Annotated in this window: 211 protein-coding genes (2 of these 211 running past the window's edge); 129 read left to right on the top strand and 82 right to left on the bottom strand. The window is 68.5% G+C overall.

Annotated elements, in window-relative coordinates:
* Positions 1–53 carry the 5' portion of a TetR/AcrR family transcriptional regulator gene (locus AORI_RS63115; RefSeq protein ID WP_016334767.1) on the bottom strand. It extends 595 nt beyond the left edge of the window, so 53 of the gene's 648 nt are visible here — the first part of the coding sequence; it begins with the start codon at positions 51–53; its stop codon lies beyond the left edge, outside the window.
* 142 nt (positions 54–195) lie between these two features.
* Between AORI_RS63115 and AORI_RS63110 the strand changes: the two genes are divergently transcribed.
* Positions 196–1,572: an APC family permease gene (locus AORI_RS63110; RefSeq protein ID WP_016334766.1), complete on the top strand. Its 1,377-nt coding sequence runs from the start codon at positions 196–198 to the stop codon at positions 1,570–1,572.
* Here AORI_RS63110 and AORI_RS63105 read toward each other — a convergent pair whose 3' ends face one another.
* Positions 1,573–2,139, bottom strand: a complete 567-nt coding sequence (locus tag AORI_RS63105) for a helix-turn-helix domain-containing protein (protein WP_016334765.1) — start codon at positions 2,137–2,139, stop codon at positions 1,573–1,575.
* 68 nt (positions 2,140–2,207) lie between these two features.
* On the opposite strand from AORI_RS63105, the gene AORI_RS63100 reads away from it, so the two are divergent.
* The 5 genes from AORI_RS63100 (at position 2,208) to AORI_RS63080 (ending at position 5,324) form a co-directional block, all read left to right on the top strand.
* Positions 2,208–2,921 (top strand): AzlC family ABC transporter permease, encoded by a 714-nt coding sequence (locus AORI_RS63100; RefSeq protein WP_016334764.1) that lies wholly within the window; start codon positions 2,208–2,210, stop codon positions 2,919–2,921.
* Positions 2,921–3,241, top strand: coding sequence for an AzlD domain-containing protein (locus tag AORI_RS63095; RefSeq protein WP_007034928.1), 321 nt, complete (start codon positions 2,921–2,923; stop codon positions 3,239–3,241). The genes AORI_RS63100 and AORI_RS63095 overlap by 1 nt, the downstream gene beginning before the upstream one ends.
* A 54-nt stretch (positions 3,242–3,295) precedes the next feature.
* On the top strand, positions 3,296–3,925 hold the full coding sequence (gene pdxT / locus AORI_RS63090) for a pyridoxal 5'-phosphate synthase glutaminase subunit PdxT (RefSeq protein ID WP_016334763.1): 630 nt from the start codon (positions 3,296–3,298) through the stop codon (positions 3,923–3,925).
* 51 nt (positions 3,926–3,976) lie between these two features.
* Entirely contained in the window at positions 3,977–4,726 is a 750-nt protein-coding gene (locus tag AORI_RS63085) for a YebC/PmpR family DNA-binding transcriptional regulator (RefSeq protein ID WP_016334762.1), read from the top strand.
* 67 nt (positions 4,727–4,793) lie between these two features.
* Positions 4,794–5,324, top strand: a complete 531-nt coding sequence (locus AORI_RS63080; RefSeq protein ID WP_034307792.1) for a DUF4262 domain-containing protein — start codon at positions 4,794–4,796, stop codon at positions 5,322–5,324.
* A gap of 119 nt (positions 5,325–5,443) precedes the next feature.
* Here AORI_RS63080 and AORI_RS63075 read toward each other — a convergent pair whose 3' ends face one another.
* Positions 5,444–5,890, bottom strand: a complete 447-nt coding sequence (locus AORI_RS63075; protein WP_016334760.1) for a cupin domain-containing protein — start codon at positions 5,888–5,890, stop codon at positions 5,444–5,446.
* Between the two features lie 76 nt (positions 5,891–5,966).
* On the opposite strand from AORI_RS63075, the gene ruvC reads away from it, so the two are divergent.
* From ruvC to AORI_RS63025, 10 genes are all read left to right on the top strand, one after another.
* A complete protein-coding gene (ruvC, locus tag AORI_RS63070; protein WP_016334759.1) occupies positions 5,967–6,551 on the top strand; it encodes a crossover junction endodeoxyribonuclease RuvC in 585 nt (194 codons plus the stop codon).
* Positions 6,548–7,147 (top strand): Holliday junction branch migration protein RuvA, encoded by a 600-nt coding sequence (gene ruvA / locus AORI_RS63065; RefSeq protein WP_016334758.1) that lies wholly within the window; start codon positions 6,548–6,550, stop codon positions 7,145–7,147. The genes ruvC and ruvA overlap by 4 nt, the downstream gene beginning before the upstream one ends.
* Positions 7,148–7,155: 8 nt before the next feature.
* Positions 7,156–8,229 carry a Holliday junction branch migration DNA helicase RuvB gene (gene ruvB, locus AORI_RS63060; RefSeq protein ID WP_016334757.1) on the top strand — a complete coding sequence of 358 codons (1,074 nt, stop codon included), beginning with the start codon at positions 7,156–7,158 and terminating at the stop codon, positions 8,227–8,229.
* A gap of 145 nt (positions 8,230–8,374) precedes the next feature.
* Positions 8,375–8,782 (top strand): preprotein translocase subunit YajC, encoded by a 408-nt coding sequence (gene yajC, locus AORI_RS63055; RefSeq protein WP_016334756.1) that lies wholly within the window; start codon positions 8,375–8,377, stop codon positions 8,780–8,782.
* 207 nt (positions 8,783–8,989) lie between these two features.
* Positions 8,990–10,684: a protein translocase subunit SecD gene (secD, locus tag AORI_RS63050; protein ID WP_016334755.1), complete on the top strand. Its 1,695-nt coding sequence runs from the start codon at positions 8,990–8,992 to the stop codon at positions 10,682–10,684.
* The gene (gene secF, locus AORI_RS63045) at positions 10,681–11,883 is read left to right on the top strand and encodes a protein translocase subunit SecF (RefSeq protein ID WP_016334754.1); all 1,203 of its coding nucleotides are present in this window, start codon (positions 10,681–10,683) and stop codon (positions 11,881–11,883) included. Before secD ends, secF begins: the two co-directional genes overlap by 4 nt.
* Positions 11,884–11,991: 108 nt before the next feature.
* Entirely contained in the window at positions 11,992–12,510 is a 519-nt protein-coding gene (locus AORI_RS63040) for an adenine phosphoribosyltransferase (RefSeq protein WP_016334753.1), read from the top strand.
* Positions 12,511–12,588: 78 nt separating this feature from the next.
* Complete coding sequence (locus AORI_RS63035) at positions 12,589–14,919, top strand: RelA/SpoT family protein (RefSeq protein WP_016334752.1); 2,331 nt, start codon at positions 12,589–12,591, stop codon at positions 14,917–14,919.
* A gap of 30 nt (positions 14,920–14,949) precedes the next feature.
* Positions 14,950–15,729 carry an enoyl-CoA hydratase/isomerase family protein gene (locus tag AORI_RS63030; RefSeq protein WP_016334751.1) on the top strand — a complete coding sequence of 260 codons (780 nt, stop codon included), beginning with the start codon at positions 14,950–14,952 and terminating at the stop codon, positions 15,727–15,729.
* Between the two features lie 112 nt (positions 15,730–15,841).
* Positions 15,842–17,296 carry an amidase gene (locus AORI_RS63025; protein ID WP_016334750.1) on the top strand — a complete coding sequence of 485 codons (1,455 nt, stop codon included), beginning with the start codon at positions 15,842–15,844 and terminating at the stop codon, positions 17,294–17,296.
* Between the two features lie 304 nt (positions 17,297–17,600).
* Here AORI_RS63025 and AORI_RS63020 read toward each other — a convergent pair whose 3' ends face one another.
* Positions 17,601–18,386 carry an aminotransferase class IV family protein gene (locus AORI_RS63020; protein ID WP_016334749.1) on the bottom strand — a complete coding sequence of 262 codons (786 nt, stop codon included), beginning with the start codon at positions 18,384–18,386 and terminating at the stop codon, positions 17,601–17,603.
* A gap of 1 nt (position 18,387) precedes the next feature.
* Entirely contained in the window at positions 18,388–19,245 is an 858-nt protein-coding gene (locus AORI_RS63015) for a peptidylprolyl isomerase (protein ID WP_016334748.1), read from the bottom strand.
* Positions 19,246–19,401: 156 nt separating this feature from the next.
* On the opposite strand from AORI_RS63015, the gene AORI_RS63010 reads away from it, so the two are divergent.
* Both AORI_RS63010 and AORI_RS63005 read left to right on the top strand, forming a co-directional pair.
* Positions 19,402–20,010: an MBL fold metallo-hydrolase gene (locus tag AORI_RS63010; protein ID WP_016334747.1), complete on the top strand. Its 609-nt coding sequence runs from the start codon at positions 19,402–19,404 to the stop codon at positions 20,008–20,010.
* A complete protein-coding gene (locus AORI_RS63005) occupies positions 20,010–20,666 on the top strand; it encodes a hypothetical protein (RefSeq protein WP_043848156.1) in 657 nt (218 codons plus the stop codon). The genes AORI_RS63010 and AORI_RS63005 overlap by 1 nt, the downstream gene beginning before the upstream one ends.
* Before the next feature lie 68 nt (positions 20,667–20,734).
* Here the strand turns inward: AORI_RS63005 and AORI_RS63000 are convergent, their stop codons facing one another.
* The 3 genes from AORI_RS63000 to AORI_RS62990 form a co-directional block, all read right to left on the bottom strand.
* Positions 20,735–20,992 (bottom strand): hypothetical protein, encoded by a 258-nt coding sequence (locus AORI_RS63000; RefSeq protein WP_016334745.1) that lies wholly within the window; start codon positions 20,990–20,992, stop codon positions 20,735–20,737.
* A gap of 87 nt (positions 20,993–21,079) precedes the next feature.
* The gene (locus AORI_RS62995) at positions 21,080–22,492 is read right to left on the bottom strand and encodes a YibE/F family protein (RefSeq protein ID WP_016334744.1); all 1,413 of its coding nucleotides are present in this window, start codon (positions 22,490–22,492) and stop codon (positions 21,080–21,082) included.
* Between the two features lie 219 nt (positions 22,493–22,711).
* On the bottom strand, positions 22,712–23,689 hold the full coding sequence (locus AORI_RS62990; RefSeq protein ID WP_043848155.1) for a GlxA family transcriptional regulator: 978 nt from the start codon (positions 23,687–23,689) through the stop codon (positions 22,712–22,714).
* Positions 23,690–23,788: 99 nt separating this feature from the next.
* Between AORI_RS62990 and AORI_RS62985 the strand changes: the two genes are divergently transcribed.
* Positions 23,789–24,499, top strand: a complete 711-nt coding sequence (locus tag AORI_RS62985) for a DJ-1/PfpI family protein (RefSeq protein WP_016334742.1) — start codon at positions 23,789–23,791, stop codon at positions 24,497–24,499.
* Between the two features lie 87 nt (positions 24,500–24,586).
* Complete coding sequence (locus AORI_RS62980) at positions 24,587–27,553, top strand: AfsR/SARP family transcriptional regulator (protein WP_016334741.1); 2,967 nt, start codon at positions 24,587–24,589, stop codon at positions 27,551–27,553.
* A gap of 175 nt (positions 27,554–27,728) precedes the next feature.
* Here AORI_RS62980 and AORI_RS62975 read toward each other — a convergent pair whose 3' ends face one another.
* The gene (locus AORI_RS62975) at positions 27,729–28,841 is read right to left on the bottom strand and encodes an erythromycin esterase family protein (protein WP_016334740.1); all 1,113 of its coding nucleotides are present in this window, start codon (positions 28,839–28,841) and stop codon (positions 27,729–27,731) included.
* 581 nt (positions 28,842–29,422) lie between these two features.
* On the opposite strand from AORI_RS62975, the gene AORI_RS62970 reads away from it, so the two are divergent.
* The 3 genes from AORI_RS62970 (at position 29,423) to AORI_RS62960 (ending at position 32,288) form a co-directional block, all read left to right on the top strand.
* Entirely contained in the window at positions 29,423–30,280 is an 858-nt protein-coding gene (locus tag AORI_RS62970; protein ID WP_016334739.1) for a helix-turn-helix domain-containing protein, read from the top strand.
* 70 nt (positions 30,281–30,350) lie between these two features.
* The gene (locus tag AORI_RS62965; protein WP_228688148.1) at positions 30,351–31,859 is read left to right on the top strand and encodes a CYTH and CHAD domain-containing protein; all 1,509 of its coding nucleotides are present in this window, start codon (positions 30,351–30,353) and stop codon (positions 31,857–31,859) included.
* Between the two features lie 75 nt (positions 31,860–31,934).
* Positions 31,935–32,288, top strand: a complete 354-nt coding sequence (locus AORI_RS62960) for an STAS domain-containing protein (protein ID WP_016334737.1) — start codon at positions 31,935–31,937, stop codon at positions 32,286–32,288.
* Here AORI_RS62960 and AORI_RS62955 read toward each other — a convergent pair.
* The 4 genes from AORI_RS62955 to AORI_RS62940 form a co-directional block, all read right to left on the bottom strand.
* On the bottom strand, positions 32,285–33,721 hold the full coding sequence (locus AORI_RS62955; RefSeq protein WP_051552898.1) for a DNA polymerase ligase N-terminal domain-containing protein: 1,437 nt from the start codon (positions 33,719–33,721) through the stop codon (positions 32,285–32,287). The genes AORI_RS62960 and AORI_RS62955 overlap by 4 nt on opposite strands.
* 128 nt (positions 33,722–33,849) lie before the next feature.
* A complete protein-coding gene (locus tag AORI_RS62950) occupies positions 33,850–35,859 on the bottom strand; it encodes an ABC transporter ATP-binding protein (protein ID WP_016334735.1) in 2,010 nt (669 codons plus the stop codon).
* Positions 35,859–37,592: an ABC transporter ATP-binding protein gene (locus tag AORI_RS62945; protein ID WP_016334734.1), complete on the bottom strand. Its 1,734-nt coding sequence runs from the start codon at positions 37,590–37,592 to the stop codon at positions 35,859–35,861. Before AORI_RS62945 ends, AORI_RS62950 begins: the two co-directional genes overlap by 1 nt.
* Positions 37,593–37,622: 30 nt before the next feature.
* Positions 37,623–38,270 (bottom strand): TetR/AcrR family transcriptional regulator, encoded by a 648-nt coding sequence (locus tag AORI_RS62940; protein WP_016334733.1) that lies wholly within the window; start codon positions 38,268–38,270, stop codon positions 37,623–37,625.
* Positions 38,271–38,542: 272 nt separating this feature from the next.
* Here AORI_RS62940 and AORI_RS62935 point away from each other — a divergent pair, with 272 nt between their 5' ends.
* From AORI_RS62935 to AORI_RS62905, 7 genes are all read left to right on the top strand, one after another.
* Positions 38,543–39,769 carry a sensor histidine kinase gene (locus AORI_RS62935; RefSeq protein WP_043848153.1) on the top strand — a complete coding sequence of 409 codons (1,227 nt, stop codon included), beginning with the start codon at positions 38,543–38,545 and terminating at the stop codon, positions 39,767–39,769.
* Positions 39,766–40,200 (top strand): roadblock/LC7 domain-containing protein, encoded by a 435-nt coding sequence (locus AORI_RS62930; protein ID WP_005159022.1) that lies wholly within the window; start codon positions 39,766–39,768, stop codon positions 40,198–40,200. Before AORI_RS62935 ends, AORI_RS62930 begins: the two co-directional genes overlap by 4 nt.
* A 19-nt stretch (positions 40,201–40,219) precedes the next feature.
* On the top strand, positions 40,220–40,603 hold the full coding sequence (locus AORI_RS62925) for a DUF742 domain-containing protein (RefSeq protein ID WP_016334731.1): 384 nt from the start codon (positions 40,220–40,222) through the stop codon (positions 40,601–40,603).
* Positions 40,578–41,195: a GTP-binding protein gene (locus AORI_RS62920; RefSeq protein ID WP_016334730.1), complete on the top strand. Its 618-nt coding sequence runs from the start codon at positions 40,578–40,580 to the stop codon at positions 41,193–41,195. Before AORI_RS62925 ends, AORI_RS62920 begins: the two co-directional genes overlap by 26 nt.
* Before the next feature lie 25 nt (positions 41,196–41,220).
* Entirely contained in the window at positions 41,221–42,447 is a 1,227-nt protein-coding gene (locus AORI_RS62915) for a styrene monooxygenase/indole monooxygenase family protein (RefSeq protein WP_016334729.1), read from the top strand.
* 118 nt (positions 42,448–42,565) lie between these two features.
* Positions 42,566–43,420 (top strand): non-homologous end joining protein Ku, encoded by an 855-nt coding sequence (gene ku, locus AORI_RS62910; RefSeq protein WP_016334728.1) that lies wholly within the window; start codon positions 42,566–42,568, stop codon positions 43,418–43,420.
* A gap of 133 nt (positions 43,421–43,553) precedes the next feature.
* Positions 43,554–43,766: a hypothetical protein gene (locus AORI_RS62905; protein WP_016334727.1), complete on the top strand. Its 213-nt coding sequence runs from the start codon at positions 43,554–43,556 to the stop codon at positions 43,764–43,766.
* A gap of 157 nt (positions 43,767–43,923) precedes the next feature.
* On the opposite strand, the gene AORI_RS62900 is transcribed toward AORI_RS62905, so the two are convergent.
* From AORI_RS62900 to AORI_RS62880, 6 genes are all read right to left on the bottom strand, one after another.
* Positions 43,924–44,145: a DUF2795 domain-containing protein gene (locus AORI_RS62900; protein ID WP_016334726.1), complete on the bottom strand. Its 222-nt coding sequence runs from the start codon at positions 44,143–44,145 to the stop codon at positions 43,924–43,926.
* A 148-nt stretch (positions 44,146–44,293) separates the two neighbouring features.
* Positions 44,294–44,449: a DUF6131 family protein gene (locus tag AORI_RS83910; protein WP_007034891.1), complete on the bottom strand. Its 156-nt coding sequence runs from the start codon at positions 44,447–44,449 to the stop codon at positions 44,294–44,296.
* Between the two features lie 682 nt (positions 44,450–45,131).
* Positions 45,132–46,607: an adenosylhomocysteinase gene (ahcY, locus tag AORI_RS62895; protein WP_016334725.1), complete on the bottom strand. Its 1,476-nt coding sequence runs from the start codon at positions 46,605–46,607 to the stop codon at positions 45,132–45,134.
* Between the two features lie 250 nt (positions 46,608–46,857).
* Entirely contained in the window at positions 46,858–47,898 is a 1,041-nt protein-coding gene (locus AORI_RS62890) for a DNA polymerase IV (protein ID WP_016334724.1), read from the bottom strand.
* A 9-nt stretch (positions 47,899–47,907) separates the two neighbouring features.
* Positions 47,908–48,333 (bottom strand): YciI family protein, encoded by a 426-nt coding sequence (locus AORI_RS62885; RefSeq protein WP_016334723.1) that lies wholly within the window; start codon positions 48,331–48,333, stop codon positions 47,908–47,910.
* A gap of 61 nt (positions 48,334–48,394) precedes the next feature.
* Positions 48,395–48,661, bottom strand: coding sequence for a DUF3040 domain-containing protein (locus AORI_RS62880; RefSeq protein ID WP_016334722.1), 267 nt, complete (start codon positions 48,659–48,661; stop codon positions 48,395–48,397).
* Between the two features lie 255 nt (positions 48,662–48,916).
* Between AORI_RS62880 and AORI_RS62875 the strand changes: the two genes are divergently transcribed.
* Positions 48,917–49,975, top strand: coding sequence for a cobalamin-independent methionine synthase II family protein (locus tag AORI_RS62875; RefSeq protein ID WP_016334721.1), 1,059 nt, complete (start codon positions 48,917–48,919; stop codon positions 49,973–49,975).
* A gap of 22 nt (positions 49,976–49,997) precedes the next feature.
* On the opposite strand, the gene AORI_RS62870 is transcribed toward AORI_RS62875, so the two are convergent.
* The gene (locus AORI_RS62870) at positions 49,998–50,624 is read right to left on the bottom strand and encodes a LysE family translocator (RefSeq protein ID WP_016334720.1); all 627 of its coding nucleotides are present in this window, start codon (positions 50,622–50,624) and stop codon (positions 49,998–50,000) included.
* Complete coding sequence (locus tag AORI_RS62865; RefSeq protein ID WP_016334719.1) at positions 50,621–51,187, bottom strand: GNAT family N-acetyltransferase; 567 nt, start codon at positions 51,185–51,187, stop codon at positions 50,621–50,623. The genes AORI_RS62870 and AORI_RS62865 overlap by 4 nt, the downstream gene beginning before the upstream one ends.
* 51 nt (positions 51,188–51,238) lie before the next feature.
* Between AORI_RS62865 and AORI_RS62860 the strand changes: the two genes are divergently transcribed.
* The gene (locus tag AORI_RS62860; protein ID WP_043848151.1) at positions 51,239–52,030 is read left to right on the top strand and encodes an alpha/beta fold hydrolase; all 792 of its coding nucleotides are present in this window, start codon (positions 51,239–51,241) and stop codon (positions 52,028–52,030) included.
* Positions 52,031–52,384: 354 nt separating this feature from the next.
* Here the strand turns inward: AORI_RS62860 and AORI_RS62855 are convergent, their stop codons facing one another.
* Positions 52,385–53,200: a MerR family transcriptional regulator gene (locus tag AORI_RS62855; protein WP_016334717.1), complete on the bottom strand. Its 816-nt coding sequence runs from the start codon at positions 53,198–53,200 to the stop codon at positions 52,385–52,387.
* Between the two features lie 43 nt (positions 53,201–53,243).
* Entirely contained in the window at positions 53,244–54,398 is a 1,155-nt protein-coding gene (locus tag AORI_RS62850) for an epoxide hydrolase family protein (protein ID WP_016334716.1), read from the bottom strand.
* Between the two features lie 135 nt (positions 54,399–54,533).
* Between AORI_RS62850 and AORI_RS62845 the strand changes: the two genes are divergently transcribed.
* Genes AORI_RS62845 through gcl form a run of 3 tightly spaced genes read left to right on the top strand, consistent with a single transcriptional unit; the run spans position 54,534 to position 57,943 of the window.
* The gene (locus AORI_RS62845; RefSeq protein WP_016334715.1) at positions 54,534–55,361 is read left to right on the top strand and encodes a hydroxypyruvate isomerase family protein; all 828 of its coding nucleotides are present in this window, start codon (positions 54,534–54,536) and stop codon (positions 55,359–55,361) included.
* A complete protein-coding gene (locus tag AORI_RS62840) occupies positions 55,358–56,245 on the top strand; it encodes a 2-hydroxy-3-oxopropionate reductase (RefSeq protein ID WP_016334714.1) in 888 nt (295 codons plus the stop codon). Before AORI_RS62845 ends, AORI_RS62840 begins: the two co-directional genes overlap by 4 nt.
* Positions 56,246–56,248: 3 nt before the next feature.
* Positions 56,249–57,943: a glyoxylate carboligase gene (gene gcl / locus AORI_RS62835; RefSeq protein ID WP_016334713.1), complete on the top strand. Its 1,695-nt coding sequence runs from the start codon at positions 56,249–56,251 to the stop codon at positions 57,941–57,943.
* 45 nt (positions 57,944–57,988) lie between these two features.
* Here the strand turns inward: gcl and AORI_RS62830 are convergent, their stop codons facing one another.
* Together AORI_RS62830 and AORI_RS62825 are read right to left on the bottom strand one after the other, a co-directional pair.
* Positions 57,989–58,417, bottom strand: a complete 429-nt coding sequence (locus tag AORI_RS62830; protein WP_016334712.1) for a pyridoxamine 5'-phosphate oxidase family protein — start codon at positions 58,415–58,417, stop codon at positions 57,989–57,991.
* Positions 58,418–58,588: 171 nt separating this feature from the next.
* Entirely contained in the window at positions 58,589–59,794 is a 1,206-nt protein-coding gene (locus AORI_RS62825; protein WP_016334711.1) for a lytic transglycosylase domain-containing protein, read from the bottom strand.
* A gap of 250 nt (positions 59,795–60,044) precedes the next feature.
* Between AORI_RS62825 and AORI_RS62820 the strand changes: the two genes are divergently transcribed.
* The 3 genes from AORI_RS62820 to AORI_RS62810 all read left to right on the top strand — a co-directional run bounded on the left by AORI_RS62820 (position 60,045) and on the right by AORI_RS62810 (position 64,365).
* Positions 60,045–60,623, top strand: coding sequence for an ArsR/SmtB family transcription factor (locus AORI_RS62820; RefSeq protein ID WP_016334710.1), 579 nt, complete (start codon positions 60,045–60,047; stop codon positions 60,621–60,623).
* A 98-nt stretch (positions 60,624–60,721) separates the two neighbouring features.
* Complete coding sequence (locus AORI_RS62815; protein ID WP_016334709.1) at positions 60,722–63,043, top strand: penicillin acylase family protein; 2,322 nt, start codon at positions 60,722–60,724, stop codon at positions 63,041–63,043.
* Positions 63,040–64,365, top strand: coding sequence for an alpha/beta hydrolase family protein (locus AORI_RS62810; protein ID WP_016334708.1), 1,326 nt, complete (start codon positions 63,040–63,042; stop codon positions 64,363–64,365). The genes AORI_RS62815 and AORI_RS62810 overlap by 4 nt, the downstream gene beginning before the upstream one ends.
* A 106-nt stretch (positions 64,366–64,471) precedes the next feature.
* On the opposite strand, the gene AORI_RS62805 is transcribed toward AORI_RS62810, so the two are convergent.
* Entirely contained in the window at positions 64,472–65,272 is an 801-nt protein-coding gene (locus tag AORI_RS62805) for a carbon-nitrogen hydrolase family protein (RefSeq protein ID WP_016334707.1), read from the bottom strand.
* Positions 65,273–65,375: 103 nt separating this feature from the next.
* Here AORI_RS62805 and AORI_RS62800 point away from each other — a divergent pair, with 103 nt between their 5' ends.
* Positions 65,376–66,035 carry a GntR family transcriptional regulator gene (locus tag AORI_RS62800; protein WP_174492026.1) on the top strand — a complete coding sequence of 220 codons (660 nt, stop codon included), beginning with the start codon at positions 65,376–65,378 and terminating at the stop codon, positions 66,033–66,035.
* Here AORI_RS62800 and AORI_RS62795 read toward each other — a convergent pair.
* Entirely contained in the window at positions 66,023–67,183 is a 1,161-nt protein-coding gene (locus AORI_RS62795; protein ID WP_016334705.1) for an agmatine deiminase family protein, read from the bottom strand. The two genes, AORI_RS62800 and AORI_RS62795, sit on opposite strands and share 13 nt — an antisense overlap.
* An 85-nt stretch (positions 67,184–67,268) precedes the next feature.
* On the opposite strand from AORI_RS62795, the gene AORI_RS62790 reads away from it, so the two are divergent.
* From AORI_RS62790 to ligD, 3 genes are all read left to right on the top strand, one after another.
* Positions 67,269–67,835 (top strand): TetR/AcrR family transcriptional regulator, encoded by a 567-nt coding sequence (locus AORI_RS62790; RefSeq protein ID WP_016334704.1) that lies wholly within the window; start codon positions 67,269–67,271, stop codon positions 67,833–67,835.
* On the top strand, positions 67,835–68,200 hold the full coding sequence (locus tag AORI_RS62785; protein ID WP_016334703.1) for a hypothetical protein: 366 nt from the start codon (positions 67,835–67,837) through the stop codon (positions 68,198–68,200). Before AORI_RS62790 ends, AORI_RS62785 begins: the two co-directional genes overlap by 1 nt.
* 74 nt (positions 68,201–68,274) lie before the next feature.
* Positions 68,275–69,213 (top strand): non-homologous end-joining DNA ligase, encoded by a 939-nt coding sequence (ligD, locus tag AORI_RS62780; protein ID WP_043848149.1) that lies wholly within the window; start codon positions 68,275–68,277, stop codon positions 69,211–69,213.
* A 487-nt stretch (positions 69,214–69,700) separates the two neighbouring features.
* Here the strand turns inward: ligD and AORI_RS62775 are convergent, their stop codons facing one another.
* Together AORI_RS62775 and AORI_RS62770 are read right to left on the bottom strand one after the other, a co-directional pair.
* Positions 69,701–72,085, bottom strand: coding sequence for an ATP-binding cassette domain-containing protein (locus tag AORI_RS62775; protein WP_016334701.1), 2,385 nt, complete (start codon positions 72,083–72,085; stop codon positions 69,701–69,703).
* A gap of 144 nt (positions 72,086–72,229) precedes the next feature.
* Entirely contained in the window at positions 72,230–72,733 is a 504-nt protein-coding gene (locus AORI_RS62770) for an Lrp/AsnC family transcriptional regulator (protein ID WP_016334700.1), read from the bottom strand.
* A 93-nt stretch (positions 72,734–72,826) separates the two neighbouring features.
* On the opposite strand from AORI_RS62770, the gene AORI_RS62765 reads away from it, so the two are divergent.
* The 7 genes from AORI_RS62765 to pspAB all read left to right on the top strand — a co-directional run bounded on the left by AORI_RS62765 (position 72,827) and on the right by pspAB (position 78,263).
* A complete protein-coding gene (locus AORI_RS62765; RefSeq protein WP_016334699.1) occupies positions 72,827–74,011 on the top strand; it encodes an MFS transporter in 1,185 nt (394 codons plus the stop codon).
* A 138-nt stretch (positions 74,012–74,149) separates the two neighbouring features.
* Complete coding sequence (locus AORI_RS62760) at positions 74,150–74,338, top strand: hypothetical protein (RefSeq protein ID WP_016334698.1); 189 nt, start codon at positions 74,150–74,152, stop codon at positions 74,336–74,338.
* A 45-nt stretch (positions 74,339–74,383) separates the two neighbouring features.
* Complete coding sequence (locus AORI_RS62755) at positions 74,384–75,526, top strand: type III PLP-dependent enzyme (RefSeq protein WP_016334697.1); 1,143 nt, start codon at positions 74,384–74,386, stop codon at positions 75,524–75,526.
* Positions 75,516–75,887: an adenosylmethionine decarboxylase gene (speD, locus tag AORI_RS62750; protein WP_016334696.1), complete on the top strand. Its 372-nt coding sequence runs from the start codon at positions 75,516–75,518 to the stop codon at positions 75,885–75,887. Before AORI_RS62755 ends, speD begins: the two co-directional genes overlap by 11 nt.
* The gene (locus AORI_RS62745; protein ID WP_016334695.1) at positions 75,887–76,747 is read left to right on the top strand and encodes a spermidine synthase; all 861 of its coding nucleotides are present in this window, start codon (positions 75,887–75,889) and stop codon (positions 76,745–76,747) included. Before speD ends, AORI_RS62745 begins: the two co-directional genes overlap by 1 nt.
* Before the next feature lie 188 nt (positions 76,748–76,935).
* Positions 76,936–77,583 carry a GAF and ANTAR domain-containing protein gene (locus AORI_RS62740; RefSeq protein ID WP_016334694.1) on the top strand — a complete coding sequence of 216 codons (648 nt, stop codon included), beginning with the start codon at positions 76,936–76,938 and terminating at the stop codon, positions 77,581–77,583.
* Between the two features lie 122 nt (positions 77,584–77,705).
* Positions 77,706–78,263 (top strand): PspA-associated protein PspAB, encoded by a 558-nt coding sequence (pspAB, locus tag AORI_RS62735; protein WP_016334693.1) that lies wholly within the window; start codon positions 77,706–77,708, stop codon positions 78,261–78,263.
* 109 nt (positions 78,264–78,372) lie between these two features.
* Here the strand turns inward: pspAB and AORI_RS62730 are convergent, their stop codons facing one another.
* Entirely contained in the window at positions 78,373–78,642 is a 270-nt protein-coding gene (locus AORI_RS62730; RefSeq protein ID WP_016334692.1) for a hypothetical protein, read from the bottom strand.
* 311 nt (positions 78,643–78,953) lie between these two features.
* Between AORI_RS62730 and AORI_RS62725 the strand changes: the two genes are divergently transcribed.
* Genes AORI_RS62725 through AORI_RS62715 form a run of 3 tightly spaced genes read left to right on the top strand, consistent with a single transcriptional unit; the run spans position 78,954 to position 85,278 of the window.
* The gene (locus AORI_RS62725; protein ID WP_016334691.1) at positions 78,954–79,634 is read left to right on the top strand and encodes a response regulator; all 681 of its coding nucleotides are present in this window, start codon (positions 78,954–78,956) and stop codon (positions 79,632–79,634) included.
* A gap of 32 nt (positions 79,635–79,666) precedes the next feature.
* Entirely contained in the window at positions 79,667–80,740 is a 1,074-nt protein-coding gene (locus tag AORI_RS62720; protein ID WP_016334690.1) for a PAS domain-containing sensor histidine kinase, read from the top strand.
* A gap of 23 nt (positions 80,741–80,763) precedes the next feature.
* A complete protein-coding gene (locus AORI_RS62715) occupies positions 80,764–85,278 on the top strand; it encodes a HAMP domain-containing protein (protein ID WP_016334689.1) in 4,515 nt (1,504 codons plus the stop codon).
* A gap of 8 nt (positions 85,279–85,286) precedes the next feature.
* Here the strand turns inward: AORI_RS62715 and AORI_RS62710 are convergent, their stop codons facing one another.
* The gene (locus AORI_RS62710; protein WP_043848877.1) at positions 85,287–85,661 is read right to left on the bottom strand and encodes a response regulator; all 375 of its coding nucleotides are present in this window, start codon (positions 85,659–85,661) and stop codon (positions 85,287–85,289) included.
* A gap of 101 nt (positions 85,662–85,762) precedes the next feature.
* Positions 85,763–86,068, bottom strand: coding sequence for an ANTAR domain-containing protein (locus tag AORI_RS62705; RefSeq protein WP_016334687.1), 306 nt, complete (start codon positions 86,066–86,068; stop codon positions 85,763–85,765).
* A gap of 188 nt (positions 86,069–86,256) precedes the next feature.
* Between AORI_RS62705 and AORI_RS62700 the strand changes: the two genes are divergently transcribed.
* A complete protein-coding gene (locus AORI_RS62700; protein WP_016334686.1) occupies positions 86,257–86,889 on the top strand; it encodes a response regulator in 633 nt (210 codons plus the stop codon).
* A 97-nt stretch (positions 86,890–86,986) separates the two neighbouring features.
* Here AORI_RS62700 and AORI_RS62695 read toward each other — a convergent pair whose 3' ends face one another.
* Positions 86,987–87,964, bottom strand: a complete 978-nt coding sequence (locus tag AORI_RS62695; protein ID WP_081809684.1) for an Acg family FMN-binding oxidoreductase — start codon at positions 87,962–87,964, stop codon at positions 86,987–86,989.
* Between the two features lie 129 nt (positions 87,965–88,093).
* Between AORI_RS62695 and AORI_RS62690 the strand changes: the two genes are divergently transcribed.
* Positions 88,094–89,833 (top strand): sensor histidine kinase, encoded by a 1,740-nt coding sequence (locus tag AORI_RS62690; protein ID WP_016334684.1) that lies wholly within the window; start codon positions 88,094–88,096, stop codon positions 89,831–89,833.
* Positions 89,834–89,840: 7 nt separating this feature from the next.
* Here the strand turns inward: AORI_RS62690 and AORI_RS62685 are convergent, their stop codons facing one another.
* Positions 89,841–90,116 carry a dsRBD fold-containing protein gene (locus AORI_RS62685; RefSeq protein ID WP_228688146.1) on the bottom strand — a complete coding sequence of 92 codons (276 nt, stop codon included), beginning with the start codon at positions 90,114–90,116 and terminating at the stop codon, positions 89,841–89,843.
* Between the two features lie 177 nt (positions 90,117–90,293).
* On the opposite strand from AORI_RS62685, the gene AORI_RS62680 reads away from it, so the two are divergent.
* Both AORI_RS62680 and AORI_RS62675 read left to right on the top strand, forming a co-directional pair.
* Positions 90,294–91,250: an Acg family FMN-binding oxidoreductase gene (locus AORI_RS62680; protein WP_016334682.1), complete on the top strand. Its 957-nt coding sequence runs from the start codon at positions 90,294–90,296 to the stop codon at positions 91,248–91,250.
* A gap of 76 nt (positions 91,251–91,326) precedes the next feature.
* On the top strand, positions 91,327–92,292 hold the full coding sequence (locus AORI_RS62675) for a DUF6528 family protein (RefSeq protein WP_016334681.1): 966 nt from the start codon (positions 91,327–91,329) through the stop codon (positions 92,290–92,292).
* Positions 92,293–92,460: 168 nt separating this feature from the next.
* Here AORI_RS62675 and AORI_RS62670 read toward each other — a convergent pair whose 3' ends face one another.
* On the bottom strand, positions 92,461–93,447 hold the full coding sequence (locus AORI_RS62670) for an alpha/beta fold hydrolase (RefSeq protein WP_043848875.1): 987 nt from the start codon (positions 93,445–93,447) through the stop codon (positions 92,461–92,463).
* Between the two features lie 64 nt (positions 93,448–93,511).
* On the bottom strand, positions 93,512–94,489 hold the full coding sequence (locus AORI_RS62665; RefSeq protein WP_016334679.1) for a GlxA family transcriptional regulator: 978 nt from the start codon (positions 94,487–94,489) through the stop codon (positions 93,512–93,514).
* A gap of 105 nt (positions 94,490–94,594) precedes the next feature.
* On the opposite strand from AORI_RS62665, the gene AORI_RS62660 reads away from it, so the two are divergent.
* A complete protein-coding gene (locus AORI_RS62660) occupies positions 94,595–95,158 on the top strand; it encodes a hypothetical protein (protein ID WP_016334678.1) in 564 nt (187 codons plus the stop codon).
* Between the two features lies 1 nt (position 95,159).
* On the opposite strand, the gene AORI_RS62655 is transcribed toward AORI_RS62660, so the two are convergent.
* Positions 95,160–95,975: a helix-turn-helix transcriptional regulator gene (locus tag AORI_RS62655; RefSeq protein ID WP_016334677.1), complete on the bottom strand. Its 816-nt coding sequence runs from the start codon at positions 95,973–95,975 to the stop codon at positions 95,160–95,162.
* Between the two features lie 106 nt (positions 95,976–96,081).
* Here AORI_RS62655 and AORI_RS62650 point away from each other — a divergent pair, with 106 nt between their 5' ends.
* Positions 96,082–97,707 carry an AMP-binding protein gene (locus tag AORI_RS62650; protein WP_016334676.1) on the top strand — a complete coding sequence of 542 codons (1,626 nt, stop codon included), beginning with the start codon at positions 96,082–96,084 and terminating at the stop codon, positions 97,705–97,707.
* Positions 97,708–97,801: 94 nt separating this feature from the next.
* On the opposite strand, the gene AORI_RS62645 is transcribed toward AORI_RS62650, so the two are convergent.
* Positions 97,802–99,871: an AMP-binding protein gene (locus AORI_RS62645; RefSeq protein ID WP_016334675.1), complete on the bottom strand. Its 2,070-nt coding sequence runs from the start codon at positions 99,869–99,871 to the stop codon at positions 97,802–97,804.
* A 256-nt stretch (positions 99,872–100,127) separates the two neighbouring features.
* On the opposite strand from AORI_RS62645, the gene AORI_RS62640 reads away from it, so the two are divergent.
* Positions 100,128–100,853 carry a flavin reductase family protein gene (locus AORI_RS62640; protein WP_046199980.1) on the top strand — a complete coding sequence of 242 codons (726 nt, stop codon included), beginning with the start codon at positions 100,128–100,130 and terminating at the stop codon, positions 100,851–100,853.
* Here the strand turns inward: AORI_RS62640 and AORI_RS62635 are convergent.
* Complete coding sequence (locus AORI_RS62635) at positions 100,784–103,342, bottom strand: P-loop NTPase fold protein (RefSeq protein WP_016334673.1); 2,559 nt, start codon at positions 103,340–103,342, stop codon at positions 100,784–100,786. The two genes, AORI_RS62640 and AORI_RS62635, sit on opposite strands and share 70 nt — an antisense overlap.
* Positions 103,343–103,449: 107 nt before the next feature.
* Here AORI_RS62635 and AORI_RS62630 point away from each other — a divergent pair, with 107 nt between their 5' ends.
* Positions 103,450–104,700, top strand: a complete 1,251-nt coding sequence (locus AORI_RS62630; protein ID WP_043848148.1) for an MFS transporter — start codon at positions 103,450–103,452, stop codon at positions 104,698–104,700.
* Here AORI_RS62630 and folE read toward each other — a convergent pair.
* Positions 104,690–105,286 (bottom strand): GTP cyclohydrolase I FolE, encoded by a 597-nt coding sequence (gene folE, locus AORI_RS62625; RefSeq protein WP_016334671.1) that lies wholly within the window; start codon positions 105,284–105,286, stop codon positions 104,690–104,692. The genes AORI_RS62630 and folE overlap by 11 nt on opposite strands.
* A gap of 136 nt (positions 105,287–105,422) precedes the next feature.
* Here folE and AORI_RS62620 point away from each other — a divergent pair, with 136 nt between their 5' ends.
* On the top strand, positions 105,423–106,139 hold the full coding sequence (locus AORI_RS62620; protein ID WP_081809798.1) for a helix-turn-helix transcriptional regulator: 717 nt from the start codon (positions 105,423–105,425) through the stop codon (positions 106,137–106,139).
* A gap of 6 nt (positions 106,140–106,145) precedes the next feature.
* Here AORI_RS62620 and AORI_RS62615 read toward each other — a convergent pair whose 3' ends face one another.
* Both AORI_RS62615 and AORI_RS62610 read right to left on the bottom strand, forming a co-directional pair.
* Positions 106,146–106,598 carry a carboxymuconolactone decarboxylase family protein gene (locus tag AORI_RS62615; protein ID WP_016334669.1) on the bottom strand — a complete coding sequence of 151 codons (453 nt, stop codon included), beginning with the start codon at positions 106,596–106,598 and terminating at the stop codon, positions 106,146–106,148.
* Between the two features lie 37 nt (positions 106,599–106,635).
* Entirely contained in the window at positions 106,636–108,012 is a 1,377-nt protein-coding gene (locus AORI_RS62610) for a cytochrome P450 (RefSeq protein ID WP_016334668.1), read from the bottom strand.
* A gap of 91 nt (positions 108,013–108,103) precedes the next feature.
* Between AORI_RS62610 and AORI_RS62605 the strand changes: the two genes are divergently transcribed.
* Positions 108,104–108,700 (top strand): TetR/AcrR family transcriptional regulator, encoded by a 597-nt coding sequence (locus AORI_RS62605; protein WP_016334667.1) that lies wholly within the window; start codon positions 108,104–108,106, stop codon positions 108,698–108,700.
* Here the strand turns inward: AORI_RS62605 and AORI_RS62600 are convergent.
* Entirely contained in the window at positions 108,618–109,412 is a 795-nt protein-coding gene (locus tag AORI_RS62600; protein WP_043848147.1) for a glycosyltransferase, read from the bottom strand. The genes AORI_RS62605 and AORI_RS62600 overlap by 83 nt on opposite strands.
* Positions 109,413–109,414: 2 nt before the next feature.
* Positions 109,415–110,044, bottom strand: a complete 630-nt coding sequence (locus AORI_RS62595; protein WP_016334666.1) for a class I SAM-dependent DNA methyltransferase — start codon at positions 110,042–110,044, stop codon at positions 109,415–109,417.
* 132 nt (positions 110,045–110,176) lie between these two features.
* On the opposite strand from AORI_RS62595, the gene AORI_RS62590 reads away from it, so the two are divergent.
* Positions 110,177–110,521: an MmcQ/YjbR family DNA-binding protein gene (locus tag AORI_RS62590; protein WP_016334665.1), complete on the top strand. Its 345-nt coding sequence runs from the start codon at positions 110,177–110,179 to the stop codon at positions 110,519–110,521.
* 659 nt (positions 110,522–111,180) lie between these two features.
* Here AORI_RS62590 and AORI_RS62585 read toward each other — a convergent pair.
* The 6 genes from AORI_RS62585 to AORI_RS62560 form a co-directional block, all read right to left on the bottom strand.
* Positions 111,181–112,434 carry an HNH endonuclease signature motif containing protein gene (locus AORI_RS62585; RefSeq protein WP_016334664.1) on the bottom strand — a complete coding sequence of 418 codons (1,254 nt, stop codon included), beginning with the start codon at positions 112,432–112,434 and terminating at the stop codon, positions 111,181–111,183.
* Between the two features lie 333 nt (positions 112,435–112,767).
* Positions 112,768–114,387 carry a ribosomal protection-like ABC-F family protein gene (gene abc-f / locus AORI_RS62580; protein WP_016334663.1) on the bottom strand — a complete coding sequence of 540 codons (1,620 nt, stop codon included), beginning with the start codon at positions 114,385–114,387 and terminating at the stop codon, positions 112,768–112,770.
* A gap of 234 nt (positions 114,388–114,621) precedes the next feature.
* Complete coding sequence (locus tag AORI_RS62575; RefSeq protein ID WP_016334662.1) at positions 114,622–116,031, bottom strand: GH1 family beta-glucosidase; 1,410 nt, start codon at positions 116,029–116,031, stop codon at positions 114,622–114,624.
* Positions 116,028–116,885, bottom strand: a complete 858-nt coding sequence (locus tag AORI_RS62570) for a carbohydrate ABC transporter permease (RefSeq protein ID WP_016334661.1) — start codon at positions 116,883–116,885, stop codon at positions 116,028–116,030. Before AORI_RS62570 ends, AORI_RS62575 begins: the two co-directional genes overlap by 4 nt.
* Positions 116,882–117,862, bottom strand: coding sequence for a carbohydrate ABC transporter permease (locus tag AORI_RS62565; RefSeq protein WP_016334660.1), 981 nt, complete (start codon positions 117,860–117,862; stop codon positions 116,882–116,884). Before AORI_RS62565 ends, AORI_RS62570 begins: the two co-directional genes overlap by 4 nt.
* 3 nt (positions 117,863–117,865) lie before the next feature.
* The gene (locus tag AORI_RS62560; RefSeq protein WP_016334659.1) at positions 117,866–119,167 is read right to left on the bottom strand and encodes an ABC transporter substrate-binding protein; all 1,302 of its coding nucleotides are present in this window, start codon (positions 119,165–119,167) and stop codon (positions 117,866–117,868) included.
* A 180-nt stretch (positions 119,168–119,347) separates the two neighbouring features.
* Here AORI_RS62560 and AORI_RS62555 point away from each other — a divergent pair, with 180 nt between their 5' ends.
* The 15 genes from AORI_RS62555 (at position 119,348) to AORI_RS62485 (ending at position 142,046) form a co-directional block, all read left to right on the top strand.
* The gene (locus tag AORI_RS62555) at positions 119,348–120,394 is read left to right on the top strand and encodes a LacI family DNA-binding transcriptional regulator (RefSeq protein ID WP_016334658.1); all 1,047 of its coding nucleotides are present in this window, start codon (positions 119,348–119,350) and stop codon (positions 120,392–120,394) included.
* Positions 120,395–120,656: 262 nt separating this feature from the next.
* A complete protein-coding gene (locus AORI_RS62550; RefSeq protein WP_016334657.1) occupies positions 120,657–121,670 on the top strand; it encodes a LacI family DNA-binding transcriptional regulator in 1,014 nt (337 codons plus the stop codon).
* Positions 121,671–121,748: 78 nt separating this feature from the next.
* Complete coding sequence (locus AORI_RS62545) at positions 121,749–122,720, top strand: ABC transporter substrate-binding protein (protein ID WP_016334656.1); 972 nt, start codon at positions 121,749–121,751, stop codon at positions 122,718–122,720.
* A gap of 22 nt (positions 122,721–122,742) precedes the next feature.
* On the top strand, positions 122,743–124,245 hold the full coding sequence (locus AORI_RS62540; RefSeq protein ID WP_016334655.1) for a sugar ABC transporter ATP-binding protein: 1,503 nt from the start codon (positions 122,743–122,745) through the stop codon (positions 124,243–124,245).
* Positions 124,242–125,279 carry an ABC transporter permease gene (locus AORI_RS62535; protein WP_016334654.1) on the top strand — a complete coding sequence of 346 codons (1,038 nt, stop codon included), beginning with the start codon at positions 124,242–124,244 and terminating at the stop codon, positions 125,277–125,279. Before AORI_RS62540 ends, AORI_RS62535 begins: the two co-directional genes overlap by 4 nt.
* Positions 125,276–126,259, top strand: a complete 984-nt coding sequence (gene yjfF / locus AORI_RS62530) for a galactofuranose ABC transporter, permease protein YjfF (protein ID WP_016334653.1) — start codon at positions 125,276–125,278, stop codon at positions 126,257–126,259. Before AORI_RS62535 ends, yjfF begins: the two co-directional genes overlap by 4 nt.
* Before the next feature lie 138 nt (positions 126,260–126,397).
* Entirely contained in the window at positions 126,398–128,071 is a 1,674-nt protein-coding gene (gene araB, locus AORI_RS62525) for a ribulokinase (protein ID WP_016334652.1), read from the top strand.
* A complete protein-coding gene (locus tag AORI_RS62520; protein WP_016334651.1) occupies positions 128,068–128,754 on the top strand; it encodes an L-ribulose-5-phosphate 4-epimerase in 687 nt (228 codons plus the stop codon). The genes araB and AORI_RS62520 overlap by 4 nt, the downstream gene beginning before the upstream one ends.
* Positions 128,751–130,256, top strand: a complete 1,506-nt coding sequence (gene araA, locus AORI_RS62515; protein ID WP_016334650.1) for an L-arabinose isomerase — start codon at positions 128,751–128,753, stop codon at positions 130,254–130,256. The genes AORI_RS62520 and araA overlap by 4 nt, the downstream gene beginning before the upstream one ends.
* 26 nt (positions 130,257–130,282) lie before the next feature.
* Positions 130,283–131,410: a multiple monosaccharide ABC transporter substrate-binding protein gene (gene chvE / locus AORI_RS62510; RefSeq protein WP_016334649.1), complete on the top strand. Its 1,128-nt coding sequence runs from the start codon at positions 130,283–130,285 to the stop codon at positions 131,408–131,410.
* A gap of 4 nt (positions 131,411–131,414) precedes the next feature.
* Positions 131,415–132,938, top strand: a complete 1,524-nt coding sequence (gene mmsA / locus AORI_RS62505) for a multiple monosaccharide ABC transporter ATP-binding protein (protein WP_016334648.1) — start codon at positions 131,415–131,417, stop codon at positions 132,936–132,938.
* A 3-nt stretch (positions 132,939–132,941) separates the two neighbouring features.
* Positions 132,942–134,189, top strand: a complete 1,248-nt coding sequence (gene mmsB, locus AORI_RS62500; RefSeq protein WP_016334647.1) for a multiple monosaccharide ABC transporter permease — start codon at positions 132,942–132,944, stop codon at positions 134,187–134,189.
* Positions 134,190–134,294: 105 nt separating this feature from the next.
* Positions 134,295–136,829, top strand: coding sequence for an alpha-L-arabinofuranosidase C-terminal domain-containing protein (locus AORI_RS62495; protein WP_016334646.1), 2,535 nt, complete (start codon positions 134,295–134,297; stop codon positions 136,827–136,829).
* Positions 136,830–136,831: 2 nt separating this feature from the next.
* Positions 136,832–138,289, top strand: a complete 1,458-nt coding sequence (locus AORI_RS62490; protein ID WP_200870924.1) for a family 43 glycosylhydrolase — start codon at positions 136,832–136,834, stop codon at positions 138,287–138,289.
* A 22-nt stretch (positions 138,290–138,311) separates the two neighbouring features.
* A complete protein-coding gene (locus tag AORI_RS62485; protein WP_016334644.1) occupies positions 138,312–142,046 on the top strand; it encodes a glycoside hydrolase family 2 TIM barrel-domain containing protein in 3,735 nt (1,244 codons plus the stop codon).
* An 80-nt stretch (positions 142,047–142,126) separates the two neighbouring features.
* On the opposite strand, the gene AORI_RS62480 is transcribed toward AORI_RS62485, so the two are convergent.
* On the bottom strand, positions 142,127–142,762 hold the full coding sequence (locus AORI_RS62480) for a hypothetical protein (RefSeq protein WP_063751881.1): 636 nt from the start codon (positions 142,760–142,762) through the stop codon (positions 142,127–142,129).
* A 170-nt stretch (positions 142,763–142,932) separates the two neighbouring features.
* On the opposite strand from AORI_RS62480, the gene AORI_RS62475 reads away from it, so the two are divergent.
* The gene (locus AORI_RS62475) at positions 142,933–143,337 is read left to right on the top strand and encodes a hypothetical protein (RefSeq protein WP_016334642.1); all 405 of its coding nucleotides are present in this window, start codon (positions 142,933–142,935) and stop codon (positions 143,335–143,337) included.
* Here the strand turns inward: AORI_RS62475 and AORI_RS62470 are convergent.
* Both AORI_RS62470 and AORI_RS62465 read right to left on the bottom strand, forming a co-directional pair.
* The gene (locus tag AORI_RS62470; RefSeq protein ID WP_016334641.1) at positions 143,315–143,869 is read right to left on the bottom strand and encodes a hypothetical protein; all 555 of its coding nucleotides are present in this window, start codon (positions 143,867–143,869) and stop codon (positions 143,315–143,317) included. The two genes, AORI_RS62475 and AORI_RS62470, sit on opposite strands and share 23 nt — an antisense overlap.
* Positions 143,870–143,879: 10 nt before the next feature.
* The gene (locus tag AORI_RS62465; RefSeq protein ID WP_016334640.1) at positions 143,880–144,602 is read right to left on the bottom strand and encodes a hypothetical protein; all 723 of its coding nucleotides are present in this window, start codon (positions 144,600–144,602) and stop codon (positions 143,880–143,882) included.
* Positions 144,603–144,846: 244 nt separating this feature from the next.
* On the opposite strand from AORI_RS62465, the gene AORI_RS62460 reads away from it, so the two are divergent.
* The gene (locus AORI_RS62460; RefSeq protein ID WP_228688145.1) at positions 144,847–145,077 is read left to right on the top strand and encodes a hypothetical protein; all 231 of its coding nucleotides are present in this window, start codon (positions 144,847–144,849) and stop codon (positions 145,075–145,077) included.
* 285 nt (positions 145,078–145,362) lie between these two features.
* Positions 145,363–146,616, top strand: a complete 1,254-nt coding sequence (locus AORI_RS62455; RefSeq protein ID WP_016334638.1) for an HNH endonuclease signature motif containing protein — start codon at positions 145,363–145,365, stop codon at positions 146,614–146,616.
* A 95-nt stretch (positions 146,617–146,711) separates the two neighbouring features.
* On the opposite strand, the gene AORI_RS62450 is transcribed toward AORI_RS62455, so the two are convergent.
* The 8 genes from AORI_RS62450 to AORI_RS62415 all read right to left on the bottom strand — a co-directional run bounded on the left by AORI_RS62450 (position 146,712) and on the right by AORI_RS62415 (position 154,352).
* A complete protein-coding gene (locus tag AORI_RS62450) occupies positions 146,712–147,011 on the bottom strand; it encodes a hypothetical protein (protein ID WP_016334637.1) in 300 nt (99 codons plus the stop codon).
* A gap of 62 nt (positions 147,012–147,073) precedes the next feature.
* Positions 147,074–148,012 carry a hypothetical protein gene (locus tag AORI_RS62445; protein ID WP_016334636.1) on the bottom strand — a complete coding sequence of 313 codons (939 nt, stop codon included), beginning with the start codon at positions 148,010–148,012 and terminating at the stop codon, positions 147,074–147,076.
* 9 nt (positions 148,013–148,021) lie between these two features.
* Positions 148,022–148,789, bottom strand: coding sequence for an HpcH/HpaI aldolase family protein (locus AORI_RS62440; RefSeq protein ID WP_043848145.1), 768 nt, complete (start codon positions 148,787–148,789; stop codon positions 148,022–148,024).
* On the bottom strand, positions 148,774–149,559 hold the full coding sequence (hpaH, locus tag AORI_RS62435; protein WP_016334634.1) for a 2-oxo-hept-4-ene-1,7-dioate hydratase: 786 nt from the start codon (positions 149,557–149,559) through the stop codon (positions 148,774–148,776). Before hpaH ends, AORI_RS62440 begins: the two co-directional genes overlap by 16 nt.
* 9 nt (positions 149,560–149,568) lie before the next feature.
* On the bottom strand, positions 149,569–150,663 hold the full coding sequence (hpaD, locus tag AORI_RS62430) for a 3,4-dihydroxyphenylacetate 2,3-dioxygenase (RefSeq protein WP_016334633.1): 1,095 nt from the start codon (positions 150,661–150,663) through the stop codon (positions 149,569–149,571).
* A gap of 32 nt (positions 150,664–150,695) precedes the next feature.
* Complete coding sequence (gene hpaE / locus AORI_RS62425; protein WP_016334632.1) at positions 150,696–152,201, bottom strand: 5-carboxymethyl-2-hydroxymuconate semialdehyde dehydrogenase; 1,506 nt, start codon at positions 152,199–152,201, stop codon at positions 150,696–150,698.
* 13 nt (positions 152,202–152,214) lie between these two features.
* A complete protein-coding gene (locus AORI_RS62420; protein WP_016334631.1) occupies positions 152,215–152,886 on the bottom strand; it encodes a GntR family transcriptional regulator in 672 nt (223 codons plus the stop codon).
* On the bottom strand, positions 152,868–154,352 hold the full coding sequence (locus AORI_RS62415) for a fumarylacetoacetate hydrolase family protein (RefSeq protein ID WP_016334630.1): 1,485 nt from the start codon (positions 154,350–154,352) through the stop codon (positions 152,868–152,870). The genes AORI_RS62420 and AORI_RS62415 overlap by 19 nt, the downstream gene beginning before the upstream one ends.
* A 92-nt stretch (positions 154,353–154,444) precedes the next feature.
* Between AORI_RS62415 and AORI_RS62410 the strand changes: the two genes are divergently transcribed.
* A complete protein-coding gene (locus AORI_RS62410) occupies positions 154,445–155,818 on the top strand; it encodes an MFS transporter (RefSeq protein WP_043848144.1) in 1,374 nt (457 codons plus the stop codon).
* Between the two features lie 236 nt (positions 155,819–156,054).
* On the opposite strand, the gene AORI_RS62405 is transcribed toward AORI_RS62410, so the two are convergent.
* Entirely contained in the window at positions 156,055–156,744 is a 690-nt protein-coding gene (locus AORI_RS62405) for an IclR family transcriptional regulator (RefSeq protein ID WP_016334628.1), read from the bottom strand.
* Positions 156,745–156,803: 59 nt separating this feature from the next.
* Between AORI_RS62405 and AORI_RS62400 the strand changes: the two genes are divergently transcribed.
* The 6 genes from AORI_RS62400 (at position 156,804) to AORI_RS82435 (ending at position 162,298) form a co-directional block, all read left to right on the top strand.
* The gene (locus AORI_RS62400; protein WP_016334627.1) at positions 156,804–157,337 is read left to right on the top strand and encodes a flavin reductase family protein; all 534 of its coding nucleotides are present in this window, start codon (positions 156,804–156,806) and stop codon (positions 157,335–157,337) included.
* A gap of 30 nt (positions 157,338–157,367) precedes the next feature.
* Entirely contained in the window at positions 157,368–158,828 is a 1,461-nt protein-coding gene (gene hpaB / locus AORI_RS62395) for a 4-hydroxyphenylacetate 3-monooxygenase, oxygenase component (RefSeq protein WP_016334626.1), read from the top strand.
* Positions 158,829–159,116: 288 nt separating this feature from the next.
* Positions 159,117–159,830, top strand: a complete 714-nt coding sequence (locus AORI_RS62390; RefSeq protein WP_016334625.1) for a hypothetical protein — start codon at positions 159,117–159,119, stop codon at positions 159,828–159,830.
* Positions 159,823–160,878 carry a thiamine-phosphate kinase gene (gene thiL / locus AORI_RS62385; RefSeq protein WP_200870923.1) on the top strand — a complete coding sequence of 352 codons (1,056 nt, stop codon included), beginning with the start codon at positions 159,823–159,825 and terminating at the stop codon, positions 160,876–160,878. The genes AORI_RS62390 and thiL overlap by 8 nt, the downstream gene beginning before the upstream one ends.
* Positions 160,875–161,642, top strand: coding sequence for a hypothetical protein (locus tag AORI_RS83670; RefSeq protein WP_016334623.1), 768 nt, complete (start codon positions 160,875–160,877; stop codon positions 161,640–161,642). The genes thiL and AORI_RS83670 overlap by 4 nt, the downstream gene beginning before the upstream one ends.
* Positions 161,633–162,298, top strand: coding sequence for a class I SAM-dependent DNA methyltransferase (locus AORI_RS82435; RefSeq protein WP_016334622.1), 666 nt, complete (start codon positions 161,633–161,635; stop codon positions 162,296–162,298). Before AORI_RS83670 ends, AORI_RS82435 begins: the two co-directional genes overlap by 10 nt.
* Here the strand turns inward: AORI_RS82435 and AORI_RS62370 are convergent.
* Positions 162,260–162,685, bottom strand: coding sequence for an HIT family protein (locus tag AORI_RS62370; RefSeq protein WP_123798448.1), 426 nt, complete (start codon positions 162,683–162,685; stop codon positions 162,260–162,262). The genes AORI_RS82435 and AORI_RS62370 overlap by 39 nt on opposite strands.
* Positions 162,686–162,787: 102 nt before the next feature.
* Complete coding sequence (cmk, locus tag AORI_RS62365; RefSeq protein ID WP_016334620.1) at positions 162,788–163,462, bottom strand: (d)CMP kinase; 675 nt, start codon at positions 163,460–163,462, stop codon at positions 162,788–162,790.
* Positions 163,463–164,031: 569 nt separating this feature from the next.
* Here cmk and AORI_RS62360 point away from each other — a divergent pair.
* Both AORI_RS62360 and katG read left to right on the top strand, forming a co-directional pair.
* Complete coding sequence (locus tag AORI_RS62360) at positions 164,032–164,463, top strand: Fur family transcriptional regulator (RefSeq protein ID WP_043848869.1); 432 nt, start codon at positions 164,032–164,034, stop codon at positions 164,461–164,463.
* A gap of 32 nt (positions 164,464–164,495) precedes the next feature.
* A complete protein-coding gene (katG, locus tag AORI_RS62355) occupies positions 164,496–166,730 on the top strand; it encodes a catalase/peroxidase HPI (RefSeq protein ID WP_016334618.1) in 2,235 nt (744 codons plus the stop codon).
* A 51-nt stretch (positions 166,731–166,781) separates the two neighbouring features.
* On the opposite strand, the gene AORI_RS62350 is transcribed toward katG, so the two are convergent.
* Positions 166,782–167,288, bottom strand: coding sequence for a DUF4383 domain-containing protein (locus AORI_RS62350; protein ID WP_016334617.1), 507 nt, complete (start codon positions 167,286–167,288; stop codon positions 166,782–166,784).
* A gap of 110 nt (positions 167,289–167,398) precedes the next feature.
* Between AORI_RS62350 and AORI_RS62345 the strand changes: the two genes are divergently transcribed.
* On the top strand, positions 167,399–168,151 hold the full coding sequence (locus AORI_RS62345) for a ZIP family metal transporter (RefSeq protein WP_016334616.1): 753 nt from the start codon (positions 167,399–167,401) through the stop codon (positions 168,149–168,151).
* Here AORI_RS62345 and AORI_RS62340 read toward each other — a convergent pair whose 3' ends face one another.
* The 4 genes from AORI_RS62340 to AORI_RS62325 form a co-directional block, all read right to left on the bottom strand.
* Positions 168,152–169,621 carry an alpha/beta fold hydrolase gene (locus tag AORI_RS62340; protein ID WP_016334615.1) on the bottom strand — a complete coding sequence of 490 codons (1,470 nt, stop codon included), beginning with the start codon at positions 169,619–169,621 and terminating at the stop codon, positions 168,152–168,154.
* Positions 169,622–169,719: 98 nt separating this feature from the next.
* Entirely contained in the window at positions 169,720–170,175 is a 456-nt protein-coding gene (locus tag AORI_RS62335; RefSeq protein ID WP_016334614.1) for an ester cyclase, read from the bottom strand.
* On the bottom strand, positions 170,172–171,068 hold the full coding sequence (locus tag AORI_RS62330) for a hypothetical protein (RefSeq protein WP_016334613.1): 897 nt from the start codon (positions 171,066–171,068) through the stop codon (positions 170,172–170,174). The genes AORI_RS62335 and AORI_RS62330 overlap by 4 nt, the downstream gene beginning before the upstream one ends.
* A gap of 12 nt (positions 171,069–171,080) precedes the next feature.
* Positions 171,081–172,091, bottom strand: coding sequence for an SdiA-regulated/phytase-like domain-containing protein (locus AORI_RS62325; protein ID WP_016334612.1), 1,011 nt, complete (start codon positions 172,089–172,091; stop codon positions 171,081–171,083).
* Between the two features lie 191 nt (positions 172,092–172,282).
* Here AORI_RS62325 and AORI_RS62320 point away from each other — a divergent pair, with 191 nt between their 5' ends.
* The 4 genes from AORI_RS62320 to AORI_RS62305 are packed head-to-tail and all read left to right on the top strand — an operon-like array spanning position 172,283 to position 175,713.
* Positions 172,283–173,683 carry a fatty acid desaturase gene (locus AORI_RS62320; RefSeq protein WP_016334611.1) on the top strand — a complete coding sequence of 467 codons (1,401 nt, stop codon included), beginning with the start codon at positions 172,283–172,285 and terminating at the stop codon, positions 173,681–173,683.
* Positions 173,680–173,874, top strand: a complete 195-nt coding sequence (locus AORI_RS62315) for a ferredoxin (protein WP_016334610.1) — start codon at positions 173,680–173,682, stop codon at positions 173,872–173,874. The genes AORI_RS62320 and AORI_RS62315 overlap by 4 nt, the downstream gene beginning before the upstream one ends.
* Positions 173,875–173,876: 2 nt before the next feature.
* Entirely contained in the window at positions 173,877–175,085 is a 1,209-nt protein-coding gene (locus tag AORI_RS62310; RefSeq protein ID WP_016334609.1) for an NAD(P)/FAD-dependent oxidoreductase, read from the top strand.
* Between the two features lies 1 nt (position 175,086).
* Positions 175,087–175,713, top strand: a complete 627-nt coding sequence (locus AORI_RS62305; protein WP_016334608.1) for a TetR/AcrR family transcriptional regulator — start codon at positions 175,087–175,089, stop codon at positions 175,711–175,713.
* Here the strand turns inward: AORI_RS62305 and AORI_RS62300 are convergent.
* A complete protein-coding gene (locus tag AORI_RS62300) occupies positions 175,687–176,268 on the bottom strand; it encodes an AAA family ATPase (RefSeq protein ID WP_016334607.1) in 582 nt (193 codons plus the stop codon). The two genes, AORI_RS62305 and AORI_RS62300, sit on opposite strands and share 27 nt — an antisense overlap.
* Positions 176,269–176,324: 56 nt before the next feature.
* Here AORI_RS62300 and AORI_RS62295 point away from each other — a divergent pair, with 56 nt between their 5' ends.
* The gene (locus AORI_RS62295; protein WP_043848142.1) at positions 176,325–176,627 is read left to right on the top strand and encodes a DUF1905 domain-containing protein; all 303 of its coding nucleotides are present in this window, start codon (positions 176,325–176,327) and stop codon (positions 176,625–176,627) included.
* 3 nt (positions 176,628–176,630) lie between these two features.
* Here AORI_RS62295 and AORI_RS62290 read toward each other — a convergent pair whose 3' ends face one another.
* Positions 176,631–177,611 (bottom strand): ArsR/SmtB family transcription factor, encoded by a 981-nt coding sequence (locus tag AORI_RS62290; RefSeq protein WP_228688144.1) that lies wholly within the window; start codon positions 177,609–177,611, stop codon positions 176,631–176,633.
* Between the two features lie 66 nt (positions 177,612–177,677).
* Here AORI_RS62290 and AORI_RS62285 point away from each other — a divergent pair, with 66 nt between their 5' ends.
* A complete protein-coding gene (locus AORI_RS62285) occupies positions 177,678–178,862 on the top strand; it encodes an MFS transporter (RefSeq protein ID WP_016334604.1) in 1,185 nt (394 codons plus the stop codon).
* Here the strand turns inward: AORI_RS62285 and AORI_RS62280 are convergent.
* On the bottom strand, positions 178,849–179,070 hold the full coding sequence (locus tag AORI_RS62280) for a hypothetical protein (RefSeq protein WP_016334603.1): 222 nt from the start codon (positions 179,068–179,070) through the stop codon (positions 178,849–178,851). The two genes, AORI_RS62285 and AORI_RS62280, sit on opposite strands and share 14 nt — an antisense overlap.
* A gap of 25 nt (positions 179,071–179,095) precedes the next feature.
* On the bottom strand, positions 179,096–181,126 hold the full coding sequence (locus AORI_RS62275) for an MMPL family transporter (RefSeq protein ID WP_016334602.1): 2,031 nt from the start codon (positions 181,124–181,126) through the stop codon (positions 179,096–179,098).
* 100 nt (positions 181,127–181,226) lie between these two features.
* Between AORI_RS62275 and AORI_RS62270 the strand changes: the two genes are divergently transcribed.
* The gene (locus AORI_RS62270) at positions 181,227–181,700 is read left to right on the top strand and encodes a MarR family winged helix-turn-helix transcriptional regulator (RefSeq protein ID WP_016334601.1); all 474 of its coding nucleotides are present in this window, start codon (positions 181,227–181,229) and stop codon (positions 181,698–181,700) included.
* Positions 181,701–181,712: 12 nt separating this feature from the next.
* Positions 181,713–183,173 carry an SDR family oxidoreductase gene (locus AORI_RS62265; RefSeq protein ID WP_043848141.1) on the top strand — a complete coding sequence of 487 codons (1,461 nt, stop codon included), beginning with the start codon at positions 181,713–181,715 and terminating at the stop codon, positions 183,171–183,173.
* Positions 183,174–183,180: 7 nt separating this feature from the next.
* Here the strand turns inward: AORI_RS62265 and AORI_RS62260 are convergent, their stop codons facing one another.
* Positions 183,181–184,191, bottom strand: coding sequence for a LacI family DNA-binding transcriptional regulator (locus tag AORI_RS62260; RefSeq protein ID WP_043848866.1), 1,011 nt, complete (start codon positions 184,189–184,191; stop codon positions 183,181–183,183).
* A gap of 89 nt (positions 184,192–184,280) precedes the next feature.
* Between AORI_RS62260 and AORI_RS62255 the strand changes: the two genes are divergently transcribed.
* From AORI_RS62255 to AORI_RS62220, 8 genes are all read left to right on the top strand, one after another.
* Positions 184,281–185,210: a carbohydrate ABC transporter permease gene (locus AORI_RS62255; RefSeq protein ID WP_016334598.1), complete on the top strand. Its 930-nt coding sequence runs from the start codon at positions 184,281–184,283 to the stop codon at positions 185,208–185,210.
* A complete protein-coding gene (locus AORI_RS62250) occupies positions 185,210–186,073 on the top strand; it encodes a carbohydrate ABC transporter permease (RefSeq protein WP_016334597.1) in 864 nt (287 codons plus the stop codon). Before AORI_RS62255 ends, AORI_RS62250 begins: the two co-directional genes overlap by 1 nt.
* Positions 186,074–186,096: 23 nt before the next feature.
* Positions 186,097–187,425 (top strand): ABC transporter substrate-binding protein, encoded by a 1,329-nt coding sequence (locus AORI_RS62245; RefSeq protein WP_043848864.1) that lies wholly within the window; start codon positions 186,097–186,099, stop codon positions 187,423–187,425.
* Positions 187,426–187,428: 3 nt separating this feature from the next.
* Complete coding sequence (locus AORI_RS62240) at positions 187,429–188,973, top strand: alpha-N-arabinofuranosidase (RefSeq protein WP_016334595.1); 1,545 nt, start codon at positions 187,429–187,431, stop codon at positions 188,971–188,973.
* Complete coding sequence (locus AORI_RS62235) at positions 188,966–190,729, top strand: glycoside hydrolase family 35 protein (RefSeq protein WP_016334594.1); 1,764 nt, start codon at positions 188,966–188,968, stop codon at positions 190,727–190,729. Before AORI_RS62240 ends, AORI_RS62235 begins: the two co-directional genes overlap by 8 nt.
* 131 nt (positions 190,730–190,860) lie before the next feature.
* A complete protein-coding gene (locus tag AORI_RS62230) occupies positions 190,861–191,538 on the top strand; it encodes a response regulator transcription factor (protein WP_043848140.1) in 678 nt (225 codons plus the stop codon).
* Positions 191,531–192,925: a sensor histidine kinase gene (locus AORI_RS62225; protein WP_016334592.1), complete on the top strand. Its 1,395-nt coding sequence runs from the start codon at positions 191,531–191,533 to the stop codon at positions 192,923–192,925. Before AORI_RS62230 ends, AORI_RS62225 begins: the two co-directional genes overlap by 8 nt.
* Positions 192,926–192,982: 57 nt before the next feature.
* On the top strand, positions 192,983–194,110 hold the full coding sequence (locus tag AORI_RS62220) for an acyltransferase family protein (protein WP_016334591.1): 1,128 nt from the start codon (positions 192,983–192,985) through the stop codon (positions 194,108–194,110).
* A 9-nt stretch (positions 194,111–194,119) separates the two neighbouring features.
* Here AORI_RS62220 and AORI_RS62215 read toward each other — a convergent pair whose 3' ends face one another.
* The gene (locus AORI_RS62215) at positions 194,120–195,568 is read right to left on the bottom strand and encodes a DHA2 family efflux MFS transporter permease subunit (protein ID WP_016334590.1); all 1,449 of its coding nucleotides are present in this window, start codon (positions 195,566–195,568) and stop codon (positions 194,120–194,122) included.
* A gap of 299 nt (positions 195,569–195,867) precedes the next feature.
* Here AORI_RS62215 and AORI_RS62210 point away from each other — a divergent pair, with 299 nt between their 5' ends.
* Both AORI_RS62210 and AORI_RS62205 read left to right on the top strand, forming a co-directional pair.
* Positions 195,868–196,641 (top strand): maleylpyruvate isomerase N-terminal domain-containing protein, encoded by a 774-nt coding sequence (locus AORI_RS62210; protein WP_081809797.1) that lies wholly within the window; start codon positions 195,868–195,870, stop codon positions 196,639–196,641.
* 21 nt (positions 196,642–196,662) lie between these two features.
* Positions 196,663–197,157, top strand: a complete 495-nt coding sequence (locus AORI_RS62205) for a MarR family winged helix-turn-helix transcriptional regulator (RefSeq protein ID WP_016334587.1) — start codon at positions 196,663–196,665, stop codon at positions 197,155–197,157.
* On the opposite strand, the gene AORI_RS62200 is transcribed toward AORI_RS62205, so the two are convergent.
* The gene (locus AORI_RS62200; protein WP_043848139.1) at positions 197,154–197,753 is read right to left on the bottom strand and encodes a DUF6506 family protein; all 600 of its coding nucleotides are present in this window, start codon (positions 197,751–197,753) and stop codon (positions 197,154–197,156) included. The two genes, AORI_RS62205 and AORI_RS62200, sit on opposite strands and share 4 nt — an antisense overlap.
* Before the next feature lie 80 nt (positions 197,754–197,833).
* Positions 197,834–198,217, bottom strand: coding sequence for a winged helix-turn-helix transcriptional regulator (locus tag AORI_RS62195; protein WP_016334585.1), 384 nt, complete (start codon positions 198,215–198,217; stop codon positions 197,834–197,836).
* Positions 198,218–198,312: 95 nt separating this feature from the next.
* On the opposite strand from AORI_RS62195, the gene AORI_RS62190 reads away from it, so the two are divergent.
* Positions 198,313–198,720 (top strand): RidA family protein, encoded by a 408-nt coding sequence (locus AORI_RS62190; protein ID WP_016334584.1) that lies wholly within the window; start codon positions 198,313–198,315, stop codon positions 198,718–198,720.
* Between the two features lie 3 nt (positions 198,721–198,723).
* On the opposite strand, the gene AORI_RS62185 is transcribed toward AORI_RS62190, so the two are convergent.
* Together AORI_RS62185 and AORI_RS62180 are read right to left on the bottom strand one after the other, a co-directional pair.
* On the bottom strand, positions 198,724–199,203 hold the full coding sequence (locus AORI_RS62185; protein WP_016334583.1) for a cupin domain-containing protein: 480 nt from the start codon (positions 199,201–199,203) through the stop codon (positions 198,724–198,726).
* A gap of 340 nt (positions 199,204–199,543) precedes the next feature.
* A complete protein-coding gene (locus tag AORI_RS62180) occupies positions 199,544–199,975 on the bottom strand; it encodes a VOC family protein (protein ID WP_016334582.1) in 432 nt (143 codons plus the stop codon).
* Between the two features lie 98 nt (positions 199,976–200,073).
* On the opposite strand from AORI_RS62180, the gene AORI_RS62175 reads away from it, so the two are divergent.
* From AORI_RS62175 to AORI_RS62085, 19 genes are all read left to right on the top strand, one after another.
* A complete protein-coding gene (locus tag AORI_RS62175; RefSeq protein ID WP_016334581.1) occupies positions 200,074–200,730 on the top strand; it encodes a GntR family transcriptional regulator in 657 nt (218 codons plus the stop codon).
* A 166-nt stretch (positions 200,731–200,896) separates the two neighbouring features.
* Positions 200,897–202,210, top strand: coding sequence for an ABC transporter substrate-binding protein (locus AORI_RS62170; protein ID WP_016334580.1), 1,314 nt, complete (start codon positions 200,897–200,899; stop codon positions 202,208–202,210).
* Positions 202,210–203,166 carry a carbohydrate ABC transporter permease gene (locus AORI_RS62165; RefSeq protein ID WP_016334579.1) on the top strand — a complete coding sequence of 319 codons (957 nt, stop codon included), beginning with the start codon at positions 202,210–202,212 and terminating at the stop codon, positions 203,164–203,166. Before AORI_RS62170 ends, AORI_RS62165 begins: the two co-directional genes overlap by 1 nt.
* Positions 203,159–203,998, top strand: coding sequence for a carbohydrate ABC transporter permease (locus AORI_RS62160; protein WP_016334578.1), 840 nt, complete (start codon positions 203,159–203,161; stop codon positions 203,996–203,998). The genes AORI_RS62165 and AORI_RS62160 overlap by 8 nt, the downstream gene beginning before the upstream one ends.
* Before the next feature lie 32 nt (positions 203,999–204,030).
* The gene (locus tag AORI_RS62155) at positions 204,031–205,362 is read left to right on the top strand and encodes a GH1 family beta-glucosidase (protein ID WP_016334577.1); all 1,332 of its coding nucleotides are present in this window, start codon (positions 204,031–204,033) and stop codon (positions 205,360–205,362) included.
* Positions 205,363–205,595: 233 nt separating this feature from the next.
* Complete coding sequence (locus tag AORI_RS62150; protein ID WP_016334576.1) at positions 205,596–207,071, top strand: amidohydrolase family protein; 1,476 nt, start codon at positions 205,596–205,598, stop codon at positions 207,069–207,071.
* Positions 207,068–208,210, top strand: coding sequence for a M20 family metallopeptidase (locus tag AORI_RS62145; RefSeq protein ID WP_016334575.1), 1,143 nt, complete (start codon positions 207,068–207,070; stop codon positions 208,208–208,210). The genes AORI_RS62150 and AORI_RS62145 overlap by 4 nt, the downstream gene beginning before the upstream one ends.
* 31 nt (positions 208,211–208,241) lie before the next feature.
* Positions 208,242–209,126 carry a hypothetical protein gene (locus AORI_RS62140; RefSeq protein ID WP_016334574.1) on the top strand — a complete coding sequence of 295 codons (885 nt, stop codon included), beginning with the start codon at positions 208,242–208,244 and terminating at the stop codon, positions 209,124–209,126.
* On the top strand, positions 209,123–210,229 hold the full coding sequence (gene menC / locus AORI_RS62135) for an o-succinylbenzoate synthase (protein ID WP_016334573.1): 1,107 nt from the start codon (positions 209,123–209,125) through the stop codon (positions 210,227–210,229). The genes AORI_RS62140 and menC overlap by 4 nt, the downstream gene beginning before the upstream one ends.
* Positions 210,230–210,305: 76 nt before the next feature.
* A complete protein-coding gene (locus AORI_RS62130) occupies positions 210,306–211,976 on the top strand; it encodes a PucR family transcriptional regulator (RefSeq protein WP_043848138.1) in 1,671 nt (556 codons plus the stop codon).
* Positions 211,977–212,114: 138 nt separating this feature from the next.
* Positions 212,115–213,383: an MFS transporter gene (locus AORI_RS62125; RefSeq protein WP_016334571.1), complete on the top strand. Its 1,269-nt coding sequence runs from the start codon at positions 212,115–212,117 to the stop codon at positions 213,381–213,383.
* A gap of 61 nt (positions 213,384–213,444) precedes the next feature.
* On the top strand, positions 213,445–214,356 hold the full coding sequence (locus AORI_RS62120; RefSeq protein WP_016334570.1) for a serine hydrolase: 912 nt from the start codon (positions 213,445–213,447) through the stop codon (positions 214,354–214,356).
* A 121-nt stretch (positions 214,357–214,477) separates the two neighbouring features.
* Positions 214,478–215,866, top strand: a complete 1,389-nt coding sequence (locus AORI_RS62115) for a serine hydrolase domain-containing protein (protein WP_016334569.1) — start codon at positions 214,478–214,480, stop codon at positions 215,864–215,866.
* Positions 215,863–216,765, top strand: coding sequence for a serine hydrolase (locus tag AORI_RS62110; RefSeq protein ID WP_016334568.1), 903 nt, complete (start codon positions 215,863–215,865; stop codon positions 216,763–216,765). Before AORI_RS62115 ends, AORI_RS62110 begins: the two co-directional genes overlap by 4 nt.
* Positions 216,766–216,775: 10 nt before the next feature.
* On the top strand, positions 216,776–218,374 hold the full coding sequence (locus AORI_RS62105) for an ABC transporter substrate-binding protein (protein ID WP_016334567.1): 1,599 nt from the start codon (positions 216,776–216,778) through the stop codon (positions 218,372–218,374).
* Positions 218,374–219,354 (top strand): ABC transporter permease, encoded by a 981-nt coding sequence (locus AORI_RS62100; RefSeq protein WP_016334566.1) that lies wholly within the window; start codon positions 218,374–218,376, stop codon positions 219,352–219,354. Before AORI_RS62105 ends, AORI_RS62100 begins: the two co-directional genes overlap by 1 nt.
* 1 nt (position 219,355) lies before the next feature.
* The gene (locus tag AORI_RS62095) at positions 219,356–221,242 is read left to right on the top strand and encodes a dipeptide/oligopeptide/nickel ABC transporter permease/ATP-binding protein (protein WP_016334565.1); all 1,887 of its coding nucleotides are present in this window, start codon (positions 219,356–219,358) and stop codon (positions 221,240–221,242) included.
* Complete coding sequence (locus AORI_RS62090; RefSeq protein WP_016334564.1) at positions 221,239–222,231, top strand: ABC transporter ATP-binding protein; 993 nt, start codon at positions 221,239–221,241, stop codon at positions 222,229–222,231. Before AORI_RS62095 ends, AORI_RS62090 begins: the two co-directional genes overlap by 4 nt.
* Positions 222,228–225,539 carry a serine hydrolase gene (locus tag AORI_RS62085; RefSeq protein ID WP_016334563.1) on the top strand — a complete coding sequence of 1,104 codons (3,312 nt, stop codon included), beginning with the start codon at positions 222,228–222,230 and terminating at the stop codon, positions 225,537–225,539. Before AORI_RS62090 ends, AORI_RS62085 begins: the two co-directional genes overlap by 4 nt.
* 41 nt (positions 225,540–225,580) lie before the next feature.
* On the opposite strand, the gene AORI_RS62080 is transcribed toward AORI_RS62085, so the two are convergent.
* The 3 genes from AORI_RS62080 to AORI_RS62070 form a co-directional block, all read right to left on the bottom strand.
* A complete protein-coding gene (locus tag AORI_RS62080; protein ID WP_016334562.1) occupies positions 225,581–225,775 on the bottom strand; it encodes a hypothetical protein in 195 nt (64 codons plus the stop codon).
* Between the two features lie 347 nt (positions 225,776–226,122).
* Positions 226,123–226,770 (bottom strand): response regulator transcription factor, encoded by a 648-nt coding sequence (locus tag AORI_RS62075; RefSeq protein WP_016334561.1) that lies wholly within the window; start codon positions 226,768–226,770, stop codon positions 226,123–226,125.
* Positions 226,758–227,104 carry the 3' portion of a sensor histidine kinase gene (locus tag AORI_RS62070; RefSeq protein WP_016334560.1) on the bottom strand. Its footprint extends 853 nt past the window's final position, so the window shows 347 of its 1,200 coding nt (coding positions 854–1,200); its start codon lies off the right edge, out of view; it ends in the stop codon at positions 226,758–226,760. The genes AORI_RS62075 and AORI_RS62070 overlap by 13 nt, the downstream gene beginning before the upstream one ends.

Raw genomic sequence — 227,104 nt, 5'->3', positions numbered from 1 at the left:
GCCACCTCGATCAGTTCGGCCCGTCGCTCCGGTGCCTTGCTCGGTCTCGCCATGCCCTCATTCTTCGAATCTTGTTCGAAAAACGCAAGAGCTGCGCGCGGTCGGCTCTTGACGTGACACCGTCGAGGGCCTTTGATGCGTGCTCAACAGTTTTTCGAAGGAGATTCAAGGAACCCACCTTGTAGGAGGTCGGCCGTGTCCACTCCCGCCCTGCGCCGCGGTCTGCGCACCCTCGGCACGCTGCTCATCACGCTCTCCGCGATCAGCCCCGCCTCGTCGGTCTTCATCATCGCGCCGGGGGTGCTCTCCGGTGCCGGGACGGGCGCCTTCTACAGCTTCGTGGCCGCCGCGGTGGTCGGTGTGTTCATGGCCTTCGTCTACGCCGAACTCGCGTCGGCCTTCCCGCTGGCGGGTGGCGAGTACGCGATCGTCACCCGCACGCTCGGCCGCTTGCCCGGCTTCGCGGTACTCGGCCTCATGATCATCACGCAGGTGCTCATCGTCGCGGTGATCGCGCTCGGCGTCGGTACCTACCTCGGCGTGCTCCTGCCCGGTGTCCCAGGCTCGGTGATCGCCGCCGTGACCTGCGTGGTCGCGGCCGTCGTCGGGGTGTTCGACATCAAACTCAACGCCTGGGTCACCGGGATCTTCCTGGCGATCGAGATCCTCGCGCTGATCGTGGTCAGCGCGCTCGGGCTGCTCAACCCGGCACGATCGTTCACCGAGTTGCTGGCCCATCCGGTCGCCTCGGACGGCGGACCGGCGACGGTCGGCGCCATCGCGATCGCCACCTCGGTCGCGATCTTCGCCTACAACGGCTACGGCTCGGCGGTGTACTTCGGCGAGGAGACGCAGGACGCCTCGCGCGGCATCGCCCGGGCGATCCTGATGGCCCTCGGCATCACGGTGCTCGCGGAGCTGGTCCCGGTGACCGCGGTCCTGCTCGGCGCGCCCGATCTGAACGCGCTGTTCGCCTCGGAGAACATGCTGTCCTACTTCATCGATTCGCGCGGCGGCGGCACCCTCGACACCGTGATCGGCCTCGCGGTTGCGCTCGCCATCATCAATGCGGTGCTGGCGATCGTGCTGATCAGCTCGCGGATGCTGTTCAGCAGTGGCCGCGACCGCGCGTGGCCGTCGCCGGTCAACCGGGCGCTCGCCGCGGTGCACCCGAAGTTCGGGACGCCGTGGGTCGCCACCGTCGGCACCGGTTCGGTGGCCGCACTGCTCTGCTTCGTCGACCCGAAACTGCTGCTGGTGGTGACCAGCACGTCGATCGTGGCGGTCTACGCGGCGCTCTGCCTCGGCGCGATCGTCGGAAGGCGGACCGGCGCCACCGCGCACGCGAAGTACCGGATGCCGTGGTTCCCGGTCGCGCCGGTGCTGGCGCTGGGCGTCCTGGTGTTCGTGGTCTACCAGAACGTGCTCGACCCGTCGGTCGGGCGGCCGAGCCTGATCGTCACCGCCTGCGTCGCGTTGCTGTCGATCGCGTACTACGTCCTGGTGCTGCGGCGGAGGGGTGGCTGGAAGCTCGCCGACGTCACCGAGGAGAAGGCGGAGGAGCCGGCCTGATCAGGTGTACTCGGCGATCTCCACGCCGTACGTGCCCGGTTCGAGCGCCTCGAAGATGTGCGGCACGTCGCCGGGGTAGCAGATGTAGTCGCCGGGCAGCAGCTCGATCGGCTCGTCCAGTGGTCCGACCTTGGCACGACCCGCGCTGAGGACGATGTGCTCCACGATGCCGCTCATATGCGGATCCGAAAGCCGCGGCTTCCCGGGCTCGGCGCGAATCAGGTACACGTCCCGCCGGGCGCCGGGAGGGCAGGAGCTGAGCAGCGTGCAGGCGTAGTCGGCGTGTTCGGCGAACACCGTCGGGCCGCTGCCCGAGCGGATGACCTGCACGCGGGGGCGCTCCGGCTCGACCACCCGCGAGAACGGCACGTCTAGCGCGACGCACAGCGCCCAGATCGTCTCGACGCTCGGGTTCCCGGTCCCGGACTCCAGCTGGGAGAGCGTGGATTTCGCGATGCCCGCGCGTTTGGCGACCTCGGTGAGCGACAGCCCGGTGCGGGCGCGTTCCCGGCGCAGGGACATGGCGATGACATCCAGTGGGGCACCTTCGGACGCGGTCGGGGACATGCGTTCGCTCCATCGGTCGTTGCGTTCGCCTTGACGAACACGGTGGCGTTCGTTCATTGTATGACGCTATGCGTTCGATATGGCGAACAACCACTCGTGTCCTGGGGCGCGATCTTCTCCGTGACATCGGGCTGGTCTGCCTCGCCGACACCATTGTCGGCATCTCCTACGGCGCCATCGCGGTGGGCTCCGGCTTCCCGATCTGGGCGCCGATGCTGCTTTCCGTGCTGGTCTTCGCCGGTGCCTCGCAGTTCATGTTCGTCGGCATCATCGCCGCGGGCGGCAGCCCGGTCGCGGCCGTCGCGGCGGGTCTCCTGGCCAACGCGCGGCATCTGCCGTTCGGCTTCGCGATCGGCGACGTCCTCGGGAAGCGGTGGTCGTCGAGGGTGGTCGGCAGCCACCTGATGATCGACGAATCCGTCGCGTTCGCGCTGGCCCAGCGCGACGAAGAGCGGCGCAAGGCGGCGTACTGGGTGTGCGGGATCGGCCTGTTCGTCTGCTGGAACCTCGGCGTCCTCGCCGGTGCCTACGCGGGGACGGCGATCAGCGACACCGACGCGTTCGGGCTCGACGCGGCCTTCCCGGCGGTCCTGCTCGCGCTGGTCCTGCCGTCGCTGCGCGACCGAGCCGCCCGGCTGCCGGTGCTCGTCGGCGTCGCCGTCGCGCTGGCCACGACGCCGTTCCTGCCCGCCGGGCTGCCGGTGCTGCTCGCGCTGGTCGGCGTACTGGCCGGGGTGGCGGCCAAGGAACCCGCCGAACGCGAACCCGAGGGAGTGCACTGATGGATCCGCTGGAACTGATCATCGCCGGCGGTGTGCTCGCCGCCGGGACCTTCGCCTTCCGGTTCGCCGGACCGGTGCTGAAGGCACGGTTCACCGTGTCGCCCAAGGCCGAGAAGCTGATGGCGCGTTCCGCCGTCGTCCTGCTGGCCGCCCTGGTCGCGGTCGCCGCGCTCACCGAAGGGCACGAGTTCGCCGGCTACGCCCGGCCCGCCGGGGTGCTGGTCGGCGGCGTGCTCGCCTGGCGCAAGGCGCCGTTCGCGCTGGTCGTCGTCGCGGCGGCCGCGACCGCCGCCCTCCTGCGGCTGGCCGGGGTCCCCTGACCTGGTCCTTCCCCGAGGCGCCTAAGCTAAGGGGAAGGTCTTTCGGGAGGTCGGGTGGCGATCGCGACGGGGGCACGGCCGGTGGTCGGCGTGCTCGCACTGCAGGGCGACGTGCGGGAGCACGCCGCGATGGTGGAACGCGCGGGTGCGCGGGCGCTGCCGGTCCGTCGTGCGAATGAACTGTCCGAAGTGGACGGTCTGGTGCTGCCGGGCGGCGAGTCGACCACCATGTCGAGGCTGCTGGAGACCTTCGAACTGCTGGAGCCGCTGCGCGAGCGCATCGCGGACGGGATGCCCGCGTTCGGCTCCTGCGCCGGGATGATCCTGCTCGCCCGCCAGGCCCTCGACGGGCGGCCTGACCAGCGGCAACTCGGCGGGCTCGACGTGGTCGTCCGGCGCAACGCGTTCGGACGGCAGGTGGACTCCTTCGAGGCCGACCTGGATTTCACCGGTATCGAAGGCGGCCCGGTGCACGCTGTGTTCATCCGCGCCCCGTGGGTCGAAAAAGCGGGCGACGGGGTCGAGGTACTCGCCAGTGTCCCCGAAATGCCGGGCTCCGAGGACGCGGCCGCTAGGATCGTCGCGGTCCGGCAGGGGGCGGTACTCGCCACGTCGTTCCACCCCGAACTCACCGGGGACGAACGCGTGCACAGGCTGTTCGTCGACCTCGTGCGGCAGGCTTAAGCAAAACCGACACTGTGCTCAGCGGCGGGCACAGGAGTAGATGGAGGAGAGATGAGCGGCCACTCCAAGTGGGCCACCACGAAGCACAAGAAGGCCAACCTGGACGCGAAGCGCGGCAAGCTCTTCGCCCGGTTGATCAAGAACATCGAGGTGGCGGCCCGGACCGGCGGTGGCGACCCGGACGGCAACCCGACGCTCTACGACGCCATCCAGAAGGCCAAGAAGAACTCGGTCCCGCAGGACAACATCGAGCGCGCCCGCAAACGCGGCGCCGGTGAAGAGGCCGGTGGCGCCGACTGGCAGACCATCACCTACGAAGGCTACGGCCCGAACGGTGTGGCCGTGCTGATCGAATGCCTCACCGACAACAAGAACCGTGCCGCCATGGAGGTGCGGACCGCGCTCACCCGGAACAACGGCTCGCTCGCCGACCCGGGTTCGGTCGCCTACATGTTCAACCGCAAGGGCGTCGTGATCATGCCCAAGGGTGACGCCGGCGAGGACGACGTCCTCATGGCCGTCCTCGACGCGGGCGCCGAGGAGGTCAACGACCTCGACGAGAACTTCGAGATCGTCTCCGAGGCCACCGATCTCGTCCCGGTCCGGAAAGCCTTGCAGGAAGCCGGTTTCGAGTACGAGTCCGCGGATCTCACGTTCCTCCCGTCGGTCAGCGTCCCGCTGGACGTCGAAGGTGCGAAGAAGGTCTTCAAGCTCATCGACGCGCTCGAGGATTGCGACGACGTGCAGAACGTGTACGCGAACTTCGACGTTTCCGACGAGGTCATGGCCGAGGTCGGCTGATCGATTTTCCCGCCATGCCGCGGAAAATCGGTCCCGGGACTAGGTGCGGGCGCTCGCGTGGGGCAGAATGTCGCGCGTGACGACCTCCGAAGCCGATGCCCTCACCGCCGAAGAATCCGAACTGATCCAGTGGATCGAGTCGCAGGCGCAGGCGAGAGGGAACGCGGTCATCGCGGTCGAAGGCGACGAGGAGGAAGCGAACTTCTGCTTCACCGCTTGCGCCTGGGCGTTGCACAACGTCGCGGAAGCGGTCGTGATCGGACTGCCCGAGCACATGGGGCCGGTCCTTCTCGACGCCTACGTCGACCGGGCGGCCGCCGGCGAGATCTTCGAAGTCGGCAAGCGCTACGACGATTTCTTCGAGGGCGCGCCGGTGGTCTTCGAACGGGTCGCTAAGGGGCACTATCCCGAGTACTTCGGGAGCGCGTTCCTGATCTACCCGGACGGGGACTTCCCGGCGCTGCAGTTGATCGTCGCCACGCCGGACGGGCACTTCCCGTGGCATCCGGACGCGCCCGAGGGCTTCGCGCGGTACCAGCCGGTGCTGACCGAATCCGGTGACCCGGAGAGCTGGACGCCGGGCGTCGACGGCCCCTGAGGTACTCGGGCGGCCTGTCGCTTCAACGCGTGTCATGAAAGGGTCGTTCAGGACGTTTTTCGTCCTGAACGACCCTTTCATGACATCCGGGGAGGCTCGGCGAGTATCAAGGCCGACACTCAAGTCAGCCAGGGCGCCAGGTCTTCCGTGGCGTCGGGCCACTCGGCGGCCAAAGCCGCCGCCGGCCGGAACTCGACGCTGTCGTCCGTATAAGGCGGCACGACCACGGTCCCGACCAGGCTCCACTCACCGGTACTCACCGACGCCTGCCAGACCCCGGCCGGCACCACCACCTGCGGACGCTGACCGGCCGCGACGTCGGGCCCGAGCACCGGTCGCGATACACGCCCGTCGGGGAACAGCAGGAGCATACGCACCGGCGCGCCGGCGTGGTGGGCGTAGATCTCCAGCCGGTCCAGCCGGTGCGGCGCCGAGGTTTCCGGCGGCGCGAGCAGGTAGTAGATCGCGGACGCGGTTTCGTCGCGCCAGCTCTGCGCCCAGCGGCCACCCTCCACGGGCAACGGCTGGAGACCCAGATGGGCGGTGAAGTCGTCGGGACTCGGCATGTCTTCATCTTGCCCGGACCCCTCGCCGGGTAGCCTCGAATCTCGAACTGATGTTCGCCGGAGCGGAGGAAAACGCGTGCGGGTACTCGGGGTCGACCCCGGTCTGACCAGGTGTGGGCTCGGGGTGGTCGACGGCGGCACTGGCCGCACCGTCCGCCCGGTGGCCGTCGACGTCGTGCGGACCCCGCCGGACGCCGACCTCGCCGTGCGCCTGCTGGGAATCTCCGACGCGGTCGAACGCTGGATGGATCGCTACAAGCCCGAGGCCGTCGCCGTCGAGCGGGTGTTCGCGCAGCACAACGTGCGCACCGCGATGGGCACCGCGCAGGCGGGCGGCGTCGTCGCGCTCGCCGCGGCCCGGCGCGGGCTGCCGGTCGTGTTCCACACCCCGAGCGAGGTCAAGGCCGCCGTCACCGGCTCCGGCCGGGCGGACAAGGCACAGGTCACCGGTATGGTCATGCGGCTGCTCGGCCTCGAGGTCAAACCGCATCCGGCGGACGCCGCGGACGCGCTCGCCCTCGCCATCTGCCACCTGTGGCGCGAGCCGATGCGGGTCCGGCTCGCCGAAGCCGAGGCCAGGGCGGCCGAGATCGCCAAGAACCACAAGGCCAGGCTCGCCGCCGCGGCCAAGCAAGCCAAAACGCAAGGAGCGGCTCGATGATCTCCTCGGTACGCGGTGAAATCCTCTCCATCGGTCTCGACCACGTCGTGATCGAGGTCGGGGGAGTGGGCTTCGCCGTGCAGGCCACCCCCGCCACCCTCGCCACGCTTCGCCGCGGCGAGCAGGCGATGCTGCACACCGCGCTCGTGGTCCGCGAGGATTCCTTGACGCTGTTCGGTTTCGCCGACGCGGACGCCCGCGAGCTGTTCGGCCTGCTGCAGACGGTCTCCGGGATCGGCCCGCGGCTCGCGCTGGCGACGCTCGCCGTCCTCGATCCCGACAAGCTGCGGTCCGCGCTGGTCGAAGGCAACATCACCGTGCTCACCCAGGTGCCCGGCATCGGCCGCAAGGGCGCCGAGCGGCTCACGCTCGAACTGCGCGACAAGGTCACCGCGCTCGCGGGCCCGACCGACGGTTCGCCGTCGGTCGTCGCGCCGGGCGCGCTGCGGGGCGAGGTCGTCGAGGCGCTCGCGGGCCTCGGCTTCCCGGCCAAACAGGCCGAACAGGCCGTCGACAAGGTGCTCGGCGAGGGCGAAGGACACACGACGTCGTCCGTGCTGCGTGCCGCGTTGGCCACCCTCGGGCGTAAGCGGTAACCGGCCACATGGACTATGAGGCCGTGACGGAGTTCGAAACCGACGAGACGCTCTCGGCGCTGCCGCAGACGGGGGAACGCGAGGTCGAGACCACGCTGCGCCCGCGGAAGCTGGACGAGTTCGTCGGTCAGCCGCGGGTGCGTGAACAGCTCGAACTCGTCCTGGAAAGCGCGCGGCGCCGCGGTGTCCCGCCGGACCACGTCCTGCTCTCGGGCCCGCCGGGACTGGGCAAGACGAGTATGGCGATGATCGTCGCCGCCGAACTCAACGCCGCCATCCGGATCACCTCCGGGCCCGCGCTGGAACGCGCGGGCGACCTGGCCGCGATGCTGTCCAACCTGGCACCCGGCGACGTCCTGTTCATCGACGAGATCCACCGCATCGCCCGTCCCGCCGAGGAGATGCTGTACCTCGCGATGGAGGACTTCCGTGTCGACGTCGTCGTCGGCAAGGGCCCCGGCGCCACCAGCATCCCGCTGGAGATCGCGCCGTTCACGCTGGTCGGGGCCACGACGCGGTCCGGTTCGCTGACCGGTCCGCTGCGCGACCGGTTCGGCTTCACCGGCCAGATGGAGTTCTACAGCGACGCCGAACTGGAACTCGTCGCGCGGCGGGCCGCCACGATCCTCGACATCGACATCGACCGGGACGGCTGCGCGGAGATCGCCCGCCGGTCCCGCGGCACACCTCGTATCGCGAACCGGCTCCTGCGCCGCGTGCGCGACTACGCCGAGGTCCGGGCGGACGGCAAGGTCACGCGCAAGATCGCCCGTGCCGCGCTGGAGGTCTACGACGTCGACGAACTCGGCCTCGACCGGCTCGACCGCGCGGTGCTGACCGCACTCGTCCGCTCCTTCGGCGGTGGTCCGGTCGGCGTGTCGACGCTGGCCGTCGCGGTGGGGGAAGAACCGACCACCGTCGAAGAGGTGTGTGAGCCTTACCTGGTCCGCGCCGGTATGCTCGCCCGCACTCCTCGCGGCCGGGTCGCCACAGCGGCCGCGTGGGAACACCTCGGCCTGCCGGCCCCGGCCGGTGCCACGCGTGGCGAGCAGGGCGGCCCGAACCTGTTCGACCAGGACTGAACGGACCGTTCAGGCGGTTCGAGGCCCGTGGTGACGACGGGTGGTGGTGGAGTTTCCGCTGGCACCTGGCACACTCGGGGAGAGCACACCCCGCCAAACCGGACAAAACAGCGCACCGCGCGGCGTCCGCTCGAAATGGAGAATCATGAACCAGTTATTGCTGCCGCTGCTCCTGATGCTCGTTGTGGCGATTCCGCTCGTCATGGGCACCCGTAAGCAGAAGAAGGCGGCGGCGGCGCAGCAGGAGCTGCTCTCGAGCCTGGCTCCCGGTGACCGGGTGATGACCACCTCCGGTCTCTACGCGACTGTCGCCGACGCCTCCGCCGACACCACGATCGACCTCGAGGTCGCTCCCGGCGTCGTGACCACCTGGCTGCGCCAGGCCGTCCGCGAGAAGGTCGAGCCGGTCGTGGAGACCGACGAGGACGCCACTGACGCCACCGACACCGACGAGGTCGTCGAGGCGCCGGTCGTCGAGTCGAAGGACGACGAGCGCGTCGAGGAGAAGTCGGGCGCGCAGATCGCTCCTCCGCTGGAGCACGGCAAGAAGTAGCGCTTGTAAGGCCATCCCCGACACCAGACTTTCGTAGGTGCGGGGCCAACGCCGGGCTCACGCAGCACCGAGTAGTGTCTCGGTGCTGCGTGCGTGTCCGTCGTCATAGTCGTGCTCGTTCGCGGTACCACCGGACTCCCGTCCGGTTGAGTGAACAGCCAAGTCCATTGGGGAAAAACCCAGTCCGTCCGAGGAGACCGAAGCACAGTGGCCGCACCGGCCGGGCATCTCCGCCCGGGACGCTATCTCGCCTTCTTCGCCCTGATCGTGGTGGCGCTGTACGCCCTGGTGTTCTTCACCGGTAGCGGCAAGCCGACGCCGAAGCTCGGCATCGATCTGCAAGGCGGCACGAGGGTCACCCTGTCCGCCCGAAACCCCGACGGCGGCGACCCTCCGCGAGAGTCCCTCGAACAGGCCCGCTCGATCATCGAGCGCCGGGTCAACGGTATCGGCGTCAGCGGCACCGAGGTCGTCCTCGACGGCAGCAACGTCGTCATCACCGTCCCCGGTGAGCAGGGCGACCAGGCCAAGACCCTGGGCAAGACCGCGAAGCTGGGCTTCCGGAAGGTCGTGACGTCGCAGCCGGCGACCCCGGTGCAGCAGCCGTCGACCCCGCCCGCTTCCGGCGCGCCGTCTTCGGCGCCGCCGTCCTCGCCGGGCGTGAGCGCCCCGCCGACCAGCCCGGCCAACGGCGGTGGCGCCGCCGGCGCGCCGCAGCAGCAGCCCGGCGCGGACTCCGACGAGCAGACGAAGAAGGAGATCGAGGAGGCCCGGAACCTCCGGCAGAACCCCGATCTGCTTTCCACGGACCAGGCGAAGCAGGCCGCGGCCGCCGAGAAGGCCTTCGCGGCGCTCAACTGCGACCCCAAGGTGTCGGACCCGCTGGTCGGCAACGACCTCACCGACAAGCCGCTGGTCGCCTGCGGTGACAAGAACACCATGAAGTACCTGCTGGAGCCGGAGTTCCTGCCCGGGACCGAGATCTCCGACGCCTCCTCGGGCTACGACACGCAGAACTCCCAGTGGGTCGTCAACCTGAACTTCAAGGGCGAGGGTTCGCGGATCTGGGGCGACTTCACCTCGAAGAACGTCCAGAAGCAGGCGGCGTTCGTCCTCGACACGCAGGTCGTCTCCGCGCCGACCATCCAGTCCGCGATCCTGGGCGGGCAGACCCAGATCACCGGCCGGTTCAGCCAGACCGAGGCGAAGGACCTGGCGGACGTGCTGAAGTACGGCTCGCTGCCGCTGTCGTTCGAGTCCTCGGACGCGACGACGGTGTCCGCGACGCTGGGTCTCGCGTCGCTGCAGGCGGGCCTGATCGCCGGTGGCCTCGGCCTCCTGATCGTCTTCATCTACTGCTTGTTCTACTACCGGTTGCTCGGCGTGCTGACGATTCTGTCGCTCGCCTTGTCGTTCTCGCTGGTCTACGCGGTGCTGGTGCTGCTGGGGCGGTGGATCGGGTACACCCTCGACCTCGCCGGCGTGGCGGGCCTGATCATCGCGATCGGTATCACCGCCGACTCGTTCGTCATCTACTTCGAACGATTGAAGGACGAGATCCGGGAAGGCAGGACGTTCCGCTCAGCGGTCCCGCGAGGCTGGTCCCGTGCCCAGCGCACGATCCTCGCGTCCGACGCGGTCAGCTTCCTCGCCGCGGCGATCCTGTACTGGCTGGCCGTCGGTGAGGTCAAGGGCTTCGCGTTCACGCTCGGCATGTCGACGGTCCTCGACCTCGTCGTGGTCTACCTCGTGACCCACCCGCTGGTCGCGATGGTGTCGCGCTCGAAGTCGAAGTTCCTGTCCAACCCCAAGAACCTCGGCCTCGGTGCCGTGCAGCAGGTGGGCTCGGAGCGCAAGGCGGCCCGTCCGGCCGCCGGCCGCCCGAACGTCAAGGAGGCGTGACCGTGGTCGACGACAACACCACCACCGCGGGCAAGCGCGAGAGCATCTTCCGCCGCCTCTACGTGGGCACGGGCGCGTTCGACGTGGTCGGCAAGCGCAAGCGCTGGTACATCTTCTTCGGCGCGCTGGTGCTGGTCTGCATCGCGTCGATGGGGATCAAGGGCTTCAACTTCGGGATCGACTTCGAAGGCGGCACCCAGATCCAGCTGCCCGCCAACGGCAAGAACGGGCAGATCACCGAACAGCAGGCCAAGGACGTCTTCTCCGAAGCGCTCGGCCGTCCGGCCGACGAGGCGCAGAAGGTCGGCAGCGGTGCCTCGTCGACCATCCAGCTGCGTTCGGACACCCTGGACGCCGCCGAGGTCGCCAAGATCAAGGAAGCGTTGTTCCGCGACCTCGGTCCGATCGGGTCCAACGGCCAGCCGAGTGTCCAGGCCATCAGTGACAGCGCGGTCAGCGCGTCCTGGGGTGGGGAGATCTCTCGGCAGGCGTTGATCGCGCTCGGGGTGTTCCTCCTCGCGGTCACGCTGTTCCTGGCGTTGTACTTCGACACGAGGATGGCCGCCGCGGCGCTGATCTCGCTCCTGCACGACATCGTGGTGACGGCGGGTGTGTACTCGCTGATCGGCTTCGAGGTCACGCCGGCGACGGTGATCGGTCTGCTGACGATCCTCGGGTTCTCGCTGTACGACACGGTGGTGGTGTTCGACAAGGTCCGCGAGAACACGCGCGGCCTGCTCGGGCTCACCCGCCGCACCTTCGGCGAGGCGGCCAACCTGGCGCTGAACCAGACGCTGATGCGGTCGTTCAACACGGCGCTGATCGCGATGCTGCCGATTCTCGGTCTGCTCGTCGTCGGGTACATCCTGCTCGGCTCGGGCACCCTGCAGGACCTCGCGCTGGTGCAGCTCACCGGCACCCTGGTCGGCGTGCTGTCCTCGGTCGCGCTGGCCACCCCGCTGCTGGTGGACCTGAAGATGCGTGACCCGAAGTTCCGTCAGCAGGCCGACCGGGTGGCCGCGCGGCGCGCGAACCAGGCCCGCAAGGCCGCCGAGCGCGACGACGACTTCGACCCGAACGACGAAGACGCACTGGCCGCCGAGCTCCGCAAGGAGAAGGCGTACGCCGCGGCGGCGAGCGTGCCGGCGCGGAACCAGAAGGCCCACAAGGGGCGTCCGTCGGGTAAGCGCAAGAGGTAATCCCGGCCGTCGAACGCTAGGAAAGGTCCTTTCATTGCAAAATTTGCAATGAAAGGACCTTTCCTAGCGTTCAGGGACCCGGAAGCACGACTGGAGAGCAGGAAGTACATGGAGCTGCCCAAGGCACTCGACCTCATCGCCGACGTACCGGACTTCCCGGAACCCGGTGTGCTGTTCCGGGACCTGAGCCCGTTGTTCGCCGACGCGGCGGGCTTCAAGGCCGTCACCGACGCGCTGGCCGCCACCGTCGACCCCGACGTCGATCTGCTGGCCGGCGTGGAGGCGCGCGGATTCCTGCTGGCCGCCGCCGTCGGTTATGCCCGTGGCCTCGGTGTCGCGTTGATCCGCAAGCCGGGCAAGCTGCCCCGTGTCGCGGGCAGGGTCGGTTACACGCTGGAGTACGGCACCGCGACCGTCGAATTGCCCGAAGGTGTGGTCGAGCCCGGCCAGCGTGTCGCGATCCTCGACGACGTGCTCGCCACCGGCGGCACGGTCGCCGCCACCTGCAAACTGCTCGAAGACGCGAAGGCGCAGGTCAGCGGCATTTCGGTGGTCATGGAACTCGGCGCGCTCGGTGGTCGTTCCGTGCTTGAGGGGCGCCGTGTGGAGGCCCTCCGGGTGTGTTGACCGGGCGCACCAAGTGAGCCGCGAGGGGGAGCGGTTACCCTTGATGTCCGAAGGCCGCACGAAGCGCAGGAGGTGCGGGTGAGCCAAGAGCTCGATGCCGCGGTGTCCTCGAAGGACGGCACCGAGCAGAACGGTGCGGCGCGACAGGGGGCGGCGCCGACACCGTCCGCGACACGCCGTGTGCGCGCCCGTCTCGCCCGCCGGATCACCGCGCAGCGCGCCGCACCGGTCAAGCAGGTTCTCGAACCGCTCGCCGTCATCCACCGCGAGCTGCATCCCAACGCGGACCTCGCGCAGCTGCAGCGCGCGTATGACGTCGCCGAAGAGCTGCACCGCGAGCAGCGGCGCAAGTCCGGCGACCCGTACATCACGCATCCGCTCGCCGTCGCGACCATCCTCGCCGAACTCGGCATGGACACCACGACGCTGGTCGCGGCGCTGTTGCACGACACCGTCGAAGACACCGGCTATTCGCTGGAGAGCCTGAAGGCGGACTTCGGCGAGAAGGTCGGCGAGCTCGTCGACGGCGTCACCAAACTGGACAAGGTCAAGCTCGGTACGGCCGCCGAGGCCGAGACCATCCGCAAGATGGTCATCGCGATGGCGCGCGACCCGCGCGTGCTGGTCATCAAGCTGGCCGACCGGCTGCACAACATGCGCACGATGCGCTTCCTGCCGCCGGAGAAGCAGGCACGCAAGGCGCGCGAGACCCTGGAGGTCCTCGCCCCGCTGGCGCACCGGCTCGGTATGGCGACGGTCAAATGGGAGCTGGAGGACCTGGCCTTCGCCATCCTGCAGCCGAAGAAGTACGACGAGATCGTCCGCCTGGTCGCCGATCGCGCGCCTTCGCGCGACACGTACCTGCGGTCGGTGATCACGGATCTGACCAGTCATCTCGACGGCTCGCGGATCACCGCCAAGGTCGAGGGCCGCCCGAAGCACTACTACTCGATCCACCAGAAGATGATCGTCCGCGGCCGCGACCTCGACGACATCCACGACCTGGTGGGCGTGCGGATCTTGGTCGAGGACGTCCGTGACTGCTACGCCGCGATGGGTGTCGTCCACGCGCTGTGGCAGCCGGTCCCGGGCCGGTTCAAGGACTACATCGCGCAGCCTCGCTTCGGTGTCTACCAGTCGCTGCACACCACGGTGATCGGGCCGGACGGCAAACCGCTCGAGGTCCAGATCCGGACCTACGAGATGCACCGCACCGCCGAGTACGGCATCGCCGCGCACTGGCGGTACAAGGAGACCAAGGGCACCCACAACGGGAACGCCATGGACGTCGACGAGATGGCGTGGATGCGCCAGCTCCTCGACTGGCAGCGGGAAGCGGCGGACCCGGGCGACTTCCTGGAGTCGCTGCGCTACGAGCTCGCCTCGCGCGAGATCTTCGTGTTCACGCCCAAGGGTGACGTGATCACGCTGCCGGTCGATTCGACGCCGGTCGACTTCGCCTACGCCGTGCACACCGAGGTCGGCCACCGGTGCATCGGTGCCCGCGTCAACGGCAGGCTCGTCGCGCTCGAGCGCAAGCTGGAGAACGGCGAGGTCATCGAGATCTTCACCTCGAAGGCCGAGACGGCGGGGCCGAGCCGCGACTGGCTGCAGTTCGCCGGTTCGCCCAAGGCACGCGCGAAGATCCGGCAGTGGTTCGCCAAGGAACGCCGTGACGAGGCGATCGAGGGCGGCAAGGAGGCCATCACCAAGGAGGTCCGCAAGGTCGGCCTCCCGATCCAGCGGCTGGTCTCCGCCGAGTCGATGGGCGCGGTCGCCACCGAACTGCGGCACCCGGACATCAGCTCGCTGTACGCGGCCGTCGGCGAGGGGCACACCAGCGCGAAGCACGTCGTGCAGCGGCTGGTCGCGCTCATCGGCGGCGTCGACGAGGCGGAGGAGGAGCTCGCCGAGCGCGCGACCCCGTCCACCGTCACCCGCCGCCGCGGCTCGAACGACGTCGGCGTCGTGGTGAAGGGCGCCAGCGACATCTGGGCCAAGCTCGCCCGCTGCTGCACGCCGGTGCCGGGCGACGAGATCCTCGGTTTCGTCACGCGGGGCGGTGGCGTCAGCGTCCACCGGACCGACTGCACCAACGCCGACGACCTGCGGGCCCAGCCCGAGAGGCTGGTCGAGGTCGAATGGGCGCCGTCGGCGTCTTCGGTCTTCCTCGTCGCGATCCAGGTCGAGGCGCTGGACCGGCACCGTCTGCTCTCCGACGTCACCAAGGTGCTCGCGGACGAGAAGGTCAACATCCTGTCCGCGTCGGTGACCACGTCGCGCGACCGGGTCGCGGTCAGCCGGTTCTCGTTCGAGATGGGCGACCCGAAGCACCTCGGACACGTGCTGAAGGTGGTCCGGGGCGTCGAAGGCGTTTACGACGTGTATCGGGTCACTTCGGCTTCGTGACCGGCAGTGGGTCCCGGCTAGAGTCCGAGGATGACTGACGGGTTCGAATTCACTCGCGACGGCGAGGTCGCGCGGCTGACGTTCACCAGGCCGGAGAAGATGAACGCGATCACCTACGGGATGTGGTCGGCGATCCCGGACGTGGTGGCGCGGGTGGAGGCGGACCCGGCGATCAAGGTCCTCGTGCTGACCGGCGCGGGCGCGCATTTCTCGGCGGGCGCGGACATCAGCGAGTTCCGGGACCTGCGGTCGACCGCCGACGCGGCCGAGACCTACGACAAGGCCGTCGACGGGGCCGTGGCGGCGCTGACGGCGTCGCGGAAGCCGACCGTCGCGATGATCCAGGGCAACTGCATCGGCGGTGGTTGCCAGATCTCGGTCGCGTGCGACTTCCGGTTCGCGGCGGAGGGCTCGCGCTTCGGTATCACGCCGGCGAAGCTCGGGATCGTCTACCACTTCGACTCGACAAGGCAGCTCGTCTCACTGGTCGGCCCGGCGAACGCGAAGTACTTCCTGCTCTCGGGCGAGCTCGTCGACGCGCGGCGGGCGCGGGAGATCGGGCTGCTGAACGACGTCTTCCCAGCCGACGAGTTGGAGACCTCGACGGCGAAGTTCGTCGAGACGCTGGCTTCGCGTTCGCAGGCGTCGGTACGCGGGATGAACCGGATCATCGAGAAGATCGTTGCGGGGCAACAGGAATCCGACGCCGAAGTGGACGAGATCCGGCTCGGTGCGCTGCACGGCGAGGACTATGCCGAAGGGGTGGCGGCGTTCTTGGCGCGGCGGCCGCCGAAGTTCACCTATCGCTGAGGTTCGCGTTGCCGGGTGGCGGCCCGCCGCATTTTCCTGCCTCGATTGGTCGCGTTGTTGTTGCGCGAGAAAGTTTTTTATGGCTTGAGCCGGACGTGCTTATGGTCGATTCATGGAGTGGAAATTTCAATCGGCCGAAGAGCTCACGACCGCTTTGCGCGCCGGTGAGGTGACCTCGGCGGAACTGACCGACGAGGCGATCGCCCGCATCGAGCGGGAAGACAAGGCGATCAACGCGATCTGCGTGCCGGGCTTCGACCGCGCTCGGGCCGCCGCGCGCGACGCCGACCAGGCGCGGGCACGCGGCGAGGACCGGCCGCTGCTCGGTATCCCGGTGACGGTCAAAGAGTCCTTCAACATGGCCGGCCTGCCCACGACCTGGGGCATGCCGCAGCATCGGGATTTCGTGCCCGCCGAGGACGCGGTGCAGGTGTCGCGCCTCAAGGCCGCCGGCGCGGTGGTGCTCGGCAAGACCAATGTGCCGCTGGGATTGCAGGACATCCAGTCCTTCAACGAGTTCTACGGCACCACGAACAACCCTTGGGATCACGATCGCACCTCGGGTGGATCCTCGGGCGGATCGGCGGCGGCTCTGGCGTCCGGCTTCGGCGCGCTGTCCATCGGCTCCGACCTCGCCGGTTCGCTGCGCACCCCCGCGCATTTCTGCGGTATCTACGCGCACAAGCCGACGGTCGGGCTCGCGGCGACCCGCGGTATGGTCCCGCCTCCGGCGCCTGCCTTGCCGGTCGACCTCGACCTGGCCGTCGCCGGTCCGATGGCGCGCACCGCCCGCGACCTCACGCTCCTGCTCGACGTCATGGCCGGGCCCGATCCGCTGACACACGGGATGGCGTACGAGGTGAAGCTGCCGCCGGCGCGCCATGAGCGGCTCGGCGACTTCCGGGTCTTGGTGATCGAAGATCATCCGGTCATCCCGACCGGGGCTGCTGTGCGGGCCGGTGTGAACCGGGTGGCCGACGCGCTGGCCGACGGCGGCGCCCGCGTCGAACGGTACAGCCCGTTGTTCCCCGACCTGACCGAGTCCGCGACGCTCTACACGCAGTTGCTGTTCTCGAGTACCGTCGCGCGTTTCCCCGTCGAGGCGTACGAGCAACTGCAGGCCAACGCCGCCGGGCTGAGCGCTGACGACCGCAGCCTCGACGCGGCGCGGCTACGCGCCATGGTGTTCACCCATCGCGACTGGCTGGCGGTGTACGACCGTCGCGAACGCCACCGGCACGGCTGGCGGCAGCTGTTCGCCGAGTTCGACGCGGTGGTCTGCCCGATCACGCCGACCCCCGCGTTCCCGCACGATCACGACCCCGATCTGCTGGGACGCCGGATCGACATCGACGGCGCCGGGTATCCGTACTTCGACCAGCTCGTCTGGGCGGGCGTGGCCACCATGCCCGGCCTGCCCGCCACGGCCGTGCCGACCGGCCGCTCCGACGAGGGACTTCCGGTGGGAGTGCAGCTCATCGGTCCGGCGTTCGAGGACCGCACCCCGCTGCGGCTGGCGGAACTGCTCGAACAGACGCTCGGCGGCTTCCAAGCGCCGAGCTATTGAGAGGTAAGTCAAAGGTGGCGTGATGGAGTTGGTGGCGAGAACATGCTCACCGCAGAGACCAGGCGCGCTCTTGACTGTCCACAAGGGACACATTCAGAGGCAAAATGCCCGATGTGATCACTTTGCGCAGGGGTCGTGAGTGATTTGGGTGGTTCTAACCCTCATTATCACTCACGACCCCGTCCAGAAACGGACATAAAGGTATCAAGTGGACGCCCGATCGACGCGATATGTCCCTTGTGGACACTCGGGATCAGGCCTGTCTGCATCGCCAGTCCATACTCACGTCGCATGGGCTTTCTCGTTAGATCTCGTCCCAGGGATTGCTGTCGTACGCTTCGGCGAGGATCCGGCTCGTTTCCGGAGCGTGCGACAGCTCGACGTCGTCCACCGACGCCACCGGCCAGCCGACCGACTCCGAATTGGTCAGGAACATGGCGTCGAACCCCGGCAGGTCGGTGGGGCGGACGTCACGGATCTCCTGCGGGATCCCGTTCCGCTCCAGCCCGCGTCGCATGAGCTGCTGGGTGATGCCGTCGAGCACCGGTGCCTGCGGCCAGACCACCGTGCCGCCGTCGAGGAACCCGACGTTCCAGATCGACGCCTCGCTGACCCGGCCGTCGTAGTCGACGAACAACGCGTCGTCGTATCCCGCCAGCTTCGCCTCGCGCATGTGGTGGAGCAGCCCGAACGTGCCGACGTGCTTGACTTCCGGAAGCACCCGTTCGTAGCGCACGGACCGCAGGCGGAGCGGCTTCATCTCGTGCTCGCGGGGCGGCCCGGTCCGGACGAGGACGTCCGGTGCCGCGGGCGCGCCGGGATCGGACCAGTCCATCGCGCGGGAGAAGATCAGCACCCGCACCGACAGCGCGTCCTCACCCCGGATCGCCTGCCGCACATACGCGCGCACCGCGTCGGTGTCGAGCTCGCTGCCGAACATCCGCCGCGTGCTCGTCACGAGGCGGCGAAGGTGGACGTCCAGGCCGCGGACCTTGCCGTCGCGGACCTGCATCGCGGTGAAATGGCCATAGCCGAACGCGCCCGCCAGGTCTTCCGACCGGGCGGGCGCGCCGTTGATCTCCAGCTTCACGTCAGGCGTTGACCGTGACGCCGGTGAACTTGACCTCGGTGTTGGGCGGGCCGGTGCCGTCGCCGTTGCCCGCCTGCGCGTTCGCGCCCGCCTTGGCGACCTTGTCGAGCACCTTCAGGCCCTCGTCGGAGATGCTGCCGAAGACCGAGTAGTCCGCGGGCAGTTCGGCCTCGCCGTAGACCATGAAGAACTGGCTTCCGCCGGAGTTCGGCTGCTGCGTCTTCGCCATCGCGAGGATGCCGCGGCCGTACTTGATCTCCTTGAACGCCTCGTCCGGCATCGTGTAGCCCGGGCCGCCCATGCCGGTGGCCTCGGGGTCACCGCACTGCAGCATCTGCAGGCCGCTGGTGCCGAGCCGGTGGCACTTGGTGTCGTTGAAGTAGCCCTGCTGGGAAAGGCTGATGAAGCTCTGCACGGCGCACGGGGCGAGCGCCCGGTCCAGCGTCAGCGGGATGTCGCCCGCGGTGCTCTTCAGCACGACGTTCACCGTGCCGTTCGAAGAGACGTCCTTGCCTTCCGGCTTGTTCACCTTCTTCGAAGCCTGCTTGGTGGCGTCGTCCTTGTAGTCGCAAGTCACCGGGTTCGCCAGCGGCGTCGGCCGCTTTGGCATCGGAGTGCGCTCCGTGGGGATGGTGACCTCGGGGGTCGGAGGAGCCGAGCTCGGGGAAGCGTCGGAGGCGGCATCGTCACCACTGTTACTGCTGACGATCCACCACACCGCGCCCGCCACGATGGCGACGACGCCGACGACCGCCACCGAGCCGACGATCTTGCGCCGCTTGGCCTTCTCGGCCCGTCGCACGATCTGTCGCTCGAGCTTGCGCTTCGCGGCTTCGCGGCGCTGCTGGTTGGTCGGCACCCGCCCTCCCGGTTTCCACTCGATGTCACACGTCTGAGGTAGCGGGAGTCTATTGGCACAGCCTGTGAGGCCCCCGTACAGGGGCCGCTAGGCTTACTTGATCGTGATCAGGGCCATCCTGTCACCTGTTCGGCGGAAGATCTGAGGAGGCGTTTCGTGCTGGTTGTCGGTTTTCCGGCAGGCCCCCTCGAAGCCAACTGCTACCTGCTGGCCCCGGACGGCGGCGATGAGTGCGTGATCGTCGACCCCGGCGAGGAAGCCGCCGAGCCGATCGAGGCCGCGCTCGCCGAGCACGGTCTGAGGCCCGCCGCGATGCTCGCCACCCACGGCCATCCCGATCACGTCGCTTCGGCGGGCGAGGTCGGTGCGCGCCACGGGATACCTCTCTATCTGCACGAGGCGGACCGGCCACTGCTCGGCCAGGACGCCGGTCAACGGAAGGACGGGATCGTGCCACTCGTCGATGGCCCGCTGAGGCTGGCCGGACTGGAGATCACGGTGTCCGGCACACCGGGTCACACCGCCGGTTCGGTGGTCTTCGGGCTGACCTCCGCCGAGGGCGGCCGGATCGTGCTCACCGGGGACAGCCTGTTCGCCGGTTCGATCGGCCGGTCTTCCGGCGATGGCGGGGAGCTCGTGCGTTCGCTCGGCACCAAGGTGATGACGCTGCCCGACGACACCGTCGTCCTCCCGGGCCACGGTCCGGCCACCACGATCGGCCGCGAGCGGGCGGCGAACCCCTTCCTGGCCGGGACGGGCGCGTGATGACCGAGCCCACCGGGACCCCGGAGACCCCCGAACGTCTCCCGCTGTTCCACGACGACCCCAAACTCCGTCGCAAGCGCGGCTGCTCCAGCGTCGCCGGCGTCGTGATCTTCGCGGCCGCGTTCGGCGGGATCGCCGGGCTGATCGGCGGTGAGATCGCCGGGCTCGTGGTCGCCGGCGTGATCGCGCTGCCGCTGCTGTACGTCATGTTCTACAACCTGCGCCGCCGGGTGTGGCTCGAAGGCGACACGCTTATCGTGCGGACCTGGGGAGTGCGGCGGATCGAGCTGACCGCGGCGGAGCGCATCGATCTGGTGATCAGCGACGTGCGCGGGACCCGGACGGTCAGCCTGCTGGTCAACGCGGGCAAACGCCGCAAAGTCGCGAAGGTCGACCTGGCCGTGTACTCGGGCGCGGGTGGCCGGGAGCTGGGCATCCTGCAGCTGCGCAAGCTCGCGAACGCGCTGCTGAACAACACCGACGCGAACGGTCTCGTGTTCTCGGAACTGCTGGTGGCGCAGCTGAAATCGGAAGCGCGCGGCGACGCGGCGGCGGAGCGGCCGCTCTACCGGCTGGCCTCGGCGGCTCCCGCCGGGAAGTACATCCAGCGGTTCACGATGGAGGCGGTCAGCCGTTTCGTGGCGACCCTGGACTGAGCTGGGCGAGACCGCTCCGAGTGTCATGAAAGGGTCGTTCAGGACATCTTTCGTCCTGAACGACCCTTTCATGACACTTGATCCGGCCGGGCGCCTGCGGTCTCCAGCTTCTCCAGCCGGGTTTTGATCTCCTCCAGCTGGTAGACGATCTCCGGCAACTCACCCGCGGCGAAGGTCGCCAGCCGCTCCGAGTGCTTGAGCGTCGCCCGGACGTCGTCGAGCGCGGCGGCGATCTTGGGGACCGCCTCGACGGCTTCGAGCGTCGAGACGAGCACGCGCCGCGCGACCGCGGTCAGTTGTCTCGGGACGGCGAACACGGCGAACATGGCCCCTCCGAACCTCGGGTGCGGCCTCTTCGTACCCGACTCCGGCCCGTGATCGCGGGGTGGGCTCGCGCTTTGGGGCGCTTGTGGCTACCGGGACTCTTGGGGCTCCCGCGAGGCGATCAGCGCGGCCAGCACGGTGGTGACCGGGACCGCCGCGACGATGCCGACGCTTCCGGCGAGCGTCCGGATGATCTCCTGGGCGATGTTCTCCGCGCCCAGGATCGAGCCGAGTCCGACCCCCGAGAGCGACGTGTACAGCAGCACCGGCAGCGCCGCGCCCGCGTACGCCATCACGAGCGTGTTGACCGCCGAGCCGACGTGATCGCGCCCGATCCGCAGGCCGGCGCCGTACAGCTCACGCCACCCGAGCGCCGGGTTCGCCCGCCGGAGCTCCCACACCGCGCTCGTCTGCGTGACGGTGACGTCGTCGAGCACACCGAGCGCGCCGATCACGACACCCGCCAGCAGCAGTCCCCGCGCGTCGATCCCGTGCCCGAGCGAGCCGATCAGCTGGGAGGTGCTGTCGTCGAGCCCGGTCAGCGACGCGGCGGCCGAGAAGATCGCCGACAGGACACCGATCAGGACCAGGCTCACCAGGGTGCCCAGCACCGCCACCGAGGTTCTCGCGGACAGCCCGTGCGTCAGGTACAGCGCGACGAACATGATCGCGCCCGCGCCCGCGATCGCCACCAGCAACGGACTTTCGCCGGCGAGGATCGAAGGCAGCACGAAGAGCGCCAGCACCAGGAAGCTCAGCCCGAGCGCGATCAGTGCGGCGACCCCCTGCCACCGGCCGAGGACGATCACCGCGAGCGCGAACAACCCGGCGAGCAGCAGCAGCGGCGTGCCACGCTGGAAGTCGACGATCTGGAACGACGCCGGGTTCGCGACGTCGCCGCCGTTGTAGGAGAGCACCACCTTGTCGCCCGCGGCGAACCGCGGCGTGCTCGGCTCGATGGGCAGCGTGAGCTTCAACGGCTTCCCGGACGCGGGACCGTCGGTCATCGTGAGCTCGCTGGTGAGACACGGCTTCGCGTCCGGCGGCGGCTCCCCGACCTGCACCTGGCCTTCGGCGAGGCACGGCCCGGTAATCGTCCCGGTGACCGTCGCGTTCACCGGGGTCCCCTGCGGGAAGGCGCTTTTCGCCGGCTCCTTGCCCCAGGGATAGAGGAAGACCATCCCGGCGACGGTCGCGACGGCGAGCGGGATCAGCAGCCACATCAGCAGCAGCCGGACCCGGCGCGACGCGGGCGCCGCCGGCCCGTGGCCGTGCGAGTGCCCGTGGCCGACCGGCTCGGGTTCGGGCTTCGGTTCGGCGGCGCGACGTCTGCCCGGTTCCGCCGGTCGCGGCCGCTGGGCCGGTGGGCGGGGACGCCGCGTGCCCTCGGGCGGCGGCGTCCGGCGCGGCGAACGGGACGTTCCGGGCGAACGATCGGACGGGGTGTCCGTTACCCGGCGAATCGGGCCGGTGTCGTCGTCGGAGATGTCGCGGCGGTTCACCCGCACATCCTCCACAGTGCGCGCCGGGCGGCGCACACGGCCTAGGCAATCTTTCTCAAAGCGCGCTATCGGGCTTCCGTAGCCGGGCCGTGGCATCGACATGACCACTCACCCAACCGTGTCAGCGGCCCGCCTCCGCAATCCCGAGGCCTCCGGCCGACAAGAAACGCGCGCGCGTGTCCTCACCCACCCGGTCAACCCCAGTTTGGGAGACACCTCCTAGCCGAACGCCTGCCGAAGGTGGACACGGCGATAGGCCGAAGGCGGGGTGTCGAAGTGGTCCAGGAAGGCTTGGCGAAGTGTCTCGGTCGAGCCGAAACCGCATCGCCTCGCGATCGAGGACAGCGGAAGCTCGGTGCCGCACAACAGTTTCGCCGCGTTCTCGGTCCTGGCGGCCCGCACGTATCTGCTGGGCGTGGTGCTCAGGTGCGCGTCGAACAACCTGGTCAGCTGCCGGGTGCTGATGCCGGCCCGCTCGGCGAGGACGGCGGTGCCGAGATCACCGGCGAGGTGTTCGGCGACGTACGCGGTGATGTCGCGGACCAGCCGGTTCTCCGGCGGCGGGCCGGACAGGAACATGCTCACCTGCGCCTGGTTGCCCGGCCGCTGCAGGTAGGTCACGAGCATGCGGGCGACCTCCCTGGCGACGCTCGGGCCGTGGTCCTCCTCGACGAACGCGAGGGTGAGGTCGATCCCGCTGGTGACGCCCGCCGCCGTGTAGACGTTGCCGTCGCGCACGTACAGCGGCACCGGGTCGACGTTCACCTGCGGGTAGTTCGTCGCGAGCCGGTTCGCGAACCGCCAGTGGGTGGTGGCGCGGCGGCCGTTGAGCAGCCCGCACGCGGCGAGCACGGTGGCGCCGGTGCACACCGAGGCGACCCGGCGGCTCTGCTGCGCCAGCCTGCGGACGTGGGTGACGAACCTGGCGTCCGCGGCGGCGGCCTCGTGTCCGGTGCCGCCCGCGACGATCAGCGTGTCCAGTTCGCCGGTGATCTGGTCGAGCCGGTGCTGTGCCTGCAGGGTCAGCCCGGACTCGCAGCGGATGCCGCGGCCGTCGACGCTGGCGAGCATGATCTCGTACCCCGGCTTGCCGCCGAGTTTGGTCGCGGCGTCCAGGACGTCCGACGGACCGGCGATGTCGAGCAACTCGGCGTTGCTGTAGCCGACGATCAACACTCGTCTGGGTGAACCCGGCATGATCGAACGCTACCAGTAGTGCCCGGCCGTCGGACGTTGTTCGCAGGAATCCGGACATCCGGGCCACCGAGGGCCCGTCTCTCGGACACCGTTGTCGCCATGACAGACGACAAGAAGACGATCGCGTTCGTGGTGTACCCGGGGATGACCCCGCTCGACATGGTCGGTCCGCTGACCGTGCTGGAAGGGATGGCGAGCACGGCGCAGGAATACCGGACGGTCGTGGTCGGCGAGACGAAGGACCCGGTCACCACCGACAACCCCTTGAAGCTCGTGGCGACCCACACCTACGAAGAGGTCCCGTCGCCGTACGCGCTGCTCGTGCCCGGCGGCGCCGCGCCGACACTGAAGGCGCTCGCCGACGAGAAACTGGTCGGATACCTGCGTGGCGCCGCGGCGAACGCGGAACTCGTGACCTCGGTGTGCACGGGATCGCTGTTGCTGGGTCAGGCCAGGCTGTTGAAGGGCCGCAAGGCCGCGACGCACTGGATGTTCCGCGAACTGCTGGGCGCGTTCGGCGCGGAACCGGTCGCCGAGCGCTGGGTCGAGGACGGGAACGTGATCACCGCCGCCGGGGTGTCGGCCGGGATCGACCTCGCGCTGCATCTGGTCGAGCGGCTCGTCGGCGCCGAGATCGCCCGGACGATCCAGTTCGTCATCGAGTACGACCCGGAGCCGCCGCAGGGTCCGCTGGACTGGTCGAAGCGTCCGTACGGGGATCTCAAGCCCTTGCTGGAGCACACGCTGAACGAGGCACTCGCGGACGAACCCGCGTTGCGGGACCGGCTCCTCGCGCACACCGGGAAATAAGGGGGACGGCCATCCGGGTGAGAAATCGCCGACTCGGGGACAGCACCGGGTTACATTCGGGTCATCCGTCCAGGTGATAGGTGGTTCGTGGAGTTCAAGGTGCTCGGCCCGCTCGCGGCCTCGGTCCCGCTGCCGTCGGCGGCTCAGCCCCGTCGGGTGCTCGCGGTGCTCCTGACCCGGCCGAACGAGTTCGTCCACCGGGACACCCTCGTGGACGAACTCTGGCCGCAGGGACCGCCGTCGAGTGCCGCGGCGGTCGTGCAGATGGCGGTTTCCAAGCTGCGCAAGGCGTTGTCCCCCGGCGTGCCGGTGGACGACGAACGGCAGCGGCTGCGGTCCGGCCGGAGCGGCTACCGGCTGATGGTCTCGGACGGCGAGCTGGACGTCACCGGTTTCTCGGAGCTGACGGCCGCGGCCGCGCGGGCGACCGGTGACGAACGCAAGGAACTGCTCGAACGGGCACTGGGGTTGTGGCGCGGCCGGGCCTTCTCCGACGTTCCGGTCGGCCCGCTGGTGGAGGCGCACCGGTTGTGGCTGGAGGACCGGCGTTGCTCGGTGCTGGGCAAGCTCGTGGAGCTGGAACTGGCCGCCGGTGACCACAAGGCGGTCGCGGACCGGCTGGGACCGGAGCTGGCCGCCCGGCCGGGCGACGAACGGCTCGCCGGGTGGCTGGCCGAGGCGTTGCACGGTCTCGGCAGGCGGGACGCGGCACTGGCCGTCCTCGATCGTTGCCGTCAGGCGCTGTGGGAACACGCCGGCGTCTCACCGGGGGACGATCTGCTCGCGGTCCGCCGCCGGATCTCCGGCACCGCCTGGTCGGCGGGCGGCGCGCCGTGCCGTCTGCCCGCCGCGACACCGGATTTCACCGGCAGGGCGGCAGAGCTGGCGGACCTGGGACGCGCGGTGCGGTCTCCCGCGCCGATCGTGCTGCACGGGGCAGCGGGAGCGGGGAAGAGCGCGCTGGCCGTCCAGGCCGCGTGGCGCGTGCGCAAGCGGTTCCCGGACGGCCAGCTCGTCGCCGACCTGCGTGAACCCGGTGACGTCCTCGCCGGGTTCCTTCGCGCGCTCGGGCTTGCGGAAGCGGAACTCCCCGCGGACCGGGCGGGGCTGCTCTCGTTGTGGCAGAGCCACTCCGCCGACCGGAGGCTGCTGGTGATCCTCGAGAACGGCCGGTCCGAAGCCGAGGTGCGGCCGTTGCTGCCGAGCGGTCCCGGCTGCGCGACGATCGTCACGACACGACGGCGGCTGGCCGGTCTCGTCGGCGCCAGGCCGATCGAGGTCGGCGCGCTGCCCTACGAGGACGCTCGGCTACTGCTCGGCGAGATCGCCGGGGAAGCCCGGTTGTCCGCCGAACCCGACGCCGTCCGCCGGGTGCTGGCCTGCTGCGACGGTCTTCCGCTGGCGGTGCGGGCAGCGGGGATGAAGCTGCTGCAGCGGCCCCGGCTGAGCGTCGCCGAGTTCGCGACCCGCCTGGAGAACGAGCGGCTGCGCCTCGACGAACTCGCCGCCGGCGATCTTGCCGTCCGCCCGGTGCTCGCCGAATCCCTCGCGGAGTTGTCGGCGCGGCAACGGGATTCCCTGCGGCTGCTCGGTTTTCCCGGCGCGACCGAGATCGCCGACTGGTTCGCGACGGCCATGCTGGGCTGTCCGCCGGGCGAGGCGGCGGAACTCCTCGACGAACTCGTGGACGACCACGTGCTTCGTGCCGAACCGGATCAGGCGGGGTTCCTCCGGTACCGGCTGCCGGGGCTGATCCGGCTCGCGCTCCGGGAACCGCCGGATCCCGGGGCCCTCAGACGCGCGCTGACGGTGATGGCGGCGTTGGCCGAACACGCTTCCGCCGCGCTCGGCGCCGGATACCCGCCGTCCCGGCGCGCGGACGTCCCGGCGGCCGTTTCGGACCGCGTCGCGGCCGATCCGGCCGGCTGGCGGGCCGCGGAAACCGCGAACCTCGCGCTCGCCGTCCGCACCGCGAAGAACCACGGCTGGACCGGGCTGGCCATGCGGCTCGCCGACGCCTACAGCGATCTCGTCGGCCTGCGCAAAGGCGGTTCCCCCGCCTGGCTCGGGTTCGGCATCGTGCGTGATCGCCTCGATGTCCCCGCGGAGGCGGAGAAGCTGCTGAAGCTCGGGCATGCCCACGCCGACGCGGGGGATCTGGCCCGGGCGAGGACGTGTTTCTCGTTGGCGGAGAACAGGTTCCGCTCCGTGGGTGACCAGCCGGGCACCGGGGCCGCGCTCGTCGCGCTCGCCGACGTCGACGCGGACACCGGCCGGGCCGGTGCGGCCGTCCACGCGTTGCGGGAGGCGTTGGACCTGTTGCGGGACTGCGGCGACCTCGCCGGGCAGGCGATGGCGTCGGCCCAGTTCGGCTCGCTGTGGGACGATCTCGGCGACTTCCGCCGGGCGAAGGAGTGCTTCGACGCGAGTCTGCTGCTTTCGCTCCATTGCGAGGACGGGCGCCAGCACGACAGGTCGGCCAAGCGGTACGCCGACGTCCTGCGACGGAACGGCTGCGTGGACGAGGCCGGTGCGCTGCTGACGAGCGCCCTGATCGGCACGCGCAGTTCGCGCGAACGCCATTGGGAGGCGCACGTCCTCCGGAGCCTCGGTGACCTGCACGCCAAAACCGGCGACGCGGGGGAGAGCGAACGATGCCTTTCGCGGTCGCTGGAACTGTTCGAGGACGTCGGGCATCGGCACGCCGCCGCCTACACGCACCGAAGCTTCGGCGAGTCCTTGCGCCTGGCGGGTGAACACGGCCGCGCCGCCGAACACCTGAGCCTGGCGATGAGTACCTTCCGTGAGCTCGGAGACCGCCGAGGCGGCGGATACGCCTTGCTCAGCTTCGGACGCCTACGGGCCGACGAAGGCGTCGCGACCGAAGCCGCCGAAGGGCTCCGGACCGCGGCGGGACTGTTCCGGGAACTGGGATTCCCGGTATGGGAACTGCGGGCGCTCCAGGGCCTTTCCGCCGTCGACGAGAGCGGACGCCAGCGGGATCGGGCTCGTGAAGCCTTGACGAAGATCCGCTTCGGGGTGACTCCGGCATAGCCCGGCGGGGGACCGGCGGCCGCCGCGTTTGGCGAAGTTATGGCGACGGTGTGTTGACTGCTGCTCACGTGAGCGGACTTCGCGCCGCCCCGAATTCGCGGAACTGGGGGTGGCGGCGCGTGCTCGTGGCCGGGTGACGCCTTCCGAGGGCAGGAGGCGTCACCCGGCTCGCCAGCTAATTGCGGACGTGCAGGATCGCGTCCGCGTCGTTCAGCATCCCTTGGTCGAGCGGGAAGTAGCCCTGCCGCGGGATGGGATCGGTCCGGACGGTCGCCGGCGGGACGTCGGAGGCGGGGAGCAGGCCCCAAGCCGTGGTGACGTGCTTCTGCAGGAACCCTTCGTAGGTGTCGGGCTCCGGCTCGGCGAGCGCTATGTCCTCGCTTCCGCCGAGGCTGGTCGCGACGAAGGTGTAGCGATCGCCGAGCAGCGGCGACACCAGCGCGCCGGCGGGGAACCAGGTGGTCTCGGTGTCGGCGACCCGCATGGTGCTCGCCTGGCGCCGCAGATGGAGGTTGTGGGCGAAGACCAGCGTCCGGCCGCGGCCGGCTTCGGCGGCGCGGATGTCCAGCAGGTTCCGCGCCATGAATGCATCCCTGGTCGCGGCGAGGGGCATGTAGCGCTCGTGCGGCTCGAGAGGCTCGGCGCATTGCCGGTGGTAACGCAGCAGATCGATCCCCGCCATGAGATGGATCTCCGCCCGCGACCACGCCTCCGTGCCGGGCTCACGGGAGCGAAGCGCGGTGAGCAGGCCGGCCGCGATCGCGCGCAGGCGGTAGGCATCGGCCGTGGCGCCGGGGGAGGAAGCCGCGTCCATGACGGCTTCCGTGCGGCTCCAGCGTTCGTCATCGCCCGCCGGGCCGGCGATGTCCACGTCGAGCCCCAGGAAATCGCGCGCGTACTCGAGGTAGCGCCGTGGGCTGGGCGCGGAAGTGTTCTCGGTCTGGGTGTCGAAGCCGTGGAACGTGAGGCGCTCCTCGGGAGGCCGGTTTTCGTTGTACTCGCGCATCCACGCGATCAGTCGCCTGTTCGCCTCGACGCCACCGAAGGCGTGCGAGAAGCCTTCGCTCATCGCGAGGTCGAGGGTTCCGGTGCCGTCTCGGACGTAGTCGTTCGCGACGAGCGCGGCCACGCGATCCGTTTCCAGGGCGATCGAACGGAAGCCGCGCTCGACCAGTTGGGCGAACAACTCGTTGCGGACCTCCGCGAAGACCGGGGTCGCGTGCGTCGGCTCGCCCAGTGCCAGCAGGTCGCAAGAGGGGGTTACGAAGTCTCGGATGTCTTGACTCATGAGATTCAAGCATATCGTTGATGTTCCGGTTGAAACTTCGGTTCGCTTTACTTGATGCGATGGTGCGAAAGCCTCAAACCGCGCGTCAGGTGGCGGCTCGCCCCCGATGTGGCATTGGGGACATCCAGTGACCCCAATGCCACATCGGGAGCATGTGCGGTTGCCTGCACCCGGGGCGGTGCGCAGGTCTTTCCGAAGTACGTGAAGGCCCCCTTCACTGCGCTAGACGCAGTGAAGGGGGCCTTCACGTACTTGGCAAGGGCCTCCACGCGCGCCCGTTGCCGTCGGGGCCCTGTCGGTGCGACAGTCAGTGAAGGCCTCCTTCACTACCTTCAGGGTAGGCAAGGAGGCCTTCACGGACCGGCCCCGAGACTGCGGCACCGCAAGAAACCCACTTCCGAATAACTGGATCGCATTTCCTTCTTCCGCTATAAAGCTTTAAAGAACCCTTCGCGCGCGAAGGAGCTTCGCACGCGAAGCAGCGTTTAAGATACGTGCGGGAGTGCAAGTGATCAGCACTTGAGGTGAATTGCCGCGTGGCAATCGCCGCGCGGCCGGAGTTCGGCCCTAGTTTGTCCCGCATGGTTGAGAAGGATTCGACGGCGCGGACCCGGGAACTGGGCCACCGCATGAAGGCGTTCCGGCAGCGCAGGCATTTCAGCGGAGCCGACGTCAGCCGCCGTAACGGCTGGTTGCAGAGCAAGGTCACGAGGTGGGAACAAGGGCTGCGCGAGCTGTCCGTGGTGGACGCGGCGCTGTACCTCGCGACCTGCGGCGAGGCCGAGCCCGAACGCGATCTGCTGCTGGAGCTGACGCAGCCGGGCGGCGACCTGTACTGGGTCCGGCCGTACTTCGACGAACTCGTCGACCCGATGAAATCCCTGGAGATCCAGGAAAACCTCGCCCACACGCTGGTGCGCTACGAGTCGTTGACACTCCCCGGGCTACTGCAGACCGAACCGTACGCCCGCACCGCCTTCGAGCTGATCGGCAACCGCGACCAGGCCCAGCTGGACCGGGTCGTCAACGCCCGGATGGAACGGCAGCGGTTGCTACGGCGGGATCGTCCGCCGCGCTGCAAGTTCTTCGTGCACGAGCGCGCGTTGCGGTCGGTCGTCGGCGGTCCCCGGATCATGCACGAGCAACTGCTCCACCTCGTCCTGTCGGCGAACCTGCCCTATTGCTCGATTCGCATCGTCCCCGAAAGCGTCGAAGTGGGCAGGGTGCTCGAGAATTCCTTCACCATCATGGAATTCGGGGAACATCCGGCCGTGGTGTACACGGATTCCTACGCGGCGGGAGTGTTCATCGACGACCGGGTCGCGGTCGAAGCCTATTATTCGCTCATCGCGAGGTTGGAAAGCGATACGCTGACCGAGGAGAGATCACGGCAAATGCTGGCCGAATGGGCGGACCGGTACGACCGGATGGAGGAATGATCCGGCCGGGGTTTCCCGGCACCTCCGCGCGGGGTAATCATTCCGGGTAGCCGAGGAGAAGGAGTTCGTGGTGACGAAGACGCAGGGTGGCGCCCCGGTCGCCGAGGCCGAGATCGAGCGGAAGTACGACCTGGCGGCCGACCGGCCCATCCCGCCGCTGGTCCCGGCCGGTCCGGTGACGAACCAGGCCGATCCGAGGGTCGACGTCCTCGACGCCACGTACTTCGACACCGCCGACTTCCGGCTCGCGCAGGCGGGTATCACGCTGCGGCGGAGGCTCGGCGGAAGCGACGAGGGCTGGCACCTCAAACTCCCGGTCGGCGAGGACAGGCGTGAGGAACTCCGCCTCCCGCTGGCGGGAAAGCCGGACAAGGTGCCCGGCGCGCTGGCGAAACTGGTCCGGGCGCACACCCTCGGCGCCAAACTCGTCCAGGCCGCGCATCTGCGCACCGAGCGCACCTCGTACGCCTTGCTCGACGCCGACGGCCGCGAGCTCGCGACGCTGACCGACGACGTCGTCACCGGCGAGGCCGGCGGGGACAAGGCGCATCTCGACCGGTGGCGCGAGATCGAGATCGAACTCGCGCCCGGCGCCGATCCCGCGGTGCTCCAGAGCCTGGAGCGGGCGGTCGTGGAAGGTGGGGCCGAGCGGTCGAGGTGGCCGTCGAAGCTCAGGCGGCTGACCGACGAGCTGGTGCCCTCGGCAGGCGGGGCATCGGGTTCGGTACTGACGGACTACCTCGGCGCGCAGCTGGACGCGCTGCGGCGCAACGACATCGGGGTTCGCCGGGACGTCGAGGACTCGGTACACCAGATGCGTGTCGCGTGCAGGAGGCTGCGGAGCGGTTTGAAGACCTTCCGTCGCTCGCTGGATGCCGACGCCGCCGAGGAGCTCGCCGAGGAACTCCGGTGGCTCGGCGGCGAGCTCGGGCCGGCGAGGGACAGCGAGGTCATGGCCGCGCGCCTCGGCGAGGAGGTCAAGGCGCTCCCGGCCGAGCTGGTGCTGGGCAACGTCGAGCAGCTGATGACACGGCACTTCGCGCGAGAGGCCGAAGAGGCCAAGGCACGCGCCATCCGGGCGCTCGACAGCAAGCGGTACACGAAGCTGTTGCAAGCGCTGGAAAAGCTCGTCGGCAAACCGCGGAAGATCAAGGAAGGCAAGAAGGAACTACGCAAGGCCGTCGCACGGTCGGACCGGAAGCTGCGCAAGGCCGTCGCCGCGGCGAGTGAGCTCGAGCCCGGCGCGGAGCAGGACGCCGCCCTGCACGAGGCGCGCAAGAAGGCCAAGCGAGCCCGCTACGCGGCGGACGCGGTCCGGCCGGTGACCGGCAAGAAGCTTCGAAAATGGCGAAAGAACGTCAAGGCGGTGCAGAGCACGCTCGGCGAGCATCACGACATCGTGGTCAGCCGGGAGGTCCTGCGGCTCCTCGGCCTCCGCGCCTACGCCGAGAACGAAAACGCTTTCACGTATGGGCTTCTGCATGGTCGTTCGGTCGCCGGAGCCGAGGCCGCGCATCGGCGCTTCGCCGGGGAATGGCAAAAGGTGGGTAAAGGTTCTCGCCCGAAATGGCTCAAATGAGGTAGCCCGGGTTGACCTGCCGCCGTCGCCGAGTAACGTCGAGGGAACTTGGTGGTCTGGAGAGAGGCGCCCCCAATGTTGCCTGGCCAGCGCGTTCCCGGCGAACGGCAGGACCTGGCCGTGACCACCTGCCGCCGTAAGGACGGCGTCCTCATCCTCACCGCGGTAGGGGAGATCGACGCGGCGACCGTCGGGCGCTTCCGCACCGAGCTCAGTGGCGCGTGTGTCAAAGGAAGGCATGTGATCCTCGACCTTTCCCGCGTTGGTTTCCTCAGCTGTGCCGGATTGCAGGCACTCGAGGAGGCCAACGCGGCGTCACCCCGGTTCTCGGTGATCGTGAAGACCGCTTTGGTGTCACGGATTCTTGATGTCAGCGGGGTCGGAGCCGACCTCGACGTCCGGTGGGACGTCGAGGACGTGATGGTCTAGTCGAGTCCGACCTCGTCGGCGGCGACGTCCGGCAGCAGGCCACGCCACCGCGGATTGCGCAGGCAGCCCGCGTCGGTCCAGCCACCGAAGACGACCTCGCCGACGATGGTCGGCCGCGACCACCGCGCGTCCCGTGCCTGTTTGTCCGGAACGGAGTGGAACGGGGATGTCTTGCGCTCCAAGCGGAACAGCTGCTTGGCGAGATCCTCCAGCTCGTCACTCGCGAAGCCGACACCGCAGTTTCCGATGTACCGCAAGCCGTCTTCGTGCGGGACGCCGAGCAGCAGCGAACCGAAAGTGCCCGCACGGCTGCCGCCACCGGGCCGCCAGCCTCCCAACACCACCTGCTGTACCAGGGTTCCGGTGATGGAAAGCCATTCCCCGGTACGCTTTCCCGGGTGGTACGCGGAGTCGGCCCGTTTGGCGACGACGCCGGCCAGCCCGTGTTCGCGAGCCGCCCTGGCGACCGCGCCGCCGTCCCCGAGGTAGTACCGGGGGACCTGCCAATGCGGTCCGGCGATCCCGAGTTCGTCGAGGAGTTCCCGCCGTTCGACGTACGGCGTCCCCACACAGGCGCGGCCGTCCAGGTGCAGGAGATCGTTCACCAGGTAGAACGCCGGGTAGCGCGAGGTGAGCCGCTTCGCGGAGTTCTTCGTCGCCCGCGCTCGGTGCCCGAGCCCTTCCGCGCTCGGCTTCCCGCCGTCGAAGACGACGATTTCCCCGTCGAGAAAGACTTCCGTGGCACCGAGTTGCTCGCCGAGGCCGCGGAATTCGGGGTACAGCCCGGTGACGTCGTCGCCTGAATCGTCGTAGGCGGTGATCCGGCCCCCGGACACCCGGATCAGGGTGCGGCGCCCGGACCAGTCGAATTCGTAAGCCCATTCCGGGTCTTCGCCGGTCGACGGCAGACGGCCCGGTTTGGTCAGCATCGGGGCGAGGAAGGAGGGGAGTTCCTTCCGGCCGGGGTCGGCGGGGTCGAGCCGTTTGAGCAGCCAGCCGTTGTCGCGCCCGTCCTTCTTCACGTTGAGGAACAGGTATTTCCCGCGTGCCCGCGTCCCGTGGAAGACGACTTCGACCTTGTGGTCGTTGAAGTGCAGCGTTTCGTACCGGCCGGTGTCCCAGATGGTCATGGTGCCGCCGCCGTATTCACCGGCGGGGATCTCGCCTTCGAAGGTGAGGTACTCCATCGGGTGGTCTTCGGTGTGCACGGCCAGACGTTCCTGGTCCGGTGACATCGGCAGGCCCTTCGGCACCGCCCAGGAGACCAGGACGCCGTCCCGTTCGAGGCGGATGTCCCAGTGCAGGCTGCTCGCGTGATGTTCCTGGATGACGAAGAGATCGTCGGCCCCGGTCTTCCCGTCGCGATCCGGCAGGGGTTCGGGAGTCCGCCCAGGTCTGCGCTTACGGCGGTATTCGCCGAGTTTCTCCGCCATGGTCGGCCGGCGCACCCCTTTCCGGTTCGGGTCACGCAAGCCTAGCGCCGTTCACGGTCCTTCCGTGCGCCGAAGGTCCCTTTGCCCACGGTAAAAGGAGGAAAAGGCACCTTCGGCGCCGATGAGGTTCAGTCGGTCTCGGCCAGCGCCTCCGCGAACTGGGCGGCGTAGAGCCGGGAGTACGCACCACCGGTGAGCAGCAGCGTTTCGTGGTCGCCCTGTTCGACGATCGACCCGTTCTCCATCACCAGGATGACGTCCGCGTCGCGGATGGTGGAGAGCCGGTGCGCGATGACGAAACTCGTCCTTCCCTCGCGCAGCGAGTTCATCGCCCGCTGGATCAGGACCTCGGTGCGCGTGTCGACCGAACTGGTGGCCTCATCGAGGATGAGGATCGCGGGCTTCGCCAGGAACGCCCGCGCGACGGTGATCAGCTGTTTCTCGCCGGCGCTGACCGTGCCGCCCTCGTCGTCGATCACCGTGTCGTAGCCGTCCGGAAGGGTGCGGACGAACCGGTCGACGTGGGTCGCCTTGGCCGCCGCCACGATCTCGTCGTGCGTGGCGCCCGCGGAACCGTAGGCGATGTTCTCCGCGATCGTGCCGCCGAACAACCACGCGTCCTGCAGCACCATGCCGGTCTTGGCGCGCAGGTCTTCGCGGTCCATCCCGGCGATGTCGACGCCGTCGAGGGTGATCCTGCCGCCGTCGAGTTCGTAGAACCGCATGAGCAGGTTGACCAGTGTGGTCTTCCCGGCGCCGGTCGGGCCGACGATGGCGACGGTGTGCCCCGGCTCGACGGTGAGCGACAGGTCCTCGATGAGCGGCGTGTCCTCGGTGTACCGGAACGACACGTGCTCGAACTCGACCTGGCCCCGCAAGTTCTCCACGCGCGCGGGTTCGGCGGGTTCGGGTTCCTGCTCGTCCGCGTCGAGCAGCGCGAAGACCCGCTCCGCCGAGGCGATTCCGGACTGCAGCAGATTCGCCATGCTGGCGATCTGGGTGACCGGCTGGCTGAACTGCCGTGAATACTGGATGAACGCCTGGACATCGCCGAGCGACAGCGTCCCGGACGCGACCCGCAGCGCGCCGATCACGGCCACCAGCACGTAGCTCAAGTTGCCGATGAACATCATCGCGGGCTGGATGGTGCCCGAGATGAACTGCGCCTTGAAGCTCGCGTTGTAGAGCGTGTCGTTGTGCTCGCGGAAGACCTCTTCGGCCTCCTCACGGCGGCCGAACACCTTGACCAGGGCGTGCCCGGTGTACATCTCCTCGATATGCGCGTTCAGCCGTCCGGTCGTGGACCACTGCTTGATGAACTGCGGCTGCGCCTTCTTGCCGATCTTGGCCGCGACGAACACCGACGCCGGCACCGAAAGCAGCGCCACGAGTGCCAGCAGCGGCGAGATGAGGAACATCATCACGAGTACGCCGACGACCGTCAGCAGCGACGTCACGATCTGCGCGAGGGTCTGTTGCAGCGACAGCGCGAGATTGTCGATGTCGTTGGTCGCCCGGCTCAGCACCTCGCCGCGCGGCTGGCGGTCGAAGTAGCTCAGCGGGAGTTTGGCGAACTTCTCCTCGATCCGTTCCCGGAGGTCGAACACCGCCCGCTGGACCAGGTTCGTGGTCAGCCTCGCCTGCAACAGCGAGAAGAACGACGCCACGATGTAGAGCAGCAGCACCCACAACAGGACCTGGCCGACGGCGTCGAGGTCGATGCGCTGGCCGGGTACGAAGTCGATCCCCGAGAAGAGGTCGGCGAGGGTGTTGTCGCCTTGCGCCCGCAGGCCGGCGATGACCTGCTCCTTGCTCACCCCGGCGGGCATGTCCTTCGCGACGACACCCGCGAAGATGAGGTCGGTCGCCATGCCGAGGATCTTCGGCCCGATGACGCTCAGCGCGACACTGACCACGCCGAACAGCAGGATGCCGTAGAGCACGGCGCGCTGGGGCTGGAGAAGCCGCAGCAGTCGTTTGAAGGATCCTTTGAAGTCGAGGGCCTTCTCGGCGGACGGTCCGCCCATCAAGCCGGCGGGGCCGCGGCCGAAACCGCCTCCGCCGGGGCCAGGTCCTCTGGCCGCGCTCGCGCGTTCGCCCAGGGGTTTGGCCTTCGTGGTGGATTCGGGCGCGCTCATCAGGCGGCCTCCTGCTCGGTCAGCTGGGACAGCACGATCTCCCGGTAGGTTTCGTTGCCGTCCATGAGTTCGGTATGCGTGCCGATGCCGACGACGCGGCCTTCGTCGAGTACGACGATGCGGTCCGCGTGGCGGATCGTGCTGACCCGCTGCGCGACGATGACCACGGTCGCTTCGGCGGTCTCGGCCACGAGCGCGCGCCGTAGCGCGGCGTCGGTCGCGTAGTCGAGCGCCGAGAAGGAATCGTCGAAGAGGTAGATCTCGGGGCGCCGCACCAGCATCCGGGCGATCGCGAGCCGCTGCCGCTGCCCGCCGGAGACGTTGGTGCCGCCTTGGGCGATGGGGGAGTCGAGCCCCTCCGGCATCCGTTCGACGAAGTCCTTGCCCTGCGCCACTTCCAGCGCGTGCCAGAGTTCCTCGTCGGTGGCGTTGGCCTTGCCGTAGCGAAGATTGCTCGCGACCGTCCCGGCGAACAGATACGGCTTCTGCGGCACCAGCCCGACGGCGTCGGACAGCACGGTCGCGTCCAGTTCACGGACGTCGACGCCGTCGACGCGCACCGAGCCCTCGGTGACGTCCATCAGCCGGGGGATCAGGTTGAGCAACGTGGTCTTACCGCTGCCCGTGCTGCCGATGATCGCGGTGGTCTCACCGGGCAGCGCCAGCAGCGAGATCTCCTGCAACACCGGCTTTTCCGCGCCGGGATAGCGGAATTCCACATCGGACAGTTCGAGCCGCCCGTGCACTTCGCCCGGCTTCACCGGATTCGCCGGGAGGACGACGCTGGTGTGCGTGTCCAGCACCTCGGTGATGCGCTCGGCGCTGACCTCGGCACGGGGCACCATCATGAACATGAAGGTGGCCATCATGACCGCCATCAGGATCTGCATGAGGTACGACAGGAACGCGGTGAGCGCGCCGATCTGCATGCTGCCGTCGTCGATGCGCAGCCCGCCGAACCACAGCACGGCGACGCTGGAGGCGTTCATCACGAGCATCACGATCGGGAACATCAGGGCCATCAGCCTGCCGACGACCAGCGAGACGTCCAGCAGTTCGGTGTTGGCCTTCGTGAACCGCCGCCGCTCGTGGGTGTCCTTGACGAACGCGCGGATCACCCGGATGCCCATGATCTGCTCGCGCAGGATCTGGTTGATCTTGTCGATGCGCTCCTGCATCAGCCGGAAGGCGGGCCGCATCTTCGCGATGATGATCCCGACCGAGACACCGAGGATCGGCACCACGAGCACCAGCAGCCACGAGAGGGTGACGTCCTGGTTCAGCGCCATGATGATGCCGCCGAAGCACATGATGGGCGCGGACACCATCAGGGTGAACGCCATCAACGTCAGCATCTGCACCTGCTGGACGTCGTTGGTCGTGCGGGTGATCAGGGACGGCGTGCCGAACTGGCCGACCTCGCGGGCGGAGAAGTCCTGGACCCGGTGGAAGATCGCGCCGCGGACGTCGCGGCCGACCCCCATCGCGGTGCGGGCGCCGTAGTAGACGGCGCCGATCGAACACGCGATCTGCACCAGCGACACCAGCAGCATGACGCCGCCGACACCGAGGATGTAGTCGATGTCGCCCTTGACCACGCCGGAGTCGATGATGTCGGCGTTCAGGGTGGGGAGGTAGAGCCCGGCGAGGGTCTGGACGAACTGCAGCAGCACGATCAGCCACAGGTCTCGCCGGTACGGGCGCAGGTGAATGCGCAACAACTTCGTCAGCACAACGGTTTCTCCCCAGTGGTGGGTAGGGTGTTACTGGTTCTTCGGTTTCTTCACCGCTTCGGGTCCGGTGAGGGACGGGATGCCCGCCGCGGCCTCGCGCAGGAGGACCGAGACCGTCTCCAGGAACGGCTCGGTGCCTTCGTTCATCAGCCAGTGGAAGAACGCCGTCTTGACCGCGGACTCCACGATGGCCGCCATCAGCCGGGCGTTCAACGCGTTTTCCGGGCCCGCTCCCGCCCGTTCGAGGATCCCCTCCGCCAGCACCCGTTCGACGGTGGCGTGGGCCTTGAGGAACTCGCCGTGCACCGACGGGTGGAGGATCATCGACCGCGCGAGCTTCACCGCGTCGCGGTTCGGCTCACCCTCACGGCCGTACGTCTCCAGCGTCGCCGCGCTGACCGCTTCCCACAGGGGCTCCTCCAGAGGCCTTTCGCGCAAGGCCTCCAGCACCCGCTCCTGCCGTTCGACGATGAACGAGCAGATCGCCTCCTCCTTGCTGGAGAAGTAGTTGTTGAAGGTGCGTGGCGAGACACCCACGGCGTTGGCGATGTCCTCGACGCGGACCTGCTCGACGCCCTTCTCCGCGGCGAGCCTGAGCGCCGCCTCGCTCATGGCGCGACGGGCGGCGCGCTTCTTGCGTTCGCGCAGTCCCAAGGGCGCGTTCGGGTCGAGGGCCATGTCGTCAGAGTAGGCAAAAGTTGCGGGGCGCGCAAATTAATGCGCACCCCGCACTTTTCGGCCATCACCCGTGGCGTGCAACACGCAAGATGCAGCCGAATGGCCTAGCGCGCCGCGCTCACCAGCCGTAACGCGTTCGTGACCAGGTCACTGCCAGCGGTTGAACGTAAACCGACTGTGGACACGGATAGTGACTTCTGCTTGCATGGCCGTCGTTGTGCTGGGGAGTGCGACACGGGTCCGGGTATGCGAAGAGAAAGAAGTGGAAGCACATGGTGACGCGGGCTCGAGGCTTGCTTGACCGCTCACGGGTTCTTCTGGACCGTTCCAGGGTCGCCGCGGCGCAGTTCCTCGCCGCACCGCCCCGGCACGCTCCGTCGGCTCCACCGGTCGAACCGGAAGTGGAGCAGCGGCCTGCCGTGGAGGCGCCGGACGCCGGCGCGCTCGCCGGTGTCTGCTCCAATGTCGCGCTGCGCGACCTCAATCTGCTCGACCAGCTGCTCGCGCAGCTGGAGACGATGGAGGCGGGGGAGGAGAACTCCGACCGTCTCGCCGAGCTCTACCGGCTCGACCACCTGGCCACCCGGTTGCGGCGCAACGCGGAGAACCTGCGCGTGCTCGCCGGCCGGGACGCCGACGACACGACCGCCGGGATCTCGTCCGTGCTCGACGTGATGCGGGCGGCGATGTCGTCGATCGACCACTACTCGCGGATCACGATCGGCCGCGTCGTCTCGCTCGGTGTCGTCGGTTTCGCCGCCGAAGACGTCAGCCGGATCCTCGCGGAACTGTTCGACAACGCGGCGAACCAGTCTTCGCCGAGTTCACCGGTCAGCGTCAGCGCGCATCTCACCGAACAGGGGAGCGTGCTGATCCGCATCGAGGACGAGGGCATCGGCATGCCACCCGACCGGCTCGCGGCGCTGAACGAGCGGCTGGCGGCCGGTCCGGTGCTCGACGACGATTCCGTGCGGCATATGGGACTCGCGGTCGTCGGCAGGCTCGCCGACCGGCACGAGATCACCGTGAAGCTCGACCGCCGCACCCCGCACGGCACGGTCGCCACCGTGCTGCTGCCGGTCCCGGTGGTCTCGGAACTGGCCGAGAAGCAGTGGTCTGGCTCGCAGACGGTCGTGCTGCCGCAGGCCAGGGTCACCAACGGCGCGCCCGTGGGCGGCCCGGTCGCGACGCCGTCCGGGCTGCCGAGGCGCCGCCCTGCCCCCTCGGCCGCGCCGGAACCCGAACGGAAGCCCAGCCCGCGACCGCGCTCGGCCTTCCAGCCGCCCGCCGACGGCGGCACCACGGCCAGCGGTCTTCCGCGCCGGGTTTCCCGCAGTATCAGGACTTTGCCCGACGAACCGGCCCCGCCGACCACCTCGCCCGCCGACGCGGCGGACGGGCACGAGGCGCTGCTGGCCGACCTCGATGCCTTCACCGACGGCGAGCGTGCCGCTCTCGACGACCGGCACGAGCGTGAGACCGGAGGAAACACCCAGTGACCGCCCAGGACGCGACCACGGATTTCACGTGGTTGCTCGACGACTTCGTGCGCAAGGTGCACGGCGCCAGCCACGCGCTGATCATGTCCGTCGACGGTTTCCCTTTGACCGCATCGGAATCGGTGTCCAGTGACGACGCCGAACAGCTCGCCGCCATCGCGAGCGGCCTGCTCAGCCTCGCGGGCAACAGCGCCGCGCTGTTCGGCAAGGGCAACTGCGAGCAGATCATCATCCGGCTCACCCGCGGGTACTTCCTGTTCATGGGGATCGGTGCCGAGGCGGGGCTCGCGGTGCTCACCGAACCGGACTGCGACATGAAGGTCGTCGCCTACGAGATGACCCAGTTCATCACCAACGCCGGTCACGCGCTCACCCCCGAGGTGCGAGCGGGACTCCGGCAGGTCCTGACCGCCCGACGGCCGCAGGCCTGAGAATCCGGAGAAGGAAGGGATGACCGTGTCCAGCGACCAATCTCCGGACCGGCCTGTCAAGATGCGCAGCCGCAGAATCCGGCCGTACGCGCTGACCGGCGGCCGGACCAAGAGCAGCCAGCTGCTGCTGGTGGAGACCCTGATCTCGGTCCCGCGTTACGACCCGTCGCTGGCCGAGGCGCTGATGCCCGAGTCGCGCTCGCTGTACGAGCGCGCCCGCGAACGCTCGTCGATCGCCGAGCTTTCGGTGGGCCTGGATCTGCCACTGGGCGTGGTCCGGGTGCTCATCGGCGACCTCGCCACCCAGGGCGCCGTCTTCGTGCACCCGACGGCCCACGCCTACAACCACGATACGAACGTGCTCGAGAGGATCCTCGATGGACTCAAGCGCCTCCCGGTCTGACGCCGATCTGCTGGCGATCTCCGCCAAGATCGTGGTCGCCGGTGGATTCGGCGTGGGCAAGACGACGTTCGTCGGCTCCGTCTCCGAGGTCCCGCCCCTGAGCAACGAGGCCTGGATGACCGAGGCCGGGGCCGGGGTCGACGAGCTGGTGCCGCCCGGAACCAAATCCACCACCACGGTCGCGATGGACTTCGGCCGGATCACCCTGCGTGAAGACCTGCTCCTGTACCTGTTCGGCACACCCGGTCAAGCCCGGTTCTGGTTCCTCTGGGACGACCTTTCGCGCGGCGCGCTCGGCGCCGTCGTGCTGGTCGACACCAGCCGGATCGACCAGTCGTTCGCCGCGATCAACTACTTCGAGAACGACTCGGAGCTGCCGTTCATAGTCGCGGTCAACCAGTTCGAGGGCATGCCAGTGCACGACCTTGAAGAGGTCCGTGACGCGCTGGCGCTCTCCCCGGACATCCCGCTGGTCACCTGCGACGCCCGCGACCCGAAGTCGGCGGTCGCGACGCTGCAGGAACTGGTGTCGCACACGCTGTCCCTCGCGGTGGTCTCCGGGCCGGGCCGCGAGTTCGCCGCACTCAGCTGAACGGGTTCTGGGAGGAACACAGAGGATGCGCAAGGTTCTGATCGTCGGTGCCGGGCAGTCGGGGTTGCAGCTGGCCTTGAGCCTGCTGTCCCACGACTACGACGTCACGGTGATGTCGGCGCGGACGCCGGACGAGATCCGCTCCGGCAAGGTGATGTCAACCCAGTGCATGTTCCACTCCGCTCTGCAGCACGAGCGGGACCACAAGCTGAACCTGTGGGAGGACGAGACCGTCAAGGTCGAGGGACTCGGCGTTTCCATCGCGGGACCGGACTCCAGCCGCGTGCTGGACTGGTTCGGGCCGTTGGAGCACTACGCGCAGTCGGTGGACCAGCGGGTCAAGATGGCCGCCTGGCTGGAGCTGGTGGAGGACCGCGGCGGCAAGGTCGTCATCCACGGCGTCACCACCTCGGATCTGGCTCCGCTGGCGAAGCTGTACGACCTGGTGGTCATCGCGGCGGGCAAGGGCGAGCTGGTCCAGCTGTTCGACCGGATCCCGGAGCGTTCGCCGTACACCGAGCCGCAGCGCGCGCTCTCGCTGGCGTACGTGCACGGGCTGGAGCGCCGGCCCGAGCATCCGGACAAGGCGGCGGTGCGGTTCAACATCATCCCCGGCGTGGGTGAGCTGTTCATGATCCCCGCGTACACGCTGAGCGGGAACTGCGACATCCTCTTCTTCGAAGGGATTCCCGGCGGCCCGCTCGACTGCTGGGACGACAGGCCCACGCCCCAGCAGCATCTCGACCGCATCCTGTCGCTGATGAAGCAGTTCCTCCCGTGGGAGTACGAGCGCTCGCGGAACGCCGTGCTGACCGACGACAAGGCGACGCTGGCGGGCGGGTACACCCCGGTCGTGCGGAACGCGGTCGGCAAGCTGGGCTCGGGGACCGCGGTGCTCGGCATGGCCGACGTCGTGGTGGCCAACGACCCGATCACCGGCCAGGGCTCCAACAACGCGAGCCACTGCGCGGCGTCCTATCTGGACTCGATCCTCGAACGCGGGGACAAACCGTTCGACGAGGAGTGGATGACCGCGTCGTTCGAGAAGTACTGGGAGTACGCCCAGCACGTGACGACCTGGACGAACGCGATGCTGCAGCCGCCGCCCCCGCACGTGCTCCAGATCATCGGCGCGGCGGGGGAGAACCCCGCCGTGGCGAAGCGGTTCGCGAACGGGTTCTCCGATCCGACCGATTTCCAGCACTGGTTCCTCGATCCCGCGAAGGCGGAGAAGTACCTGGCCGAGGCCTGATTCCGGTAGCGCGACGGCCCCGCGTCCGGGTGCGCGGGACTGTCGCGGTGCGCCGTTTCGGGCTACCGTTGTCACCGTGCGTGAGTACGGTCGGTGACGGCAGCGGAGGTGCGGCTCGATGCGTTCGATGTGGAAGGGCTCGGTGTCCTTCGGGCTGGTGAGCATCCCGATCCAGCTCTACGCGGCCACCGAGAACAAGAACGTCTCGCTGCGCCAGGTGCACGAGGCCGACGGCGGCCGCATCCAGTACAAGCGGTTCTGCACGATCGACGGCGAGGAAGTGCCCTACGCCGAGATCGCCAAGGGATACGAGCTGCCCGACGGTGAGATGGTCGTGCTCACCGACGAGGACATGTCCGAACTGCCGCTGGCGTCGTCGCGGGCGATCGACGTGCTCGAATTCGTGCCGCTGGAGTCCATCGACCCGATCCAGTTCGACAAGACCTACTACCTCGAACCGCAGAAGAACGCCGTCAAACCGTACGTGGTCCTGCGGGACGCGCTCCAGAAGGCGAGCCACGTGGCGGTCGCGAAGGTCGCCATCCGGCAGCGCGAGACGCTCGCGATCCTGCGGGTGCACAGCGACGTCCTGACGATGACGACGATGCTGTGGCCCGACGAGGTCCGCGTCCCGGATTTCGGTTTCCTGCACGACGATCCGCCGCAGGTGCGGCCGCAGGAACTGACGATGGCGGGCTCGCTGATCGACTCGCTGTCGGAGCCGGTGTTCGAACAGGACAAGTACACCGATTCCTATCGTGAGGCGCTGGAGGCCATGATCGAGGCCAAGGCCGCGGGGAACGAAACGACGAAGCCGAAGGCCGTCGGCGCGAAGGCCGACGTCGTGGACCTCATGGAGGCCTTGCAGGCCAGCGTGAGCGAAGCGAAGAAGAGCCGGAAGCCGTCGACGGCCAAGAAGGCCACCGCGGCCAAGAAACCCGCGTCCGGCAAGCGAACCCCGAAGAGCGCCTGACTCTCCTTTGTGGACGGTTGTGCCCGGTGTCACTCCGCCGGGTGCCGCGACACGCCGCGCGTATGCCAGGATCTGTCGCCCCTCGGTGGTAGTAAGGCAATCGAGGAGAACTTTCCTGATCGCGGGAGGCGGTATGAGCATGGAGTGCGCGTTCTGCGCCGTCGGACTCGACCACTGCCACGGCACCCTGGTGGTCCACCTCGACGGTGGTTTCACGGAATGCAGCGAAGATGGCTGCGTGGACTTCGACTTCGCCCGGCACACACTGACGATCGACTGCTTCGACGTCGACGGCGGCTGCTCGTGCGCGGAGGTTTCGGCTCAGGTGCTGCTGCGGGCTTCTTGACCGGCGGCCAATACACCAATCCGGCCCGATTTGGGTGATCGCGACCGATTGCCACTCGAAGGTGTAGGCGTTCGTGTACATCGCGGCCGGGAGTGTGTTAACTATGACGGGGTCCTCCGGCTCTCCCTCCCCCTCGGAGCCGGGGGACCCCTTCATATCACGGTGCTTCCTTCGCGGTGTCGTGGATCGGAGCCCCGTTGTAGGAGCGTATGGCCTCCCAAACACCGTCCCCGTCCGCGTAGTCACGCGCGGGCAGTGTGCCCAAGGGGCCCAGGACGTCGTCGCCCGCCCCGGCCGCCGCGGCGGCTCGCAGGAGTTCGTCGCGTCCACACGGGTACTTCGCGTCCGTCAAGTACGGGCGAGGGTCCGTCCCTGGCATCGGCTCTCCCTCCTTCTCCTTGTCCAGGGCGGATACCCGGCGGACGGAGAACGGAAACAGCCCGGGCACCCGGCGTGAGGGGAACGCCGCGTGCCCGGGCTGTTTCGGTGCCGGTACCGGGGGCTCGGTACCGGTTACGGTCCGGTGCTCAGTACCAGTGGGCGCGACCGCCGATGGCCTTCCCGGTGTTCCCGAGAACGGCCAGGATGATGCCGATGACCGCCAGCGCGATCCCGATCGAGTACAGGACGGGGATGCTGGCGATGACACCGACGACAATCAGGATGACGCCGAGAATGATCACGGGAACACCTTCTCCTTCGTAGTCGCCCGGCCCGAGTGCTGCCGGGGTGTGGCTACGCAAGGAATTCCCGCCTCGATCCCGCGAGAAACAGGTCCATCCGGCCGAAGTTTTCACGCATTCGGCCTAACGGCTTCAAGGGCTCACGTACGCCCCGCGCGCCAGGCTCGGTCCGTGAAGGCCTCCTTGAGGGACTCTGGGTCCCTCAAGGAGGCCTTCACAGACTTGCGGGTTCGTCATAAACGCCTTGTGAGGATCAGTAGTCACAGTGGCGGCGCGTGAAGGCTCCCTTTCCTCGGCTCAGCCGAGGAAACTCGACCTTCATGTACTGCGACGAGCAAGGGCAAGAGCGCTGGTCCGGTCTCGCGAGTGGCGATTCGGGCTAGAGCGGACCGGTATTTGCCTACCTACGCCTAACGGGGCGAGAGTGGTGGTTCCGCGGCTGCCGGGCGCGACGATGGAGGAATTGGGACGTTGAACGTCCCGATTCCTCCATCGTCGCCAGGGACTCCCGGTCTTGGACCTTGATCAACGGAAGGTTCGGGACACTCAACGTCCCCGATCTTCCGTTGATCAAGGTCGCGCCAGGCGCGACCGGTGGCAGACGAGGCGACGGGGGAAGATTCCGGACGTTCCACGGCCGAAATCCTCCCCCGTCGACCGGCACTCACGAGGCGTGAAGGGCTCAGTACCGGTAGTGGTCCAGCTTGTACGGCCCCTCGACGTCCACGCCGATGTACTCGGCCTGGCGCTTGGTCAGCTTGGTCAGCCGGACACCCAGCGCGTCCAGGTGCAGGCGGGCGACCTTCTCGTCGAGGTGCTTCGGCAGCACGTGGACGTCGGTGGCGTACTCGCCGGGCTTCGTGAACAGTTCGATCTGCGCGATCGTCTGGTTGGTGAAGGAGTTCGACATCACGAAGCTCGGGTGGCCGGTCGCGTTCCCGAGGTTCATCAGCCTGCCCTCGGAGAGCACGATGATCGAGTGCGCCTCGCGGTCCGCCGTCGCGGGGAAGATCCACTCGTGGACCTGCGGCTTGACCTCGATCTTCTGGATGCCCGGGATCTTCGCGAGGCCCGCCATGTCGATCTCGTTGTCGAAGTGACCGACGTTCGCGACGATCGCGTTGTGCTTCATCTTGGCCATCTGGTCGGCCATGATGATGTCGAAGTTGCCGGTGGTGGTGATGAAGATGTCGCCGCGCTCGACGACATCGTCGAGTTCCACGACGTCGAGGCCCTCCATCGCCGCCTGCAGCGCGCAGATCGGGTCGATCTCGGTGACGACCACGCGGGCGCCCTGGCCGCGCAGCGATTCCACCGCGCCCTTGCCGACGTCGCCGTAACCGCAGACGACGGCGACCTTGCCCGCGATCATCACGTCGGTGCCGCGGTTGAGGCCGTCGATGAGCGAGTGGCGGATGCCGTACTTGTTGTCGAACTTCGACTTCGTCACCGAGTCGTTCACGTTCATCGCCGGGAAGAGCAGTTCGCCTTCCTTGGCGAGCTTGTAGAGCCGCTTGACGCCGTTGGTGGTCTCCTCGGTGACACCGCGGACCTCCTTGGCGATGCGGGTGAACCGGCCGGTGTCGCGGCCGAGGCTCTCGCGCAGGGTTTCCAGCACGAGGCCGTACTCCTCGCCGTCCTCCTCGGTCGCCTGCGGGACGGCGCCCGCCGCCTCGAACTCGACACCCTTGTGGATCAGCAGGGTCGCGTCGCCGCCGTCGTCCAGGACCATGTTCGGGACGCGGCCGTCACCGAAGTCGAAGAGCTGGTCGGTGCACCACCAGTATTCGGCGAGTGTCTCGCCCTTCCACGCGAACACCGAGGAGCCCGACGGGTTCTCGACGGTGCCGTTCGGGCCGACGACGACGGCCGCGGCGGCCTCGTCCTGCGTGGAGAAGATGTTGCAGGACACCCAGCGCACCTCGGCGCCCAGCGCGACGAGCGTCTCGATCAGCACGGCGGTCTGGACGGTCATGTGCAGCGAACCCGCGACCCGGGCGCCCTTCAGCGGCTGCGAGTCGGCGTATTCGCGGCGCAGCGCCATCAAACCGGGCATCTCGACCTCGGCGAGGCGAAGCTGCTTGCGGCCGGCCTCGGCGAGGGAAAGGTCGGCGACGGCGAATTCGATCCCGTTGACCTTGGACAGGGTGGGGCTCACTGGTTCTCCATTCATCAAGGAAGGCAGGGCGGAGCGGTCCTTCTCGCCGGTGGCGGGAAGGACGGTGTCAGTGCGGGGGTTCAGCGCACGGCCTCGACGACGAAGGCCGGAAAAGGGTTCTGACGCAAGAAAGGCACCTCCACAGTGGGAGGCGCCCTTACGTCTGTCGCGGCGGGCCGAGCGTGGCGGAAGAATTCCGTCGCAGCGCCTCTCGACCCGGAACCAGAATGGCAAAGCGCCGCGAGCGCTGTCAAGGCGACGCGGGTGTGCCGAATTCCGCGCGGACCCCCAGCAGCCGGACGGGTCTGCCGAGGTCGAACATGCCGAGCACGGCCAGCGCGGCCTTCTCGATTTCGGCGGCGTCGGAGGTCGGCGCGGGCAGGGTCACGCTGTGCGTATGGGTCTGGAACGGGGCGAACCGGACCTTGACCGCGACCCGTGCGGCGGGCCTGCCTTCCTCGGCGACGTCCTGTGAGACCCGTCTCGCGAGCGCGACGACCTCGGCGGCCATGACCTCGGGATCGGTGAGGTTCTGCTGGAAAGTCGTCTCGCGGCCGCGGGAACGTGCGACGTAGGGCGTCGCGGTGACCTCGGCGTCGCCGAGCCCGCCGGCGAGGATCCGGTACCACGGGCCGAGCTTCGGGCCGAACCGCGCCGCGAGGTCCGCCGGATCGGCGCCCGCCAGTTCCAGCACGGTGTGGTAGCCGGCCTCGGCGAGCTTCTTCGTGGTCTTGCCGCCGATGCCCCAGAGCGCGTCCGTCGGCTTTTCGGCCATGACCTCCCACCAGTTGTCCTGGACGAGACGGAAGATCCCCGCCGGCTTGGCGAACCCGGTGGCGAGTTTGGCGCGCAGTTTGTTGTCCCCGATGCCGACCGAGCAGGAGAGCCCGGTCTCTTCGGCCACTGCCCGCCGGATTTCGGCGGCGAGCGCTTCGGGATCCTCGGTGGTGACTCCGAGGAACGCTTCGTCCCAGCCGAGCACTTCGACGACCACGGGGAATTCCCGCAGCGTCGCCATCACCCGATCGGAGACTTCTTGGTACGCGGGCGCGTCCGTGGCGAGGAAGACCGCGTCAGGACAGCGTTTCGCGGCGGTTCGCAACGGCATCCCGGACCGGATGCCGAACTCCCGCGCCTCGTACGACGCCGTCGCCACGACGGCCCGTTCGGACGGGTCTCCCGTGCCGCCGACGACCACGGGTTTGCCGCGCAGCTCAGGCCGCCGGGAGACCTCGACCGCGGCGATGAACTGGTCGAGGTCGACGTGGAGCACCCACTCCCGGACGGTCATGAGCCGAGCTTAGGACCGTTCCGCGATCTCGTCGCGCATCCGCTGCTCGTTCTCCTGCAGTTCGGGCGTGAAGTTCTCACCGAAATCCTCGGCTTCGAGGATCTTGCGGACCTCCAGCACGGTGTCGCCGGTCGGGGGAGTGGGACAGCGCTTCGCCCATTCGATCGCTTCGTCGCGCGACGCGACATCGACGATCCAGAAGCCGCCGACGAGTTCTTTGGCCTCGGTGAAGGGGCCGTCGGTGACGGTGGCCCCGGCGGCGCTGAGCGTGACCCGCGCGCCCTTCGAGCTTTCCTGCAAGCCTTCGCCGCCCACCAGCACCCCGGCGTCGAGCATCTCCTGGTTGAACTTCGCCATGGCGGTCAAGGCCTCCATCGGCGGCATCTTCCCGGCCTCGGAATCCTCGTCCGCCTTGATGATGATCATGAACCGCATACGTCTTCCTCCCAGTGAACCGGACGTTTCGCCCGGACTCTACCGGCGGCGGGGAAGGCGATCAGTCGCGCCCGAACCGGGACAGATGCACGATCACCGCGGCGGTCACGGTGATCATCCCGGTCAGGAGAAGGGCCGGGCTGTTCAGGATCAAGCCCAGCAGCATGAACAGGCCCGCGGTGATGTCGAGGCTCAAGAGGACGGCGAGCCGCAGGAGTGGGGGCCGGGCGGGCCTGCCGGCGCGGAGCCGGGCGGCCAGCGCCGGTTCGGTGAGCTCGAACCAGCGCTCGATCTTCTCCAGCTCTTGCCGATCATGATGGCTCAGCATCGGTTTCTCCTTCGGCGCGCCCCGGCCGTCGACAACCACGGAATACCCAGGAGGAGGGCTGGATAAGCATCGAATTTCACTCCCTTTCGTATAACGACCTATACGTCCCGGCCATGGAAGATCCATTTCGATCGAATGGTTGCGCCATTGGGGGTTTCAGCACACGAAAAGATCGTCAAGGAGGGGAGATCTCGGTAGTTTTCTGCGCCTGTGGCCAGGGCGGCCGCGGTTGTGCCATCTGGGAGGACCCGAGCGATGACCATGCCCACCGAACCGATCGGCAGTATTCCCCGGCCCGGCTATCTCATCGAGGCCCTCGGCGAGCACGCGGCGGGGCGGCTCGACGCCGACGGGCTCGGCGAGTTACGCGAAAAAGCTCTCGTGGACACCATCAAACGCCTGGAGGAGACCGGTTCCCCGGTCGTCACCGACGGGGAGCAGGGCAAGCCGAGCTTCGCCACGTATCCTTTGGCCGGCCTCACATCGCTGGCGCCGGACGGCGTCGTGATCCCGTTCGCCGACGGGCACACCCGGCAGCTTCCGAGGCTCACCGCCGGGCCGTTCCGCTATCAGGCCTACGCGGACGCCTATCTGCGTGAGGCGAAGAAGTACGCGACCAAACCGGTGAAGCAGGCGGTGATCGCGGCTTCGGCGGTCAGCCTCGTCTATCCCGGTGAGGAATTGGCCGGATATGACAAAGAACAGTTCATCGCCGACCTGGTGAACGAGGCCGAGGCCGATATCCGCCGCAGTCTCGACGCGGGCGCGGACAGCGTTCAGATCGACTTCACCGAGGGCAGGTTGTCGCTGAAGCTCGATCCATCCGGCGGCCTGCTCCGGTCCTTTGTGGACTTGAACAACGCGGTACTGGATCGCTTCTCCGAGGAGGAGCGGAAGAAGATCGGGGTGCACACCTGTCCCGGCGGGGATCAGGACTCCGTGCACAGCCTCGATGTCGATTACGCCGGATTACTGCCGACGCTGTTCCAGCTGAAGGTCGGCAATGTCTACGTCCAGCTCGCCAGTGAGGCGGATCCCGAGCGGGCGTTGCGCGTGATCGCCGAGTACGCGCGGCCGGACCAGCGGGTCTTCGTCGGCGTGACCGACCCGATCGATCCGCGGGTCGAAACCGCCGAGGAGGTCCGGGACCGGGTTCTCCTGGCGGCGCGGTATCTCCCGCCGGACCGGCTGGGCACCTGTGACGACTGTGGATTTTCCCCGTTCGCCGACGACACCTCGACGTCGCGGGACATCGCGTTCGCCAAGATCGCCGCCCGCGTCGAGGGCACGCGTCTCGCCGCCGAAGCACTCTGACGCCGACTGATGGGTGCCTTCGTCAGTTCTGGACCGCGACCCGGATGCCGAGTCCGACCAGGAACGTGCCCATCACCGCGTCCAACATGCGCCGGACGCGGCCGGAGCTGAAGAACTTCCGCAGCGAACCGACCAGCGTCGAGAGGACGAACGTCCAGACGACGGCCACCGTGGTGGCCAGGACGGCGAGTTGCAGGGTCTGCGCTGTCGAGGCCGAATGCGGGAGGAACTGGGGGATGAGCGCGAGGAAGAACATCGCGACCTTCGGGTTGAGCAGGTTGGTGAACAGTCCCTGCCGGAACGCCTCCTTGGGCGCGACGACCGGGGCGACCTTGTCCTTGAGTTCGCTGTAGTCGCCGCGGCGCACCGCCAGCCACGCCTTGACGCCGAGGAAGATCAGGTACGCGGCGCCGATCAGCTTCACCACGGTGAACGCGATCGCCGACGCGGTGAGGATCGCCGCGACCCCGAGCGCGATGGCGACCACCCAGACGAAGACGCCGAGCGCGATGCCGAGGCCGGCGGAGATCCCGGCCTTGCGCCCGCCGAGGATCGCGCTGCGGGTCACCACCAGGAAATCGGGGCCCGGTGCCATCGCGCCGAGCAGGCAGATGAGGACGAACGAGAGTGCGGTGGCCCCGGAGATCATGCTTCGATGCTATCCGGATCGTCGATGTCCCTGGTCATGACGGCGCCCGGCACGTCGACGCCGTCGGGCGTCGTCACCGTCACCCGTTCGACTTCGGTGAAACCGAACGAGAGGTACAGCGGGACACCGGGCAGGGTCGCCGTCAGGGTGAGCGAGCTGAAGCCCTCGGCCTTCGCCGCGAGACGGCAGGACTCGAGGATCGCGCGCCCGAGCCCGCGCCGGGTCCAGTCGCCGCGGACGAACATGGCGCGCACCCGGGCCGGCTCGGTGGCCGGATCGAGGGGACGGTCGTCGTCGGCCGCGTCGCCCGCGCCGGCGTGCGTTCGGTTGCGCCTGCTCCAGCCTCCGCACGCGACGATCTCGCCGTCGGCCTCGTGGACGAAGTAGGTGCCGTCTTCGATCAAGCGCAGGTCGAGGCTCGCGATGTGTTCGGCCGCGCTCAAGGTCTGCCGCTCGTCGTAGAACCGGGGGAACAACTCCAGCACCGAGGCCCGCATCAGCGCCGCGATGGCGGGCGCGTCGGCGAGGGTGGCCGTCCGCTGCGGCGGAGTGTAGGTCGTCATGCCGCGGAAGATAGCCAACGAAGGCGCCGTCGCCTATCGGATAATCCCGTGATGATCACCGACGACGGACGTGAGCTGTGGACCTCGGCGACCGGTCGAGGCGAACCGATCCTGTGCTGCCACGGCGGTCCCGGCCTGTGGGACATGTTCGGCACCCTCGACCTCGGTCCGCGATTCCGGTTGATCCGGTGGGATCAGCGCGGCGCCGGTCGTTCGGAAGCGCGCGGCCCGTACACGCTCGAACGGATGGTCACCGACGTCGAAGCCGTCCGGGAATGGCATAACGTGGACCGGATCCCGGTGCTCGGGCATTCGTGGGGCGCGCACCTCGCTCTGCTGTACGCGCTCGCGCATCCGGAGCGAGTGAGCGCGCTCGTTTACGTGTCGGGTGTCGGTCTCGGCCACGAGTGGCACGCGGAGTTCAAGCGGAACTTCGAGCGGGCGCTGGGTGAGGAGGTTCGCGGGGAGGGACGCGAACGCGCGGTGCGGCAATGGACCGCCGATTTCGTGACCGACGGCGAGCGCCACGCCGAAGCGATGGCGACGCCTTGGTTCTCGGTCAACTACGAGGCGAACGCGGCCTTGAGCGAGGAGATGCGGACGGTGCCGGAGGCGGAACTCGTCTCGGCCTGCCGGTCGCTGCGGGTGCCGACGCTGATCGTGGACGGGATGGCGGACAACCGGCCACGGTGGGCCGTCGACTCGCTGGAGCGGGCCTTGCCTTCGGTGACCCGGGTGCGGTTGGACGGGGTCGGGCACGTGCCGTGGCTGGAAGCGCCCGGCGAGTTCCGGGCCGCCGTGACCGATTTCCTCACCGGTCTCGTGAGTGGTAAGGACGGTTAGAACCGTCCTTACCTACCCGCGCCTGGCTGGGCGAGAGTGGTGGTTCCGCGGCTGCCGGGGGCGACGATGGAGGAATTGGGACGTTGAACGTCCCAATTCCTCCATCGTCGCCAGGGACGCCTGGTCTTGGACCTCGATCAACGGAAGGTTCGGGACACTCAACGTCCCGATCCTCCGTTGATCAAGGTCGCGCGAGGCGCGACCGGTGGCAGACGAGGTGACAGGGGAGGGTTCCGGCCGTTGAACGGCCGGAATCGTCCCCCGTCGACCGCTAATCACGCCAGTAGGTAGGTAAATCCGAGTCCGTTAGAACCGTCCTTACCACTCACGAGACGCGGGCAATTCCCGTCCCGGTCAGGCCTTGGTGATCGGCTGCTGCAGCTCGGTGACCCACTTGTCCCCGTCGTCCGGGCACTCCAGATAGAACTCCCGCGCCGGGCCGTTCGCGCGGTAGCCGTGCGCGTCGACCCACTTCGCCAGCGCCTGGTAACTGGGAAGCACGGTCTCCATCGAGCCGCGGTGCAGGATCGTCGCCGCGGTCTCGACTTCGGCGAGGCGGACGGTCGAGAATCCTTCGGTGCCGTCGGTTTCGGCCGAGATCGGGACGGCGGCGTGGATCACCACTCGTTCGCCGTCGGCGTCGTCTTCGTAGTAGGCGAGGAGCGGTCCGGACGGCGTGATCGGGCCGAGCGCGCCGAACAGGTCCTTGTAGAGCCCTTGCACGATGGGCCCGATCTCGTCGTTCACGTATCCGCCCGCCGTCGCGGTGAGCTCGGCGACGCGCACCGCGGGGAGGCTTTTGACGACGACGTCTTCGGAAGGCATGGTTCCCTCTCTTTCGATCGACCGGAGCCTCGCCTCGACGGCTTTGAGCCGAGCCTCGTCCGCCGCGATGGCCGCTTCGAGGTCGGCACGCCGCAGCCGCAGCATCCCGCGCAACTCGTCCACGCCGATCTCCGCGTCGAGGATCTCCTGCACCTGGGTGAGCGTGAAGCCGAGGTCCTTGAGCGCGATCACCCGGTTGAGCCGGGCCAGCTGGTCGCCGGTGTAGGACCGGTAGCCGCTGAACGGATCGACGTGGGCGGGCCGCAGCAGCCCGATGGCGTCGTAGTGACGCAACATCCGGACCGACACCCGGCCGTGCTTGGCGAAGTCTCCGATACTGAACATGGTCCTCCCACCAGACAGCCTGACACGGTGTCACAGTCAACGGTCACCGCACGAGCCGGAAGAACGAGCGCACCTCCTCGGTGAAGACGGCCGGCTGTTCGAAGGCCCCGAAGTGGCCGCCCCGGTCCAGTTCGTTCCAGTACCGGATGTCGGTGAACCGGCGTTCGGCCCACCGGCGCGACGGGCGCGGGATCTCGCGCGGGAAGACCGAACAGCCCGTCGGCACGGCGATCGTGTCCACGGTGGATTCGGAGAACCAGCCCGACACTTCGGCGAAACTCTCCCAATACAGGCGGGCGGACGAGGCGCCGGTGCCGGTCAGCCAGTAGAGCGTGATGTCGTCGAGCATCGCGTCCCGGCTCAGCGCGTTCTCCGGATGACCGTCGCAATCGGTCCACGCCTGGAACTTCTCGACGATCCACGCGCACAGCGCGACCGGAGAGTCGGCCAGGGCGTAGCCGATCGTCTGCGGTCTCGTCGCCTGCTGGATCGCGTAACCCGAACCGTCCGCCTTGGCGCCTTCGAGGTCGTCGAGCGATTTCCGTTCCGATTCGGTCAGCTCGCCGAACGTCGCCGGATCCGGCGCGGCCAGCGGCGGGGTGAGGTGGATCCCCGCCAGCCGCTCCGGCGCCTTCCGCCCCATGAGCGTGGTGATGCTGGTGCCCCAATCGCCGCCTTGAGCACCGAAGCGCTCATAGCCCAGGCCGTCCATGAGCTGGATCCACGCGTCGGCGATGCGCTGGATCGACCAGCCGGCGCGCGCGGGTTTGTCGCTGAAGCCGTATCCGGGCAGTGACGGGACGACGACGTCGAAGGCGTCCGCCTCGTCCCCGCCGTGGGCGACCGGATCGGTGAGCGGGCCGAGCACGTCGAGGAATTCGAAGACCGAACCCGGCCAGCCATGGGTGAGGATCAGCGGCAGCGCGCCGGGATGCGGGGAGCGGACGTGCAGATAGTGGATGCCGAGTCCGTCGATCTCGGCTCGGAACTGGGGGAACGCGTTGAGCCGGGACTCCGCGGCCCGCCAGTCGTAGGCCTCCGCCCAATAGGCGCACAGTTCACGCAGGTAGGCGGCGGGTACGCCCTGCGACCAGTCGTCGACGGTCTCGTCTTCCGGCCAGCGGGCACGGCGGAGCCGATCGCGGAGTTCTTCGAGGTCGGCCTCCGGGATCCGGGCTTGGAACGGCGTGCTGTCCATGCCGGCTGACGCTAACGAAGGGGTCCGACAATTCCCCGGTTTGGCGGTCCGCCGCCCGTTGACCGAGGACAGGTCAGCGGGCTATTCTCGATATACGAAAGAAAATTTCCGCAGAGCGAAATTGCAGAGGTTTCGATGGCTGATCTTGCCGGTTCGCGTCACGCGCTGCCCTACGTGCTGAACCTGTCGCTGGTCTTCACCGAGTTGCCGCTGCTCGACCGTGCGGAGGCGGCGCGCGCGGCCGGCTTCACCGCGGTCGAGTACTGGTGGCCGTTCGAGACGCCGGAGCCGGTCGCCGCCGACGTCGACGCGTTCGTGGCGTCGGTCGAGCGGGCGGGTGTGGCGGTGACCGGGCTGAACTTCTTCCCCGGCGACATGGCGGGCGGTGATCGTGGCCTGGTCACCTGGCCCGGTCGCGAGGACGAGTACGCCCGCGGTATCGCCTCCGCGATCGACCTCGGCGAGCGACTTGGCTGCCGCCGGTTCAACGCGCTTTACGGCAACCGGATCGACGGCGCGGATCCGGCCGCGCAGGACAAGCTCGGCCTGTCGAATCTGGCGCTCGCGTCGGACGCGGCCGCGCGGATCGGCGCGGAGATCGTCCTCGAACCGTTGTCGGGGGCGGAGAAGTACCCGCTCAAGACCGCGGACGACGTACTGAAGGTGCTCGACGAACTCGGGCGGGACAACGTGAAGCTGCTGGCCGACCTGTACCACCTGGCGGTCAACGGTGACGACCTCGACACGGTCACGACCGTCCACACCGGACGGATCGGCCATGTGCAGATCGCCGATGCCCCAGGGCGCCACCAGCCGGGGACCGGAACGCTGGACATCGAGGGATACCTGGAGAAGCTGCAGACGGCGGGCTATCGCGGGCAGGTCGGCGTGGAGTACAAACCCGACGGCCCGAGCGCGGATTCGCTGTCGTGGCTGCCTTTCGAACGAAGGGGACTGGCATGACCAAGCTGGGATTCATCGGCCTGGGGATCATGGGCGGGCCGATGGCGGGGCATCTCGTCGCCGCCGGCCACGAGGTGAGCGGATTCGACACGAACGCGGACGCGCTCGCGAGGCTGGAGGCCGCGGGCGGCCGGGCCGCGAACGGGGTGACCGACGCCGTGGCGGACGCGGAAGTCGTCATCACCATGCTGCCCAACCACCCGCAGGTCGAAGCCGTCGTGCTGGCGGCGGGCGGGGTGCTGGAATCGGCGAAACCGGGCACGCTGCTGATCGACATGAGCACCATCCGGCCGGAGACGTCCATCGAGGTGGCCGAGCGGGCCGGGGAACGCGAGATCCGGGTGCTCGACGCGCCCGTTTCCGGCGGCCAGGCCGGGGCCGAGCAGGCGTCACTGTCCATTATGGTCGGTGGTGAGGCCGACGACTTCGCCGCCGGGCTCCCGATCCTGGAGGCGGTCGGCAAGACGATCGTGCACGTCGGGCCGCACGGCGCGGGCCAGGTCGTCAAGGCCGCGAACCAGCTGGTCGTCGGCGGCACGTACGGGTTGATCGCCGAAGCCATCGTGCTTCTCGAAGCCTCGGGCGTGGACGCCGGTGTCGGGCTGGACGTCCTCGCGGGCGGCCTGGCGGGCAGCCGGATCCTCGAGCTCAAGCGGAAGTCCATGGTGGCACGGGAATTCGCGCCGGGCTTCCGGATCGACCTGCACCACAAGGACATGGGCATCGCGCTCGCCGCCGCCAGGCAGGCCGACGTCGCGCTGCCGCTCACCGGGCTGGTCGCCCAGCTCGTCGCCGCCGGACGGGCGATGGGTCACGGCTCGCTCGATCACTCCGCCCTGCTGAAGGTCGTCGAATCGCTGTCCGGCGCGGAAAACAAGGAGTGAGGAATGCCAAGAATCCCCGCCATGCAGGCCGTCGTCGACGTCCTGGTCAGTGAGGGCATCGACACCGCTTTCGGTTGCCCGGGCGCCGCGATCCTCCCGCTGTACCACGCGATGCAGGACAGCGGCATCGAGCATCTGATCGTGCGCCACGAGGAGGGCGCGACCCATATGGCCGACGGCTGGGCGAGGACCACCGGCAACGTCGGCGTCGCGATCGGCACTTCCGGGCCCGCCGGCACGAACATGATCACCGGCCTTTACACCGCGCAGGCCGACTCGATCCCGATCCTGTGCATCACCGGGCAGGCCGACTCGCGGAAGCTGCACACCGAGGCGTTCCAGGCTGTCGACATCGTCGAGATCGCCAAGCCGGTGACCAAATGGGCGGTGCAGGTCAAGGAGGCGGCCCAGCTGCCATGGGTGTTCCGGGAGGCGTTCCGGATCGCGCGGTCCGGCCGCCCGGGCCCGGTGCTGATCGACCTGCCGATCGACGTCCAGCGGCAGGAGATCGAATGGGACTCCAGCATCGACTCGCCGCTCCCGGTCACCAGGGCGACGCCGTCCCCGGCCAGGGTCGAGCGGGCGCTGGACCTGCTGCTGGCCGCCGAGCGGCCGCTGATCCTCGCGGGCGGCGGTGTGGTGCTCGGCGACGCGAGCGAGAGGCTGCGCACCGCGGCCGAACTGCTCGGCGTCCCGGTCGGCGTGACGTTGATGGGCAAGGGGAGCTTTCCCGAGGACCACGAACTCTTCGCCGGCATGGCGGGCATCCAGACCTCGCAGCGCTGGGCGAACGCGGCCTTCCTGGAGGCGGACCTGGTGCTGGCGCTGGGTGCGCGGTTCGGTGACCGGCACACCGGCGACCTCGACGTCTACCGGGGGAACCGGAAGTTCATCCACGTCGACATCGAGCCGACCCAGCTGGGCAAGGTGTTCGGGCCGGACCTCGGCATCGTGTCCGACACGGGCGCCTTCCTGGACGCGCTGATCGAGGCGGCGTCGAAACGGTCCCCGGCGCGAGACCGCGCTTGGCCGCAGCGGATCGGCGAGCTCAAGGAGAGCCTGCCGCGGCGCGAGGACTTCGAGGACACGCCGATCAAGGCACCCCGGGTGTTCAAGGAGATCAACGAGTTCTACGGCGAGGACGCCTACTTCGTCACCGCGATCGGGCTCTACCAGATCTGGTCCGGGCAGTTCCAGCGCGCGCACAAGCCGCGGCACTACCAGGTGTGCGGCCAGGCGGGCCCGCTCGGCTGGGAGATCCCGGCGGCGATCGGCGTCAAGAAGGCGAAACCGGAGGCCGAGGTCGTCGGCGTCGTCGGGGACTACTCGTTCCAGTTCCTGGTGGAGGAGCTGGCGGTGGCCGCGCAGTACGACGTCGGGTTCGTGCTGATCATGCTGAACAACGAGTACCTCGGGCTCATCCGGCAGGCCGAAACCGGCTACGAGATGAACTTCGAGGTCGACATCCACTACGACAAGATCGGCACGGACAACGTGAAGGTCATGGAGGCCTACGGCTGCTCCGGCACGCGCGTCACCGAGCCGGGCGAGATCCGGGCTTCGCTGGAGTGGGCGCGCAAGGAGGCCGAGCGGACGTCGCGGCCGGTGCTGGTGGAGATCATGATCGAACGCGAAGGGAACGCCGCGATGGGCAAGGCACTCGACAGCGTCGTCGAGTTCGAGCCGATCGCGGGCTGAACGACGGTGTCCCGGCGGCCCGCCCGCCGGGACACCGCCGTCCGGTCAGGCCTTGCCCTGGTCGTTGCTCAGCCACTTCTCCGGCCGGACGCGGACCAGCACCGAGTTGTCGCTGAGCGCGCCGTCGACGTACTTCGTGCCCTCGTCCTCAGGCAGGTAGCGGTGCGCGATCTTCAGCGCCTGCTCCCTGGTCGGCGGCGTGTCGTTCGCGATGACCGGACCCTCGGCCGTCACGTACTTGTACGGCAGCGTCTCCGACTGCGCGACCAGGCTGAGCCTGCCCGCCTTCTTGATCGCCTTGTCCTTCACCGAACCGCCGTCCATCCAGATCAGGAGTTCGCCGCCGGGCTCGTAGTCGTACCAGACCGGCACGGCCAGCGGGGCCCGTCCTTCCCGCTCCACGGCCAGGACCCCGATGTGGACCTCGCTCAGGAAGGCTTCCCGTTCCTCGGCGGTCATGACGAAAGACGACATCCGTGTCTCGCTTCTCTCGTAGGTGAGCTACGACAAGCGACAACGCGGCCCGTCTTCAGGGCATTCCGGGCGCCGACCGGGGGCGAAGGCTCCTTTCGTCGCATCAGACTCGGTGAAGGGAGCCTTCAGCCCACACGAAAACTCAGGTGAGCGCCTGTCCGGTCGCGAGCGTCACGGGGTCGGGGAAGTGCTGCTGGTCGGGGACGTCTCACCGGTGTTCCCCGCCGGAGTCGAGGACGGCGCCGCGGAGGAGGTGCTGGACGGCGGAGGCGTCGTCGAGGACGGAGGGGTGCTCGAAGGCGGTGTCGAGGAAGGCGGAGTCGACGAGGGAGGCGTCGACGAAGGCGGCGTGCTGGTCGGCTTCGAGGGTGAAGAGCTGCTCGGCGGTGTGCTGCTGCTCGGCGGGAAGGACGTGCCGGGCAACGGGTTCGGCCCCGGCGTGGTCGTGCCGGGCGGGGGAGTGCCGGGCAGGGTCGGCACCGGGACCTGGCCGTCGGGCGTGCCGGCGGCGACGTCCTGGGAGTCGGGCGCGCCGACGGGGACCTGGCTGTCCGGCATCGTCGCGACACCGCCGCGATAGGCGACGGCCCAGCGGATCACGGTGTCCACATAGGACAGTGAGTGGTTGTAGCGGTACACGGCCACGCGCTGGGTCTGCTCGGAAGTCAGGTCGACCCCGCCGGAGCAGAGGTAGCGGCCGGAGCCCAGCGTCGCGTCGTAGATGTTGTTCGGGTTCGATTCGCCGTCGCCGTTGCCGTCGGAGGCGTAGCCCTTCCACGTGGACGGGATGAACTGTGTCGGGCCGACGGCGCGGTCCCAGACCGTGTCTCCGTCGAATTTGCCGCCGTCGGTGTCCGGGATGGCCGCGAACGGCCCGGCGCCGTTGAGCTGCGGGCCGAGGATCGGCTCCAGTGTGTTGCCCTTCGCGTCGACGTAGCCGCCGCGCGCGTGGTTCGATTCGATCCGGCCGATACTCGCGATCAGCGCCCAGTCGATATGGCAACCGGGCAGTTCCTTCGCGAGGATGTCGGCGGCGTTCTTGTACGCCTTCATCATGCTCGCGGGGATGCCGAGCGCGCCCGACGGCGCGAACGAGCCGCCGACGTTGCCGGAATGCCCGGGGACGGTCAGCGGATCAGGGGTGGGCGGCTCGGGGAGGCTGCCGTCGACGGCGATCTCCGGGACCGTGCCCGCCGGCGGCTGCCAGGCCGAGGCCTGATTCTGCGGTGCGGCAGGCTTCGGCGCGGCGATCGGGGCGTCGGGGCCCGCGGACGCGGTGACCGCGGGCAGCACGGCGAGCGCTCCGCCGGCGAGCGCGAAGGCCGTCCGGTGCCGGGCGGACAACTTGTCCGTCTGTCGAGGGCGGTGCTTCGGCATGTTCTCTCCCGCAAGGTCGACTCCGCGCAAAACTATCCGATAGAGCCGGTTTTCGGGGACGACGCAACGAAAAACCCGCGATCCTGTCGAGTTTTCGTCCTGGCGGCACAAGACCTTCGTAGTGAAGTTGTCAATTTCACGCTGAGTTCACGGAATCGTCAGCAAAATCCCTCGGCCGACCCGGGCGGTGGTCTGAACCGCGTGCAAAGAGACCTTTGCACAATCTCCTTTGCACGGCTACCTTGGTGTCATGACCGGTCCGCCGCCACCCGAAGAGATCGCCGACGCCGCCGTGCTGAAGGCGGTGATGCACCCGTTGCGCCGCCGGATCATGGAGGCGTTGGGCCGTGGTCCGGCGACGGCGACGAAGCTTGCCAAGGAGCTGGGGGAGAGCTCGGGTGCGACCAGCTATCACCTGCGGGAACTGGCGAAATACGACTTCGTCGACGAGGCACCGGAGCTTGCGCACGGGAAGGAGCGCTGGTGGCGTGCCCGCCAGCGGGACATCCGCTGGCCCCGGCACAGCGAGCAGAACGACGAGATGCGCGCCGTGTTCGACGAGGCGCAGCGTGCCGCGTTCACCGAAGACCTCGAACAGCTGGCGACCTTCCTCGAACGTCGCGGTGAGCTGGGCGAATGGGGTGACGCGCTGGTGTTCTCGCGCGGCTCGGTCTATCTGAACCTCGAAGAGCTCAAGGAGTTCTTCGACGAGTACCTGGAACTGCTCCGTCGCTATTGGCGTCCGGAGCCGGGCCCGGACGCGCGGAAGGTGCTCGTGCGCTGGACCGCGTTCCCGGACGCGGACGGGGAGGTGCAGGAAGGGAACTGAAGAACCGGTGGGAGAGCGGCCACTCGACCACCGGAATCGCGTCACCACGCCGGACGGCGTGTCTTCACGAACAACTCCACATGCGAAGGGGGAGCAGCATGCTGCTCTGGAAAAGAATCGCGGCCGTCTGCGCCGCGGCGAGCCTGCTCGCGGCGGGGACCGCGGCGGCCGCGCAACCGCCGGACGGGCGATCCCGGTCGGACGCCACCATCCGCTACACCGAATACGGCATCCCGCACATCGTCGCGAACGACTGGGCGAGCCTGGGCTTCGGGCAGGGATTCGCCGCGGCCAAGGACAACATCTGCGCGATCGCGGACGTCGCGGTCACGACGCGGGCCGAGCGTTCCCGCTGGCTGGGGCCGGACGCGCCGCCGACGAGCGGGGTGAGCCAGGCGAGCACGAACCTCGCGAGCGACCTGTACTTCCAGGGTCTCAACGAAAGCGGTGCCGTCGAGCGGCTCCTGTCTGCGCCCGCGCCGCGCGGGCCGTACCGCGAGGTCCGCGAGCTGATCCGCGGTTACGTCGAGGGGGTCAACAAGTACCTGCGCACCGGCGAGATCACCGACCCGGCCTGCCGGGATGCGGGCTGGCTGAAGCCGATCACCGAACTCGACGTCCACCGGCACGCCCACGCGATCGGCATGATCTTCGGGCAGGGCGGCGTCGCGGACTCGATCACCGCGTCGCTGCCGGGCGCTCCGCCCGCGGGCCGCGGTACCGAACAGATGCTCGGCGAGACCGGGATCGGCAGCAACGCGATCTCGATCGGCTCCGCCGCGTCGGCGAACGGACGAGGTGTCTCGCTGGCCAACCCGCATCTGCCGTGGCAGCTGAGCGGGACCAGGCTCTGGCAGTCGCAGGTGACGTTGCCGGGCAAGCTCGACGTCAGTGGCGCCGGCATCCCCGGTATTCCGCTGATGTGGCTGGGACACAACGAAACCGCGGCTTGGAGCGGCACCGCCACCGACACCACGCGCACGTACACGCTGTTCGAGCTGAAGCTCGTGCCCGGCTCGCCGACGACGTACCTGGTCGACGGGAAGCCCGAGCGGATGCGGCGTTCCGACGTGAGTGTGCTGTCGCGCAAGGCGGACGGCGGCCTGGAACGCGTCGTACGTCCACAGTGGACGACACGGTACGGCCCGGTGACGACCAGGCTCGGGCAGCGCGAGTTGCCGTGGACGGCGTCGAGCGCGTTCGCCATCGCGGACGCCAACGCCACGAACCTCGGCATGACGAACTCGATGTTCTCGATCGCCCGCGCCCGGACGGCGGGGGAGATGATCGGCGCGGTCCGCGAGACGCAAGGGCTGCCGTGGATGAACATCCTCGCCACCGACGACCGGGGCCGGGTGGAGTTCAGCCAGATCCACGGGGTTCCGCACGTCACCGACGAGAAGGCCGCGCGCTGCAACACGCCGCTGGGCAAGGAATTGTTCGACGCCAACGGGGTCGCGGTGCTCGACGGCTCCAAGACGGCCTGCGCCTGGGGCCGCGACCGGGACGCGCTGCGGCCGGGCACTTTCGGGCCGTCAAGTCTGCCGAGCCTGAGCCGGTCGGACTACGTGGCGAACTCGAACGACAGCTCGTGGCTCATCAATCCCACCGAGCCGCGGACCGGCTTCCCCAGGATCGTGGGCCCGGTCAGGTACGAGCAGAACATGCGGACTCGCGCCGGCCTCGTCGAGATCGCCGACCAGCTGAAGAAGGGCGGTTTCACGGGGCAAGCGATGCGGGACCTGATGTTTTCGAACCGGGACCACGCCGCGGAACTCACGCGGACCGACGTCGTCGCGATGTGCCGCACGATGCCGGGACTGGACGACGCTTGCGCGGCACTGGCGGGCTGGGACGGCCGGTCGGACGCCGGCAGCCGGGGCGCGTTGCTCTTCGACCGGTTCTGGGCCGCGGTGGACCGGATGGGGCCGGAGATCTGGAAGAACCCGTTCGACGTCAAGGATCCGGTCCACACTCCTAACATGCTCGACACGGGGAACGCGGCGATCCGCAAGGCGCTCTCCGACGCCGTTTCGGTGCTGCGGGCGGCGAAGATCCCGCTCGACGCACCGTACGGTGACAACCACTACGTCGTCCGTGACGGCCGGAAGATCCCGCTGGGCGGCGGGACCGCGGGACGCGGTGTCTACAACACCGTCGGCGGGCCTTGGGATCCGGCCCGTGGGTACACCGAGTTCACGCACGGCGGGACGTACCTGCACGTCGTGGCGTTCAACGGGACCGGATGCCCGGACACGACGACGCTGATGACCTACTCGCAGTCCGCGAATCCGAAGTCGGCGCACCACAGCGACCAGACGGAGCTGTACTCACGCAAGCAGTGGGTCACCGAACGGTACTGCGAGAAGGACATCCTCGCGTCGCCGTCGCTCGAGGTGGTCCGGGTGAGCAGGCGATGATCGCCGCTGTGCTCGCGGCCGTCTTGGCGGTGTCGTCACCGCTGCCGGCCGCGGCTCCGGACGGCGAAGTCTCGTTCACCAGCCACGGGGTCACCCTGCGGGGAACGGTGGTCGCGCCGGTGGGCGGCGGACCGGCGCCAGGCATCGTCATGGTGCACGGGTCCGGCGAACACGACCGGGACGATTACCGTGCCGAGGCGGAAGCCTTCGCCAAGGCGGGAATCGCGACCCTGATCTACGACAAGCGGACCGAGGGTTATTCGCTGTTCGAGCGGGATTACTCGGTCTTGGCCGACGACGCGCTCGCCGCCGTGCAGGCGCTGCGCTCGCGTCCTGGCGTGGATCCCGCCCGTGTCGGGGTGTGGGGTTTGAGCGAAGGAGGCTGGGTCGCGCCGTTGGCGGCGTCGAAGTCGAAGGACGTCGCCTTCGCGGTCACCGTCGGCGCCAACGGGGTCTCGCCCGATCGCCAGCAGGCGTGGGCACTCGAAACCTATCTGCGGCGGGGCGGGGTCACCGGCTCGATGGTGGACATGGTGTCGTCGACGAACATGCGCACCCTCGCGGGTGCGGGTGCCTTCCCCGAGGCCGGATACGACCCGGTGCCGGTGCTGGAGAAGGTGCGGCAGCCGGTGCTCGGCCTGTGGGGTGAACTGGACCGGCTCACCCCACCCGGCGAGGCCGTCCGGATCTTCCGGGAAACGCTGGACCGGGCGGGGAACCGGCAGTACACGCTGAAGGTGTTCCCGCAGGCCCAGCACGGGCTCCGGCAGACCACCGACGGTTTCGACAAGCTCGACGGCTTCGCTCCCGGTTACCTCGAACTCGTGGCGGACTGGGTGAACGGAACGAAGGAGGGGCCGTCGGCCGATCCGCCTCCGGCCCAGGCGAGCCAGAGCGTCGCCCTCGCACCGCTCGCCTGGTACGAGGCGCCGTGGGTGCAGATCGGGGTCTGGGCGCTGGCGTTGCTCGCGTTCGCGGCGTATCCGGTGACGGCGTTGTTCCGCCGCCGCGAGAGCGTTCCGCTCGCCGGGCCCGCGCGCTGGCTCGCGTCGACCGGGACGCTGGCCACGGCTGGGTTCCTCGTCTACTACGTCGCCCTGTCGATGGGGGCGGCGATGGCGCCGGGGCCGGTCCTTTTCGGACGGACGTTGCCCTGGCTCGCGTTGCAACTGATCGCGGTCGGTGTCGTCGCCGCCGGTGCGGTGACCGCCGTTTCGTGGTGGCGGAGCAAGGAACGCGGGGGAGTCCGGGTCGGCCTACTGCTGGCGGGCGCGGCGTTGTTCGTCCCGTGGGCCGTCCACTGGGGACTGTTGGTGCCGTGAAAAGAGCCTGGGTGCCGGGCGGCCACCCGGCACCCAGGCGTACGGAAGCCGCGTCACCACGCCCGAGGGCGTGTCTTCACGAACGGACCTCCGGGTCAGAAGATACTCAGGATTTCGGGGTGACGGCGAACCGGCGCAGTTCCAGAGCCGGGTTCTTGGCGCGCACCTCGGAGATCCGCTCGGCGGAGACCTCGCCGGTCGCCGTCCCCGTGCGCTCGCCGAGCGAGGCGACGACCACGCCCATCGGATCGACGATCATGCTGTGCCCCGAACCGGCGGGCGCGGCCTGCCCCGCCGCGACGAGGTAGATCGTGTTTTCGATCGCCCTGGCCCGGACCAGAGTGGTCCAGTGGTCCTCCTTGAGCGGCCCGGGCATCCACTCCGCGGGCAGCAGCACCGCGTCCGCGCCTGCGTCGACCAGGCGGCGGGTGACCTCCGGGAACCTGAGGTCGTAGCAGGTCTGGAGACCGAAGGTGATCCCGTCGACCTCGAACGTCTCCGGCGCTTCGATGTCGCCGGGCCGGACCAGCTCGGACTCGCGGAAGCCGAAGGCGTCGTACAGGTGCAGCTTGCGGTAGAGCGCGGCGATGGCGCCGTCGGGACCGGCCGCGACGAGCGTGTTCGAGATCCGCTCGCCGCCGGGGAGTGCTTCGTTGATGCCCGCGACGACGGTGATCTGCCGGTCCTTCGCCAGCCCGCGCAGCTCGGTGACGAACGGGCCGTCGAGTTCTTCGGCCGAGGTCACGAATTCCCGGCTCATCGTCGGTACGGTGAACAACGAGTACTCGGGCAGCACGACCACCCGCGCACCGCGGTCGGCCGCTTCGCCGACGAGGGCGGCGACGTGGGCGAGGTTGGCCTCTTTGTCGTTGCCGGGCGCGAACTGCGCCACCGCGACGTGCACCATGGGACCCCTTCCAATAAGTGGAACTCTTGTATACATGATGGATACTTGGCCGGTCCAGGTGTAGGCTCAGTCGCGGAAAGTGACGGCATAGAGGGGGAACGAGATGACTGTGACCGCCGAAGGGGGCGGCCCGGCGCGCGAGCGGGTCTACACGTGGCTGCGCGACGGAATCATCTCGGGTGAGCTGGAAGGCGGCCGCTTTCTCGACGAGATGTGGGTTTCGGGTGTCGTCGGCGTGTCGAGGACGCCGGTGCGCGAGGCGTTCCACCGGCTGGCCGCGGAGCGGTTCATCAGCTTGCTGCCGCGCAAGGGCGCCCAGGTGCGCACCGTCACCGCGCGGGAGCTGGAAGAGGTTTACCAGAGCAGGCGGCTGATCGAAGGGCACGCCATCGCGACGCTCTGCGCGAACCGGGCGGGCGCGCCGGCCGAACTGCCGGAACTCATCGAGGCGATGGCGAGCTCCGGCGCGGAACGCGACTGGTTCGCCGTCTCGGGCTTCGACCGTCGCTTCCACCGCGCCATCGTGAACGCCGCGGGCAACACCGTCCTGACCGAGCTGTATGACACCCTGCGTTCGCGGCAGCAGCGGGTCACGGTCCGTGCGCTGGAGGCCCGCCCGGAACGGCTGACCGTGATCAACGAGGAACACCGGGCACTGGTCGCCGCCCTGAACGACCACGACGCGAAAGAGGCGTCGCGGTTGCTGGAGGAGCATTTGCGCCCGGTGTCCGAAGTGATGTCGGTGCTGCCTCAGGAAGGCTGACCCGGCTGGTCGTGCGTCGAGCAGTGGATCCCGCCGCCGCCCGAGGCGATGGTCGGGATCTTCACCGGCACGATCTCGCGGCCGGGGAAGTGCTCGCGCAAGACCTGCTGAGCGCGCTCGTCCGCTTCGGTGTCGCCGAACTCCGGCACGAAGACCGACTTGTTCGCGACGTAGAAGTTGGCGTACGAGATCACGCTGTCTTCGCCGTAGCCCTCGACCTTGTCCGGATCCGGCTGGACGAGGTCGACCACCGTGAAGGGTTTGCCGTCGGCGTCGGTGGCGTTCGCGAGCACCGACCTCGCCTGATCGGCCGCGCGTGACCAGGAATCGGGCGGGGTGCCGGGCGCCGCTTTGTCCAGGAGGGCCACGCCCGGCGCGGTGAACCGGGCCAGGCAATCGACGTGGGCGTCGGTGATGTCCTCGCCGCGTACGCCGGCGAACCAGATGACCTTCCGGACGCCGAGCAGCTTCTTCAGTTCGTCTTCGATCTCCTGGCGGGTCCTGCCCTTGTTGCGGTTGTCGTTGACGAGTGAGCTTTCGGTGACCATCAGCGTGCCGACACCGTCGGTCTCGAACGAGCCGCCCTCGGCGGTGATCCAGGTTTCCGTGCGGGCCAGGCCGTACTTGCCCAGCACGGACCTCGCGACGGCGTTGTCCTTGTCGTGCGGCTTCTGTTTGCCGCCCCAGCCGTTGAAGTTGAAGTCGACCCCGGCGACCTTGCCCGCGTCCTCGACGAACACCGGGACGGTGTCGCGTGCCCACAGGTCGTCGACCGGGATCGGGACGACCTCCACGGTGTCCCCGCAAGCCTGCTGAGCGGCGTCGGCATGCTCGGGCCTGGCGAGGAGCACCACCGGCTCGTAGCCGGCGATCGCCTTGGCCAGACCCGCGATTTCCGCGCGGACGGCGGGTAGATCCTCCGCCCAGATGGATTTCGACGCGGGCCACGACAGGTAGGTGCGTGCGTGGCTTTCCCATTCGGCGCCCAGCCTGCGAGCCGCCGCGGCGGCGGGCTCGGGCGAGCCGGCCGCCGGAGCGGGCGCGGGCGCGGCCGGGTTCTCCGAACATCCCGCGCTCCCGACGGCGACCGCGCCGACCGCTGTCAGGGCGCGCAGGATCGTGCGACGGGGAAGGGACGGATCGAACACTCTGCACTCCTTGGTCGACCGGTGTGGACACGATAGCATCCTGACTGAAAATTCAGTCAGGATGAAACCGCTAGGGTGATCACCCGTGTTCGAACGTCAGCAGAAGATCTTGGAAGCGGCCGTGCGAGTGATCGCGCGCAGCGGTGTGCGGGGGCTGCGGGTCGAGAAGATCGCGGCCGAGGCCGGGATCTCGACGTCGCTGATCTACTACCACTTCACCAACCGCGCCGGGCTGCTGCGGAAGACCCTGGAGTTCGTCAGCGATCGCGCGGCGGCGTACACCGAAGAGGCCGCGGCCGAGGCGGCGGATGCCCGGGCCGAGCTCGAACTCCTGCTGTTCGGGGAACTTCAGGACACTCAGGCGGTGCGGGAGAACAGCACCGCATGGGGCGAGTTGCGGGCCAGTGCCGTGTTCACACCGGAACTGCGCGAACCGCTGGCGGAGTCGACCCGGATCTGGGTGGACGAGGTCGCCGAGGTGATCCGGCGCGTCGACGATGCCGGGATCGAGGCCGAAGACGCCGCGGAACGGCTCACCGCCCTGGTCGAAGGGCTCAGCGAGCGATGGCTTTCTGGTTCGATGGAGCTGGACCGGGCGCGGGAGCTCCTGCGGGGCGCGATCGCGCTGGAACTGGACAGGGCGGGGACCTGATGGGGCTCGAGAAGATCGTCGGTGTCATGCGGGACAACCTCACCGTCCGGCGCGTCTACGGCGAACCGGTGGAGAAGGACGGCGTCGTGATCATCCCGGCCGCGAGCGTCATCGGCGGTGGAGGCGGCGGGCACGGCAGCGAGCAGGGCAAGGAAGGTGAGGGCGGCGGTTTCATTCTCGCCGCGCGACCCGTCGGGGCCTATGTGGTCAAGGGCGGTGACGTGCGCTGGGTGCCCGCGGTCGACGTGACCTTCCTCGGCGCGGTGTTCGCGGTCATGGTCGCCGCGATCCACCGGTCATCCCGGCGAGGAACTGCTTCCGGTCGTCGTGATCGCGGGCGCTTTCCGGAACGCCCGGCGCACTGACCCGCTGTCCGAGGGTGCCATGCCGATCGTCCTGGCAGAGCGCGGATCGGTGGCTTTCGGGCTAGTTTCCCCGTATGGCTAAAAGCTCGGCGGTGGAGATCGAGGTCGGAGACCGGACGGTGCGCGTCTCGAACCCGGATCGGGTCTATTTCCCGGCGCGGGGTGAGACGAAGCTCGACCTCGTCGAGTACTACCTCGCGGTCGGCGACGGGATCGTGCGGGCGCTGCGGGAACGGCCGTGCATGCTGCACCGGTTCCCGTCCGGGGTCTCGGGGGAGAAGGTCCACCAGAAACGGGTCCCGAACGGTGCCCCCGACTGGTTGCAGACCGTCCGCGTCGACTTCCCGTCCGGCAGGCACGCGTACGAGCTGTGCGTCACCCACCCCGCCGACGTGATCTGGGCGGTGCAGATGTCGACCGTCGAGTTCCACCCGTGGAACTCCCGCCGCGCCGACACCGAACGCCCCGACGAGTTGCGGATCGACCTCGACCCGATGCCCGACTGCCCGTTCTCCACCGTGCGGAAGGTCGCCGGCACCGTCCGCGAGATCCTCGACGAACTCGGCATCACCGGCTTCCCGAAGACCTCCGGCGGGCACGGCATGCACGTCTACGTCCGGATCGAACCGCGGTGGGGTTTCCAGGAGGTGCGCCGGGCGGCGCTCGCCTTCGCGCACGAGGTCGAGCGGCGGATGCCCGACGAGGTCACCACGACCTGGTGGCGCAAGGACCGCGATCCGTCGAAGCTGTTCGTCGACTACAACCAGAACGCCCGCGACCACACCATCGCGAGCGCGTACTCGGTCCGTGGCGTGCCCGAAGCCGTCGTCTCGACCCCGATCCGCTGGGACGAGGTGGACGACGTCGATCCCCGCGACTTCACGATCGCCACCGTGCCCGCGCGCTTCGCCGAACTCGGCGACCTGCACGCGGGCATCGACGACACGGCGTACTCGCTCGACACCCTGCTCGAATGGGCCGATCGGGACGGCCTCGATGCCGACGGCGAGTGACGGTCCTTCCCGCATTTATTGAGGGGTAAGCCAAATGTGGCGCGTTGTGTCGTCTGAGGCATTGGTGTCCACAGTGGTCACTTCCTAAGCGGCATGCGACCGCTTTGTGTCTGTAAGTCCGTTTTCGCGGGGAGTCGTGAGTGGTAAATAGGGTTAGAACGACCATCGCCACTCACGACCCCCGGGCAATACTGCGCAAAGTACTCAAATCGGACGCCTTGATCTCGGAAATTGTCCTTTTGGGACAGTCTGAGGGGCACGGTGCCGGGTCTCGGTGACGAGCCCGCTCGCACCGCCGACTCCATCACGCCACCTTTGACCTACCCCTCAATAGAGGACTAAACGCGGGTGGGAGGCCGTCACTTGTCCTGCCGGTGACGTTGCGAAAGCCACTTTCGCAACGTTGAAGGTTGCGAAAGTGGCTTTCGCAACGCCTGCGAGCCGCGACGCCCCGCATTTAAGAGGACTAAACGCGGGTCAGAGGGCGTCACTTGCCGACGTAGGCCGCCAGGTGCTCACCGGTCAGCGTCGAAGCCTTCGCGACGAGGTCGGACGGCGTGCCCTCGAAGACGATCTTGCCGCCGTCGTGCCCGGCGCCCGGGCCGAGGTCGATGATCCAGTCGGCGTGCGCCATGACCGCCTGGTGGTGCTCGATCACGATCACCGACTTGCCCGAGTCGACGAGCCGGTCCAGCAGGCCGAGCAGGTTCTCGACGTCGGCGAGGTGCAGACCGGTGGTCGGCTCGTCGAGGATGTAGACGCCGCCCTTGTCGCCCATGTGCGTCGCGAGCTTCAGCCGCTGCCGCTCGCCGCCGGAAAGCGTGGTGAGCGGCTGACCGAGGCTGAGGTAGCCGAGCCCGACGTCGTCGAGCCTGCTGAGGATCGCGTGCGCGGCGGGGATGCGCCCGTCGCCCTCGCCGAAGAACTTCACGGCCTCGGACACCGGCATCTCCAGCGCCTCGCTGATGTTCTTGCCGCCGAAGGTGTACTCCAGCACCGAAGCCTGGAACCGCTTGCCTTCGCATTCCTCGCAGGTGGTCGCGGTGCCCGCCATGATGCCGAGGTCGGTGTAGATGACCCCCGCGCCGTTGCAGGTCGGGCAGGCGCCCTCGGAGTTGGCGCTGAACAGCGCCGGCTTCACACCGTTGGCCTTGGCGAAGGCCTTGCGGATCGGTTCGAGCAGCCCGGTGTAAGTGGCGGGGTTGCTCCGCCGCGAGCCGCGGATGGGGGTCTGGTCGACCGAGACCACGCCCTCGTCGGCCGGGATCGACCCGTGCAGCAGGGAACTCTTGCCGGAGCCCGCGACACCGGTGACGACGCACAGCACGCCGAGCGGGACGTCGACGTCCACGTTCCGGAGGTTGTGCCGGTCCGCGCCGCGGATCTCCAGTTTGCCGGTGGGCTCGCGGACGCTGTCCTTGAGCGACGCCCGGTCGTCCAGGTGCCTGCCGGTGATGGTGTCGCTGGCGCGCAGGCCTTCGACAGTGCCCTCGAAGCAGATCGTCCCGCCCTCGGTGCCCGCGCCGGGGCCGAGGTCGACGACGTGGTCGGCGATGGCGATGGTCTCCGGCTTGTGCTCGACGACCAGCACCGTGTTGCCCTTGTCCCGCAACTGCTGGAGCAGGTTGTTCATCCGCTGGATGTCGTGCGGGTGCAGCCCGATGGTGGGCTCGTCGAACACGTAGGTGACGTCGGTGAGCGAGGACCCGAGGTGCCGGATCATCTTCGTCCGCTGCGCCTCGCCACCTGAAAGCGTGCCGGACGGCCGGTCGAGGGAGAGGTAGCCGAGTCCGATGTCGACGAAGGAGTCGAGCGTGTGCTGGAGCTTCTCCAGCAGCGGCGCCACCGACGGCTCCTTGAGTCCGCGGACCCAGTCGGCGAGGTCGCTGATCTGCATCCGGCAGGCGTCGGCGATGTTGATCCGCTTGATCTTCGACGATCGCGCGAGCTCGCTGAGCCTGCTCCCGTCGCATTCCGGGCAGACCGCGAAGGTGACCGCTCGGTCCACGAACGTGCGGATATGCGGCTGCATCGCTTCGCGGTCCTTGGACAGGAACGACTTCTGGATCGTGGGGATCAGGCCCGAGTAGGTCAGGTTGATGCCCTCGATCTTGAGCTTGACCGGCTCCTTGTACAGCAGATCGTCCAGCTGCCGCTTGGTGTACTTCTTGATCGGCTTGTCAGGGTCGAAGAAGCCGCAGCCGCGCAGGATGCGGCCGTACCAGCCCTCCATGGAGAAACCGGGGATCGTCAGCGCGCCCTCGTTGAGGGACTTGGTGTCGTCGTACAGCGCGGTGAGGTCAATGTCGTTGACCTTGCCCCGGCCTTCGCACCGGGCGCACATCCCGCCGGTGATGCTGAACTCGCGGCGTTCCTTGGTGGTCCGGCCGCTCTTCTCGACGGTCACGGCGCCCGCGCCGGAGATCGAGGCGACGTTGAAGGAGAACGCCTGCGGCGAACCGATGTGCGGCTTCCCGATCCGGCTGAAGAGGATACGCAGCATCGCGTACGCGTCGGTGGCGGTGCCGACCGTGGAGCGAGGGTCGGAACCCATCCGCTGCTGGTCGACGATGATCGCGGTGGTCAGGCCGTCGAGCACGTCGACCTCGGGCCGGGCCAGCGTCGGCATGAAGCCCTGTACGAAGGTGCTGTACGTCTCGTTGATCAGCCGCTGCGACTCGGCCGCGATCGTGTCGAAGACCAGGGAGCTCTTACCCGATCCGGAGACACCGGTGAACACCGTCAGCCGTCGCTTCGGCAGCTCGACGGCGACGTTCTTGAGGTTGTTCTCGTTCGCCCCCAAGACGCGGATCAGGTCGTGACTGTCGGCGGGGTGTTCCTCGGGCGCCTGCGGCCGGGAGGTCTTGCGCATCGTTTCTCCATCCTCATGGGGGCCGCGTGTACGTTCCGTCAGCCTCACCGGGCTCGATCTAACCAGCTTCGAGCCGTTCGTCCTCGACGATGGTCACGCTAGGTGAGTTCGGGGGCCTTTCGCTTCTCGATTCCTGATCCGTCTTCAGACGCTCCAGCCCTCGCTCTTGGTCGCCTTCAGGTAGTCCTCGACCGGCGGGCCGACCGGCCTGCCCTCGTACTGGGTCGACAGCACCACCGACGACCTGATCTCGCCGTGTTTGCCCAGCCGTTCGAAGAGGCCTTCGAGGTGTTCGAGCGATACGGCCCGCACCTTCAGCATGGTGCACCGATCGCCGCTGAGCCGGTGCAGCTCGACCACCTCGGGATAGTCGTCCGACTTGCTGGTGCGCAGCAGGCAGCTGCCGAGCGAACAGCGCATCTCGACGAACGCCTGCAGGCCGTACCCGGCGCGGTTCGCGTCGACCTGGGCGCGATACCCGGTGATGACGCCCGCCTCCTCCAGCCGCCGGACCCGGTCGGCGACAGCGGGCGCCGACAGGTTCACGCGACGGCCCAGCTCCTTGAACGAGAGCCTCCCGTCGGCCTGGAGCGTTTCGAGGAGCCGCCAGTCGAGGTCGTCCAGCGCCCTTTCCGATCGTAAGGTCATCGCGCCCGGATTCCTTCCATGATGCGCCCCGCACCCCCGCGAGGCCTTCGTCAGCCTATTCGCCGAAGCGCCCGGAATCCCTAGGTTTGAATCATGAAACCGATGTTCGCGCTCTTCATGGGCGTCGCCTGTCTCAGCACCGCGGTCGTCGGGCTGTCCACCACGGCCGCGTTGATCATGGTCGAGCACGCCGGCGCCGCCTGGAGCGGATTGCCCAGCGCCGTGCTGGTTCTCGGTTCCGCCGCAGGCTCGTTGTGGTCGGGCGTGCTGGCCGCGCGGTACGGCAGGCGTTTCGTCCTGGTGCTGATGTACGGGGCCGCGGTGACGGGCGCGCTGATCTCGTTCGCCGGTGTGCTCGGCGGATCCGTGCTCGCGCTGGTGGCGGGGATGCCCTTGATCGGCTTCGGCAACAGCGGGGCGCAGCTCTCCCGGTACACCGCGGCCGATCTGTCGCCCGAGCACCGCAAGGGTTTCGCACTGTCCACAATGGTCTGGGCGGGCACCGTCGGCGCGGTCGCGGGGCCAGCCCTGATCGCGCCCGCCGCCGCGCGGGCGGAAGCCGCCGAGCTCCCCGCCCTGTCCGGCCCGATCGCGGCGGGGGCGATCGTCGTGGCCATCGCCGTGGTCGCCGTCGCCACCCTGCCGCGTGGCCTCGCCGCCCCGGTGGAGGGCGTGCCCAAGCGGGAGCGGATGTCCGTGCGGAACCCCGTGGTGCTCGGGCCGCTCGTGGCGATGGTCGGCGCGCAGCTGGCGATGGTGGCGGTGATGACGATGACCCCCGTCCAGCTGCACGAGCACGGTCAGGGGCTCGATGTCGTCGGCTGGGTGCTGAGCGCCCATCTGGTCGGGATGTTCGCGCTGGCGCCGTTGTCCGGCTGGATCGCCGACCGCTGGGGCGGCCGCGCGACCATCTTCGGCGGGATCGGGACGATCACCGTCGCGGCGGTCACCGTGATCGGCGCCCCCGATTCGCATCACGTGGGAATCCCGGTCGCGCTCTTCCTGCTCGGCTACGGCTGGAACCTGGTGTTCGTCGGCGGCAGCAGCATGCTCAGCCGCGATCTCCCGGCCACTCAGCGGACGAGGGCGCAGGGCACGGTCGACGCCTTCGTCTGGGGCACTTCGGCCGGGGCGAGCCTGCTCGCCGGGCAGCTGTTCGGCCTGGGTGGCTACGTCCTGGTCGGCATCGCGGGCGGTTTGTGCGCCCTCGTCCCGCTCGCGGTGCTCGCCCGGCGGCCGGCCGTGCGGGAGGCCGGTGAAAAAGCCGGGCTCCGCTGATCTGCGAAACGCGGGCGCAGCCGTCATACTGCTTCACTCCGACGCGAACGAACCCGTGATGACGCAGATCACGTGGGTGACCGATTCGGAGGGTCCTAGGGTGAAAGCAGACAAGGTGCGGGAGATCGGGGGTGCACGATGAGCGAGTTCGCGGTGAATCTGCGGGACCGGGTACGGCAGGCGAGGGAGGACGTTCAGATCGCGAAGCAGGCCTCTGACGAGGACAGGGCCTCGGCCGTCGGCGCCGATCTGGCCAACCTGGAACGACTGGCCGCCGAACACGGGGTCGACCTGCCGGAGCAGCCCTCGGGTGACGCCCGGGCGTGACCCCGGGTTCCGGGTCGATGATCGGCCTTTGACACCCTGGGGCGTGTGACCGAAAGCCTGAACCGGATCCGCGCCTTCCTGGCGGATCGCGAGCCGCCGACGCCGTGCCTGGTCGTCGACACCGACCTCGTCGCGGAGCGGGCGGCCGCGGTCTCGGCGGCTTTCCCGGGTGCGCTGATCCGTTACGCGGTCAAGGCGAATCCGGCTCCCGAAGTGCTCGACGCGGTGGCGTCGACCGGCGCGGGCTTCGACGTGGCGGGTACGGCGGAAATCGAGCTGTGCCTGTCACGGGGCGCGCGGCCGGCGGAACTGGCGTACGGCAACACGATCAAGAAACCGGCGGACATCGCCTTCGCTTACGCGCGCGGAGTCCGTGAATTCACCACGGACTCCGCCGGTGATCTGGCGAATCTGGCCGAGCACGCGCCCGGTTCGCTGGTCTCGGTCCGCCTGCTGACCGGCGGCCCGGACTCCGTGACGCCGTTCGGCCACAAGTTCGGCTGCGAGCCGGCGGTGGCGGCCGCCCTGCTCCGTCAGGCCGTGGAAGCCGGGCTGCGCCCGGGGATCGCGTTCCACGTCGGCTCGCAGCAGCCGGACCCGGCCGCCTGGGAGATCGGGATCGCGACCGCGGCCAAGGTCGCCGCCGAAGCGGGCGTCGTACTGGAGCGGCTGAACATCGGTGGCGGCTTCGCCACCGAACACCGGGAGCCCGTGCCGTCGCTGACGAACTACGCGACGGCGATCCACGCCGCCCTCGGCGAGCATCTGCCGGAGCCGGAGCTGCTGCTGGAGCCCGGCCGCGTGATCGTCGCCGACGCGGGGCTGATCAGGACCGAAGTCGTCCTGGTGACCACTCGCGCCGCCGCCGACGAACGCCGCTGGGTCTATCTCGACATCGGCAGGTACAACGGAATGGCGGAGTGCGAGAACGAAGCCGTCGCGTATCGGCTGGAGCCCGTCGGCGTTAAGGGACCGGAAGGACCGGTGGTCCTCGCGGGGCCGACCTGCGATGGTGACGACGTGTTGTACCAGCGGACGCCGTGCGCGCTGCCGAGGTCGTTGAAGGCGGGCGACCGGCTGGACATCCCGGGCACCGGGGCGTACACCGCCAGCTATTCTTCCGTCGCTTTCAACGGAATCGAGCCGTTGCGCACCTATTGTGTGGGGAGGTTCGCCGATGCCGGGTGAAGAACCGCTCGTCGGCCGGTTCGCCGGCCGCCACGTACTCGCGGAGTTCGAGGGGATCGAGCCGTCGTTGCTCGACGACGCCGTACTCCTCAAGAAGACCCTCGCCGAAGCTGTGACCGAGGCGGGGGCGACGGTCTGCGAAGTCGTGTCGCATTCCTTTGCCCCGCAAGGGGTCACGGTGCTCGCGCTGCTGGCTGAATCACACGCGTCGGTGCACACCTATCCGGAGATCGGCTCGGTGTTCGTGGACGTGTTCACCTGCGGGGACCGGGCGGATCCGGAGCGCGCGGTCGCGCTGCTGGCGAAAATGCTGGGCGCGGGCACCGTCCGCATGTCCACTGTGGAACGAGGAGAGAACTGATGGCGCAGCGAGTGATCGTCGAGCCGATGGGCGCGGGGCTCACCCGGAACTGGGACGTCGAGGAGGTCCTGTTCGAGGGCCGCACCGCGTTCCAGAACGTCCTCATCGGACGGACCGCGCAGGGGATCTCGCTCTTCTGCGACGACGAACGGCAGAGCACCGAGCTGAGCCAGCTCGTCTACCACGAGGCGTTGATGGTCCCGACACTGCTGCTCGCCGAACGCGTCGAGCGGGTGCTGATCATCGGGTCCAGTGAAGGGGTCGCCTCCCAGCTCGCCGTCGCGGCCGGGGCGGAGGTGGTCGACCACGTCGACATCGACGCCGAGGCGGTGCGTGCCTGCGCCGAACATCTTCCCTACGGCTACACCCTCGACGAACTGGCCCGTGCCGAAGGCGGGGAGGGGAAGATCCGGGTCCACTACCGCGACGGCTGGGAGTTCCTCGCCGAAGCCCAGGAGCGCGGCGACTCCTACGACGTGGTCGTGATCGACCTGCCGGACGAGAACGACGATCCGGCGGCGCAGCACAACCGGTTGTACGGGACCGACTTCCTGGCCCGGTGCACGGCGCTGCTCACCGACGGGGGAGTGGTCGGCTGTCAGGCGGGCTGCCCGACGCTGTGGCGTAACCAGACGCTGATCACGGCGTGGCGCCGGTTCACCGAATCGTTCGGGACGGTGCTCTACTACGGTTCGGACGAGCACGAGTGGGCCTTCCTGACCGGCAGGGCCGACGCGATCGCCGATCCCGGCGCACTCGTCGCGGAGAAGATCGGCAAGGCGGGCATCGGGGAGTCCACTATGGACGAAGACGCGCTGAGGGCGAACACGGTGCCGCCGTTTTCCTTGCGGAGCCACTGAGAACCGGCGGCCGTTACCCCGCCGAGATCAACGGTCGTCGCTGTGCGTGGCGCTCGGTCACAGGATCCTCCATCTGGTCGTTGCCGGGTGTCGCGGTGCGGGCCAGAATCCTTCTAGTGGATAGCCGGGACGCGGAAATCGCCGCCAGAGCAGACAGGGAGCCTGCGGTCTGTGCCGCGTTCGCGAGTTTGACCGCGAGTGTCACGGAAGATCTCGGACCGGACCGGGTCGTGGACACGTTGTCCAGCGAATGCGCACGGCTGCTGCCGATCGATTCCACCGAGGTCTTCCTGCCGGGCGTGGAACTCGAACGCCATGCCGCGGTGGCGGAGGAAGGGCCCGCGCTGGAATCCTTCGAAACCGGGAAGGACGTCGCCGTCCACGACCTTTCCGCCGAGGTCTCACGCTGGCCGGGTTACGTCGCCAGGATGGCGGGGAAGGGCTACGCCGCGGTTTCCGCGCTTCCGTTGCGCACGACGGATGAAACCGTCGGGTCGATCGCCTTCCTCAGTGCCGAAACCGTCGTGCTGAGTGTGGAAGACCGGCGGCTGGGCCGTGCGCTCGCCGACGTCGCGACGCTGTGTCTCCTGCAGCAAAGGGAATTGCGTCATTATCGGACGCTCTCGGCGCAGCTGCAGAAGGCGCTCGACAGCCGGGTCGTCATCGAGCAGGCGAAGGGCATGCTCGCCGAGCGTGCCGGTATCGACCTCGGCACCGCATTCCACCGCATGCGCTCCTACGCCCGCAGTTCGAACAGGAAACTGTCGGACGTCGCGCGCGGCGTCGTCGAAGGAACACTCGACACCCGGAAACTCCTTCGGCCGCGAAAGCGGTGAGGCTGGTAGGGCCGTTGGTCACCGGAACTGGTGACTTGTCCCGGCGATGCGCGACCGTGCGGCCCTAGGGCGCGAGGACGTAATCGGAAAGGCTTCACCCAGAAGAAAGGTGCGGTGGAGTCATGGCGTTGTTGGGAAGCCTACTCGGGAAGAGCCGGTCGGTACGGCCGAGCCTGCTCCCGTTGCTGGAATTGAGGTCGGCGGTGCTGGCGCTGCGATCCGGGCACGCGCTCGCGCCGACGGGTTCGGGGACGGTCTGCTTCGTCGCGGAGGGACGCCCCGGTGCGGGGACGGAGGCGGAGATCATCGCCGGTCTCGCCGGGGATTCCGCCCGCCGCAACGTGGTCACCCACGACGCGCACGGCAGGACGATCGTCCGCTGCTGGCGGGAGAACGGGGACCTCGGCTGGCTGCTCGACGATCTCGTCGACGTCAACGAGAGGCTGGCTCAGGCCGGTTTCGCGTCGTGGCTGCTGCACACGACGGTCGATTTCGCCGAGTTGCGGGACATGCGTCACCCGAGGCTGACGATGGTCTACCGCCGGGAGCGCGGCACGTTCTACCCGTACGCGCCCCGCGGGACCCGCGGCCGGGACAGGGCGATGGAGCTGAAGATCCGCTCGACGCTGACCCGGATCGTGCCGATGGAGTCCGACATCGGCCGGTGGCGCCCGGTATGACAGGCGGAACTCGCGTGCTTGAGGCCGTCACTCGCGTGATTGAAGGCGAAACTCGGGAGTTCCGCCTCCAATCACGCGAGTTCCGGCCTTGATCACGCGTGTGACGGGTTCAGCCGGGTACGCCGCCGAGCCAGCCGCGCAGGCGCTGGACGCGCCGGTCCCTCGGGTTCCATCGCGGGAACCGGCGCCGGGACCGCGTGGCGAGGGCAGCGCCGTCGAGGTGCCGGATGGCGGTCAGGACGTCGTCGAGCAGGGAGGCGTGCGTCTCCGGTTTCGCCACGACCCTCGGCAGCCGTTCGAGTTCGGCGGCGAGGGGGACCCGGCGGGCGGGAGCGCGCGTGCCGGGGCGGCGGCGGGTCTCGCAGATTCTCGTGGTCACGTCCCGGTCACCCTCTTCCCGTGGTCACGGCCGTCCAATTTCGTCACCTACGACGATGAGGTATCGAGGGCCGGTCCGGTCAGCGCCGAAGGTTGTGCCATCGAGGGCACAAAGACCCCACTCGGTCGTCAGGCGGGTACGGCGGGTCACGGGTTGGCGTCGAAACGACATCCGGCTCGGCGGTGGTGGGACAATGCGCCGGCTCGGTGATCGTGAATCCGCACGCGGGTGAATACGGCCGTGGGCGGGATTGATTTCGGGGAATCTGCCGGACAATGGTCCGGCGAGACCACGTTCGACGGAGAAGGTGCATGCCGAACCCGAACTCCCCGCAGCCCATGCCCCCGGCCGCGGCCCCGATCCGGGTGCTGCTCGTCGAGGACCACAAGATGGTGGCCGAAGCCCTGGGTGCGGCCTTCGAGGAGTTCCCGGAGATCGACCTGGTGGCGTCGGTGGAGTCGTTGGCGGACGGCATGATCGCGGCCGAAGAACACTCGCCCGACATCGTGCTGCTCGACCGGCGGCTGCCGGACGGCGACGGGATCGAGGCGATCGCCGGGTTCCGCGCGGTCTCGCCGTCGAGCCGGGTGCTGGTGCTGACCGGCGACGCGAACAGCGCCATCGTCGCCAGGATCCTCGAGGTCGGCGGGGCAGGGCTGCTGTTGAAATCCGGTCTCCTCGACGAGTTGATCGCCGCGATCAGGACCATCGCGGCGGGCGACATGGTCATCGATCCGGAGTTGCTCAGCGGTGCGCTGGCCTTGCTGGGCGGTGGTCCGGGCAGGCTCGGCCCGGTGCTGACCCTGCGGGAGCGGCAGGTGCTCGGGTTGATCGCCGAAGGCGCCGGAACCGACCGGATCGCCGAAGAACTGCGGCTGGCGCGGAATACCGTGCGGAATCACGTGCAGCGGATCCTGGTGAAGACCGGGACCCATTCGAAACTCGAAGCCGTGGTGCACGCACGGAAGAATGGCCTCCTCGAACGGCCGTAGCGGGGAGACGTATCCGAGTGCCAAGCTGCACTATGGCCATGCTGCCATCGGAACAGACGCCCGATCACCGCAGCGCTGTGCTCTTCGAGTTGTTCATGCACAGCGTGGTCGACTATGCCATTTACCTCTTGGACGTCGACGGACGGGTGATCAGCTGGAACCTGGGTGCGGAACGGATCAAGGGGTACACCGAGGACGAGATCCTCGGCCGCCATTTCTCCGTTTTCTACACCGAGGCCGACGTCGCCGACGGCAAACCCGCGGCGGAACTGCTGGTCGCCGCGGAGATGGGGAGCCACGAGGAGGAGGGCTGGCGTGTCCGCCGTGGTGGGTCACGGTTCTGGGCCAACACCGTGATCACCGCGTTGCGGGACGATCAGGGCCGCCTCGTCGGCTTCGGCAAGGTCACCCGTGATCTCACCGAACGCCGGAAAACGCAGGAGGAAAGAACCGAACGGCGACAGGCCTTCGCGCATTTGGTCCGGGCACAGGAAACCGAACGCCGCCGTATCGCGTGGGATGTTCACGACGATTCCATTCAGTCGATGATCGCGGTGAGTATGCGGTTGCAGATGCTCGCCGCACAACGGCGTGATCCGGCTTTGATGCAACTCGACGAAGCGATTCAAGGGGCGATCCGACGATTGCGGATCCTCGTCGCCCAATTGCGCCCGCCCGCGCTGAACGACGAGGATCTGGTCGCCTCCGTCCGCGACTACCTCGACGAGGTCGTCCGCGGCTGGGGGCTCGACTGCACGCTGCGGCACGATCTCACCGTCGAACCGCCGCCCGATCTCGTCGTCACCGCGTTCCGGATTCTCCAGGAGGCGCTGGTGAACGTGCGTAAACACGCGAACGCCCGGTCCGTCGTGGTCTCGCTGACGGGACAGGACGGCGGCCTGCTGGTGACCGTCGCCGACGACGGCGACGGGCTGAAACCGGACGGCGAGAACACGCACGAAACCCTGTCGGGCGAGCACATCGGAATGGCGTCGATGCGCGAACGTGCGGAAGCGGCGCAAGGCTGGTGCCGGATTTCCAGCAGGCCGGGCGAAGGTACGTCGGTGGTCTTCTGGATTCCGCTCGGTCCTCCTCGACCCGCGTGAAGATGAACGAAGGAGGCACTTCGATGCCGGAACCGGGAACCAAACGCGGGTCGAGAGAAGCGGTCCGGGTGGGCGGCGCGATCGACGACCAGGGTCTGCAGCGGCTGCTGGAGGGGCTGAAAGCCGTTCGCGACGGCGATTTCAGCACCCGCCTTCCCCAGGTGGACGACGTCCTGATGGACGAGATGGCGCTCGTCTTCAACGGGATGGTCGATCAGCTGGCGCTGTTCACCTCCGAGGTCACCCGCGTCGCGCGCGAGGTGGGGACCGACGGGAAGCTCGGCGGCCAGGCGGCGGTGCCCTCGGTTTCGGGGACCTGGAAGGACCTCACCGATTCGGTGAACGCGATGGCGGGCAACCTCACGGGCCAGGTCCGTGACATCGCCGAGGTCGCGACCGCGGTGGCGAAGGGCGATCTTTCGCAGAAGATCACCGTCGACGTCAAGGGCGAGATGCTCGAGTTGAAGAACACGATCAACACGATGGTGGATCAGTTGTCGTCGTTCGCCGACGAGGTCACCCGGGTCGCGCGCGAGGTCGGCAGCGAGGGACGGCTGGGCGGGCAGGCGGAAGTCCCCGGGGTCGCCGGGACATGGCGCGATCTGACGACGTCGGTGAACTTCATGGCCGGCAACCTGACCGATCAGGTGCGTTCGATCGCCGAGGTCACCACGGCGGTGGCGAAGGGCGACTTGTCGCAGAAGATCACGGTCGACGCGCGGGGCGAGATCCTGGAGTTGAAGAACACGATCAACACGATGGTGGATCAGTTGTCTTCCTTCGCGGACGAGGTCACCCGCGTGGCCCGCGAGGTCGGCACCGAGGGCGCGCTCGGCGGACAGGCCCAGGTGCCCGGGGTGGCGGGGACGTGGCGGGATCTGACGACTTCGGTGAACTTCATGGCCGGCAACCTCACCGCGCAGGTGCGCTCGATCGCGCAGGTGGCGACGGCGGTGGCGAAGGGCGACCTGTCGCAGAAGATCACCGTGGACGCGCGGGGCGAGATCCTGGAGTTGAAGAACACGATCAACACGATGGTGGATCAGTTGTCGTCGTTCGCCGACGAGGTCACGCGCGTGGCCCGTGAGGTGGGGACGGAGGGACGGCTGGGTGGTCAGGCGGACGTCAAGGGTGTGTCGGGTACGTGGAAGGGCCTGACCGAGTCGGTGAACGTCATGGCCGACAACCTCACGGATCAGGTGCGGTCCATCGCCGAGGTCACCACCGCGGTCGCGAAGGGCGACCTCTCGCAGAAGATCCGCGTCGACGCGCGGGGCGAGATCCTGGAGCTCAAGGACACCATCAACACGATGGTCGGCCAGTTGTCGTCGTTCGCCGACGAGGTCACCCGGGTCGCCCGTGAGGTGGGGACGGAGGGACGGCTGGGTGGTCAGGCGGACGTCAAGGGTGTGTCGGGTACGTGGAAGGGCCTGACCGAGTCGGTCAATGTCATGGCCGACAACCTGACCGACCAGGTGCGGTCCATCGCGCAGGTGGCGACCGCGGTCGCGAGGGGTGACCTGTCCCAGAAGATCACCGTCGAGGCCAAAGGCGAGGTCGCCGCGCTCGCGCAGACGATCAACACGATGGTCGACACGCTGTCCGCCTTCGCGGACGAGGTCACCCGCGTGGCGCGGGAGGTCGGCACCGAGGGCATCCTCGGCGGGCAGGCCAGGGTGCCGAACGTCGCCGGCACCTGGAAGGACCTCACCGACAACGTCAACTCGATGGCGAACAACCTCACCGGCCAGGTCCGCAACATCGCCCAGGTGACCACCGCGGTCGCGCAGGGCGACCTTTCCCGCAAGATCGACGTCGACGCGCGGGGCGAGATCCTGGAACTCAAGACCACCATCAACACGATGGTCGACCAGCTTTCCGCGTTCGCCGCGGAGGTCACCCGCGTGGCCCGTGAAGTCGGCAGCGAAGGGCGGCTCGGCGGTCAGGCCGAGGTCGAAGGCGTGTCGGGCACCTGGAAACGGCTGACGGAGAACGTCAACGAACTCGCCGGCAACCTGACCCGGCAGGTCCGGGCGATCGCCGAGGTGACCAGCGCGGTGGCCACCGGCGACCTCACGCGGTCGATCTCCGTCGAGGCGCAGGGCGAGGTCGCGGAGCTGAAGGACAACATCAACGCGATGGTCCAGTCGCTCCGCGAGACCACGCGGGCGAACGAAGAACAGGACTGGCTCAACACCAACCTGGCCCGCATCTCGGGCCTGATGCAGGGCCACCGGGACCTGCGGGTGGTGGCCACGCTCATCATGAACGAGCTGACCCCGCTGGTCGGCGCCCAGCACGGGACGCTGTTCCTCACCGAATCCGGGGAAGGCGGCACCCGGCTGCGGCTGATCACCAGCTACGGGCACAACGAGGCACCGGACGCGCCGTCGGAGTTCGCGATGGGGCAGTCGCTGATCGGACAGGCCGCGCAGACCAAGAAACCGATCGTGGTCGACCGGACGCCACCGGGCTTCGTGAAGATCTCGTCGAGCCTCGGCTCGGCCCCGCCGGTCACCCTGATCGTGCTGCCGATCGTGTTCGAGGACCAGGTGCTGGGCGTCATCGAACTGGCGTCGTTCGGCGAATTCACCGCCGTCCGCAAGGATTTCCTCGAACAGCTGATGGAGACCATCGGGGTCAACGTCAACACGATCATCGCCAACGCGCGGACCGACTCCCTGCTGGAGGAATCCCAGCGGCTCGCCGAGGAACTGCAGGCCCGCTCCGAGGAGCTCCAAGCGCAGCAGGCGAAACTGCAGGTGTCCAACGCGGAACTGGAGGAGAAGGCCGAACTGCTCGCCAGGCAGAACCGCGACATCGAGGTGAAGAACTTCGAAATCGAGCAGGCCCGCCAGGAGATCGAGGAACGCGCGCAGCAGCTCGCGCTGGCGTCGAAGTACAAGTCGGAGTTCCTGGCCAACATGTCGCACGAACTCCGGACCCCGCTGACCAGCCTGCTGATCCTCGCCGGGGTGCTCTCGCAGAACTCGACCCAGAACCTGACGCCCAAACAGGTCGAGTTCGCGAAGGTGATCCAGTCCGCGGGCACCGACCTGCTGCAGCTGATCAACGACATCCTCGACCTGTCGAAGGTCGAGGCGGGCAAGATGGACATCCACCACGAGCCGTTCCCGCTGCGCCAGCTGCTCGACTACGTCGGCACGACCTTCCGGCCGCTGACCGCGGAAAAGGGGCTCGATTTCCAGGTCACCGTCGAACCCAACGTGCCGGAGCTGCTGTTCACCGACGAGCAGCGGCTGCGGCAGGTGTTGCGGAACCTGTTGTCGAACGCGGTCAAGTTCACCGAAGACGGCAGTGTCGAGCTCCGGGTCAAGATGGTCGACACCGTCGTCTCGCCCTCGGGAGGGCTCCCGCACGAATCCCTGGTGGCCTTCAGCGTCACCGACACCGGGATCGGGATCGCCGAGGAGAACCTCGATTCGATCTTCGGCGCCTTCCAGCAGGCCGACGGCACCACCAGCCGCAAGTACGGCGGCACCGGGCTCGGCCTGTCGATCAGCCGCGAGGTCGCGTACCTGCTCGGCGGCGAGATCCGGGCTGACAGCGTCCTGGGGACCGGCAGCACGTTCACCCTCTACCTGCCGGTGGCCAGGTTCACCGCGCCCGCGAGCCTCGACGAGTCCACTGTGGACAACACGGCCGCGGAGCGACGGGTGCTGGTGGTGGAGAGCGAGCAGAACAGCCTGCTGACCCTCCTCGCCCGCGGGGTCGCGGCCGACATCGCGGACAGCCACGGCTCGGTCCAGGTCCGCGCGGTGTCGGATCCGGCGGAAGCGTTCGAGGAACTGAAACGCGACAGCTACCGCTGCGTCGTGCTCGACACCAGCATCCCCGGGACGAGCGCCTTGACGTTCCTCAAACGACTCGTCGACGGGCCGGATCCGGTCGAGGTCCCGGTGTTGGCGTACGCGACCCGCAAGCTCAGCGCCGCGCAGGACCGCTTGCTGCACGGGCACGCACGGGTGCATCCCGTCGAACTCCTGCCTTCGCTGGACATGCTGCGGGAGCGGATCATGCTGCACATCTCGGCCAGCGAACTCGAAGGCATCCTGCCGCTGATGCGCCAGCCCGAGGTGTCCCCGGAGGGGACGGTGCCCGCCCTGGATCAGCCGTCCGATCCGCCGGCCGGACCGGCGAGGCTGCAGGGGCGCAAGGTGCTGCTCGTCGACGACGACGCCCGCAACGTGTACGCGATCTCGGGAATGCTCGAACTGCACGGACTCTCGGTCGTGCACGCGCCCAACGGCCGCAAGGGCATCGAGGAACTGCTGTCCGACGACGGGATCGACCTGATCCTGATGGACGTGATGATGCCGGAGATGGACGGCCACGCGACGACGGCGGCGATCCGCGAGATGCCGAAGTTCGCCGGCCTGCCGATCATCACCGTGACCGCGAAGGCGATGGAAGGGGACCGCGAGAAGAGCCTCGCCGCCGGGGCGAGCGACTACGTGACCAAACCCGTGAACGCGGAGGAACTCCTGGCTTGTATGGAACGCTGGCTCACGGACTGACGTCCTGGCTACTCGGTCCCGTTGGCGCTGTTCGCGCAGATACGGCGGATGGCCGCGACGATCTCGGTGTTGGGGCTGCCCTTCACGAGGTACTCGGTGACGCCCGCGGACGCCATCTGGGCGATGGAGCGGGTGTCGCTGTGCGCGGAGAACGCCATCAACCGCGTGTGGGGCACCCGCCGCCGGATCTCCCGCGCCATCCACGCGCCGCCACCGCCGGGAATCCGGACGTCCAGCAAGGCGACCTCGGGGGACAGCAGCTCGGCGAGCGCGACCGCTTCGCCGGCGTCCAGCGCGACGGCGACCACTTCGATGTCGGGCTCGGACTCCAGGAGGGCGCGCAGGGCATCGCCGATGACCGGGTTGTCGTCCGCGACGAGCACCCGAAGTCTGGGGGGCGGCGTACGGTTCATCACCCAGTCCGTGCCCGCGCGGTCTGCGGCGCCGGTGGTGGTCGCGGGCCCCCCTCCGAACATGGCGTGACTCAGCAGGAGATCCGGCGGTCGCCTTCGCTCGGCTGCTCGATGAGCGTCCGCGCGACGTCGTGGATCTTCATGTTGTTGTTGCGGCAGAACGAGCGCAGCAGTTCGAACGCGGCGTCGATGTCGATCTGATACCGCTCGGCGAGGATGCCCTTCGCCTGTTCGATGGGAAGCCGGTGATCCAGCGCGTACTGGAGCTGCTCGGCGCGGTTCCGGTAGAAGCGGATGCGGTCGCGCATCGCCACGAGGTCGTCGGCCGGGTCGGGTGAGCCGGACGACGGGGAAGGCGAAAGCGTGGTCTCGGACATGGAGCGATCGTCGCAGCGGCGGGACTGCTCCGGGAAGAACAGAACGTCCTGACTCGAATGATGCAAATGAACCTGGTCCGGTCGGCGGCAGCCACCCGAACGGGCGCGGAACAGGGCCCTTTGGCCTGTCGCAGTGACCGGTCGTGCACCGTACGCTCAGCCGAAGAGGGGGAACCGTGGAGGTCGGAATGCTCCGGGTGTTTCTGGTCGACGACCACGAGGTGGTCCGTCGAGGGGTCGCGGACATGCTCGAGGAGGATGCCGACCTGTGCGTCGTCGGACAGGCCGCGACCTTTTCCCAAGCGCTGGCGAGGATTCCGGCGCTGCGGCCGGACGTCGCGGTGCTCGACGTGCGGCTGCCGGACGGCAACGGCGTCGAACTCGCGCGGGAACTGAGATCCAGGATGCCGGAACTGAAATGCCTGATGCTCACGTCCTACACCGACGAGCAGGCGATGCTGGACGCGATCATGGCGGGCGCGAGCGGCTATGTCATCAAGGACATCCGCGGCATGGACCTGGTGGCGGCGGTGAAGGAGGTCGGCCTCGGCCGGTCGCTGCTGGACGCGAGGGCCGCGGCCACCCTGATGGCGAAGTTCCGCGACGATGCCGCCAAGAAGGGCCCGCTGGCAGGCCTTTCCGATCAGGAACGCACGCTGCTGGAGCTGATCGGCGAAGGGCTGACCAACCGGCAGATCGCCGAGCGGATGTTCCTCGCCGAGAAGACGGTGAAGAACTATGTTTCGCGGTTGCTGACGAAACTCGGGATGCAGCGGCGCACCCAGGCGGCGGTGCTGGCGACCGAACTGCGGCGGCAGTGACGGAACCGGGTGGTACGGCTGGTCGTGAGTGGGCTGAAGGCTCCCTTCACCGCGTCTGATGCGGCGAAGGGAGCCTTCGCCCCGGATTCGCCCTCGCTCAAGCGGAAATGAGCGTATCGAGCAGCACGTCGTCCAACGGGCGGCGCGGCGTCCACGGCAGCGGAGAGCCGTAGCCGAGCCGAAGCAGCACTTGCGGCCACACCCCGCAGCCGAGAATCCGCCGCAGTTCGGCGCGTGCCTCGCGGACCATGATCGGCGGCGAGATGAACGACGCGTCGAGTCCCGCGCCGGTCGCGGTGAGCAGCACCCGTTGCAGGGCCTGGCCTGCCTGGAGCCGGTCGAGCCGGTCGTCGGTCAGCGATCCGATCGCCACCACGAGCGGGGCGGGCCGCGGATCGCCCGCCGTTTCGCCGAATTCGTCAAGCAGCCAGCTTTCGTCGGCAGGGCTGCCTTCCAGCGCATAGGACGGCACACCGTCGCGGACGTTCGCGCCAAGTCCGGTCCAGCGGCCGAGTTCGGCGAGGAAGGCTGGGTCGGCGAGCTGCTCCCGGCGGGCGCGGGTGGTGAGGTCGCGCAGGAGGCGGCACTGCTCGGCGTCGAGGTTCGGCATCCACGCGTGCTCCAGCTCGGTGGCGTGGCGGAGCACGGCGAGCGTCGGTTTCGGGACGACACTGGAGAGGAACGGCCGACGGTTGGTCCGGCGACGGGGGATCGCGCGCGCGAGCCGCACGACCTTCTGATCGGGCATGCGTTCGGCGAGCGGGCGGACGACGGCCAGCAGATCGGGATCGGCGCGGCTGGGCATCAGGGTCGTCGCCGGGTGGAAGCCCAGTGCGTGAATCGCCGTCCGGAGCGTGAACAGGGCGGCACCACACGAGAGCACGAGTTCGCGTCCGTCCGGGTCCGTGACGGGTAAAATACGGCGCGGATCGGCGTGGAGTTCGATCCCGGTGCCGGTACACCGGAAAAGCCACGGCTGGGTGTTGTGCGTCGACGGGGCCAGCATGGCCGACCGGAGCACGGAATTCACCTGTTCGGAGTTCAAACGTCCGACCCTGGTGACTTGTATGGTCATGGTTTCCCCCGCCGCTGCGCCACGGGCAATACGGTTGTCTGATGAGACGGTCCCGCCCGCGGTGCGGGGCCGAAAGAGGAGAAAGTCACCACGGCCGGGAGTCGTCCCGATCTTCGGAGGCGGAGCAGGATGTCGGCTCATGACCGGCTGGGCGGAAGCGACGACCGGATCACCGGCGCCCTGTCCCAGCTGAGGGTTCGTGAGGTGCTGCATGACCTCCAGGACCGCATCGAACGGCTCATCGGAACGCGCGACAAGATGGACGGCCTCCTCGAAGCGGTGCTCGCGGTCGCGTCGGGGCTGGAGCTGGACACGACGCTGCATCGCATCGTGCAGGCGGCGATCGATCTCGGCGAAGCCACTTATGGCGCACTCGGGGTGATCGCGGACGACGGTTCGCTCGCCGAATTCGTCTATCACGGCATCGACGGCGAAACGAAGGAACAGATCGGGCATCTACCGAAAGGTCACGGCCTGCTGGGTTTCGTCATCGACGAGGCGAAACCGGTGCGCCTGGCCGACATCTCCCGGCATCCCGCGTCGGTCGGCTTCCCGCCGTGCCATCCGCCGATGCGTTCGTTCCTCGGCGTGCCGATCCGGGTCCGCGACGAGGTGTTCGGGAATCTCTACCTCACCGAGAAACGCGGGGAAAGTTTCACCGACGACGACGAGGTGGTCGTCCAGGCGCTCGCCGCCGCGGCCGGGATAGCGATCGAGAACGCCCACCTGTACGAGCAGACGCGGATCCGCCAGCGGTGGCAGGCGGCCACCAGCGAGGTCACCACGGAACTGCTGGGTGGCACCGACCCCGTCGACGCGCTCAACCTGATCGCCGGCCGGGCGCTCGAACTCACCGGTTCCGATCTCACTTTGCTGGCACTGCCCGGTTCCGGCAGGCTCGACGTCAGCCCGGACGGTGAGGACGAGGCCGACGAACTCACCATCGCCGTCTGCGCGGGCGCGCGGGCGGCGGAGCTGACCGGGGTCCGGATCTGCGTCGCCACCTCGTTGCCAGGGGCGGTCTACCGCGACCGCACCCCGCGTAGCGTCCCGGAGCTGGTGCTCGGTCCCGACGGGGAGATCGGCCTCGGCCCCACGCTCGTCGTGCCGCTGCGCGCGCGGGAACGGACGTCCGGGGTGCTGATGGCGGTGCGGAACGCGGGAGCGGTCCCGTTCGAGCTCGCCCAGCTGCCGGTGGTGGCCTCGTTCGCCGACCAGGCCGCGCTCGCGCTCCAGCTGGCCGCGCGGCAGCGCACCGCCAGGGAGCTCGACGTGCTCGCCGACCGCGACCGGATCGCCAGGGATCTGCACGACCACGTCATCCAGCGGCTGTTCGCGGTCGGTCTCGCCATGCAGAGCACGCACCGCCGCGCGGACTCGCCGGAACTGCGGCGGCGGATCGGCGAGAGCATCGACCAGATGCACGAGATCGTGCACGAGATCCGCACGGCGATCTTCGATCTCCACGGTGGCGAGGCCGGCCAGCAGGGCGTGCGGCTGCGGCATCGCCTCTACGACTCGATCACCGAACTCACCGACGACACCCCCATCCATCCGACGGTCAGCCTCTCCGGACCGCTCGACTCGATCCCGCTCCCGTTCGCCGAACACGCCGAGGCGGTGGTGCGGGAGACCGTCGGCAACGTGGTCCGGCACGCGCGGGCGAGCGGCGTTTCGGTGAGTGTCGCGGTGAAGGACGACGTCCTGCGGATCGTGGTCACCGACGACGGCACCGGGATCGGCGAGTCCGGTGGGTTCGGCGGGCTGGGGAATCTGCGTGAGCGCGCGGAGAAGGCGGGCGGGACGTTCCGGGCGGAGACGCGCGAAGGGGGCGGAACCAGGATCGACTGGTCCGCCCCCTTGCGCTGACCGGTGTTCAGTTCGTCGACGGGGTGGCGAGGAGCCCGTCGACTTCGATCGAGCGGGCGACGTCGGAGGCGACGGTCTCCAGCAGTTCCGCGGTGAGGTCCGAAAGCGCCCGGGTCACCGCGAGATAGGCCCCGATCTGGGAGGTCGAACCGTTTCTCAGTCCGGCCTCCGCGATTCCGACACCGACGAACTCGCCACCGTCTTCGAGACGGAGCAATGCTTCCGCGCGTACCCGGTACGGCTCGTGCTGCAGGGACACGTCGATGGTCCATTTGTCCGTCATCGTGGGCTCCGTTCCGGTCATCGAGACTCTCATCGCGGCCGTCCGTGGCACAGGGTCCTTGGTCCTCGCTCTCCGCGAATCGGGGGCGAAAGTCCTCGGAACTCGTGACCGGCGGCCGCTGCGGTCGCCGGATACCCCGGAGGATGGTGGATCAACCGTTTTCCTTGGGAGCCCACGATGAAGATCCCGCTGCCGACCCACGTCGACCAGGCGGTGGCGGCCGCCGTCCGCGCGCCGTCCCCGCTCAACACCCAGCCGTGGCGGTTCGTCGTCGACCGGAGGCGGATCGAACTGTGGCTCGATCGCGCCAGGGTGCTGCGGATCGCCGATCCGGACGCCCGCGAGGCGCGGCTTTCATGCGGCGCGGCGTTGTTCAACCTGATCGTTTCGTTGCGGTCCAACGGCAAGACCGTCTCGCTACGGGTGGTGCCGAAGCCGGAGGAGCCGGACCTGCTCGCCGAACTCGTGATCGGTGGCGACCGGTTCTCGTCGCCGGAGGAGCGGAAACTGGCCGAAGTCGTCTTCCGCCGTCACACGAACCGCCGTCCGTTCTCGGATCGGCCGGTACCCGTCTGGGCGCGGACGACGTTGCGCGCGGCGGCGCTGGTGGAAGGCGGGCTGCTGGAACTGTTCGGTCGCGGCGACCGGGCGAACGCGGTCGCGCGCGTGCTGCACCGGGCCGAGGCCGCGCAGGCGCGCAACGGCGCGTTCCAGGCGGAGGTCGCACTGTGGACGCGGCGGACGGCCCACGCGCCGGACGGTGTCCAGGCGCAGACCAGACCGCCGTCGCCGCACGGCATTCCCGCGCAGGAGTCCTTCATCGCCGCCGAACCGGAAGGCGGTGAGCCGGTGCTCGGCGCGGTCCTCACCGCCGACGGCGGGCCCGCCGCGGACCTGCGGGCGGGAATGGTGCTGCAGCGGGTACTGCTGACCGCGACGGCCGCCGGTCTCGCGACGTCGTTCGTCGGCAGGCCGTTCGAAACCCCGGAGACCCGGGCGGCGATGGACCGGGTGTTCGCCGACCTCGGCCGTCCGCACGCCGTGCTGCGCTTCGGATACGGCCGCCCGGCCCCGATGACGGCACGCCGTCCGATGGGTGAAGTGCTGTTCCGGCGGTCCGAGGCGAGCCTCTGAGCAGAGTCACCTCGTCGACATCCACGTTTCCGACCGCCGCCACCCACCGGTCATCCCGGACGGGTTCGGTCTGGGTATGAAGATCATGCGGAAATCCTTGGTGGCGCTGGCCATCGCGGGCCTTTCGGTCGCGGCGTCCGCGCCGGCGGTGGCGGACGCGGACGCCGCCGGGTGCGATCGCGGCTCGATCGTCATCACCGAGCAGGCGTCCAAGCGGATCCTGGTCCTGCCCGCCGACCGGGCCTCCTGGCGGGAGCGGAAGGTGCGCTGGGCGTGGGCACCGAACGCCGCCAACGGGCTGGCGGACCTGGCGGGCTCCTGGAGCAACCCGAGCGACGCGAAGCTCGCCGAACGAGGCGGCGAGAAGTATCTGCTGACGTCGGCGTCGGGTGGTTTCGCGGCCGTCGTGCCGTACCCGGCGGGCGACCGGGCGTACTGGGCCGCGAACGTGGGCGGCCCGGCCAATCCGCACAGCATCGAACTGCTGCCGGACGGGAACGTCGCGGTGGCGGCCAGCACCGGCGGCTGGGTGCGGGTCTACACCGCTTCACAGGGGCAGCGCTCGACGACCTACACCGAATACCGGCTGGTGGGGGCGCACGGCGTGGTGTGGGACGCCGGCCGGAACGTGTTGTGGGCCCTGGGCACGGACGCGCTCGTCGCGTTGAGCGTCGGCGGGACGCCCGCCGCTCCGGTGCTCACCGAGCAGCGGTCCGTCCCGGTGCCGGCCAAGGGCGGGCACGACCTCCAGCCGGTCCCGGACCGGCCGGATCTGCTGTGGGTGACGACGGAAGCGGGCGTGTACCAGTTCTCGAAGACGAGTGGTGGGTTCAGCCAGCGCTACGCGGGCGCCCGGGAGATTGACCGGCCGCATGTGAAGAGCGTGTCGACGAACCCGCGGACCGGGCAGATCCTGACGGCGTCGGTGCAGGAAGGTCACCTGTGCACCTGGTGCACGGACACCGTCCGGCTGGCCTTTCCACGCGCCGAGCTGGCGCTGCACGGCGCGTGGATCTACAAGGCCCGCTGGTGGATCGGTTGAGCTGAACTTCCATGTCGGTACCGGCCGTTCGGGGGGCTGCCCGGCCGGTACCGACACACCAGAGAAGAGGGGACCTCGCCGCGAGAATGACGCGTCGCCGCGTCTTTCACCTGACCGAGTGAATCGGCCTGCTCGGCGCGCGGCGTTGACCCATTCGGGGTATACGCCTCACCCGAGGAAGGTCCGCAACTCGTCGACGACGGTCCGCGGCTGCTCCTCGGCGACGAAGTGGCCCGAACCGGCCACCTTCCGCACCCGGACGTCGGCCGCCTTGGACGGCAGGACGGCGGCGAGGTAGTCGTAGTTGAACTCCGAGCCCAGCCCCAGCATGGGCGCGGTGATCTTCCCGTACGCCTTCTGATCCTCGATGTCCTGGCCGAAAGCCTGGTACCAGCCGTTCCCGGCGCGGATGGCGTCCGGGCGGTCGTACGCGGCGGCGTAGATGGCCCGGTCCCGGCTCCCGATCGAGGCCGGGTCGGCCGCCAGGTGGTCGAACATCCAGTCGACGAGGAAGCGAGACCGGCCGGCAAGCAGCTGTTCGGGCAGCGTCGCGACCTGGTTGAAGGCGAACCACCAGACGTTCACCGGCTGCCCGGGCGGCGCCAGCATCGGCAGCTGGTACAGGCTTTCGTCGGGGTGGGAGACGTCCATGAGCGTGACGGTCTTCGTGGCTTCGGCGTGGTTGGCGGCGAAGGCGAACGCGACCATGGCGCCGATGTCGTGCCCGGCGATATGCGCCTGCCGGTGGCCCAGCGCGCGGACGAGTTCGAAGATGTCGCGGGCCATCGTCTTCTTGTCGTAACCGCCTTGGGGCTTGTCCGAGCCGCCCATTCCCCGCAGGTCGACGGCGATCACGCGATACCGCTTCGCCAGCTCCGGCATGACCTTGCGGTACTGCCACCAGGTCTCCGGCCAGCCCGGCAGCAGGATCAGCGGTTCACCCCGGCCGCCGGCGACGTAGTGCAGCCGGACCCCGTTGACCTGGGCGTACTCGCTGCGGAAACCACCGGGCAGCGACCGCGCGAGTTCGGCGTCGGAGGCGGACGGCCTGCTCGCCTCGGCGATGCCACCCGACGCCACCAGCGCGGCCGCGGCCCCCGCGCCGAGGGTGAGCATGGACCGGCGGTTGAGGAAGGAACGGCTGTTTTCGGTCATGTCCTGATCGTGGCCCGGCCGCGGCACCCGCCGTGAGTGGTGTTTTCGCCAACCGGGGTCTGTTTCAGGACAGGATGGGTTCCGGCACGCCCAGCCTGGTCCCGAACGTCTCCCGATACGACACCGGCGTGACTCCGACCTGGCGGCGGAAATGCGGCCGGAGCGCTGCGGACGAGGAGAACCCGCAGTACCTGGCGATCTCGTCGACCGGGAGATCGGTGGATTCGAGCAGTTGCTGCGCGCGGATGACGCGCTGATGCGTGAGCCACGTGCCGGGTGCGGCGCCGGTGATCTCGCGGAACCGGCGGTCGTAGTTGCGCCTGCTCATATGCGCCCGCCTGGCGAGTTCGTCGACCGGGAGCGCCGTGTCCAGCCTGGTCAGCGCCCAGGCCATCGTCTCCGACACCGGGTCGCCCTCGTCGAGTTCCGGCATCGGCGATTCGATGTACTGCGCCTGCCCGCCGGGCCGGTGTGGTGGGACGACCATGCCCTTCGCCAGCCGGTTCGCCACCTCCGCGCCGCACCAGGAGCGGATCAGATGCAGGCCGAGGTCCATACCCGCCGCGCCGCCGCCCGCGGTGAGGATGTCGCCGTCGTCGATGTAGAGCACCGACTCGTCGAGACGGACGGCGGGGAACCGGGCCGCGAGCAGTGGCGCCATCGCCCAGTGCGTGGTCGCGGGGCGCCCGTCGAGCAGTCCGGCGGCGGCCAGCACGAAGGCTCCGCTGCACAGTCCGGCCACCCGGGCACCGCGGTCGTGCGCCGAGCGGAGAGCCGCCAGCGCCGCTTCCGGCGGATCCTCCATCGGCGACCGCCAGTTGGGGACCAGCACCAGGTCCGCGTTCCGGACCGCGTCGAGGTCTTCGGGGACCGGGACGGTCAGGCCGCCGCCCCGCAACGCGGTGCCCGGTTCGCCGCCGACGACCTTGAGGTCGAGGTCGGGCAGCTCGCCGAAGGCCGAAGCCATCTCGAACACGCCGAACGCGAAGGACATCGCGCCGAGCGACGCCCCGTTGAAGACCACCACGGCCAGCCGTCTCATGGGGCGATTCTAGGGAGACCCGACCTGCGATGGAGCCGGTTTTCGACTGTCCGAAGGGGACGGTAGATTCCTCGCGCACCAGCCGGCCGGGGGAAGGAACCGTCGATGTCGTATCCGCAGGGACCGCAGGGGCCGCAGTGGCATCCGCAGCAGTATCCCCAGCAGCAGTACCCGCCGCAGGGTTATCCGCAGCAGGGGTACCCGCCGCCGAAGAAGGGCAACGGTCTGCTGATCGGCTTGATCGCCGGCGGTGGCGCGCTCGTGGTGGTCGTCTTCGTGATCCTCGCGTTCGTCGCGCCCGGGTTCCTGCTGAGTGACAGCAAGTCTTCGAGCTCGGCCAAGGCGACGCAGACCCCGTTGCAGCTCAACTGGGGCCCGGTGCTCGCGGGCAAGTTCATCCTCGCGGTGTTCGGCGACGAGCCCGACAAGGCCGCCGAGTCGGCCTGTGCGGACGCCAAGGACAAGGTCCGTCAGGCCGCGAAGGAGTACGGCGACCGCAACGCGTCGCTCAGCGCGAAGGATCCTCGCGAGGTGAGCCCAGACCTGATCATGGTGACGATGACCGGCACCCTGGACCGGACCGAGCCCCACAACGGGACGATGGAGGTCCGGCGAGAGGCGGGCGACAAGTACTGCATCTCCTCGGTCTCGCCCGTTCCCGCGGGGTGAGTCAGGGGAGCAGCCCCGCCCGGCGCGCGTGCGTGACGGCCTGCAACCGCGAGGTCGCGTCGAGTTTGCGCATCGCGTCCCGCAGGTAGCTCTTGACCGTCTCCGCGGTCAGGCCCAGCCGATGTGCGATCTCGGCGTTCGTCAGCCCGAGCGCGACGAGCGAGACTGTGTCCAGCTCCCGCGGCGCGAGGCGCAGTGCCGGGGAAACCGCGCCGGTGAGGTTCTCGCATACCGCGTCGAGGCGGTCGCGGAGAACGCCGTCGCCGATCTGGCCGGAGAGCGCCCGTAATTCCGCGTAGACCTCGCGGAGGCGCTCACGCGGCGCGGCCTCCTCGCGGTGTTCGGCCAGCGGCTGTGCCTCGGCCAGCCGTTTCTCGATCTCGTCTTCGACGGCCAGCGTCTGTTCGAGGTCGCGCGCGGCGTGCAGGGCGGCGGTGATGGTCCGGTCGGAAAGGGTCGCCTCGTCGCGCAGGCCGCCGTAGAGCACGGCGCGGACGCGACGGCGCACGACGACCGGGATGGCGACCACCGAGTGGATCCCCTCGTCGCGGACCGGCTCGTCGTAGTCGTGACTGATCGTGGTGGCGCGGTGGTAGTCGTTGGCGACCACCGGTCGGGTCAGCGCGAGCGCCTTGCCGCCGAGGCCGCAGCCCGCGCGGACGGACAGGCCGTTCAGCGCGGTGCCCCGGTTGCCGAGGAACGCGGTCAGCCGCATCCGCGGCGAGGTGCCGGCGATCCCGGCGAAACCGACCGGCAGGCCGGTGTCCCGGCGCAGGTCCGAGACCGCGCCGAGCAGCTGGGCGTCGTCGACCGGCATCGGCTCACCCTCCTCGGTGATCCCCCTCGATCGGGGGTGGTGGGCAGGCCGGGCCCGCCCGCACGATTTCCGAACTGTACGCCTTCGCCACGTCCCGGGAGAAACGATGACCGAAGCTCACGTCCGGCGGTTGCTCGAGGTCTACGACGACGAGCGGGCCAGTGCGGCGACGCTGTTGTGCGACCGGCATCCGGCGGAGGGGGTCGCGTTCACCGTGGTCGAGGCGGATCTGACCAGTGTGGACCTCACTTACGGCGAGCTGCGTGAACGGTCGGAACGGTTCGCCGGGGCGCTGCTCGAACTCGGGGTCGGGCCAGGGGACCGGGTGGCGACGCTGATGGGCAAGTCCGCGGAACTCGTGGTGGCACTGCTCGCGATCTGGCGGCTGGGCGCGGTGCATGTCCCGCTGTTCACCGCGTTCGCGCCGCCCGCCATCGCGCTGCGCATCACCGGCAACGGCACGAAGGTCGTCATCGCCGACGCCGGTCAGCGTTCGAAGCTGACGCCGTCCGCCGATCTGCCCGCCGACCCGTCGCGGCGGATCGTGGTGGTCGGTGACGGCGAGGACGGCGACCTGTCGTTCCGCGAGATGCTGGCCGCCGCCGCGCCGCTGTCGGGAGCCGCGGAGACCGGTGGTGCCGGGGTCCTGGTCGAGCTGTTCACCTCCGGGACCACGGGCACGCCCAAAGCCGTCCCGATTCCCCTCCGCGCGCTCGCGGGTTTCCAGGCGTACCAGGACTTCGCGCTCGACGTCCGCGCCGACGACGTGTTCTGGAACGCCGCCGACCCGGGCTGGGCCTACGGTCTGTACTACGCGATCATGACCCCGATGGCGACCGGCAGGCGGAGCCTGTTGCTGCACGCGGGTTTCTCGGCCGAGCTGACCTGGGCGGTGCTGGAAAAGTACGACGTCACCAACTTCGCCGCCGCGCCCACGGTGTACCGCGCGCTCCGGAACTCGGCCGCCCCGGTGCCGGACGGCCTGCGGCTGCGGCACTGTTCGTCGGCGGGCGAACCGCTGACCCCGGACGTCCTGGAGTGGGCGGAGTCGAAGCTCGGTGTCGGCGTTTACGACCACTATGGACAGACGGAACTCGGCATGGTGGTCGGCAACGCGTGGCATCCGGATCTCCGCTCGGAGGTCAAGCCCGGTTCGATGGGACGGGTCCTGCCGGGCTTCGCCGTCGAGGTCCTCCGCGAAGACGCCGACGTGGTGGCCGAGCCGGGCGAACGCGGACGCGTCGCCGTGGACCTCTCGGCGAGTCCGCTGGTGTGGTTCCGCGGCTACCGCGACGCCCCCGAGCGCACCGCCGCGCGATTCAGCCCTGACGGCCGTTGGTACTACACCGGCGACGTGGCCGCCAAGGACGCCTCCGGTTACCTCACCTTCGCGTCGCGGGACGACGACGTCATCCTGATGGCCGGCTACCGCATCGGCCCGTTCGACGTGGAAAGCGTTCTGCAGCAGCATTCCGCGGTGGCCGAATGCGCCGTGATCGGTGTCCCGGACGAGCTGCGCGGCGAGGTCGTCGTGGCGTACGTGGTGGCGCGCGACGGCGTTTCCGCCGATGCCGCACTGGTTTCCGAACTGCAGCAGCTGGTGAAGACCCGGTTCGCCGCGCACGCCTATCCGCGTGAGGTGCGTTTCGTGCCGGAGTTGCCCAAGACACCCAGCGGGAAGATCCAGCGATTCCTCCTGCGGAAGCGGCACTCGAGCGCGAAACTCGCGTGATCGGAGGCGTAACTCGCGTGATTGGGGGCGGAACACCGTCTTACGCCCTCAATCACGCGTGATTCGCCTTCAAACACGCGAGTTGCGGGTCGGCTCACTGATCGATCGGCCAGGTTTCGTCCCGTAGCAACCGTTTGAGCACCTTTCCGGTCGCGTTCCGGGGCAGTTCCTCGACGAAGTACACGTCCCGCGGGACCGCGAAGCGGGCCAGCCGGTGGTGGATGTAGGCGCGGACGTCGTCCGCGCTCATCCGCGCGCCGCGTTTCGGCACGATGTACGCCGCGAACCGTTGCCCGAACTCGCGGTCCGGCACGCCGATCACGGCGGCTTCGTGGACGCCGGGCAGGGCGACGATGGCCTCCTCGACCGGGCGCGGGGACACGTTCTCCCCACCGGACACGATCATTTCGTCCGCTCGGCCGGTGACGAAGAGGCGGCCGGCGGCGTCCTGGTAACCGACGTCGCCGGTCGCCATCAGGTTCTCCGCCCGGGGCACGCTGGCGCCGTCGGTGTAGCCCTCGAACAGCATGTCGTTGCCGACGAAGATCTGTCCCTCCCAGCCCGGCGGGACGCGGTTGTGGTCGTCGTCGAGGATGGCGACCCGGGTGCCCGGCGGGCAGCGGCCCGCGGTGGTCGGCGCGGCGCGCAGGTCCTCCGGCGTGGCGATGCTGGCCCACGAAACCTCTGTGGAGCCGTAGAAGTTGTAGAGCACGTCGCCGAAGGTGTCCATGAACTCGGTGACGATCGTGCCCGGCAGCGCGGATCCGCTGCTGGCGACGATCCGCAGCGACGAGAGGTCGTAGCGGGTGCGGATCCGTTCGGGCAGGTCGAGAATGCGCTGCAACATGATGGGCACGGCGAACAGCACACCGCACCGATGTTCGGCGATGGTCCGCAGGATCTCTTCGGCGTCGAACCGGCGGATCAGCGACAGCGACGCCCGCACGGCCATCCCGATCTGCATTCCGGCGAGCCCCCAACTGTGGAACAGCGGGGCGGCCACGACGAAACGGTCTCCGGAATGGAGCGGAATGCGGTCGAGCATGGCTGCCGACGTCGACAGTCCCTTCGGCGTCGGACGGCGTGCGCCTTTCGGAGTTCCGGTGGTGCCCGAGGTCAGGACGACGAGCCTGCCGATCCGGTCCACCGGTTTGAGTTTGGTGGCGGGCACCCCGGCGATGAACTGATCGATCGTCGGGTAGCCGTTCTCGGTCTCCGGCCAAGTGGACAACCGCAGGAAATCGCCGGGGATGTCGGCGATGATCCGCGAGAACTCGTCGTCGGCGAGCACCGCGACCGGTTTGTGCAGCCCGATCACGTCCGCGACCGCGCCGGCGGAAAGTCCGGTGTTGAGCAGGATCGCGTCCACCCCGAGTTTGCTGCACGCGATCAGCGACTCGACCATCGCGGCGTGATTGCGGCACAGCAAGGCGATCCGGTCGCGGGCGCGCACGCCGCGGGCCGCCAGCGCGTTCGCGAGCTGATTGCTGCGATCGGCCGCCTGCTTGAACGTCCGGACGTTGCGTTCGTCGTGCAGCGCGACTTCTTCGGGGACGCGGGCGGCGTTGGCCGAGTAGCCGCCGGCGACGGTGGCGCCCCACTGCGAAAGCGAGGTGAGCTGCCGCGCGATCTTGTCCGGCCGCGCGGCCGCGAGCACTCCGGCCTTGATCAGCGTGCTCGCCGTGTGCAGCGTGGTGGCCTTGGTGTGCGCCGGTTCGTCCTGGGGTGACGCCGCCCGGCCCGAAAGGTGCAGATCGATCCGCCGGGCCGCTGCGCGGACTGTGCGTTTGAAGGACGCGGCGGACACGAGAGGGGAGTGCGGCGCGGGAAGCATCAGCTGCGCGAGGAGTTCCGTGCCGCCATCCGGAGCCTGCCGCAGCTCGACCGAGACCCAGATGCCGTCGTTCTCGACGCCGCACCACACGACGTGCTCGCCCGGCCGCCAGACGCGGGCCTCGATGTCGCCGACGACGAGCGTTCCCGGCCGCGGTTCCAGCCGGACAAGGCATTTCGGGCCGCGCCCGCGTTCGGCGGGACGCTGGATCTCGCACCAGCTGATCTCCGCGACGAACCTCGAGTAGGACTCGGGATCGCCGATCACTTCCCAAACCTGGCCGGGGGAATGCCCGAGAATCGAGCTCGCCTGGACCACATCGTCTCGCATGCGATTCGCCTCACCACGCGCGTTCGGGTGTTGACCGGGCAGCTGCCGGCGCCTCCTTCGTCGTTCAAGTTCGGCGAACCTACCAGCAATCGGCCGAACGCAATACTCCGAACGACCGCGGGTTCGCGTCCGCCCAAGGGAACCGTCTCGGAAGAGGGTAAGTGTTCGGACGGTGCCGTGCCCTCCGCCGACGGTGTTGATCGCGACGTCCGATTCTCGCCAGCCTCCGGTGCGCGAGGCGGCGAAGCTGACGGACGTGACAATTTCCACGACGGCGGCCGAGGCCGCGCACACCCGTATCGAGCCCGGAATCCTCTACTTCGGCACGCCGGTGGTGCTCCTTTCGACGGTCGACCAGGCAGGCACCGCGAACCTGGCCCCGATGTCGTCGGCGTTCTGGCTCGGCTGGCGAGGCATGCTCGGGCTGGGCGCGAAATCCAAGACGGCGCAGAATCTCATGCGCAACCGTGAATGTGTTCTGAATCTCCCTTCCGACGCGCTGGCGGCCGCCGTCGACCGGCTGGCGCTGACCACCGGAGCCGATCCGGTCCCGTCCCGTAAGTACGAACGCGGCTACCGGCACGAACCGGACAAGTTCGCCCGCGCCGGGCTCACCCCGGTCGGCTCGGAGACGGTCCGGCCGCCCCGTGTCGCGGAATGCCCGGTGACGATGGAGGCCGTCGTCGAGGCCGTGCACCCCCTCGCCGAGGACGATCCGAAACAACGCGGCGGCGTGCTCGTGTTCGAGGTGCGCGTCCAGCGTGTCCACGTTCACGACGACGTGCGGATGCCGGGCACCGAAGACCGGATCGACCCCGACCGGTGGCGGCCGCTCATCATGAGCTTCCAGAAGCTCTACGGCCTCGGCCCGCAGGTCCATCCGTCGACACTGGCGAAGATCCCGGAGCGGCTCTACCGCGGGCCCGACATCGAGCGTTCGCGGGCGAACGAGAACCGGTTCACCAACGGCAGCCAGCGCTGATAGGAGCCGGCGAGCAGTGGCCACGAGTCGCCGGACAAACCGCGTTCGAGCTTCGGCCGCAGTTCGTGGTCGTTCATCGACGACACGATCTCGAGGGCGCTGTCGCCGGGATCCGTCCCGTCGAGGTTGGTGAACCATCGGACGGCGTCCGGATGCCCGACGTGGACCGCGAGCAGCACCAGCACCGCGCGGAACGGTGCCTCGCGGTCGCCGTCGGCGAGGAATCCGGCCAGTTCCTCTCCGGAGAAGCGCGCTCGTAACAGGCGATACAGGTTCAGGAGTCGCTTCGCGGCCCGCGGTGACCGGATGAACGGGGCCAGCGTCGGCAGGAAGTCCAGCTCGGCCGAAGAGATCACCAGACGAGGAGGGCGAACGTCTATTGTGGACTGTTCGGACGACGGTGCCGGTGCTTCCGAGGGAAGAGGCGGAGCGACCGTCGCCGGAGGGCGGTCGCCGGTGGCCAGACCCGTTCCGGCGGGTGCGGGCGCCGGGGTGGAATCCGGGACCTCGGTTTCGGCGAGCCCGCGCACGAGCCCCGCGAACCCTGGATCGTCCATGGGGGACAACGTGAACGGCACCTGGAAGATCTTTTCGAGGTAGTTCTCGGCGAAGGTTTCCGGGTCGTCGCCGAGCATCTGTTCGTAATGCTGCTCGACGGCCTTCTTGAGCCATCGGGAGTCGACCCCCACCACGACGACGAACACCGGCAGGGCCAGCAGGAGGTGAATGGCTTCGAGGACCTGGACGACGACCTTGGGCGGGCAGCGGTCGAGGTCGTCGATGTAGAGCACGGTCCGCTCGATCTTGCCGGAACCGTGCGGCACCTCGGCGAGCATCGTCGCGAACGTTTCGAGATCCTTGCGCAGCAAGGAAACCACGCCCAGGTGCTCGACGTAATCCGAGACCCGGGACTCGGCGAACGACACGAGGTCCAGCCCTGGCGCGAGTTCGGCGACCGCCTTTTCGAGCCGGTCGGATTCCGCGTCCAGTTCGGCGAGGCGCCGCTCGGTCTCTTCGTCCTCTTCGGACGGACCACCGAGTTTGTCCAACGCCTGGTGAATCCGTTCCGCGCTGGCGCGCATCCGCAGGACGACGGTCAGCACGGAGCTCACCACCGTGAGCCCGCCGAGCACGCCGGACACCTGTGACCGGCCGACGAGCAACGTGACGACCAGTACCGTCACCAGCCCGCCGATCAGGACCAGCAGCGGGACGGGGTCCTGCCGGAGGCGTCGCCAGAATTCGGCGACGTCCGAACGCAGCCCGCCGGTTTCCTGGGCCAGCCGTTCGAGGTCTTCGGCGGTCGGCCGGTCGACACCGATCCTGGAGGCGATCCACGCCTTGTCCGCGTCGGTGAGGCTGTCGAAGACGGCGCGGACGTACTCGCGTGGTTTCCGCCGCCTCCGGCTCGCTTGTTTCTGCTGGGCCGTCAGGGTTCTGCGTTCGAGGCGGACCGCGCTGAGCCTGCCGAGCAGGGTCTTCTCGGTCTTGCGGCGCTCCGCGAGCAGATCGGCCTGGCGCTGAAGATCGTTCTCGGCGCCGCTCGCGGCGAGGTTGTCGAAAATATGAGTGGCGAGGCTGGCGAGCAGGTTCGCTTCGCTGTAGTGCCAGGCGTTGAAGCTGATCTGACGGACACTCGAACAGTAGGAGGAGACGGACTTCCCGTGCGCGCCCGCCTCGGTTTCGGCCGTCCGCGCGGAATCGGCGAGTTCGCGGACGCGCAGTTGCATCTGCCGCATGAAGAAGCTCTTGCCCGAACCCCAGCTGCCGAACAGGCCGATCGACAGGGGAGGGGTGATCATCCGGGAGACCACCAGGTCGGCGAGCATGCGCACGTCGGTGCCGATACCCAGGCGGTCGACGCCGTCGTCGGTATCGGGCCGGTAGTCGGCGACGTGGGCGGCGAAGGGGTCCGGGGATTGAATCGGCTTCGGCGGCCGTATGGCGGCGGGCAGGCCGGCGAGTTGCCCGGCCTGCCGGACAGGCGCGGCTGCGGGGAACATCTGGTCGGCGACGAGGCGCTCGCCGCCGGAAAGGCCGGCGGCGAGTCGCACGATGGTGGGGCGAAGAGGGCCGAGGGCCTCTCGCAGCACCTCGCTCTCGTACCTGTCTTCCCGGATGACTCCCAGGGCCCGGCGCACGGTGTGTCGTCCGAGCCAGGCCGTCAAGGGACGGGAGAGATCGGTGAACTTCGCGTCCAGCTCGTCGTCCAGCCAGACGACGGCGGTGGCCGCACCCCGCTGGCGAGCGAGGTCGGTGCTCCGCGGCCTGATGATCAGTTCGTAGTCCGGGTACGACGCCAGCAGCGCCTCGTAGGCGGTCCGCCGTACTCCCGAGTTGTGCTCGTAGACGATCAGCGTGAACGGGGCGGCCGACAACGCGGCCCGGACGTCCTGATCGACATCCCGCGGAAGGTACGGGTGCAGCTCCCCGCCGATGGGCAGGTTCTTCAGCAAATGCGCCGGATCGACGTCGCGCACCAGCACCATCCGTGGTCCCCTCCCAAGGCCGAACGGAAGGGCAGTCTAGAGGGCGCGTACTCAGCTGTGGGTGAAACTCCGCATCCGCTCGGTCACAGGTCGCTACGTTCGATCTCATGACTGGGGAGCGGTTGGACGGCAGGTACGTGAAGCTCTGGGCGGCGAGTACGACGTCCGCGCTGGGCAGTGGACTCGCCACGGTGGCAGCGCCGCTGCTGATCGCTTCCCGCACCGACGAGCCGCTCGTGGTCTCGGGTGGATTCGCGGTGGCGTGGTTGCCATGGCTGCTCTTCGCGCTCCCGGGCGGGGTGCTGGTCGACAGGGTGGACCGGCGGAAGCTGATGATCACCCTGGATTGGATCCGCGTACCCGTCGTCGCGCTGCTGGCCGTCGCGATCACGGCGGGGGACGTCGAAATCGCCCTGCTGTATTCGGTCCTCTTCGTGATCAACGCGAGTGAGGTCGTGTTCCGGACGGCGAGCGGGGCGATGCTGCCCGCCATCGTCCCGAAGTCGTTGCTGGAGCGGGCGAACGGACGGCTGTACGCGGGGACCACGCTGGCCCACGGCATGCTTTCCGGTCCGCTGAGCGGATTCCTGTTCGGCGTCGCGGCGAGCATCCCGTTCTACGTCAACGCCGGCACGTACGCGGTCAGCGCTCTGCTGCTCGGGCTCATCGCCGGTGCCTACCGCTCGCGCCCCGGCGACGATCCCGGCGAACCCGCCGTGCGCCGCTCGATGCGGTCGGAGGTGGCCGAGGGATTCCGGTGGCTGGCCGGTCAGCGGCTGCTACGGACCATGGTCGGGCTGATCGGCATGCTGAACCTGACGCTCGTCGCGGCGACCTCGGTGCTGGTGTTGCTGGCGAAGGAGCGGCTCCAGCTGGGTGCCGTCGGATACGGCCTGCTCTTCACCTGCATGGCGGTGGGCGGGCTGCTCGGCTCGGTCACCGGGGACCGGCTGATCGCGTGGTGCACGCCGACCTGGACGTTGCGGATCGGGCTGCTGATCGAGGCCGGGACCCATCTGGTGCTGGCGACGAGCACGAACGCGCCGGTGGTCGGGGTGACGTTGTTCCTGTTCGGGGTGCACGGTGCGCTGTGGGGCATCGTCGCCAGCTCCCTGCGGCAACGGCTCACCCCGCCGGACATGCTCGGCCGGGTCGGAAGCACCAGCCTGTTCATCATCGCGGGCGGCAATTGCGTCGGCGCGTTGCTCGGCGGGGCGGTGGCGTCGAAGTTCGGGCTGACGACGCCGTACTGGGCCGGTTTCGTGGTGGCGGTGCTCGTTTCCGCGCTCACTTGGCGGGTGTTCGACCGTGAAGTCGTCTCCGCGGCCTACGCGGAACAGCCCGCTGTCAGCCGTTGATACCGGTGAGAGCGAAGAACTCCTGTCGGGAGCGGGCGTCTTCGCGGAGCGTGCCGAGCAGGGTGGAGGTGACGGTGCTCGACCCGACGGCCTGGACGCCGCGCAACGTCATGCACGAGTGCTCCGCTTCGATCACCACGCCGACGCCGCGGGGTTCGAGCTGCTCTTCGAGCCAGTCCGCGACCTGCTTCGTCAGGCGCTCCTGAACCTGGGGGCGGCAAGCGAAGTGCTCGACGATCCTCGCCAGCTTGGACAGGCCGAGGATCCGGTCGCCGGGCAGGTAACCCACGTGTGCGACGCCGACGAACGGCAGCAGGTGGTGCTCGCAGACCGACCGGACCGGGATTCCCCTGGCGAGGACGAGTTCGTCGTAGCCCTCGTCGTTGGGAAAGGTCGTGAGGTCGAACGGCCGAGGGGTGAACAGCTCGGCGTACGCGCGCGCCATGCGGCCCGGCGTGCCGCGGAGGCTCTCGGAGTCCAGCGGGATGCCCAGCGCGGTGAGGAGATCGGCGGCCGCGGCCTCGGCGGCCACCAGGTCCGGCCCCGGCCCGGTTTCATGCACAACGCGCAAGGCGGGAGTGGACATTGGGCCTCCTAGGCTGGATGTGGTCCCCAGTGGTTATTTAACCAAGACTTTTGGGTGTTTTGCCACCCGCGGGCTCATCTTACATGGTAGATCCGTGATCCAGGGTGTTCCGACGGTTGAGATAGGCGATATCGTGGTGTACGTGACAGTGCCCGATCCGGACGGCCTCGACGTCCCCGCCATCGCCGCGGTGGCGGCTCTCGACGACGACCTTCGCCGGGGTATGTACGTCTACGCGCGGCGCGCGCGGCGCCCGGTCACCCGGGACGAGGCTGCGGCCGCGGTGGGGATCTCCCGCAAGCTCGCCGCCTTCCATCTCGACAAACTCGTGGACGCCGGCCTGCTCAGATTCGGGTTCGCGGCGGGCCCGGTGGTGAAGGTGGGCCGCAGGCCGAAGGTCTACGAACCCGTCGACGACACCATCCAGGTCCAGCTTCCCGCACGACGGCACGAGGTCCTCGCGGGGATCCTGGCCGAGGCCGTGCTCGCCGAAGAGAGCGGCGAGACGGCGAGGGAAGCGGTGCGCCGGGTCGCGGGGGAGCGCGGCTTCGCGGCGGGCGAGGAGGAGCGCGCGCGGACGCGGCCCGGCAGGCTCGGTCCCGAACGCGCGCTCACCGTGGCCGAAGGGATGCTTCGCCGCTACGGTTTCGAACCGAGCCGGGACAGCAGGACCTGCGTCCGGCTGCGGAACTGCCCGTTCCACCCGCTGGCCGCGAAGGCCCCCGACCTGGTCTGCGGGATCAACCAGGCCTTCTTGGCCGGTTTCCTGAACGGCGTCCGCGCCGGGAACGTGGAAGCGGCCCTCGTTCCCGGCGTGGCCGAGTGCTGTGTGGAGCTACGGCAGGCCGAATAGCCCGGTTCAGGCGGCGCCGGCGATCTGCCGTGTGGCGACGTTGAGCCGGTTCCACGTGTTGATGGCGGCGATGGAGAGGACCAGGCTCGAGAGCTGCTTTTCGTCGTAGTGACGAGCGGCCTCGTCCCAGACCGCGTCGTCGACCGGGTCGGTCCGGTCCGCGATGCGGGTGAGGGCCTCGGCCAGCGCGAGTGCCGCGCGTTCGGCGTCGGTGTAGTAGGCCGTGTCACGCCACGCGGCCACGGTGAAGATCCGCTCGTCGGACTCGCCCGCCTTGCGCATCTCCTTGGTGTGCATCTCGAGGCAGCCGCTGCATCCATTGATCTGGCTCGCGCGGACGTGCATGAGGTAGTGCGTGGTCTTCGGGACACCGGTGTCGCCGGCCGACTCCGACAGCGCGATCAGGGCCTTGAGCGTGGCGGGGTTCGACAGGGCGGGGTTCGGGATTCGGGTTTCCATACCTTGCTGACGGATCCCGAAGCGGAGATGTGACCGCTCAGGCGGGCACCGACGCGCGATCGCGGAGCGAGACCTCCAGTTTGAAGCCTTCCGGCTTGAGAGTGAGCAGCTCCTGCACCTTCAGCCGATAGGACGGGTCGCTTCGCAGGTCGTACCGGCTCAGCAGCATGCCGAGCACCAGCGTCGCCTCGTGCAGGGCGAACTGCCGTCCGATGCAGGCGCGCTCGCCGGTTCCGAAGGGCTTGTAGACGTGCGCCGGACGGGCACGGTTGCGTTCCGGGGAGAAGCGATCCGGGTCGAACGACTCGGGATCGTCACCCCAGACGGGATCGCGGTGCAGCGCCGGGATGAGGACCAGGGCCCACTGCCCCTTCCGCATCGGGTACTCGCCGCCGACGACGGTGTCCACCTGGGCTTGGCGGGCGAACGCGGGCGCCGTCGGCCAGAGCCGGAGTGCTTCGTCGAGCACCCGCCGGACGTAGCGGAGCTTGGCGACCTCCTCGTAGGACGGATCCGGGTTCTCGCCCCAGACCTTGTCCACTTCGGACCGCGCGCGGGCCAGGACGTCCGGATTACGGGCGAGGTAGTACAGGGCGAACGACAGCGCGCCCGACGTGGTTTCGTGGCCCGCCACCAGGAAGGTGATGATCTGGTGCCGGATGTTGTCCTCGTCCAGTGCCGCGCCGGTGGTCGGCTGCGTGGTGTTCAGCATGAGCCCGAGCAGGTCTTCGGTACTCGGATCGTTCCGGCGTGCCTCGATGACGTCGGCGACGACGGAGTGGAGGAACGCGAGGTCTGCTTCGTTGCGCTGGTTGGCTTTCCGGCTCAGGAGCGGGCCGATGACCGGCGGCTGGATCGCCGTCCGCTGCGCGTGCCGCAGCGTGCGGACCATCGCGGCGACGAACGGATGCGGTTCGGCGCGTTCGAACGACGAGAAGCTGTAGCCGAAGCCCGTCCGCCCGATGGTCTCCAGCGTCAGCTTGGTCATGTCGTCCGCGACGTCGACCTCGCCGCCCCTGTCCCACGTCGCCAGCAGTTCGCGGGTGATCGCCAGCATCGTGGGGTGGTAGCGCTGCATGGCGTTGCGGCTGAACGCGGGCGCGAGGATCTCGTGCGCGCGCCGCCAGTTCGGCTCTTCGTTGTGCGCGGTGAACAGCCCGTCGCCGCCGAGTGGGCGGAGATTCGCGATCGCGGGGGTGACGTGTTTCGCGAACCGCTTCTCGTCGGAGAGGTCGGCGACCATCCCGGCGCCGTGGACGAACACGATGCTCCGGCCGAACACCTTGCGCTCGAAGACGGGACCCAGTTCGGCGGCGTGCCGCATCGAATCCTGGACCGGTGTCTTCGGCGAGACGCCGAGCACGTCGCCGATCAGCGGGATCCGTCGCGGGGGATGGGGGAGAGCGGTGGCCATCGAGCCCCTCCAGGGTGAGCGCTGTTGAACCGGCATCCAATAGCGAGCGTGGCCTGTTACTGAACCCGTGTCAAGTAAGTACGATGCCCGGATGGCGCCGAGTACTTCCGGGAAGCCCCGCAGCAGGCTGACCACCGCCGAGCGGCGGGAACAACTGCTGCGGATCGGTGCCCGCCTGTTCGCGGAGCGGCCGTACGACGACGTGTGGATCGAGCAGGTCGCGGACATCGCCGAAGTGTCCCGAGGGCTGCTGTACCACTACTTCCCGACGAAACGAGACTTCGTCACCGAGGTCATCAGGTCACAGGGCGAACGCCTGCTCGAGATGACCAAGTCCGACCCCACGCTGCCGGTCGAAGAGCAGCTGACGGCCGGCCTCGACGCGTACCTCCGCTACGTCGAGGCCAACGAGGACGGGTACCGGGCGCTGCACTCGGGCACGTCGATCGCCGTCGACGGCGTCCGTGAGGTCCTGGACAACAACTTCGCCGAACAGGGCCGCCGCATCCTCGAAGTGCTGTGCCCGGACGGCGAGCCGCCGGAGGCCCTGCGGGTGCTCGTCCGCGGTTGGCTGGCCTTCGTCGTGGCGGTCTGCCTCGACTGGCTCAAGTACCGGAGACTGAACCGGGACGAGATCCGGGATCTGTGCGCGAAGGCGTTGCTCGACATCGTCGACCTGCCAACATGACCTCGGCGCGTTCCTCGATCAGCCTCATCCGCGCGAGCCGCTCGCCGTCGTCGTTGTGCGCCGCGGACTTGGTGACCTGTCCGGGCCACTTCCGGTAGAACATGCCGCACGTGGCGATGAAGTAGCCGTCCGAGCAGGCGTTGGCGGCGAGGATCAGCCCGGTGTCCTCCGACGCGGGCAGCGCCATCCAGCCGCCGAGGTCCAGCAGCAGTTCGCGGCGGATGCACAAGGTCCCGGCCACCACCGACGACACGTAGCCGTTGCGCTGCCAGTGCCCCAGGATCGCGCCGCGCTCGATGGGCCCCTCGTCGGGGTCGCTGTCGAAGCCGGCCGTGGTCCCGTCCGGAAGGAGGTCGAGGACCCGGCACGTGGTCCAGCCGATCGCGGGGTCCGCGAGCGCGGAGATGTCCCGCGAGAGCGCCCTGGGCGCCAGGAGGTCGTCCGCGTCGAGGGCTTTGATCAGCTCCCCGGAGGAGCGGGACAGGGCCATCATCCGCGCGACTCCGGGGCCGCCCCGGCGGCCCGAGCCGGGCAGCACCCGCGCGTCCGCGGGGAGGGCGCCGTCGAGCAGCCCGGTCTCGCCGTCCTCCTGCACCAGCCATTCCCAGGCCCAGCCCGGCGGGAGTTCCTGCGCGGCGAGGGATTCGTACGCCTCGGTCAGGTACGGCAGGCTCGGCGGATGGACCGGGGTGATCACGCTGATGGTCGGCATGGTCAGGCCGGGCGCCGGGCGGTGATCAGGAGGTGTTCCTCCGGCGGGGTCCCCGGCTCGTCGGCGGTGAAGACCTCGGAGTGCGTGCCGGTGACCTCCAGCCCGGCCGCCTCGACCCGCCGGACGAGGTCGTCCGGCGCGAAACTGGTCACCAGGAAGGAGTGGTTGAAGAACTCCGCCGGCGCGTCCTCGGCGTCCTTCGGGATTGTGATCAGAGCGAAAAGACCTCCCGGGACCAGCCAACGCGCGATGTCGGCGAGTACGGCTTCGGTGTCCTTGCGGGGCATCTGGAGGAACGGGAAGAAGGCGCAGACGGCTTCCCAGGTCTCGGGTGGCGAGGTCCACTCGCGCACATCGGCGTGCACGAACGTGGCGGCCGGAACCTGCTCGCGCGCGATGTCGATCATCACCGACGAAACATCCAGGCCGGTCACCCGATGGCCTGCGGACGACAGGTCCCCGGCGACCGGTTTGCCGGTGCCGCTGCCGATGTCGAGCACTCGCGACGACGGCGGCAGGGCGTCCAGCAGATGCCGCACCGCCCGGTCGACCGCCGGGGCCCGCCCGAAGACGTCTTCGTAGTCGGAACCGATGGCGTCGAACAGTTCCGCCGCGGTGACGGGTCGGTCCATTGCGCAGCTCCCCCGGATCGAGTGGATCTTCCTCGGGCGAATCTACCGCTGCCTCGGGTCGCCGTCTCGCGTCCTCAAAGGAAGTGGCTGTTTAGACTGGGGCGGACGGAGTTCCTGGGGTTTGGGGTTCAGATGAGCGTGTCGAGTGACGAGTTCCACCGGATGCTGAAGACGCTCGCCGACGTCGAGCGCTCCGACGCGAAGGAGTGGGAGTCGTACAGCGTGCGCGGGAAGCGGTTCGGCTACTACTGGCCGCGGACCCAGACCGTCGGCTTGAAGCAGACCCTCTCGGAGCAGGAAGCCCTCGTGGCCGAACGGCCCGACGTCTTCGAGGTGCAGTTCACGGCCGGGGGATTCGGCTGGGTGGTGGTCTACCTCGACGGCATCGAATCCGACGAACTCACCGAATTGGTCTACGAGGCGTGGCGGCTTTCCGCTCCCGAGGAACTCGTCGCCCAGGTTCCGCCGCCCTGCTGACCATTAGCGCATTCGTGTGTTGACGCGCGTCACTCTTTTCTTGGGGAACGTTTTCGGGGGCGTGGCGTTGTAGAGGGTGTCGGTACGGATGGTGCCCCCGGGCCTCACCCTTCGCCTTCATGGAATACCGGTCCGGCCGGAGCCATGTCGTGCCTTTCGCCGAGAGGCGGCCCACCGTATCGGCCTTTGCTCCCGCTCCCGCTCGCAGGTAACCCCCAGGCCTTCGCTGAGCGGGAGCGGGTCTTTTTGTTCGTTGTAGACGCGGGTCACATCGATCCGGGCTCGCCGCCGGGGAACATTTCCGGCGGTGGAGCGTTGTAGAGAGAGTCGGTACGGATGGTGCCCCCGGGCCTCACCCTTCGCCTTCACGGAATACCGGTCCGGCCGGAGCCGTGTCGAGCCACTCGCCGAGAGGCGGCCCCCGTACCGGCCACAAACTCCCGCTTCCTGCTCGCAGGAACCCCAGCCTTCGCTGAGCGGAAGCGGGACCTTTTCTTTTCTGCGGGGGATTGTCGCTGGGCTTCCGGTCGAGCGTCGACTATGGACTGTGTGGATTTTGGTGCGTTGGATGACCTGATATCCACACGGTCGCCGGCCCTGCCCGGTCTCGGGTATGCCGAGGGGCCCGTCGCCTGGGTGGCTGGCGGGCTCCTCGGGGTTCAGCGGTGGTGCAGGGTGTTGCGTCGGGGTTGTCGGAGCGGGTCCCGGTATTGAGGCGGAACGAACTCCGGCAACCCATCGGCCGCCATCCGTACTTCCCAGTCGCCGTGGTGGATCAGGCGGTGGTGGAAGCCGCAGAGCAGCACGAGATTTCGGAGGTCGGTGGGTCCGCCGTCTGCCCAGTGCTCGATATGGTGAGCGTGGCAGTTCTTCGGTTTCCGATGACATCCCGGGAACGCGCAGCCGCCGTCGCGGATGTTCAACGCCCGGCGTTGGCCGGGGGTGACGAACCGTCTCAGCCGTCCCATATCCAGCGGCTCACCCGAGCCGCTCATCACGACCGGCAACATCAGGCAGTCGCAGGCCGCGAGCCGGGCTTCCCGGGCGGTCATCGTCCCCACGAAGTCGAGACACGCGGTCCCGAGACCCGATTTGAGTTCCTCAAGCCCGACGGTGACATGGACGAGGGTGCGATAGCCGCTGGTGCCGGGCTGATCGGGGCAGGCGATGGCCAGGTCCAGAAGCTCGGCCCAGGCGTCGCCCATGCGCTCGCACTTCATCCGCAGATCCGCCTGACCGAACTCGTCCACCGGCCGTGGCTGGGCATGCGCCTCCAACGCGGCCGCGGTCCGGGCCCCGGTCTCATCGTCGAGGAGACCAGTGAGTTTCCAGAACCCGTCCTTGCGGCGCTCCAGGGTGATCTCGCGGCGCGGTTCCTTGGGCTCGGGATCCTTGGGTTCGTTGCCGTCCGGGTCCAGCCAGCCCAGCAGTTTCGTCTCAGCCTCGGAGAGCTGACGGGGACCGGCATGCGGGGCAAGCTCGGCCAGAATCTTCTCCGCCTCCGCCCGATCTTCGGCAGAGGTGTCGGCAGGGAGCCGTTTCAAGATCTCCAGGATCTGATCGATCCGCTCATCCCCGACCAACCCCTCCGCGGCAACCGCGGCGGTGCAGGGAGCGACCGGCGGAACCTCCGTGCCATCCAAGGCCCGGGTGGGGTTCAAGGCGATCGCCCGCTTCACCACCGGACCCGCCTCGCCGCGCGACAACCCCGCCATCTCCGCGAACCAGCTCGCCGTACTGCCATGCCCATACAAGTCTTTGACGCCCCGAGACTCGATCTCCGCCAGAAACCGCGACAACGCCGCGGTCGCCATCCGAATCACCTGCAACGACTGCGCCACGCCATGCGCAAGCTCCAGCTTGCCAGCGCGCCACAACTCCTGCGGCAGTTCGGGAAGGAAGGTCTCGGACACCCCTCAATAATACCGCAACTCAGTCGAACATGTGTTCGTAATTTTAGGCAACAAGCGAAACGCGTCAACAACACTGAAGAGTGATGAGGGTGCTCGGAGTGCAGGGAGTCGAGGCTGGTCGGAGCCCACGGTGATCGGCCGAGCCCGCAGTTCCCCGAAGTTCTCGATGTATAGCGGCTTTGCGCAAAGCGCTACCGCGCCCCGTCAGGACATGACGCAAGGAGAACGAGCCGCAGTTAGTCGACTAAATGCGGAACAAAGCCCTCGTGAGTGGTAAGGACGGTTAGAACCGTCCTTACCACTCACGAGCCAGTCCGCCCAGTCGCCGCCGAATCAGGACTCCACGAGAGCCCCGTCGGCCAATCGAACCCGCCGATCCACCTTGATCTCCTTCAGGAACCGCTCATCGTGGCTCACCACCACGAAAGCCCCCTGATAGGCCCCCAGCGCACTCTCCAGCTGTCCGACGCTGACCAGGTCCAGATTGTTGGTCGGCTCGTCCAGCAGGAGCAGTTGCGGCGCGGGTTCGGCGAACAGGACGCAGGCCAGCGTGGCTCGCAGCCGCTCGCCGCCGGAGAGCACGCCGACGGGAAGCTGGCTTCGCGCGCCTCGGAACAGGAAGCGGGCGAGGAGGGTCATCCGCTGCGACTCGGGGAGGCTCGGGGCGAACGTGGCGAAGTTCTCGGCGATGGTCCGGTCGAGGTCCAGCAGATCGAGCCGCTGGGAGAGGTACGCGATCCGGCCCTCCGACCGCTTCAGCACGCCGCTGTCCGGGACGAGGTCGCCGTTGAGCACCCGCAGGAGCGTCGACTTCCCCGTGCCGTTCCCGCCGGTCAGCGCGATCCGCTCGGGGCCGCGGATCGTCAGGTCGACGCCGTCTCCCGCGAAGACGTTCCGGTCGCCGTAGCGGACTTGGATGTGCTCGCCGTGGAACATCGTGCGCCCGGCGGGGACGTTGGTGCCCGGCAGGATCAGCGCGATCTTGTGATCGTCGCGAAGGGAGCGTTCGGCCTCGTCGAGACGGTTCTTCGCGTCGCTGACGCGGGCCGCGTGCGTCTCGTTCGCCTTGCCGGCGGACTCCTGGGCGTTGCGTTTCATGGTGCCGGCGAAGATCTTCGGCAGACCGGCGTTGCCGAGGTTGCGGGCCGCGTTGCCCGCCCGCCGCGCCGCCCGTTCGCGCGCCTGCTGCATCTCCCGCTTCTCGCGTTTGACCTCTTGCTCGGCGCTGCGGACGTTGCGTTCGGCGACCTCCTGCTCGGCCTTGACCGCCGCTTCGTACTGGGTGAAGTTCCCGCCGTGGTACCGGAGATCGCCACGGTCGAGTTCGGCGATCCGGTCCATCCGGTCGAGCAGTTCCCGGTCGTGACTCACCAGCAGCAGGCAGCCGGACCAGTCCTCGAGCACGCCGTAGAGCTTGCGGCGGGCGTCGAGGTCGAGGTTGTTGGTCGGTTCGTCCAGCAGCAGGACGTCCGGCCGTTTGAGCAGCTGGGCGGCCAGGCCGAGGGAGATGATCTGCCCGCCGCTCAACGTCCGCAGGCTCCGGTCCAGCGAGATGCCGTCGAGGCCGAGCCGGTCGAGTTGCGCGCGGGTGCGTTCCTCGATGTCCCAGTCGGTCCCGATGGTGGTGAAGTGCTCGTCGCTCGCGTCACCGGACTCGATGGCGCTCAGTGCCGCGAGCTGCGGCGCGATGCCCAGCACTTCGGCCACGTTCAGGTCGGCGGTGAGCGGCAGCGACTGCGGAAGATAGCCGAGGACTCCCTGGACGGAGACGGATCCGGAGAGCGGCCGCAGCTCGCCGGCGATCAGTTTGAGAAGCGTGCTCTTGCCCGCCCCGTTCGGCGCGACCAGGCCGGTGCGGCCTCCGGGCACGGTGAAGGACAGGTCGTCGAAGACCTGGGTGTCGTCCGGCCAGGCGAACGACAAGGCGGACACGACGACGAAGGCGTCTGACATGGAAATGACCTCGTGAAAGACAGCGGGCGCCTCAAGGCAGCACCGCGGTGGACGTGGTTTCGAGGGGACGACAAAGTGGCCACGTCGGCATCAACGCCGGTGGCCTGCCAACTCCGGCTCACCCGGAGATGTCGTCTTCACCTGCCACGTCTGGTCTCCCTGTTTCTCGATCAGGTCCGCTCCACGATAACAAGACCCGCCGGGACGCGGCCACCGCAATCCCGGCGGGGTGACTCAGCTCAGCCCGTTCAGACTGATCGTCCTGGCGTACCAGAGCGCACTCCGCTTCGGCGTCCGCCGCTGGGTCGCGTAGTCGACGTGCACGAGGCCGAACCGCTTGGCGTACCCCTCGGCCCACTCGAAGTTGTCGAGCAGCGACCAGTAGAAGTAGCCACGCAGGTCGACGCCCGCCTCGATCGCGTCGTACGCGGCGCGCAGATGCGAGTCGAGGAAGGCGATCCGGTCGGTGTCCGCGATGTCCCCGCCGATCAGCGCGTCGGGATACGACGCGCCGTTTTCGGTGATGTACAACGGGATCGGGCGATAGTCGCGGTGGACCTGCAGCAGGCATTCGGTGAGTCGCGACGGCTGGACCTCCCAGCCCGAGTCGGTGCGCGGCGCCGCCTCGTCGGGGACGAAATGGACGTCGGGGACGCCGAGCCAGTCGGCGCCCGCCGGTTCACTGCCGGGCAGGGGAGTGCCCGCGACCTGGTAGCCGCGGTAGTAGTTGATGCCCAGCCAATCGATCGGTGCGGCGATGGTCTCTAGATCGCCGTCCCGCACGAGTTCCTCGATGCCGAGCGGCGCCAGATCGGCCCGAAGATCCGCGGGGTAGGAGCCACGAAGCACCGGATCCAGGAACAGCCGGTTCTGCAGGCCGTCGATCCGGCGCGCCGCCTCCGCGTCCACAGTGGACGACGGGTCGACCGCCGACACCGGATACAGGTTCAGCGTCACCCCCGACGACGCAGCCGGGGCATGCCGCCGCAAGACGTCCATCGCGAGCCCGTGCCCGAGCAGCAGATGGTGCGCGGCCGCGACGGCGGCGCGGGGTTCCTGCCTTCCGGGCGCGTGGATCCCGCGCGCGTAACCCAGCATCGCGGCGCACCACGGCTCGTTCAGGGTGGACCAGCGCGGCACACGGTCACCCAGACGTGCGACGACCGTTTCGGCGTATTCGGCGAACCGGAAGGCGGTCTCGCGTGCCGCCCAGCCGCCCTGGTCTTCCAGGGACTGGGGGAGATCCCAGTGATACAGCGTCGCCCAGGGCTCCACGCCGGCTTCGAGCAGTTTGTCGACCAGCCGGTCGTAGAACGCGAGCCCCTGCGGGTTGGGCGCGCCGCCGTCGGGCCGGATCCGGGGCCACGACAGGGAGAACCGGTACGCGCCGAGCCCGAGCCGCCGCATCAGGTCGACGTCTTCGGCATAGCGCCGGTAATGATCGGCGCCGGGCTCCCCGGTGTCGCCGCCGACGACGGCGCCCGGGCGGCGGGCGAAGACGTCCCAGATCGAGTCGGTCCGGCCGTCGGCGGAAGTCGCCCCTTCGACCTGGAAGGCCGCGGTGGCGGCGCCCCACACGAATCCGGGCGGGAACAGCAGCGCGGTCTTCGCCCGGACACTGTCGGGATGAGCGGACATGGTCACCCTTTCACGGCACCTTGCATGATCCCGGCCACGATCTGGCGGCCGAGGAGGAGGAAGACGATGAGGATCGGGATGGTGGCCAGGGTGGTTCCGGCCAGCACCAGCGAATAGTCGACGTAATACCCGCTCTGCAGCTTCTCCAGGGCCAGCTGGACGGTGGGGTTGCCGGCGTCCAGCACCACGAGCGGCCAGAGGAAGTCGTTCCACGACGTCATGAACGTGAACATCGCCAGGATCGCCGCCGCCGGGCGGACCGCGGGCAGGCAGACGTTCCAGAAGATCCGGATCATGCTGCAGCCGTCGACCCTGGCCGCCTCGATCAGTTCGTACGGCACCGCGTCCAGCGTGTACTGCCGCATCCAGAAGACGCCGAACGCGGTCACCAGGTTCGGCACGATCACCGATTGCAACCCGCCCGCCCAGCCGAATTCCGACATGGCCATGAACAGCGGGATGATGCCGAGCTGGGTCGGCACGGCGAGGGTGATGACGATGAACACGAACAGCCCGTTCCGGCCGCGGAACCGCAGTTTGGCGAACGCGAACCCGGCGAGCGCCGAGAACAGCACCGTGGTGAGGGTGACCGTGCCGGACACGATCAGGCTGTTCGCGAGCGCCTTCCAGAACGGCACGGTGTCGAACACCCTCGCCGCGTTGGCGAAGAAGTTCCCGCCCGGCAGGAAGGGCGGCACGCGCTCGGTGAGCATCCCGCTGTCCCGGCTGGCCACCAGGAACGACCAGTAGAACGGGAAGAGCGAGCCCAGCACGAAGATCGTGAGCACGACATAGGTCGCCCGGCGTGGTTTGCCGAGCGCCGACACGCCCCGCTTGAGTCCATTGTGGATCGTGGTCATTTCTTCTTCACCGCCGTGAGCCTGCCGGTGAGGAAGAAGTTCACCAGCGCGATCAGCACGATGATCACGAACAGCACCCACGCGATCGCCGAGGCGTAGCCGAGCTCGTAGTTCTCGAAGGCCGTTTGGTACAGGTACAACGTCACGGTCTGGAACTGGTTGGACGAGCCGCCGTTGTTCGAGCCCGGCATGGCGTCGAACAGCTTGGGCTCGGTGAAGATCTGCAGGCCGCCGATGGTCGAGGTGATCGTGACGAAGATCAGCGTCGGCTTCAGCAAGGGCAGCGTGATGCTGAAGAACCGGCGCGCGGTCCCCGCGCCGTCGATGAGGGCGGCCTCGTGCAGTTCCTTCGGGATGGCCTGCATCGCCGCCAGCACGATCAGCGCGTTGTACCCGGTCCAGCGCCAGTTCACCATGATCGCGATCGCGACATGGCTGCTGAAGCGGCCGGCCTGCCAATCGACCGGGTCCAGCCCGATCGTCTGGAGCAGACCGTTGACCAGCCCGTACTTCGGCCCGAACAGGTTCGCGAAGATGATCCCGAGCGCCACCAGGCTGGCGGCGTAGGGGAGCAGGACGCCGACGCGCCAGCCGGTCGCCCCGCGGATCCTGGCACTGAGCAACGCCGCCAGGAGCACCGCGATGATCAGCTGCGGAACGCTGGAGAGCAGGAAGATGCTGACGGTGTTCTCGAGCGCGTTCCAGAACTGCGTGTCGGCGAACAGTTCCTTGAAGTTGTCCATGCCGATGAAGGTGGGATCGTCATCGCCCGCCTCCCAGCTGAACAAGGACACGTACGCCGTGTACAGCAGCGGGAACAACCCGACGATCCCGAACACAACGAAGAACGGGGCGATATAGAGGTACGGCGAGACCTTGACGTCCCACCGGCTCAGCCGATGGCGGAGGGTGGGCCGGGGCGGCGTGCGCGCCCCGGCCTTCTCCTCGTCCGGCGCGATCTTGTCGACGACGGTCATCGGTCAGCGCGTGATCTTCTTCGCGGCGTCGAGCAGTTGCGTCCAGCCCTCGGCCGCGGACTTGCCCTGTTCGACGGCCTGCAGTGCCGGGCTCGACGCGTTCTCCTGGATCTGGCCGTCACCGGGGCCCTTGTACTGCGGCTTCGCGACCTTCTTGGCCTGCTCGGCGAACAATTGCCCGATCTTGGCGCCACCGAAGTAGGCGTCGGTCTCGCTCAGCAGCGCCGGGTCCTCCAGTGCCTTGACCTGGCTGGGGAAGGTGCCCTTCGCCTTGAACGCCTTGATCTGCTGCTCGGGCGCGGTCAGCCAGGCGGCGAGTTCGGCCGCCTCCTTCGGGTGCTTCGACTGCGTGGGCACGGTGAGGTACGAACCGCCCCAGTTGCCGCCGCCACCGGGGAACGCCGCGGTGACCGCCCACTTGCCGGCGTTCTCCGGACCGGAGTGCTCCTCGATCACGCCGAGCATCCACGCGGGGCACACCTTTGTGGCGAAGGCACCCTGCTTGAACCCGGAGTTCCACTCGTTGCTGAACGCGGTGAGCTTGGCCGACTGTCCCTTCGCGACGGCGCCCGTCACCTTGGTCCACGCGTCCTTGATGCCCTGGTTGGTTTCCACCGCGAGCTTGTCGTCGGTGCCGATGTAGCCGGTGGGGAGCTGGTTGACCATGGCGTTGAAGTTCTGCGCGGCCGAGTCGAACCACGCCTTCCCGCCGGTCTTGGCGACGTACTGCTCACCCGCCGCGAAGTAGCTGTCCCAGGTCGCGAACAGCGGTTTGACCGCTTCGGGGTCGGACGGCATCCCCGCCGCTTCGAGCATGTCCTTGCGGTAGCACATGGCCAGCGGGCCGATGTCCGTGCCGTAGCCGATGACCTTGCCGTCCTTGGTCTTCGCCGCGTCGTACTTCCACCCGAGCCAGCGGTCGGGGGACACCTCCGCCGGGCCGATCTTGGTGAGGTCGTTGAACTTCGAACCCTTGTCGAGGACGTTCGACAGATGCCCTTCCTCGACGGCGGTGACGTCGGCGAGGCCGGAACCGGCGGCCAGTTTCGTGATCAGGTCCTGGTGGTACGGCCCGCCCTGACCGGTCTTGCGGTGGGTGATCTTGATGTTCGGGTGCAGCCGCTCGTACTCGGGAATCAGCTCCTCGTAGCCGAACTCGGTGAACGTCGCCAGTGACAGTTCGACCTTCGCGTTCGGGTCCGACGCGGCGGGCGCGCCGCCGTCGTCACCGCCGCACGCCGCCAGTCCGAACGTCGTCATCGTGATACCCAGTGCCAGCACCAGGCCGTTCCGGATGCTTCTCACGTCGTAGTCCCTTGCTGATGGGGTGAGGAGAAAATGGGAGCGCTCCCAGGATGCGCAGAGTCTGTCGCCAAGGTTTGGCCGTGTCAATAGCTTGTAATGAGAGTGTTTCCGACAGGGGAGCGCTCTCAGTGCGATGGCCCGCCGGACACTAAGCTGTCGGTGTCCGGATGGAACTGAAGAGTGAAGGTGGCGCTGGTGGGGCCTCGACCAGGGGAAGACGGCAGGCCGACGCTGGAAGACGTCGCCGCGTCGGCCGGGGTCAGCCGGTCGACGGCGTCCCGTGCGCTGAACGACGACGGCTACGTCAGCGCGCGCTCCCGCGAGAAGGTCCAGGCCGCGGCCCGCGAACTCGGGTACTCCCCGAACCAGGCGGCGAGATCCCTGGTGACCAAGCGGACCGGCGCGGTCGCGGTCGTCCTGTCGGAGCCGGAGGCGCGGCTGCTCGACGACCCGTACCGCACCGCGGTCATGCGCGCGGGCTATCGCGAGCTCGCCGACATCGGCTGTCAGATGGTCTTGATCTTCAGCGACACCCGCGAAGACCTCGATCGCACGGTCCGCTTCCTCGACGGCGGGCACGTCGACGGCGTGCTGGTGTTCGCGCCGCATCGCACCGACCCGCTGCCCAAGGCGTTGCGGCAGTTGAGGATCCCGGTGGTGTACGGCGGGCAGGCAGCCGGGCTCAAACGCGGTGTCCACGTCGTCGACTTCGACAATGAGGGCGGCGCTAAGCTCGCCGTCGCGCATCTGGTCGAGTCCGGCCACCGGCGGATCGCCACGATCGCGGGCCCGCAGGACCAGAGCGCGGCGATCGACCGGCTCTCCGGCTGGCGCAAGACCCTCCTCGACGCCGGGCTCGACCCCACGGACCTGATGGAGGAGGGCGACTTCACCCTGACCGGCGGAGCGAAGGCGATGTCGAACCTGCTCGCGCGGCGCCCCGACCTCGACGCGGTCTTCGTGGCCAGCGACATGATGGCCCTCGGCGCGCTCCGCACGCTGCATTCCGCCGGACGGCGGATCCCCTCGGACGTCGCCGTCGTCAGTTTCGACGACAACGCGACCCTCGCGCCGGAGATGGACCCGCCGCTGACGTCGGTTCACCAGGACCCGCGAGAGCAGGTCCACGCGATGGTCGAAACCCTGCTCGCGGTGATGGACGACCGGGATCTCAAGCCCCGCCAGCGGATCTTGCCGGTCTCGCTCACGCATCGCGCCTCCAGCTGAGCCGAGGGTGGTCGTGAGTGGCGTTTCGGGTTCTAACCCGAATTGCCACTCACGAAGCTCCTTGTGCGGAGCCGGCCGTTTCGCGTGACTGGACGGACGACACGCGTGACTGGATGGACGGCACGGCTTTCGCGACACGACCCGGCTGGCACACCGAGTGGGTCCGTGACCCGACTGTGACTCGGCGAGCGCTTGACCCGGCTCGTGTTATCGCTAACACTTGCGGCACTCGTCACACGGTACCGGGATTGGGAGACAGGCGATGGCGCGGGAAACCACCGAGAGCAAGCAGGCCAGTCTCACCGACGTGGCCGCGCTCGCGGGGGTTTCGCACATGACGGTCTCGCGCGTCATCAATGGCACCGGGCCGGTCCGCGCCGAGACGCGGGTCCGCGTCAACGCGGCGATCGAGCAACTGGACTACCGGCCGAACTCGGTCGCCCGCGCGCTGGTCACCGGCCGTTCGGGCACGCTCGGCGTGGTCGCGCTGGAGGCCAACCTCTACGGTCCGGCCAGCACTTTGAGCGGCATCGAGCACGCCGCCCGCGAGGCCGGCTACGCGACGACCATAACCAGCATCAGCCGCCCGGGCCGGTCGTCCATCACCGACGCCGTGGAGCGTCTCCGCCGCCAGGCCGTCGAGGGCATCGTCGTGATCGCACCGCACGTCACCGCGGCCCGCGCGCTGGAGGCGGCGCCCAGCGACGTACCGCTCGTCGCGGTCGGCGGTGGTGAGAAGGCGCCGGTCCCGGTGATCTCGGTCGATCAGTACGACGGCGCGCGCCGCGCCACCGAACACCTTCTCGGCCTCGGGCACGACACCGTCTGGCATGTGGCCGGGCCCGAAGACTGGCTGGAGGCGCTCGACCGCGAACGCGGCTGGCGCGAGACCTTGGAACGGCACGGCGCGCCGATCCCGCCCGTCGTCCGCGGTGACTGGAGCGCCCGGTCCGGGTACGCGGCGGGGCGATCCCTCGTCGGCGAAAAGGGACTGGACGCGGTGTTCGTGGCCAACGACCAGATGGCCCTCGGCTTCCTTCGCGCCTGTACCGAGGCAGGCGTGAACGTGCCGGGGGAGATGCGGATCGTCGGCTTCGACGACGTTCCCGAGGCGGCGTACTACACGCCGCCGCTGACGACGGTGCGCCAGGACTTCGTCGAAGTCGGCAGGCGCACGTTCGACCTGCTCCGCCGCCGGATGAACGGCGGTGAGAACCGAGACCGCGACCTGGTGGTCCCCGAACTGATCGTGCGGGAGAGTACCGGTCTTTCGTAGTGCCGAGGGCCGTCCCTGCGGCTCAAGGCGCGAATGTTAACGCTAACTCAATTGATCAGTGTGGATCTAGGAGTCGATGTGGCAAGAAAACCGTGGACGGCGATCGTGGCCGGAGTGGCCGGGCTGCTCCTGCTCTCCGCATGCGGCGGTGGTGGCGGGACGGGTGGCGGCGGCGCCCTCACCCTCGGGTTCGCCCAGGTGGGTGCGGAAAGCGGCTGGCGCACGGCGAACACGAAGTCGATCCAGGAGTCGGCGAAGGCGGCCGGGATCGAGCTGAAGTTCTCGGACGCGCAGCAGAAGCAGGAGAACCAGATCGCCGCGATCCGGTCGTACATCCAGCAGAAGGTCAAGGTGATCGCCTTCTCGCCGGTCGTGGAATCCGGCTGGGACACCGTCCTCAAGGAGGCGAAGACGGCGAACATCCCGGTGATCCTCACCGACCGGGCCGTCGACTCGCCGGACAAGTCGCTGTACAAGACCTTCCTCGGTTCGGACTTCGTCGCCGAGGGCAAGAAGGCGGGCGAGTGGCTGGCCAAGGAGTTCGGCTCGGCGGCGGGCGACGTCAGCATCGTCGAACTGCAGGGCACCACCGGTTCCGCGCCCGCGAACGACCGTAAGAAGGGCTTCGCCGACGTCATCGCGTCGAACCCGAAGTTCAAGGTCGTCGCGTCGCAGACCGGTGAGTTCACCCGGGCCAAGGGCAAGGAGGTCATGGAGGCCTTCCTGAAGTCCCAGCCCAAGATCGACGTGCTCTACGCGCACAACGACGACATGGCCCTCGGTGCCATCGAGGCGATCGAGGCGGCGGGCAAGGTGCCCGGCAAGGACATCAAGATCGTCTCGGTCGACGGCGTCCGTGACGCCCTGCAGGCGCTGGCCGACGGCAAGATCAACCACGTCGTCGAATGCAACCCCCTGCTCGGCCCGCAGCTGATGGACCTGGTGAAGAAGGTCGCCGCCGGGGAGCAGGTGCCGCCGCGCATCGAGACCACCGAGACCGAATTCGACCAGGCCGCGGCGAAGGCCGCGCTGCCGCAACGCCAGTACTGAGCCGATGACGGAAACCCCTGCGATGCTGCGGATGAGCCACATCCGGAAGGAATTCCCCGGCGTGGTCGCCCTCGACGACGTCTCCTTCCGGATGTTCCCCGGCGAGGTGCACGCCCTGATGGGCGAGAACGGTGCCGGCAAGTCCACGCTGATCAAGGTGCTCACCGGCGTTTACGGGGTGGACGCGGGCACCATCGAGCTCGACGGCGCCCGGGTCGCGTTCAGCGGCCCGGGGGAGGCACAGCGTTCCGGCGTGAGCACCGTTTACCAGGAAGTGAACCTCTGCCCGAACCTGTCGGTGGCGGAGAACATCTGCCTCGGCAAGGAGCCGCGACGGCGTGGCCGCATCGACTGGCGCGAGACGCGCCGCCGGGCGGCCGCGCTGCTGGCCAGGCTGGACGTCGAAGTGGACGTTTCGGCCGAGCTGGGCAGTTGCTCGATCGCGGTGCAGCAACTGGTCGCGATCGCCAGGGCACTCGACGTCGAGGCGCGGGTGCTCGTGCTCGATGAGCCGACGTCCAGTTTGGACGCGGGCGAGGTCGAGCAGTTGCTGAATGTGGTGCGTTCGTTGCGGGACCAGGGGATGGCGATCCTGTTCGTCTCGCATTTCATCGAGCAGGTCTTCGCCGTCGCGGACCGGATGACAGTGCTGCGCAACGGAAAGCTGATCGGGGAGTACCGCACCGAGGAGATCACCCCGGTCGACCTGGTGACCAGGATGATCGGCAAGGAACTCGCGGCGCTCGAAGACATCGAGGACGCGGGGCACAGCCGGTCGGACGTCGCCGGGGCGCCCGTCTTCCTCGAAGCGGGCGGCGTCGGCCGCAAGGGCGGTGTCGCGCCGTTCTCGCTCGACATCCGGTCCGGCGAGGTCGTCGGCCTCGCCGGGCTGCTCGGTTCGGGCCGCACCGAACTGGCACGGTTGCTGTTCGGCGCCGATCACGCAGACAGCGGCACGGTGCGGATCGAGGGCGAGCCGGTGTCGCTGAAGACGCCGCGGACCGGCCTCGACCACCGCATCGCGTTCTGCTCGGAGAACCGCAAGACCGAAGGCCTCGTCGAGGAACTCACCGTGCGGGAGAACATCGTGCTCGCGCTGCAGGCCTCGCGTGGCTGGGCCCGGCCGATCCCGCGGCGGCGGCAGGACGAGATCGCCGAGCGCTACATCAAGGCGCTCGACATCCGCCCGGCCAACGCCGAGGCGAAGGTCGGTGACCTGAGTGGCGGCAACCAGCAGAAGGTGCTGCTCGCGCGGTGGCTCATCACCGAACCGCGGCTGCTGATCCTCGACGAGCCGACGCGCGGGATCGACATCGGTGCCAAGACGGAGATCCAGCGGCTGGTCGCGCGGCTCTCGGGGGAGGGGATGGCCGTGGTGTTCATCTCCGCCGAACTCGAGGAGGTGCTGCGGCTGAGCCATCGGGTCGTCGTGCTGCGCGACCGCGCGGTGGTCGCCGTGCTGGACAACGAAGTGCTGACCGCGGACCAGGTGATGGCGACGATGGCCGAAGGAGTCGCACGATGACCAAGCATCGGTTGTTCTGGCCGGTCGTCGCGCTGCTGGCGCTGCTGCTCGGCGACCTCATCGCGCATCCGGCGTTCTTCGCGATCGAATTCCGCGACGGGCATCTCTACGGGAACCTGATCGACATCCTCAAGAACGGCGCCCCGCTGATCCTCATCGCGATCGGCATGACGCTGGTGGTGGCGACGCGGGGGATCGATCTCTCCGTCGGTGCCGTCGTCGCGATCAGCGGCGCGCTCGCGTGCCTGCACCTCAGCGGACTCGGCGATCAGAACAGTGTCGGCGGGACGCTCGCGGCGGTCGGGATGGCGCTGGGGCTCGCGCTCGTGCTCGGTCTGTGGAACGGCTGGCTCGTCGCGGTGCTGGGCATCCAGCCGATCATCGCGACGCTGATCCTGATGGTCGCGGGCCGTGGCATCGCCCAGCTGATCACCGGCGGCCAGATCATCACCGTCAATTCGCATCCGTACGAATGGATCGGCAGCGGGTTCACCTTCGGCCTGCCCAGCGCGATCCTCATCGCGCTGGCCGTGTTCGCCATCGCCGCCGTGCTGGTCCGCCGGTCGGCGTTAGGACTGCTGGTCGAATCGGTGGGCGGGAACCCGGAGGCGGGCAGGCTCGCCGGGCTCAGGTCGGCGCGGCTGATCTGGCTCACCTACGTCTTCTGCGCGCTCTGCGCCGGCATCGCCGGTCTGATGATCAGCGCGAACGTGCACAGCGCCGACGGCAACAACGCCGGGCAGTTCATCGAACTCGACGCGATCCTCGCCGTCGTCATCGGCGGGACGCAGCTGACCGGTGGCCGGTTCTCGCTCACCGGTTCGGTGATCGGCGCGCTGCTCATCCAGACGTTGACGACGACCGTCTACGCGCTCGGCATCGCGCCGCAGGCGATCATGCTGTTCAAGGCCGTGGTCGTGCTGGCGGTGTGCCTGCTGCAGTCGCCGGTGTTCCGCCGGAAGCTCGCCCGGCGGCGGAGAACGGCCCCGCCGTCGCCCGCGGTCCGGCCGGAGAAGGTGGAGGCCGGGGTATGACGACACTCGACCGCATCAAGGGTTACCGTCCCCGGCAGCGGCATCTGCCGATCCTGGCGACGATGGCGATGCTCATCGGCGCGTACGTCTACGGCGCTTCGAGCTACACGGCGTTCGGATCCGGCCAGGTCGTGCTCGACCTGTTCATCAACAACGCCTTCCTGCTGGTCGTCGCCGTCGGGATGACGTTCGTGATCCTCACCGGCGGCATCGACCTGTCGGTGGGCTCGGTGGTGGCACTGTCCACTGTGGTCTCGGCCGATCTGCTGCAGAACCAGGGCTGGCCGGTGCTCGCGGTGATCCCCGCGGTGCTGGCGATCGGCGCGGCGCTCGGCTTCGGCATGGGCGTGCTGGTCCAGGTGTTCGAGATCCAGCCGTTCATCGCGACGCTGATCGGGATGTTCTTCGCCAGGGGGCTCTGCTACACCATCAGCACCCAGGCGTACTCGATCGACGATCCGACGGTCGCGAGCCTCGCGCAGACGCAGATCCCGCTCGGCGGGGAGCTGCACATCTCGATCGGCGTGGTCGTCGCGCTCGTGGTGGTCGGGGCGGCGGCGTACGTCCTGTACGGAACGCGGTTCGGCCGGACGGTGTACGCGATCGGCGGGAACCCGAAGTCGGCGCTGCTGATGGGCCTGAACGTCGGCCGTACGCGGATCACGGTCTACACGCTCAGCGGGTTCTGCTCGGCGCTCGGCGGGCTGCTCCTGGTGCTGTACAAGTCCTCCGGCGATCCGCTCAACGGTGTGGGGCTGGAGCTCACCGCGATCGCGGCCGTCGTCATCGGTGGCACGCTGCTCACCGGCGGCTCCGGCTACGTCCTCGGGACGGTGCTCGGGATCATGGTGCTGGGCATCATCCAGACCCTGATCACCTTCGACGGCACGCTGAACTCCTGGTGGACCTCGATCATCACCGGTGCGCTGCTGTTCGCCTTCATCGTGCTGCAACGCCTCGTCGGGAGGCGGGCGACGTAAGACGGAACACGCGTGATCGAGGCCGTAACTCGCGTGATTGAAGGCGGACCGGCTTCAATCACGCGAGTTACGGCACCAAACACGGGTGATCGTGGTTTTCGACCAGGAATGTGAACGCTAACAATGCGGGGAGAAGAAGTGAGTACAAGGGAGCCGCTGGTCGTCGGCGTCGACTTCGGGACGCTGTCCGGCCGGGCCGTCGTGGTCCGCGTCCGCGACGGCGCGGAACTGGGCAGCGCGGTTTCGGAGTACCGGCACGGCGTGATCGACCGGATCCTGCCGCAGACCGGTCATGGTCTGCCGCCGGACTGGGCGCTCCAGGTGCCGTCGGACTACGTCGACGTCCTCCGCACCGCCGTTCCGGAGGCCGTCCGTGCCGCGGGTGCGGATCCCGCCGACGTGATCGGCATCGGCACCGACTTCACCGCGTGCACCATGGTGCCGACGACGGCCGACGGCACGCCGCTGTGCGAACTGCCCGAGTTCGCCGACGATCCGCACGCCTACGTGAAGCTGTGGCGCCACCATGCCGCCCAGCCGCAGGCCGACCGGATCAACGCGCTGGCCCGGAAGCGCGGCGAGTCTTGGCTGCCGCGCTATGGCGGGCTGATCTCTTCCGAGTGGGAGTTCGCCAAGGCGCTGGAGGTCTTCGAAGAGGCGCCCGAGGTCTATGCCCGGATGCGCCACTGGGTCGAACTCGCCGACTGGATCGTCTGGCAGCTCACCGGAACCTACGTCCGCAACGCCTGCACCGCCGGGTACAAGGGCATCCTGCAGGACGGCCGCTACCCGAGCGCGGAGTTCCTGGAGGAGCTGGCTCCCGGCTTCGGGTCCTTCGTGGACGACAAGCTCGTGCATCCGTTGGGTGCTCTCGGCGCCAAGGCGGGCGGTCTGAGCGCTCAAGCGGCGGAATGGACCGGGCTGCCCGAGGGGATCGCGGTCGCGGTCGGCAACGTCGACGCGCACGTCACCGCGCCCGCCGTCCAGGCGGTGGAGCCGGGGCAGATGGTCGCGATCATGGGCACCTCCACCTGTCACGTGATGAACGGTGCCGAACTGCGCGAGGTGCCGGGGATGTGCGGCGTCGTCGACGGCGGGATCGTGTCCGGCAAGTGGGGTTACGAGGCCGGGCAGAGCGGTGTCGGCGACATCTTCGCGTGGTTCGTCGAACACGGCACGCCCGCGTCGTATGTGGACGACGCCAGGGAGGCGGGGATCTCGGTCCACGAACTGCTCACGCGGCTCGCCTCGATGCAGGAGATCGGCGAACACGGACTGGTCGCACTCGACTGGCACAGCGGGAACCGGTCGGTGCTGGTCGACCACGAACTGTCCGGCGTCGTCGTCGGGCAGACCCTCGCGACCCGCCCCGAGGACACCTATCGCGCGCTCCTGGAGGCGACCGCGTTCGGTACCAGGACGATCATCGAGACCTTCGAACGCGCCGGGGTGCCGGTCACCGAACTGATCGTCGCCGGTGGCCTGGTCAAGAACCCGCTCCTGATGCAGATCTACGCCGATGTCACGAACCTGCCGCTGTCCGTGGCCGGTTCGGCGCAGAGTCCCGCGCTGGGCTCGGCGATCCACGCCGCGGTCGCCGCCGGGGCGCACGCCGACGTCCCGGCCGCCGCGCTCGCGATGGGCTCGGTCCGCCGGGCGGTCCACCGCCCGATCGTCGAGAACGTCAAGGCCTACAACGACCTCTACGCCGAGTACGCCGCGTTGCACGACTACTTCGGCCGTGGGGCCAACGACGTCATGCACCGGCTCGCCGCCCGGCGCCGTACCGTCCGGAAAGGACTGCACCGATGAGCCTCGCCGTGGAGATCACGGACACCTTCGAAGAACTGCGCGACACCGTCGCCCGCTTGCACAGTGAGCTGACCCGCTACGAGCTGGTCATCTGGACCGCGGGCAACGTGTCGGCGCGGGTTCCCGGGCACGACCTGATGGTGATCAAGCCGTCCGGGGTGTCCTACGACGAGCTGAGTGCCGACACGATGGTCGTCACCGACCTGTACGGCGAGGTCGTCCACGGCGATCTCGCGCCGTCCTCGGACACCGCCGCGCACGCCTACGTCTACCGGCACATGCCGGAGGTCGGCGGGGTCGTGCACACGCATTCGACGTACGCGACGGCGTGGGCCGCTGTCGGGGAACCGATCCCGTGCGTGCTCACGATGATCGCGGACGAGTTCGGCGGCGAGATCCCGGTCGGGCCGTTCGCGCTGATCGGCGACGACTCGATCGGCCGGGGCATCGTCGAGACGCTGCGGTCCAGCCGGTCGCCCGCGGTCCTGATGCGCAACCACGGCCCGTTCACCGTCGGCCGCACCGCACGCGACGCGGTCAAGGCCGCCGTGATGGTCGAGGACGTCGCCAAGACCGTCCACCTCGCTTCCGCGCTGGGCAGGCCGGAACCACTGTCCGAACAGGACGTGGACCGGCTCTACGCGCGCTACCAGAACGTCTACGGCCAGCAGGGAGAGAAGTGAGCACACAACGCAAGACCGAGGTCTGGTTCCTCACCGGCAGCCAGGCGCTGTACGGCGAGGAGACCCTCGAACAGGTCGCGGGCCAGTCGTTGCAGATCCAGCGGATGCTGGCCGACACCGGCCGGATCTCGGCGGAGATCGTCGCCAAGCCGGTGCTGACGGAGCCGTCGGCGATCCGGCGCGTGATGCTCGAAGCCAACGCGGACGACGCGTGTGTCGGCGTGATCGCCTGGATGCACACGTTCTCGCCGGCGAAGATGTGGATCACCGGGCTCGACGCACTGCGGAAACCCTTGCTGCATCTGCACACCCAGCTCAACGAGGCGCTTCCGTGGCAGTCCATCGACATGGACTTCATGAACCTGAACCAGGCCGCGCACGGCGATCGCGAGTTCGGCTACATCCAGACCCGGCTCGGGGTACCGCGCAAGACCATCGCCGGGCACGCCGCGGATCCGTCGGTCGCCGACCGGATCGACGCCTGGGTCCGCGCGGCGGTCGGGCGCCAGACCATCGGCTCGCTCAAGCTCGCGCGGTTCGGTGACAACATGCGCGACGTCGCGGTCACCGACGGGGACAAGGTCGAGGCGGAGCTGAAGTTCGGCGTCTCGGTGAACACCTACGGCGTCAACGAACTCGTCGCCCTGGTCGACGCGGTGTCCGACGCGGAGGTCGACAAGCTCGTCGAGGAGTACACCGACACGTACGCGCTCGCACCGGAGCTGACCAAGGCGGGGGAGCGGCACGAGTCGCTGCGGTACGCCGCCCGGATCGAGCAAGGGCTTCGCACGTTCCTGACGAGCGGCGGTTTCGGCGCGTTCACCACGAACTTCGAGGACCTCGGCGGACTGCGGCAGCTCCCCGGCCTGGCCGTGCAGCGGCTGATGGCCGACGGCTACGGCTTCGGCGGCGAGGGTGACTGGAAGACGTCCGCGCTGCTGACGGCGGTGAAGGCGATGGGCCGCGACTCCGAGCGCGGGACGTCCTTCATGGAGGACTACACCTACCACTTCGGCCCCGGCGAGCCGAAGATCCTCGGCGCGCACATGCTCGAGGTCTGCCCGAGCATCGCCGCCGCCAAGCCTTCGTGCGAGATCCACCCGCTCGGCATCGGCGGGCGTGAGGATCCCGTCCGGCTGGTCTTCGACGCCGCCGCCGGTGACGCCGTGGTGATCGGCCTCGCCGACCTCGGCGACCGGTTCCGGCTGGTGGCCAACGAGGTCGAGGTCGTCGCACCGGACGAACCGCTGCCGAATCTGCCGGTGGCGCGCGCGGTGTGGAAGCCGGCGCCGTCGCTGGCGACCTCCGCCGAGGCGTGGATCACCGCGGGCGGACCGCACCACACGGTGCTGACCCAGGCCGTCGGCGCCGAAGCGATCCGGGATTTCGCCACCATGCTCGACGTCGAACTGCTGGTGATCGACCAGTCCACGACGCCCGCCTCGATCGCCGACCGGATGCGCTGGAACCAGGCGTACTACCGGCTCGCACAAGGATTCTGATCGGTCCCCACCGGAAAGAAGGAACAATGAAGTTCACGAAACTGGCTGCACTGGCCGTGGCGGCCGGCCTCGGTGCCGCGCTGACGGCCTGCGGTTCGAGTCAGAAGAGTGTCGATCAGCAGGCGGCCGCGGGAGGTGCCGCGGGCGGCCTCGTCGGCGTCACCATGCCGACGAAGTCGTCGGAGCGCTGGATCCACGACGGCGACAACATCAAGGCGGCGCTGGAAAAGCTGGGTTACCAGGTCGACCTGCAGTACGCCGAGGACGACATCCCCACCCAGGTGAACCAGATCGAGAACCAGATCACCAAGGGCGCGAAACTGCTCGTGATCGCCTCGATCGACGGCACCGCGATCACCACCCAGCTGCAGGAGGCCGCGGACAAGAAGATCCCGGTCATCGCCTACGACCGGCTGATCCGCAACACGCCGAACGTCGACTACTACGCGACCTTCGACAACTTCAAGGTCGGCGTGCAGCAGGCGACTTCGCTGCTCACCGGGCTCAAGGTGCTCAAAGAGGACGGTTCTCCCGGCGAGGGCAAGGGCCCGTTCAACATCGAGCTCTTCGCGGGTTCGCCGGACGACAACAACGCGACGTTCTTCTTCAACGGCGCCATGTCCGTGCTGAAGCCGTACCTCGAGAACGGGACGCTGGTGGTCAAGAGCGGCCAGACCGCGTTCAACGTCGCGGCGATCCTGCGCTGGCAGGCGGCGACCGCGCAGCGGCGGATGGAAGACCTGCTGACCAAGACCTACAGTTCCGGCGACAAGGTCCAGGGCGTGCTCTCGCCGTACGACGGGCTCTCCATCGGCATCCTGTCGGCGCTCAAGAGCAACGGCTACGGAACGCCCGGCCAGCCGTACCCGGTGGTCACCGGCCAGGACGCCGAGGTCGCGTCGGTGAAGTCGATCATCGCGAACGAGCAGTACTCGACGATCTTCAAGGACACCCGCAAACTCGCCGAGACCACGGTCAAGATGGCCGACGCGGTGCTCAAGGGCGGCAAGGCCGAGACCAACAACTCGACGGACTACAACAATGGGCAGAAAGTCGTGCCGGCGTTCCTGCTGGAGTCGGTGATCCTCAACAAGGGCAACTACCAGAAGGAACTCATCGACTCGGGCTACTACAAAGCGGAACAGCTGAGGTAGCGACGTGACCGACGAAATCCTTCGGATGTGGGGGATCACCAAGACCTTCCCCGGTGTCAAGGCGCTGCAGGACGTCAACCTGTCGGTGCGCCGGGGAGAGATCCACGCGATCTGCGGCGAGAACGGCGCGGGCAAGTCCACGCTGATGAAGGTGCTCTCGGGCGTCTACGCGCACGGCTCGTACGACGGCGAGATCGTCTTCGACGGCGAGCCGTGCGCGTTCTCCGCGATCCGCGACAGCGAACGGCGCGGCATCGTGATCATCCACCAGGAACTCGCGCTGTGCCAGCAGCTGTCCATCGCGGAGAACATCTTCCTCGGCAACGAGAAGGCCCGCGGCGGGCTGATCGACTGGAACCGCACCAACGCCGAGGCGGGCGAGCTGCTGCGGCGCGTCGGGCTGCGGGAGAACCCGGTGACGCCGGTGCTGGACATCGGCGTCGGCAAGCAACAGCTGGTGGAGATCGCCAAGGCACTGTCCAAAGAGGTCAAACTGCTGATCCTGGACGAACCGACGGCGGCGCTGAACGACGACGATTCGGCGCATCTGCTCGAACTGTTGCGCGGGCTTCGCGACGACGGCGTCACCTGCGTCCTGATCTCGCACAAGCTCAACGAGATCGCCGCGATCGCCGACTCGATCACCATCCTGCGCGACGGCAGGACGATCGAGACGCTGGACGCGAGCACGGTGACCGAAGACCGGATCATCGCCGGGATGGTCGGCCGGAAACTGGAGAACCGGTTCCCGCCGAGGGAACCGCGGATCGGCGACGAGGTCCTCCGGATCGAGGACTGGACCGTGCACAGCCCGACGCAGCACGGCCGTGTGGTCGTCGACGGCGCGAGCCTGACGTTGCGGCGCGGCGAGATCGTCGGGCTGGCGGGACTGATGGGCGCCGGGCGGACCGAACTCGCGATGAGCGTGTTCGGCCGCTCGTACGGCAAGGACATCTCCGGCCGCCTGATCAAGGACGGCCAGGAGATCGAGGTGCGCACGGTCGGCGACGCCGTCGCGAACGGGATCGCCTACGCCACCGAGGATCGCAAACGCTACGGGCTGAACCTCATCGAGGACATCCAGCGCAACGTCTCCGGTGCCGCGTTGGGCAAACTCGCGCGCCGCGGCTGGGTGGACGAGAACGAAGAACACCGTGTCGCCGAAGAATTCCGCAAGAGCATGAACATCAAGGCACCGGACGTGCGCAGCGTGACCGGCACGCTCTCCGGCGGCAACCAGCAGAAGGTCGTGCTGTCCAAATGGATCCTCACCGATCCGGACGTGCTGATCCTCGACGAGCCGACCCGCGGCATCGACGTCGGCGCGAAGTACGAGATCTACACGATCGTCAACCGGCTCGCCGACGAGGGGAAGGCCGTGCTGGTCATCTCGTCCGAGCTGCCGGAGCTGCTCGGCCTGTGCGACCGGATCTACACCTTGTCGGCGGGCCGGATCACCGGTGAGGTCGGCCGGGCCGAGGCCACCCAAGAGGTCCTCATGCGGGCGATGACCAGGGAACAGGAGTAAGACATGAGCACCGCCTCCGCCGACACCGTCACCGGTGCCGGTGAACAGCAGGGAGCCGCGCCGGCCAGGGCGCCGCGCCGGATCTCGTTCAACCCGCGCGAGAGCGGCATCTACGTCGCGTTCGCGCTGATCGTCGTGTTGTTCTCGATCCTCACCGGCGGCGCGCTGCTGGAACCGCAGAACATCTCGAACCTGATCGTGCAGAACTCGTACGTGCTGATCCTCGCGATCGGCATGATCCTGATCATCATCGCCGGGCACATCGACCTGTCGGTCGGCTCCGTGGTGGCGCTGACCGGCGCGATCTCGGCCGTGCTGATGGTGAACCTCGGTGTGGCGTGGCCGATCGCGTTGCTCGTCACGCTGGCCGTCGGCGCGGTGATCGGGGCGTGGCAAGGGTATTGGGTCGCGTACTTCGGGATTCCCGCGTTCATCGTGACGCTGGCCGGGATGCTGATCTTCCGCGCGCTGACGCTCACCGTGCTCGGGAACCAGGGGATCGGCCCGTTCCCGGACGAGGTGCGCACGCTGGCGAACGGATTCACCGGCGGCTATCTCGGCAACATCGGCCTCGGCCCGCTCGGCGGCGCCGACGTGGTCAGCCTGCTCGTGGGTGCCCTCGCCATCGCGGGTGCGATCGTCTCGCGGTGGCGCAAGCGGACGGCCCGCCTGAACTACCTGCAAGAGGTCGATCCGCTGCCGATGTTCCTGCTGAAGATCGCCGCGGCGGCCGCCGTCGTGCTGTTCGTGGTGGTGCAGCTGGCGCGGTACAAGAACCTGCCGTGGGTGTTGATCCTGCTCTCGGTGCTGGTGATCGGCTACTCGCTGGTGACGACGCGGGCGGTGTTCGGCCGCCACATCTACGCCATCGGCGGGAACCTCCAGGCCGCGACGCTGTCCGGCGTCAAGGTCAAGAGCGTGACGTTCTGGATCTTCGTCAACATGGGCGTGCTCTCCGCGCTCGCCGGGATCATCGTGGCCGGACGGCTCAACCAGGCCGGGCCGACCGCGGGCAACATGTTCGAACTCGACGCGATCGCCGCGGCGTTCATCGGCGGCGCCGCGGTGCAGGGCGGGGTCGGCAAGGTGGTCGGCGCGATCACCGGCGGGCTCATCATGGGCGTGATCAACAACGGCATGTCCCTGATCGGCGCGCCGACCGAGAGCGTGAACCTGGTGAAGGGCTTCGTGCTGCTCGCCGCCGTCGCCTACGACATCTGGACCAAACGGCGGGCCCGTACCGCCGCCTGATGGTCGTGAGTGGCGTTTCGGGTTCTAACCCGAAACGCCACTCACGACCAACTCGACCCACTCCTCACCCTCGGCTCTCCTCGCAACGTCGCGAAAGGAAGTGCTGTGCGCAGCAGATCAGTCCGGCTCGGTGTGCTGTCCCTGACCATCACCGCCGGTGTCCTCGTGCCCGTTCAGACCGCTTCGGGCCAGACACCGGCGACCGACTACAGCCTCGCCGTGGACGCGGCGGGACGTGGTGCCACGATCGACCGTTCGATGTACGGCGTCTTCTTCGAGGACATCAACCGTGCGGCGGACGGCGGGCTGTACGCGGAACTCGTGCAGAACCGCTCCTTCGAGTACGACAAGGCCGACAACGCGTCGTACACCCCGTTGACGTCGTGGGCACCCACGTCGGTCGACGGGGGCACCGGCACGGCGACGGTGGCCGACGACGACGGGCGGCTCAACGAACGGAACCGGCGCTATCTCAAGCTCGACCTCACCCGTGGCGAGTACGGCGTCGCGAACTCGGGCTACAACTCGGGGATCCGGGTCGAGAGGGGCAAGCAGTACGACTTCTCGGTGTTCGCCCGGACCGATCGTGCGGCGGGCACCCCGCTCACGGTGGCCGTCACCGATCCGGCAGGCAAGGCGCTCGCCGATCCCTTGCGGATGCAGATTCGCGGCGACGGCTGGGTGAAGTACACCGGCGCCTTCCGGGCGCGGGAGTCGAGCGCGCTGGGCAGGCTCGCGCTGACCGCGTCCGGCGGTGGCACGCTGCGGCTGGACATGGTGTCGCTGTTCCCGCGCGACACCTACAAGAACCGCCCCAACGGCATGCGTGCCGACCTCGCGGAGAAGATCGCGGCGCTCAAGCCCGGTTTCGTCCGCTTCCCCGGCGGCTGCCTGGTCAACACCGGCAGCCACCAGGGCTACGAGGCGCCGAACTGGGAGCGGAAGCGCTCGTACCAGTGGAAGGACACGATCGGCCCGGTCGAGCAGCGGGCCACGAACGCGAACTTCTGGGGCTACAACCAGTCCTACGGCATCGGCTACTACGAATACTTCCAGTTCTCCGAGGACATCGGAGCGATGCCGCTGCCGGTGGTGCCGGCGCTGGTCACCGGCTGCGGGCAGAACAAGGCGACCGACGATCCGGCGCTGCTGCGGCGGCACATCCAGGACACCCTCGACCTGATCGAGTTCGCCAACGGCCCGGTCACCTCGGCCTGGGGCAGGAAGCGGGCCGAGATGGGGCATCCGGCGCCGTTCAACCTGACGCATCTCGGCGTCGGCAACGAGGAGAACCTGCCAGACGAGTTCTTCGCCCGGTTCACCGAGTTCCGCAAGGCGATCGCGGCGAAGTACCCGGGGATCACGGTGATCAGCAACTCGGGGCCGGACGACACCGGCACGACGTTCGACCGGCTGTGGGACCTGAACCGGAACGCGAAGGTCTCGATGGTCGACGAGCATTACTACAACAGTCCACAGTGGTTCCTGCAGAACAACCAGCGGTACGACTCCTACGACCGCAACGGCCCGAAGGTGTTCCTCGGTGAGTACGCGTCGTTGGACAACAAGTTCGGCAACGCGCTGGCCGAGGCGGCGTACATGACCGGGCTGGAGCGCAACGCCGACGTCGTCAAGCTCGCGTCGTACGCGCCGCTGCTGGCGAACACCGACTACGTGCAGTGGAAGCCGGACATGATCTGGTTCGACAACCAGCGCTCGTGGGCGTCGGCCAGCTACGAGACGCAGAAGCTGTTCATGACCAACGTCGGTGATCACGTGGTCCCGAGCAAGGCGTCGGCCACACCGGCCACGGTCGCGCCCATCTCGGGTGCGGTCGGGCTGTCCACCTGGGCGACGAGCGCGGCCTATGACGACGTCAAGGTCACCTCGGCCGACGGCGCGCCACTGTTCTCCGATGACTTCTCCGGCGACGACTCGCGCTGGTCGAAGGTGGCCGGACGGGGATCGTGGGCGGTGTCGAACGGTGCCTACGTCCAGTCGGATCAGGCGGCCGAGAACACCCTCGTGACCGCCGGCGATCCCTCGTGGAGCAACTACGACTTCTCCGTGAAGGCGACCAAGACGGGCGGCAAGGAAGGCTTCCTGGTCGCGTTCGGCGTGAAGGACACCGGCAACAACTACTGGTGGAACCTCGGCGGCTGGAACAACACCGTCTCGGCCGTCGAGAAGACCGAAGGCGGCGGCAAGCAGACCCTGCTCCAGAACGACACCAGGATCGAGACCGGCAGGCAGTACGACCTGCGGGTCGAGGTGCGGGGCCGTCAGGTGACGTTGTTCCTCGACGGGCGGAAGTGGGGCTCGTTCACCGACGACAAGGTCGCCGAGCCGTTCCGCCAGGTCGTCACGCGTGACGTCAAGACCGGGGAACTGGTGGTCAAGGTGGTCAACGCACAGGCATCGGCCGCCCGGACCCGCGTCGAACTCGGCACTCGCGTCCAGCCTGGCGCGACCGCCCGCGTGACGACGTTGCAGGGCTCGCCGGACGACGTCAACACCGCCTTCACCACGCCGATCGCGCCGCGCGAATCGCGCTTCTCCGGCGTCGCGAACACCTTCACGTACACCTTCCCGCCGAACTCCGTGACCTTCCTGCGCTTCCCGGCCCGAGTGAGGGGATGACCATGACCATCGACCGTCGTGACCTGTTCAGAGCGGGAGGCGGACTGCTGGCCGCCACGGCCGTCGGAAGCCTGGCGTCGGGCACGGCCCAGGCCGCTGACGCCGCTCCGACGTCATTGACCACCCGGAACCCGCTGGTCGAGCAGCGGGCGGATCCCTTCATCACCCGGCCGGTGAACGGGATGTACTACCTGACCGGTTCGGTGCCCGAGTACGACCGCATCGTCGTCCGCGGCGCCGCCACACTCGACGGTCTGGCCACCGCCAGGGAGACGACGATCTGGCGGCGTCCGTCGTCCGGGAAGATGGGCGGCCACATCTGGGCGCCGGAACTGCACCGGATCGACGGGCGCTGGTACGTCTACTTCGCCGCCGGTGACTCCGACGACGTGTTCCGCATCCGCACCTACGTACTTGAGTCCACTTCGGACGATCCGCGCGCCGGAACATGGGTGCTGCGCGGGCAGATGGTGACCAAGTGGGACACGTTCACCCTGGACTCGACGACGTTCGAGCATCGCGGCAAGCGGTACTTCGCCTGGGCGCAGAGCGAACCCGGGATCGCCACCAACAGCAATCTGTACCTCGCCGAGATGGCCTCGCCGCTGGCCCTCAAGGGTGATCCCGTCCGGCTCGCGGTGCCGACCCTGCCTTGGGAGATCCAGGGCTTCAAGGTCAACGAGGGGCCGGCGGTGCTCATCCGCAACGGGCGGGTGTTCATGACGTACTCGGCCAGCGCCACGGACGCCCGCTACTGCATGGGGCTGCTCACCGCCGACGAACGTTCGGATCTGCTGGACCCGCGTTCCTGGACGAAGTCGCCGCAGCCGGTGTTCACCACGAACGAGGCGACCCGGCAGTACGGTCCCGGGCACAACTCGTTCACCGTCGCCGAGGACGGCTCCGACGTCCTCGTGTACCACGCCCGCGACTACCGCGACATCACCGGCGACCCGCTGTACGACCCGAACCGGCACACGCGGGTCCAGCGGCTGTACTGGAACGACGACGGGACCCCGAGTTTCGGTGTCCCGGTCGGCAAAGGCGGACCTTGCGTGCGACTGTCCCCGTTGGACGATCCCGCGTTGTACGTGCGGCACTACGAATACCGGCTGACCGCGGACGGCAATGTCCGGGAGCTGGCCGATTCCCAGTTCCGCATCGTCGCCGGGTTCCGTGGCGCGGGCACCGTCGCACTGCAGTCGGTGAACTTCCCGGACCGATACGTCCGGGTCGTGGACGCGACGACCGTGCGGATCGATCCGTACGACGAAAGCGACGCCTACGGCCGGGCGGCGAGTTTCACCCAGGTGCCTGGCCTTTCCGACCGGCTGGCGGTGTCGTTCCGTCTCCCGGGTGAACCTGCCACCTATTTGGCCCACGACAAGGGAAGGATCTTGGTCTTCCGTCCCGGTACCGCGGTGCGGGATCGTCAACGGGTCAGCTTCCGGCTCGGCTGAACTCCCTGGGAGGTTGAACGCAGTGCTGCGAACACGCCCCATCGTCCTGGTCCTGGCGATGCTCGCCGGGACCCTCGTCGCGACCGGCTCTCCGGCGGCCGCCGACGTCCAGTCCTATCTCGACGATCCACGAAAAGTCTCCGAAGGCCAGGAGCCACCGCACGCCCACCTTCGTCCGTACGCGGACGTTTCCGCCGCGGCCCGCCGCGACGAACGCGGCCCCTACGCGATGTCGCTCGACGGCAAATGGCGGATCGCCATGGCGGACAACCCCTCGCAGGTGCCGAAGGGGTTCCACGACGACGGATACGACACGTCGGGCTGGCGCGAGGTGTCCGTGCCGCATACGTGGCAGACGGACGGTCTGGACCACCCGATCTTCCGCAACATCGCCACCGAGATCCAGCCCGACGACCCGCCGCGCGTCCCCCGCGACGTGAACCCGACCGGCGCCTACGTCCGCGACTTCACCCTGCCCGCCCAGTGGTCGGAACGTGAGACCTTCCTGCGCTTCGAGGGCGTCACGTCGGCGTACTTCGTCTGGGTGAACGGAACGTACATCGGCTACGACCAGGGCGGCTACACACCGGCGGAGTTCGACATCTCCTCCGCGCTGCGGCCGGGTCCGAACCGGATCGCCGTGCAGGTGCACCGCTGGAGCGCCGGTGCGTACCTGGAAGACGTCGACCAGTGGCGATACTCGGGCATCTTCCGCTCGGTGAGCCTGTATTCGACGCCGGGCACGTTCATCCAGGACGTCGGGCTGACGACCGACCTCGACGCGACCTACACCGACGCCACCCTCAAGGCCGCGGTCGAGGTCGCCACCAAACCCGGCGGAACCGCCGGCAAGCACCGCGTCGGGCTCAGCCTGCGCGACGCGGCGGGCAAGGAGGTCGGGACCACGAGTGCTGAGGTCGACGCGGGCGGCAAGACCGCGTTGAGCCTGCCCGTCCGGAACCCGGCGAAATGGACCGACGAGACACCGAACCTGTACACGGCCGTCCTCACGCTGGCCGCGCCCGACGGCCGCGTCACGCACATCACCAGCGAGACGACCGGGTTCCGGGAGATCGAGATCCGCGACAAGCAGCTGCTGGTCAACGGGAAACGGGTGCTGTTCAAGGGCGTCAACCGCGCCGAGACCGACCCCGATCACGGCAGGCACGTGCCCCGGCGCGCGCAGGAGCGCGACGTCGCGCTGATGAAGCAGCTCAACGTCAACGCGGTCCGTACTTCGCACTACCCGTCGGATCCCTATTTCTACGAACTGGCCGACCGGCACGGGCTCTGGATCGACGACGAGATCGACATCGAGACCCACAACCACGAGAACTGTGCCCGGTACTGCCAGGCGAACGACCCGGCCTGGCGGGACGCGTTCTTCGACCGCATGACCGGCATGGTCGAACGGGACAAGAACCATCCGAGCGTCTTCCTGTGGGACACCGGTAACGAGGCAGGCCTCGGCGCGCACCACTTCGCGCTGGCGGAATGGCTGGACGCGAACGAGCCGACCCGGCCGATCTACCACCAGTCGAACAGCCCGGACGGTGACGCGCCGTTCGCCGACGTCTGGGGGCCGCGGTATCCGTCGCCGGAGAAGTTCGCCGAGCAGGCGAAGAACACCACGAAGCCGCTGATCTTCGGCGAGTACGCCCACGCGATGGGCAACAGTCTCGGCAACTTCCGGGAGTTCTGGGACACGATCCGGGCGAATCCGCAGACCCAGGGCGGGTTCATCTGGGACTGGGCGGAACAGAACATCCGGCAGCCGATCCGGCTCACCCCCGATTCGTCGGGCAACGACATCTCGGCGCATCTCAGTGGAAAGCCGGATCTGGTCGACGGTCATCGCGGCAAGGCGCTGGCGTTGTCGGGCCTCGACGATTTCGTCGAGGTCTACCGTGACCGGAAACTCGACATCACCGGGAAGGCGCTCACGTTGGACGCCTGGGTGAAACCGGGGAAGTGGACCGGTGACTTCCGCATCCTCGGCAAGGGCGACCACCAGTACGCGCTCAAGATGAAGACGCAGGACACGCTGGAGTTCTTCATCCACAGTGGAACGTGGCAGGCGGTGCAGGCGAAGGTGCCGGCCGACTTCTACGGGAACTGGCATCGGGTGAGCGGCACCTACGACGGGACGGCCCTGCGACTGTACCTCGACGGCAAGGAGATCGGGAGCAAGCCGTTCAGCGGCGCGATCGACTCGTCCTCGGCCGAGGTCAACGTCGGCCGCGACTTCGAGACGTCGTGGAACGACCCGTCGACCATCGGCTGGATGGGCCGCGGAGCCGTCGACGACGTCCGCATCTACGACAAGCCGTTGTCCGCCAAGGAGTTGTCCGGCGCGACTCCCGCGGACGGGGCCGTGCTGGCACTGGACTTCGACAGTGTCACGGAGCGGGGGAGTCACCTGTCGTATGGCTCGAGTCTGTCCGGTGTGGACGGTCTGATCGGCTCGGACCGTTCACTGCAACCGGAAACCGCGCAGATGGCTTGGGCGCATCAGCCGCTGCGATTCGTCTACTCGGGCGGCACGCTCTCGGTGACCAATGAGCGGCAGTTCAAGGGCACCGACGAGCTGAACCTGCGGTGGCGGATCCAGGAAGGCTCTCGGCTGGTTGCCCGGGGCGAGCAGCCGTTGCGGGTCGCCGCGGCATCGACCGGAAAGGTCGCCGTTCCGGTGCCGCCGAATCCCGCGGACCGCGAACGGTTCCTCACCGTCGAAGCGGTGACGACCCAGGGCGAGCCGATGCTCGCGCGAGGACACGTCCTGGCGCACGACCAGTTCTCCCTGGGCGGGAAACGGGTTCCGGGCCTGGACAGGACACCGCTCGACGGGAAGTCCGTCGGAGTCGTCGAGGACGCCGCATCGGTGACGGCGTCGGCCGCCGGCGTCACGTACCGGGTCGACAAGGCCGGCGGCACGCTGACGTCGATCCGGTACCAGGGCAAGGAACTGCTGAGCGGCGGGCCGAAGCTCGACGCGTGGCGGGCGCCGATCAGCAACGAGACCTTCGCCTGGGGCCGGGCGGAGGGCGAGGACTGGCGCAAGGCCGGGCTCGACCGGCTGAAGACCACGGTCACGGCCGTTCGGGTCGAGAAGGACGGCTCGCGCGGTGTTCGGGTGATCGTCGACAGCCGGGTCGCGGCGCCGGACGTCACCGGGGCGTGGTTCGACCAGACGATGACCTACGCCGTCGACCGGACCGGGACGCTGAGGTTCGGCAATCGGGTGGTCCCGCAAGGGAGTGTGCGCACTCTGCCGTATCTGCCGAGGATCGGTGTCTCGTTGGCGGTGCCGGACCGATATGACCGGTTCGCCTGGTATGGACGGAAAGCCGAGAGCTACGTCGACCGCAAGGACGGGACGCCGATCGACGTGCAGTCGAGCACCGTGGACGAACAGTACGTCGAGTACCACCGGCCGCAGGACCACGGCAACCACACCGACAGCCGATGGGCACTGCTCACCGACGGCCGGACCGGTGGCCTGCTGGTCGGGGGCGCGAGCGACGTCAGCGTGACGCCGTTCGACGATCTCGACCGGGCGGCGTACCCGTTCCAGTTGCAGCGCAACAAGGGCTGGTTCACGCTGCACGCCGGTCACGCGGTGACCGGGGTCGGTGACACGCCCAACCCGGTGCGGGAACGCAGCCAGGTGCGGCCGGACAGCACGTACGAATACACGCTGTCGTTGCGTCCGTTGACGTCGCAGGAGGCGCGGGCTGGGTTGCCGACCGGCGGCTGACCTTCGGACCGCGTAAGCGGGTGGTGAAGGCCTCCTTGCCTACTCTGAAGGTAGGGAAGGAGGCCTTCACTGCTGCCCGGCTAGCGGAACAACTTGTAATTGAGGACGAGGTAGCCGGAATTCGTGGCGATCTTGACGTCGTTCACGCTGAGCCACCCGACCGTTCCCTTGGATGTCCTCAGGCAATGTTGACCACCGGTGAATATCACCTCGGGCCCGGGCACCGTCCCCTTTCCCTCGGAAACGATCTTCGGGCACTGTGTCGTGGCTTCCTGTTCGGTTCCGTGGTAATAGAACAGGCCTGATCGATTGGAGGCGAAATTGCTTCCGTCGAAGTGGAGGTCGAGGTCGCCATTGGGACCGGGCGCGGATACCGGCGTGGCGCCGGGCACGTCGAGGTCGACTGCCGTATCCGCCTCGAGTTTCACCTGCTCGGGGACGGCTTCGGCAGGCTTGTTCTCCTGTTGCTGTGTGCCGGCGGCACTTTGCGATGACAACGTGGACGGCGTGCTCCGGTCGTCGGCGCCTTTCGCCTGCTGCGCACTGGTGTTGATGAGTGCCACGAGTACCGCGCTCACCAGGCCCACCACCGCGGTTATGAGGGCCGCCAGAATTACTCCACGTCGGCTGACAAATGCCGCGGTCACCGCCGGATCCGAAGTTTTGGCATTTACCGGCCGGTTGGTTTTCTTCCGGTCGCGATCATTGTTCGTCAAATGGTCTCCCCTGCCAAAAGATGCTGAAGGAGGCTACAGCAAGATCAAGGGCCAAGCGGTGTCGAGACACGTACGGGCGGCCGCTGTCCGGGTGATGCCGGGGCCGGGGCCGGGCTCTTCGTCCCGGCAGTCGCTAGTCTTGATCTTCGACTGCGAGGGAGACTGAATTCATGGCGGAATGGGCCGATCTGGTCGCGTTCGTACGACACGAATATCGGGTGGTGAAGGACGAACCGGACGAAATTCGCATCCGGTTGTCCTACGGTGACGACGACTACGAGGAGCGGGCTCAGACTGTGGTCATCGCACGGGAGATCTTCGACCGCCGCGAGGACTGGGTGCAGATCGCGACGCCGTTCGCGCGGGTCAGCGAGGTCGACCTGACGACCGTGCTGACCGAGATCGGCAACACCATCGTCGTCGGGGGACTGGTGGTGATGGGGGAGCACCTGGTGCTGCGCCATTCCCTGCCGCTGGTGAATCTCGACATCAACGAGTTCACCGATCCGCTCGAACTCGTCGCGGGTTCGGCGGAGCTGCTGGAACAGCAGTTCACCGGACGCGACGACTACTGATCCCCGGGATCTCCTCGAAGGAGGTCACGCGTTCGCATTCCTCTTCGGTGAGCTTGTCGATGGCTGCCCGGTACGCCTGCGCTTGGGCCGTACCGGGCAGTTCTCCGTCGAGGAGGAGCGGAAGCCCTAGTTCGAAACCGCAGCGGGCCCGTGCCCCATGGCGGTGCCGGGCGCGGGCGACCGCGGTGGCGACACGGAGCCCGTGCTCGGTGCCCGGTGGCGTCGCGGGACGGTCGGTTTCGATGGCCGCGTACCGGAATCCGTCGGCCTGATCGCATTTCTCGCAGCCTGTGGGACCCGAGCCGAGCCGGCTGCCGCAGTCGGCGCAGGTCAATTTGTCGTAAGCGGCGTCGACCACCCGCCACTCGAACACGGAAGTGTCGGCGACGACCGACTCGGCGAGGTCGGTTTCCTCCGTCGTCCCGGCGGTGACACCGTATTCCGCGAGGAACAGCCGCCAGCGGTCTTCGATACTCGCTTCGACGGCCGCCAAGGCCTCGGCGGGGCGCCCGCCGCGTGGAAGAGCGGTCATGGACGGGATTCTATTTCGGCCGGATCAGGGTGTCCGCGTCGATGCAGAGGCGACCGTCATGGGGGACGACCGTCAGCTCATGGGTTTCCGTGGGGGAGGGGCGGCCGTCACGGTAATGCAGGGTGATCCGGACCCGGACGGTGGTCGCGGAGGTGGCCGACGCGCTGTGCACGTCCACCGCGCTGATCCTGCCCCAATGGGCTTCGTAGTCGCGCTGGCCGCGGCGTTGGAGGTTCGGGCCGATCAGCGGCCAGCCGGCCTCGGTGTCCGGCATCAGGCGGTAATAAGCGGTGACGAACTGGGCGATGTCCTCGTTCGTGGCGGGCCGTGGCACGGTCGACGTCGTGCTGGTCGTCGGGCTCGGCTCGACCACGGCGGGAATCGGCGTCCCCGCCGTCTGGACGGACCCCGCGAAATGGACGCCCACGAAAATGGCCGCCAGCAAAGAACCCGAGACCCCGAGGATCAGGAACACCAGCCAGGCGTTGACCTGTGAGTGCCGCACGTTGTAGACGTTCGTCGTGCCGGTGGTCGTGGGGCCGCCGCCGTCGCGGCGGGTGAGTACCTGCGAGATACCGCTGATCAGCCCGGTCGCGAGGGTGAACGCGACCACCAGACCCCAGGCCAGGAAGTTGGTCTTGAGATCGGTCGCGAAATTGATCGCGGTGCCGAGAGCGGCGGCGATGCAGGCGCCGAGCAAGGACCAGAACCATATCGAACCCGCCCGGTTCAAGATCTTCTCCTTTGCCGCAGCCGTCGGCTTACAACTCGCGACGCGGGGAGGCCTTGTTACGACAGGCGGCATCCGTGGCCCTATCGTGATCGGTCTACCGGGCCGGGGCGAATGACATCTTCTCGATGGGGCGGTCTCGCGGCCCTGCTGGCGGGATTCTTCGTGCTCCTGCTCGACACGACGATCGTCGCTGTGGCGAGTCCGAGCCAATGCGATGACTTGGTCACCGCTTTCGGCCATCGCGATGGCGTCCGTCGACCCGGATGCCGCGGGCGGCGCTTCGGGTCTGTTCAACACGGTGAGGCAGGTGGGTTCGGTGGGCGGCGTTGCGGCGACCGGGGCGATTCTGGCGGGGCTGGAGGGGCGGCCGGGGCTGGGTTTTGGCGTGGTGTTCGGGTTTGTGGGACTGGTCGCGGTTGGTGGGGTTGTGGCGGCGTTTCGGCTTCCGAGGGTTGTTCGTGTTGAGGTCGGCTGATTTTCAGTTCTCTGGGGTGGACGTATTGAAGTTGGCATTAGGTTTGGTTTTGCCGCAGGGGGCCGTGAAGGGAGAGCGGTCGAGCGGCTGTGGTCGGCTGATTCGAATTGACCTTTTGTGAGGAAGACGCTGGCTGGTGATGGGTCGCGGCCTTCGGTGAACGCGGAGGTGACAGAACCGGGTGCGGTGCACTGCTTCAAATCACCCTTCAGTGGTAAATGTGCTCTATGATCGGTGCTTAAAATTACGAACACGTGTTCGACTGTTTTGAGGTATGATTGAGGGGTGTCCGAGACCTTTCTCCCCGAGTTGCCGCAGGAGCTGTGGCGCGCTGGCAAGCTGGAGCTTGCGCGTGGCGTGGCGCAGTCGTTGCAGGTGATTCGGATGGCGACCGCGGCGTTGTCGCGGTTTCTGGCGGAGATCGAGTCTCGGGGCGTCAAAGACTTGTATGGGCATGGCAGTACGGCGAGCTGGTTCGCGGAGATGGCGGGTTTGTCGCGGGGTGAGGCGGGCGCGGTGGTGAAGCGGGCGATCGCCTTGAACTCCACCCGTGCGTTGGATGGCACGGAGGTTCTGCCTGTCGCTCCCTGCACGGCCGCGGTCGCTGCTCAGGGGTTGGTTGGGGATGAGCGGATCGATCAGATCCTGGAGATCTTGAAGAAGCTCCCCGCCGACATCTCCGCCGAGGATCGGGCCAGCGCGGAGAAGATCCTGGCCGAGCTGGCCCCTAACGCCGGTCCCCGCCAGCTCGTCGAGGCTGAGGCGAAACTGCTGGGTTGGCTGGACCCGGACGGCAACGAGCCCAAGGACCCTGAACCCAAGGAACCACGCCGCGAGATCACTCTGGAGCGCCGCAAGGACGGCTTCTGGAAACTCACCGGCCTCCTCGACGATGAGACCGGGGCCCGGACCGCGGCTGCTTTGGAGGCGCATGCCCAGCCACGGCCGGTGGACGAGTTCGGCCAAGCGGACCTGCGGATGAAGTGCGAACGCATGGGGGACGCCTGGGCTGAGCTCCTGGACATGGCCATCGCCTGCCCGGATCAGCCGGGAACCAGTGGCTACCGCACTCTCGTCCACGTGACCGTCGGGTTGGAAGAGTTGAAGTCGGGGCTCGGGACAGCCTGCTTGGACTTCGTCGGGACGATGACCGCCCGGGAAGCCCGGCTAGCGGCCTGCGATTGCTTGATGTTGCCGGTTGTGATGGGTGCTTCGGGTGAGCCGCTGGATTTGGGGCGTCTGAGACGGTTCGTCACTCCAGGCCAGCGCCGGGCGTTGAACATCCGCGATGGGGGCTGCGCGTTCCCGGGCTGTCATCGGAAGCCCAAGAATTGCCACGCTCATCATATTGAGCATTGGGCAGACGGCGGGCCCACCGATCTTCGGAATCTCGTGCTGCTCTGTGGTTTCCATCATCGGTTGATTCATCACGGTGACTGGGCAGTACGGATGGCCGCCGATGGGTTACCGGAGTTCTTCCCACCCCAATACCGGGACCCACTCCGACATCCCCGCCGTAACACTCTGCATCACGTCTAGGCCCCGAGGTGCCCGCCAGCCACCCAGGCGACGGGCCCCTCGTCATGCCCGCCATACAGAACTGGGGCGTACCCACAGTGGTTGCCGTTCGGTGATCAGGTCCGCTCGGCCAGCCTGCGGGTGAGATCGTCCAGGCAGGCGCTGAGTTCCTCTGGGTTGGAGAGGTCATAATGAACGCAGTCGACGATGCCGGTGTCGAGGTTTCCGACCTCGAGTTCGGCTTCGCCGCTGGTCCAGATGCCGAACCAGCCCACCCTGTCGCCGGTCTCGCAGGCAACCCAGGCCGTTCTCTTCTCATGGTCGGCGCCGAGGGTGAGTTGCCATTGGATCGCGGTCGCTTCCCACTTCGGTGCGTAGGTATGGACGGCCGCGATGAAGTGGGCGAGTTCGATCACCTGCTGATGCTATGTCGACGCGCTGTCTTCCCTCGTCGCGTTTCGCTGACCCGCAGCCCAGCCTAAACCGCCGAATCCCACCAGTTCAGCACCCGACTCCCATACAACGTCAGCCACTTCGAAGGCTCACCCGCTGCGACATCGACTTTGAACCACACCCGCCCGGAGTGCCGGTGGGCCTGCAACCAGGTCCCGTCCGGCTGCCGCGCGGCACGGATGAGCTCGACGGCCTCGGCCATCCGCGGGTCCGGCGCGGTGCCGTCGTGCAGCGCGGCCTCGCGGAAGTAGTCGGCCGCGTTCAGCACGTCGTAGAACCAGCGGAACGGGTACGCGAAGACCGTGGTCCACGGCGCGATGACCGAACCGGTCGACAGCCGCCGGAACAGGCCGCGCTCCAGCAGGTATTCCTCACCCGAGCGCCGCGAGGCATGTGAAGCCGCAGTTCCGCCGGTCGCGATGTCGAAGGCGAGCAGACCCTTGAGTGAGTTCAGCGTCGAATGCACGGACGAACGCCGGGATCCCGAGACCCATTCGCAGTTCCAGCCACCGTCGGGCTGCCGGTGTTCCGGGAACCACGAGGCGAGCGAGGTGACGTCGGCGCCGAGCCACAGGCCGTTCGCGAGGGTCCACGCGTTGATGCAGCAGTCGACCTCGCCGCCCCAGTACGGGAGATCGTCGTACTCCCACCGGCTGTTCTCAGCGAGGAGTTCGGCGGTCCCGCGCAGGACACCTGCGTCCATGCCCCATTCCCGCAGGGTGTTCAGCGACCACGTCGTCGCCGTCCACGGCTGCCCGTCCTCCTGGCCGGTGAATCCGGCGGGGAAGAACGCGCCGCCCGCCCACTGGCCGTCCGGGTCCTGGTGGGCGAGCAGACGCGCGCCGAAGCCTTCGGTCGCGATCCGTGCCCGCGTCGCCTCCCAGACCTCGGGTGGTTCGTGCGCGAGGTCGCGTTCCACCTGCCAGCGCAGGGCGGGATCGGAGTCGAGCAGCCACGGGATCATGCCCAGACCTTAGGCCTGATGCCGCCGCGCGAGCGCCTCCGAGCCTTGGGCCAGCAGCGTGACATCGGCGCCGACAAGGACGAACGAGGCACCGGCGTCGAGGTAGCGCTGAGCCTGCGCAGGGTCGAACGCGTTGACTCCCACTGGTTTTCCCTGAGCAACGACGGCCTCGAAGGTGCGCAAGACGGCGGCCGTGACATCGGGATGCGTCTGCTTCCCCAGCAGGCCCATCGAGGCGGCCAGATCGGACGGTCCGACGAACACCCCGTCGACGCCGTCGACCGCGGCGATCTCGGCGGCGGACGCGACCCCCGCCGTCGACTCGATCTGGACGAACAGCGACGTGAACTCCTCGGCCTTCGCGAGGTAGTCCTCGACCCGGTTCCAGCGCGCGGACCGGGAGAGCGCACTGCCGACACCACGCACGCCTCGCGGCGGATAGCGGACGGCCCGCACGACGGCCTCCGCCTCCTCCGCGCTGTCGACCATGGGCACCAACAGGTTCTGCGCGCCAAGGTCGAGCAGCTGCTTCAGCGCGACCGCGTCGCCGGACGGAGCGCGCACCACCGGAGTGATCGGATAGGCGGCGATCGTCTGCAGCAACGACTGCACGGTCTCCAGCCCGGCGGGGGAGTGCTCGGTGTCGACGAGCAGCCAGTCGAGCCCGGAGCCCGCGCAGATCTCGGCGACGACCGGGCTGCCCGACGTGACCCACATGCCGATCCGCGGCCGCTCACCCAGCCGCTCCCGGAACGGCGGGTCTAGACGAAGCGGCATGTGATCGCCCCCAAATCCCGGTAGTCGGCGGTCACGGTGTCACCTGGATGCACCCACATCGGCCGCGTGAACGACCCGGCCAGCACGATGTCGCCCGGATCGAGCTTGTCACCGTGCTGGGCGAGTTTGTTCGCCAGCCAGGCGACACCGTTCGCGGGATGGTTCAGCACCGCGGCGGCGACTCCGGACTCCTCGATGGTCTCGTTGCGGTACAGCAGCGCCGAGACCCAGCGCAGGTCGACGGCGTCCACGGCGACCGGGTTGCCGCCGTAGACCATTCCGCCCATGGCCGCGTTGTCGCTGATCGTGTCCACGATGGTCCGGCCCGCCATGTCGATGCGCGACGACAGGATCTCCAGCGCCGGCACGACGTATTCGGTCGCCCGTAACACGTCGAACACCGTGGTGTCCGGTCCGGCGAGGGAATCACGGAGCACGAAGGCCAGCTCGACCTCGATGCGCACGTTCGAGAACCGGCTGTGCTCGATCACGGAACCGTTCTCGAACACCATGTCCGCGAAGATGGCGCCGTAGTCGGGTTCGGTGATCCCGGTGGCGGCCTGCATGACCTTCGAAGTGAGCCCGATCTTGCGGCCGACCGGACGACGGCCCGCCGCGATACCCCGCCGCCGCCATTCGTTCTGCACGGCGTACGAGTCCTCGACGGTCATGTCCGGATACCGCGCCGTCAGCAGCGGGATCGTCTCCCGCGCCTCCTCCGCGGCCGCCAGTTCGTCGGCGATCGCGGTGATCGTTTCCTGTTCGAGCATGTCCCCGCCTCAGAGCTGGTTGCCGAGTTTGTACTCGCCCTGTTTCCAGGCCGGCAGTTCGCCTTCGTCGTCACCCTTGCGGGTGTAGGAGAAGCCGTCGGCGCCGATGGTGACCTCGAGTTCGCTGTCGTCGGTCCGCGCGACGACCGGCTGGGGCTTGCCGTCGAGGTCGAGCACCAACGAAGCGTCGGTGTACCAGGAAGGGACCACCGGCGTGCCCCACCAGTCGCGACGCTGGTTGTCGTGCACGTCCCAGGTGACGACCGGGTTGTCCGGGTCGCCGGTGTAGTAGTCCTGCGTGTAGATCTCGACGCGGTGCCCGTCGGGGTCGCGCAGGTACAGGTAGAACGCGTTCGACACGCCGTGCCTGCCGGGGCCGCGTTCGATGTGGTCCGACATCCGGAGCGAGCCGAGTTTGTCGCAAATGGACAGGATGTTGTGCTTCTCGTGCGTGGCGAAGGCGACGTGGTGCATCCGCGGCCCGTCGCCGCCGGTCATCGCGGTGTCGTGCACGGTGGGCTTGCGGCGCATCCAGGCCGCGTAGGTGGTGCCCTGGTCGTCCTGGATGTCTTCGGTGACCCGGAAGTTGAGATCTTCCATGTGCTTCACCGCGAGCGGGACGTCCGGCGTGACCTGGTTGAAGTGGTCGAGCCGCACCAGCGCGCCCGGAACGTGCAGGTCGTAGCGCCAGCTGAGTCTGTCGACGTGCTCGACGTCGTGGAAGAACTCGAGCGGGAAGCCGAGCGGGTCCTGCACCCGCACCGAGTCGCCGATGCCCTGGGTGTAGCCGTCCGCGCGACGTTCGACCCGGCAGCCCAGCTCCGTGTAGAACGCGACGGCCTTGTCCAGGTCTTCGGGCGACCGCACCCGGTACGAGAACGCCGCGACCGCCGCGACCGGTCCCTGGCGCAGCACGAGGTTGTGGTGGATGAACTCGTCGATCGTGCGGAGGCTGACCGTCGTTTCGTCCTCTTCGGTCACCGTCAGGCCGAGCACGTCGGCGTAGAAGGCGCGTGACCGCGCCAGATCGGTGACGACGAGTTCCATGTACGCGCAGCGCAGGACGTCCGGCGGCGGCGATTTCGGGGTGGGGATCGGCTTCATTGCGTCATCCTTCGTGGACAGTGGAGGTGGGCTCAGCCCTTGCCGAAGGCGGGGTTGTGCACCTCGCCGAGATTGATGTGCACCGCCTGCTGGTCGGTGTAGAAGTCGATCGAGCGGTAGCCGCCCTCGTGCCCCAGCCCGGACGCCTTCACCCCGCCGAAGGGTGTGCGGAGATCGCGGACGTTGTTCGAGTTGAGCCACACCATGCCCGCCTCGACGGCCTGCGCGAAGTTGTGCGCCCGCTTGAGGTCGTTGGTCCAGACGTAGGCCGCGAGCCCGTACTTCGTGTTGTTCGCGAGCGCCAGTGCTTCGTCTTCACTGTCGAACGGGGTGATCGCGACGACCGGGCCGAAGATCTCCTCCTGGAAGATCCGGGCGTCCGGTTTGACGTCGGCGAACACCGTCGGCGCCACGTAGTTCCCGGTCGGGAAGCCGTCCGGGCGGCCGCCACCGGCGACCAGCCTGCCCTCGGTCTTCCCGATCTCGATGTACTTCATGACCTTGTCGTAGTGCTCGGGGTGCACCAGCGCGCCGACCTCGGTCGCGGGGTCGCTCGGGTCGCCGACCTTGACCCGCTTGGCCTGCGCGGCGTACCGCTCGACGAACTCGTCGTAGATCGCGCGCTCGACCAGGATCCGGCTGCCCGCGGTGCAGCGTTCGCCGTTGAGCGAGAACACGCCGAAGATCGTCGCGTCGATCGCGGTCTCCAGATCGGCGTCGGCGAAGACGATGGCGGGTGACTTGCCGCCCAGTTCCATCGAGAGTCCTTTGAGGAAGGGCGCCGCGTTGCCGAAGATGAGGCTGCCGGTGCCGCTCTCGCCGGTGAACGAGATCAGCGGGACGTCCGGGTGCTTCACGAGCGCGTCGCCGGCATCCTCACCGAAGCCGTTGACGAGGTTGAAAACACCGGCCGGAAGCCCGGCCTCCTCGAAGATCTCCGCCCACAGCGACGCGGAAAGCGGGGTGAACTCCGCGGGCTTGAGCACCACGGTGTTGCCGGTCGCCAGCGCGGGCGCGAGCTTCCACGACTCCAGCATGAACGGCGTGTTCCAGGGCGTGATCAGCCCGGCGACGCCGATCGGCTTGCGGTTGACGTAGTTCACCTGGCGGCCGGGCACCTTGTAGGTGTCGTCGGCCTGCGCGACGATCAGGTCGGCGAAGAACCGGAAGTTCTCCGCGGCCCGCCGTGCCTGGCCCAGCGCCTGCGAGATCGGCAGGCCAGAGTCGAAACTCTCCAGCGCGGCCAACCGCTTGTCCCGCGACTCGACGAGATCGGCGATGCGGTTGAGCACGCGCGAACGCTCACGCGGCAGCAGTTTCGGCCAAGGGCCTTCGGTGAACGCCTTCCGCGCGGCGGCGACGGCGCGATCGATGTCGGCCTTCTTGCCCGCGGCGGCCTGGACGTAGACCTCGTTGGTGACCGGGTCGATCACGTCGAAGACGGCGCCGTCGGCCGAATCGACGAGTTCGCCGCCGATGTAGTGCCGGATCCGCTCCGGGACACCGTCCGGGATCGGCCGGGGAGTCGTGCTGGTCAAGATTCCTCCTCAGTCAGCGCTTGGCGCGCTCTCGAGCGTCCAAAAAGGCCTGCATGGTGGCCCAGCGGTGATTGCGCGCGGCGAATTCGATGTCGAGCGGGTCGGCTTTCTCGGAGATCAGCCGGAGGATCTCTTCGTGCTCCTCGACCGACCGGTGCGCGCGGTCGGGGACGAACGCGAACGTGGAGTCGCGCAGCCCGGACAGCCGGGTCCAGCCCTGGTGCACGAGGTCGAGGATCTGCGGGTTGGGGCAGCATTCGAAGAGCAGCGAGTGGAACTGCTGGTTCAGCGCGGTGAACTCGTGCGCGTCGAAATGGTCCAGCAGGGCGATCATGCGCTCGTTCACCCGCCGAGCCCGCGCGATGTTCTCTTCGGACAGCTGCGGTGCGGAGAGCGCGGTGGCGACGCCTTCGACGACGCCGAGCGTCTGCATCGCGTGGACGTACTCGTTCTGGTCCACCATCGCCACACGCGCGCCGACGTTGCGTTCGAAGGTCACCAGCCGTTCGGCCTCCAGCCGCCGGATCGCCTCGCGCACCGGGACGACGCTCATGTCGAGCGCGCCGGCGATCTCGGCGAGCACCAGCCGGTAGCCGGGTCCGTACTCGTGCCGGGCGATCCGCTCACGCAGCCACTCGTAGGCGAGTTCGGATTTGCTGGTCGTCTTCACTGCTTCTTCTGCCATGCCTCATACCTTTCCCGCCACAACGGGTTCAGCGGGAAGAGCCCCTCGATCGGGCGGCCCTGTCCGACCTGCTCGGCGATCCAGGAGTCTTCGTCCTCCTGGACGAGCGCCGCGTCGGCGATCTCTTCGGCCAGCGAAGGCGGGATGACCACCACGCCGTCGTCGTCACCGACGATGATGTCGCCGGGCAGCACGGTCGCCCCGCCGCAGGCGACCGCGACGTCGGTGTCCCACGGCACGTGCTTGCGCCCGAGGACCGCCGGATGCGCGCCCTGGGAGAAGACCGGGAGCCCGGTCGCGGCGACGGCGTCGAAGTCCCGGACCCCGCCGTCGGTGATCACGCCGGCGGCGCCGAGGTATCGCGCCCGCAACGCCAGGATGTCGCCGAGCGTGCCGGAACCCTTGTCACCGCGGGCTTCGATCACGATCACCTCGCCGGCGCCGACCGAGTCGAAGAGCCGCTTCTGGGCGTTGTAGCCGCCGCCGTGGGATTTGAAGAGGTCCTCGCGGTTCGGGACGAAACGCAGGGTCCGTGCCGTGCCGACGACCTTCGAGCCCGGCAGATTCGGACGCACACCGTCGATCGCGACGTTGTTCAACCCGCGTTTGCGCAGCTGGGCGGACAGACCCGCGACGGGCGCACGCAGCAACTTGGCGCGGAGCTCGTCGCTGAGTGAGGGAGCCTTCTCTTCGGCAGGTTCCTCGACGGGAGTTCCCCAAGCTTCGGCGCGCTGCTTGTCGTCGACCTCGGGCAGGCTGCCGATGTCCGAAAAGGCCCGGATGCCCTGGGAAACGGTGGTGTGGAGCCGTCCGCTGCTCACCGAGGTGCCGGGAACGTCCACTTCGACCACGACGACGTCGCCGGGGGAGACCACGGTCGATCCGGCCGGGGTGCCGGTGAGGATGACGTCGCCCGGTTCGAGCGTGAAGTGCTGGGAGAGGTCGGAGACGAACTGCCGCAAGGGGAAGATGAGCCCGGCCGTGGTGTCCTCCTGCACCAGATCGCCGTTCACCCAGGTGCGGACGCGCAGCGACGACGGGTCGACGTCGCGTGCGTCGATGAGGCCGGGACCGAGCGGGGTGTAGCCGTCGCCGCCCTTGGACCGGACGTTGGAGCCCTTGTCCGCGGCGCGCAGGTCGTAAAGGCCGAAGTCGTTCGCGGCGGTGACCGCGGCGACGTGATCCCACGCCTGGTCCGGCTTGACCCAGCGGGCCGTGGTGCCGATGACCAGCGCGATCTCGCCTTCGAAGGCCAGCAGTTCGGTGCCGGCCGGGCGTTCGACGGTGCCGCCGGACGTGCCGATCGAGCTCGACGGCTTGAAGAAGTACGACGGGTTCGCCGGACGGCGTCCGCGCTGCTCCGCGCGTGACGCGTAGCTGAGATGGACGGCGATGATCTTGCCCGGCCGGGTGCCCAGCGGACCGGAGCCGCGGCCCGACGGCGACGTTGCCTCGTAAGTGCCCATGTTCCCCTGAATCCTCGACCCTTGCTTCGTATCTAATAACGTATATGATTCCGTGCCACAGTGGCAAGGTGGCCGACGACAAAGGAGTCCACGTGTCGAACCCAGCCCAGGATGAACGCACATCCGGCCGGACCGCTCCACCGTCCTCCGACCGGCGGCGGGTCGCCTTCGCGACCGTCGTCGGTACCACCGTCGAGTGGTACGACTTCTTCGTTTACGCGTCCGCGGCCGGTCTCGTCTTCGGCAAGCTGTTCTTCTCCGGGCTCGGGGCGAACAGCACGCTGGTTTCCTTCGCCACGGTGGGCGTGAGCTTCCTGTTCCGTCCGCTCGGCGCGTTCCTCGCCGGGCACTTCGGCGACAAGTACGGCCGTCGCGTGGTCCTGGTGCTCACGCTGATCCTGATGGGCGCCGCGACCACGCTGATCGGGGTGCTGCCGACGTTCGACCAGATCGGGGTGCTCGCGCCGGTGCTGCTCATCCTGCTGCGGATCCTGCAGGGGATCTCGGCGGGCGGGGAATGGGGCGGCGCTGTCCTGATGGCCGTCGAACACGCGCCGTCGAAGCGCAGGGGACTCTTCGGCGCCTCACCGCAGATCGGCGTGCCGCTCGGCTTGCTGCTGGCTTCCGGTGTGCTCGCGCTGACCAGCCTGCTCGTCCCCGGGCAGGCGTTCCTGGACTGGGGCTGGCGGATCCCGTTCCTGCTCAGCGTCGGGCTGATCCTGGTCGGCCACTACGTGCGGCGCCGGGTCGAGGAGAGCCCGGTCTTCCGGGAGATCGCCGAACGCCGTGAGCAGACCCGGACCCCGATCATCCAGCTGTTCCGCAAGCACGCCGTGCTCGTCGTCGTGGCCGCGCTGGTGTTCGCGGGCAACAACGCGGTCGGCTACATGACCACCGGCGGCTACATCCAGAACTACGCGACCAACCCGAAGGGTCCGCTCGGGCTCGACCGCGGTCCGGTTCTCTGGGCGGTGACCGCGTCCGCGGCGACCTGGCTGATCTCGACGTGGGCGGCGGGCGCGGTGTCCGACCGGATCGGCAGGAGGCGCACCTACGTCGTCGGCTGGATCGCGCAGCTCGCCGGCGTCGCGCTGCTCTTTCCCTTGGTGGACACCGGGAACATCGTGTTGCTGGCGCTGGGGTTGATCATCCTGAGTGTCGGGCTCGGGTTCACCTACGGTCAGCAGGCGGCGTTCTACGCGGAGCTGTTCCCCGCGTCCATCCGGTTCTCCGGGGTCTCGATCTCGTACGCGCTGGGCGCGATCCTCGGGGGCGCGTTCGCGCCGACGATCGCCACCGCGCTGGTCGACGCGACCGGAACTTCGGTGTCCGTCGCCGTCTACCTGGGCGGGATGACCGTCGTCGGCCTCATCGCCACGTTGTTGCTGCGTGACCGGTCGGGAATCCCACTCGGGCCCGACCACGAAGCCGAGCAGGCGGTCAGCCCGCTGCGCTTCTCCAAGTGAGGTCAAGCCGGACGTGGCCTGGTAGGTGCGGGTGGCACGAGGGTTCAGCATCGGCGGTGTCCCGTGATTGACCGGACGACACGCGTGATCCGGCGGACGACACGCGTGACTGGGTGGACGACACGAGCGTGCCCGGGGATGAAGGCTCCCTTCACCGCATTAGACGCGGTGAAGGGAGCCTTCATCCCACCGTCAGCCCGCTGCGGTTCTCCAAGTGATCCAGCCGTCCGTGACGCTCACCCGCCGAGAGCGTCACGGACGGCCTTCGCCGCCGCCTTGAGCCGCTCCGCGAGCTCGGCGGGGGTACGCGTGCTCGACAGATAGACGACCGCGAGGGCCGCCGGAGCGTGCCCGCGCAGGGAGAGTGGCACGGCCACTGAGCTGAGGTTCTCGATCACCTCGCCATGGCTGTCCGCGTAGCCGCGGTCGACGACTTCCGCGATTCCCGCCGGCCGGTTCTCCTCCGGCAGCTGGGAAAGAATCGCGCGGCCGGGGGCGCCCGCGGTGAACGGATGCCTGGACCCCGGGCGCTGCGCGACGGACGCGACGGCGTGCCGGGGTTCCACGCTGACCAAGGTCACGCATTCCTCGCGGTCCATCACCGCCACGAAACACGTCATGCCGAGTTCGTTCGCGACCGCGGTCAGTTCGGGCAGCGCCGCGGCCTGCAGATCGTGTTTGATCCCCGCCGCCAGCGCGGCCAGCCGCGCGCCGAGTTCGTATTTCCCGGCGGGTTCCCGCGTGAGAAGCCCGTGCTCTTCGAGGGTGCGGATTAGCCGGTACGCGATCGACCGGTGCACCTCCAGCCGTTCGGCGATCCGGTCGACGCTGAGCGGTTCTTGGGCGTCGGCAAGGACTTCGAGGACGCGGATGCCGCGGCTGAGTGTCTGGGACGTGCTCGCGGTCTTGCGGGAGTCCGAAACCATCGTATACGATCCATTTCGATAGTTGAACTGGCTGTTCGATTATAGAACAGGAACAGACGATGATGTCACGCGAAACCAGTTTTCCGCCGGGATCGAGCCTCTATCGGCCGCCGGCGCAGTTCTTCCGAGGCTGCCTGGGCCGGTTCGCGACGGGTGTCGCGGTGGTGACCTTCGACGCCGCGACGAAACGGCACGGCCTGACGGTGAACTCCTTCACCGCGGTCTCCATGGATCCGCCGCTCGTCCTCGTTTCGATCCAGCGCACCGTGAAGAGCCACGACCTGCTGGCCGACCGTCCCTTCGCGGTCAACGTCCTCGGCGCCGAGCAGGAGGCGCTGGCGATGAACTTCGCCGGCCGCCCGACTCCCGAAGGCGCGCCGACATGGGTCGAAGGGGGGCACGCGCCGCGGCTCGCCGGCGTCCTCAGCTGGTTCGACTGCACGCCGTGGGCCGCCTACGACGGCGGCGATCACACCCTGTTCCTCGGTGAGGTGCGGGAGTTCGACTACCGCTCCGGTGACGCGCTCGGCTTCGTCGACGGGCGGTTCTCGACGATCCACGAATCCGCGCAAGGTCACGAATCCCTGTTCTGACAACGACGTCCACCCGAGAAGGAGCACGACATGGGAGCCCGTACCGGACAGCAGTACCTCGACAAGCTCAACGCGATGACACCGGAGCTGTACGTCGACGGCGAGAAGGTGACCGCCAAGGTCGCCGAGCATCCGGCGTTCCGCAACAACGCGTTGACCTACGCGAAGCTGTTCGACCTCCAGCACGACCCGGCGCACCGTGACGTCCTGACCTACGAATCGCCGGCCACGGGGGAGCGGGTCGGCATGTCGTTCCTGGTGCCGCGCAACGAGGAAGACCTCAAGCGCCGCCGTGCCGCGTTCTCCGTATGGGCCGAGTACTCGAACGGATTCCTGGGCCGCACCGGCGACTACATGAACTCGTCGCTCACCGCCCTCTCGGCCGCGAAGAAGTTCTTTTCCCAGGCCGATCCCGTCTATGGCGAGCGCATCGAGAAGTACTACGAGATGGCGCGCGAGAACGATCTGCTCGCGACGCACACCCTGATCCCGCCGCAGGTCAACCGTTCGGTGTCGGGCAGTCAGCAGGGCGGTGGCAACCTGTCGGCGAAGGTGGTCGAGGAACGGGAGGACGGCATCGTCGTCCGCGGTGCCCGGATGCTCGCCACGATCGCGCCGATCGCCGACGAACTCCTGGTCTTCCCGTCGACCGTCCTGCGCGGCACTCCCGAGGACGCCCCGTATTCGTACGCTTTCGCCGTCCCGAACGACGCGCCCGGGCTGAAGTACTTCTGCCGCGCCGGGCTCGACCACGGCCGCTCGGCCTTCGACGAACCGCTGGCCTCGCGGTTCGAGGAGATGGACGCGGTCGTGGTGTTCGACGACGTCTTCGTCCCGAACGAGCGCGTCTTCCTGCTGGGGCATCCGGAACTGTGCAACGCCTGGTACTCCGAGACCGGCGCCGGTGCGCTCATGACCCACCAGGTCGTCACCCGCACGCTGGCCAAGACGGAGTTCTACCTCGGGCTCGCCAGTGAGATCGCCGCCGCGATCGGGATCGGTGGCTTCCAGCACATCCAGCAGGATCTGTCGGAGCTGATCTCCTACGTCGAGATCGAGAAGGCCGTGCTGCGCGCGGCCGAGGCCGACGGCAAGCTCAGCGAGGACGGCGTCTTCCTGCCCAAGTGGGAGGTCCTGAACGCCGCCCGGAACTGGTACCCCACGAAGGTCTCGCCGCGGCTGACCGAGATCATCCGCAAGTTCTCCGCCTCCGGCCTCATGGCGCTGCCGGGTGAGGCGGACTTCGAGGCGGAGGGCCGTCCCGACATCGACACCTACCTCCAGTCGGCCACCCTGCCGGCCAAGGACCGCGCGCGGCTGTTCAAGCTGGCGTTCGACGCGTCGGTCTCGAGCTTCGCCGGGCGGGAGTCGCTGTACGAGTACTTCTTCTTCGGCGACCCGGTGCGGATGGCCGGCGCCCAGGTGAACGCGTACCCGAGGGAGGCGCTGCAGGAACGGGTCCGGGAACTCTTGGCACGCGAAGACGGCTGAGTGCGGATTTCGCCGAAATCGCCATGAATTCGAACGGATAGCGACAGTCGGAAAGCGTCCGTCATCCATCGGGTGACGGACGCTTTTTCACGTCGTGCGGCAGGCGAGTATGTATCGACCATGATGTGTCCTGCTTTTGTCCAAATTCCCGTCATCACGAATCCGTGAGCGGGTTACGACGTTCGAGTTAATCTCCGCATTGACCGTTCAAGTCCGCCATGACCGTGCGCAAAAATCCAGGTGCTCTGCTCGGCGAAGGCCAGGACGAAGCGAGGCGGCGGGGGAGACATGATCGAAACCATGCAGTGCGCGGGTGCGGACTTCTGCGAAGAGCTTTCGGGTTCGGCTGACACTTCCTTCGCCCGTTTCTACGAAGGTGGCCCACCGTCCCGGCTAATACATTCAACGGAAAACTTGACGCTGCTGGCCGATATGTCACCGCTCGTGCTCGGGCATCTCCTGCTGCTGCCGTCGAATCACCACTTGTCGTTCGCCCAGGTGCTTTCCCGTCATCGGGACGAGGTGTGCGGCCTTCTCGACGAGTTCGTGCCGCTGTACCGGGAGACCTTCGGCGAGCCGCTGATCCTCGAGCACGGTTCGAGTGCCGGACAGGAGAGCCACGCGTGCATCACGCACGCGCATCTGCACTTTCTCCCCGTCGACGGTGACGCCGTGGACGACCTCCTGATCGGGGACGGCCTGTTCCACCGGGATCTGGATTCGCTCGGGGAACTCGCGCTCGCGCCTTGGCCGTCTTCGTCTTATTTCCTCCGTGTGTACCGGGGGCAAGTCCGGGTTTACCTGCCGACCGGTGCGCAGAAAAGGCAGTATCTCCGCTCGATCGTCGGCGCCGTGCTGGCGATCGAGGATCCGGAATGGGACTACGCGGTGGTGATGCGGAAAAGGGATCTTCGCGAGACCCTGCGAATGGTGGATTACTGGCCGGGAAAACTGAGTGGCGATGTCACGACCGCCGAGGTGGAGCTGTCCTGTGGTGAGTGAGAAATTCTCGGACGAACCGACGAGACTGGCCACGGCGATCGTGCCGTTGTTCGCCCGGCAGGCGAGCGAGTTCGTCCCGGTTTCGTTCCCGGACGGTGGCCGGGTGGACCTGACCGCGGGAGCCGACGCCCAAGACGACTGCGCGGTCTTCCGGCTGGCAGGCGAGCACGACCTCGTGGTGGGTTCCGATTACGTCCGCGGGCCCAAGTTCAGGCTTTACGAGATGGGACACCTCGACGAATACGACCTGGGGTACTACCTCGTCGCCGCGAATCTGAGCGACATCGCGGCGATGGGCGCGAAGCCGATCGGGTTGCTTTCGGTCGTGCGGTATCCGGCCGAAATGGACGACGCGCTGTTCGGTCTCGTCATGCGCGGCATCCGCGGCGCGTGCGCCGCCTTCGGCTGCCTCAACGTCGGTGGCGACATCGGCGGCGCGGAACGCCTGATCCTCTCGGCGTCGGCTCTCGGGGTGTGCCCGGCGGGCCGGGCGCTGCTGCGGTCCGGCGCGAAACCCGGTGACGTCGTCTGCCTCACCGCACCGACCGGTCCCGCCGCAGCGGCGATGGCGTACCTGCGCTCCGGCGTGCCGGACCTGGTCATCGACAGTTTGCTGCCGTCATTGCTTTCCGCCTGGAAACGACCGGTGGCCAGAGTGGACGAGGGGCTCGCGCTCGGCGCCAGCGGGGTGGTCACGAGTTGTCTGGACACCTCGGACGGGCTGAAGGCGGCCTTGCTGAGCATCGCCGAGTCGAGCGGAGTCGGGATCGACGTCGACGAGCGGTCCATTCCCATCCCCAAGGCGGTGGCCGCCGTGGCCGCGCACGTGGATGTGGAGCCGTTAAGCCTGGTCATGGGCGACTCGGTCGACTTCGAACTCGTCTTCACCGTGCCGCCTACCCAGGTGGACGACCTCGCCGAAGCACTGAGCTTCCACCGGATCGGCGTGGTCACCGAGCGGCCCGAGGTGGTCTTGACCGGGAAGAACGGCGAGCGGGCGGACCTGCCGGGCGAGGCGTGGCGGCACCAGCGCGACGGAAAGGCATGAGCCGGAAGGCGGCCAAGATCGCGGACAAGGCGATCCTGCTGTCGGCGACGCTCTTCCTGGCGGGCAAGGCGTACAACGTACCGGCGAAGGCCTTCTGGGACGGCCTCCTGAATGACCGCTCTTACCTGCTGCTGGTCGCGCTAGTCACGGCCGGGGTGTTCGGTGCTTTCGCACCGTTCGAAAGCTGGCAGCGACGGGCCTTCGTGGACCGCAACGTCATGATGCGCCGTCGCGTGTTGTCGACGTTCGGGAGATTGCTCGAGATCAGCGCGAAGATCGATCCGCCGCTGGACACCGGCGACCTCGCGCTTCATGTGTGGCGGAAGACGCGCACATTGAGGCATCCGATCCGCGGGGTCCTGAAACGACTGTCCTCCTACCGGATGTCGTCCTTTCCGGCGACGCGGAGTTTCGCGCCGGTGCGGGGCATCGGCGCCGTGGGACTGTGCTGGCAGCACGATCGCGAGGTGACGTTCGATGTCGCACCGTTGGCGGCCCGCCTCACGGACGAGGCGAAGTTCGACGACCACGTGGCCCGCTTCGGTGCCGAATCGGTGATGAACCTGGGATGGGAGGCGTTCCAGGCCCTCAAGCATCGGACCGCCCTGTTCGTCACGCCGATCAGAAGCGGGCGCAACAAGTTCGTCGGCTGCGTGAGCGTCGACGCCGGCCGCGGCTACGAGGTGCTCGACCGGCGGGAACTGCTGGAGGAGATGACCAATCTGGGCATGGCCATCGGTCGCGAGGACTTCGAATGCACCTGAACGACGCGAAGCTGCGCGCCTTGGTGTCGAGTACACGCCGAGCCTACGACGAGAACGCCGCGGTGTACGTGCGGGCCACCGGCACGCTCGACCTGTTCCCCGGTCTGGACCATGAACTGGACCGTTTCTTCGATGCCCTGCCCGGAAGTTCGGTGCTGGACCTCGGTTGTGGCGCCGGCCGGGACGCCGAATATCTGATCGGACGCGGCGCGGCCGTGGTGGCGGCCGACCTCAGTGCGGAGTTGCTCCGGCACACCCGAAGTCGTTGCGCGGTGGACGGTGCGGTGCTCTGCGATCTCTTGGCCCTGCCGCTGGCCGCCGGAGTGTTCGACGGCGTCTGGGCCTGTGCCAGCCTCGTGCACTTACCGAGCGGGGCGCACCCGCGCGTCTTCTCCGAAATCCATCGCGTGCTCGCGCCCGGCGGTGTCACGGCGATCAGCCTCAAGGAAGGGAATGGCGAAGGGTGGGCGCGCAGTGCCCGGATGCCGTCGCCGAGATGGTTTTCGTTGCGCAGACCGGAAGCCGTGGTGGACGAATTGGCCGCCGCCGGCTTCGTCTCGGCCCGGGTCTTGCCGAGCGGACGCGGCAGCTGGTTCGTGGTGGAGGCGAGGAAGGGGTTACCGGCCGAGCCATTCGTCGGGGTTGGTCCCCGGTAGTACGTGACGGATACCGCCTCGCGGATCCGCCACGTCGCCCTCGTAGCGCGGGATCAGGTGGATGTGCAGGTGGTCGATCGTCCGGCCCGCCGCCTGCCCTTCGTTCACGCCGATGGTGTAGCCGTCCGGCTGGAACTGGTCCTGGATCCGGTGCCAGGCCTGCTTGATCAGCGCATAGATTTCGGCGTGCTCGCTCGCCGTGAGCGAGAAGTAGGACTCCACGTGTCTTTTCGGGACGACCTCGACATGTCCCTTGGCGGCGGGGAAGTTGTCCCACCGAACGTAGATCTCGTTTCCGTCGACCAGTATGTCATTCACCGATGCGTCATCGAATTGACAAAAGAGGCAATCGGTGTTCACCGGTTCGGCTACGTTTTCCTTCGCCATCGCCGGTCTCATAACCAATACTCCTCGTCATTGATCGATCACTTGAAGTCATACCCATGGTCAACTTAGCTTCGTCGCAGACAAAGCAGAAGCGTACTCGCACTAACGGTTGATCTCTAATCCTCTGTCGCGACACGCCGAGGTCATCAGCCGCAGTACCTGCTCGACGGTGAGGTCGGTGGTGTCGATTCTGATGGCGTCTTCGGCGGGGACCAACGGCGACGTCGCCCGGGACATATCGGCCTCGTCCCGGCGGATCACGTCGTCGAGAACGTGTTCGTAGGATGCCGACCGCTCTTGCCGTACGCGCCGCATCGCCCGGACTTCGGGCTTTGCGGTCAAGTAGAACTTCACGGTCGCGGCGGGAAAGATGGTGGTGCCGATGTCCCGGCCCTCGATGACGCAGCGAGGCTGTGCGCCGGCCCAAAGCCTGATGAGGCTGGTGACCCGCTGGCGGACCTCCGCGATCTTGGCGACCGCCGAAACGGCGACGTTGACCCGGGTGGCGCGCAGGTTGTCCGGGGCGTAGCGGTCGGAAGTCAGCAGGCTCGCGGAACGGCTCGCCGTGATCAATTCGTCGCAGAGGCAGGTAACTTTCGTGGCGTTGTCCACCGGAATGCGACGCTGAAGTGCTTCGAAAGCGATGATGCGGTAAGTCCTGCCGCTTTCGAGATAGCGCAGGTCGAATGATTTCGACAGTGCCAGACAGGTGGTGGTCTTGCCCGCCGCTGCTGGGCCGTCCACCGCCACGACGGTGCCGAGACCTTGTTCGGGCATGATTTTCCTTGCTGGTGGGTGAAGCCGGACTATGGGGAGCAGGGCGCAGACGCTATCACGCGAGACATGCGTCGTGGGGCGCGTATGCGAGTTGCCTCGGAGCAGCGAAGATGTCGGGAATCATGCTCTGGCAACGGATTGCGGCCTCCGGATGAAGGTGAACGTGGTCGCCGCGGCCACGCTCCGGCATGGCCTCTCACTCGTCCAGGGCATCGCGGGGGCACCGGTTTGTGTTTGGAGTACGCGGAAAACCTGCTGTGGCAGTGGAGATTCCCTTTCGTGGGTGCAAGTTTCGTCCGAATTTCGCACATTCGGGTGGGCGAGTGGTTATTGCGAGCCACTTCACATCGCGTTTTCACCCGATTGTTGACGATGGGCGAAATTCTTGACGAGAATCCGTAACGAACGCCACGAAGCCGACGTCGTCAACGATGACCACCCTTGCCGAACTCGCGTCGGAGTGATCCGCCCCGGGGCACGCGAGTCCCGGCGCCGGGCACGCGGGGGCGGAGACACGCCCGGGATCCTGCGAACTTGATTCATTCCAGAAAATGGGCCAGACTGCGGCCGTGCCCACGACCCAGGAGTTCGAGCGGATGCTGCGCGGGGCCTCCCTGCGCGTGACGCGTCCCAGGGTGGCCGTGCTGACAGCGCTACGCGACCACCCGCACGCCGACACCGACTCGATCATCGGTGCCGTGCGTACGGAGCTCGGCGAGGTCTCTCACCAGGCCATTTACGACGTGTTGCGGGCACTGACCGCCGCGGGTCTCGTACGGCGGATCCAGCCGTCGGGGTCCGTGGCACGCTACGAGTCCCGGGTCGGGGACAACCACCACCACGTCGTGTGCCGAACCTGTGGTGCCATCGCCGACGTCGACTGCGCCGTCGGTCCCGCACCCTGTTTGACCGCGTCGAACGACCAAGGCTTCGTGATCGAAGAAGCCGAGGTCATCTACTGGGGCCTGTGCCCCGACTGTGCGACCGAACCCCGTTCTTGAGCCCTGCAGTTCTGATTCCCGGAAGGATTCCCGTGTCTGACAGCCCGGACGCCGTCATCGGCGAAATGAACGAAGAGAGCGCGGGCGGCTGCCCCGTCTCGTCGGGCCGCCGCAACCACCCCACCGAAGGCGCGGGCAACCGTGACTGGTGGCCGAACCAGCTCAACCTGAAGATCCTCCGGAAGCACTCCGCCGCTTCGGACCCCATGGACGCCGGGTTCGACTACGCCGCTGAGTTCAAGACCCTCGACCTCAATGAACTCGCCAAGGACGTCGACGCCGTCCTGACGACTTCGCAGGACTGGTGGCCCGCGGACTTCGGCCACTACGGCGGCTTCATGATCCGCATGGCGTGGCACAGCGCCGGCACCTACCGGATCGAGGACGGCCGCGGTGGCGCGGGCGCGGGCATGCAGCGCTTCGCCCCGCTGAACAGCTGGCCGGACAACGGCAACCTCGACAAGGCCCGCCGCCTGCTCTGGCCGGTCAAGAAGAAGTACGGCCGCAAGATCTCGTGGGCCGACCTGATGATCTTCACCGGCAACCGCGCGCTGGAGACCATGGGCTTCAAGACCTTCGGCTTCGCCGGTGGCCGCGCCGACGTCTGGGAGCCGGACGAGGACGTGTACTGGGGTCCTGAGCGCACCTGGCTCGGCGACGAGCGCTACAGCGGTGACCGTCAGCTCGAAGGCCCGCTGGCCGCCGTGCAGATGGGCCTCATCTACGTGAACCCGGAAGGCCCGAACGGCAACCCGGACCCGCTGGCCGCGGCCCGCGACATCCGCGAGACCTTCGGCCGGATGGCGATGAACGACGAGGAGACCGTCGCGCTGATCGCCGGCGGCCACAGCTTCGGCAAGACCCACGGCGCGGCCGACCCGGACAAGTACGTCGGGGCCGAGCCCGAGGGCGCTTCGATCGAGGAGCAGGGCCTCGGCTGGAAGAACAGCTTCGGCAGCGGCAAGGGACGCGACGCGATCACCAGCGGCCTCGAGGTCACCTGGACGCCGACCCCGACCCAGTGGAGCAACTGGTTCTTCCACAACCTCTTCGAGTACGAGTGGGAGCTGACCAAGAGCCCGGCGGGCGCCCACCAGTGGACGCCGAAGGACGGCAAGGCCAAGAACACCGTCCCGGACCCTGAGGACGGCAAGCTCAACCGGGCGCCCGGCATGCTCACCACCGACCTGGCGCTGCGGTTCGACCCGGTCTACGAGCAGATCTCGCGCCGGTTCTACGAGAACCCGGACCAGTTCGCGGACGCCTTCGCCCGCGCCTGGTTCAAGCTGACCCACCGCGACATGGGCCCGATCCAGCGTTACCTCGGCCCGCTGGTGCCGCAGGAGACGCTGATCTGGCAGGACCCGGTGCCCGCCGTCGACCACGAGCTGATCGACGACGCGGACATCGCCTCCCTCAAGGAGAAGCTGCTCGCTTCGGGCCTGTCGGTCTCGCAGCTGGTCTCCACCGCTTGGGCGTCGGCCTCGACCTTCCGCGGCAGCGACAAGCGTGGTGGCGCGAACGGTGCCCGCATCCGCCTCGAGCCGCAGCGTGACTGGGAGGTCAACGACCCGCAGACGCTGTCGCAGGTACTGCGCACTCTCGAAGGTGTCCAGGAAGCCTTCAACAGCGCCCAGACCGGCGGCAAGAAGGTCTCGCTCGCCGACCTGATCGTGCTGGGCGGCGTCGCCGCCGTCGAGCAGGCGGCCAAGGACGCCGGCCACGAGGTCACCGTGCCGTTCACGCCGGGCCGCACCGACGCGACGGCGGAGCAGACCGACGTCGAGTCGTTCGCGCCGCTGGAGCCGACCGTGGACGGCTTCCGCAACTACCGGGGCAAGGGCCACCGTCTCCCGACGGAGTACCTGCTCATCGACCGTGCGAACCTGCTGAACCTGAGCGCGCCCGAGATGACCGTCCTCGTCGGCGGTCTGCGTGTCCTCGGCGCCAACGCCCAGCAGTCCCAGCACGGCGTGTTCACCGAGAAGCCGGGGGCGCTGACCAACGACTTCTTCACGAACCTGCTCGACATGGGCGTGCAGTGGACGGCCACGTCCGCCGACGCGGAGGTCTTCGAGGGCCGTGACTCGGCGACCGGCGAGGTCAAGTGGACCGGTACCCGGGCCGACCTCGTGTTCGGGTCGAACTCCGAGCTTCGCGCGGTGGCGGAGGTCTACGCCAGCGATGACGCCAAGGAGAAGTTCGTCCGCGACTTCGTGGCGGCGTGGGACAAGGTCATGAACCTCGACCGCTACGACCTGGTCTGAAACTGAGCCGAACGTCCGGGCCCGTCGCATCCGCGGCGGGCCCGGACGTTTTCACTGGTGTTGCAGATCCGGTTCCGGATAGTCGCCCGCCTTGCGTTCCAGCGCTGTCGTGAGGACACCGAGCGCGATCATGCCGACGCCGAGGCCCAGATGCAGCCAGTTGTCGGCGACGTTGAACGGGAGGAAGTTCCCCGGGCTGCTCTGCGGGATCGCCAGGCCGACGATCCACAGGAGCAGGTAGATCCCGCCGCCGACCATGAGGAAGACGCGGGAAGCGGCGCGTTTGCGCGAGGCGAGCACGCCCACGACGCCGAACAGCAGGTGCACCAGGTTGTGCAGGATCGACACCGCGAAAACGCCGAACAACCGGGCTCCGGAATGGTGTCCGGCGAACTCCAGCCCGTCGTAGCCGGTGGTGATGCCCGGGATGAAGCCGAGGACGCCGACAAGCAGGAAGGCCGCGCCGACGACGAGCGCGGCCACCTGCGGAGGACGCCGCGCGGCGCTCTCGCGTTGCTCCGCCGGGTAGGAACCACGTGCCGTGTCTTCTCGTTCCATGGCGGCCGGGTACCCCGGCTGCCATGGCGTAATCCTCCGGCGCGCGTCCTGCCATCGGGTCGTCCAGACTGAGGTGTGTCCGGGTTTCGAGCGGTGAGCGGGAGGCACGGGTGCCGGATCTGCTGGCGGCGGGTGGCTGGGGCCTCCTGGCCGGATCGGCCTTGCTGCTCGGCGCCATGGTCGGCTTCCTGATCCGGATCCCGGGCAGGGCCGTCGCAGGCGTCATGGCTTTCGGAAGCGGCGTGCTGATCTCCGCCGTCTCCTTCGAGCTGATCGCCGAAGCACACGAAAAGGGCGGTTTCCTGCCGACCGCGCTCGGTGCGCTCGGCGGTGCCCTGGTCTACACCCTCGCGAACGTCGGACTCGCCCGGCGAGGTGCCCGTCATCGCAAACGCTCGGGTGACCAGCAGCCGTCCGAAGCCGAGCAGGCGGGCTCCGGCACCGCCATCGCGCTCGGCGCCCTGCTGGACGGCATCCCCGAATCGATGGTGATCGGCACCAGCCTGCTCGGCGGCGGAAGTGTCAGCGTCGTGACCGTGGCCGCCGTGTTCATCAGCAACGTCCCGGAAGGGCTGTCCAGTGCGGCGGGGATGAAGCGGGCCGGCCGGAGCCCGCGCTATGTCTTCGCGCTCTGGGGCGGAATCGCCGTGATCAGCGGTGTGGCGGCGTTGCTCGGCTACGGCGTCCTCGGCGAAGCGTCCGGCGCCGGCCTCGCGGTGATCACCGCGATCGCGGGCGGCGCGATCCTCGCCATGATCGCCGACACGATGATCCCCGAGGCCTTCGAAGACGCTCAGCTGTGGACCGGATTGATCACGGTGACGGGTTTCCTCACCGCGTTCGGTCTTTCCCACATCGGGTGATCAGTGACCGGGCGGGGACGGAATCGGCGCTCCGGCGCAGGATCCGTCGCTCGTCTCGCCGGTCGAGAAGAACTCGACGGCCTTGCTCGCGCAGGGGAGCGAGGACAGCGAGCCGTGATGGTCGTCCTCGATGGTCAGCAGAGTGCCGCCGATCCGGTCCCGCATGGCCAGCGCCCAGCCGATCGGCGTCACCGGTTCGTACGTGTGGCCCACCAGCTGCAGCGCACTGGTCCCCGGCGTGAATTTCCACGGCTGGACAGGCAAGGTCCAGCCCGCGCAGCGGCCGTTCCAAATGCCGGGGGAGGCGACGGCCGGGTACTCGCGTATGCGGTCGAGGCGCCGCTGCCAGATCGTCTCGAAGTCGCGAGGGCCCTCGGAGGCGTTGCAGAGGATCGCCGTCTGCTGAAAGGTGTTGTACCCGGTCGGCGGTGTGTCCCAGCCGAACCCGCGACCTTGCCCGGACGTCGGCTTCGTGGCAGGGAGACCGCCGTCACGCAGGGCCGCGAGCGTCTTCGCGGCGTTCGCCCAATCGCGGCGGGGACCGGCGAGATAGCCCGTCACCGTCTCGCCGTCGATGGTTTCGCCGTTCACCGTCCGGGGATGCTCGGTGAGTTCGTCGCGGAGCCTCAGCAAGCCTTCGAGCACTACCGGCTGCCGCCCGCCGAAGTGATAGACGGCGTCATAGCGGGCGATCCAGCCGGCGAACTCCCTGACCGTGATCTCGCCCGCCGCGATCATCGCGTCGTCCATGGCGCCGACGTCGAGGGTCGGTGACATGACCGAGTCCAGGAGCATGCGATCCACCCGGGAATCGAACGCGCTGCGATAGGCGGCGCCCAGCGCGGTGCCCCAGGAAACGCCGTAGAACCCGATCCTCGCCTCGCCCAGCGCCTCGCGGATCCGGTCCATGTCGCGGGCGACGTTCTCCGTGGTCAGGTTGCGGACGAACTCGGGATCGGCCGCGATGCAGCGCTGGTTCACCGTCGCGTCGCGGTCGAACGCGAACCGCGCCTTTTCCTTGTCCGGCAAGGAAGCCGGCGGCTCGGCGTCATCACCGGGAAGCGCCGGACAGGCGATGTCGGCGCTGTAGCCGACACCGCGTGGATCGAAGCCGATCAGGTCGTGGTCGGCGCCGATCCCGGCGGCGCGGCTGTCGGCGATCCACCGTGGCTGGTGGATACCGGACTGGCCAGGGCCGCCGGGATTCAGCAGGACGACGCCCCGCCTCCGTGCCTGGTCGGTCGCCTTCTGCCGGGAGACCGCGATGTCGATCTCCCGGCCGTCGGGCTTCGCGTAGTCGACCGGGACGGTCACCATGGCGCATTCGGTGCGCTGATCGTCCGCGGGTTCCCAGCCGGCGGCGACGTCCTTGCAGGGTTTCCAGACAAGCGACGCGGAGGCGAGCGCGGGAGTCGACAGTGCGACCATCATCGTCGCGACCAGCACGGACGCGACCCGGTAGCGGGACATGAGCGGTTCTCCAAGGCTCGACGGCGGGACTCCGCCAGCCTCGTCGCGCGCTCCGGCCGTCCACATCGGCCGATCGGCCGATGATCACCGGGCCCCGGTCAGACCTCGCCCGACGCGAGCAGGGTCAGCAGTTCGGCGTGCCCGGCCTGGGTGATGAGGCTGGCGGCGTCGAAGTAGATGCGCTCGTTGGTGATCCGGTCCTCGTCGAAGAAGAACACCGCGATGATCGGCACCCGGAACGCCTTGCCGGTCGGCGGACGGCCGTAGAACTCGCCGAGGTTGGTGCCGAGCAGGTCGAATTCGACAATGACCGACTCGTCGGCGAAGTGGTACCGGACGTTGTCGTGCCGCTGGTCCGGGAACGCCGTGCGGGTCATGCGGTAGTACGCCATGACCTCTTCGTCGCCGTCGAAGATCTGCCCGGTCGCCATGATCTCGTAGTGCGGATGGCCGTTGAAGGTGCCCAGCGTCCGGTCGAACTCGTGGGCCACCTCGGTGTCCATGTGCTCTTCGATGATCTTGTGGCGGCGCTCGCGCAGGTCTTCGCTGATCACTGGTCCTCCGGCTCGTTCCTGGTCGCGATCCGGAGCCTACCGCCCGCGGCCTCGTCGTCGGTGCCGTAGAGCAGGCTGCCGCACGAGCGCGAGAGACAGGTCATGGCCTCGATCTTGTGGCCGGGGAAGTCGCCGATCCTCACCGGGGCGGGGGAGAGCGCGATCGAACCGTCGGAGCGGAGCACGCCCGCTTCGTACACGGCCGAATCGAACGGCCCTTCGTCGCCGGGGTCGGAGGCGGCCGAGACCAGGACGCGGTCGTCCGCGGTGATCTCGACGTCCGAGGTGTGCCGGACGTCCGTGGCCGGGTACGGGACCCGGAACGGGATCGACTTCGGCTTCTTGAAGGACAGCTTCGAGACCGAGAACTCCGCGGAGTACAGCGTGGCGGGCCGGGCGTCCTGACCGCGGTCCGCCCAGACCGCGAACAATCGGTCATTCACCTTTTTCAGTGCGAAACCCTCGTAATTGTCCTTCGGGTCGCCTTTCGGTGCCTGGAAAGTTCCGAGCACTTTCAGGTTCCGGTCCTTCACCTTGAAGTGAAAGCCCTTGCCGTCGCTGGCCAATGCGATGAATTCGCCGGTCCTTCCCGGCACCGGCTCGGCCGCTTCCAGGTCGACCGGGAGTTCACCCGGCCAGTCGATCGGGTCCACCTTGGACACTTTGCCGTGCTCGAGCCGGACCCGGACCGCCCGGTTCTCGCCGGGCTTCTTGTTGTCCCGCAGGACAAGCGCGTCTATCCGGTGGTCGTCCTTGTCGAGGACGGCGATGCCGCTGGCGCCGGAGGTCATGCCGGTGCCGATGGATTCCCAACCGTCGCCGGCGAGCGCGGCGGACGGCAGGAACAGGGGAATGGTCAGTGCCGGAAGGATCGCGAGGGAGGCGAATTTCATGTCGCGCCCCGTTCAGCCGCAGGAGAGGGTGCCGGCGCGGAGCGCGTGGCCGCTTTCGTTCCCGTCGTCGGCCCAGACCACCTGCTTGGTCCCGGAGGCGCACGCGGCCGAAATCGCGAAGCCTTCGTTGTTGTAGTCCGGCATGCCGCTGGGACGGTCGTACGTGGCCGTGACGGCGAACGCGCCCTGCGCATTGACGGCGAGCGTCGCCGAGTCACCGCCGCAGTTGTTGTCGCAGACCGCCCACAGCCTGCCGGTGGAAGCCTCGTACTCGAGCTCCATGATCGAGTCGAGCCCGCTCGCGAAACTCGCGACCCGGGTGTACTTCCCGCCCGCCTGGTCGAGCGCGTAGGCGTAGATCATCCCGTTGCTCTCGAGGCCGACGAGGTAGAGGCCGGTCCCGTGGCCGGGGTAGCTGCCCGGGTCGTACGGCGCCTTCGTGCGCTGGTCGACGAATCCCTTGGCGGTGAGGGCGCTGTCCGGGATCCACGAGACGGCTTCGAGGCCGTCGTTGGCCGAGACCTTCGGCAAATCCGCGGTCAGATCCCATTCGGCCTTCGCGCTGAGGGTCTTGGCCGTACCGGAGACGTCGTACCGGAGCACCTTGAGCGAACTCGTCTTGCTGTTGTCGCCGTCGCGTTCGGTGGCCGCGACCACGCCGTCCGGGGTGGCCACGACGGCTTCGGCGTCGGGGTCGCCGTTGCCGCCGCGGTAGCGCAGCTGCTTGCCCGACGACCAGCCGTTGGCGGTGTCCGGCTGCCATTTCGAGCCGTTGCGCACGAGGCGGTACAGGGTGCCGGGGCCGTTCTTGACCGCCCAGAGGACGTCGGGACCGCCGAACGACAGGCCGCTCATGTTGCCGCCGAGGACGTTCGAACCGTCGGCGTTCGTGACGGCGGAACCGCCCGGCCACGGACTGTTCGCCGTCGTGGTCGCGGTGGCGGCGGTGGCGGGCAGGACCAGCAGGGCGGCGGCGACGGTGGCCACCGCGGCGGGTCGGATCCGGCGAGGTGATTCGGGCATTCGCGCTCCTTCGGGCGGACGAAGTGGGTCGCGGCGTGTCGTCATAAGTTAAGTAAGTTTCCTTACAAACACAAGATATCGCCAGATTCTCACGAAATGAAGCAACGCTGGGTTTACAAAAGATGTCCTCTTGTCAAACCGGCTGTACATAACCTATGGTTTTGTAAACCCAGCCAATGGAGGAGGGTGCGATGAGCGAGATGACGGGCACGATCCCGGCGGGCTCGACCGAACGCTGGACCGACGGCAAGCGATATCTGTGGCTGATCGGCCTGGTGGTGCCTTCGCTCGCGTTCCTGGCCATCGGCCTGCACGCGGCCACCGGCTGGGGGGTGTGGTTCTGGATCGGGCCGATCGTGATCCTGGTGATCGTGCCGCTGATCGACCTGGTGGCCGGTCTGGATCGCAGCAATCCGCCCGACGACGTGATCGAACGGCTGGAGCGGGACCGCTACTACCGGTGGATCACCTTCGCGTTCCTGCCCATCCAGTACGCGGGTTTCGTGGTGGCGTTCTGGCTGATCGCCCGCGGTGACCTGTCCGTCGCGGACAAGATCGGCCTGGCGATCTCGATCGGCTGCATCGGCGGGATCGGCATCAACACCGCGCACGAACTCGGGCACAAGAAGGAGAGCCACGAGCGCTGGCTGTCGAAGATCGCGCTGGCGCAGAGCTTCTACGGCCACTTCTACATCGAGCACAACCGTGGCCACCACGTCCGGGTGGCCACTCCCGAGGACCCGGCGAGCAGCCGGGTGGGGGAGAGCTTCTACCGGTTCTGGCCGCGCACCGTGTTCGGCTCGCTGAAATCCGCGTGGGGGCTGGAGCGCAAGCGCTACGCCCGGCGCGACCGGCATCCGTTCCGGATCGGCAACGACGTGCTCAACGCCTGGCTGATGTCCGCGGTGCTGTGGGCGGCGATGGCCGTGTGGCTGGGGCCGGGGATCCTGCCGTACCTGGTGATTCAGGCGGTGGTCGGGTTCTCGCTGCTGGAGGTCGTGAACTACATGGAGCACTACGGCATGCGGCGGCAGATGGTCGGCCCGCCGAACCGCCGCCGGTACGAACGCGTCGACCCCAGCCACAGCTGGAACTCCAACAACATCGCCACCAACGTGCTGCTCTACCACCTGCAGCGGCACAGCGATCACCACGCCAACCCGACCCGCCGCTACCAGACGCTGCGCGATTTCGCGGAATCGCCGGTGCTCCCGACGGGCTACGCCGGGATGATCGTGCTGGCGCTGGTCCCGCCGGTGTGGCGGCGCGTGATGGATCCGCGGGTGCTCGCTCATTTCGACGGCGACATCTCCCGCGCCAACATCCAGCCGTCGAAGCGGGCCAAGGTGCTGGCGCGGTACGGAACGCGGGTCACCGCGCCGTCGCGGCACGTCGCCGACACGCACGGCGACGCGACCGAGGGCGGGATGTGCCCCGGCTGCGGCTATGTGTACGACGAGAAGCTCGGCGACCCGCGGGAGGGTTTCCCCGCCGGGACCCCGTGGTCGGCGATCCCGGATTCGTGGTGCTGCCCGGACTGCGGCGTGCGGGAGAAGGTCGATTTCGTGGCACCGGGAAGGGTCGGAGCATGATGAAGATCGAGGCGGACCGCGCGAAATGCGACGGGTTGGGCATGTGCGAGGCGATGGCGCCCGACTTCTTCGAAGTGGGCGACGACGGCACGGTCTTGGTGCTCGACGAGCAGCCCGGTGAGGAACACCGTCAGGACCTGTCGGCCGCCGTCGACGCCTGCCCGGTCCTCGCCCTGAAACTGCGGGACTGATCATGACACTGGTCGTCGTGGGCGCGTCGCTGGCCGGGTTGCGCGCGGTGGAGGCGGCGCGCCGGGACGGATACCGAGGCCGGATCGTGCTGATCGGCGCGGAGGACCATCCGCCCTACGACCGGCTCCCGTTGTCGAAGTCGTTCCTCGACGCGGAAGGCCCCGGCAAGGTCGAGCCGTTCCATGGCGAGGACGTGTTGCGCGACGAGTTCGGTGTCGAACTGATGCTCGGCGCCCCCGCGGACGGGCTCGACACCACCGCCCGCGAGGTTTCGGTGGCGGGGACGACGGTTCCGTACGAGGCGCTGGTGATCGCGACCGGCGCCACCGCGCGGCGGCTGCCCGGAAGCGAGGGGATCGCCGGGGTCCACACGTTGAGGACCGCCGAGGACGCGCTGGCGGTCCGTGCCGCGCTCGACGCCGGGGCACGCACGGTCGTGATCGGCGCGGGCTTCATCGGCTCGGAGGTGGCGGCCGCGGCACGGAAGCGCGGGCTGTCGTCGACGATCGTCGAAACACTCGACGTCCCGCTCACCCGGTCCGTCGGCGCCGAGGCCGGTGCGGTGTGCGCCGCGCTGCACCGGGAGGCGGGTACGGAACTGCGGTTGTCCACCACGGTCACCGGCCTGGAGTCCGACGGCGGCGCGGTGACCGGCGTCCGGCTTTCGACCGGCGAGGTGCTGCCCGCCGATCTGGTGGTCGCCGGCATCGGCGTAGTCCCGGCCACCGGCTGGCTGGCCGGCAGCGGGGTGCCGCTGCACGAGTGCGACGGCGGCGTGGTGTGCGACGCCACGCTCGCGACCGGGGTGCCCGGCGTGTACGCCGCCGGCGATGTCGCCCATGCCGCGAACCCGTTGTTCGACGGTGAGCTGATGCGGCTGGAGCACTGGACGAACGCCGCGGAGCAGGGTGCCGCGGCCGCTCGTCACGCGCTCGCGCCGGAAACGGCGAAGGCGCTGTCGCCGGTGCCGTACTTCTGGTCGGACTGGTACGACCACCGGATCCAGTTCGTCGGCACCCCGAGGGCGGACGAGGTGGTGACCGCCGTCCCGGAGTCCGGTGGTTTCACCGCGCTGTACCGGCGTGGGGACCGGATCGTCGGGGCGCTGACCGTCGACCGGCCGCGCGAGATCATGAAGTACCGTCGCCACATCGCGGGGCGGGCGCCGTGGCCTGAGGCGCTGGCGTTCGCCGCCGAAACGGCCGCTTAGAATGACGATCATGAGTGAGGCACCGGTTGCGGGAGGTCCGTACCGTCAACCGATCGTCGCGTCGGCGATCGAGCTGACCGTGCGTTCCGGCTGGGCCTCGGTGACGATGAGCAAGCTCGCGGAGATCGTCGGCGTCAGCCGCCAGACGGTCTACAACGAACTCGGCTCGAAGACCCAGCTCGCCGAAGCGATGATCTCGCACGAACTCGGCCGGTTCCTCACGGTTGTCCGGGACGCTTTCGAACGGCATCCGGAAGACCTCGTCGAGGCGATCCACGACGCCGTCCGCGGCGTTCTCGAACTCGCCGACGACAATCTCCTGCTGCGCGCCATCGTCTCGGCCACGCACGGCGCCGACACCGAGTTGCTGCCGCTGCTGACGGTGCGGGCCGGGAGCCTGCTGAGCGAAGCGACCGTCATGCTGCGCGGCCGTGTCCGCGCGTACGGTCCGCCGTTGGACGCCGCGCAGCTGGATGTGGCGATCGACGTCGTGGTCCGGACCGTGCTGAGCCACGTCATGCAGCCGTCGGACACCCCGGCACGCACGGCCGACGCGCTGGCGTGGATGGCTTCGCGGGTGCTCGGCGCGACGACGACCCGGTCACTGCGGCATCCTTCGGAGAATTAGGGCCGCGGTTTCCGCCGGGGTCAAGCGCGTGTTGTCGATGCGCACGTGATCGTGGCGCTCGATCAGGTCCTGGGCACAGGTGCGCCGCGATCCGTCGGTGTTCATCACGTAGTCGCGGTCGAATTCGAGCAGATTGGCGCGGGAGAACTCGAGGTCGCGCTTGCTGGGCTTGCGGTCGAGGCGGAGCTCGGTGGTATTCCGCTCGAGGCGTTCGTCGAGATCCGCGTACAACTCGACGAACCGCGTCCGGCCGCCCCGCGACCGGACGATGTCGACGTACGAGCCGATGAGTTCGGTGTCCTCGGGCAGTTCGAGACCCCACACGTAGGTGAAGACGAGGCCGGGCAGCGCGGCGTCGGCCGCCTCCTCGATGACGCGACGACGGAACTCGTTGACAAGCCTGCCGAACGGCGGCGAGCCGAACGGAAAGATGCCGAGCACCGGCTCGACGGCCATGTGGTTGTGGAACAGCTTGAACCCGGTGAGCTTGCACAGCTCCTCGCCGACGGTCATCTTGCCGACGGCGGGCGGTCCGAAGATCACGACGAAGTCCACTCGGCCACGGTAGCGGGGCGCGCGGAATCGTCGGTCCCGTGTGCGACGCTCCACCGATGATCGTCGTGTTCGATGCCGAGCTCTGGGTCTGGGACGCCCGCCGTGGGGAGACCTGGACCTTCGTCAGCCTGCCCCAGGACATCTCCGAGGAGATCCGCGAGATCACCGACGGGCCTCGCCGCGGGTTCGGAGCGGTCCGTGTCCAGGTCGGTATCGGCGGCAGCAAATGGAAGACGTCGATCTTCCCGGACTCCAAACGGGGCGCGTACGTGCTGCCGGTCAAGAAAGCGGTACGCAAGGCCGAAGGAATCGAGGAAGGTGATGTTGCGAAAGTGACCGTCGAGCTGATCGACCTGTGACCGTCAGAGCAGCCGTTCACCGAGCGGCGTCGTCAGGTAGAGGACGCCGCGGCCGGAGCGTTCGCGTGTGACGAGTCCGCTGTCCCGCAGGACCTTGAGGTGCTGGGAGACGGCGCTCGGTGTCACGCCCAAGGCGCGCGCGAGGTCGGTCGTGGTCGCGGGGGAGGACAGCGAGCTCAGGAGAGTGGCTCGCATCCGACCAAGGAGTCTCACCGTGCCAGGCCCGGGAGATCTAGTCCCTGTCGCCCACAGCGCACCGGTTCCCCGAGCCGGATAGCGGATCGTGGTCTGGGTCGACGTGTTGTTCTTGATCAGGACATACGGCGAGCCGAGGACGACCGGCATCAGCACGAGACCGCCAGGTCCTCGTGTGACAACGCTGTGCCGATTCCGCCAGCGCTCACCGGCGAGTGTCACCCGGTCGACGCCCCACCGCAGATCCGGATGCAGATCCGCGAACAGACGCTCGGCACCGCCCGCAGTCAGTTGCCGCGCGCGGAACACGACGTCGGCGTCCAGTACCGCTCGCATCCGCGGCCAATGCGGCGAGACGAGGCGATCGTGGGCTTCGCGCAGTTCGTCGGCGATTTCTCGAAGGCCGGATCGAGGATTGTCGGCCAGCGCGGCTGCGGCGCGGGGACGCTTCGCGCCGAAGACCCGGTCGAGGCTCGCCCTTACCCGGGCTTCGGGGGTTCGCCGCACCGCGTCGAGGTCCTTTTCGAGCGATGCGCCGGAATCCCGAGGAGCGGGGACGAGGAACTCGGGCCAGCTGAGCCTGCCGTTGACGAGCAGTGGCCAAGTCCGGGGAAGATCGAGCGGCGCGCGATCGAGTTCTTCCCGCGCCCACCGCAGCCAGGGCAGATTGACCGGATTCCGATCGAGACCGGCGATCTGCAGCAGACAGGCCACGGTCTCGGACAGCGGCGAGATCGCGAACCGGGTCGCGGCCAGTTCGGCGACGCCCAGCTCGATGGTCATCGGCATCGTCCGAGTATGTAGCCCAGGCCTAAATGGTGTCTCCGGAACACCGGGCGCCGCCACGATCCGACCATGCCCGACCTACCCCGCGCCTACCGACGGCTTTGGTGGGCCACCGGGATCGACAGCCTCGGCAATGGCGTCTTCACGGCGGCGCTGCCTCTGCTGGCGGTGACGGTGAGCCATGACGCCAGGTACGTCGCTCTGGTCTCCGCCGCGACGTACCTGCCGTGGCTTCTGCTGTCGCTCACCGCCGGCTCCGTGGTCGACAGGGTCGACCGGACGACCCTCATGTGGCGGACGCAGGCGCTCCAAGCGGTGATCGTCGGCGTGCTCACCGCGCTCGTCGCGGCAGGGGCCGTCACCGTGCCCGTGCTCGTCCTGCTCGCGTTCGCGCTGGGGGCGTGCGACGTCTTCTACGACAACGCGGCGCAGACGGCGATTCCGGATCTCGTCCCGAAAGGCTTGCTGCACCAGGCGAACGGCAGACAGCAGGTGGCGATGATCGTGGGCAGGCAGTTCCTGGGCCCGCCTCTCGGCAGCTTCTTCTTCGCGCTCGCCTGGACGTTGCCATTCGCCGTCGACGCCATGTCGTTCGTCCTCGCCGCGGTACTCCTGGCGAAGCTGCCGAGACGAGGCGGCCAAGCGGAAAGCGTGAAGGTCCTCGATGGACTTCGGTGGCTGATGAGGCATCGCCTGCTTCGTACTCTCGCGGTGCTGTTGGGCATCAACACCTTCTGTGGTCAGCTCGGGAACGCGACGCTCGTCCTCTTCGTGACCGACGTGCTGCATCTCGGCGCCGGGGTGTTCGGTCTGCTGCTCGCCGGTGCGGCGATCGGAGGCGTCGTGGGTGGGCTGGTGATCACACGCCTGGTCGCCTGGCTCGGCGACCTCCGCGCGCTGCTCGTCTCGCTCGCCGTGAACGCCGTCGTTTTCGCCGGAATGGGGTTCAGCCCGAACATCGCCGTACTCGGCGGGTTCTGGGCGGTGAGCAGTTTCGTGACGACCATCTGGAACGTCGTCACCGTCGGCGTCCGGCAGCAGGAGGTGCCGTCGGCTCTGCTCGGCCGGGTCAACAGCGTCTACCGGCTGCTCGGCTGGGGATTGATGCCGCTCGGCGCGCTGACCGGCGGGCTTCTCGCGCACAGGTTCGGGCTTCGCGTTCCCTATCCCGTCGCGGGCGTCGTGCGCGGCCTCGCCCTCCTGGCCGCGCTTCCGGTGCTCATCCCGGCGATGCGCGGCGCTACTCCTCGGTAAGCTCGGCCAGCTGGTCCGCGGCGTCCTGGTTCCCGCCCGCGGCCAGCCGCCGCAGCTCGTCCAGCGCACCCAGTTCGGTCGCCGTCTCGATCAGCTGGTCGGCCGCGTCGCTACTGCCGGCATCGGCCAGCCGCCGGAGTTCGGCCAGGTCACCGCGTTCGGCGGCGTCCTGGATCCGTTCGTCGACGGCGTCCTGGTCAGCGCTCATGGTGACCAGGGTACGGGCAATGCGTTCATTCCCGGCCGGTCTTCGCCAGTTTCGACGGCCACCAGATCTTCCGTCCGACGTCCACCGTCAGAGCCGGGACCAGCAGCGAACGCACCAGGAGCGTGTCGAGCAGGACGCCGAACGCGACGATGAAAGCCAGCTGTGCCAGGAAGAGGATCGGCAGGACGGCGAGGGCGGCGAAGGTCGCCGCGAGTACGACACCCGCGGACGTGATCACGCCGCCGGTGACGCGCAGACCGCGGAGCGTCCCCTCCCGCGTGCCGATCCTGCCCGCCTCTTCGCGGACCCTCGTCATCAGGAAGATGTTGTAGTCGATCCCCAGCGCGACAAGGAAGACGAAGCCGAAGAGCGGGACGACGGGGTCGGCACCGGGGAAGTCGAAGACGTGGTTGAACACCAGCGCCGACACTCCCATCGTCGCGGCGAAGGACAGCACCACCGTGCCGATCAGCAGCAGCGGCGCCAGCAGTGATCGCAGCAGCAGCGCGAGCACGAGGAAGATCACGACCAGGACGATCGGGATGATCACCATCCGGTCGTGCTCGGAGGTCTCCCGGGTGTCGAGCAGCGTCGCGGTGGGCCCGCCGACCTTGGTGCCGTCGACGGTGTGCACCGCGTCGCGGATCCGTTGCACCGTCGCGACGGCCGCGTCGGAGTCCGGGGGATCGGCGAGCACGGCGTCGATCTTCGCGAGCCCGCCCGCTTCGGGGCCTTGGCGGACGTCGGAGACTCCGGGGACACGCGCCAGCGCGGCGACGGTCTGAGCCTGACCGGCGGGGGTGATGATCACTGTCGGCGAGCCGGAGCCGCCGGGGAAGTAGCGCGAGAGGACTTCCTGTCCCGCGACGGAATCGACCGGCGTGAGGAAGACGTCGGACTGCGCGGTGCCGGAAGCCTTGAGCTGGGGGAGGAACGCGCCGCCCGCGAGCAGGACGACGGTCGTGACGATCCAGATCGTCCGCGGTGCGCGGGCGACCAGGCCCGACACGCGTGCCCAAAGCCCGCCGGTCTCGTCGCGGGGCGGCGCCACCGCCGGGCGGAAGGGCCAGAAGGCGTTGCGCCCGCACAAGGCCAGGACGGCGGGCAGGAACGTGATGGTCGTGACGAAGGCGGCGCCGATGCCGATGGCGGCGACCGGGCCGAGCCCCTTGTTGGAGTTCAGATCGCTGAACAGCAGGCACAGCACGCCGAGGATCACGGTCCCGGCGGAGGCCGCGATCGGCTCGATGGTCGAGCGCCAGGCCGTGCGGAGCGCGGCGCGGGCGTCCTCGGTCGTCCGGAGTTCTTCGCGATAGCGCGAGATCATCAGGAGCGCGTAGTCGGTGGCGGCGCCGAAGACGAGGATGAACAGGATCCCCTGGCTCTGCCCGTTCAGTGCCAGCACGTCGTGATCCGCGAGCAGGTACACCGCGAGACTCGCCGTGCCCAGCGCGAACACCGCCGACAACAGCACGAGCAGGGGAAGGAGCGGGCTGCGGTAGACGATGACCAGGATGACCGCGACCACCGCGCCCGCGACCAGGAGCAGCAGCCCGTCGATCCCGCCGAACGCCTCCTTGAGGTCGGCGACCTGCGCGGCGGGACCGGTCACGAGCACTTTCAACCCGTCCGGGGTGTCGCGGGCGAGCGACTCCCGCAGTGCGTCGACGCCGTCACCGGGGTCGGTCGTGGCGTCCAGGAGCACCACCACCTGCGCGCCCGCGTTGCTCTGCGGCGCGGGCACGAGCCGCGCGTTCGACGTCCGGTCGGCGAGGAACCGCTTGTCGGCCTCGGTCAGGCCGGACGGCCGCTCGGCGACGACGATCGCCGGGATGACGGCGGCGCTGGAGAACTGCTTCTGGAGCTCGGCCACTTCGGTCGCTTCGGCCGACGCCGGCAGGAAACTGCTGCTGTCGTTCTCCGTGACCTGGCTGAGCTTGCCCGCGTACGGGCCGCTGAAGCCGCCGAAGATCAGCCAGGCGACGGCCACCAGGGCCGGGAGCAACCACCGCAGACGTGACCGCGTGCGGGCGGGACGTTCGACTTCCGAGATCATGGACGGATGGCTCCAGTGCTACTTCGACGAGTGAATAGTTCGACCATCGAAATAGTAGAGTGGTCATCCGGACGGGGCAACGTGAGGGGAGCTACCCGACATGGCTGAGGACGCCGGACAGGTCACGGACGACCTGCTCGTACTCCTGCTGCGGCAGCTGACCGTCGAATCGGATCGGTTCGCGGAAATGTTCGGGGAGAAGCACGGCCTGCACCGGACCGACCTCAACGCGCTCGCGGTGATCATGGACGCCGCCAGGATGGGGGCGCCGATGAGTCCGAGCACGCTGGCGAGCGCGTTGCACCTGAGCGCGTCGGCGACGACGGCGGTCCTGGACCGGCTGGAGCGGGCCGGGCACCTCCATCGCGACCGGAGTGCGACCGACCGGCGCAAGGTCGAGTTGCGGATGCACGAAAAGGCGCGGGAGATCGGCGCCGAGTTCTTCATGCCTCTCGGAAAGCGCTACGCCGAAGCGTGGCGGGAGATGGGGGAGGACGAGCGTCGGACGGTCGTCCGGTTCCTCCGGGGCACCATCGCCGCGACCGTCGAAGTGCGAGGCAGGCTGGCACCGTGAACACTCGGGAGTATGCGATGTGTGGTGCTAGGTGCGACGGGATATGTCGGCGGACGGCTGGTGCCGCAACTGCTCGAAGCGGGTCACGAGGTGCGCGTGGTGGCCCGCTCACCGGAGAAGGTCGCCGAGGAGCCGTGGCGTGACCGTGTCGAGGTCGAACGCGGAGACATCACGGATCCGTCCTCGATCGAGGCGGCGCTGACCGGCTGCGAGGTCGTCTACTACCTCGTGCATTCGCTGGCGCGCAAGGATTTCGTCGACGTCGACCGCGAGGGGGCGAAGACGGTCGCCGAGGCGGCCAAGACCGCGGGCGCGCGGCGGCTGGTGTACCTGGGCGGCATCGTGCCGGACGACGAGGAGTTGTCGCCGCACCTGGCGTCGCGCGCGGAAGTGGGCCGGGTCCTGCTGGACTCCGGGGTGCCCGCGATCGTCCTGCAGGCCGCGGTGATCATCGGCTCCGGCTCGGCGAGTTTCGAAATGCTGCGCTACCTGACGGAGCGGCTCCCGGCGATGGTCACGCCGCGCTGGGTGCGCAACCGCATCCAGCCGATCGCGATCCGGGACGTGCTGCACTACCTCGTGCACGCCGCGGATCTGCCCTCCGACGTGAACGGTGCCTTCGACATCGGCGGGCCCGACGTGCTGACCTACTTGGACATGATGCGCCGCTACGCCGTCGTGGCGGGCTTGCCGAGGCGCGCCGTCGTACCGGTGCCGGTGCTGACCCCGTGGCTGTCCGCGCAATGGGTCAACCTGGTCACGCCCGTGCCGAAGGCGATCGCGGTGCCGCTGATCGAGTCGCTGGTGCACGAGGTCGTCTGTCACGACCACGCGATCGCCGAGCACATCCCCGACCCGGAGGCGGGGCTGACCCACTACGAGCACGCCGTCGAACTGGCGCTGTCCCGGATCCGCAACGCCGACGTGCCGACCCGCTGGTCGGACGCGTCGGGCGACGCGGCGCCCTCGGATCCGCTGCCGAGCGATCCGGACTGGGCGGGCGGGACCGTTTACGAGGACAAGCGCGAGCAGCTGACGGACGCCTCGCCGGAGGCGCTGTGGGACGTCATCGAGTCCATCGGCGGGGAACACGGGTGGTACTCGTTCCCGCTGGCCTGGTCGGTCCGCGGCTGGGCCGACCGGCTGGTCGGCGGCGTCGGGTTGCGGCGCGGCAGGCGGGATCCGCGACGGCTGCATCTCGGCGAGGCACTGGACTGGTGGCGCGTGGAGTACCTCGACCGGCCGCGGCTCCTGCGGTTGCGCGCGGAGATGAAGCTGCCCGGGCGTGCCTGGCTCGAACTCGGCGTCGAGTCCGATGAGGACGGTCGGACGATCTACCGGCAGCGCGCGGTGTTCGAGCCGCACGGGCTGGCCGGGCACGCGTACTGGAAGGGGATCGCGCCGTTCCACGGTGTCGTCTTCGGTGGCATGGTCCGCAACATCACCGGTGCCGCGCAAGGAGAAGCCGGCTGATCGATCGTCATGACCGGGGTGGGGCGGTGCTGGAGCGCACGACGAGTTCGGTCGGGACGCTGATCGCCCCCGCCTCCCCCGCCTCAGACATCCCGGCCAGAAGGGCCGCGACGGCTCGCTTCCCGACCTCGCCGAACGACTGCCGGACGGTGGTGAGCGGCGGCCAGAAGTGGGCGGCCTCGTCCATGTCGTCGAAGCCGACGACGCTCACCTCACCAGGGACGGACCGGCCCTTTTCGTGGATCGCTCGCAACAGTCCGAGCGCCATCTGGTCGTTGGCGGCGAACACGGCGGTGACCGCGGGATCGCCCGCCAGCCGGACGCCGTGTTCGTACCCGGACCGCGACGACCAGTCGCCGGTGAGCGGTGGCGGCACCTTCCGTCCCGCGTCCTCCAAGGTCTCCTGCCACGACTTCCGGCGGCGTTCGGCCGCGTAGGACTCGGGTGGTCCGGCCACATGCCAGACGGTCTCGTGGCCGAGGTCGAGCAGATGCCTGGTCGCGGCGGTGGCGCCGGAAGCCTGGTCGAAGTCGACCACCGGATGGTCGCGCCGCCCGCCCGCGTCGATGACGACGACCGGGAGCCCGTGGGGGAGTTCGATCTCGCTCTGGTCCAGTTCGTGTTGCTCGATCAGGATGATGACGCCGTCGACGGCCTGTTCGTCCAACCTGCTGAAGGCTCCCGACACCTCGCCTTGGGACGGCCTGCTCACCGGCATGAGGACGATCGAGAACCCTTCGACGGCGGCCGCGGACGCGACGGCGTCGAGGGTCCGGCTGTTGCCGAACGTCGAGAGCGCGGAGATGATCACGCCGATACTGCGGAAGCGGCCGTTGCGCAGCGCGCGGGCGGCGCTGTTGGGGCGGTAGCCCACCCGGCGCATGGCGGCGAGCACGCGTTCGCGCGTCGCCTCGTCGACGTTCGACCGGCCGTTCGCGACCCGGGAGACGGTCTGACCGGACACGCCGGCTTCCCTGGCGACGTCGGCCATCGACGGCCCGCGGCCGCTCCTGGACATGTTCACGTCAACACGATAGCCTCCGCCGGTCTGATGTTGACGTAAACATCTCACGAGCCGCGCCATTCTCGCCAGAATCCGGAGGGACGATGACGTCCACAGCGGTCGCGCCGACGCCGGCGCCGCCCCGCCGTGCGGCCACCGCGCGCCGCGCCCGCCGCGACTGGCGAGGCTGGCTTTTCGTCGCCCCGTTCATGCTGGTGTTCGCGCTGACGTTTCTTGCCCCGACCGGCTACGCGTTCGTCCTGAGCCTGTTCCGCGAACAGGCATTCTTCGGCGGCACGACGTTCGTCGGGGTGGACAACTACGCGCAGGTGCTCGCCGACCCGAAGTTCTGGGACTCCTTCCAGCGGGTGCTGGTGTTCCTCGCCGTGCAGGTGCCGATCATGCTGGTGCTCGCGCTGATCGCGGCGCTGGCGATCGACAGCGCCCGGCTGCACGCCGCCGGTTTCTTCCGGGTCGTGATCTTCCTGCCCTACGCCGTACCCGCCGTGGTCGCCGCGCTGATGTGGGGATTCCTCTACGGCGACCACTTCGGGCTGGCCGCCGATCTGAACCACCTGCTCGGCCGCGACGTGGTGAAACCGTTGTCGGACAACTGGATGCTCGCTTCCATCGGCAACGTCGTCACCTGGGAGTTCGCCGGGTACAACATGCTCATCTTCTACTCCGCGCTGAAGGTGATCCCCAAGGAACAGTTCGAGGCCGCGGCGATCGACGGCGCCGGCGCGTTCCGCACCATCCTGAGCGTGAAGCTGCCCGCGCTGCGCGGGGCGATCGTCATCGCCACGATCTTCTCGATCATCGGCAGCTTCCAGCTGTTCAACGAACCGAACATCATGCGCACCCTGGCGCCCAACGTGATCGGCACGTTCTACACGCCGAACATGTACGCCTACAACCTTTCCTTCGGCGCGCAGCAGTACAACTACTCCGCCACCGTGGCGATCGTGATGGGCGTCATCACCGCGGTCATCGCCTATGTCGTGCAGCTGCGCGGATCCCGGAAGGGGATGTGATGGCGACGTTCTCGGTGACGCGGCCACGGAAGTCGCGTGTCCTCACCGCCGTCATGGCGCTGTACCTGATCTACACGCTCGTGCCGCTGGTGTGGCTGGTGATCAACGCGACCAAGACGCAGCCGGCCCTGTTCACCACGTCGGGCCTGGCGTTCGGCGGGCCGTTCGCGTTGTTCGACAACATCGGCGAGACCTTCACCTACGACAACGGGATCTTCCTGCGCTGGCTGGGGAACACGCTGCTCTACGTCGTGGTGGGCGCCGGGGGAGCGACCGTCCTGGCCACCGCGGCCGGGTACGGCCTGGCGAAGTACCGTTTTCCCGGCCGCCGTGCGGTGTTCGCGGTCGTACTGGGCGCGGTCGCGGTCCCCGGTACGGCGCTCGCGGTGCCGACCTTCCTGATGTTCAGCGAACTCGGCCTCACCAACACGCCGCTCGCGATCATCATCCCGTCGCTCATCAGCCCGTTCGGCCTGTACCTGATCTGGGTGTACGCCTCCGACGCCATCCCCGACGAGCTGCTGGAAGCGGCGCGGATCGACGGCGCGGGGGAGATCCGCATCTTCCTCACCGTGACACTGCGCCAGCTGGCGCCGGGGATCGTCACGGTGGCCCTGTTCACCGTGGTGTCCACTTGGAACAACTACTTCCTCCCGCTGATCATGCTCAGCGAGCCGAAGTGGTATCCGCTCACCGTCGGGCTCAACCAGTGGAGCGCGCAGGCCTCCGGGGCGGGCGCCCAGCCGGTCTACCACCTGGTGCTGACCGGTTCGCTGCTCACCATCGTCCCGCTCGTCATCGCCTTCCTGCTCATGCAGCGCTACTGGCAGTCCGGGCTGAGCGCGGGCAGCGTCAAGCAATGATCACCGTCCCGAAAGGACATTCGATGTCGCGAATCCACAGACGCGTCAAGGCAGCCGTCGCCGTCGCCTTGACCGCGGCACTGGCCGTCGGTTGTTCGTCCGGTGCGGAGGGCCCGGCCACCGGGTCGCAGGACTCGGTCGACGCCGCGCTCAAGGCGGGCGGCACGATCACGTACTGGAGCTGGACGCCGTCCGCGAAGGACCAGGTCGCCGCGTTCGAGAAGGAGTTCCCGAACGTCAAGGTCAACTACGTCAACGCCGGTACCAACAAGGAGCAGTACACCAAACTGCAGAACGCGATCAAGGCGGGCTCCGGGGCGCCGGACGTCGCGCAGATCGAGTACTACGCGTTGCCGCAGTTCGCGCTCACCGATTCGCTGGCCAATCTCGATCAGTACGGCTTCGGGGCCTTCGAAAAGGACTACACGCCCTCGACCTGGTCCAGTGTCCGGGTGAATAACGGCCTATACGGCCTCCCGCAGGACTCCGGTCCGATGGCGTTGTTCTACAACAAAGAAGTCTTCGACGCCCACGGCATCGCCGTGCCGAAGACCTGGGACGAGTACGTCGCCGCGGCCAAGAAGCTGAACACGGCCGACCCCGGCAAGTACCTCACCTCCGACACCGGCGACCCCGGCTTCGCCACCAGCATGATCTGGCAGGCGGGCGGGAAACCGTTCACCTCCGACGGCCGGAACGTCAAGGTCGACCTGGCCGACGCGGGCACCAAGAAGTGGACGGCCACCTGGAACCAGCTGGTCGAGGGCAAGCTCCTCGCCCCGATCAAGGAGTGGTCCGACGACTGGTTCCGCGCACTCGGTGACGGCACCATCGCCTCGCTCGTCACCGGCGCCTGGATGCCGGGCAACTTCAAGTCCTCGGTGCCCGGCGGCGCGGGCAAATGGGCGGTGGCGCCGATGCCGACCTACGACGGACAGCCGGTCACCGCGGAGAACGGCGGCAGCACGCAGTCGGTGCTGAAGCAGAGCGGCAACCCGGCGCTGGCCGCGGCGTTCGTCCGCTGGCTCAACCACGGCAACGGGGTCAAGCCGTTCATCGCCAGCGGCGGCTTCCCGGCGACGACGGCCGACCTGAACTCGCCCGCCTTCCTCGACCAGGCCGATCCCTACTTCGGCGGCCAGAAGATCAACCAGGTGCTCAACGACGCGTCGAAGAACGTCGCGAAGGGCTGGAGCTACCTGCCGTACCAGACCTACGCCAACAGTGTCTTCAGTGACACGGTCGGCAAGGCCTACCTCGGCGGCACCTCGCTCGACGCCGGACTGAACGCCTGGCAACAGGCGATCGTCGACTACGGCAACCAGCAGGGCTTCACCGTCAGCGCGGGGTGAGGCGTGGGCATCGAGATTGAAGCCGACGTCTCCGACGTGATCGGGCCGGTGCCGCGACGGCTGTCCGGCTCCTTCGTCGAGCACATGGGCCGGTCCGTCCACACCGGGATCTTCGAACCCGGACACTCCACTTCGGACGGTCAGGGTTTCCGTGGCGACGTCCTCGGGCTGGTCCGCGAGCTGGGTCCGTCCGTCGTCCGCTATCCCGGCGGGAACTTCGTTTCCGCGTACCGCTGGGAGGACGGCGTCGGGCCGGTGGAAAGCCGGCCCGTCCGGCTCGATCCCGCGTGGCACAGCATCGAGTCGAACCGTTTCGGGCTGCACGAGTTCGCGGCGTGGGCGGAGGCCGCTGAGGTCGAGGTGATGTACGCGGTCAACCTCGGCACCCGCGGTGTCCAGGAGGCCGCCGACGTCCTCGAGTACTGCAACCACCCCGGCGGAACGGAACTGAGCGAGCGGCGGCGCGCGAACGGCGCCGACCGCCCGTTCGGGTTCCGGCTGTGGTGTCTCGGCAACGAGATGGACGGGCCGTGGCAGGTCGGGCACAAGACCGCGGACGAGTACGGCCGGCTGGCCGCCGAGACCGCGCGTCTCATGCGGATGATCGACCCCGATGTCGAACTCGTGGTCGCGGGGAGTTCGAACAGTGAGATGCCGACATTCGGCGCGTGGGAGCGCACCGTCCTGGAACACACCGCGGGGCTCGTCGACCACCTCTCATTGCACGCCTACTACCAGGAACACGACGGCGACGTCGCCAGTTACCTCGCCAGCTCCACCGCGCTTGACGGCTACATCCGGACCACCGGCGGGATCATCGACGACGTCCTGGCGAAGGCCGGGCTGGACAAGAAGATCGGCATCAGCGTCGACGAGTGGAACGTCTGGGATCAGCGCCACTGGAACGAAGTCGAGCAACGGGAACTGATCGACGGCGGCTGGCGTGAACAGCCGCGGATCATCGAAGACGACTACACCGTCACCGACGCGGTCGTCGTCGGATCCCTGCTCGGCTCCCTGCTGCGCAACGTCGACCGCGTCACGATGGCCAACCAGGCGCAGCTGGTGAACGTCATCGCGCCGATCCGGACCGAGCCCGGTGGCCGGGCGTGGCGGCAGTCGACGTTCCACCCGTTCAGCCTCACCTCGGCGCTGGCCGTGGGGAACAGCCTCTGGCTCAGCGTCACGGGTGACACCGTCCACACCGGACTCTGCGGCCGCGTGGACGTCGTCGACGCGGCGGCGACCTTCGACGAAGACGGCCGCTGTGCCGTGTTCCTCACCAATCGCGCGACCGGCTCCTCGACCGACGTCCGGCTGCGTATCCGCGGCGCGCGACTGGCGCTCGCGGAGACCTGGACCGTCGCGGCTCCCGACGGACACGACCGTCATCTCACGAATTCAGCCGACGCGGAGCCGGTCCGGCCCGTCCCGTTGCCCGGCGCGACAGTCGCGCACGATCCGGAAGGAACCATCATCACCGTCACCCTCCCACCCCTTTCCTGGACCGCGTTCCGGCTGACCTCGGAGGTGGTCCGGGATGCCTGAGTTCACCATCGGGGAGACCGACTTCCTGCTCGACGGGAAACCGTTCCAGATCATTTCCGGAGCGCTGCACTACTTCCGTGTGCATCCGGACCTCTGGGCCGATCGGATCGACAAGGCCCGCCGCATGGGTCTCAACACCATCGAGACCTACGTCGCCTGGAACGCGCACTCGCCGGAGCAGGGCGAGTTCGCTGTCTCCGGCGGCCTCGACCTCGACCGGTTCCTCCGGCTGATCGCCGAGGCCGGGATGTACGCGATCGTCCGGCCCGGGCCGTACATCTGCGCGGAATGGGACAACGGCGGCCTGCCGGCCTGGCTGCTGCGGGACCCCGAACTCCGCGTCCGTGAGTTCGAACCGCACTACCTCGCCGCCGTCCGCGGCTACCTGGACGACGTGTACCGCGTGGTGGCGCCGCACCAGATCGACCGGGGCGGGCCGGTGCTGCTCGTGCAGGTGGAGAACGAGTACGGCGCCTTCGGTTCCGACAAGCGGTACCTGGCCGCGCTGACCGACCACACCCGCGCCGCCGGGATCACCGTCCCGCTGACCACGGTGGACCAGCCGACCCACGAGATGCTGGCGAACGGCGGTCTCGACGGGGTGCTCCACCGGACGGCGTCGTTCGGTTCGCAGAGCACGGCACGGCTCAAGACGCTGCGGGAGCACCAGCCGACGGGTCCCTTGATGTGCAGCGAGTTCTGGAACGGCTGGTTCGACCATTGGGGCGCGCACCACCACACCACCTCGGTCGAAGACTCGGCGGCGGATCTCGACGCACTGCTCGCGGCCGGCGCCTCGGTCAACCTGTACATGTTCCACGGCGGCACGAACTTCGGGCTCACCAACGGGGCCAACGACAAGGGCGTCTACCAGCCGCTCGTCACCTCGTACGACTACGACGCCCCGCTCGACGAAGCGGGCGATCCGACGCCGAAGTACCACGCGTTCCGCGAGGTGATCGCGCGCTACCACAAGGTCCCCGACAGCGTTCCGCCCGAGGCACGGCCGGCCCCGGCGCCGGTCGCGGCCCTGAGCGACCCCACGTGGCTGCTCGACTCGCCGCGCCGCTGGGGGACCGCGCAGGAGCACGAGAACCTGCCCACCTTCGACGAACTGACCCCGGCCCCGCGCCTGGCATTCCTGCGGACGACCATCGACGCCGGGCGGCCCGGCGTGCTCATCTTCGGCGAGGTGCGGGACCGGGCGACGGTGTTCTTCGACGGTGACCGCCTCGGCACCCTGCTCCGCGAGCACCACGATCGCGCGATCCCGTTGCCCCGGGCTCGCGGTGAGCTGGTGGTGCTGGTGGAAGACCAGGGCAGGGTGAACTACGGGGAGCGGATCGGTGAGGCCAAGGGGATCATCGGCGGCGTTCGCCTGCACGGCAAGCCCCTGACGGGCTGGGAGGTCATCCCCGTCGACGTGCCCGCGCTGCCGGATCTCCTGCCCGAGGTCTCCGAGGCCGAGCGCCCGGCGGGGCCGTTGTCCGGGCCGGTGACCGTGCGGGGCGGCTTCGAGCTCGACGAGCCCGCCGACCTCTTCCTGGACACCGGGCACTGGGGCAAGGGAATGGTCTGGATCAACGGGTTCATGCTCGGCCGATACTGGCGGCGCGGTCCACAAAGGACGCTGTACGTGCCGCGGCCGGTGGTCCGGGCGGGGCGCAACGACCTCGTCGTGCTGGAGCTGGACACGATGCTCGAACCCGAGGCGAGGTTCGTGCCGCGGCCGCTGTTGGGACACACGGAGGTGTGAGCGAAGGCGTGACTCGCGTGATCAGGGACGTGACTCGCGTGATTGGAGGCCGCACTCGCGTGTTCCGCCGCTGATCACGCGAGTTCCGCCTTCGATCACTCACGAGCGGCGCCGTATGGGATCGTGAGCGGATGAGGATCTTGCTCGTGGAGGACGAGCGACGCCTGGCCGAGTCGCTCCGGGCGGGCTTGAGCGCCGAGGGCTACGCGGTGGACGTCGCGCACAACGGCCGCGACGCGCTTTGGTACGCCGCCGAACATCCGTACGCCGCGATGATCCTCGACATCATGCTGCCCGGGCTGAACGGGTATCGCGTGTGCCGGAGGTTGCGCGAACGGGGCGACACCACCCCGATCCTGATGCTGACCGCGAAGGACGGCGAGGACGACGAGATCGAGGCACTCGACACCGGCGCCGACGACTTCCTCCCCAAGCCGTTCTCCTACGGCGTGCTGCTCTCCCGGCTGCGGGCGCTGATCCGGCGCGGGGGAGCGATCCGCCCGGGCACGTTGCGGCTCGGCGACCTCGAACTGGACCAGGCGAGTCGCACCTGCCGTCGCGGTACCGCCGAGATCCCGTTGACCACCAAGGAGTTCGCCCTGCTGGCGTATCTGATGCAGCGGCAGGGCGAGGTGGTCACCAAGGCGGAGCTGCTGGAGAACCTCTGGGATTTCGCGGCTTCGGCGACCGCGAACCTGGTGGAGGTCCACGTGAGCGCGTTGCGGCGGAAGATCGACGTGCCGTTCGGCGCGGAGACGATCCGGACGGTGCGCGGCGCCGGCTACCACGTGGTGGGCTCCGGTGCCTAAGGCGTGGCGGTCGACCCGCTTCCGGGTCGCGCTGACGTCGTTCGTGACGTCCCTTGTCGCGCTCAGCGTCGTCTCGGCGTGGCTGGTGCTCGATGCCCAGAACCGGCTGGGCAACGGCGCGGTGCAGGTGGCGAGGGCACGCGCGGCGGCGATCGTGCAGTTGCTGAACAACGGCGCCGCACCGGCCGACCTGCTCCTGCTCGTCCGGGACTCGGCCTACGAAGTGGTCGACCAGTCGGGCAAGCGCGTCATCGGATGCCCCGGGCTGCGGCACGGGCTGCTCGTCCAAGCGGACGACTACCAGCGCGGGGACTCCGTATCGGTGCTTGAGGCGGGTGCCGTCGACGAGGAGATGGCGGGTTCGGTCGGCTGCCGGGGAGTGCTCGGCCGGGATGTCGAGACCACCGAAACACGGGTGCACGTCGCGGCCGACACGAGCGGGGACAGCAAGTACCGGATCTACGGCGCCGCCGTCGTCGACGAGTCCGGACAGGCCGCGCTCGATTCGGTGCGGGTGACGCTGCTGGTGGGTGTCCCGGTGATCGCGCTGCTGATCGGGGCGATCGCGTGGTTCGCGGTCCGCCGGTCACTGCGCCCGGTCGAGGCGATCCGTTCGGAGGTGGCGGAGATCGGCGCGCACGACCTCTCCCGCCGGGTCCCGGCCCCGGACAGCGCCGACGAGATCGCGAAGCTCGCCGAAACGATGAACACGATGCTCGCGCGCCTGGACACCGCGGTCACCCGGCAGAGCCGGTTCACCTCGGACGCGTCGCACGAACTGCGCACCCCGTTGGCGTCCCTGCGGACGCAGCTCGAGGTGTTGCTCGCGCATCCGGACCGGCTGGACTGGCGTGACGCCTGCCGCAACGCGCTCCTCGACATCACACGGCTGCAGGACCTCGTCGCCGACCTCGTCCTGCTCGGCAAGCTCGACAACGCCGAGCCGGAACGGTCCACCCCGGTGCGGCTGTCCGAAGTGGTCGAGTCCTGTCTGTCCGGGCGGCAGGGCGTCCGCGCCGAGATTGAGGACGATCCGACGGTCCTCGGTGACCGCGGCAGGCTCGAACGGCTGCTGCGGAACCTGGTGGACAACGCGCAACGCCATGCCCGGACCGGTGTCGAGGTGCGCACGTCCATTGTGGACGATCTCGCCGTGGTGACGGTGACCGACGACGGGCCCGGCATCCCCGCCGCGGACCGTGAGCGGGTGTTCGACCGCTTCGTGCGGCTGGACGACGGACGTGCGCGTGACGAAGGCGGCGCTGGCCTCGGGCTGGCGATCGTGGCCGAGATCGCCCATGCGCACGGCGGCACCGTCGAGGTCGCCGAGTACGACGGAGGCGCCCGCCTCGTCGTTCGCCTGCCGTTGGCGGAAGCGCGAACCTGAAGACGTCTTCAGCTTCCTTAAGCTTCGGTTCAGCGTCCCGGCCCGACCCTTCGGGCCATGTTCGCTCCTTCGCTCCGCTCTTGGTGGCGGCCACTCGGCCACGCCGACTACCTGGCCTCGTCGTGGTTCCCCGGCCTCACCGGAGTGCGCGCGCTCGCCGCCGTGGCCGTCGTGTTCTTCCACTACGGAGGCCCCGTCGTGGACCGCCTCCAGGGCTGGATCGCCGTGCAGTTGTTCTTCGTGCTGTCCGGATTCCTCATCACGACACTGGCCCTGCGCGAGGAGGACCGCGACGGCCGGATCTCGCTGCGCGGGTTCTACCTGCGCCGGGTCTTCCGGATCATGCCGGTGTACTTCCTGCTCCTGGCGCTGACCACGATCGCGGTGACGATCGGCGGGACGTATCAGAGCAGCAGGCTCGCCGACGCCATGCCGTACTACCTCGTCTTCGGCAACGAACTCGTCGACTTCAACACGCCGTATCCGACCTCGTGGTCGCTGGGGGTGGAGGAGAAGTTCTACCTGGTGTGGCCCGCGTTGCTGGTGCTGACGTCGTTCGCGCGAAGCGGGAAGGCCGCGTTGCGGCTACTGCTGGGCGCGTCGGCCGTTGTCGGAGTGGTGCTGTTCGCGCTGCCGCTGGCGCCGTCGCACACCTGGGCGAGCCTCTCGGTCCACTACTGCTCGCTAGTCGTGGGCTGTCTCCTGGCGATGGCGCTCCACCATCCGCGTGGGTTCGCCCTGGTCCGGCCGCTGACCAGCCCGGCCGTCGCCACGGTGATCGGCTGCGGCTTCGTCGTGCTGCAGTTCTCCGTCGGCCCGCTGGCGAAGGCACTCGGCGGGCATTGGCAGTTCGTTGTCCCGGTTTACGCGGCGGGCTCGGCACTGCTGCTCGTCGCCGTCGTCTCACCGGGCCCGGTGCGGACACTGCTCTCGTGCAGGCCGATGACCTTCGTCGGAGATCGCTCGTACGCGCTCTATCTCGCCCAGACCGGTGCCGCCGGGGTCACGGGCTGGCTGCTGCCCAGCGGACTGGCCAAGGCCGCCGCTACGACGGGTGTCGCGTTGGTGTTCGCCTGCGCGCTGCGCCGCTGGGTCGAGCTGCCCGCCATCGCCTACGGCCGGAAGGTCGTCGAACGACGCGCGCCCGCCGGGCCTCCGGTGGAGGCCACGACGGGCGCGCGGTAAAGCGGTGGATCAGTGGTGAGCGGCCACCGAGGCGCCGCCGGCACTCTTCTTGACGAACAGCGAACCGACGAACGCGGCCAGCCCGACACAACCGGCGACCATGAACGTGGTGCGGATACCCGCCGAGTCGGGGCTGGCCGCCCCGGCCGTGGCCGTGCTCGCCGTGGCCACCGCGATGAACACGGCGGTGCCGAGCGCGCCGGCGAGCTGCTGCAAGGTGGCGAGGATCGCGCTGCCGTGTGAATAGAGGTGCTCGGGCAGCGATCCCAGCGACTCGGTCATCAGCGGCGTCATCATCAGGCCGAGCCCGCCCATCAGGAGGACGTGGATGGCGATGGCCGCGATCAGCGGCGACTCCGGGCCGAGCAGCGCGAACAGCCACAGCGAGACCGCCATCGCGGCCGCACCGGGGATGACCAGGGGCCGGGGGCCGAAGCGGTCGTACAACGCGCCGACCGGACGGCCGAGCAGCCCGAGGACCAGACCGCCGGGAAGCACCGCGAGCCCGCTGACGAACGTGCTGGTGCGCAGCACGGTCTGCAGGTACAGCGGCAGCAGGATCGCCGCGGCGCCGAGCAGGCACATGAACAGCAGCGCCGTCAGGACCAGCGAGACGACGAAGCTGCGGTGGGTGAACGGGCGCAGGTCCAGCAGGGCGCGATCTTCCTTCTGCAGGCGCAACTGGCGCCAGGTGAACACCGCGAGGGCCGCGGCGCCGATGACGATCGGCACCCACGGCGGCACCGGCTGATGTCCGCCGGCGGACTCGCCGGACACGGACAAGCCGTACAGCACGCCACCGAAACCGACGGCGGACAGGATCACCGACAGCACGTCCAGGGGAACCTTGCGGGTGTCGCTCTCCAGCCGCAGCTGCAGCATGCCGACCACCAGGGCTGCGATCGCGAGCGGCAGCACGATCCAGAACATCCAGCGCCAGCCGAGCGAGGAGAGCACGGCACCGCCGATGGTCGGGCCGATCGCCGGGGCGACCGCGATGACGATGGTGATCGTGCCCATCGTGGCGCCGCGTTTCTCGACCGGGACCAGGCGCATCACCGTGGTCATCAGCAGCGGCAGCATCACCGCGGTACCGCAGGCCTGGATGACCCGGCCGGTCAGCAGGAGGGCGAAGCCCGGGGCGAGCGCGCTGACCAGGGTGCCGGTGCTGAACAGGGTCAGCGAGGCGAGGAAGACCTGGCGCGGGGTGAACCGTTCGAGCAGGAACCCGGTGGTCGGGATGACGACCGCCATGGTCAGCAGGAAGCCGCTGGTCAGCCACTGGACGGTGGTGGTCGGGACCTTCAGGTCGACGGTCAGGTCACGCAGCGCGACGCTCAGGATGGTCTCGTTGAGGATCATCACGAACGCGGACAGGACCAGGACCCCGATCAGGAGCCCGGCTTTGGCCGGTGCCCGTTCCTGGTCGTGGGTGGTTTCGGGCAGGGTCTCGGTCATCAGTGAAGGGCTCCTGGAAGGGCGCGGGTCCGCGTGGGCCGCCTTCGACGACGGCAACGGTGACAGCGAAGGCGAGGGTGAATTCGTCCTTCAGTCTGCCTGGGCCGGTCGGTGCCTGTCACGTGAATTTCCGTAGTGAGTACGGTCACTGCCCTTTCGGGCGCGTCCGGACCGCACGCCGGAGGAACGGATTTCCGGTGGCAGCACGGTAAAATCGGCCCGTGACCAGAGCGATCACGGCGGATCGATGGCGTTCGGTGCGGCGAGCCTATCGGGTGACGGGCGCGCGATTCGCGGAAATGGTGGGACGCGTCCCGGATCCGTCCGCCATGGTCACCGCGGAGTGGACGGTGGCCGAAACGGTCGCCCACGTCGCGATGATCGCGAAGATGTACACGTCGCTGGCGCGTCCGGACGGCGCCCCGGTGCTGGACGCCCGCGGGCAGAGCCAGGTCGAAAAGACCACTGTGGACACGGTTTCCGTCTTGAACGGCTTGGTGCTGCGGGACTTTCCCGAACGCGACCTCGGCGTGCTGGTGACCGGATTGCTCGCGGACATCGAAGAAGTACTGCGCGTGACCGAGGACGCCGATCCGGCGATGCCGCTGGACTGGCTCGGGGGCTCGAAGGTGCCGCTCGCCGGGGTGCTCGCCCATCTGGTCAACGAACTGCAGATCCACGGCTGGGACATCGCCAGGGCGCTGAAACTGCCCTGGACGATTCCGCCCGGTGACGCGGCGTTGTTCTTCGATCTCTTTCTGGTCGGTGTGCTGAACCATGACGTCGGGCACCTCCTCGATACCGACGCGCCGCCCCGAGAGCGGAGGATCGCCGTGGCGTTCCGGTCGGCGTACACGTCCCCGGTCGTGCTGGTGCTGCATCGGGGACGGGTGACGGTCGAGGAACCCGGAAGCCCCGTCGACGCGCGGATCTCGTTCGATCCGCCGTCGCTGAACCTGATGTTGTTCCACCGGGTCGGCAAGGTGCGTTCCGCGCTGACGGGCAAGGTCGTCGTCAGTGGTCCGCGGCCGTGGCTGTTGCCCGCCTTCCTGCGTGTCGTGCGTCTGCCCTGAGGGCACGGCTAGGCTTTCGCGGTGCCGAAGGATTCCATCGACCGCATGGTCGACGAGTGGGCCGCCAGCGACGGCGCGCTCGACGTCAGCGCCCTGCAGGTGGTCGGCCGGTTGTTCCGCACCGCCGGGCACGGCCAGTCGGCCGTCGTCGAGGCGCTTCGGCCGTTCGGTCTCAGCTATGCCGACTTCGACGTCCTGAACACCCTCCGGCGCCGCGACGACCCCGGAGGGACGCATCCGCGGGACCTGGCGGAGACCGCGCTGATCACCTCGGGCGCGATGACCGCGCGGCTCGACCGGCTGGAGCGGAGTGGCCTGGTGAAGCGCCACTCCGATCCCGAAGATCGCCGCGCGGTCCGGATCCGGCTCACCAAGGCCGGGGCCGACCTCGCGGCGAAGGCGCTGGACGCCGTCCTCGTCGCCGACGAAGACATCCTGTCGCCGCTCAGCCCGGCGCAACGGCGGACGCTGGCGGCCCTGCTGAAGAAGCTCCTCCTGCACGCCGAAACGGGCTAAGCGTTCTCCGCCTCGAACTCGGCCTTGTACGCGGCCGCGCGCTCGATCGAGTCGACCGGCCAGGCGACCAGGCTCACCGGCACCCGGTCGCCGACCGCCGCCGCGACGTCACGCGCGATGGTCAGTGAGGTGCCACCGCAGATTTCGATCGCTCCGGCCCCGGCGTCGGCCAGTTCGCGGGCGATCCGGACCGCGGCGGGGGAGTCCGGCACCGAGACCACCGTCGTCCTGCCGCCGCTCGCGTGCTCGCGGACCAGGCGGTGCTTCGCCGGATCGGCGCTCGGATGCCCGACGAAGACGGTGGCGGAATCGCGGACCGGCCGGGCAGCCGGCGCGCCGTACCCCGCCACACCGACCGCCGCCCGGCCGTCGACGGCCTCGATGACCTGCGCCGCCGAGGCGAGGTCGAAACCGCGGTACAGCTCCATGAGCCGGGCGCCGTCGGCCACGGCCTCGGACGCGACCTTCGCGGCGGCGGCGCCGTCGGGAACCCAGACGAGCAGGGCCTCCGCGTCGCCGAGGTCCTGCACCACCCGGTCGGTCTCGGGGTCGGAACCCGGTTCGAGAAAGAGGAACAGATCGATGTTCTCGCTCATCGCACCCACCCAGTTAGCTTGGCATTGAACTACTTGATGCCAAGGTTAACCGGCCGGGCTCGCCACGTATTCCGGAAAGCTCAGGCGGGGGCGTCGAACCGGCGTCGCGAGTTCTCGATGTGGCCGAGGAACCGGTGGGTCCAGTCGCACATCCCGTCGACCGTCGCGCGCAGGCCGTGGCCGGCCTCGGTGAGGGTGTAGTCGACGCGCGGCGGCACCGTCGGATGCACCGTCCGCTCGAGGAGGCCGTTGCGCTCCAGCATGCGGAGGTTCTGCGTGAGCATCTTGTGGCTGATGCCCTCGATGTCGTCGCGCAGCTCCGTGAATCGCCGAGTGCGGTCGCCGACCGTTTCGATGATCAGGAGCGCCCACTTGTTGGCGACGTCGGAGAAGATCTCGCGCGCCAGTGAGTCCGCCCGCAGGAGATCGGCGTCGTCCGAACCGTTGAGCTGCTTGGTCACCATCGGGTTCCCCAGTCACGAAAAAGTGCGTTCTTCCAGGTCGTCGCACACTCTCCTACAGTTCCTGGGTAACCACAAGTGACCTATGAGGAGTACGGATGAGCATCACCCTGGTGAATCCCGCGGGATTGCCGGAGATCCCCGCCTACCGTCAGGTGTCGATCGCGACCGGGTCGAAGCTGGTCTTCATCGCGGGGCAGGTCTCCTGGGACGCCGACGGCGCCCTGGTCGGCGAAGACGACCTCGCCGCGCAGGTCGAGCAGTGCTACCTGAACGTCGGCGCCGCGCTCGCCGGGGCCGGCGCCACCTTCGACGACGTCGCGAAGATGACCGTCTACGTCGTCGACTGGACGCCGGACAAACTCGCGCTGTTCCTCGAAGGCGTGGACCGGGCCGCCGCGAAACTGGGCGGAACCCCGGTCCCGCCGGGAACGCTGATCGGTGTCGCGGCACTCGATGTGCCCGAGCACCTCGTCGAGGTCGAGGCGACCGCGGTCATCGACTGACGTTCACTGACCGCGCGCGGCGCGCCAGACCGGGCTGTCGACGTAGTGGTTGTCGTACTGCTTCGAGGACGCGGCGATCTCCGCGGGGTCCGCTTCACCGCGCGCGACCCGGTCGAGGAGCCGGTAGTAATCGAAGCGGGCCATGCCCGGCGTGAAGGTGACCAGAACGTCGGCGTCCGACCCGGCGGCGGGCCCGAACGCGTGCGGCACCTTGGGCGGCACGGCGAGGAAGTCGCCCTTCTCCAGGGTGTGCAGGGTTTCCTCGACGAGGACCTGGAGCTTTCCTTCGAGCACGAAGAAGAACTCGGTCGCGCGGGTGTGGAAGTGGGCCGGGGTGCCGAAGACGCCGTCCTTCAGAGTCGCGCGGTTCGCGGTGAAGCCCCCGTCGGTGGTGTCCGAGTCGGCCAGCAGCGTGATCTCGCTGCCCGGCGCGTCGCTGACGATCTCGGCGTCGGCGGCCCGCAGGAGGAAGGGGTCGAACATGGTGGCGTCTCCTTGGTTCTTCGTGTTTCAGCAGGCTCGCTGACAGGACCAGCCTCTCTTGGGCGCAGGGGTCGATCAACGCGGAAAGTCGGACCGATCGATAATGTGGAGGTTATCGATGTGGAGCTTTGGTGGGCCTGGCATGCGATCAAGCCACCGCCACTCACGACCCCGTATCCGTCGTGGGCTGAAGGCTCCCTTCGCCGCATCCGATGCGGCGAAGGGAGCCTTCAGCCCACGCGCATCACGCATCGGCAGTCGCAACGGCTGCGCGTGAAGGACTCCTTCCCTCGGCTGAGCCGAGTGAAGGGGGCCTTCACGTACTTGGTGCGCCCATCGGTCAGGCGGCGAAGACCTGCGAGTCGTCGGCGAAAGCCTTGAACTCCAGCGCGTTGCCCGCCGGGTCCAGCAAGAACATCGTCCACTGCTCACCGGTCTGGCCTTCGAAGCGGACGTAGGGCTCGATGACGAACGAGGTGTCCGCGGCGCGCAGCCGATCCGCGAGCTTCTGGAACTCCGGGACGGTGAGGATCAGGCCGAAGTGGGGGACGGGCACGTCGTGACCGTCGACGGGGTTGTGGATCCGCTGCGGCCGCTCCGGGGCGAGATGCGTGACGAACTGGTGGCCGTGGAGGTTCCAGTCGATCCACGTGTCGGAGCTGCGGCCCTGTTCGAGGCCGAGGACCTCGCCGTAGAAGGTTCGAGCGGCGGCCAGGTCGTCGACGGGCATGGCGAGGTGGAAGCGCGGGATGGGGGAGTCGAGGACGGTCATTTCGAGGATCCTTTCCGGCGGGCGAGCACTTGTCCCAATGTTAACATTAGGACAAAGTGCGGGGTCGCTACGATCGGCGTTCCGGCGGAAGGATGAGGATGAGCGAACCCGGCAGGGTGGTGCCGGCGCGTCGTCGCGGGCTGGCGGACGAGGTGGCCGACAGGGTCAGGGACGCCATCTTCGGCGGCGCCTATCCGCCCGGTGCGCAGCTGCGCGAGGTCGAGCTTTCGGAGGCGCTCGGGGTCAGCCGAGGTCCGGTGCGCGAGGCGCTGCTGAAACTGGAGCGCGAGGGCCTGGTCCGCAGCGAATGGCATCGCGGCGCGATCGTCACGACGCTGTCCGATGTGGACGTCGCGGAGCTCGACAGCCTGCGCTCGGCCCTGGAGCAGCTCGCCGTCCGGCTCGTGGTTGCGAACGCCCCGGAGGCGGAGCTGGCCGCGATCGACGAGGTCGTCGACCGGATGGACCGGGCCCGCGACGAACACGAGATGGTCCGCTGCGACATCGACTTCCACGACGCGGTCTATGCCGCCTCCGGGCATCGGCGGCTCGTCGAGGCGTGGCAGGCGATCCGGTCCCAGGTGCACCTGTTCCTGCTGACCCGGATCGGCGTGAGTTCCGACGGCTATCTCGCGAACATCCCGGCCGAGCATCGCCGGCTCGCGTCCGCGCTTCGTGCCCGCGACGGGGAGAGGGCGCTCGAACTGTTCGCCGTCCACAGGGGGCAGGCGCTCGACGTGCTGACCGGGAAGTGACCCTGGGCGGAACCCCCTGGTGAACGATACGGTGCCGAGGCGGACGAAATGATGCCTTGGGTCTTGACGGCAAGGTGGGCCACGGCTTAACTCAAGCCATGAAATAAGGCGTGTCCCGGGTCACAGGCTCCGGACGCGGCTTGGCCACTCACCCCGAGGACCATCGATGCGAATCGGAAAGATCGCTCCCGCGCTCGTCCTGGCGCTGGCGGCCGCCGCCACGACGGCGTGCGGCGGCGGCGACACGGCGTCCAATGCTCCCAAGGAGCTCGTGTACTGGGCGTCCAATCAGGGCACCAGTCTCGACAACGACAAGGCCGTCCTGCAGCCCGAACTGGACAAGTTCGAGAAGGCCTCCGGGATCAAGGTCAAGCTCGAAGTCGTCCCGTGGACGGATCTGCTCAACCGGATCCTCGCGGCCACCACCTCCGGCAAGGGCCCGGACGTGCTCAACATCGGCAACACGTGGTCGGCCTCGTTGCAGGCGACCGGGGCGTTCCTGCCGTTCGACGACGCCGCGCTGGAGAAGGTCGGTGGGAAGTCGCGGTTCCTCGGCCCGTCGCTGGCGGCCACCGGGGCGAGCGGACAGCCGCCGGTCGGCGTACCGCTCTACGGCCAGGCGTACGGCCTGTACTACAACAAGAAACTCTTCGCCGAGGCCGGTATCACCAAGCCGCCCGCCACCTGGGAAGAGCTCGTCGAAGACGGCAAGAAGCTCACCAAACCCGACAAGGGCCAGTGGGGGCTTTCGCTCCAAGCGGGCCAGGTCACGGAGAACAGCCACCACGCCGCGATCCTCGGCGCCCAGCACGGCGCGCAGTTCTTCACCGCCGAGGGCAAACCGCAACTCGCGTCGGATCCGTCGGTCGCGGCCGTGCAGCAGTTCGTCGACCTGATGCAGAAGGACAAGATCGTCAACCCGGCCAACGCCGAATACGCCGACACCGCCAAATCGCTCAAAGATCTGTCGGACGGCAAGGCCGCGATGTTCATGAACCAGGCTTCCGCGGGGTCCTTCAAGAACATCGGGATGGACATGGCGAACCTCGGCGTCGCGCCGATCCCGCTGCCCGCCACCGCGCCGCCGAACGGGCGGAAGGTGACCAGTTTCGTCGCGGGCATCAACATGTCGGTCTTCAAGAACACCAAGAATCCCGACGCCGCCTTGGACTTCGTCAAGTTCATGGTCTCGGCACCGGAGCAGGCGCTGCTCAACAAGACCTACGGATCGCTGCCGACCGTCCAGGACGCCTACAGCGACGCGGCGTTCCAGACCGAGGACGTCAAGGTGTTCCAGAACGTGCTCGCGAATTCGGCCGAGCCGATGCCGCAGGTCCCGCAGGAATCGCAGTTCGAGACCCTGATCGGCACCGCGATGAAGGGGATGTTCGCCGACGTCGCGGCGGGCAAGCCGGTCGACGGGGCCAAGATCCGGGACCAGCTGAACCAGGCGGACCAGCAGATCGCGGCCGGTGGTTGATGCCGACCGCGCTCGACGACGCCCCGGCCGTGAAGGCGGCCGGGGCGCCCAGGCCGAGGCGTGCCCGGCGTGGCCGGCGCCGGGTCGCGCTGCCGTATCTGCTCCTGCTGCCCGCGATCCTGCTCGAACTGCTCGTCCACCTGATCCCGATGGTCGCCGGGCTCGTGATGAGCTTCTTCAAGCTCACGCAGTTCTACATCCGGGACTTCTCGTCCGCCCCGGCGGCCGGGCTGGACAACTACAGGTTCGTGCTGGACTTCGACGCCGCGGCGGGGAAGTCGCTGCTCGGCTCGTTCTGGATCACCGTCCTCTACACCGTCCTATCGGTCGGATTCTGCTGGCTGTTCGGAACGTCGGCCGCCGTGCTGATGCAGAAGAACTTCCGCGGCCGCGGCCTGCTCCGGACGCTGTTCCTGGTGCCGTACGCGCTGCCGATGTACGCCGCGGTGATCACCTGGTCGTTCATGTTCCAGAAGGACACCGGCCTGGTGAACGATCTGCTGGGCACCGATTCCTTCTGGCTCATCGGGGACAACAGCTTCTGGTCGCTGGTGGTCGTCTCGGTGTGGCGCAACTGGCCGTTCGCGTTCCTGATCGTGATGGCCGGGCTGCAGAACATCCCCGGCGAACTGTACGAAGCGGCCGCCATCGACGGCGCGGGCTGGTGGCGCCAGTTCCAGGCGATCACCCAGCCGATGCTGCGCCCGGTCAACCAGGTTCTGCTGCTGGTGCTGTTCCTGTGGACGTTCAACGACTTCAACACGCCGTACGTCCTTTTCGGAGCGTCCGCGCCGAAGGAGGCGTCGCTGATCTCGATCCACATCTACCAGAGCTCCTTCGTGACCTGGAACTTCGGTCTCGGCTCGGCGATGTCGGTGCTGTTGCTGCTGTTCCTGTTGATCGTCAGCACCGTCTACTTGGGACTGACCGCACGCAGGAGGAACGCCGTTGTCTGAGCCTCGCTGGGTCCCGTGGGCCCGCCGATTCGTCCTCGGCTTCCTCGCCCTGTTCACCCTGATCCCGCTGTACGCGATGGTTTCGTCGTCGCTGAAGCCGCTCGGGGACGTACAGGGCACCTGGGAATGGATCCCGACGACGCTGACTATCCAGCCGTTCTTCGACATCTGGGAGACCATCCCGCTCGCCGACTACTTCGTGAACAGCCTGGTCATCTCCGGTTCGGCGGCGATCCTCTCGGTGGTGATCGCGATCTTCGCGGCGTACGCCCTGAGCAGGTTCCGCTTCCGTGGCAAGAATTTCTTCAAGATGACCGTGCTGTCCACGCAGATGTTCCCCGGAATCCTGTTCCTGCTGCCGCTGTTCCTCATCTTCGTCAACATCGGCAACACCACCGGCATCGTCCTCTACGGCTCCCGGCTCGGACTGATCATCACGTATCTGACCTTCTCGCTTCCGTTCGCCATCTGGATGCTGGCCGGCTACATCGACTCGATCCCCAAGGAACTCGACGAGGCCGCGATGGTCGACGGCACCGGGCCGTTCGGCGCGCTGATCCGCGTGGTCGTCCCGGCGGCCATGCCGGGCATCGTCGCGGTGGGGATCTACTCGTTCATGACGGCCTGGGGCGAGGTCCTGTTCGCGTCGGTGATGACCGATTCGGGCACGCGGACCCTCGCCGTCGGGCTCCAGGAGTACTCCACCCAGGTCCAGGTGTACTGGAACCAGGTCATGGCCGCGTCCCTGATCGTCTCCGTCCCGGTCGTCGCCGGATTCCTGCTGCTCCAGCGTTATCTCGTCGCCGGGCTCACCGCCGGTGCCGTGAAATGACCCGCCCGTCGCTCCGTACAGAGAGGTCCGCCTTGAATCTGCACCTGCCCGCCGATTTCCTGTGGGGTGCGGCCACCGCCGCGTACCAGGTGGAAGGCGCCGTCGACGCCGACGGCCGTCTCCCGTCCATCTGGGACGACTTCGTCCGGGTCCCGGGTGCCGTCCTGAACGGCGACACCGCCGACGTCGCGTGCGACCACTACCGGCGCTGGCCTGAGGATCTCGCCATCATGAAGCGACTCGGCCTGGACGCCTACCGTTTCTCCATCGCGTGGCCGCGGGTGATCCCCGCCGGCCGCGGGGCGGTCAACGCGGCGGGCCTCGACTTCTACGACCGGCTCGTCGACGCGTTGCTCGAAGCCGGGATCCGGCCGTTCGCCACGTTGTTCCATTGGGACCTGCCATCGGCGCTGAAGGGCGGCTGGCCCGAGCGCGACACTGCCTACGCCTACGCCGATTACGCCGCCGTCGTCGCGGCTCGGCTGGGAGATCGGGTCGCGGACTGGAACACCGTCAACGAACCGCTGTGCTCGGCGTGGCTCGGCTACCTCGAAGGCCGGTTCGCCCCAGGCGTCAAAGACCTCAAGCAGGCCATCGACGCGTCGCATCATCTCCTGCTCGCGCACGGCCTCGGCGTGCAGGCGATCACCGCCAACGCCGCGCGGTCCGCGAACATCGGCCTCGTGGTCAACCTCAGCGGGATCGAGCCCGCGTCGGATTCCGTGGCGGACGTCGAAGCGGCGAAACGGATGGACGGTCACGTCAACCGCTGGTGGCTCGATCCGTCGAACGGCCGCGGCTACCCGGCGGACATGATCGAGGTCTACGGCGTCGAACCGCCGGTCGTCGGGAACGACCTGGAGGTGATCTCGACCCCGGTCGGCTTCCACGGGCTGAACTACTACTTCCGGCAGATTGTCGAGGACGACCCGGAAGGCCCCGCGCCCCGCGCCCGGCAGGTGCCGGTCGAGGGCGCGGCGACCACGGCGATGGGCTGGGAGATCCACGGCCAGGGGCTCGCGGACCTGATCCACCGGCTCGCCAACGAGTACGGCGCCCGCGCCATCTACGTCACCGAGAGCGGGGCGGCCTTCGACGACAAGGTCGCCGAGGACGGTTCGATCCACGACGCCGACCGCATCGCCTACCTGGAGGAACATCTGGGCGCGGTGGCCGGAGCCGCTGAAGCGGGGGCGCCGGTGAAGGGTTACTTCGCCTGGTCGCTGCTCGACAACTTCGAATGGGACAGCGGGCTGAGCAAACGGTTCGGGCTCGTGCGGGTCGATTACGACACGCAGGTGCGCACGGTGAAGGCGAGCGGGCACCGGTACGCGGAGATCATCGCGGCACACCGGAAACGCTGAGGGGGTTTCGGTATGTCATGAAAGGGTCGTTCAGGACATATTTCGTCCTGAACGACCCTTTCATGACAACCGACCCGGCCGGGTTAGCGGCATGGCCTCCCGTCGGGGCTGAGCCGGCAAGCGGTTCGTACGGGCGGATGGACCGAGGGGCCCGGATTCGTCGCGCGGTACGAACGGACGCCCGCTGAAACCTCCTAGGGTCGCCATAACGAGGCGATCCTAGGAGGCGAAGTATGCGGACACTCTTGCGTGGCGGTCGTGTCGTCGATCCGGCGACGGGCTTCGACGGTACGGCCGACGTGCTGGTATCCGACGGGGTGGTCACCGCCGTCGGGGAGGGTTTGACCGCGGAGCCGGGCGACGTGGAGATCGACGTCCGCGGGCTCGTCGTCGGGCCGGGCTTCATCGACCTGCACAGCCACGTGCACACCATCGCGGGCCAGCGGCTTCAGGCGATGGACGGGGTGACGACCGCACTCGACCTCGAAGCCGGCTTGATGCCGATCGAGCGGGCCTACGCCGAGGCGGCCGCGGCGGGACGGCCGCTGCACTACGGATTCTCCGCGTCCTGGGGCGCCGCGCGGGCGCAGGTGCTCGCCGGGATCGAGCCGGACGCGAACATCGACAGCGGGCTGGCGGTACTCGGAAACCCCGTCTGGCAAAGGACTTCGTCACCGAAGGAGCTCGCTGCCTGGCTGTCCCTAGTGGACAGTGAACTGACCGCGGGCGCGCTCGGCGTCGGCGTGCTCCTCGGCTACGCGCCCGACACCGACCCAGGGGAGTTCCTCGCGCTGGCCCGGCTGGCCAAGGAGGCCGGGGCACCGACCTACACGCACGTCCGTGAACTGGTCGAGGTGAATCCGGCGACGCCCATCGACGGCTCGGCGGAGATCGCGATCGTCGCGGCCGAGACCGGCGCCGCGATGCACCACTGCCACGTGAACAGCACTTCCGGCCACCAGATCGAGCGCGTGCTCGCGGCACTCGAAGCAGGCCGCGCCGCCGGATCGCGGGTGACCGTCGAGGCCTATCCGTACGGGGCGGGCAGCACGGGGATCGGCGCGGCGTTCCTCTCACCCGAACGCCTGAAGATGAAGGGCCTGTCCCCGTCCAGTGTGATCATGCTGGAGTCGGGGGAGCGGATCGCCGACGAAGGCCGCCTGCTCCAGGTGCGTGCCGAGGATCCCGGCGCGCCGTGCATTCTGGAGTTCCTCGACGAAAGCAGCCCGCACGACCTCGGCCTGCTGCACCAGGCGCTCGCGTTCCCGGACGCCATCGTGGCCAGTGACGCGCTGCCCGTGTACTGGAAGAACGGCACCAGCGAGAGCACCGAATGGCCGTTGCCGCCCGGCGGGGCGACGCATCCGCGCACGTCCGGGACCTACAGCAAGACGTTGCGGCTGATGGTGCGGGAGAGCAAGGCGTGGACGTGGCTGGAGGCGTTCCGGCGCTGCTCCTACCTGCCGGCGCGCGTGCTCGACGAGGTCGCTCCCGGGGCGCTGGCCAAGGGACGGCTGAACGTCGGAGCCGACGCCGACATCGTCGTCCTCGACCCGGAAGCCGTCACCGACGCGGCGACCTATTTCGACCCGACCAGGCCTTCGGTCGGTGTGCGGCACCTGTTCGTCTCGGGGGTCCCGGTCGTCACCGACGGGAATCTGCGCACGGACGCGTTCCCCGGCAAGCCGTTGCGGGGTGAGCCTCGATGAGCGACCTGCTCGCCGACATCGAGACGCTCGTGCGCTGCGAGTCGCCGTCGTCGGACCACGAGGCGGTGGCCCGCAGCGCCGAAGTGGTGGCCGAGGTCGGCCTGAGGCTGCTCGGTGCGGAGCCCGAGCGGATCGTGGTGGACGGCGTCACCCATCTCCGCTGGCGATTCGGTGACGGCCCGGCTCGGGTACTGCTGCTCGGTCACCACGACACGGTGTGGCCCCACGGTTCGCTGGAGACACATCCGTTCTCGGTGCGGGACGGAGTGCTGCGCGGCCCCGGCTGCTTCGACATGAAGGCTGGCGTCGCGATGGCGCTGCACGCCGCGGCGACCTTGCCCGACCGCGACGGACTGTCCATTCTGGTCACCGGCGACGAGGAGCTCGGTTCGCCCTCGTCCCGCGCGCTGATCGAGGAGACCGCGGCGGGCTGTGACGCGGCGTTCGTGCTGGAGGCTTCGGCCGACGGCGGTGCGCTGAAATGCCGTCGCAAAGGCGTTTCCCACTACCGGGTCGAGGTCACCGGCCGTGCCGCGCACGCCGGGCTCGAACCGGAGAAGGGGATCAACGCGGGAATCGAGATCTCCCACCAGATCCTCGCCATCGCCGCGCTCGCCGACCCCGTGGCCGGGACGAGCGTGACACCGACCGTCGTCTCGGCGGGAACGACGGTCAACACCGTGCCCGCCGCCGCGAGTGTGGCCGTTGACGTCCGCGTATGGGACGAGGCCGAGCAACTCCGCGTCGACCGCGCCATGCGGGAACTCCCCGCGGTCCTGGAAGGTGCCGAGGTCCGGGTGACCGGCGGGATCAACCGGCCGCCGCTCGAAGCGGCCTCGTCGGCCGGATTGTTCGCGCTCGCCCAGGACCTGGCGGGCGATCTCGGCCTCGGGACCCTGACCTCCGCGTCGGTCGGTGGCGCCTCGGACGGCAATTACACCGCGGGCATCGGCGTTGCCACCTTGGACGGTCTGGGCGCCGTCGGGGGCGGGGCACACGCGGATCACGAACACGTCGTCGTCGCGGAACTGCCGCGCCGCACCGCTTTGCTGGCCGCGCTCGTGGAGAACGTGCTCGCGAAACGGGATCCGTCCGGTGGGACGAATCGCGCGGGCGAATCTGGTACGGCACGACGGTGACTCGGCCGTCGTGCGGGGAAAGGATTGTCCCGTGACGAATCTTGCGACGAACGCGGAAAGCCTCGCGTCGGCGGAGGTGCGCGACGAAGCCGTCGCCGCCGCGCGGGCCGCCGCCGCGGCTTCGGGCGTCGAAATCCGCGAACTCACCGAAATCGCCGATCTGGCCGCGGTGGTCGGCCTGTTCGAGTCGATCTGGCAATCGGCACCCGGCGCGCGGCCGGTGAGCACCGAACTGCTCCGCGCGATGTCCAGCGCCGGGAACTACGTCGCGGGCGCCTTCGAGAACGATGAACTGCTGGGGGCCTGTTTCGGGTTCTTCGGGAACCCCGGAAAGGCGAGCCTGCACAGTCACATCGCCGGCGTCGCCAAGGCGGGGGCCGGCCGCGGGATCGGGCACGCGCTCAAACTGCACCAGCGCGGGTGGGCACTGCTGCAGGACGTCTCGGTGATCACCTGGACGTTCGACCCGCTGGTGCGCCGCAACGCCTATTTCAACCTGGGGAAACTCGGCGCGCGCCCGATCGGCTACCTGCCCGACTTCTACGGTCCGATGGAGGACAGCATCAACGGTTCGGGTGACACCGACCGGCTGATGGTCGGGTGGGACCTGAAGAGCCCGGAGGTCCGTGCCGCGGCCTTCGGTGAACCCGTCCTGATCGACGCAGAAGCGCTCGGCGCGGTGAAGGCGCTCTCGGTCGACTCCGACGGTGGTCCGAGTATCGGATCGGCCGACGCGCCGACCGTGCTCGTCGCCGTCCCGTCCGACATCGAACGGTTGCGCCGTACCGACCCCGGTCGCGGTACCGCGTGGCGCGCCGCCCTGCGTGAAGTCCTCGGTGGACTGATGGCGGACAACGCCAAGGTCGCCGGTTTCGATCGTGCCGGCTGGTACGTGATCTCGAAGGAGCAGTCGTGAAACTCAGCGGTGTGGAACTGCGCCGGGTCCGGATGCCGCTCGTGGCCCCGTTCCGGACGTCGTTCGGAACGCAGTCGGAACGGGAACTGCTGCTCGTCCGCGCGGTGACCCCGGCGGGCGAGGGCTGGGGCGAATGTGTTGCGATGGAGGCGCCGCTCTACTCGTCGGAGTACAACGACGCCGCCGAACACGTGCTGCGCACCCACCTGATCCCCGCCCTGCTGGCCGCGGAGGACGTGACCGCGTACAAGGTGACGCCGTTGCTGGCGAAGTTCAAAGGGCACCGGATGGCGAAGGGGGCGCTGGAGATGGCGGTCCTCGACGCAGAACTCCGCGCGCACGAGCGGTCCTTTGCCGCCGAGCTCGGGTCCACACGCGATTCCGTGGCCTGCGGGGTCTCGGTCGGGATCATGGACTCGATCCCGCAGCTGCTCGACGTCGTCGGCGGCTACCTCGACGAAGGCTATGTCCGGATCAAACTGAAGATCGAGCCCGGCTGGGACGTCGAGCCGGTCCGGCAGGTGCGTGAGCGCTTCGGTGACGACGTGCTGCTCCAGGTCGACGCGAACACCGCGTACACCCTGGGCGACGCGCCCCTGCTGTCCAGGCTCGACGCCTTCGATCTGCTGCTGATCGAGCAGCCGCTCGAAGAGGAGGACGTGCTCGGCCACGCCGAACTGGCGAAGCGGATCCGGACGCCGATCTGCCTCGACGAGTCGATCGTGTCCGCCAAGGCCGCCGCGGACGCGATCAAGCTGGGCGCGTGCCAGATCGTCAACATCAAACCGGGCCGCGTCGGCGGCTACCTCGAAGCACGCCGGGTGCACGACGTCTGCGCGGCGCACGGGGTGGCGGTGTGGTGCGGCGGGATGATCGAGACCGGCCTCGGCCGCGCGGCCAACGTCGCGCTGGCCTCGCTGCCCGGTTTCACGCTGCCGGGGGACACCTCGGCCTCCGGCCGGTTCTACCGCACGGACATCACCGAGCCGTTCGTGCTGGACGCCGGGCACCTGCCGGTGCCGACGGGACCGGGACTGGGCGTGACTCCGATTCCGGAACTCCTGGACGAGGTCACCACGGAGAAAACGTGGATCGGTTCGTAGCGCGCCACGAAATCCGGGGTTAGATTTGGTCGGATCGAACCAATCGGTTTGGTGAGACCGGGTTTAACTTCGGGGGGTGCTGACACCGGTGCCCAGCAAGCCGCATACGAGCTTGGGACGCGTCCTCGAAGACCTCGGGGACGTGCTCCTGGAGCCGGTCGCGGTCGGCCGGACCACCCGCAAACAGCTCGGCGGGGTGGTCATCCACGATCCGCACGACGAATCCGAAATCCCTGGCGGGGCCGTCGTGCTCGGCGTCGGGGTGCGGGATCGGGACGAGGTCGTCCGCCTCTTGCACGACGTGGGTGCGCGAGGCGCGGCGGCGCTCGTCGTCCGGTCTCCCGTCACCCCGGCGCCGGAACTCCGGCGTGCCGCGGACTCGTCCGGGGTCGCCCTGCTCGGGCTCGCGCGCGGCGCGTCCTGGGCGCAGCTCGCCGCCATGCTCCGGACCTTGCTCGCCGAAGAGGACGTCGGCGAGGTCTCGCCCCAGACGCTCGGCGGAATGCCGTCGGGTGATCTCTTCGCGCTGGCCAACGCGATCGCCGCGCTGCTGGACGCGCCGGTGACGATCGAAGACCGCAACTCGCGTGTCCTCGCGTTTTCCGGACGTCAGGACGAGGCGGACCCGTCCCGCGTCGAGACCATCCTCGGCAGGCAGGTGCCGGAGCGGTTCACCCGCGGGCTGGAACAGGACGGCGTCTTCGAGCGGCTGTACCGCGACCAAACGCCGGTCTACGTCGACCCGCAGCGGTACGACGACATCGAGATCGTCCTTCCCCGGGTGGCGCTCGCCGTCCGCGCCGGCGACGAGGTACTCGGGTCGATCTGGGCCGCGGTGCGGGAACCGCTCAGCGAAGAGCGGACGCAGGCGCTGATCGACGCCGCCAAACTCGTCGCGCTGCACATGCTCCGGCTGCGGGCCGGCGCCGACGTCGAACGACGGCTGCGCGCGGACCTGGTGAGCACGGCGCTCGAAGGCGGTGCCGGCGCGCCGGAGGCGATCGCGCGGCTCGGGCTGCTCGGCCAGCCGTCGATCGTGCTCGCCATGGGCCTGCTCGGCACACCCGAACCCGAGGACGACCTCAGACTGGTCGCGGACCGCCAGCGGGTCGCCGACGCACTGGCCATGCACCTGAGCGCCGTCCAGCCCCGCTCGGCCGTCGCGCTGGTCGGCGACGTCGCCTACGGAATCCTCCCGATGCCCGGCGGGCACGCCGACTGCCAGGAACGTTCGGTGCGGGTCGCGTCGACCTTCCTGGAGCGCACGGGACGCCGGGCGGCGGCCGCGATCGGGATCGGACCGCTCGCGCTCGACGCCTCCGGCCTGCACGCCTCCCGCGACGGCGCGGACCGGGCGCTGCGCGTGCTGCTCACCAACGGCGGCGCCAAACGCGTCGCGACCGCGGACGACGTCCACGTCGACGCGCTCATGCTCGATCTCGCCGACCTCGCCGCGGCCAGGGGAGACGTCGCGACAGGACCTGTCGCGCGGTTGCTCGCCTACGACGCGCAGCACCAGTCACAACTGGTGCACACCCTTCGATGCTGGCTCGACGCCTTCGGTGACATCGGAGCCGCGTCCGCCTCGGCGTACGTCCATCCGAACACCTTCCGCTACCGGCTGCGGCGGCTCGCGGAGGTCGGCGGGATCGACCTCGACGACGCGGGGGAGCGGTTCGCCGCGATGCTGCAGTTGCGGCTGCTGCCCCGTGACGCGCGGACCGGGCCACCGGGCGCCGAAGACTGACGTTGGTCTCCCGGCCCGAAACGACGGCCGATGTTCGTGTGATCGCACGAACTCCGCTCGGCGGCCGCGTTTCAGAATGAGTGATCGGCGCCACGCTCGCGCCGTTCTCCTTCTCTCCCAAAGTTTCGCGGAGGCGCCATGACGGCAGTGGTCAACGAGGACACCTGGACAGCACGGCGGATCAACCGGACGGCGCTCATCACGATGGTGGTGATGGTGTTCGCCTGGGCGGTCGACTACATCGACCGGTTCTCGATCGGGATGGCGCTGCCGATGATCGGCGCCGAATTCGAGCTCAGCAAGACCCAGCAGGGCTGGCTCGTCACCGTGTTCGCGCTGGTGTACATGGTCTGCCAGATCCCGGCGGGCTTCCTCGCCGACCGATACGGCTCGCGGGGGCCGATGCTGGTCACGCTGCTGCTCTGGTCGGCGTTCACCGCGATGACCGGGATGGCGGGCACCTTCGGCATGCTGCTCGTCGTCCGCGGCCTTTTCGGTGTGTGCCAAGGACTTTTCCCGGCCGCCTCGTTCAAGGCGATCGCCGAACGGACCACCCCCGGCAACCGCGCGACGGTGACCGGCGTGATGCTGTCCGCCGGTGGCATCGGCGCCGGCCTGGCGCCGTTGATCGTCGGCCCGTTGCTGATGGCGGTCGGCTGGCGGCACACGTTCTTCTGGATGGCCGGTGTCGGCGCGATCATCGGCGTGGTCGTCTGGACGCTGCTTCCCAAGGCGCTGCCGGAAAGGCTGAGCAGCCTCCCGCGTGATGAGGCGAAGACCCCGGAGGTCTCCCGCAAACAGGTGCTGAAGTCCTTTGTGGTCTGGAAGTTCACGCTGTTGTTCTGTGCCACGAACATGTTGAACTACGGCCTGATCACCTGGGTGCCCAGCTACCTGCTCGAAGCGCGGGGCCTGACGCTGAACCAGACCGGTGTGCTCGCGGCGATCCCGATGCTGGTGAGCATCGGCACCACCATCCTCGGCGGCTGGCTGTTCGACCGCTACTTCCACGACCACGGCCGGTGGTACCTCAGCTCGATCGCGCTGGTGACCGTGGTGCTGCTGATCCTGATGGTGTCCGCGGAGACCACGGCGGAGTTCACCCTCTACGAGACGCTCGCGCTCGCGGTATTCGGCATGGCGACGATGGCCGTCTTCGGCCTGCCGCTGCGCGTGCTGCCCACGGCGGTCACCGGGATCGGCATGGGCGTGATGAACTTCGGCGGCCAAGTGGCGGGCGCGGTCGCGCCGGTGGCCATGGGCTGGCTCGCCGACGCCTTCTCCTACACCGCGGCGTTCGGTTTCCTCATCGGCACGACCTTCCTCACCGCCGTGATGGCGTTCTGGGTACCGCAGAACCCGGCGCAGTTCACCTTCTCCCCGGCGAGTCCCCGCTCGGCCTCGTGAGTGGCGTTTCGGGTTCTAACCCGAAACGCCACTCACGAGCCCAACGCAGACAAGGAGTCCCATGCCCACCGCGTCCGAAGTCACCGAAACGATCAGCGAGCGCGCGAAGGAGGTCGGCGTCCGCGTCCGGCTGCACGCGGCCGAAATCGACGGCACCCGGCAAATCGGCGTCGACGAACACGCCCCGGTCGTCACGGCGTCGGTCTTCAAGGTCCCGATCGCGCTGGAACTGGCGAAGCAGGGGGCCGAGGGCGCGCTCGACCTCGGCGAGCGGATCACCGTCCCGCCGGGGCATCCCACGCCCAGCCCGTACGGCCTGGCCACCTTCCGGCACGAGATCACGATGTCCTGGTACGACCTCGCGATCCTGATGATCGGGATCAGCGACAACGTCGCCACCGACCTGATCCTCGACCGCGTCGGTAAGGAAGCGACCGAGAAAACGTTGCGCGACCTCGGCTTCGAGCACACCACCGTTTCGCAGGACTGCGGAGAGGTGCTGCGCGGCATCGGGGAGGACCTCGGAATCTCCTACGAGGACGACGAAAGGCTGCTGACGGAGCTGCCGATCGAGCGGATCACCGCGTTGCGCGCCCTGCGACCGGAGCACACTTGCGCCACGACCGCGGAGGAGATCACCCGGCTGCTCGGGCTCGTCTGGCGCGACGAGGCGGCCGCACCGGCGGCGTGCGCGGACGTCCGGCGCTGGATGGAACTCCAGGTGTGGCCGCACCGGCTGCGGTCCGGGTTCCCGGACGACGGGATCCGCGTCAGCGGCAAGACCGGGACGCTGCCGTCGGTGCGCAACGAGGTCGGCGTGGTCGAGTACCCGGATGGCGGCCGTTACGCGGTAGGGATTTTCACCGACGCGGTCGACGGGCGGTCGCGGGTGCCGGAGCGGGACGCGTTCATCGGGTTCGCCGCGGCACAGGCCGTCGAATGGCTCAGGCTTCCCGAGGCCGACCGCGAATGATTCGTCCGGCCGGATGAATTTTCCCGCCGCTCTCGTCGTTCCGCACGAACCGGTGACGCCCGTCACCGGCCTAGCATTCCGGGAACCGCCGGACCACCCTTTCCACGGACAAGAGGTGCGCATGTCGAAACTTTCCGAAATCGATACCTGGCTCGCGGAGAATTTTTCCGCCCTTCTGGCCGAGCATCAGGTGCCCGGCGCCGCCATCGCGGTCTTCTCGAACGGCGAGGTGATCGACCACGCGGCCGGCGTGCTCAACAAGAACACCGGCGTCGAGTCCACAGTGGACTCCGTATTCCAGATCGGGTCGATCACCAAGGTGTGGACGACCACCCTGGCGATGCAGCTCGTCGACGAAGGCAGGCTCGACCTCGACAAGCCGGTCCGCGAGTACCTTCCCGAGTTCAGCCTCTCGGACGACGAAGCCGCGTCGCGGATCACGGTGCGGCAGCTGACCTGTCACACCTCCGGATTCGAGGGCGACATCTTCACCGACACCGGGCAGGGCGACGACTGCGTCGCGAAGCTCGTGGCGACGCTCTCCGATGTGCCCCAGCTGTTCCAGCCGGGAGAGATGTTCTCCTACAACAATGCCGGGTACTGCGTGCTCGGCAGGATCGTCGAAGTCCTGCGTGGCAAGTCCTACGACGACTGCCTTCGCGACCACCTCTTCACGCCGCTCGGCCTGACCCACGCCGCTACCGGACCGTATGACGCGATCCGGTACCGCGCGGCGATCGGGCACCTCCAGCCGAAGCCGGACGACGAGCCGGTGGCCGCGCCCGCCTGGGCGTTGACGCGGTCCAACGTGCCGGCGGGTTCGCATCTGGCGATGCGCCCGCGCGACCTGCTGACCTTCGTGCGCATGCACCTCAACGAAGGCCGCGCGGACGACGGCACCCAGGTCCTGCGGCCCGAAACCGCCCGCGCCATGTGGGAACGCCAGGTGGAACTGCCCTACCTCGGCCTGATGGGCGGGGCGTGGGGCCTCGGCTGGATGATCTTCGACTGGGACGGCGGCCCGGTGATCGGCCACGACGGCGGCACCATCGGCCAGTCCGCGTTCCTGCGCGTGGTGCCGGGCAGCAACGTCGCGGTGGCCCTGCTGACCAACGGCGGCAAACCGTTGCACCTGTACCTGGACGTCTTCCGGAAGGTGCTGGGCGACCTCGCCGGCGTCGAGGTCCCGGCACTGCCGGAGCCGAACGCCGCGGAGGCCCCGGCGGACCCGTCGCGTTATGTGGGCGAGTACTCGTCGCAGGTGGCGGACATCGTCGTCACGCAGGACGAAGAGGGCGGCCTGTGGCTGGAACGCACGATGAAGGGCACGTTCGCCGACCTCGGTTCGGCGCCGGAGAAGACGAGGCTGCTGGGCTACAAGGGCGACACCCTGGTCGCCGAGCACGACGGCCTCGGTCTGCACATGCCGCACGCGTTCGTCGGTGACGACGGCACCGGCCGCGCGTTGTTCGTCCACACGGGACGGGCCGACCGCCGGGTGACCCGGTGACGACGATCTCCGACGAGATCGAGGCGGTCTTCGCCAAGGCGGGGGCGCGCGGATTCGTGCACGCGCGCGAGATCGGCGTCCCCGACGGCCCCGAAGTCGATGTCGGCGCGGATGATCCGGTCGTCCTCGCGTCCGTGTTCAAGATCCCGGTGGCGGTCGCCTTCGCCCGTGAGGTGGCCGCCGGGCGGATCGACGAGACCGAACGGACCCGCGTCACCGCGCGGTACCGGATCGGCGGGATCGGGACCGCCGGCTGCGCGGACGACGTCGAGATGAGCTGGCGCGACCTGGCGCATTTCATGCTGACGATGAGCGACAACGCCGCGACCGACGTCGTCTACCACCGGGTCGGGCAGGAAGCCGTCGACCGCGTCCTCGCCGACCTCGGCCTCGCCAGGACGCGGTTGATCGGCTGTTGCGAAGACCTCTTCGCCTCGGTGATCGCCGATCTCGGCGCGAGACCGGACGACGATCTGGAAGCCGTCTTCGACGCGGCGACCGAAGAACAGATGTGGAAGCTCGCGGTGCTCGACCCGGAACGCACGACGTCGTCGACGCCGCGGGAGATCACCGCGTTGCTCGACGCGATCTGGACCGACCGCGCGGGCGACCCGGCCGCCTGCGAACGCGTGCGGACGATCATGACGCAGCAGATCTGGCCGCACCGGATCTCGTCCGGTTTCCCCGCGGATGTCGCGATCGCGGCCAAGACCGGGACGCTGCCCGCCGTCCGCAACGAAGCGGGGGTGGTGACCCATGTGGACGGTCGCCGCTACGCCGTCGCGGTGTTCACCCGCGCCGGATCCCTCGCCGACCGCCTGCCCGCGGTCGACTCCGCCATCGGTGAGGCCGCCCGCCTCGCCGTCGATCACCTCCGTGCGCAGACCGTGACCCAGTAGGAGAAACCGCATGAAGAAAGCCCGGCTCACCGCCGCGATCACGAGCGTGGTGGCCTTGACCGTGAGCGCGTGCGGGGGGACGTCGCAATCCGGGCAGGACCGGACCGCGAACCAGAAATTGACCGAGGGCAAGACCTTCACGATGGCGATCGGCACCGATCCGGGAGCACTGGACCCAGCGATGACCGTGCTCTCGGTCGCGCTCGACATCGGGCGCTACCTCTACGACAGCTTGATCAACCTCGACGAGTCGGGCAAGCCGATCGCCGGCCTCGCCGAGAAGTGGGAGGCCTCCACGACCACGGCCTCCTTCACCCTGCGAAACGGGATCACCTGCGACGACGGCACTCCGCTGACCGCGAGCGACGTGGCCGCCAACATCAACTTCGTCGGCGATCCCGCCAACAAGTCGCCGATGTCCGGGCTCACCGTGGCACCGGGGACCAAGGCGACCGCCGACGACGCGGCGCGGAAGATCACGCTCACCAGTGGTGCGCCGGACGCGTTCCTGCTGCGCAACGTCGGCGGCCTGCCGATCGTGTGCGGCAAGGGCGTGACCGACCGGCAGGCGCTCGCCAAGGGCAAGTACGGCACCGGAATGTTCACCATGACCGAGATCGTGCCGAACGACCACTACACCCTCACCCGGCGCAAGGAGTACGCGTGGGGCCCGGGTGACTGGCAGCGCGAGCAGCCCGGACTGCCGGAGAAGGTGACCTTCCGGGTCATCCAGAACATGACGACCGCCGCGAACCTGCTGCTGTCCGGTGAGCTCAACGGCGCCCGGATCACCGGCCAGGACCAGCAGCGCCTGCGTGCGCAGAAGCTGTTCCACGGCGAGCAGGTCGTGCCGATGGGCGAGATGTTCTTCAACCAGGCGCCCGGCCGTGCGGGCGGTGACCAGGCCGTGCGCCGCGGGCTCGTGCAGGCACTCGACCTCGCCCAGATCGGCAAGGTGCTCACCAGCGGCTCCGGGGCGCCCAGCCAGGGAATGGTCACCACCGAACCCAGGGCCTGTGCCGGGGACGCGGTGGCGGGCAAGCTCCCCGCGTTCGACGTCGCCGCCGCGAAGTCGGCCCTCGACGCGGCCGGCTGGAAGCCGGGAGCGGACGGCGTGCGGGTCAAGGACGGCAAACGGCTCGCGCTGACCGCCATCTACGGCACGCAACTCGGGCCGACGATGGCGCCCGCCGCGGAACTGATGCAGCAGTCGTGGAAGGCCGTCGGCGCCGACGTGACGCTCAAGGGACTCGACAGCCCGGGAACCAGCCAGGTGCTGTTCAACACCGGTGAGTGGGACATCTCGTTGGCGCCGGTGACCCTGCTGCTGCCGAGCCAGGTCGGCCCGTTCGTCTCGGGGCCGAAGCCCCCGGCGGGCACGAACTTCGCGCATATCGAGAACGAGAAGTACACGTCGCAGGCCGCGCAGGCGGCGCAGATGTCGGGTGAGTCGGGCTGCGCGACCTGGCTCGCGGCGGAGCAGGCGCTCATCGAGCGGCTGGACGTCGTGCCCTACGTCAACTCGGTCATCCCGACCTTCGGCAGCAACGCGCGGTTCAAGGTCGTTTTCGGCTCGGTCGAGCCCTCGTCGATCCGGATGTACAGCTGATGGCCGTCGCGCAGGCCCCGGCCGGATTGCGCGGCAGCCCGTGGCTGTCGTTCGCCGTGCGCCGCCTCGGCCGGTTCGCGATCTCGTTGTGGGTCTTGATCACCACGGCGTTCCTGATGATCCAGCTGATCCCCGGCGACCCGGTCCGCGCGGCGCTCGGGCTGACCGCGCCGGTCGAGCTGGTGAACGCGCGGCGAGCGGCGCTCGGCCTCGACGATCCGCTGTGGCTGCAGTACGTCCACTACCTCGGCGGACTGGTCACCGGTGACTTCGGGACGTCGATGACGAGCGGCCAGCCGGTCTCCGAGGTGATCGGCGACCGGCTGCCCGCCACCCTCGAGCTGGCGTTGCCCGCCTTCGTGGTGGTCATCGCGATCGCGATCCCGCTGGGCCTGCTGTTCGCCGTGCTGACCCGCGGCGGACGACGGCGGGGCGGTGAGCTGGCGTTCACCTCGACGACCGTGCTGCTCGCGGCCATCCCGGAGTTCCTGCTCGCGGTGGCGCTGGTCGCGTTCTTCTCGGTCCAGCTGGGCTGGTTCCCGGTCGCCGGGAACGCGGACGCGAGCTCGTTCGTGCTCCCGGTGATCGCGCTGGCGCTCGGTCCGGCGTCGGTACTCGCGCGCATCGTCCGGGTGGAGACGCTTTCCTTACTGGGCAACGACTTCATCCGCACGGCGCGGGCGAAGCGGCTGCCCGCGCGGCTGGTCTACCTGCGGCACGCGCTACCGAACGCGTTGACCGCGACGCTCACCATGGGCGGGCTGATGCTGACCGGCATGGTCGCCGGGACGGTGCTGGTGGAGAACGTCTTCGCCTGGCCGGGCCTCGGTTCGACCATCGCCCAGTCGATCCTGCAGAAGGACTATCCGCTGGTGCAGGGGATCGTGCTCGTCTACGGCATCGGGGTCCTGCTGGTGAACCTGACGGTGGACGTGCTGCTGGCCGTCCTCGATCCGCGTTCGACGATCCGGGAGAACTGAGATGGCGAAATGGTTCGCGGCCCTGCGCACCCCGGTGGGCGCGTTCGCGGCGGCCCTGCTGGCGCTGGTGCTCGCGCTCGCGGTGTTCGCCCCGATCCTGTGGCATGACAACGCTTTCGCGATCGATACGAACGCCATCGGGCAGGGGCCGTCGGCGGCGCATTGGCTCGGCACCGACGACCTCGGCCGCGACATCCTCTTCCGTGTCCTGGTCGCGACCCGGCTTTCGGTCCTGCTGGCCGTGCTCGCGACGGTGATCGGGGTGGTGACCGGGCTCGTGCTCGGCACGTTGCCCTCGCTGCTGCCGCGCCCCGCCGCACGGCTGGTGACGTCCGCGGTGAACATCGCGGTCGCGTTCCCGGGGCTGTTGCTGGTGTTGTTCTTCTCGGTCATCTTCGGGGTCGGGACGCACGGCGCGGTGTTCGCGGTCGGTTTCGCGCTCGCACCGGCGTTCGCGCGGCTCGCGCAGACGCTGTCCGCCTCCGTCGCCGGGCAGGACTTCGTGTCCGCCGCCCGGATCTCCGGGGTCGGCCGGATACGGTTGCTGCTCCGGCACATCCTCCCCAACATCGGCGAACCACTGGTGGTGAACGCGACCATCGGCGCGGGTGCCTCCCTGCTGGCCTTCTCCGGGCTGTCGTTCCTCGGCATCGGTGTGCAGGCACCGGATTACGACTGGGGGCGGCTGCTCGGCGAAGGGCTCAACGGGATTTACGTCAACCCGGCGGCGGCACTCGCGCCGGGCGTGGCCGTGGTGCTGGCGGGGCTCGCCTTCAACCTGGTCGGCGAGACCGTCGCCGGGGTGATCGGCGTCCGCACCGGACTGCGCAAGCTCGCCCCGCGGCCAGTCGTGCCCGCGAGGGAGGACGCCGCCGACGCCCGCGACGACGCGGTGCTGGTGGTGGAGAACCTCCAGGTGGCGTTCCCGCGTCCGGCGGGCTGGACCGTTCCGGTGCGCGGGGTGAGCTTCACCGTCCGCGCGGGCGAGGCGATCGGGGTCGTCGGCGAGTCGGGCTCGGGCAAGAGCCTGACCGGGCTGGCGGTGTCACGGCTGGTCGAAGCGCCGGCCGTGGTCACCGCGGACAAGCTCGAATTCGCCGGGAAACCGGTGCTGACGACGCCGGAACGGGAGCTGCGCGGGTTGCTCGGCACCTCGCTGGCGATGGTGTTCCAGGATCCGATGACCTCGTTCAACCCGACCAGGCGGATCGGCCGTCAACTGGCCGAAGTCGCCGAGCAGCACCAGGGTCTCCCGCGTGCCAAGGCCTTCGAGCGGGCCGTGGACCGGTTGCGCGCGGTGCGGATCCCCGCCGCCGAACGCCGTGCGCGGCAGTACCCGCACGAATTCTCCGGCGGGATGCGGCAGCGCGCGATGATCGGCATGGGCCTGATGGGCGACCCGAAGCTCATCATCGCCGACGAGCCGACCACGGCGCTGGACGTCACCGTGCAGCGGCAGTTGCTGCGCCTGCTGGCGCGGACCAGGGCCGAGCGGGACACCGCGATCATCCTGATCAGCCACGACATCGCGGTCGTTTCGCAGACGTGCGAACGGATGCTGGTCATGTACGCGGGCCGCGTGGTGGAGGATCTGCCGTCCGCCGCGACCCCGCGGCATCCCTACACGCGGGCCCTGATGGCCGCGACGCTCGACCTCGAGACCGATCGTGAGACTCCGCTGGCGGTGATCCCCGGCCGCCCGCCGGAACCGGATCGCGTGCCCAACGGCTGCGCTTTCGCCGACCGCTGCCCGGCGGCGACCGACCGCTGCCGTCTCGAAGACCCGGTGCTGGAGCGCGTGGAGACCGGCCATCGGGTCGCGTGCTGGTATCCCGCGTCGCTTTCCCAGCCCGCCAAGGAAACCGTGACCGCCGGAGGTGCGGAGTGAGCGATCTCGTGTTCGACGCGGTGAGCGTGCGGTACGGCGGCAGGCGCGGACTCACCGCTGTCGACCGGGTCGGCCTGACCGTCCCTTCCGGACAGGTCGTCGGGCTCGTCGGCGAATCGGGCTCCGGGAAATCGACGCTGGCCCGCGCCGCCGTCGGGCTTTCGCCGATCAGCGCCGGACGTGTCCTGCTGGGCGGCGTGGACGTGCGCAAGCTGCCCCGCCGTCCTCCGTTGCAGATGGTGTTCCAGGATCCGTATTCCTCTTTGGACCCCCGGATGAGCATCGGGGAGTCGATCACCGAAGCGATCCCGCGCGGCGTCCTGCCCGGCCGCGGCGCACGCCGGGACGAAGTCGCCCGGCTGCTGGAACTGGTCAACCTCGACCCCGATCGCGCGGGTCATCTGCCGGGGCAGCTTTCCGGCGGCCAGCGGCAGCGGGTGGCGCTCGCCCGCGCGCTGGCCGGGCGGCCCGAGGTGCTGATCGCGGACGAGATCACCTCGGCGCTCGACGTATCGGTACAGGGCGCGGTGCTGAACCTCGTCCGGTCCGTGCAGCGGCGGCTGGGCCTGTCGATGCTGTTCATCTCGCACAACCTCGCGGTGATCCGCTATCTCAGCGACATCGTCGCGGTGATGTACCTCGGGCGGATCGTCGAGGCCGGCCCGGCCGAACAGGTGCTGACGGACCCACAGCATCCCTACACCCGTGACCTGCTCGCCGCGGCGCCGTCGGCGACCGGTTCACTGCTCGACCTCGGTGACGCGGACGAGACCGCGGACGTCGAGCCCGCCGACCCGCACCATCCGCCCGCCGGATGCCGCTACCACACCCGCTGCCCGGTCGGCCCGCTCGTGCGCACCGGCCGCGAACTCTGCCTCCAGGCGGACCCCTCGAACGACGCGGCACACCGACGTCATTCGGCGGCCTGCCACTTCAGCGAAAACGAGAGCCACCAGCTCACGATCTCCAGAGGAGCAAGCGCATCATGACCCGACGTCTCGGTCTCGACGACCTGTACGACATCGCCGTCCCCAGCCAGCCTTCGCTTTCCCCGGACGGCGACCGGATCGTCTACGTCCTGCGCACCGCCGACCGCGACGAGGACCGGAACGTCCACACGCTCTGGGAGGTCGGCGCGACCGACGGCGAAGCGCGGCAGCTCACGCGCGGAACCGCCGACATGGCACCGAAATGGGCGCCGGACGGCACGCGGATCGCGTTCCTCCGTGCCCAGGACGGACCGCCGCAGGTGTGGTTCCTGCCGTCGTCGGGCGGGGAGGCCGAACGGATCACCGAACTCCCGCTGGGGGCGGGTGCGCCGGTCTGGAGCCCGGACGGCGGCAAGATCGCGTTCTCGGCCGCGGTCGACCTCGCGGGCGGTGAACTGGCGCCGAACGCCCCCGTGGTGTCCGACCGGCTCGACTTCAAGGCCGACGGCGCGGGGCTGATCAAGACCGTCCGCAAGCATCTGCACGTCCTCGACGTCGCCACCCGGGAAGCCCGGCAGGTGACCTTCGGCGATTGGCACGCGGGGGAACCGGCCTGGTCGCCCGACGGAACCCGGCTGGCCTTCTCCGCCGGGCGGGACGGTGACGCGGATCTGACCTTCCGCTCCGGTGCCTACGTTCTCGACGTGACCACGAAGACGTCCGAGCCGCGGCTGATCGGCTCGGGCGAAGGAATGGCGGGCACGGTCGGCTGGACCGCCGACGGTACCGCGCTGCTGGTGGTCGGCAGGCCCGACACCGAGGTCGGGCACCTGGGGCTGTGGCGGGTGCCGCTGGACGGTGGCGATCCGGTCGACTTGGCCGCCGCGCTGGACCGCAACGTGATGTCCGGCGGCCCAGGCTATCCGGGAGCCCTGCCGCAGGTGACGGCCGACGGCGCCGTGTTGTTCGGCGTCCGCGACCGTGGCTGCACCCATCTGTACGAAGTGGACACCGAAGGCGGGACGCCGCGCGCGGTGCTGGCGGGTGCGGATCGCGTGGTGTCCGGAATGGACATCGCGGGCGGGCGGGTCGTGGTCGTCCTGGCCACGGGCACGTCGTTCGGGGAGGTCACCGTCGTCGACCCGGCCACCGGCGCGGTCGACGTGCGGACGAAACACGGCGAGTCCGATATCGAGCTCTTCCGTCATGAGGAAAGGGAATTCACCATCGGCGACGGCACCGTCGTGCACGGCTGGCTGCTGCGGGACCCGGCGCGATCCGGCGCCGCCCCGCTGCTGCTCGACATCCACGGTGGACCGCACAACGCCTGGAACGGCGCGGCCGACTCGATCCACCTCTATCACCAGGAACTCGTGGCACGAGGCTGGGCGGTGCTGCTGCTCAACCCGCGCGGCAGCGACGGCTACGGCGAGGACTTCTACACCGGCGCCGTGGGCGCATGGGGTGTGGCCGACGCGGCCGACTTCCTCGAACCTCTCGACCACCTGGTCGCCGAAGGGATCGCCGACGCGGACCGGCTCGCCGTGGCGGGCTACAGCTACGGCGGGTTCATGACCTGCTACCTGACCAGCCGGGACGACCGCTTCGCCGCCGCTGTCGCCGGTGGTGTGGTCAGCGACCTCACCAGCATGGGCGGCACGTCCGACGCCGGGCACTACCTGGCCGTCGGTGAACTCGGCGGTCCGGCGTGGGACAAGGCGAACGAGCGGTTCTCGCCGTTCGCCCGCGTCGCCGACGTGCGGACGCCGACGCTCGTCATCCAGGGCGCGAACGACGACCGGTGCCCGATCGGGCAGGCCGAGCAGTGGTTCAGCGCACTACGCGTCCGGGGTGTCCCGTCGCGGCTGGTGCTGTACCCGGACGCCTCGCACCTGTTCATCCTCGACGGGCCGCCCTCGCAGCGCGTCGACTTCAACCGGCGCGTCCTCGAATGGGTCGAGCAGTACGCCGCGCCCGCCGACGGGGTGTCGCGGGTGCCGATCGAAGCGGCGCACTGGCGGCGACGACTGGCCGAGCTCGCGCGCAAGTACCGTGTTCCCGGTGCGGCGCTGGGCATCACCAGGGTCGGTGAGGACACCGAGGTTCTGGCTTCCTACGGCGTGCTGAATACGAAGACCGGGGTCGAGGTCACCGAGGATTCGGTGTTCCAGATCGGTTCGATCTCCAAGGTGTGGACCGCGACCGTGGTCATGCAGCTGGTCGACGAGGGCCTTCTCGACCTCGACGCGCCGATCGCCGACGTCGTCCCCGAGCTGCGGCTCGCCGATCCGGACGTCGCCAAGCAGGTGACCATGCGGCATCTGCTGACGCACACCAGCGGGATCGACGGAGACGTCTTCACCGACACCGGCCGAGGTGACGACTGCCTCGAACGCTATGTCGAAATCCTCGACCAGGCCGCGCAGAACCATCCTCTCGGCGAGACGTTCTCCTACTGCAACTCGGGTTTCGTGCTCATGGGCCGCGTGATCGAGAAGCTCACCGGACAGACCTGGGACGCCGCGATGCGGGAGAAGCTGTTCGCGCCGCTCGGTCTCACCCATACCGTGACGCTGCCCGAGGAAGCGCTGCTGCTCCGTGCAGCCGTCGGGCACGTCGGTAGCGCGGACGAAGACCCGAAGCCCGCGCCGGTGTGGGGATTGCCGCGGAACATGGGCCCCGCAGGCCTGATCACCGCCACCGCCAAGGACGTGCTCGGCTTCGCGCGGCTCCACCTGGTCGGCGGGCTCACCCCGTCCGGTGAGCGGATCCTGACCTCGGCGTCCGCCACCGCGATGACCGAGAAGCACGCCGACCTCCCCGACAAGCATTCGCTCGGCGACTCCTGGGGCCTCGGCTGGATCCGCGACGAGTGGAGCGGACGGCGGGTCATCGGCCACGACGGCAACACGATCGGGCAGTCGGCGTTCCTGCGGCTGCTGCCCGATCAGGGACTCGCCGTCACGTTGCTCACCAACGGCGGCAACACCCGCGACCTGTTCGAGGAGCTGTACCGGGAGATCTTCGCGGAATTGGCGGATGTGGCGATGCCGCGGCCGCTGACGCCGCCCTCGCCTCCGGTCACCGTCGACGGTTCGAGGCACGTCGGCGTTTACGAGCGGGCCGGGGTGCTGATGGAGGTACTGTCCGAAAAGGACGGACTCCGGCTGCGGCAGACCGCCACGGGTCCGCTGGCCGAGCTGATGCCGGAGAAGACGATGGAGTTCGACCTGGTCCCGGTGACCGACTCGCTCTACGTCTGCCGTGAGCCGGGCGCGCAGACCTGGATGCCGGTCACGTTCTACACGTTGCCGACCGGTGAGCCGTACATGCACCACGGCGTGCGCGCGACGCCGAAGGTGTCCTGAAAGCACTCGGCCCGCCCGGACTCCCGGGCGGGCCACGGTGTTCAGGCCCTGCGCCGGGCGACGTAACGGACGATCAGCAACACGATGCACACGACCGCGACGGCGCCCGCGATCGTGCGGACCGTCCAGTCCAGCCCCGCGAACTGGCCGATCGCGTTGACGGCCGAGCTGACGAGGAGGACGAGCCAGAGGGAGGTGGTGACGAGCGCGCTGCCGGCGTTTTTGGTGTCGTTCATGGGAAAGACGCTATGGTCCGGCGGATTCCGGGACCAGGGGAGAGACCCCCGTCGTGGGGTGGTGCCAGCGCTACCGCGCCTGCCGGGCGGGCAGGCCCTGGGTGGATCGAGCTGGCGAAGTTATATCGGCCGAAGCCCATGGTGCCCGAGCCTGCGCGTCCTCCGGCGAACACGCTGGGCGTCCGCCGGGTCATGTTCGCGGTCGACGACATCGACGAGTCGTCGGTCGTCGGCGCCTGGCACGCCGAACAGTCAACCTTGTGTCGGTCAGGTGATTCGAGTGGGGAGGATTCGGGACGTTCAACGTCCCAAATCCTCCCCACCCGACCCTGCCACTCACGAGGGCCTCAGCCCTTACCGCCCAAGTAAGCCAGCACCGCCAAGACCCGCCGATGCCCGCTGTCCTCCGGCAACCCGAGCTTCGCGAAGATGTTCCGGATGTGCTTGTGCACCGCGCCGTCGCTCACCACCAGCAGTTCGGCGATGGTCGTGTTGTTGTAGCCCTCCGCCATCAGCCCGAGCACCTCGCGCTCGCGCGCGGTCAGCCCTTCGAGCGGGTCGGTCGCGCGGCGGTGCGCCATCAGCTGGGTGATCACCTCGGGGTCCATGGCGGTCCCGCCCTTGACGACCCGGTCCAGCGCGTCGAGGAACTTCTCGACCTTCCCGACCCGCTCCTTGAGCAGATACCCGACAGCGCCCTTGCCGTCGGCCAGGAGTTCCGCCGCGTAGCCGGTTTCGACGTGCGCGGACAGCACGAGCACGGGCAGCCCGGGGTACATCTTCCGCGCCTTGACGGCCGCGCGGAGGCCTTCGTCGGTGTGGGTCGGCGGCAGCCGGACGTCGGTGATCACCGCGTCGGGCCGGTCCTTGGCGACCAGTTCGAGGAACTCCTCCACATCGTCCACCGCGGCGGCGACGTCGATGCCCGAGGTGTTCAGCAGCATCACCAGGCCTTCGCGCAGCAGCGCGTCGTCCTCGACGATCACGACCCGCATGGCAACTCCACTTTCAGTACGGTCGGCCCACCGGCGGGGCTCGACAGTTTCAAGGTCCCGTCGAAGGCCTCGGCCCGTTTGCGGATCCCGGACAGACCGCTGCCGCCCGACTCGTCGGCGCCGCCGTGGCCGTCGTCACGGATTTCGATGAGCAGGGTGTCGGCGGTGCCGTCGAGGGTTATCCAGGCGTGTTCGGCGCCGGAATGCTTGGTGATGTTGGCCAGCATCTCGGCGACGACGAAGTAGGCGGCCGCTTCGACGGCGGCGGGACGACGACTGCTGCTGCGAACGTCCACAGTGCACGGAACCGGGCAGCGGTCGGCCAGCGCGGTGA

Source organism: Amycolatopsis keratiniphila (assembly GCF_000400635.2).
Taxonomy (GTDB): domain Bacteria; phylum Actinomycetota; class Actinomycetes; order Mycobacteriales; family Pseudonocardiaceae; genus Amycolatopsis; species Amycolatopsis keratiniphila.
This window is presented reverse-complemented; position numbering and strand designations above follow the sequence as displayed.

Excerpts from the sequence above, each read along its gene's own strand:
- AORI_RS63105 (WP_016334765.1), bottom strand. The coding sequence starts at position 2,139 with ATGTCCCCGACCGCGTCCGAAGGTGCCCCACTGGATGTCATCGCCATG.
- AORI_RS63100 (WP_016334764.1), top strand. The coding sequence starts at position 2,208 with ATGCGTTCGATATGGCGAACAACCACTCGTGTCCTGGGGCGCGATCTT.
- AORI_RS63095 (WP_007034928.1), top strand. The coding sequence starts at position 2,921 with ATGGATCCGCTGGAACTGATCATCGCCGGCGGTGTGCTCGCCGCCGGG.
- AORI_RS63085 (WP_016334762.1), top strand. The coding sequence starts at position 3,977 with ATGAGCGGCCACTCCAAGTGGGCCACCACGAAGCACAAGAAGGCCAAC.
- AORI_RS63080 (WP_034307792.1), top strand. The coding sequence starts at position 4,794 with ATGTCGCGCGTGACGACCTCCGAAGCCGATGCCCTCACCGCCGAAGAA.
- AORI_RS63075 (WP_016334760.1), bottom strand. The coding sequence starts at position 5,890 with ATGCCGAGTCCCGACGACTTCACCGCCCATCTGGGTCTCCAGCCGTTG.
- ruvA (WP_016334758.1), top strand. The coding sequence starts at position 6,548 with ATGATCTCCTCGGTACGCGGTGAAATCCTCTCCATCGGTCTCGACCAC.
- ruvB (WP_016334757.1), top strand. The coding sequence starts at position 7,156 with ATGGACTATGAGGCCGTGACGGAGTTCGAAACCGACGAGACGCTCTCG.
- yajC (WP_016334756.1), top strand. The coding sequence starts at position 8,375 with ATGAACCAGTTATTGCTGCCGCTGCTCCTGATGCTCGTTGTGGCGATT.
- AORI_RS63040 (WP_016334753.1), top strand. The coding sequence starts at position 11,992 with ATGGAGCTGCCCAAGGCACTCGACCTCATCGCCGACGTACCGGACTTC.
- AORI_RS63030 (WP_016334751.1), top strand. The coding sequence starts at position 14,950 with ATGACTGACGGGTTCGAATTCACTCGCGACGGCGAGGTCGCGCGGCTG.
- AORI_RS63025 (WP_016334750.1), top strand. The coding sequence starts at position 15,842 with ATGGAGTGGAAATTTCAATCGGCCGAAGAGCTCACGACCGCTTTGCGC.
- AORI_RS63005 (WP_043848156.1), top strand. The coding sequence starts at position 20,010 with ATGACCGAGCCCACCGGGACCCCGGAGACCCCCGAACGTCTCCCGCTG.
- AORI_RS63000 (WP_016334745.1), bottom strand. The coding sequence starts at position 20,992 with ATGTTCGCCGTGTTCGCCGTCCCGAGACAACTGACCGCGGTCGCGCGG.
- AORI_RS62990 (WP_043848155.1), bottom strand. The coding sequence starts at position 23,689 with ATGCCGGGTTCACCCAGACGAGTGTTGATCGTCGGCTACAGCAACGCC.
- AORI_RS62985 (WP_016334742.1), top strand. The coding sequence starts at position 23,789 with ATGACAGACGACAAGAAGACGATCGCGTTCGTGGTGTACCCGGGGATG.
- AORI_RS62975 (WP_016334740.1), bottom strand. The coding sequence starts at position 28,841 with ATGAGTCAAGACATCCGAGACTTCGTAACCCCCTCTTGCGACCTGCTG.
- AORI_RS62970 (WP_016334739.1), top strand. The coding sequence starts at position 29,423 with ATGGTTGAGAAGGATTCGACGGCGCGGACCCGGGAACTGGGCCACCGC.
- AORI_RS62960 (WP_016334737.1), top strand. The coding sequence starts at position 31,935 with ATGTTGCCTGGCCAGCGCGTTCCCGGCGAACGGCAGGACCTGGCCGTG.
- AORI_RS62955 (WP_051552898.1), bottom strand. The coding sequence starts at position 33,721 with ATGGCGGAGAAACTCGGCGAATACCGCCGTAAGCGCAGACCTGGGCGG.
- AORI_RS62950 (WP_016334735.1), bottom strand. The coding sequence starts at position 35,859 with ATGAGCGCGCCCGAATCCACCACGAAGGCCAAACCCCTGGGCGAACGC.
- AORI_RS62940 (WP_016334733.1), bottom strand. The coding sequence starts at position 38,270 with ATGGCCCTCGACCCGAACGCGCCCTTGGGACTGCGCGAACGCAAGAAG.
- AORI_RS62935 (WP_043848153.1), top strand. The coding sequence starts at position 38,543 with ATGGTGACGCGGGCTCGAGGCTTGCTTGACCGCTCACGGGTTCTTCTG.
- AORI_RS62925 (WP_016334731.1), top strand. The coding sequence starts at position 40,220 with ATGACCGTGTCCAGCGACCAATCTCCGGACCGGCCTGTCAAGATGCGC.
- AORI_RS62920 (WP_016334730.1), top strand. The coding sequence starts at position 40,578 with ATGGACTCAAGCGCCTCCCGGTCTGACGCCGATCTGCTGGCGATCTCC.
- AORI_RS62915 (WP_016334729.1), top strand. The coding sequence starts at position 41,221 with ATGCGCAAGGTTCTGATCGTCGGTGCCGGGCAGTCGGGGTTGCAGCTG.
- ku (WP_016334728.1), top strand. The coding sequence starts at position 42,566 with ATGCGTTCGATGTGGAAGGGCTCGGTGTCCTTCGGGCTGGTGAGCATC.
- AORI_RS62905 (WP_016334727.1), top strand. The coding sequence starts at position 43,554 with ATGAGCATGGAGTGCGCGTTCTGCGCCGTCGGACTCGACCACTGCCAC.
- AORI_RS62900 (WP_016334726.1), bottom strand. The coding sequence starts at position 44,145 with ATGCCAGGGACGGACCCTCGCCCGTACTTGACGGACGCGAAGTACCCG.
- AORI_RS62890 (WP_016334724.1), bottom strand. The coding sequence starts at position 47,898 with ATGACCGTCCGGGAGTGGGTGCTCCACGTCGACCTCGACCAGTTCATC.
- AORI_RS62885 (WP_016334723.1), bottom strand. The coding sequence starts at position 48,333 with ATGCGGTTCATGATCATCATCAAGGCGGACGAGGATTCCGAGGCCGGG.
- AORI_RS62880 (WP_016334722.1), bottom strand. The coding sequence starts at position 48,661 with ATGCTGAGCCATCATGATCGGCAAGAGCTGGAGAAGATCGAGCGCTGG.
- AORI_RS62875 (WP_016334721.1), top strand. The coding sequence starts at position 48,917 with ATGACCATGCCCACCGAACCGATCGGCAGTATTCCCCGGCCCGGCTAT.
- AORI_RS62870 (WP_016334720.1), bottom strand. The coding sequence starts at position 50,624 with ATGATCTCCGGGGCCACCGCACTCTCGTTCGTCCTCATCTGCCTGCTC.
- AORI_RS62865 (WP_016334719.1), bottom strand. The coding sequence starts at position 51,187 with ATGACGACCTACACTCCGCCGCAGCGGACGGCCACCCTCGCCGACGCG.
- AORI_RS62860 (WP_043848151.1), top strand. The coding sequence starts at position 51,239 with ATGATCACCGACGACGGACGTGAGCTGTGGACCTCGGCGACCGGTCGA.
- AORI_RS62855 (WP_016334717.1), bottom strand. The coding sequence starts at position 53,200 with ATGTTCAGTATCGGAGACTTCGCCAAGCACGGCCGGGTGTCGGTCCGG.
- AORI_RS62850 (WP_016334716.1), bottom strand. The coding sequence starts at position 54,398 with ATGGACAGCACGCCGTTCCAAGCCCGGATCCCGGAGGCCGACCTCGAA.
- AORI_RS62845 (WP_016334715.1), top strand. The coding sequence starts at position 54,534 with ATGGCTGATCTTGCCGGTTCGCGTCACGCGCTGCCCTACGTGCTGAAC.
- AORI_RS62840 (WP_016334714.1), top strand. The coding sequence starts at position 55,358 with ATGACCAAGCTGGGATTCATCGGCCTGGGGATCATGGGCGGGCCGATG.
- gcl (WP_016334713.1), top strand. The coding sequence starts at position 56,249 with ATGCCAAGAATCCCCGCCATGCAGGCCGTCGTCGACGTCCTGGTCAGT.
- AORI_RS62830 (WP_016334712.1), bottom strand. The coding sequence starts at position 58,417 with ATGTCGTCTTTCGTCATGACCGCCGAGGAACGGGAAGCCTTCCTGAGC.
- AORI_RS62825 (WP_016334711.1), bottom strand. The coding sequence starts at position 59,794 with ATGCCGAAGCACCGCCCTCGACAGACGGACAAGTTGTCCGCCCGGCAC.
- AORI_RS62820 (WP_016334710.1), top strand. The coding sequence starts at position 60,045 with ATGACCGGTCCGCCGCCACCCGAAGAGATCGCCGACGCCGCCGTGCTG.
- AORI_RS62815 (WP_016334709.1), top strand. The coding sequence starts at position 60,722 with ATGCTGCTCTGGAAAAGAATCGCGGCCGTCTGCGCCGCGGCGAGCCTG.
- AORI_RS62810 (WP_016334708.1), top strand. The coding sequence starts at position 63,040 with ATGATCGCCGCTGTGCTCGCGGCCGTCTTGGCGGTGTCGTCACCGCTG.
- AORI_RS62805 (WP_016334707.1), bottom strand. The coding sequence starts at position 65,272 with ATGGTGCACGTCGCGGTGGCGCAGTTCGCGCCCGGCAACGACAAAGAG.
- AORI_RS62800 (WP_174492026.1), top strand. The coding sequence starts at position 65,376 with ATGACTGTGACCGCCGAAGGGGGCGGCCCGGCGCGCGAGCGGGTCTAC.
- AORI_RS62785 (WP_016334703.1), top strand. The coding sequence starts at position 67,835 with ATGGGGCTCGAGAAGATCGTCGGTGTCATGCGGGACAACCTCACCGTC.
- ligD (WP_043848149.1), top strand. The coding sequence starts at position 68,275 with ATGGCTAAAAGCTCGGCGGTGGAGATCGAGGTCGGAGACCGGACGGTG.
- AORI_RS62775 (WP_016334701.1), bottom strand. The coding sequence starts at position 72,085 with ATGCGCAAGACCTCCCGGCCGCAGGCGCCCGAGGAACACCCCGCCGAC.
- AORI_RS62770 (WP_016334700.1), bottom strand. The coding sequence starts at position 72,733 with ATGACCTTACGATCGGAAAGGGCGCTGGACGACCTCGACTGGCGGCTC.
- AORI_RS62765 (WP_016334699.1), top strand. The coding sequence starts at position 72,827 with ATGAAACCGATGTTCGCGCTCTTCATGGGCGTCGCCTGTCTCAGCACC.
- AORI_RS62760 (WP_016334698.1), top strand. The coding sequence starts at position 74,150 with ATGAGCGAGTTCGCGGTGAATCTGCGGGACCGGGTACGGCAGGCGAGG.
- speD (WP_016334696.1), top strand. The coding sequence starts at position 75,516 with ATGCCGGGTGAAGAACCGCTCGTCGGCCGGTTCGCCGGCCGCCACGTA.
- AORI_RS62745 (WP_016334695.1), top strand. The coding sequence starts at position 75,887 with ATGGCGCAGCGAGTGATCGTCGAGCCGATGGGCGCGGGGCTCACCCGG.
- pspAB (WP_016334693.1), top strand. The coding sequence starts at position 77,706 with ATGGCGTTGTTGGGAAGCCTACTCGGGAAGAGCCGGTCGGTACGGCCG.
- AORI_RS62725 (WP_016334691.1), top strand. The coding sequence starts at position 78,954 with ATGCCGAACCCGAACTCCCCGCAGCCCATGCCCCCGGCCGCGGCCCCG.
- AORI_RS62720 (WP_016334690.1), top strand. The coding sequence starts at position 79,667 with ATGGCCATGCTGCCATCGGAACAGACGCCCGATCACCGCAGCGCTGTG.
- AORI_RS62715 (WP_016334689.1), top strand. The coding sequence starts at position 80,764 with ATGCCGGAACCGGGAACCAAACGCGGGTCGAGAGAAGCGGTCCGGGTG.
- AORI_RS62705 (WP_016334687.1), bottom strand. The coding sequence starts at position 86,068 with ATGTCCGAGACCACGCTTTCGCCTTCCCCGTCGTCCGGCTCACCCGAC.
- AORI_RS62700 (WP_016334686.1), top strand. The coding sequence starts at position 86,257 with ATGCTCCGGGTGTTTCTGGTCGACGACCACGAGGTGGTCCGTCGAGGG.
- AORI_RS62695 (WP_081809684.1), bottom strand. The coding sequence starts at position 87,964 with ATGACCATACAAGTCACCAGGGTCGGACGTTTGAACTCCGAACAGGTG.
- AORI_RS62690 (WP_016334684.1), top strand. The coding sequence starts at position 88,094 with ATGTCGGCTCATGACCGGCTGGGCGGAAGCGACGACCGGATCACCGGC.
- AORI_RS62685 (WP_228688146.1), bottom strand. The coding sequence starts at position 90,116 with ATGACGGACAAATGGACCATCGACGTGTCCCTGCAGCACGAGCCGTAC.
- AORI_RS62680 (WP_016334682.1), top strand. The coding sequence starts at position 90,294 with ATGAAGATCCCGCTGCCGACCCACGTCGACCAGGCGGTGGCGGCCGCC.
- AORI_RS62675 (WP_016334681.1), top strand. The coding sequence starts at position 91,327 with ATGAAGATCATGCGGAAATCCTTGGTGGCGCTGGCCATCGCGGGCCTT.
- AORI_RS62670 (WP_043848875.1), bottom strand. The coding sequence starts at position 93,447 with ATGACCGAAAACAGCCGTTCCTTCCTCAACCGCCGGTCCATGCTCACC.
- AORI_RS62665 (WP_016334679.1), bottom strand. The coding sequence starts at position 94,489 with ATGAGACGGCTGGCCGTGGTGGTCTTCAACGGGGCGTCGCTCGGCGCG.
- AORI_RS62660 (WP_016334678.1), top strand. The coding sequence starts at position 94,595 with ATGTCGTATCCGCAGGGACCGCAGGGGCCGCAGTGGCATCCGCAGCAG.
- AORI_RS62655 (WP_016334677.1), bottom strand. The coding sequence starts at position 95,975 with ATGCCGGTCGACGACGCCCAGCTGCTCGGCGCGGTCTCGGACCTGCGC.
- AORI_RS62650 (WP_016334676.1), top strand. The coding sequence starts at position 96,082 with ATGACCGAAGCTCACGTCCGGCGGTTGCTCGAGGTCTACGACGACGAG.
- AORI_RS62645 (WP_016334675.1), bottom strand. The coding sequence starts at position 99,871 with ATGCGAGACGATGTGGTCCAGGCGAGCTCGATTCTCGGGCATTCCCCC.
- AORI_RS62635 (WP_016334673.1), bottom strand. The coding sequence starts at position 103,342 with ATGGTGCTGGTGCGCGACGTCGATCCGGCGCATTTGCTGAAGAACCTG.
- AORI_RS62630 (WP_043848148.1), top strand. The coding sequence starts at position 103,450 with ATGACTGGGGAGCGGTTGGACGGCAGGTACGTGAAGCTCTGGGCGGCG.
- folE (WP_016334671.1), bottom strand. The coding sequence starts at position 105,286 with ATGTCCACTCCCGCCTTGCGCGTTGTGCATGAAACCGGGCCGGGGCCG.
- AORI_RS62615 (WP_016334669.1), bottom strand. The coding sequence starts at position 106,598 with ATGGAAACCCGAATCCCGAACCCCGCCCTGTCGAACCCCGCCACGCTC.
- AORI_RS62610 (WP_016334668.1), bottom strand. The coding sequence starts at position 108,012 with ATGGCCACCGCTCTCCCCCATCCCCCGCGACGGATCCCGCTGATCGGC.
- AORI_RS62605 (WP_016334667.1), top strand. The coding sequence starts at position 108,104 with ATGGCGCCGAGTACTTCCGGGAAGCCCCGCAGCAGGCTGACCACCGCC.
- AORI_RS62600 (WP_043848147.1), bottom strand. The coding sequence starts at position 109,412 with ATGCCGACCATCAGCGTGATCACCCCGGTCCATCCGCCGAGCCTGCCG.
- AORI_RS62595 (WP_016334666.1), bottom strand. The coding sequence starts at position 110,044 with ATGGACCGACCCGTCACCGCGGCGGAACTGTTCGACGCCATCGGTTCC.
- AORI_RS62590 (WP_016334665.1), top strand. The coding sequence starts at position 110,177 with ATGAGCGTGTCGAGTGACGAGTTCCACCGGATGCTGAAGACGCTCGCC.
- abc-f (WP_016334663.1), bottom strand. The coding sequence starts at position 114,387 with ATGTCAGACGCCTTCGTCGTCGTGTCCGCCTTGTCGTTCGCCTGGCCG.
- AORI_RS62570 (WP_016334661.1), bottom strand. The coding sequence starts at position 116,885 with ATGACCACGATCCACAATGGACTCAAGCGGGGCGTGTCGGCGCTCGGC.
- AORI_RS62565 (WP_016334660.1), bottom strand. The coding sequence starts at position 117,862 with ATGACCGTCGTCGACAAGATCGCGCCGGACGAGGAGAAGGCCGGGGCG.
- AORI_RS62550 (WP_016334657.1), top strand. The coding sequence starts at position 120,657 with ATGGCGCGGGAAACCACCGAGAGCAAGCAGGCCAGTCTCACCGACGTG.
- AORI_RS62540 (WP_016334655.1), top strand. The coding sequence starts at position 122,743 with ATGCTGCGGATGAGCCACATCCGGAAGGAATTCCCCGGCGTGGTCGCC.
- AORI_RS62535 (WP_016334654.1), top strand. The coding sequence starts at position 124,242 with ATGACCAAGCATCGGTTGTTCTGGCCGGTCGTCGCGCTGCTGGCGCTG.
- yjfF (WP_016334653.1), top strand. The coding sequence starts at position 125,276 with ATGACGACACTCGACCGCATCAAGGGTTACCGTCCCCGGCAGCGGCAT.
- AORI_RS62520 (WP_016334651.1), top strand. The coding sequence starts at position 128,068 with ATGAGCCTCGCCGTGGAGATCACGGACACCTTCGAAGAACTGCGCGAC.
- chvE (WP_016334649.1), top strand. The coding sequence starts at position 130,283 with ATGAAGTTCACGAAACTGGCTGCACTGGCCGTGGCGGCCGGCCTCGGT.
- mmsB (WP_016334647.1), top strand. The coding sequence starts at position 132,942 with ATGAGCACCGCCTCCGCCGACACCGTCACCGGTGCCGGTGAACAGCAG.
- AORI_RS62490 (WP_200870924.1), top strand. The coding sequence starts at position 136,832 with ATGACCATCGACCGTCGTGACCTGTTCAGAGCGGGAGGCGGACTGCTG.
- AORI_RS62475 (WP_016334642.1), top strand. The coding sequence starts at position 142,933 with ATGGCGGAATGGGCCGATCTGGTCGCGTTCGTACGACACGAATATCGG.
- AORI_RS62470 (WP_016334641.1), bottom strand. The coding sequence starts at position 143,869 with ATGACCGCTCTTCCACGCGGCGGGCGCCCCGCCGAGGCCTTGGCGGCC.
- AORI_RS62460 (WP_228688145.1), top strand. The coding sequence starts at position 144,847 with ATGGCGTCCGTCGACCCGGATGCCGCGGGCGGCGCTTCGGGTCTGTTC.
- AORI_RS62445 (WP_016334636.1), bottom strand. The coding sequence starts at position 148,012 with ATGATCCCGTGGCTGCTCGACTCCGATCCCGCCCTGCGCTGGCAGGTG.
- AORI_RS62440 (WP_043848145.1), bottom strand. The coding sequence starts at position 148,789 with ATGCCGCTTCGTCTAGACCCGCCGTTCCGGGAGCGGCTGGGTGAGCGG.
- hpaH (WP_016334634.1), bottom strand. The coding sequence starts at position 149,559 with ATGCTCGAACAGGAAACGATCACCGCGATCGCCGACGAACTGGCGGCC.
- hpaD (WP_016334633.1), bottom strand. The coding sequence starts at position 150,663 with ATGAAGCCGATCCCCACCCCGAAATCGCCGCCGCCGGACGTCCTGCGC.
- AORI_RS62420 (WP_016334631.1), bottom strand. The coding sequence starts at position 152,886 with ATGGCAGAAGAAGCAGTGAAGACGACCAGCAAATCCGAACTCGCCTAC.
- AORI_RS62415 (WP_016334630.1), bottom strand. The coding sequence starts at position 154,352 with ATGGGCACTTACGAGGCAACGTCGCCGTCGGGCCGCGGCTCCGGTCCG.
- AORI_RS62405 (WP_016334628.1), bottom strand. The coding sequence starts at position 156,744 with ATGGTTTCGGACTCCCGCAAGACCGCGAGCACGTCCCAGACACTCAGC.
- AORI_RS62400 (WP_016334627.1), top strand. The coding sequence starts at position 156,804 with ATGATGTCACGCGAAACCAGTTTTCCGCCGGGATCGAGCCTCTATCGG.
- hpaB (WP_016334626.1), top strand. The coding sequence starts at position 157,368 with ATGGGAGCCCGTACCGGACAGCAGTACCTCGACAAGCTCAACGCGATG.
- AORI_RS62390 (WP_016334625.1), top strand. The coding sequence starts at position 159,117 with ATGATCGAAACCATGCAGTGCGCGGGTGCGGACTTCTGCGAAGAGCTT.
- AORI_RS83670 (WP_016334623.1), top strand. The coding sequence starts at position 160,875 with ATGAGCCGGAAGGCGGCCAAGATCGCGGACAAGGCGATCCTGCTGTCG.
- AORI_RS82435 (WP_016334622.1), top strand. The coding sequence starts at position 161,633 with ATGCACCTGAACGACGCGAAGCTGCGCGCCTTGGTGTCGAGTACACGC.
- AORI_RS62370 (WP_123798448.1), bottom strand. The coding sequence starts at position 162,685 with ATGGCGAAGGAAAACGTAGCCGAACCGGTGAACACCGATTGCCTCTTT.
- cmk (WP_016334620.1), bottom strand. The coding sequence starts at position 163,462 with ATGCCCGAACAAGGTCTCGGCACCGTCGTGGCGGTGGACGGCCCAGCA.
- AORI_RS62350 (WP_016334617.1), bottom strand. The coding sequence starts at position 167,288 with ATGGAACGAGAAGACACGGCACGTGGTTCCTACCCGGCGGAGCAACGC.
- AORI_RS62340 (WP_016334615.1), bottom strand. The coding sequence starts at position 169,621 with ATGTCCCGCTACCGGGTCGCGTCCGTGCTGGTCGCGACGATGATGGTC.
- AORI_RS62330 (WP_016334613.1), bottom strand. The coding sequence starts at position 171,068 with ATGAAATTCGCCTCCCTCGCGATCCTTCCGGCACTGACCATTCCCCTG.
- AORI_RS62325 (WP_016334612.1), bottom strand. The coding sequence starts at position 172,091 with ATGCCCGAATCACCTCGCCGGATCCGACCCGCCGCGGTGGCCACCGTC.
- AORI_RS62320 (WP_016334611.1), top strand. The coding sequence starts at position 172,283 with ATGAGCGAGATGACGGGCACGATCCCGGCGGGCTCGACCGAACGCTGG.
- AORI_RS62315 (WP_016334610.1), top strand. The coding sequence starts at position 173,680 with ATGATGAAGATCGAGGCGGACCGCGCGAAATGCGACGGGTTGGGCATG.
- AORI_RS62310 (WP_016334609.1), top strand. The coding sequence starts at position 173,877 with ATGACACTGGTCGTCGTGGGCGCGTCGCTGGCCGGGTTGCGCGCGGTG.
- AORI_RS62305 (WP_016334608.1), top strand. The coding sequence starts at position 175,087 with ATGACGATCATGAGTGAGGCACCGGTTGCGGGAGGTCCGTACCGTCAA.
- AORI_RS62295 (WP_043848142.1), top strand. The coding sequence starts at position 176,325 with ATGATCGTCGTGTTCGATGCCGAGCTCTGGGTCTGGGACGCCCGCCGT.
- AORI_RS62290 (WP_228688144.1), bottom strand. The coding sequence starts at position 177,611 with ATGCCGATGACCATCGAGCTGGGCGTCGCCGAACTGGCCGCGACCCGG.
- AORI_RS62285 (WP_016334604.1), top strand. The coding sequence starts at position 177,678 with ATGCCCGACCTACCCCGCGCCTACCGACGGCTTTGGTGGGCCACCGGG.
- AORI_RS62280 (WP_016334603.1), bottom strand. The coding sequence starts at position 179,070 with ATGAGCGCTGACCAGGACGCCGTCGACGAACGGATCCAGGACGCCGCC.
- AORI_RS62275 (WP_016334602.1), bottom strand. The coding sequence starts at position 181,126 with ATGATCTCGGAAGTCGAACGTCCCGCCCGCACGCGGTCACGTCTGCGG.
- AORI_RS62270 (WP_016334601.1), top strand. The coding sequence starts at position 181,227 with ATGGCTGAGGACGCCGGACAGGTCACGGACGACCTGCTCGTACTCCTG.
- AORI_RS62265 (WP_043848141.1), top strand. The coding sequence starts at position 181,713 with ATGCGATGTGTGGTGCTAGGTGCGACGGGATATGTCGGCGGACGGCTG.
- AORI_RS62260 (WP_043848866.1), bottom strand. The coding sequence starts at position 184,191 with ATGTCCAGGAGCGGCCGCGGGCCGTCGATGGCCGACGTCGCCAGGGAA.
- AORI_RS62255 (WP_016334598.1), top strand. The coding sequence starts at position 184,281 with ATGACGTCCACAGCGGTCGCGCCGACGCCGGCGCCGCCCCGCCGTGCG.
- AORI_RS62250 (WP_016334597.1), top strand. The coding sequence starts at position 185,210 with ATGGCGACGTTCTCGGTGACGCGGCCACGGAAGTCGCGTGTCCTCACC.
- AORI_RS62245 (WP_043848864.1), top strand. The coding sequence starts at position 186,097 with ATGTCGCGAATCCACAGACGCGTCAAGGCAGCCGTCGCCGTCGCCTTG.
- AORI_RS62235 (WP_016334594.1), top strand. The coding sequence starts at position 188,966 with ATGCCTGAGTTCACCATCGGGGAGACCGACTTCCTGCTCGACGGGAAA.
- AORI_RS62230 (WP_043848140.1), top strand. The coding sequence starts at position 190,861 with ATGAGGATCTTGCTCGTGGAGGACGAGCGACGCCTGGCCGAGTCGCTC.
- AORI_RS62220 (WP_016334591.1), top strand. The coding sequence starts at position 192,983 with ATGTTCGCTCCTTCGCTCCGCTCTTGGTGGCGGCCACTCGGCCACGCC.
- AORI_RS62215 (WP_016334590.1), bottom strand. The coding sequence starts at position 195,568 with ATGACCGAGACCCTGCCCGAAACCACCCACGACCAGGAACGGGCACCG.
- AORI_RS62210 (WP_081809797.1), top strand. The coding sequence starts at position 195,868 with ATGGTGGGACGCGTCCCGGATCCGTCCGCCATGGTCACCGCGGAGTGG.
- AORI_RS62200 (WP_043848139.1), bottom strand. The coding sequence starts at position 197,753 with ATGAGCGAGAACATCGATCTGTTCCTCTTTCTCGAACCGGGTTCCGAC.
- AORI_RS62195 (WP_016334585.1), bottom strand. The coding sequence starts at position 198,217 with ATGGTGACCAAGCAGCTCAACGGTTCGGACGACGCCGATCTCCTGCGG.
- AORI_RS62190 (WP_016334584.1), top strand. The coding sequence starts at position 198,313 with ATGAGCATCACCCTGGTGAATCCCGCGGGATTGCCGGAGATCCCCGCC.
- AORI_RS62185 (WP_016334583.1), bottom strand. The coding sequence starts at position 199,203 with ATGTTCGACCCCTTCCTCCTGCGGGCCGCCGACGCCGAGATCGTCAGC.
- AORI_RS62180 (WP_016334582.1), bottom strand. The coding sequence starts at position 199,975 with ATGACCGTCCTCGACTCCCCCATCCCGCGCTTCCACCTCGCCATGCCC.
- AORI_RS62175 (WP_016334581.1), top strand. The coding sequence starts at position 200,074 with ATGAGCGAACCCGGCAGGGTGGTGCCGGCGCGTCGTCGCGGGCTGGCG.
- AORI_RS62170 (WP_016334580.1), top strand. The coding sequence starts at position 200,897 with ATGCGAATCGGAAAGATCGCTCCCGCGCTCGTCCTGGCGCTGGCGGCC.
- AORI_RS62165 (WP_016334579.1), top strand. The coding sequence starts at position 202,210 with ATGCCGACCGCGCTCGACGACGCCCCGGCCGTGAAGGCGGCCGGGGCG.
- AORI_RS62150 (WP_016334576.1), top strand. The coding sequence starts at position 205,596 with ATGCGGACACTCTTGCGTGGCGGTCGTGTCGTCGATCCGGCGACGGGC.
- AORI_RS62145 (WP_016334575.1), top strand. The coding sequence starts at position 207,068 with ATGAGCGACCTGCTCGCCGACATCGAGACGCTCGTGCGCTGCGAGTCG.
- AORI_RS62125 (WP_016334571.1), top strand. The coding sequence starts at position 212,115 with ATGACGGCAGTGGTCAACGAGGACACCTGGACAGCACGGCGGATCAAC.
- AORI_RS62120 (WP_016334570.1), top strand. The coding sequence starts at position 213,445 with ATGCCCACCGCGTCCGAAGTCACCGAAACGATCAGCGAGCGCGCGAAG.
- AORI_RS62115 (WP_016334569.1), top strand. The coding sequence starts at position 214,478 with ATGTCGAAACTTTCCGAAATCGATACCTGGCTCGCGGAGAATTTTTCC.
- AORI_RS62105 (WP_016334567.1), top strand. The coding sequence starts at position 216,776 with ATGAAGAAAGCCCGGCTCACCGCCGCGATCACGAGCGTGGTGGCCTTG.
- AORI_RS62100 (WP_016334566.1), top strand. The coding sequence starts at position 218,374 with ATGGCCGTCGCGCAGGCCCCGGCCGGATTGCGCGGCAGCCCGTGGCTG.
- AORI_RS62095 (WP_016334565.1), top strand. The coding sequence starts at position 219,356 with ATGGCGAAATGGTTCGCGGCCCTGCGCACCCCGGTGGGCGCGTTCGCG.
- AORI_RS62085 (WP_016334563.1), top strand. The coding sequence starts at position 222,228 with ATGACCCGACGTCTCGGTCTCGACGACCTGTACGACATCGCCGTCCCC.
- AORI_RS62080 (WP_016334562.1), bottom strand. The coding sequence starts at position 225,775 with ATGAACGACACCAAAAACGCCGGCAGCGCGCTCGTCACCACCTCCCTC.
- AORI_RS62075 (WP_016334561.1), bottom strand. The coding sequence starts at position 226,770 with ATGCGGGTCGTGATCGTCGAGGACGACGCGCTGCTGCGCGAAGGCCTG.